Consider the following 230,686-nt stretch of genomic DNA (forward strand, 5'->3'; position numbering starts at 1 on the left):
TTTAGATATCGCTTGGCACATGATTTTACCAACTATTGCCCTGACAGTTACCAGTTTTGCCGGATTACAAAGATTGATGCGAGGACAATTATTAGATGTTCTGCGACAGGATTATATTCAAACCGCCAGGGCGAAAGGTTTACCAGAAAATAAAGTTATCTATGTCCACGCTTTACGCAATGCTATTAATCCGCTGATAACTCTTTTGGGCTTTGAATTTTCTAGTTTGTTAAGTGGGGCATTTATCGCCGAATTTTTCTTTAACTGGCCCGGATTAGGTCGTTTAATTCTGCAAGCTGTGACGGCTAAAGATTTATATTTAGTTATGGGCAGTTTAATGATGGGTGCTACTATGTTGATTATCGGTAATCTTCTGGCTGATTTACTTCTCAAAGCTGTAGATCCTAGAATTAAATTGGAGGATTTAAAGTAGGGAGATAGGGAAATTTTATCAGTTATCAGTAAACAGTAATCAGTTATCAGTGGGGAGATGGGGAGATGGGGGAAATTTAAACTAAAACCCTAAAACCCCAAAACCCCAAAACCCAATCCCCAACCCCTTTTTCCCTTTTCACTTTTTACTTAACAAAATATGTTAGCAACTACACATTATTTACTCAGGTCAAAACAAGACGGACAATATCTAGTAGCGCGTCTGAGAAAAGGTGAAAGCGAAACTCCGGCTAGTTATCTGCTTCTGTTTAAAGAATCCTACGATGCTTTAAGTTATATCAATACCCATGCTCAGGATTTAGCCAATAATTTTTCAGTGGAAACTCTCTCAGGAACACAATTAAAGGGACTGATGCAGCGATGGGGATTTGCAGGAATTGGTTTAGTGAGTGAACCGTTGGAACCACAGGTACAGTTTTTAGCCTACGAAAAAGGATTTAATCTCTAAACTATGAAAAAGCTGTTAATCACTGGAGTTAGTGGGTTTTTAGGTTGGCATATTTACCAAAAAACTCGCTCATCTTGGGCCAGTTTCGGTACATACTTTAAGCACAATGTCAATAGTAATGACCCGAATTTAATTAAAATTAATTTAACAGACTTGGCCGCAGTTAAAGAACTTTTTCAACAGATTAAACCCGATGCGGTAATTCATGGGGCTGCCCAATCAAAACCGAATCTCTGTCAAGAATTTCCCCAAGCATCCGAGGCAATTAATCTGACAGCCTCTCTAGAAATTGCTCGTTTGTGTAGTCAATATCAAATACCCCTAGTTTTTACCTCTACCGATTTAGTTTTTGATGGTAAAAATGCCCCCTATTCCGAAAATGATACCGTTTCTCCAGTCAGTGTCTATGGTGAGCAAAAAGTAGCGGCAGAAAAGGGCATTTTAGCAGTATATCCTCGGGCAGCTATTTGTCGAATGCCTTTGATGTTTGGTTCCCCTTCTCCCAACGCTAATAGTTTTCTGCAACCCTTTTTAAAAACCCTCCAAGAGGGAAAAGAATTATCTCTATTTACTGATGAATATCGGACTGCTGTTGGGGTTAATAGTGCGGTGAATGGTTTACTTTTGGCATTAGAAAAAGTGCAAGGGATTATTCATCTGGGGGGGAAAGAAAGAGTTTCTCGTTATCAATTTGGGTTACTAATGGCGGCAGTTTTTAACCTTCCTAGGGAACAAATAAAACCCTGTTTACAGTGCGATGTTCCCATGATTGCGCCGCGTCCGCAGGATGTTTCTCTTGATAGTTCTCTCGCTTTTTCTTTGGGTTATCAACCATTAAGTAATAAAACCGAATTAGAGGCAATTAGAGATGAAATTACCTGAACAAAAGCGGACTGTATTAATTATCTTGCTCCTTTTTTTTACCGCTATTCTCATGACTAATTATTTCGAGGTAGGGATGACAGGAGTGTTAGCTTTTTTCGTTGCCTATCTTTCTAAAGGATTGCGAAAAGTTAAGTAAAAAAATTAATTTTTTCCATCAACAATCTCGAATTCTATTGACTGCTCTTGGGCAAAATTATAGGTAAAATGATCGATAATATTAGTATCGCTCAATTCGAGATTATAAAAATCGATCACCGGTTGATCAAAAAGTGGGCCAGCGTGCCAAGTTCCCACCTCTAATTTAATAAAACAGTCGCCGGGGATGCGAAAAACCCTTAATTTTTCTAAATCCGGTTGAGTCTGAGGACTAGGGGGGGCCACTCCTAAAAACCACTCTTGTCCCCCCAAAGAACCGAGACATTGGGTACATTGACTATGACGAGTAATTCGCTTAAATTTACGTCCGCGAGTCTGTAAACGCATAATATAAAAGCGTGGCACACCGTTTTTTAAATGCAGTTGTGCATCGCTTTCATCAAATATTTTCCCATCATGGCTAGGGGTTATTAATTGACCGTAGGGACGGAAACTTTCGGCGGTAATTAGTTGCGCTAACAGGGGAAGAACGGTAATCGAATTACTCATAAAAATTACTGCTGACTAACAGTTATAGCTGTACCATCTCGGAGAGAAAGAATATTATTAATAGCAATTCTTTCCCCGGCATTTACTCCAGAAATAACCTGATAAGCTTGCCCTTGAATTGTGCCAACTTGAATTGGTTTTTGTCTTACCACTAAACGCTCCTCGGCATTTTCTTGACCTTCTTTAGCCTTTTCTTTTTCGGCCACAAAAACAAAATTTTGCGCCCCGATGCTAGTCACTGCCGTGGTGGGAATTAATACCCCCGGTTTTTGATCCCAAATTACCCGCGCCCGCACATATTGGTTATTGCGAAGACTGCCATCATTAGTAAAAGAAAACTTCACTAAAACCGATTGGGTAGCTTGGGAAACAGTGGGGGAAATAAAAGTTACTTGACCGCGAACCCCCGCACTGCCATCAGGATTAATAATTTCCACGGGCAACCCGACACGCAGACGCGGTTGTAATTCCACGGGAATCTGCACATTTAGTTCCAAAATTTTATTGTTAGTCAACGAGGTTAATTCTTCACCTAGGGAGATAATATCGCCGACCTTTCTTTGATTAAAATCGCCGACAAAACCAGCAATCGGGGCGGTAATGGTGTTAAAAACTAAATTCTGACGCGTCGCCCCTAATTGCCCCTCGGCGCTGGCCACTGCCGCTTGACGACTGTTCACTGTTGCCGCTGCCGCCGCCACCTGTTGCTGTGACGCTAATTCGTTTTGAATGGCGATATTTAATGCTTCTTTGTTTGCCTGTAAGGTAGCTCTAGCCGCCGTCACCTGTTGACGGGCCGCATCACGATTTTTAGATCGGGCCTCTACTTCCGCCCTGGTGGCCTGAATGTCGCGGCGGCGATTATCTAAATCCTGTTGGGGCTGTGCGCCTTGTCTGACCAGAAATTCGGCTCTTTGTAGGTTTTTTTCCGCTAAATCTAAATTAGCTCTCGCTCTCTGTAAATCGGCTTCGGCGGCGCTCAACGTGGCGATCTGACTTTTAACATTAGCTTCGGCATTGGCCACATTTGCCCGATTCTGGGCAATTTGGGCTTTATTAGCGGATGCTTGAGCTTGTCTTTGCCGTAAATCCGCCTCAGACGCATTGAGGTTCGCTTTGGACGAATTTACTTGGCCGATGCCAGCGTTGACCTGTTGCTGTTGTTGTTCGGGATCCAATTCGGCGATTTTTTGTCCCTGAGTTACCTGATCGCCAGATTTAACGAAAATAGAGCGAATCCGACCGGTAATCTGAGGGGAGACGCTAACACGCTCTTGGGCGAGCAAAGTACCCACAAATTCGCTACTTTGCACTAATTTGTCGGTGCCGAGGGTTTGCAGTTTGACGGGAACAGCCGCCGGTCCGGTGGCCTGGGGTCCCTGGGGGGCGCAACCGGCGACAATTAGGGAAACGGCGATCGACGAACCGATCGCTCTCGATACGTTAACGGATCGTTTAATCATTGTTAAATTTAGGGGTTTTTGGCAGAAAAAGTGCTAGTAAATCGGAAAAAAAGGGAAGATGAGGAGAGAAGCTTTTCCTTAAATTTTACTCTACAGAATCGATCGCCGTGATTCTTATTTGCTTTGCCCTAAGCTCACTATATTACAGGTAACTAATCTTTGGGCGAGGGTGGTGTATTCTAGGCGACCACCGGCGATCTGATATTCGTCCCGGGGCGCCGGCAGATGACCGACAGGGGCATTGAGGGTATAGTTAAGATTTTCTTTAAAAATAATCCAATCACCATTTTTACGCCAACCGATGCGATCGCCAAAAGTTTGAAAATTTTCGATCGCCACTAAGCGCCCCGGTCGATTACCTGTCTCGATAAAAATGCGAAATTGGGTACTGAAACTAAAACGACCCCCGGAAGCTTCTTGCCAGAGTTGATCCATCTTTTGCAGATCCCAACAGGCCAATTTTTGCAGGTCTTCCATGGTAAACCAGCCCTGTAATTCCCGTCCGGTTGCTTTCAGCATTAAATTACGGGTTTCATCGTTAGCTTGTCGCCAATTTTGTTGAGCGAGGAGATTTTTCAGGCGAGTGTAATTAATGCCCGTGGTCGGTGATACCATTTCCCCAGAGGCGGCAGTCTGGGCAACGATCGCCGGTAAGGGATTGAGAAATAAAGCGATCGCAAGAGTGATCTGACACAAGGAAAAATTAATTCTCATAAACCCTATTTATTAACCTGATGCAAAGAAATCCTACAATAGCATAGACGAAATTTGCCGTTTTTACCGCCTCCTTAACTCCTATGGCTTTCACTTGGATCCGACACCACATTTTGGGATTGCAAGACTGGCAACCGGAAGAATACCAAACCCTGCTACAAACGGCCTCTAGTTTTCGTGAAGTTCTTTCCCGACGTACCAAGAAAGTGCCGGCCCTACAAGGTCAAGTGGTGACAAATCTTTTTTTTGAACCCTCCACCCGCACCCGTAGTAGTTTTGAACTAGCGGCCAAACGTCTCTCGGCCGATGTTCTCAATTTTGCCCCGGGTAGTTCCAGTTTGACTAAGGGTGAAACGATTCTCGATACCGCTTTAACCTATGTGGCCATGGGTACGGATATCTTTGTCATTCGACATCAACAGTCGGGAGTTCCCGATTTAATTGCCGCAGAAATGGATCGTTTGCAGTCGGGGGTCAGTATTCTTAATGCCGGGGACGGTCAACACGAACACCCCTCCCAGGGACTTTTAGACCTGTTTACGATCTGTTGTCTGTTAGATGAAGAAAATCCCCGTTTAGAACTGTTAGAGGGCAAAAAAATCGCTATTGTTGGGGATATACTCCATTCTCGTGTCGCTCGTTCCAATATCTGGAGTTTAACCACGGCGGGGGCGGAAGTACATTTGTCCGCACCCCCCACCCTACTGCCGAAATATTTTGGGGAATTGTGCGATCGCCTATTTCTCCACTGGGATTTAGAACCAGCTTTAGAAAAGGCCGATTTTGTCATGACCCTGCGACTGCAAAAAGAACGAATGACTGCCAATCTTTTGCCCAGTTTACGGGAATATCATCAAAGTTTTGGCATTACTCGTCCTCGTTTGCAATCCTGTCAACCGGGGGTGAAGGTACTTCATCCCGGTCCTGTGAATCGGGGAGTGGAAATTAGTTCCGATTTAATGGACGATCCCGATTTTAGTCTGATTTCCCAACAAGTTACCAGTGGTGTCGCTGTCAGAATGGCTTTGTTATACCTCATCGGTAATCTTCGCAGCGACCAGTAAAAGCTTCTCAGGGATTTGCTCTTTTAGTCTGGTTTCATTGAAACAATCCTAAAGTTTCTATCAAGGTAAATATCATACTTTCTTCCTCCCTCACACACAGCATCTTCTGCTTCAAATAGGTTAGTCTCAACATCAAATTTCATCGCTCTAGGATTCCTACAACCCTGTTTTAACAAAGCATCAGTCAACCGTGATTTTTCTTCTGCGGTCAAAGCTCGATAATCACTGCTATTAGCTTGACCTGCATAGATTGACATTCCCATAATACTAAGGGATAGTAAGCTTATGATCGATTTGGTCTTCATTTTTTCAACTTCCTGAATACAATAAAAACATCATTCCAAGGGTTTTAGACCCAAGTTTTCGGTAATTAGTTCGGCACGATTACCGATCAACTTTATCTTAGGGGAAGCATACCTAGATTGCAATAAGTATAAATACTCAAGCTATCCCTGGGGCTTTTCTAGGAACTTTGACCGATACCGAATTCCGTTCTCAAGGGAAGGGTATAATTAAACTAAGAAATCAACATTTTCAGCTAAAGCCATGCAATTAGCCTTAGAACAAATTATCGTCAATCCCGGTCAACAGTTACTTTTAAAAGAGCTTAACTGGCAAAAATTTGAGACAATATTATCAGAATTAGGAGAAAGTCGTGCTTCTCGGTTATCCTACAGTAACGGAATATTAGAAATTATGGTACCTTTACCCGAACATGAAAAAGATAAAGAAATCATTAGTTATATGGTTCAGTTTTTGTTAGAAGTACTCAATATTGATTTTGAACCGTTAGGATCAACAACATTTAAAAACGAGCGGATGAATCAAGCGGTTGAACCTGATGCCTGTTTTTATATTAAAAACTATCAAGCCGTTATTGGCAAAAATAGACTTAATTTAGAAAGTGATCCCCCCCCTGATTTAGTCCTAGAAATTGATATTACTTCCCGTACCTATTTAGATAATTATCGACAGTTAGGTGTTCCCGAACTGTGGCGTTATACTCAAAGTGGCCTACAGATTAATTTATTACAAGAAGGAGAATATATTGAGTCTTTAAGCAGTCCCAATTTTCCTCAGATTCCGATTATTGAATTAATTAATCAATTTGTTAAACAAAGTCAACAGCTGGGGAGAAGTGAAGCCATCAGAAACTTTAAAAATTGGCTGACGGAAAATATAGATAATAGTTGAAAATCCTAACATTTTTGACTTAGATAAATTTGTCCGTCGAGAGTTGTATAAACTTCTTGCGGTTCAATGATTCAGTTTGTTACTAGAATCTAGTTCACAAAAATAGATTAGATCATTGTTTTGAGCAGGGGATTTTTTAACCTCAGTGGGTGTGGATAAATCAGACAGGACAGAGGTTACAGCCGTTGGTGCTAGTTCTGAAAGTATCATGGTTATTCATTCCTCGTAGTTCGATTTTTACTTTGATAATTAATCAATTCACCGAGGCCGATTAAAATTCTAGAAACTAGCAGAATGAGAGCCTCTTGATTAAGAAAATATCCCGTAGAGGCTGTTAAAAAGTTACTGTTTTCTTGTCAGTTAAATTTTGTTAAGATAATGCCCAAAAACTACAATTTATGGTAGGAAAAGAGGTAAGTCGAAACCGAGTTTGATTTTTGCTTACTCTAAATCAGAAAGGGCATTGGGCAAGATTAGCTAACTATCCCTTTTTTGCCTCTTCCAGGTCATGATAATGCTGATAAGCGCCGATTTCGGGGTTAAAGGGGGCGATTTCTTCAGTTACAGTTAATCCCAAACCTTCTAACATTGCTTGTAGGACAGAATCGGGGGCCAGACGGAGGTAATCGGGGTTAATTTCTAAGGCCACATGACGATTACCGAGGTGATAGGCGGCTTTGAGGAGTAAATCGGTTGAAGGAGCGGTAATAGTGATAACTGGTTCTGGTTTAGCAATAATTTGAATAATTTCGCCGTTTTCCCCCCGCAGGAAATCGCGATCCTGTAGAATGGTGCCGCGGGGTAAACGAAAACAGAGGGAAAAACCTTCGGGACTGTCGAGACGATAACGGCTGCGGGTGCGTTCTTCGGCCGTAAGCAGAAGGCTAAAAACTACCGTTTCTGGGGGAGGTGGACTAGCGGTATGACGGGGGGGTAAGCGCTCGGTAAAAGTTAACATGGTAGTAGTCAATGGGAAAAAACATTCTTAATTGTAGCCCTGACTCCAGCTTGACCCGAAAAACTGAGGAACTTTTTCTATTTCTTTTGCCGCTGCAGACGAATCATCTCATTTTGCACCCGTCGTCTCAAGCTATCATCGGTACGAATCCGGTTAGTAATGGCGTTAAATTCAGCCGCGGTCAGGCCACTATCTTTGACAATCTTTTTTGAGTTATTACAATAATCGACGGCAATTCTTTGGGCATTAGCTGGAAGATTATTAAAGCTTTCCCGTTGGTTACAGGTAATTGCCGGGGGACTTTTCCCTAAAATTTGCGAAATTTCCTGATAAGCTTGTTTTCTTTGGATTTCGATCAACAAAACTGCTTTGGCATAACGTTTGATTTGGTCAGCCGTAAAATCTTGAGTATAAGCGGAAGACTGAAAACTAACCACCTCCGTCGTCCAAGAAAATTCGGGAATCAGACCGCCAAGAATGGCGATTACTGCCAAAAAAGTCACAATAAAAGAACGTCTTAAGCTTTGACCTAGATCGGCTAGGGGATAGCAGTAAATCACCATGCGAGTTTGTCGCTGAATAGATAATGATAGCAAACTTTCCAGTTAAATCCTGCTTTTTTGAATATTTTTAACGATCATAAGTTCCAATTCTAGCCAATATCTCCTGGGCCCGAACCTTAATTTTTGGGCAGAAATTGCTTTGGTAAACTTTTTTAACGTTTCTAGGGGCAAAATTAGTCAAAAATCTTGGAGAGAACCGATGAACGATTTTTGGGAAGTTAGGATGCCTATCGCTTTTAGAGAATATTTATCGGCAATTTAGCCAGCTAATCTCTTTTTATTAGCTTATATCGCTGTTAATCTCTCGCTTATTCCCTTTTGTCTCTCCCCTTGCTGGGGAATCGGGGGGAAATCTAGATAAATTAAAGGTTTCAGCGATCCCGATCGAGACAATTCCCGCTTAGAATAATGCAGTGGAATATATAGCCAATGAGGATTTGAGGCATTATTTAGTGATCTCGATCCTGGCGAGTCCTCCACAGGGGAACCATAAACTACTGACAACCACCCTAAACTCAGAAAAACCGCAAAACAAGGAGTTAGCGCATGAATAAAGGTGAATTAATCGATCAAATCGCTCTCAAAGCCTCTGTCACCAAAAAACAAGCAGATGCTGTTCTCACTGCCGCCATCGAAACCATTATCGAAGCGGTTTCTGAGGGGGACAAAGTAACCCTAGTAGGATTCGGTTCCTTCGAGGCCCGGGAACGTCAGGCCAGGGAAGGACGCAACCCGAAAACCGGCGATAAGATGGAGATTCCGGCCACTCGCGTCCCGGCTTTCTCGGCGGGTAAACTGTTTAAAGACAGAGTGGCCCCAGATAAGGAATAATTACTGTTGAGCTTGGATCGCTGTAAGTCTTTTGCCTAGACCTAAACATGGTGGTAATCTTGACTGGGCGGCCGCTATTGCCGGCTGTCCGGTTTCCTCTATTCTCGATTTTTCTGCCAGTATCAATCCCCTCGGTCCGCCAGAAAGCGCCCTAACCGCTATTAAAAGCCATTTAACCAGTCTGACTCGTTATCCTGACCCCGCGTATTGGCAGTTGCGTTCTGCCCTCGGTCAATGGCACAATATCGGACCAGATTGGATTCTCCCCGGCAATGGTGCGGCTGAGTTATTAACCTGGGCTGGTCGGGAATTGGCCTCATTTGATAGTGTTTATGTACTAACACCCGCTTTTAACGATTATGAACGGGCTTTAAAAAGTTTTGGGGGAAAAATCTGCCAACATTCCCTAGATTTAACCAGTTTAAAGCCGGTTAACCCCAAAAAACAAGGCTTATTACTTAATAATCCCCACAATCCCACGGGGAAACTCTGGACGGTGGCGGCCATTCGTCCCTATCTATCGCAATTTGGTTTGGTGGTAGTGGATGAAGCTTTTATGGATTTTTTACCCCCGCCACAACAGGAGAGTTTAATAGACTTGTTGCCGGAATATCCCAATCTGGTGATTTTGCGTTCCCTAACTAAATTTTACAGTCTCCCCGGTTTACGTCTAGGATACGTCCTCGCTCATCCCGATCGCCTGTTACAATGGCAAAGATGGCGCGATCCTTGGTCGGTGAATAACTTGGCTGTGGTTGCCGCTATTGCAGCAATTGAAGATAGGGATTTTCAACAACAAACTTGGGACTGGTTAACAGCAGCCCGTGAGGATTTATGGCAGGGATTAGCTAATTTTCCGCAATTACAGCCCCAAACCAGTGCCGCTAACTTCCTCTTAGTGCAATCTCAATCTTCCTGTTTACCCCTACAGGAAGCTTTATTAAAATATCATCGAATTTTCATCCGCGATTGTCTCAGTTTCCCCGAATTGGGCAGCAATTATTTTCGGGTCGCTGTCCGTTTACCGGCAGAAAATCAACGATTATTATCGGCTTTAGAGAGTATTTTAGCCGCGTCTGATACTAAATCCGTTGAGTAACGCACAGAAAACGGGTTTCTCGGAGAAACCCGTTTTCTACTGCCATCGAACTAACCGAAATTAGTCGAGGTCAGGCATTGCCAATGCGGGTTCAGTCTCGCGGTCAATTCCTTTCTCAAAACCGGCGGCAGCGGCGCGAGCGCGTCCAGCGTGCCAGAGGTGTCCAATCAGGAAGAAGAAGGCGAGGGTGAAGTGAGAGGTGGCCAACCAAGCGCGAGGAGACACATAGTTAAACGAGTTAACGTCAGTGATAACACCACCCACAGAGTTCAAGGAACCTAAAGGAGCGTGGGTCATGTATTCAGCCGCGCGGCGTACTTGCCAGGGTTGTACGTCATTTCTGATTTTGTCGAGGTCTAAACCGTTAGGACCGCGGAGGGGTTCTAACCAGGGACCGCGGAAATCCCAGAAACGCATGGTTTCACCACCGAAGATGATTTCGCCAGTGGGAGAACGCATCAGGTATTTACCTAGACCGGTGGGGCCTTGGGCAGAAGCGACGTTAGCACCTAAGCGTTGGTCACGCACCAAGAAGGTGAAAGCTTGAGCTTGGGAAGCTTCCATACCGGTCGGACCGTAGAATTCACTGGGATAGGCGGTGTTGTTAAACCAAACGTAAACGGCGGCGATAAAGCCCATCATGGAAAGAGCACCCAAACTGTAGGACAGATAGGCTTCTCCAGACCAGATGAAAGCGCGACGCGCCCAAGCAAAAGGTTTGGTGAGAATGTGCCAGATACCGCCAGCGATACAGATTAAGCCAATCCAGATGTGACCGCCGATGATATCTTCCATGTTGTTGACGCTGATAATCCAGCCTTCGCCACCGAAAGGAGCTTTGGTCAGATAACCAAAGATAACTGCGGGGTTGAGGGTAGGATTAGTGATGACGCGGACATCACCGCCACCGGGAGCCCAGGTATCATAGACACCGCCAAAGAACATGGCTTTAAATACCAACAACAGCGCACCACAACCCAAGAGAATCAGGTGATAACCGATGATGTTGGTCATTTGGTTTTTGTCTTTCCAGTCGTAACCGAAGAAATTAGAGTATTCCTCTAGGGTTTCCGGTCCGCGGATAGCGTGGTAGATACCACCAAAACCGAGTACAGCCGAAGAAATTAAGTGCAGAACACCAGCGACGAAGTAGGGGAAGGTATCGACTACTTCACCCCCAGGACCGACCCCAAAACCGAGGGTCGCTAAGTGGGGAAGCAGGATTAAACCCTGTTCGTACATCGGTTTTTCGGGGATAAAGTGGGCGGTTTCAAACAGGGTCATCGCCCCGGCCCAGAAAACGATTAAACCGGCGTGGGCGACGTGAGCGCCGAGCAGTTTACCGGAGAGGTTGATGAGACGAGCGTTACCAGACCACCAAGCGAAGCCGGTGGAACTTTGGTCACGACCACTAGCGGTAGGGATATTAGAGAGCGTTACCACGCGGGAGAACCTCCTCAGGGAAGATAAAGTTTTCGTGGGGTTGGTCTTGGGGAGCCATCCAAGCTCTCAGACCTTCGTTAAGCAGAATATTTTTAGTGTAGAAGGTTTCAAATTCCGGGTCTTCCGCCGCTCTCAATTCCTGAGAAACGAAGTCATAGGCCCGTAGATTAAGCGCTAACCCCACTACACCCACAGCACTCATCCATAAACCAGTCACGGGGACAAAGAGCATGAAGAAGTGTAACCAACGTTTGTTGGAGAAAGCAATGCCGAAGATTTGCGACCAGAAACGGTTGGCAGTGACCATGGAGTAGGTTTCTTCCGCTTGGGTGGGTTCAAAAGCCCGGAAAGTGTTGGAACCTTCACCGTCTTCAAACAGGGTATTTTCTACCGTCGCTCCGTGAATAGCACAGAGAAGCGCACCACCGAGGATACCAGCTACACCCATCATGTGGAAGGGGTTCAGTGTCCAGTTGTGGAAGCCTTGGAAGAAGAGAATGAAACGGAAGATACCAGCCACGCCGAAGCTAGGGGCAAAGAACCAGCTAGACTGACCGAGGGGGTACATCAGGAAGACACTGACGAACACCGCAATCGGGCCAGAGAAGGCGAGGGCGTTGTAGGGACGAATGCCGACTAAACGGGCGATTTCAAACTGACGTAGCATGAAGCCAATCAAGCCGAAAGCACCGTGGAGAGCGACAAAGGGCCATAAACCGCCGATTTGACACCAACGGGTGAAGTTTCCTTGGGCTTCCGGTCCCCAGAGAAAGAGGATGGAGTGACCGAAGGCATCGGCGGGGGTGGAGACGGCAACGGTGAGGAAGTTGCCGCCTTCCAGGTAGGAACTGGCTAACCCGTGGGTGTACCAGGAGGTGACGAAGGTGGTGCCGGTTAACCATCCACCTAGGGCCAGGAAGGCGCAGGGGAAGAGTAGTAAACCAGACCAACCGATGAAGACGAAACGGTCTCTTTTGAGCCAGTCATCGAGAGCATCAAACAGCCCTCTTTCTGGGGCGCGTCCGACAGCAATGGTCATGGGTATTTTTCCTCTTGCTTAACTGAAATCACGGGCAAGATTTCTTAACTTTTTTGAGTCTGGGATTACTCCCATTGTCTTATAAGATGGCGCGATCAATTGACTGGATTAGCTTGACTAACCTAGCTGCGATCGCTAGTTAATCCTCACAAACTGTAAAAGATTAACGTTTCTTAAACTAGCACAAGCTAGACAATAATTTCGAGTTCGGTAAGACTTTGGTTTCTTGTGGCCTCTATCTACCTTTAACCATTATTAGCAAAAAATTACAAATCTATACAACTTGACTCATAATTGATTTTTTATACACACAAAAACTTTTTTGTCAATGAGTATTTATATTCATTTTTTTAAGCGATTGCCACTCGCAATCCCCTAGGGGTTGCTCTAGCAATTGACAATCGAAGCATTCCTCGGCGGCGGTTTTCAGGGTAGCGATAATTGTCTCTAGGGTCAAATCTGGGGCTAAATTCAGCTTTTGAGGGGCGGAACTGGCGAAAACTTGCTCAAACAGCGAATTATCTTGCTCTAGCACCATCGAACCATGTTGGAGAACATAGCAACCCCGTTGCAGTTGGGCGCTTCCAATAAATTTATTTCCCCAATTATCAACTAAATCCGCACCAGTAGCTGTACCGAAACAGTTAGCAGAATGGATATATCCCCGGCCGGCAGCACCGTAGGACAATTCTAGACCGAGATTTTGCCAGCCTGTAATTAAAAATTGACAGATTTGCTGGTAAACTTCCCTAATATTCCCCTTCATCCCCGAATTTACCACCATATAAGTCAAATCCCCCTGATGTAGTACGGCTCGACCACCGGTAGGACGACGAACTAGGGAGATTTTTTGACCTTGCCAAGTCAAATTACGCCAAAAATCGGGATATTGCCGTTGATGATAGCCCAAGGAAATAGCCGGGGGCGACCATTGATAAAAACGCAGAGTCGGGGGATGATGACTGCAACGGTGTTGCTCTAGTAACCAAGAATCGATCGCCATTTGTAGCTCTGCCGATGAGATAATTGGCGGGATATAACGCCAAATTTTAGCTGCCACCAAAGGATTCTCGTAACATTTCATCATTATTATCTGCTACCGTCGCCACGAGAGTAATTGCTCGCGAAATCTCCCCGGGAGACAAATCGGCCACACTACGCTGAAAAATCACCACCACCTGATCATTCATAATGCCAAAATGAGATTCAAAGGTTTCGGCACAATTCATCGCTAATAACTTGCGAGTTAATCCCAATTCATCCTTAACGGGTAATTTGAGGACAGAAGACCACACCGTGAGAAATCATCATCGCTTTCCCCAGTTAACTGCACAAATACCTCAACGCTACCATACTGAAACTTCCACAGATAACCTTTTTCTGTATGTTGTACCATAGCAGTATCATTCTGCTGCAGAGTAGAAATAACCATTTCAATCATTTCTTTGTGACTGCTCGTACTAACCAGAAATTCATCGGTCATTGACTCTACTGCTTCTGAAGTCGCTAAACTTTCTGTGGTCATAAAAATTCCCTAAACTCGATCGATCACAATCTTATCCTAAGGGAAAAGAAAAAAAGACATTCGGGTTGGGGAAGTGGGGTTTTAGGGTTTTGGGGTTTTAGGGTTTTGGGGTTTTAGTTGAATTTCCCCACTTTCCCCACTTCCCCAATTACTCAAAATTTTATGAAGCATTTGAGTAAACACCTAACTTGATCGATGACAATGGCTCTATCCCGTTCTAGCTGTCAATAATTATGCAAAGTCTTTTTCAAAGTTCCCTAACTCAGACCAATTCTGGGGAAGAAGATACCCGTAGTCGTATTCTACAGGCCGCTTTACGTTTATTTGCCGCTAAGGGTTATGAAGGAACCACGACTAAAGACCTAGCAGGAAAGGCAAATGTGGCAGAAGGAACTTTATTTCGTTATTTTCCCAACAAAAAGGCGATTTTAATCGAAGTGGCCACTAGGGGATGGGTGGATATTCTCACCGACTTGCTGACGGAATTGAGCGAAATGGGCAGTTATAAAGCGGTAGCGCAGGTGATGCGACGTAGGGTGTTGAGAATGCGAGAAAATAGCGATTTATTGCGAGTTTGTTTTATAGAGGCGCAATTTCACCCGGAATTAAAAGACCGAATTCAATCGGAGGTAATTGCTAAAATGACCGATGTGGCCGAGGCTTTTTTTCAAACAGCGATCGATCGTGGTATCTATCGTCCCATGAATCCGAAAATTGTGGCCCAGGTTTTTCTAGGAATGTTCGCAATTGCCGGTTTTTCCACTGAAACTATTTTAGATGCCAATGCTTCCCCCTTAGCTTTACAAGAAATGGCCGAAGGTATTGCCGAAATTTTTCTGAATGGAGTGTTAGTTAAGTAGGCCTGCAAAATTAATTTCCTAGTCGAGACTCCGAGACAGCTAATCTAAGGATAGGCGGTTAAAATCCGTTTTAGCTTACTTATGATAAAATGCCTTCAAAGACAGGTAAGGGAAAACTTGCAATTATTCACCCGATAAAATAGCCGAGATGAAACCCTGTTACTGCATTAATCCCGATTGTTCTCAGCCAGATCATCCGAGTAATAATAACTCGAATACTCGTTACTGTCAAAGTTGCGGCTCTCAATTGTTGTTAAATGGTCAATATAGGGTAAGTCGGTTATTGAGTGATCCGACCGGTTTTGGGGTTGTTTATGAGGTTTTTGAGGGTTTTACAGCTAAAATCCTCAAGGTATTACAAGAAAAATGGAATAATCAACCGAAGGCAGTGGAATTATTTAAACGGGAATATGACGTTTTATTAGAGTTAAGTCGTCAAAATGTCATCGGTGTTCCTCAAGCGGATGCCTATTTTCAATATTCCACGAGAGAGGGGAAAATATTACACTGTTTAGTCATGGAAAAAGTGGAGGGGATTAATTTAGAACAGTGGCTAAAGCAGTATGATAAGTTAAGTCAAAAACGAGCTTTAAAATGGCTGAGAGAAATTACTTTAATTCTCGATAAAATTCATCAACAGAATTGGCTGCATCGTGATATTAAACCCCCTAATATCATGCTGCGGAATAGTGGCGAGTTGGTGTTAATTGATTTTGGGACGGCAAGGGAAGAAACCCAAACCTATCATCAAAAGGTAAAAGGTCAACAAGTAACAGGTATTACTTCAGCCGGATATACACCCAATGAACAACAACATGGCCAAGCAGTGATTCAATCAGATTTTTATGCTTTAGGACGAACTTTTGTGCATTTATTAACCGGAAAACATCCTTTAGAAATTTATGATGCGGTTAATGATGTTTTATCTTGGCGAGAAGAAACGGAAAATATTCACCCGTTATTGTTGGATTTTATTGACGAGTTAATGGGGAGATTGCCCAAGAATAGGCCAGCTAATGCTAGGTTTATTTTACAACGTTTAGATGAGATTGAAAAACAGTTAAATTTACCTCCTACAACTCCTAATAGACCATCTCCACCACCACAAAATCCGCAGCCTGTTGTAACTCAAAAACAACCGCCGGTTATTCCTAAGATTAATCCTTCTCCGCCGGTTTTACCTGTACCTGTACCAAAAAAACACCAGCACAACCGGTTAAAAATAATAATCTGAGAAACAGAATGATAGCTCTTGGTGGCATTTTGTTATTAGGGATAGGAATAACCCAAGGTTACGGTTATTTAAAATATGAAATATTTCCTGCTAGTCCTCAATTATTAATATCTGATTTATCTAGTCTTCGCTTTTTAGATAAAACCCTTACTGGTCATTCTAGCACGGTTGGGTCAGTAGTATATAGTCCCGATGGCCGCTATTTAGCTAGTGGGAGTAGTGACGATACTATCAAAATTTGGGAGGTAGCAACAGGTAGAGAATTGCGTACCCTTACTGGTCATTATTGGGGGGTTTACTCAGTGGTATATAGTCCCGATGGCCGCTATTTAGCTAGTGGTAGTTGGGACCAAACTATCAAAATTTGGGAGGTAGCAACGGGAAAAGAATTGCGTACCCTTACTGGTCATTCTAACAGGGTTAGGTCAGTAGTATATAGTCCCGATGGTCGCTATTTAGCTAGTGGGAGTGGTGACGATACTATCAAAATTTGGCGGGTGGGACAGTAAACTTGTGTTGGGGGTGACAGCAATAACTTTTGTCTATCAAAAATGAGCGACACTTGCGGGAAACTCAACTGCACCGATGTCTTTAAAAATGTTGGGTTTTAGCTCAAATTTTTGAATCGAGCAGTTTTCTCCTAAGTATTAAAGCGCTCAACTCAACCGAAAAGCTTGATCTCAGCTACTAGGACGATAACTGCGACTGAAGAAAACTGTAACCACGATCAAATCGGGGAATCATCCTACAGTTGAATTGATTCAGTTCTTCAACAATATCAGGACTATCAAAGTCTTTTGAGTTTCGATTCAAAAAACACGCCTGCTGTGGCTGATAACGTCGTAAATGATGAAGTACCGAGGCATAGACAAGAGCATCTTGTGGCGTTAAATCATATATCGTTTCATAAGATGCTGCTTCGATTAAAATATCAGCAGTAAGTGCCACAATTTCTCCTACCTTGAGGAGGCGTTCTCGATATTTATTAAAACGATGTCGTTCTTCTTCATTGCTTTGCACCATTAAACTAGCAATATCTTGAATACTCTTGATCCGACTTGCATAAGAAGCTGTGCGTGAAAGTTGACGTAACTCAGTATCTAGTAACTGTTGAAGTTCCCGACGACTCTTTGCTTGACGAGTCAGTTTTTCGTGAGGTTCAGCTAGACTATATGCTGGAATAATTAGTTTGGCTTGTCCTGTTTCACAAAGTTGCAGAATCTGCTCACAGCTTAGACACTGCTCTTGCTCGAAGGTTAGCTCTAAAACAAAATTTGTTTCAACATAGATATTCACGCCGCCGCCTCACGCTGAAATTTTCCTCCAGCTAAAGCAGCATACAAGCCTGAATCAATCAACCAACGCTGAGAATCATCGAGAGCTTCAGGCGGCTTTTCAGAATAAATAATCTCTCCCAACCAGGAAGCAACAATTAGTTCAAGACTTTGCCTACTAATTTGGTCATTCGTTACCCCTGCTCGTTGAAAATAAGGCTGAAGAATGGGACTTGCATCAATCATGTAACTAGGTTCACTCTGCTCCTGAAAAGCCCCAACATTACTCCATAAGTAAAATCTGTCAGGAAAGACCAGCAAAAAATAGGGAGCCTTGGCAAAAGTACCGTGTGCCAGAATATTGCGTCGGAGTTTTGCCGCCCATTCTTGGGATACGTTGGTTTTGCACTTGACCTCAACCACAAGAGCGAGTTGACCATTGCGGTTATTAACTGCTAAATCCCAGCCAGAAGCCATAAGATGAACTGATGAAACCATACACAGCACTCCGGGTAAAATTATTGATGAATGATCATACACAATTCTGTCTTTAGGTCAAGTTGCTTTACAAAACTTCAAGCAATTTCTTGGCAAAATTTAACCCTTAATGTCTCTTTTAGGAGGTGATAAGGGATTAAGTGCTTTGATTGGCGCGGGTTTTCGGCGATTAAAAGTTACATGGTCACACTAAGCCCACAGCATACCACGATCTTATCACATTACGAAATGTAACGAATCCTGCTTTTCGGCTAAATTTGGGCAAATTCGCATAAAATCTAGTTTTGTAAAGTTTTGTTGCATTGGCTTTTTATATTTAAATTTTCAATTATTTATAAATTTATAATAATTTTTATTTATATTTATTGGGAAAAATAATACAAACCACTCCAGACACAGAGTTTTTGTCTTGTGGTCAATTATTGGTATTTGAGATTAGGGAGCAATAAGACGGAAATTAAAAGCAGTAAAATACTATATAATGTGTATATTAACAATCTACTATACACAACTAGGGATAGGATGAGAACTAACATTATCATTGATGACCAACTCATGGCTGATGCACTTAAAGCTACTGGTTTAAAGACTGAACAAGAAGCTGTTGAATTGGGTCTTAAGACTTTGATTCGACTCAAACAACAGGAGAAAATTAAAGCCTTTAAAGGTAAGCTTAAATGGGAAGGAAACCTTGAGGAAATGAGGCACGATCAATGATTCTTGTTGATTCTAGTGTTTGGATTGATTATTTCAATGGTTATAATACTACGGAAACAACAGAACTTGATTTATTGCTGGGAGTTGAACCGATAGCTATTGGTGATATTATTCTCACCGAAGTTCTCCAAGGTTTTAGGAGTGATAAGGATTATCAAATAGCCTATCGCTTACTAACTTCATTAACTATTTATGATTTACTAGGTTTGAGAATGGCATTGAAAAGCGCGGACAATTATCGCCAGTTACGCAAGAAAGGGATAACTATTAGGAAAACTGCTGATGTTATTATTGCCTCCTTTTGTATTGAAAATAATCTTCCGCTCCTTTTTTCAGATAAAGATTTTATTCCTTTCGTTAAGCACTTAAAGCTAATTTCAGCTTGTCCTACTACTAATGATGAACGATGATTGAGTTGCGACTCATTTCTATTAGGGAATGTTGAGTAAATCGACTAAAAACTTCATGGTGCAATTTGGTAGATGCTTTTTACCTGAGTTAATCGAGTGGCAAACAATAACGCCGCTAGAATATCCTCCCGTTCCAAATCATCGTAGTCGGCTAAAATGTCTTCGATACTCATGCCAGAACTAAGTAATTCTAGGATAAATTCAACAGGATAACGCAATCCTCGAAGGCAAGGTTTGCCATGACAGATATTTAAATCGAGTGTGATTCGCTGCAAAAGTTGGTTTTTCTCTGGGTAATTCAGTTGCTTGTAATCGTCCAATCCTCTGCTCTTAAACCGGCAATTTGCCCAAAATCTGAGAGATTTCGCGTCAGCAGGATAGCCTGATTAACCATTGAGATAGCAGCAATCTTCACATCCATCGAACCCAAACGAGGGTAAGTTACCCGAAGTTCTTGAAAAACTTGACCTGCCTTTTCATCAAAGCCGACAATGGGAATCGTGCGATAATTAGCGAGGTGCTTTTCTAGCCTTCGATAGGCAACAACTTGGGTTTCAATCGAATTTGCCTTGGCTATGTAACTGAGCCATCCCCGCATTTGTTCTTCGTAGGTGATAATTGTGGTGGCAACTTCGCTGCTCGTAATAGCAGCCAGTTTTTTCAGCAATTGTTGTGCCGGTTGTCCCCCGCGATCGAGAATACTAATATGATCGGTATCAATGAGATACATTTCAGGATTCGGATGCTTCCTTGGCTAATGGTTTTAGGGACTGACGGTACTCTTGACCAAACTGCATTGCCTCTTCGTAAGCTGGATCGTCAGCAAAAGTGCCGACAATTTTTTCCCACCAGGTAGTTTCGCTGACAGTAGGTAGCAAACGCTTAAGCAGTGCTACTTCAGCTTCTAAAGCTGCTAGTCTGATCTCTAGATCAGTGCTTAACATGGTTGATATATCCTCCTATTCTGCTCTTGCTCGAAGGTTAGCTTTAAAACAAAATTTGTTTCAACGCCAGAAGCCATAAGATGAACTGATGAAACCATACACAGCACTCCGGGTAAAATTGTTGATGAACGATCATACACACTTCTGTCTTTAGGTCAAGTTGCTTTACAAAACTTCAAGCAATTTCTTGGCAAAATTTAACCCTTAATGTCTCTTTTAGGAGGTGATAAGGGATTAAGTGCCTTGATTGGCGCGGGTTTTCGGCGATTAAAAGTTACATGGTCACACTAAGCCCACAGCATACCACGATCGTATCACATTACGAAATGTAACGAATCCTGCTTTTCAGCTAAATTTGGGCAAATTCGCACAAAATCTAGTTTTGTAAAGTTTTGTTGCATTGGGTTTTTATATTTAAATTTCCCAATTATTTATTAGCTTAAGATAAATTTTACTTATTTATCTAGATCAAAAAAAACCAGTCTTCCCTAATTTTTCGGGAAAACTGGACAAGCTAATCTTGAGATTTTAACCAACCTTAGCGGTTTGTTTTTGGCTAAAAAATGCCGCTAAAACCTGTTCGGCAATCTGGGGACTGGTTAAACCCAAATCAGCGAAGGATTCCTCTGGTTTTGCGTGGTCCACTAATTTATCGGGAACCCCGAAACGTTTGACCGGAACTAGAATATTAGCATCCTGTAAAGCTTCCAAAACCGCAGAACCAAAACCACCCATCAAACAACCTTCTTCCAAAGTCACCACCTTACCAAGACGTTGGGCAAGAGGAAAGATAAGTTCTGTATCAAGGGGCTTGACAAAACGGGCATTAACCACTGTGGCTTCGATACCGTGTTCGCTGAGAATTTCAGCCACCTGTAGGGAAGTGTTGACCATCGTGCCGTATCCCAACAGAAGAATATCATCACCACTGCGGAGAATTTCGCCCTTACCGATGGGTAAAGCTTCCCAACCCTCTTCCATCAGGGGAACCCCTAAACCGTTGCCCCGGGGGTAACGCATGGCAATGGGGCCGCTGGTATGATTAATCCCCGTCACCACCATTCTTTGCAGTTCCGCCTCATCTTTCGGGGCCATAATGGTCATATTGGGGATACAACGCAGGTAGGCGATATCGTACATCCCCTGGTGCGTCGGTCCATCGGCCCCAACAATACCGGCCCGGTCCATGCAGAAGAAAACCGGTAGATTTTGAATGCAGATATCGTGAATAATCTGATCAAAAGCCCGCTGCAGGAAAGTAGAGTAAATAGTGACAACCGGGCGCATTCCTTCGCAAGCAAGACCACCAGCGAGAGTAACGGCGTGTTGTTCAGCAATGCCCACATCGATGTACTGTTTCGGCAGTTTTGCCTGAAATTTATCTAATCCTGTCCCGGTGGCCATGGCGGCGGTGATACCGATAATGCGCGGGTCATTTTCCGCTAATTTAGTGAGAGTATGCCCGAAAACTTTGGAATAAGCGGGAGGTTTCGGTTTACTGGAGGGAATCGGTTTACCCGTGGCTAAATTAAAGGGATTTTGGGCATGATAACCCACTTGATCTTTTTCGGCCCATTCGTAGCCTTTGCCTTTAACGGTGGCAACGTGGACGAAAACCGGTCCGTGGACCTTATGGGCCTGTTTAAAAGTGGCGATTAATTCGGGAATATTATGACCATCAATCGGGCCAAAATATTTAAAACCCAATTCCTCGATAACAGCACCGACTTTGGGAACTGCTAACCGTTTCATCCCTTCTTTGACTCGTTCCATTTCCGGAGTGAGGGAGTCCCCGAAGAAGGGTAGATTTTTCAATTGTTCCTCGAGATTATCAGCGATAAACTGAACGGGTTCGCTAAGACGAACTTTATTGAGATAGCGGGAAATTGCCCCGACGTTGGGGGAAATGGACATCTCGTTATCGTTGAGGATAACCATGATGTTGGTGTTCGGTAAATGTCCAGCATGGTTAATCGCTTCTAGGGCCATACCCCCGGTTAAAGCGCCATCCCCGATGATCGATACCACCTTGAAATCTTCCCCCTTGGCATCCCGGGCTAAAGCCATTCCTAACCCCGCAGAAATGCTCGTAGAGGCGTGTCCAGCCCCAAAATGGTCAAATTTGCTCTCGCAACGTTTTAGATAGCCCGCAACACCGTTTTTTTGGCGGAGGGTGTGAAAATCGTTATAGCGACCGGTGAGGAGTTTGTGCGGATAAGCTTGGTGTCCCACGTCCCAAAGGACTTTATCGCGATCGAGATCGAGGGTTTGGTAAAGGGCGATCGTTAGTTCTACGACTCCTAACCCCGGTCCCAAATGTCCACCGGTAGCGGCGATCGTCTGGAGGTGTTTTTCGCGAATCTGACGGGCAATATCTTCTAATTGACGGAGTGATAAACCATGTAACTGGTTGGGATGAGTAATTTCACTTAGGTGCATATCGGCTTCTTTTTCAAAGTAGTTTATCCCTATACTCACTGTATAGGATTTCCCGCCTGAGATGAAGGAAAATCTAGGCTAATCTGGCCGCCGTGCGTAAAATTTGGCCGGCTAACATGGCAGCCCCAAAACCATTATCGATATTAACCACACCGATACCGACCGCACAGGAATTGAGCATAGTTAACAAAGGAGCAATACCACCGAAACTGGTTCCGTAACCGATACTGGTGGGAACGGCGATCACCGGGCGATCAACTAATCCCGCTACCACACTTGGTAAGGCTCCTTCCATTCCCGCAACAACAATTAACACATCGGCGGCATCCAGTAGATGGCGATGATTCAAGAGGCGATGAATTCCCGCTACTCCCACATCCCAGAGACGCTGCACGGAAAAACCGCATAATTGAGCAGTAACCGCCGCCTCCTCCGCTACGGGAATATCGGCAGTTCCCGCCGTTAGGATGGAAATTATCCCTTTTGGGGGATTTTCTGGAGCGGCTGCGGCAATGGCACAGATGCGGGCCAAGGGATAATAAACTAAGTCTGTTACCTGTTCCTGTAGCTGGACTGCTATCTCTGCTTCAATGCGGGTGGCCATAACCACGGGACTATTTTGACGCAATACACCGATAATTTGGGCAATTTGAGCGGTGGTTTTACCCGGTCCCCAGATAACCTCCGGAAATCCCGTTCTTAATTGACGATGATGGTCAATTTTAGCGAAGTCTTCCACCGGTTCAAAGGCCAGATGTTTAAGTTTATCTAAGGCTGTCTCTGGGTTAATTTCTCCCCTGGCAACGGCGGTCAGCAGCGATCGCAAATCGGCAGCATGCAACATGATCAGTTATCAGTTATCAGTTATCAGTTATCAGTGGGTAAGTTATCAGTGGGTAAGTTAACAGTTATCAGATTTGAGTTTTAAGTGAGCAGTATGTGTTAAGTGAGCAGTATTAAATAGCAGTTTCTTGCCATCTTTTCACTGATTACTGCTCACTGCTCACTGATTACTGCTCACTGATTACTGCTCACTGATTACTGCTCACTGCCATTAAGAGGCCATGGTAGCTGCGGGACGGCGGCGGCGATAAGTACGATTGTCCGCTGGTTCCGTTGCCGCCGCTTGCAGGAGGAAAATCACTAGAGGTTGACTCTGTAACTCCCGTTTGATTAAACGTTGCAAAGTCGTCTCGATTTCGGCGCGTAAACCGGCCCAATCCTGAACCCCCGTGGCGGTTTTAAATTCACAAATGCGATCGCTTAAACAGCGTTCGATCGCCCGAATAATTAACTGATTCAGCAGCGGGATTTCCACTTTTGTCACCACACCGCGCAAATTAATCTCTGGAGGTGCGCTTAATTGTCCCTCAGCGTTAACGAAGGCGGCGATCGTAATCACACCATCTTCGGCTAACTGTTGTCTTTCCTGCATAATGTGTTCGTGAACCACACCCGCTTGATCGACTAACTCGATTCCCGAAGGTACTGGCGCGCCGAGGCCAATGCGATCGCCAGTTAACTCGATCGTGTCACCATTTTTGACAATCACCATATTTTCGGCGGGAATCCCCATACTTTGGGCCATCTGAGCGTGTTTGACCAGCATTCGGTGTTCTCCATGCACTGGCACAAAAAACTTCGGCCGCGTCAAAGATAGCATCAATTTATGGTCTTCTTGGGAACCATGACCAGAAACGTGAATTCCCTTATCGCGTCCGTAAACCACGTTAGCACCCTGCATCATCAGGCGATCAATTGTATTGACCACGGCGATCGTATTACCTGGAATCGGATTAGCGGAAAAGACAATTGTATCCCCCTGACGCGCACGAATATGAGGATGTTCACCCTTAGAAATCCGCGTCATGGCCGCTAAAGGTTCCCCCTGGGAGCCTGTGGTTAAAATAACGATTTTCTCATCAGCTAAATTGCGGGTCGCTTTCAGGGGTTCAAACAGATCATCGGGACATTTTATATACCCCAAATTGCGCGCATGAGCGATGACATTTAACATTGATCGACCCACTACCACCACTTTTCGGTTAAATTTCTGGGCCAATTTCAACACCAGATTAATCCGATGCACCGAGGAAGCAAAAGTAGTAATCATAATCCGTCCCGTTGCTTGGTTAAAAACCCGCTCTAAACCAGGATAAACGGAAGCTTCCGAGGGAGTATAACCGGGTACTTCCGCATTAGTGGAATCACTCAATAAACATAGCACCCCTTTCTCGCCATGTTCGGCAATTTTTTGTAGATCAAAAAATTCGCCATCCACGGGAGTATGGTCAATTTTAAAATCTCCCGTGTGAATAATTACCCCTAAAGGAGTGTGAATTGCTACACAAAAACTATCGGCGATCGAGTGGGTATTGCGGATATATTCCACCATGAAAGATTTACCTAAACGCACCATTTGCCGAGGAGCAACGGTTTCTAATTTGGTACGATTTACTAATCCTGCTTCTTCCAATTTATCCCGCAATAAAGCCATCGCTAGACGCGGACCGTAGATAATTGGTACATCAAATTGTTTGAGATGGTAGGGAATACCACCGATATGATCTTCGTGACCGTGGGTGACGATCATTCCCTTAATTTTATGGCGATTTTCCCTTAGATAAGTCATATCGGGAAGCACTACATTGACCCCGTGCATATCATCGGAAGGAAAAGCTAAACCAGCATCTAGGAGAATAATCTCATCATCGTATTCAAAAACACAGGTGTTTTTGCCGATTTCGTGTAATCCTCCTAGGGGAATGATCTTTAGTTTTGCTTGGGTTTTATCTTGACTCATTAGGTATCCTTGAATTGTAAGTTATGGTTAGTTTTCAGGTGGGTTTTGTGGACAGGAAATCTCAAAAAATGAATAGTTAGAATAAGTCGAACTAGGGAAATAAACCCTAGCTAAATTCACTTATATCAATACTTTCTCGCCGTTCTAAACTATATTTGTTTTCTAGTTAAGCTATTAACATCATAACCTATTTCTCGAAAAAATCCTAGTTTAGTGAGCGAAATTTTCTAGTATTTTTCTAGATTAAAGCCAATTCTTGCATAATTTTTGCTAATCCTTCTTCGAGATCGGGACTTAAGTAACATAAAGGAAGTCTGAGACCCCCCCACTTCCCAACCGACTAGATTTAAGGCCGCTTTAATTGGAATTGGATTAGTGGCACAGAATAAACCTTTAAACAGGGGAAATAATTTCAAGTTAATCTCGATCGCTTTGGCCGCATCTCCAGTTAATAAAGCTTGAATCATTCCTTGAATTTCTTCTCCCACTAGATGACTAGCAACACTGACCACTCCCACCGCGCCACAGGTCATCAGGGGTAAGGTGAGAAAATCATCGCCAGAATAAATAGCGAAATTTTCAGGGGTATGACAGTAAATCTTACAGGTTTGTTCTAAATTACCACTAGCTTCTTTTACCGCCACAATATTATCAACTGCTGCCAGTTTAATAATTGTTTCTGGGGTCATATTTTGACCCGTACGACCGGGGATATTATAAAGCATCACCGGCAGATCGGGACAAGCTTTGGCAATGGTCAGAAAATGCTCGTATAAACCCTCTTGGGGTGGTTTATTGTAGTAAGGAACCACTTGCAAAGAACCATCTAAACCTAGTTTAGCAGCCTGTTGGGTAGCTTCGATCGCTTCGGAAGTGCAATTAGAACCCGTCCCCGCGATCACTTTTCCCCGACCATTAACCGCTTTTTTGACAATGCTAAATAGTTCGTATTCTTCCTGCCAACTTAGAGTGGGTGATTCTCCCGTTGTTCCACAGACCACTATACCATCGCTACCGTGGGTAACTAGATAATCGGCCAATTTTTCCACCATCCCATAATTAACTTGACCCTCGACGGTGAAGGGTGTCACCATCGCCGTAATTACTCGTCCAAAATATGTTTCACTCATTGATCAGTTATTAGTTATCAGTTATCAGCTTCTGAAGGCAAGAGGCAATAGGCTCCCAAAAAAAGGTTAGAAACTAAGTACATCGAAGCTTTTAGCCTAACAAATCGAGTTATCAGTTTTTGAGCGATCAGCAATTAGCTTTCAGACTTTATTTATCCGATTAATTAGCTATTTTTCTAGTTATCATCGCCTTGGTCTAGCTGATGGCTGATAGCTTAATTATCAAACTGTTGCTAATCTTGAACCGACGAGATTTTTCTTAACTAAAAGTTCGGCAATTTGTACAGCATTTAAAGCCGCACCCTTGCGAATTTGATCGCCGCATAGCCACAATTCTAGTCCGTTAGGATGGGAGATATCTTGACGAATGCGTCCCACTAATACTTCATCGCGACCGGTGGCATCAATTGGCATGGGAAAATAATTAGCGTCCCAATCTTCCACTAATTTTACCCCCGGAGCGGACTGAAGAATTTCTCTGGCCTTCAGCACAGAAAAAGGCCGACTAAATTCTAGGTTAACCGATTCCGAATGGGCCCGCAGGACGGGAACCCTCACACAGGTGGCGCTAACCCGCAGCTCTGGACAAGCAAAAATCTTGCGTGTCTCATTCACCATTTTCATTTCTTCCTCGCAGTACCCTTGACCATTAATCGGGGTATTGTGGGGAAAAAGATTAAAAGCGAGGGGATAGGGGAAGGAATTAGTGGGAGGTTGCCGATGCTCAAGAATTGCTTGTGCTTGCTGTTTTACCTCCTCCATCGCTCGCGCTCCCGCACCACTAGCGGACTGATAAGTAGAAACTACTACTCGCTCGATCGCCTGTACTTGGTGAAGAGGCCAGATCGCCACTCCTAAAAGAATTGTCGTACAGTTGGGATTAGCGATAATGCCCCGGTGATTGTCCACACTGTCGGGATTGATTTCCGGGACAACCAGAGGCACTTCCGGATTCATGCGAAAAGCGCTGGAGTTATCGATAATTGTCGCACCGGACTCGACAATAGTTTTCGCCCAAGCTTTCGAGGTGGACCCCCCCGCAGAAGCGAGAACAATATCCACGTCCTGAAAAGAGCGCTCGTTTACCGCTTCGATTAGGAGACTTTCGCCCCGAAAATTGAGGGTTTTTCCAGCAGAACGCTCGGAAGCCAGTAATTTTAGACTAGCGAGAGGGAATTGACGACTAGCTAATAACTCTAGTAATTCCGTTCCCACGGCCCCGGTGGCCCCTAAAATAGCGACCCGTACTTTTTGACTCAAATTGTGTAACCTCCTGACGAGTTGGGTGATGATAATGATCCGAAGAAATCGTTAAAGTAAAAAATCTTTTTTGTCCACCGAGTTATCCTAAAACTTGGATTGATCGGCCTTTGATCAGCAAAATTTTCTGATTGGGCTTAACTGCCCCAAAAACGGAATAAATTAAATATACCCCATTGACCGCTAAAATAAAAAGATTGTGAGAGCTTGGGGAGCAACTGCAGCTATTCCCCTAGAATATCATGAGCGGGACGGATCCACCGCAGGCGTAAACACCGCTCACCCTATTATAAACGTTCCTTGTCGTAAGAGCTAGAAAAATCAATGAAAGTTATTCAGGAAAAGCTTCCTGCCAGTCAGATAGGTTTAGAAATTGAAATTCCCGCCGAAACCACGAAAAACACCCACGAGAAAGTGGTAAATAATTTAGCGAAGTCGGCCAATATACCTGGTTTTCGCCCCGGGAAAGTTCCCCGTCAGATTCTTCTGCAAAGATTGGGAACTAAAGCGGTAAAAGCGGCAGTAATTGAGGAATTAATCGAAAATTGCCTCGAATCTGCCCTAAAACAGGAGGGTATCGAGTCCCTGGGTAATCCCCAGCTATTGTCTCAGTTTGAGGATTTGATCGCTGCCTATGAACCGGGTAAAGCTTTGACTTTTTCAGTTTCCGTGGATGTGGCCCCGACAATTATTCTCGGAGATTACGAAAATCTGAGCGTTACTGCCGAAGAAACCGTTTATGATCCCGAATCCGTGGAAAATTGGTTTAAAGAGCGTCAAGAACAGTTAGCGACATTGGTTCCCGTGGAAGATCGCGGGGCGCAGCTGGGAGATGTGGCGATCGTTGATTATCGGGGAAAATCCGCCGAAACTGGCGAAGATATCCCGGATATTGACGGCGAAGATCTGCGGGTGGATATGGAAGCAGGACGCTTTATCGAGGGGATGGTGGAAGGAATTGTCGGCATGAAACCGGAAGAAGTCAAAGAGATGACTTTAACTTTCCCGGAAGATTATCCCAAAGAAGATGTGGCAGCAAAAGCGGTAATTTTTACCATTACGATGAAAGAGTTAAAAGCCAAGGAATTACCAGAGCTTGACGACGATTTTGCCCAAGAAGTCAGCGATCAGGAGACAATCGCCGAATTAAGAGCAAGTTTAGAGAAACGTTTCCAAGAACAAGCGGAGAAGGAAACCAAAGACAGCATTTATGACGCTTTAACCAAGGAATTAGTCAAGGGTGCGACTTTAGATTTACCGGAGACCCTGATCGAAAAGGAAGTGACGCAAATTTTGACCCAAAGCTTCATGCAGTTCCAACAAATGGGGCTAGATGTCAACCAGTTGTTTACAAAAGATAATATTCCCAAACTGCGGGAAAACGCCCGTCCCGATGCGATCGAAAGTCTGAAACAGACTCTCGTGGTGCAGGAATTGGCTAAAGTCGCAGGTATTGAAGTTAGTCCCGAAGCGGTAACGGAAAAAATCGCTAAAATCATGGCGCAATTGTCCGATCGCGACATAGATAAGCAGCGTCTAGAGGCGGTGATCACCGAAGAAATGCTGGCGGAAAACACCCTAGAATGGCTGAAGGAAAAAGCTACTATCACCCTCGTCCCCAAAGGTTCCCTAGAGGAGGAAGCAAGCGAGGAGGAGGAAACAGAAGAAACCTTAGCAGCCACCGACGTGGAAGTGTTGGCAGCAGAGGAAGAATAACCGTAAGGAGTTAGCAGTCGTGTTGGGTGTTGGGGTGTTGGGGTTTTAGGGTATTGCTTGAATTCCCCCATTCCCCCATTCCCCCATTCCCTGATCACTGATAACTGCTCACTGATAACTGATAACTGATCACTGATTCCTGCCAACCGGGGGAAACTTAGGGCATAATGGATGGACAGAAGTGCTAAAGATGCTTAACATTTGCCAATAAAAGCTCCACAGCCAAGCAAAACCCCTAAGATTGTGATAGCGGAACCGAAAAAATTATGCTCGAATCGAGATCACCTGACTACCCAATTACCAGTAATTGTCGCCCTGCTATCTACGCTAACACGGGGAGAAACTCCCTAGCTAACGTTTTACCCGTGGTCATCGAACAGTCTGGCATGGGTGAACGGGCTTTTGATATCTATTCTCGACTCTTGCGTGAGAGAATCGTCTTTTTGGGAACTCCCGTCGATGATCAGGTCGCTGATTCGATCGTTGCCCAACTTCTCTACTTGGAAGCAGAAGATCCCGAAAAAGATATCCAACTCTATATCAACTCCCCCGGCGGTTCCGTTTATGCCGGACTAGCTATCTACGACACCATGCAACAAATTCGCCCCAACGTGGTGACAATTTGTTTCGGTTTAGCCGCTAGTATGGGAGCATTCCTGCTTTGTGGTGGCGCGGCAGGTAAACGGATGTCCCTACCCAGTAGCCGGATCATGATTCACCAACCCCTCGGCGGCGCCCAAGGTCAAGCCAGCGATATCGCCATTCAGGCCAAAGAGATCCTATATATTAAACAGAGACTCAACACCATGCTGGCTCACCACACTGGTCAACCCTACGATCGCATCGCCAACGACACCGAACGGGACTTTTTCATGTCCGCCGTCGAAGCCAAAGAATATGGGTTAATCGATCAGGTGATTTCCCGTCCCGAACTGCCCGATCCTACCGTTCCCGTTACTTCCCTGTAAATAAACTATGTCTAAATACGACTCCCACCTCAAGTGTTCATTTTGCGGCAAATCCCAGGAACAAGTGCGAAAATTAATCGCCGGGCCGGGGGTCTATATTTGTGACGAGTGTGTGGAACTCTGTAACGAAATTCTCGATGAGGAATTGATGGAACCGCCCAGTCCGGTCGCCCCAGTGGAGGAACGTCCCAACAAACGGCGATCGGGCCAAAATAAAACCACTTGGGAACAAATTCCCAAACCAAGAGAGATTAAAAAATACCTCGATGACTACGTTATTGGTCAAAATGAGGCGAAAAAAGTGCTTTCTGTGGCCGTTTATAACCATTACAAACGCCTCAAAGATATCCAAACCCAAAAAGCCAGTGGCGGCAATCCGGAAGATAGCATCGAACTGCAAAAATCCAATATTCTGTTAATTGGTCCCACAGGATCGGGAAAAACCCTTCTAGCTCAAACTCTGGCTAAAATCCTCGATGTACCTTTTGCCGTCGCCGATGCCACCACTTTAACCGAGGCCGGTTATGTGGGGGAAGATGTGGAAAATATTCTCTTGCGTCTGTTACAAGTGGCAGATTTAGACGTGGAAGAGGCGCAACGGGGCATTATCTACATCGATGAAATCGATAAAATTGCCCGCAAGAGCGAAAATACCTCGATTACCCGGGATGTGTCCGGAGAAGGGGTTCAGCAAGCTTTACTGAAAATGTTAGAGGGAACGATCGCCAATGTTCCCCCCCAAGGCGGCCGCAAACACCCCTATCAGGATTGTATTCAGATTGACACCAGCAATATCCTGTTTATCTGCGGTGGGGCGTTTGTCGGTTTAGATAAGGTGATCGATCAGCGTCTCGGTAAAAAATCCATGGGCTTTATTCAACCGGGAGATAGCCAAGCTAGTAAGGATAAGGTAGCGGCAGGGTTATTAAAACAAATGACTCCCGATGATTTAGTCAAATTTGGCATGATTCCAGAGTTTGTCGGTCGGATTCCCGTCTTGGCGGCTCTTTCACCCCTGGATGAGGAAGCTTTAATCGCTATCCTGACGCAACCCCGCAACGCTTTGGTGAAACAGTATCAAAAACTGTTGAAGATGGACAATGTACAGTTAGAGTTTAAATCCGATGCCGTCCTAGCGATCGCCCAAGAGGCCTATCGTCGCAAAACTGGGGCCCGGGCCCTACGGGGTATTGTGGAAGAATTAATGCTCGATGTCATGTACGAATTGCCCTCGCGCAAAGACGTGAAACGCTGTTTAATCACCCGCGAAATGGTGGAAAAACGTTCCACGGCAGATCTATTGGTTCATCCTTCCTCTTTACCCAGTCAAGAATCCGCTTAAGGGGAAAAATCGAGGTTAACCATGCTGAACACCGTTCCCGCGATCATCAAAGAAGGCCGGATCGAACTCCTCGAATCTGTGCCGATTCCAGAGGGTACTAGGGTTTTAGTCACCCTCATCCCGGAGGAGACAAACTCGGATTTCTGGCAAAAAGTCAGCGAAACTGCTCTCGCTAAGATTTGGGATAATCTGGAAGACGACATCTATCATGAAAACTCAAATAATCGATAAAACAATCACTGTCCGCGGTGTTCCCCACTATTACGAGTGGATTCGGCAATCGGAATCTGTTCAGAAAAAGCCGGTGATGGTGTTTATTCATGGTTGGGGAGGTTCGGGACGCTATTGGCGATCAACGGCTGCGGCAATTTGCGATCGCTTTGATTGTTTGTTGTACGATATGCGCGGTTTTGGTCGGTCTAAATTACCAGAAAAATCTCTTGATCTTTCCTACGATTTAGAAGAATATGCCCTTGATCTTGCATTGTTTTTAGATAGTTTGGAAATTGAAAAAGTCTATCTCAATAGTCACTCTATGGGGGCATCGGTGGCGACTTTTTTTATTACTATGTATCCCGAAAGAGTGGTCAAAGCAATTTTAACCTGTAATGGTATTTTTGAGTATAATAAGGCGGCTTTTGCTGCCTTCCATAAATTCGGTAAGTATGTGGTACAGTTTCGTTATGATTGGTTTTTAAAAGTACCTTTTGCCGATCGATTATTTATGGCGAGATTTCTGCATCGATCGATCCCAAAATCAGAAAGAATTGCTTTTTTAGAAGATTTTTTAGCGGCAGATTACGAGGCCGCCCTAGGCACAATTTATACATCTGTGAGTAAAAAAGCAGTGGAAATTATGCCTGGTAAATTTGCTGAGATTAAGGTACCAACTCTTTTAGTATCAGGGGAAAAAGATATTATTATCCCTGCCAAAATGGGTAAAATGGCGGCGGATTTGAATAATAATATCCAGTATGTGGAGATGGCTAATACCGCTCACTTTCCCATGTTAGAAGATGCCCCTACTTATCTCAAAAAATTGCAAGATTTTTTAGAAATTAATTAGGGTTTGCTAGGGGAAATGAGTTTCTATAATGTGACTCACAAGTATATTGAGGATAAAGAGTTACGCCGAAAAGGAGGATATCGAGGAATATTGTCTCGTAAAGATTTGAAGTCAGAGATTTCATCGGCTGTTTTTGCGGCGACACCACCAGAGGTTCTTAAACCGATTGTGACTTTTAATACCATTTTTCTTTATTCGTAGCAGGCATAACCGGGTGCATCTCCTATTTGTGATTTTTTCTCACTGATGGTGAGCAGCAGAAGTTGTTCAAAGAGGGCGAATGCAATTCGCCCCTACAATAATATTATTGCGCCAATGGTAGGGGCGCACTGCGTGCGCCCAAAATGTCATCTAGATATTTCGACAAAATTGAGATGCACTAGGCATAACCATCTCTGTCATTACTTTTGAAAAATGGTATAAGGGAGTGCATTTGATTTTGGCGGGGGAGATACTTCAGCCAGAGTTAAATGATCAGTTGCGCTATCAAATTGGGTCAGAGTTGTTTTCGGGATGGCTAAAACACCAAATTGGAGAGATAGAAGATCAAACTAATTTTGAGCTAAGTAATTAAGCAGCTTTAAGTTGTTAACTTCAAAATAATGGCAAAAACGTCTTGATCAACCTAGACGTAGGTTGAGGCGTTACGAAACACCACATTCCTGGTATTGGGTTTCGTAATGCCTAAATCCAACCTATGAATTACTACCTAGTTCCTCAGAATATGAGAAATAGCAAGTCCTACCGCAACTCCAACCCAAAATAACCCACCATTGACTGTACCAAGCGTTTCCGACCCAGTCAAGTCAGTAAGGTAACTCTCAGAATCGGAGAACAAGTCTGCACCAGCAGGGCGTAACTCAGAAATAGTAATATTAGCCATTTTTACTTCCTCTTTGGAAAGGTGATAGAACTTACGGAGAGGTAATCAGATTTATGTTCTTCCTCTTTCTATTTATTGTTGCCCAACTCTCCAACAATGACAATAGGTTAAACAACTTTAAAATTAATCTAAATGACACAATTATGTTTCAATTTTACCGACTAAACACCGTAACTTTATCTAGATTATGACCGCAAATGCCCATACTCTCGTATCAACGAGCTTTGTTTTTCAAGACATAAATAACCCAATTATGTCTTTTTTATATCTCTCTGCCCAGGGTTCGGGTGGTGGCAGAGCAAAAAAATAGCCCCATGACCTAATGAGGCTAAAATCTACCGATGGGCGGAGCGCTCTTTGATTCCCAGATAGGCGACTAATATCAGTCTGCCAACTCTAATCCCTGATAAACATCCTCAGAATCAGCATTCAAATAAGGACGCTGCCAATCAATCCCCAACCCAGAAAACTGCTCAGAAATAGCAGTCATCCGACCCGCCGCAGAATTGTCCTCCTGTTGCCAAGCCATCAATAACCCATTGGCTATAATCTGACAGCGATTCATCCCAAAACTCTCCTCACTGCCAAACTTTTTGTCCGGTTCTTCCGCCAACCCCAAACCCGGCGCTAACTCCAGAGTAAACAAAGGTATTTCTGGCTTAAAAACAGACTGATTTTCTTGATAAACATGAGCCACCACCTGCCTGACCAAATCATAATCTGTTTTGCCAAAATAAAGCACCCCAGCATCATATCGTTGATAATCAACCGGATTATATAAAGCCTTAAAACTAAAAGGAATCCCCCTCTCATTTAACCTTTCAGTCAACCCAGTCATCACAGCCACTGCGCCTTCAGGAGTAACATTAAAATAGAGCCGCACCATAGCTTGCTCTCTCTGTAAACCGGCATTACCCACCGCCATATAAAAGCCATTTTGTACAAAATTCTTAGGCATCAAAATTGACACAACACCCCCCACTGCCGCCGCTTGCTCAGACTCTTGAAGATGCTTTTCCCGTTGGATATGCAGTCGCAAACCGCCCTTAGTCACAGCCAAACTGCCATCGGTTTCCTCTCTCAAAATTGACCAACCCGAATCAAAATATCCCTTCCCCTTGTTCGCTGCTTCCAACTGTAAATAAAAGTCCATAGCTACGCCAGCAAAACTATTATTCTCCAAATCTAATTGCTGACCCTTATTCTCAGAACCTAATGCTTGCGATGCTTGCATCGACCCATTATAATAAATGCCATAAAGAAAACTCCTCAACTGTAAGCTCATATATTTATCCTGTATTTCCTTCGGTAAAGCCTGAATCCGAGACAACATCTCAGCCGGCATTTCCCAGGGTTGATAGTTAGGATGACGAATCGAAAAATCAGCGGAAATTTCGAGATTTTCAACAATATCTAACAAAACTTCCTTTAACCGACCTCTAACCTCAGGGGCTAAATGATGGAATTGAGAATTAAGTAATGACATAATTTTTCAAGATACTCAACGATATTAAACTTGGCCAACAACAGAAGAATTCATCTGATTTAACTGAGTAGCAGTAGCCCCAAAAATCGTGGGTATTGATGATTCAGGACGACATAACAAAGCCTTGGCTACCTGAAGCATAGCAATTCCAGTATTATTAAAGATTTTTTGATACTGAACCATGGCCAAAATTGCAATAATTAAAGAAAAACCGGCCAACTGGACTACTTGCTTTAAGAAATCAGGACGATATTCTAAGATTTCTGGGAAAGTTTCTAAATAAGCTAAAGTTAACCCACCGATAGATGGCTGCAGTAATTCTAGGGGAGTAGTGGCTAGTCGCAGAGACTCTTCAATACTGAGAGAATTACTAATCACCAAGCTACCCAACCAAATTTGTAGATAACTAGAGATCGCCATTCCCAAATCAAAGGCTGGATCTCCCCAATCAGACCTTTCCCAATCAATCAACCGGATCCCATTGCCATTAATATCTTCCCAGTTTCGATTCAGAAGAATATTATTCAGCTTGATGTCATTGTGAGTCAGACAAACAGGAGAAATAGTTTCACTAGCTCGATGAACTGCTTCTCCTAAGCTATCATATCGTTGATAAAGTGCAAAAAATTTCAATCCATCCATCGGAGCCATGCCAAAAATTTCAGGACCGATCCTTTCCAAACTCTCTAATAATAGCGGAGATACTTTCGGTTTTCCAGCAAACTCTTCTTTGATAAAAAATTCCCGATAAATACTCTGATTCCAGGTATCACGGTGAATTGTCGCCAAACAACTGCCGATTTGAGTAGCAACCTGAGCCGGAAAGAGATTCTCTTTAGAATAAAACTCTGCTAAATCCTGATAATTATCCAGATAAGTAGAAACTAAAATTGAGTTATCAGCATCATGGAGCAGTAATTCTGGCAGAAAACTACGCCAATGGTCAATTTCAGGAAAGTTCTCTAGAAATTTGGGGATTCGCCATTCCCCAAAAAACTCGCCCACCGTTTCCTTTTCTAAATTAATAAATTGTTCTTGTTTAACCAGTAACTTTCGACCCTCTGGTAAAGTCACTAATAAGTTAAAATTTTTAGCCTGAATCTGCTCTACTCCCGGATTTTCTAGAGAGCGATCGCAGATTTTTTTGTCGATTAAATAGTCATAAACATTTTGAGAACTTAACACAAATTTCATAATTACAATTATTTTCAAATATTGCTGATCTGTTTTTATTGATTTTAATTATAATTGATGATAGCCTTATTGACAAGCTATTCATCTGCATTAAAAAGACATAATTAACACAATTATGTCTAAACTTCAGCTAATCTCGCCAGTCAAGCTACCTGTTAGATTGATTTAGGGCTAATTGCGATCGCTCCATAGACAAAGAAACCCGGTTTCTTCACAGGACAGTTTCGTTATGATTGGTTTTTAAAAGTACCTTTTGCCGATCGATTATTTATGGCGAGATTTTTGCATCGATCGATCCCAAAATCAGAAAGAATTGCTTTTTGAGAAGATTTTTTAGCGGCAGATTACGAGGCCGTCCTAGTCACAATTTATACATCTGTGAGTGAAAAAGCAGTGGAAATTATGCCTGGTAAATTTGCTGAGATTAAGATACCAACTCTTTTAGTATCAGGGGAAAAAGACATGATTATTCCTGCCAAAATGGGCAAAATGGCGGCGGATTTGAATAATAATATCGGTAATGATTCGGTAGTAGTGCCGTAGCTCTCTTGCTTACCTGGTATGAATTGTGTAAAATATTTATTAATAAAAATAATTGGAACCCGCTCAGTCTTTAAACCTCTAGCTTGCTCATGACTTTTCTGATAAATATCTTTTTCTGGCTCCTGTCTGGCTTACTCAAATATCAGTCTGTCACCGAACAAAATACCCCCCCTAGTTCACCTCTATTCCCCTGTCAAGCGTTGTGGTTCTCACCATAGGATCAAGAATGGTTCTATTCATAAGGGAAAACCCAAACGTCAATGTAAAGAATGTGGTCAACCGTTTGTGATCAATCCCACTAATAAAACCGTCTCTGACGAAACTAAACAATTAATTGACAAACTCTTACTCGAACGAATTTCCTGACGAGGAATTGCTAGAGTAACAGGGGTAAGTTGGTCATGTTTACAAAACTATGTCAACAATAAACTGGCGGCTGTCCCCCGTCAAATAAAGGTTTCGGACAAACCAAAAGGTAAATTGGTTAGAGAATGTGATGAGATGTGGTCTTTTGTTTTTTCTAAGACGATAAAGGTTTATATTTGGCGGTTAATTGATAGAAAGACAAGAGAAATTATTGGTTGCTATGCGCGGAGATAGGAGTCGTCAATCAGCCAAAAAACTTTGGGGCCAGTTTACCAGGCGTTTACCGACAATGTGCGGTTGCTTACACAGACTTTTGGGAGTCCTATAAGACAGTAATTCCTAGTAAACGTCATCGACCGGTCGGAAAAGAAACTGGTCAAACTAATCCTATTGAAAGATTAAATAATACCTTTCGACAAAGGATTTCTCGGCTGGTGAGAGAGAGTCTATCTTTCTCTAAAAAAATGGAGAATCACGTTGGGGAACCCTTTGGTATTTTATCCATGACTACAATGCACAGCAAAGCAAAGGATTAAGCCGCCATCACTACTACCGAATCACCACCGATTAAATTTAACAAACTTAATATCTGAGCCAGTACCGAGAGTATAAACGGGGGATGTTCCAGTCGTGGCAGGATATCGGGTAAGTTGGGATTAGCAATTCTCGCCGCCAGCAGCGATCGCTGTTGCCACGAGAGCATAGGGCGTAATTGCCCGAATTTTTAGCCCACAGGGACGAGGCATTTTTTGAGCATTCATTGCGAGATTTGTCAAATTATTTAAGAAATGTGAAGGAGCGCAAAGGAAAATTAAAAGAAGGGAAGATATAGATGTTGGGGAGAATACTAAGTGCTAATCTAAGGTTATCCCATCTATTCCGAGGTTAACCGTCGAACAGGAGAAACAATCACCGGATTCCCTTGCTGGCGGCCAAAATCGGTTTCTTTAAATAAAAGTTAACAGAACTTCGCACTTCTGTTAAGAGAAGGTTTAGAGAAACTTGTTAGAATAGGGGTAGATAAATCCAGTTGCAAATAGGCGCTCGACCCGATGAATTTTCCGCGCGATCCGACAAAAAAAAGAGAACGAGAACACCGACAATATCTAGACTGTGACCTCTAATTAACTTTCACTCAACCGCGCGATCGAGCAGTTTTTTGAGGATTAAATTCCTAGCATCAACACCCCTTAAAAATAGTTGATGTGGGCAGTCCATAGCAAAATTTTTAGATGGAGTAGTGAGTATGAAGCTATTGATTCAGGGCAATAATATCGCTGTCACCGAAGCTATTCATGATTATGTGGAACAAAAGCTGGAGAAAGCGGTGAAACATTTTAACGGCATAACCACAAAAGTCGATGTTCACCTCTCCGTGGAAAAGAATGCACGCATTCCCGATCGCCACAAAGCGGAAGTAACGGTTTATGCTAATGGAACAGTGATTCGCGCTCAAGAGGGAAGCGAAAATTTATACGCGAGTATTGATTTAGTTTCTGATAAAATCGCTCGTCAACTCCGCAAGTATAAAGAAAGACTGGTGGATCATCGCACCCACGCCACCGTTAAAACTAGCGAGGTGGTGCAAGAGAAACCATTAGATGATAACCTAATTGGTGATCGCACTCCCGAATTGCCTGCGGAAGTGGTGCGGATGAAATACTTTGCCATGCCACCGATGACTATTGAGGAAGCACTAACACAATTGCAATTAGTCGATCACGATTTCTATATGTTCTGCAACAAAGACACTAACGAAATCAATGTTATCTATCAACGCAATCACGGCGGTTTTGGTGTTATTCAACCCCGTCCCGTTAACCTAAATGGCAAAGAATCCCATTAACAGTTAGCGACTACAAATAAAACTAAAGACTGGAGAATTTCTCCAGTCTTTCTCTCATCTAACCAAGATTAACTTTAACCACTTTATTTTTTTCTGCCGCCGCTTTCGGGAGGGTGAGATAAAGAATACCGTCTTGATAGTTAGCGGTAACTTGGCTATTTTGCACCTCTACTGGCAGGGTAATCAAGCGACTAAATTTACCATAATAAAATTCGCTGTTTTTTACCTCGGCAGCGCATTCACGTTGCCCATTAATAGCCACCATTTGCTCGCTAACTTCCACATCGATATCTTTAATATCCATACCGGGTAATTCGATTTTTAATTCCACGGAATCCTCGTTAACGGAGATTTCCACCGGGGGACGAGACACCAATGAAGTTGTCGGTAATACTTCTTGAAAAAGTTGATCGATTTGACGTTGGACAGAATTAATTTCCAGGAAGGGAGAATAAAGAGTGAAAGCCATAGTAATAATTTCCTTGAGAGGTTTTCTCTGACTGCGATTATCTCCATAATAAGCAACTAACTTGGCTTACACAAGACGGTTTTCAGGAAATAAAAAGTCGCAATAACCGATACAGTTATCAGTTATCAGTTATCAGTTATCAGTGGCAAGTGGGGAAGTGGGGAAGTGGGGAAGTGGGGTGTGGGAAGTGGGAAGTGGGGTGTGGGGAAGTGGGGTGTGGGGTGATGGGGTGTGGGGTGTGGGGTGTGGGGTGTGGGGTGTGGGGTGCAAAAAACCGACGGCTGACGGCTAAAATCACTGTTATAACCATTGTTGTAATTCCGGCCAACCCAAACCCTGACGCACGATATCCGGTTGATCGCTGGTAAAATCAACAATTGTTGACACTTCCGAACCGGGAGCCGAACCATCTTCGATAATTAAATCAACGATATGATCGAGGGCATCGAATAATCTAGCGGTTTCTAATCCCTTGGTGGGAAAATCCCCCTCCTGATCGGGAAGATGAGCAGAACTAGAGATAATGGGATTTTCTAGGGTTTCGAGAATAGTGCGACAGATAACGTGATCGGGAACCCGGATACCGGTGGTTTTCCGCTTCGGATTCATCACCACTTTCGGCACTAATTTAGTCGCCGGTAAGAGAAAAGTGTAGGGACCGGGTATGACTCGTCGCATAATCTTATAGGCATGATCGCTGACCACTGCGTACTCGGAAATATTCGACAAAGAAGAACAGAGAAACGTCAAGGGTTTATCATTAGATAGTTGCTTGATTTGGCGAACTCGTTCGACGGCAGATTTCACATTGAGATCGCAACCGATCGCATAGACAGTATCGGTAGGATAAAGCATAATTGCCCCATTTTTCAGGGCATGACAGATTTCTTGGATAGAACGTTGTTGGGGATTTTCGGGATGGAGAGAGTAAATAGTAGCCATGATAGCAAAATCGTCGCCTATTGGGATTGTCCCACGGGAATCGCCGGGGATATGTGTTTAGGGGCATTAGTAGATTTAGGAGTCCCCCTAGAATACCTGATTGCACAACTAAAAACTTTAGGAATTGAGGATGAATATCAGTTAAGGGACGAAAAAGTGCATCGTCGCGGTCAAATTGCTACTAAGGTTCACGTCGATGTCGCTGCCGAGAAGTCCGCTGATCATCACCACCATCACCATCATACCCCCGCTCGCCATTTACCGGAGATCAAAAATTTAATTAAACAGGCAAATTTACCCCAGAAAGTCCAAGAATGGAGTTTAGCGGTTTTTCAACAACTTGCGATCGCAGAAGGAGCCGTTCACGGGATCGCGCCAGAAAAGGTGCATTTTCACGAAGTGGGGGCAATCGATGCCATTGTTGATATCGTTGGGACTTGTTTGGGTTTGGACTGGCTATCGGTGAGTGAATTATACTGTTCTTCTCTACCCACTGGCGGCGGTACAGTTCAGGCCGCCCATGGTCGTTTACCGGTTCCCGTGCCAGCAGTAGTACAATTGTTCAGCCAGCGACAAGTACCAATTTATAGTAATGGCATCGCAGCGGAGTTGGTAACACCCACAGGGGCAGCTATTGTGACAACTTTAGCTAAAAGTTTCGGTAAACCGCCAAAAATGCAGTTAGAAAAGGTCGGTTTAGGAGCAGGGACAAAAGATTTACCGATTCCCAATCTTGTCCGACTTTGGTTAGGGAAAAAAGTACCAGAAAAGCTAGATGAAATCGAAACCGTGGCGGTTTTAGAAACTCAAATTGATGACTTAAATCCGCAAGCGATCGCCTACTTAAGCGAGGCTTTATTACAAGCAGGTGCCTTGGATGTATTTAGTCAAGCAATTACTATGAAAAAATCTCGTTTGGGGATACTTTTGACAGTAATTTGTGCCTTGGATAAAATTGCTATTTGTGAAAATATGATCTTTCAGGAAACCACAACTTTAGGCATTAGAAGGACAATTCAAGAGCGATCGATCTTAAAAAGAGAGATACAATCGATCGATACTGTCTATGGCAAAATTCGGCTAAAAGTTGCCTACAAAGAGTCAATTAATCAACCGATTACCGTACAACCAGAATACGAAGATTGTGCCGCAATTGCCCGTCAGCATCATCTACCTTGGCGATTTGTTCATCAAATGGCCTTAGCTATTTGGCAAGAAAAAAATCAGTCTTGACAGCAGGGCAATTTTATCATAAAACTGCTATATCTACTGTTCAAAAGAACGTAGGTTGGGTTGAAGTATGAAACCCAACGCCCGCTCATGTTACGCTACCGTTAACCCATCCTACAAATAATTGTGCCTCCCTACTTATGAGATGCAGAGGATTTACCATAATTTATCTAATCTATTTCTATTTCTTATTTCTTTCTCTTTTTTTTCATAAATTTAATTGTGGTACAAGTGCCAAGAACTCAGAGGAAAATGATAGTTTTCTCTGATAATTCTGACTGAATAAAGAGGATATTTTTCATATTTTGCTAGATATTTTGGTAGGCAATTTAGGAGTAAGGGACTTGCGCTTTGATAATGTACCATTTAGGGCTTGTCTGATTCTTCGACAGAGCGATTGTCCCGCTAGGATACTATTCCTACGCAAGTTCCTAAGCCTTATTTTTGGAGATTTGGTGTTGGGTTTCGCTTAAACAATCGGTTCTCCTCGACTTTGTGTGATAATCAGTGCTTATCATTGGTGGGAGTCTTGCCAGACAAGGCTTTAAAGACTATATTTCCCGAAAATTATCGGCTGCATCTCCTATATGTGACTTTCCCTCACCTATAGGTGAGCAGCAGAAGTCATTCAAAGAGGGCGAATGCAATTCGCCCCTACAATAATATGATTGCGCCAATGGTAGGGGCGCACCGCGTGCGCCCAAAATCTCCTCTAGATATTTTGACCAAATTGAGATGCACCCGAATTATCCCTATTCTTCTCCCTTTCACACAAAAACCAGAAGAGCTAACAAGGCTCTTCTGGTTTATGTGTGGAAACGAGGTCTATACTGATAGAATATCCGCAAAATAGTCCTAAAAGTTTTGTCCAGTAAGCATTTCACGATTCCATAAGCAAAAATTATCACACAAAGCCGAGAAGAGCCCTGATTTGTGCATAAAAACTAAAAATTTTAACATTAGGAAACTTGAAATGTTAGAATCAGAGCAACAGTAAATGCTTGTAATCCTAATGAGAACATGGTCAATAGTATTTTAATGATTCCTGTTCATTTGGATGCTCTCTATCTGAAAAGAGATCGCCTAGTTGTAGAGGCGATGGCAGATTTTAGCATCATTCCTTATTTTAATAGAAAAAGAGACGTAAATCCGAATATTGCTCATATCAGCGAGGAGATTGTTTCCCAACCCTTTCAAAATCAAAATCTGTACCTGAAAGCAGGAATCCATTTACATTGGGCCTTACCAGATGCTTTAACAAAAGGGATTCAAGATAGCGATAAAAAGACAGTTTTCCCATCAGTTCCTAATCGCTGGTTAGTAACACGCACTCTTAACGGAGAAAAACGTCAATGGGTAGTGGAGAGTGATTATCTTTATCGGGAAGGAGAAGGGGAGCAGTTAGGTAGTATTGCTTATCCCATTGAGATAAAGAATGGTAATGGTAATCATCAACCATTTCGCTATTTAGGTCGCAAACTGCCTATAGAAGCTTGGTTAGAAAATGATCCCGATGCTGAATATCTACCCTCATTAACTGCCGTGGGTTATGGTGAACCTACTTTTGCGGCTTTTTATCCTAATTGTCACAGTGTTTTTGGCTTTTATGATGATTATTTTCCTCAACCTACTGATAGTTTACAGTATGATGTGATTGGGTGGTATAGTGACTTAGAAAAGGATTATTTCAATCAATTCATCAAATCAAAATCTCAATTAACTACACAAGAATTAATCAAAGCGATACAAGAGGAATTCAAGTGGGACATTCCCGTTAAAAGCAATGAACAAATACCTCAAAGAATACTTTGCTATGCCCGCTTAAAGTTTGCGTCTCCAACCAATACAGAGAGAGAAATTTCGGTAGAAGTGGCTGTAGGAAATACGGGAACGGAGGCATTATCTGCTTATTTAGGTCAAAAAATTGACAACAATTCTCAATCTATTATTGAAGATCAATTAGAAGCTTTAACCCTAGCTTCTCGCTTAGAAAGTCGTCAGTTGGATCTAACGGCTAAGTTTGAGGAAGCACGTCATGAAAAAGGGTTTAATGCGATCGCATCTGGGACAATATGGACTGTTAGTTTAGAAAGTACAAACTCGACAATAGCAAATGCTGAAGATGCTCAAGCTCAGAGCGAAGTTACTTTACCCGATAATATAGCTCCTAAACTGAATCAGCTTAATCTATCTCAACAGAAATATGACTGCACTTTGGATGAAATTGAGTCCCTGCGTCGGCAACTCTTTTCTGATTGGTATAAGTATATGTTAAGTGCTTATCCACCCCAAGGTAGCACCGCTCAGTATCCTGATATTGATGAAGTTAAATATTATATTCAGGAGAAGGGAATTAAACCTTTAAAGGCAAAACTGAATGATCTAGAGAATTATGAAAAGTTATTGAATAAATCTTTAACTCAATTACAACAGGCGATTACTCAAGTAAATATTACCCAGTGTAAATTAAAAGTTAGTGATATTTTAGACTGGGAAAAATTGATTAATCAGTTACAACAAGGAACAACAGAGCCAATTAAAAGAATTAAGCAGTTAATCCCCGATTTGCCCAGTAAAATTGCAGGGAAAAACCAAGGAGAAATTATAGATGCCTTAAATTTAATTTTTACTAAAAACGAAGAAGAATTAGTCCGTTGCAATCGTCTGCTTTTAATTGCAGGGAAAAACCAAGGAGAAATTATAGATGCCTTAAATTTAATTTTTACTAAAAACGAAGAAGAATTAGTCCGTTGCAATCGTCTGCTTTTAGAAGTTTCTTTCCCTCAGCTAATCTTAAAAGCTCCACCACCTTACACCCTGAAACCTATTGCTAGTTCCCGTTATTGGCAACCAACAGAACCAGTTATCTTGATGGCGGGGGAAGGGGTAAAACCCACCATTCGCCATGGACAAGATGGAAGATTGAGGGATGATGGACTGTTAGAATGTGATATTTTACAACAGGAAGAGGACATTTCTGTTAATAGCTTTTCGTCTATTCTCGGTAAAATTGATCAGATAGAAAACAATAAAACAGGGGAATATATTGGCTTTAGCACTTGGGAAGAACAACCTTGGCATCCGTTTTTACTAGAGTGGGAGGTAGAAGTTTTTCCCCTCCAAAATGGCTGTAATCATGGCATCTATAATCATCAATATGATGCTGAGTTTATTACGGGTAATTATACCTTGAAAGAAAACGAGCCAGAGCTTTCTTTACAGTACGGAAAGGGGGCTGTTCTTAAAGCTGCTAATGTTTATAGTGGTCGGAGTATTTTAACACCCCATGCCGGAATTAAGCTTAAGGAAAAAATAGAAGTTTATTTAAAGAAACAGTTACCTGATGAGGCTAAAGAATATTACGAACTAAAACAGTCTGAACAAGGAGAAGCTTACCAAAAAAGAATCCAAGATTGGTATAAGGACAAACCAAATTCTTTGACCAACTTAGACCAACAAGAAAAGATTCAAGCCATTCAAGCTTGGTATGAGCAAAAACCCTGTTATGATCCTAGTAATCCTAATTTAATTTTCACTAATCTACTCTCGGATCAAAAAGCTAAAGACCCCATTTATACTGCCATTAGAGCTTATCAAAATCTTTTAAGCCTAAATTGTCTATCTCAAGCTTTAGGAGGGTTTAACGAGGCTTTATTGATGCACAAACAGACGTTACAGTTACCTATTGCTGATCCTTTAGGATTTAATGATTATCAGCCTTTTACAGATGAAATAAAAGAAATGGTACAACAAAGTATCCGTAGTGCGCCAGAACCTTTAAATGATTTTAACCCAATTCGCTCAGGAGTGATGAAGATTTTACGGTTGCGGTTAGTAGATACTTTTGGACGGGTGAAGGATTTAGATATTAGTAATATTATCACTCCTGAACAGATGACGACTCCCGGCAGTCCCTATCTGATATCTTTACCCCCTCGTTTGGTACAACCGGCGCGTATTAATTTCCGTTGGTTATCTGCAATTGAAGGGGAACAGGAAATGAATAGTCATCCAGCTACTACTCCTATTTGTGGCTGGATATTACCTAATAATTTAGATAATAGTCTCGCTATCTATGATAATCAGGGTAAGGCTTTGGGTTCGATTAATCAATTAGCAAAATGGCAAGCTGCGCCGGGTGAAAATACGGTTATCCCCTTTGATAAAATTGATGATCATTTACAAAAAGTGATTAACTATATTATTAAGCAGGGGGCAGAATTTTTGTCTGATTTTATTTCTGCTTTAGATAGTGGGTTAGAAAACATTGATCCCGAAAATTCGGCGCAAAATCAAGGTTTAGCACTGTTAATGGGACGACCTATTGCCCTAGTCAGAGCTTCTTTAAATTTGGAATTAGAGGGACTTGCAGCTATTAACCAAGATTGGGGGGTATTTTGGCAAGATTTAAGACGTAATTTCCGAGAAACAGATGGCTTTGAAAAGGTGAAGTTTCCGATTCGTTTAGGAGAATATAAACAGTTAAATGATGGTTTATTAGGTTATTGGTTGGAAGGGGATGATGGAAGTCTCAAGGATATATTTTATGCCTCTCAAAGTGATTTAGAGGGAATTAATCATCATGCTATTAAATTTCATAATGCTAACAATCCTTGGCATATTGATCTTAATCTAAAAGATCCTCCTACCCTGTTGACAATGCTGATAGACCCAAGAGGAAAAGTTCACGCAACTACTGGAATTTTACCGACGAAATCTATTGATATTCCCCCGGATCAATATCAGGATGCTTTAGAGAAAATAGAAATTACTTTCTTCTCTGCTCCTATCTTGACAGATTCTGCTAAAATTAATTTAGCTTTACCTGATGAAGTTGGTTATCAGTGGTCATGGTTAGAGAAAGAAAAGGAACAATGGTCAACTGCTGATAAAATAGGTCAAACTAATGTTAATGCTATCTTCTCTGGCAAGCAAGAAATTCGAGAGGGATGGTTAAAGTTAAGCCCCAAAAAAGAGCCACCAAACCCTAATAATCCTAATCCCTAACTTTATTCAAGATTCACCCGCTAATTTTTTTAATCAAGGAGTATCAATTATGAGTAACACTAATGACTTAGTTCTGCATCTAAAACTAGATACCATTATCCCCGATGCAGACAATCAAAGAGTTCGTAGTGCTTTTTTAAGTGAGAATGTTTCAGCTTTTACTGAGAGTCAATATACAATTCACGGTAATCCCCAAGTTGTGCCTGATGAACATTTTGGCAGTTGTTTGATTTTTGATGGAAGACAAGACTATATAGAAATTCCTAATTCAGATGCTATTAACTTTGCCACTAATCAAGATTTTACCGTTGCAAGCTGGATAAAAATAGCCAAAGAACAAGCATTTAAAACCAATGGTGACAACGATATTATTGAAAAATGGAATGGTAGTGGAGGTTATCCCTATGTCATCAGATATGTGCGTGATAACCAAACAATCCATGCAGCAAGATATGATGGTTCTAATAATCCCTCTGTCACCACCACAACTAAACTTAATAGTGAGCAATTCTATCACATTGCTTTTGTGAAAGAAGGGAGCAAGTTGCAGCTTTATTTAGATGGACATGAAGAAAATAGTACGGATGATACAACCCAATCTCAAACACAAAATGATTCACCTCTTTATCTAGCACGTAGAGGAGGAAGCAATGAAGCTTATGCTAACTATTTCGCGGGAACAATTGCTCATCTCCGCATCTATAATAAGGCATTATTCCCAGAAGAAATTAAACGGGATATGAATAATGATTTAACGGCGATCGCCGCTTTTAATCTTGCCTATCCTCTTAATTTTAATTTATATGAAGGAGAGGATCAAGAGTCAGTTATCTTCATTGAAAATGATACTAAAGGAGAAGAACTGGTTTTTGAAATTCAAAATGATACAGAACAGGGGATTACTTTACCGGCAAAAAGTGGAGCAGTCAGTCAAAATAATTATCATTTTGAATTAAGATTTAGACCTGATACTCTATCGCCTAAATCTTTACAGCAATTGGCTTTAAAACCCCAAAGTAATTGGAGTATGAGTTCTCCTGTTACTCAAGCAGATGGGATAGTTTCTCTCTATTTCTTAACAACTAATACTACTTTATCAGCTAATGAGGTCGTTACTTTAACCCTGCCAAACGTCAGTGCTTCAGCAGCGGGAGGGGCAAGAACAACCAGAGTTGAGTTTTTATGTCCAGAGTTTCCTTATCAAGGAGAGACTTTAACTCATTATTACCGAGAAAAAAACCTCAGTGTTATCGATCATCGGGGTAAGAAAAATATTCCGCTTCATGTCAGTTTTGTAGGCTCTAATCGGATTTTGAATGATGGCACAACGACAAATAAGTTAACTTTGCGAATTGTTAATGTATTAAAAGATAAATCTATTCCTTTGATTCCAGATAGTAAGGGGGATAATGCCTCTAAGTTTATTATCTCTTTTGATGTTCAAGAAGCAAATCAGAATAAGGATTGGGCCTTGGGAACCACAAGTCAGGTACAAGGAATAGGGATTCAAGGAAAAGATTTTCGACTGATGGCAAGACATATAGAGGAGTGGAAAATTGTTAAAGAGACTCAAGGAGAGTCGCCAACTTGGACAATAACTAATCAAAATGAAGAAAACGTTGAGTTACGACAGGAACAGGGTATTGAATTAACAATTAACAATATCATTTCTTCTCTTCCTTCCGGTCAGACCAATCTTTATATACGCTATGAAAATATTCCGGGTTATTGGGATGGAACTTTTATTTGCACCATAGAGAAAATGCCCATTTTATATAAGGAAGGTAATGTAGGGATTGGTATCAGCGACCCAGGGAAATTCAAATTAAACGTACAGGGAGGCGATCTCAATGTTAGCGGCACAATTTACCGAGGGGGAAATCCTCTGATTTATGAAAATTATGAAATTTATTTAAGAGGTTCTGCTTTTGACTCTCCCGAAGGAAATAATACGTTTTTAAAAATTGCTAATGTTGCAATTACTATGACTAATAACAGGGGATTAAATACAGTTATTCTTCGTCCTGATGGTAGTTATAAAAAAGGCACTTCTCATGATATTTTTGCCGATAAAAGTTATTGGAATGATTGGGCAAATTGGATTAATGATCAAAATAATGTTGCTAATGGTGATGTTGTTGCAGTAGCTAGTTGGGATGCTATAAATAATGCTCCTAGAGGTGGAGCGGCAGAAACTTTATTAACTTCCATTAATGCTTTAAGGGCTTTTGACTTAGTAAAAGGTGAATTTCGTGAGCGTTCTCCCTATGTTCTCTTATTTGTCAAAGGACGGGTGGGAGCAATGGAAGTCTGTCAACCCCATAGAGGCTCTAATGCTCATCTGAAAACAACTTACTATGAACTGTTGAATTATGGTAATACTTCAGTTGTTTTACGGGGAATGATTATAATGTGGTCTGGGGATGTCAATCAAATTCCTGTTGGGTGGGCTTTATGTAATGGCCAGAACGGTACACCCGATTTGCGAGATCGATTTATCGTAGGAGCAGGATCTAACTATGGAGTTAAGACTACTGGGGGTCAGGCTACTGTAACCCTAACCGAAGCACAAATGCCTCCTCACAGACATACTGGAACAGCAGAAAGTAGTCAGCACCGGCATATCATCCCAACGGATAGTGGTGGTGGTGGAGAAGGTTGGGGGCAAGAGAGAATGATACAAGCAAATGTTTATAACAATGCAAATAATTGGGCTAATGCAAACAGCTACGCCTATACATACGGAGACCCTGTGGCACAATGGACTCCTAATTCAGCACCGACTGGGGGAAAGGGGGAACATACTCATAACTTGGCTATCAATCAAAGTGGTGCTGGACAAGCACATAACAACATCCCACCCTATTATGCGTTAGCCTATATTATGAAGCTATAGCCTTTTATTTTGCTCCAAATTAGCTAAAAAATGATGGAACATAAAAAGCGATCGCACTCCATTCCACCCCCAGTTCTCAGAGGTAATAAGTCATGCAAAAGGAAAAGAGATCGCCCCCTATCCTACCATTAATTCCCTACCCATTTAGCAGGAGATCATTATATGATTTAAAGAGATGTTTATTTAGATTCCCCTTGACCTTTGAAAACCACTCGCTATTTTGATTCAGTCAGGAGTCGTCCAGATCGATTACTGATCAGAGATGAATGGATCATTTATGTAATGGAAAACCCAGAGCGCACTCAGATTCAGTCGGATGGTAGAATTAGACTATGGGGTCGAATCATAGAAGCGGAAAACAGATATCTGCGAGTAGTTCTACTTCCAGATCATGAAACAGTCCATAACGCATTTTTTGATCGAAGATTTAAGCCATGAAACTTCAATACTTCAAAGATACTGACACCTTATATCTTGAGTTCAAAAACTCCAATATTATTGACACCAGAGAACTCGATGAGAACACACTATTGGAAATCGATGACAATGGTAACATCTGCGCCATCACTCTGGAACACGCAAGTGAAAGAACGGATATTAATCACCTTACTACCGAAGGAATTGCAGTATGATCGCCCCCTAATTCACCCCCCAATTCTCAGAGGAATTTCTTATGATACAGACTTACCCTATTTCTAAAACTATCACTACTTTGGCTGTTCTGAAGCAAAAGTTTAATTTATCTGCTACAGACAACGATCAATTTTTTAGTGAATGGCAACAGGACTTACCTGAACTAACTACTCAAGAAAAAGAAACCTTAGAGCAAATCAAAAGACGATTTGAACGCCATAGAGAGAGAAGTCCTTTAGCAGAAGGAGTGATCAATCAATTACTCATTTCTCCTTTACTAACTTTGGCGGGTTTATATGATGAACCTTTCTATGTCACCACTGAAGCAAGTGTTGAAATAGAAATAGAAGAGGAGGAGGAAATCTTACGGGGGAGAATTGATACTTTAATTATTGCTCAACAACTCTGGGTGTTAATCATTGAATCTAAATCTACCATTGCTTTTCCTGTTGCATTACCGCAAATAATGACTTACATGATGGCTAATCCTAACCCTCAAATACCTGTCTATGGTTTGATAGGTAACGGTGATGAATTTATGTTTATTAAAATGCTGACATCAGGCGTTCCTCAATATGACTTTTCTAACATTTTTTCCCTGCTTTTACCCCGAAGAAATCAGTTAGAGGATATCTTGCAAATTCTCAAACAAATTGCTAAAATTATGATCATAAACAGGACGGCTTAAAAAATTAAAAAATGGTTAAATAATCGTTCTTTATTCTAGCCCTATGCTGGAAATGGAATAGCGATAATAAATTAAAGTAGGAGACTTTGTTTATGATTCAATTATCACCAAAATTAATCACCTTTGATGAGTTTATTGAATGGCTACCAGAAAATCGCCGTTATGAATTACATGAAGGAATAATTATCGAGATGCAACCCACAGGAAAACATGAGGATATTACTGGCTTTCTTACCCAAGAATTAACCTTAGAATACATGAGGATGAATTTACCCTATCGTATTCCGCCGAAAGCGTTAGTTAAGTTAAAGGATAAGGAAACGGGTTATAATCCGGATTTGTTACTAATTAATCGTCAAAATCTGATCAATGAGCCATTATGGGAGAAAAAATCAACTCTTATCAAGGGGGAATCTATTCCTTTGGTGATTGAAGTTGTTAGTAGTAATTGGCGGGATGATTATGGTTATAAATTAGTTGATTATGAGGCGATGGGGATTAAAGAATATTGGATTGTGGATTATTTAGGCATAGGTGGGGTGCGTTTTATTGGACAGCCAAAACAACCGACTCTTTCTATTTATCAACTGATCGATGGGGAGTATCAAGTACAACAATTTAGGGGAAAGGATTTAATTAATAAATCACTAATCTTTCCTGAGTTAAATTTAACGGCTGCACAAGTTTTTCAAGGTCAAAAGTAAATTTTAATTTTTATGAACAATGATGTCCTATGCTTCTAAATCAAAGTAACCAAGGATAATTAACCATGACATTAACGATTGTCAATGACTCCCTAAAAACCATTCTCGCTCGACTGAAACGAGAGCTAAAAAGACATTACGGCGATCGCCTTAAACAGTTGATCATGTTTGGTTCTCAGGCCAGGGGTGACGCGCATCCAGACTCTGATATTGATGTCTTAGTGGTTCTCAAAGGAGAAGTAAATGCAGGTGAAGAAATTGAAAAAACTGGACCCATTATAGCCAGTTTATCTTTAGAAAAAGATGCCGTAATCAGTTGTATATTTATGGATGAATACCGATTCATTCATCGTTCTGGTCCTTTGCTTAGGAATATTCGTAAAGAGGGAATAATTCTATGACAGAAGATCAGATTGAATTACTTTTAAAAGCTCGTCAACCTGCTGCCGCAGCACAAGTATTACTCGATAACAACTACCCAGATTATTACAAAATACTGGAGATTAGGGAGTCAATCATGATCTTACAAACAGAAAACAAATACTATACCCCTGAAGAATACTTGACTTTAGAGGAAAAAGCGACAGAAAAACATGAATACCGAGATGGAGAAATTGTAGTTATGCCGGGAGGAACAACAAATCATAATCAAATTGCTCTCAATTTTTGTCGCAAATTTCCTTTAACAATTCAGGAGCAAGATTATTATATTTATATCAATGATGTCCGCTTGTGGATACCTCAATATCGCGTCTTCACTTATCCTGATGTAATGGTAATAAAAGGAAAACCAATCTATGAAGGAAGCAGTAAAACAAATGTAACAAATCCTTTAATTATTGTAGAAGTTCTTTCTCGATCAACCAGAGATTATGATCGGACAGATAAATTTGAATTTTATCGTTCTATTCCAGAGTTTCAGGAATATCTTTTAATCGATCAAGATCGCTTTTATGCAACTCAATATTTTAAGCAAGGGGATGGAAAATGGATTTTTAATGATTATAAAGGAGCAGAATCCGTGTTAAAATTGGCTTCAGATGAATTTGAAATTTCCTTTCAAGATTTGTATGAAAGAGTCGATTTTGAATTAGATGAAGGGTAACATATATCTAAATGAGAGAGGTAAAAAACTATGGAAAATAAAAAGCGATCGCCCCTAATTCAACCCCTACCCTAAAAGAATGATTAAGCATGACATTAACGATTGTCAATGATACCCTAAAAACCATTCTCGCTCGACTGAAACGAGAATTAAAAAATCATTACGGCGATCGCCTTAAACAGTTGATCATGTTTGGTTCTCAAGCTAGGGGTGACGCGCATCCAGACTCTGATATTGATGTCTTAGTGGTTCTCAAAGGAGAAGTAAATGCAGGTGAAGAAATTGAAAAAACTGGACCCATTATAGCCAGTTTATCTTTAGAAAAAGATGCCGTAATCAGTTGTATATTTATGGATGAATACCGATTCATTCATCGCTCTGGTCATTTGCTGAGGAATATTCGTAAAGAGGGAAAATTCTAGGACAGAAGACTCAGACTGACTTACTTGTAAAAGCTCATCAAATTAATAAGGAAAAACCGATTATGGCTTGGCAATTAGAAATACACCATATTGATGTTGCACAGGGAGATGCCACTCTTATTGTTGTTCGTGAAGTCGCTCCTTTTCTTAATGCTGCTGCTCCCATAATCAGATCGGTATTAATAGATGGAGGAAAACTTAACAAAGGTGCGGATGTGCATCAATATCTTAACACTACAGTTAACCTTAATAACTTAGATATAATGATTGCAACCCATTATGATGGAGATCATTATAACGGACTACGATATTTACTTCAACGAAATACTCATATTTATGATAATACTATTATTTTTGACCAAGGAGAACAAGGAAATATAACCGTAAAAAGAAGAAGAGATGGAACTGATAATACTACTATTTTAAATCAAGAATCTGACTATTTGAGGTATTTAGATGCAATTCAATCTCGCGGAGCGAGAAACAGAATTACCCAACAGGTTAATTCTCAAAAAGGAGGAGCCGGAGGATGGAGAAATCCTTACTGGTTAGTCAACAAAGAAGTTTTATGGTATGGTTTTGCAGGTGGAGTTCCTGCTGGCGCTCCCATAATGACTTGTATTGCCGCTAATCAATATATTAGAAATGCGGGAGCCGCAAATCCTGTGCAAAGTGGACAGAGTGTCGATCCTAAAAACGAAAAAAGTCTGGCATTCCTCGTGCAATTCAACAATTTTAAATATTATCTTGGGGGAGATATAGAAACTACTCAAGAAGATCATATTATGACTAATTTGAATCCAAATGATGACGATGCTGGACGTATTCTTGCCATGAAAGCCAGCCATCATGGCAGCGATCGCTCAACTAGCGCAAATTTTGTTAACCGTTTAAGACCAAGTGCAGCATTTATTTCCTGTGGCTATAACAATAGTTTTGAACATCCAAGACAGGAGGTGCTTAATAATCTAGAACACTGCGTAAATCTACAATATTACTATCTAACAGAAGATCGTGATGATACTGCTTTTAATGCAAGAGTTGGTGCTGTGGGAGGTCCCGCCCCCAATATTGCTGCTGCCTACACTCCAAAAGCGTTTGTCGCTGGTTCTTGGGGTCCCCCTGACGATGCAGCCCCAAATAAACAAGGGGGAAATATAGTTTTGAGAGTGACAGAAGATCAATCCAATCAGCTACCTAATGGAGTATTACTATTAGGTCAATCTCGATTTACTGTCACTGGTTATAGTGCTGATTCAGTTGCTGCTAGCCCTTTCAATAATGCTCATACATAAACCTAATTAAGCCTAACAAAAAGATGTAAAGCCATGTCAATACTTAGCGATACGAAGACAACATTAGAAAATCACCTTAGAGAAGGAAATCTGATCTTAAATAAAGATTTGATTCCCTTTGATAACATTAAAGCTTTTTTAGAAAGCTTACCCGATCAACAATTACTCATCGCTGTTCCAAGTCCCGATAATATCAGCCTCTCTGGTCAAAATTTTCCTCAAGAACTTATTCTCAGAGGACAGCTTGCTGACTACTGGAATATCAAAGGAATTGGTGATAGAATTTTAAATATTACTCAAATAACAGTAAGTTTTAGCCAATCTAATGAATCTGCTTTAGTTGTCACAACCCTAATCATTGATGGTTTATTGAATCTCAATGCAAAACAGATTCCTGTTCAAGGCAGATTAATTGAAGGAAACCGATTAAAATTTAACTTAAATAATTCAATAACGACTGATTTTTCTCTTTCAGAGATTGCTGATTATGCTACTCATTCGGCAATGGTAGAATACTTACCTACAGGAGTAGATATTTTTAATAATGTGATAATTGCATCCCTAGATTTAGATTTTAGTTTTGACAGTTTAGTGCCCACTTTATTCAGTATAACTTGTAATCCTAGTGGTTCTGAATGGTCAATTATTAATAATTTTACCAGTCTCAAAAATTTAGGCGTAGTAATCAGCAGTAAATATTCTCCTCGGAATCAAGACCAGTTAAATTTATCTTTCGGCGGGAATATTCATGGTACTCTTCATATCGGACGTGATTATAACATTATTATTTACTTTCAGGGACGTAATTTTTGGGAACTAACTATTATTCCAGCCAATAGTAACATTTTACCCGGACTTTCAGAGTTAGCAGAATTAGCAGGGGGAGACAACCTAAAAACCACTGTGCAGAATGGACTAAATGCCATAGGATTAGGAGAAATATCTATTCAAGGTGTCAGCATAGGATTTGATCTGCAAAGCAAAAAATTGTCTTACATATCCATGAGAAGTCAAATCGCTGTTGCTGGAGTAAAAGTCAACCTTTTTACTCGTCTTCCTAATTTTGAATTTGCAGGTAGCAAGTCTCAAGATAGTTCTATTAGTCTGAAAGCTTTGATTCAACATTACTTTATCCAAGCAGAAGATTTTCCCGAATTAGATATTACAGAATTTGTTTTTACCGCTTATCCCAGTGAAAGTTCATACACCATTCATACCATCATTGAGGATGTTTGGGAATTTAAAATTGCCAGTAGTTCAATAGCAATTGCTGAACTTGAATTAGAGTTAACGAAATCAGGTAATAGTATTTCTGGTTCAATCACGGCTAGTTTGATGGTTGCTGATGTTAGTATTTTTATTTTGGCTAACTCTCCAGAAAATAGGGGTAATGGCTGGCAATTTGAAGGTAAAACAGGAACTGGAAACGAAATTTATTTAGGAACATTGATTAAAGAGTTAGCTACCAAATTTGGTACTGATCAAACCCTACCTTCATCTGTATCAGATTTAATCATCGAAAATATTGGAGTATCATTTAACACAAAAACTAAAGATTTTACTTTTACCTGTGAGTCCAAATTTCCTATTGATAATCAAGAAGTAGATATTACCTTAAATATTAATATCATCCAACAATTAGACGGCTCTTATAAAAAACACTTTGATGGACATATCACTATTGGCAGCTTAAAATTTGCCCTCATTTTCGATACAGATAAAGATAAAACCTCTACCAACTTCCTCGCTGCTTACCACGATGAAGAAACGGTAAAAATTAAAGACCTAATTGGTTATCTTGACCCCCAACTAGAAATTCCAGAAGGGTTAGAAATAAGTCTAAAAGATGCTTTATTTGTCTATTCTAAACAAGCAACAATAACTAATTTTCTCTTTGGCTTAAATATTGGTGGTGGCATTAACCTCTCTAACCTTCCCTTAGTGGGCCAAGAATTTCCCAAAGATCAAACCATCGGGGTTGATGACTTACAATTCCTGATCGCCAACAAAGACTTTGCCTCTTTAGAAATCACAGCTTTTAACAACCTGATAGGACAAGGTACTCAAATACCAATAAAAGATAGTAACACCCAAACAGCGATCGCACTCCCGAAAGGTTTAAATGTAGCCGCCAAAATGCAATTCGGTAGCCAAACCAACATTCTCGCCTTGCCAATTTCTTCCTCTACTCCTCAAACCCCTACCCCAAGTCAGCCGACTGTTATTCCCTCTACCACCACCCCCCCCTCTGATAACGCCACTTGGTTTAAAATCCAAAAAAGCTTTGGTCCCGTTCATTTTGAAAGAGTAGGAGTACAGTACAAAGACGCAGCCATCGGCTTCTTATTAGATGCTAGTCTTAACCTAGCCGGACTTTCCCTCTCCCTCGATGGACTTGCCGTTAACTCCCCCCTCAATCAATTTAACCCCCAATTTGAACTTAAAGGCATCGGCATCGACTACAAAGGAAGTGACACATTAGAAATTGGTGGCGCATTCCTCAGAACCAAAATCACCACCCAAGATGGAAAAACCTACGACGAATACAACGGGGCTGCCGTTATCAAATTTAACGTCAAAGGCAAAGCCCTCAAACTTTCCGCCATAGGGTCCTATGCTTATTTTGAAGGGCATCCCTCCCTCTTTATCTACGCCATTCTTGACTACCCCATCGGTGGCCCCTCCTTCTTCTTCGTCACCGGATTAGCCGCCGGTTTTGGTTATAACCGCGCCCTCAAAGTCCCCACCATTGACCAAGTTGCCACCTTCCCCCTTGTCGCCGAAGCCGTTAACCCTCCTCCTGCTGAGGGTTCTAACTCAGACCAAGCTGCCCGACTCACAGGAGAACTAACCAAACTCCGGGACTATATCCCCCCCGAAACCGGGCAAATATTCCTCGCCATCGGCATTAAATTCACCTCCTTTAAACTAATTGACTCTTTTCTCCTGCTTACCGTCGCTTTTGGTAATCGTTTTGAACTTAATATACTTGGTTTAGCCACCCTCATCGCCCCCCCAAATGTAGGCGCAGGAGTCCCCCCAGTTGCCCAAGTACAACTAGCCATCAAAGCCAGTTTTCTGCCCGCCGAAGGATTTATCGGCGTTATTGCCCAACTTACTCCTAACTCTTATATCCTTTCCCAAGCTTGTCATTTAACCGGGGGATTTGCCTTTTATGGCTGGTTTGCCCCTAACGTACATGAGGGAGATTTTGTTCTTACTTTAGGGGGTTATCATCCCCTCTTTAAAGTCCCTGACCATTATCCGAAAGTTCCTCCTCTTACTATTAACTGGCAAGTCAACAGTGAACTTTACATCAAAGCGGATGCTTACTTTGCCCTGACTCCTTCCGCTATTATGGCAGGGGGACATCTCCAAGCTACTTGGAATAGTGGCCCTCTGAGCGCTTGGTTTAACGCCGGGGCAGATTTTCTCATGTCTTGGAAACCCTATCACTACGATATTTCTATCTATGTTGATATGGGAGTGTCCTATACTTTTCACTTTTTTGGGACCCATCATATTACCGTTCAATTAGGGGCAGATTTACACATCTGGGGACCCGAATTTACAGGTATTGCCCATATTCATCTTCGGATTATTTCTTTTGATGTACGTTTTGGTAGCAGTGCTTCTCAATCTCCCAAAGCTATTGACTGGAATGAGTTTAAAACCTCTTTTCTCCCTGCTGCTGATGCTATTTGTAGTATTACTGTTCAAGAGGGTTTAGTCAGAAAAGTTAATCAAGATGATAAAACAGATTTAGGGATCATTAATCCTAAAGATTTCTGCTTAGTCACTAATTCAGTCATTCCTGCTAATAAAGCTGTCTATACTAAAGATATAACTCTTCAAGACGATCAAATCCAAATTGCGGCAAGTAATACCCAATTTGGCATCAGTCCAATGGAAGTCAAATCGGAGCAATTAACCTCAGATTTAACGATTAGTATAACTAGAGATGGCAAGTCTCTAAGTTCAGCAGAATTTGACGAAGATTTTGCTTGTATTCCCCTATTTAAAAAAGTTCCCATCGCACTTTGGGGCGAATCTTTAACCCCTAGTTTGAATGGTAATCAATTTATTGAAAATACCCTATCTGGATTAGAAATTAAACCTAAAAAACAACCAGAACCTGGAGCAACTCAAGCCATTAATCGCAGTGAATTACAATTTAGCACTACTCAAATTAATAATGCTTATCATTGGCAGACGATTAGCACTTTTCAGGAGGAAACCACTAAAGACATTAGTAGCACTATTGTAGATAATGCAGTCAACAACACCAGAGATAATTTACTAAAAGCACTAAATTTAAACAGTGAAGAAATTGATCTCAGTGCAACAATTGCAGACAATTTATTGGGTTCACCTAAAATTGGAGTTTTAGTTAATTAAATTAATTATTATTAAAGGAGTAAAAAATGCCAGAAACTACCACAACTGAACCCACTAAAATTGAATTTATTCAGTATCATCAGCCAGCTTTAAAAGATGGTGACTATCAGATTACTCTTACACAACAAATAACAGGAGAAAAAATTCCAGCTAATACCTCCTTTCAGATTACTAGAAAATTTTCTGTAGGTGCAGAAAGATTTGACTTAAAACCCACAGCTATTCATGCTGTATTTCCCCCTGATGGTAGCTTAGGGGAACATTCCAAGGTTTTACCCCATATTATCTTAAACCGTAGTACCTTACCTTGGGAACGTCAGGCTATTTCTAACAATAATAATATCTCTTGGTTAGCTTTATTATTATTTGAAGAAAAGGAAGCACCAGAAACCCAAATTGTTACCCTAAAAACCTTAAAAGATATTAATAGTTATCTTGCTAAATTTACTAATTTTACCCTAGAAAGTGGACAACATGAAGACGATAAAGTAATAATTATTGATGTCAAAAAAGAGTTATTAGAAAAAATTTTACCCACTAAAGAAGACTTAACTTATCTTGCTCATGTTCGTCAAGGAACAGATGAGCAAGGAAACTTAATCGGCGATGAATTAGATGTTATTATTTGTAATAGACTTCCCCAAAAAGGCGGCAGAAGTATCGTCCATCTGGTTTCTTTAGAAGGACGTTATAATAATAACGGTTTTGATTTTCAGGGAGCAGGAGATCATGATAAAATTCGTTTAGTTAGCCTAAAAAGTTGGAGTTTTTCTTGTATAGATGAAAAGCAAAGTTTTCAAGGACTTTTGACCAATCTTAACCGAGAACCTAGTACCCTAAGATTGCCACAAGTTGCTAATCCTGAAGCGGAAAAATATCTATCTATGGGTTATGTTCCTCTCCCCCATTTTTTACGACAAGGAGGTAAAACCTTCTCTTGGTATCATAGTCCTTTAATCACCGGCAACAATCCTAATAATAACATCACCTTACCCATTCGTACAGCAGATGAATTAATCATCTATAATCCTGATAATGGTATATTTGATGTTTCATACTCTGCTGCTTGGGAATTAGGAAGATTACTCACTTTACAGAGTAAAAATTTATCCGTCAGTCTCTATAATTGGAAACGCGCTCATAGACAAAGCTTACAAAATCTAGAAACTCATTTACCAGTTTATAATCAACCTAATACTGATCTACCTGAGAGTATTTATAATTGGTTTGAAGATTTAAGTCTTCTTAAAGGTGTACCTTTTAATTATCTCGTTCCCGATGAACTTATGTTACCTGTAGAATCAATTCGTTTCTTCTATATTGATTCCCTTTGGATAGAATGCTTATTAGATGGAGCATTTAGTATTGGTCGAGTAACTACATCAGATCATAAACAGGATCAAGAAAATAAAACAAATCCTGCTGTTAACAATTACCCCATAGTAACTGGTTTCTTACTCCGTTCAGATGTAGTGTCAGGTTGGCCGGGTTTACTCGTTGATGGTTATCATGAAGATGATACAAAAAAGATTGAATTACTACGGATAGAACGTCTTTCTGCTAATGTTTTAATCTGTTTATTTAAGGGAAAAATCAAAACTGTAGATATTCACCAAAAACCAGAAACCTTACATTTTGGACTAGACTGGGATGATGAGAATAAAACCTTTTACAAAAAATTAAAAAACTTAGATGGTCAGGACATTAACAAAAAGGTTGATAATATTCCTTGGAAAGATTCAGAAAAAAGAGTTATAGATATCAATTCACTTACTAACAGGATTAAAGAACAAGTGGACAATAGTAGCTCATTTACCTCTGCACAATTGGCTTTAGAGATGATTGAAGGAGTAGAAAAAGTGAGATTTATTGGTTCTTAAAAACATATTATAGCGTTTACTGTTCGCAAGCGGTACATTATCGATGTTGAAAAGCTTAATCAGCAAAGGTTTAACTGTGCCACACAGGTGTGAGAAACGCTATATGTCCAAATGGGGAAGTTCAGATATACAATCAAAAATACTAAATTTATCGTAATAAAATAAGGACGCTGCCAATTGCGTCCTCAAGGTATCGGGAAAAGGCTTTTTTCCTAGACTTTCCGAGAGTAGTATTCCACTACTAACAGTTCATTAATCGAGAGGGCAATCCATTCTCTTTCCACAACGCCATTCACTTTGCCCACGAGGGTGTTTTTGTCAAATTCCAAATGACTCGGCAGATTGGCTAAACCGGGGTATTCCATATTTCTTTTGACGAGATCCTGGGAACGCTCTTGATTTCTGACTCCAATCACATCACCCGGACGGCACTGATAACTGGCAATATCCACAACTCTACCGTTAACGGTGACGTGACCGTGATTGACTAATTGTCGCGCCCCCGGAATTGTCCCGGCCATCCCGAGACGGAAAACGGTATTATCCAGACGCATTTCTAAGAGTTGCAGCAGCACCTGACCGGTGGAACCGGTAGCCCGGCGAGCTTTGCGGACATAGCGAATTAATTGTTTTTCGCTGACACCGTAGTTAAAACGCAGTTTTTGTTTTTCTTCTAGACGAATGGCATATTCTGAACGTTTTTTCCGGGCCTGGCCATGTTGCCCCGGTGCATAGGCACGACGGGCATTTTTACGGGTTAACCCTGGTAATTCCCCTAAACGACGCACAACGCGCAAGCGCGGTCCTCTATAACGAGACATACAGACAGTCTGCTCCTATTTAAATTTATCCCAAAACTATTATCATAGCACAAATTAAGTAATTTATTTGGGTGTGGGGAGATGGGGAGATGGGGAAGTGGGGAAGTGGGGGAATTTCAACTAAAACCCTAAAACCCTAAAACCCTAACAGCCCAAAACCCCTAAACCCCTAAACCCCTAAACCCCTAAACCCCTATCACCCTATCTCCTGACGGCAGGTGATGTATTTTTTTCGTTAAAGATGAGGCTAATCTCCGCCATCTTAGGGCATACTGTGAGTGTAACGAAGCACTATATTATTCAGGTTGCTTTCCCACTCCTTCCCTAGCTGAATCTCTATCTTGGAGAAGCCATAGTCATGATCGAAATGAAAGTCGCTGGAATTGCCCTAGACGCTATTACTCGCAGTCCCATTGTACTGCTCAAGGATGGTTCCGAGCGTCGCGCCCTACCTATCTACATCGGACAAGATCAGGCTAAGGCCATTATCACCGTCCTCGAACAACAAAAACCCCCTCGTCCCCTCACCCACGATTTGATCGCTAATATTTTTAAAGTTTGGGACATGGATTTAGAAAAGATTATCATCCATTCTCTCCAAGATAATACTTTTTATGCTGTTCTCTGTCTCCAGCGCGGCGAAGTCAAAAAAGAAATCGATTGTCGTCCCAGTGATGCGATCGCTATTGCCCTGCGTACCAACAGTCCCGTCTGGGTAATGGAAGAAGTGATCGCTTCCGCTTCTATCCCGGTCGATCGTGACGCAGATGAACAGGAACGTCAAGCTTTTCGCAATTTCGTCTCCAATCTTAGCCCCTCAGACCTGATCCAACGTCACGGTGATTTTAGTGATCAGTGAACATTCAGGAGACAGGAGACAGGAGTCAGGAGACACGAGATAGCTTTTATTTATTCTCCCCATCACCCCCCGCAACGCGCACGCAGTGACCACCCCATTTCCCCATCACCCCATCACCCCATCACCCCCACACCCCATCCCCCAATACCTTCTAACTAACAACTGATAACTGGTAACTGATAACTGATAACTGATAACTGATAACTGATAACTGAATCAATGCGTTATCGACGATTTGGCCGTACTAATTGGCAATTTTCGCTGTTTTCCCTGGGGACAATGCGCTGTTTGTCCTCAGAGTCGGTGTTTACCGCAACAGTCGATCGCGCCCTAGAATTGGGGATTAATCACCTAGAAACGGCCAGAGGTTACGGTAATAGCGAAGTTTTTCTCGGTCGCTACCTGCAGCGTCAAGGGGTGCGGGAGCAAGTTTATCTGACTACGAAATTAGTCCCCACTCCTGATCGCCAAACTATGGAAAAAGCGATCGCCGAATCCCTAAAACGATTACAATTAAATTATCTCGATTGTCTAGCAATTCACGGTATTAACACCCGCGAGCATTTAAACTGGATTAAAGACCCGCAAGGCTGCATGAAAGCCGTTTTTATGGCCCAAGAAGCGGGAAAAATCGGTCATATTGGCTTTTCTACCCATGCACCCCTAGAAATTATTCTGGAGACGATCAATACAGATTTCTTTGCTTTTGTCAATATCCATTACTATTTTTTTTGGCAAAGACAGCAACCGGCGATCGCTTTAGCCCAAGCAAAGGACATGGGTGTGTTTATTATCTCCCCTGCTGATAAGGGAGGTGGTCTCCACAGACCTCCCAAGAAGCTAGAGGAATTATGCGCTCCTTTTTCACCCCTAGAGCTAAATTATCGCTTTTTATTGAGCGATCCGCGCATTACTACCCTCAGCGTCGGGGCAGCGATCCCAGAGGAATTAGAAGCAATTATTAACGTATGCGAACGAGAGCAGCCCTTAGATGCGGCAGAAATTGCCGTTTTTAAGCGTTTAGAGGCACATTTAACCGATAAATTGGCCACAGATCTATGTAGCCAATGTTATCAATGTTTACCCTGTCCCGAAAATATTAACATCCCCGAAGTGTTGAGACTGCGGAATCTGGCAGTAGCTTACGAAATGACCGATTTTGGCCAGTATCGCTATCGAATGCTAGAAAATGCCGGTCATTGGTTCCCCGGACGCAAAGCGAATAATTGTACTGAATGCGGTGATTGTTTGCCTCGCTGCCCGGAAAAATTGCCGATTCCCCAGCTGCTATTTAATACACACGAACTACTTAAAGGACCAGCGCAACGGAGATTGTGGTCATCTTAAGACGAAACCCTGAAAAATTTTTTTTGGGGATCGTCAAAGTGTAAAAACTATCTTAAGATTAACAGGTAAGAGAATTAACTTTCTTGAATTTAAAGAGACAAAAAACAAGAAATAGATTAAGGAGTAAAGGATATGGCACTCGTCCCCATGCGGTTATTGTTGGATCACGCGGCTGAGAACGGATATGGCATCCCCGCTTTTAACGTAAATAATATGGAGCAGATCCAAGCGATCATGCAAGCGGCGGCAGCCACCGATAGCCCCGTTATCCTGCAAGCTTCTCGCGGTGCGCGCAAATATGCAGGGGAAAACTTCCTGCGTCACTTGATCACCGCTGCGGTGGAAACCTATCCTCATATCCCCATCGTGATGCACCAAGATCACGGTAATGAACCCGCCACCTGCTACTCGGCGATCCGTAACGGTTTCACCAGTGTCATGATGGATGGTTCCTTAGAAGCGGATGCCAAAACTCCCGCCACCTACGAGTACAACGTTAACGTTACTGCTGAAGTGGTAAAAGTTGCTCACTCGATCGGTGCTAGTGTGGAAGGAGAACTCGGTTGCTTAGGTTCCCTAGAAACCGGTAAAGGAGAAGCGGAAGATGGCCACGGTTTTGAAGGGGAATTAGATCACTCGATGCTGTTAACCGATCCCGATGAAGCGGTGGATTTCGTCGAAAGAACCCAAGTAGATGCTTTAGCAGTAGCCATTGGTACTAGCCACGGCGCTTACAAATTTACCCGCAAACCCACTGGCGAAATCCTTGCTATTAGCCGCATTGAAGAAATTCACAGCCGCTTACCCAATACTCACTTGGTTATGCACGGTTCTTCCTCGGTTCCTGAAGATCTCCTCGAATTAATCAACCAATTCGGTGGCGCTATCCCTGAAACCTACGGTGTACCCGTGGAAGAAATCCAAAAAGGCATCAAGAGTGGTGTGCGTAAAATCAATATCGACACCGACTGCCGTTTAGCAATTACCGCCGCAGTTCGGGAAGCACTTTTCAGCAACCCGAAAGAGTTTGATCCCCGTTTCTTCCTGAAACCCTCGATCACCTATATGCAGAAAGTTTGTGCCGATCGCTATCAACAATTTGGTACCGCCGGTAACGCCAGCAAAATCAAACAAATGTCCCTCGATGACTACGCAGCCAAATATGCTAAAGGGCAATTAACCCAAGTCAGCAAAAAAGTTGTGGCTGTCTAGTGGCTGAACAATTAAGCGATCGCTTAATAGCACCAGTTTAGCAGGATTTTTTGGGGTAGTTAACCATAACTACCCTCTTTTTTATGGCAATGCCTTCAAGGGAAAGAGTTACCAGATAAGAATCGATTTCAGAGAAAAGACTATACTGAAAATAATCAGCAGATCAGCACTTGATTTATAAGAGAAGCAAGATGAGAAAAAAATCGTTGTGGGTGGGATTATTAGTGGGATTTTGGTTTTGTCTAACTTGGATGGCATGGACACCCACAGCAGCCGCCTTTAGCGAAGAACAAAAATTATTACTGCAATCTTGGCGATTAGTCAACCAATCTTATTATGATGACACATTTAATCATCAAAACTGGTGGCAGGTGCGGGAACAATTCATCAAAAAACCCCTCAACGACCGGACGGCGGCCTACAATGCGATCGAACAGATGTTAGCCACTCTCGATGAACCCTTTACCCGTCTCTTGCGACCGGATCAATACCATAACCTACAAATTAGCACCACGGGGGAATTATCAGGGGTAGGACTGCAAATTAATATCAATCCCGACAATGGTTACTTAGAAGTGGTTGCCCCCCTTGCTGGTTCTCCTGCTGAGGCCGCTGGTTTGACTAGCCACGATCGCATTTTGTTTATTGATGGCATCGATACTACTACTTTAACCCTCGATGCAGCAGCGGCCAAAATGCGCGGAACTCCCGGAACAGAAGTTTCCTTAGTCATTCTTCCCGATCAAAAAAGTCAACCAAAAACCCTATCTTTAACCCGTCAACGCATTTCTTTAAGTCCAGTGGTAGCGGTTTTAGATAAAAATTCTAGTTCCTTGCCCATCGGTTATGTGCGCTTAAATCAATTTAGTGCTAACGCTGCCAAAGAAGTCTCGGAAGCAGTGACGAATTTACAAAAACAAGGAGCCAAGGGTTATATTTTGGATCTAAGAAATAACCCCGGTGGTTTACTGCAAGCGGGCATAGAAATCGCTCGGATGTGGATTAATCAGGGAACGATCGTTTATACGGTTAATCGTGAGGGAATTGCCGATAGTTTTGCCGCTGCTGGCAATGCTTTAACTGACGCACCTTTAGTCGTTTTAGTCAATCAGGGAACCGCCAGCGCCAGCGAGATTTTAGCCGGAGCATTACAGGACAATCAACGGGGGGTTTTAGTGGGAGAAAAGACTTTCGGTAAGGGATTAATTCAGTCCTTATTCGAGTTACCCGATGGGGCAGGATTAGCGATTACCGTCGCCAAATATGAAACTCCCGCTCACCATGATATCCATAAGTTAGGAATTATGCCCGATCAAGTGGTGGCACAGGAACCGATCACCTATGAGCAAATCGGCACCGAAAAAGATAGTCAATACCAAACGGCGATTCAGTTTTTAAACCAGAAGACCATTTTAGCCAAAGCTTCCTAAGTGGGGTTTTCAGCCATCAGTTACCAGTTATCAGTTACCAGTTATCAGATGCGAGTTTTCAGGGTTCTTCGCTACTTGGTATGGTTCGATCGGGGGGCATAAATCGACTAAATACTTATCTGGCAAGAGACTTAATTGATTAGTTCGTTAGAGAGGGAAAACAATTGACAAAGATCGCATCAATGTCTTTCTCTATAAGGGTTTCATCTCTTATAACCCCCTCCATTGCATAACACAAACAAAAAGAACCGTTTTCAGTTCACTGTTTACTGTTTACTGTTTACTGATCACTGAAAAAACTTCCCACACCCCACGGCATAGATCGAACAAATTAGCCATTTTTTCCATCAATATCTAAATTAAGATGGAAACCTGTTTGATTTGGAGAGAATGCTAACATCGATGAGAATTTTCCCAGTCCTGGCTTTTCAGTCTTGCAACCTTGACTCATCCTTGATCTTACCGCCATGCAGAAATATATTCGATCGCCCCTAGCCCTAACCCTGAGCATCAGCCTCTTAGCTAATTTTTTAACCGCTTGTAATAATGCCCAAACCCCAGATAACAACACCTCTAGTCCCACCACCACTGCCCCCAGTGATGAGGGACTAAAATTAGGGGCCTTACTGCCCATTACCGGAGATTTAGCCGCTATTGGTCAAAATATGCCCGAAGCAGCCGCCCTAGCGGTGGAGACTATCAATGCCTGTGGTGGAGTCAATGGCAAACCCGTCACCCTCGTGAAAGAAGATGACCAAACCGATCCCGCTGCCGGTGCTTCGGCGATGACAAAACTAGCGGAGGTGGATAAAGTAGCCGGTGTGATCGGTTCCTTTGCCAGTAGCGTCTCAGGAGCAGCCGTCGATGTGGCGGTGAGAAATAAAGTTATGTTAGTCTCTCCGGGTAGCACCAGTCCTGTCTTTACTGACAGGGCGAAAAAAGGCGATTTTCAAGGTTTTTGGGCCCGGACGGCTCCCCCAGACACCTACCAAGCTCAAGCTTTAGCAGTCCTGGCTAAGAAAAAGGGTTTTCAAGATGTGGCCACCGTCGTGATCAATAACGATTATGGAGTGGGATTTGAGCAGGAATTCGTTGGCGCTTTCGATAAATTAGGCGGCACTATCACTAATAAGCAAAATCCTGTCCGTTATGACCCGAAAGCTGCCACTCTCGATAGTGAAGCGGCGGCTGCCTTCGCTAACCAACCGGATGCTGTAGCGGCAGTCCTTTACGCTGAAACGGGCAGTTTATTACTACAAGCGGCCTATAAACAGGGGTTGACCAAAGGAGTTACTGTCCTCCTCACCGATGGGGTTTATTCGGAAGATTTCACCAAACAGGTGGGGAAAGGAACCGATGGTAAGTCAATTATTGCCGGCGCCCTAGGTACAGTCCCCGGGGCCAACGGTCAAGCTTTAAGCGCTTTTACTACTCTCTGGAAAGAAAAAACCGGCAAGGATGTCACCGCTTTTGTTCCCCATACTTGGGATGCGGCGATTTTATTGATGTTAGCAGCCGAGGCGGCTAAATCTAACACTGGTGAGGGGATTCAAAGCAAGATTCGTGAGGTGGCTAATGGTCCGGGGACGGAAGTAACCGATGCTTGTCAAGCTATGGAAATGATTCGCAAAGGCGAGGATATTAACTATCAGGGGGCCAGTGGCAATGTGGATATCGATGAAAATGGCGATGTGGTCGGTAGTTACGATGTCTGGACTGTCAAGGATGACGGCACTCTCAAGGTTATCGATCAGGTGACACCCAATCAGTAATCAGTAATCAGGAGGCAAAAGGCAAAAGGCAGAAGGCAGGGGATAGGGATTTAGGGGTTTAGGGAAATTTCAGCCAAATGCTCCACTTCCCCACTACCTCACTACCCCACTTCATAATTCATAATTCATAATTCATACTTTGTGCTTTTTGTCAAAAAAACTTTTTTTTTGCAATAAAACTACATAAAAAAAAAGCATCGTTGTGGGTGAAATTGACTCATTTACCTGTCTTAATTAGGATTACCTTCTAGGTGTGGCAAGGGTTTTAACCGTTGCTGCCCAAAAAAGCAAATAATAGCCCATTATGAAATTCTGCAAAACCGATGTAACCATTATAACATCGTTGTTAAATAACAATCTTTCTCAATTAATTTTTAAGAATTTGTAAATATTGCGGAATGTTAATTTAAATATTCTCAAGTTTTTGGAGTCAATAAATAATTTTTGCTTATCTTTGCCGAACCTTGGGTTAGGAGTCAGTCCCGATGAAAAAATTTTCACCACCAGAGATGAAAGAGGTTTCCTTCCCTACACCCGTTACAGTAGAGCAGGAAGTCGCCTTCTCACCCCCTGCTTCAAAACTGGACTTACGACTTTCGCCGTATCCGGCTCCTGAGTAACTAGGCTACTGTCATTAGTAGAATGATAATGGGAATGATTATTTCCTTGTCTATTCAACTCTCTTGGCTGTATCCCCACCAGACAAGATTGTTGGTTTTAGGGCGTATATGACCATTGATTGTGGCTTAGACTTCCTAGTTACCCGCCCTTTGTTAGCAGCTCTTTGATATTACTCAAAGCCTTGGCTTTTGAGGGCATCCTCTCCCTCTATTGACTTGCGGATGGTTTCCTACAGCCCCGAACGGGCAGAGTCAACGCCGGGTTACTTCGTTCCCTATAACCATTGGTTGAACCGTTAGGATGATACTGTCCACCGGGAGCAACAGGAATGCCCTACTGATCGTGGTGTGAGCTATCAGCCCCAACTCTGTTAACTTTTGTTTCGAGCCTGTCAGCCTTTTGGCTCGTGGGTGTTGACGATGGTTAATTCGTATCTTCGCCCCAGGGCTATCCATAAGTTCAGGCTCAACGGGTTTCTGATTTAGGCTATCAGATACCGCTTTTTTTCCTCGCTCATTACCTCAGATGTACCAAGTCTAAAGCAGCAGGAAATGCCGTCACTCTAGGCATCTAGAGGACAGGACTAAGGTTATTGTCTTTTTTCTCTTCCTATCGACCGTCTCGGAGTCTCGGATTCTCCTCACCTAACGGAAGATTTGTGATTAACTCAGAAGTTATGGATTGTTTCTCCCTGCTCCACAGTTCTGGCGCTCCGCTATACCTTTTAAACAGGATGGCTCTCTTGGAGTTATGGTGATCAGCAAATTTTATCGAAGAAAGGGCGTACGCTATAGGCCCCTACCAATCACACCACGCGCGGCGGTAGGGGCGCAACGTGGTCAGTGAGTTGATCGAACTGCTTGCGCCTATAATGTGACATGGTGAACATTTTTCAGCCAATGTCCAAGAGAGCCAACAGGATTTAGTATGATCTGGTCTTTTGAGCGAGAAAAATAGAAGCAGTTAAACTAATCTCTTATCACTTAGTCTTACCTTTGGTCAAATGGTCGCTATCAGGACAGAGATAGGCGATCGGCGAAACCTTCTGGTAGATTAGACTAAATGGGAGTTGGTTAACTGCTTTTATCAAATTGATGTTCCCTAACCATCAGCATTGTCTAGGGTCGAAGGGAATAAAACAACCTAAGTTTAGGACTTTAAGCCAGAAGTTAAGAAAAAAAGTGAAATTATTATTTTTGAGTAATGGCCACGGTGAAGATGAGATCGCGATCCGGATTATTAAAAGACTGCAATCATCTCCCCTCTGTCCGGATATTACTGCTTTACCCCTAGTGGGTAACGGTTATGCTTATACTCGTCTGGGGATTCCCCTTCTCGATCGAGGTCAAAAAATGCCCTCTGGGGGTTTTATCACCAGGGATGCCCAACAATTATGGCGAGATCTACGGGAGGGATTATTAGGATTAACCTCCCGTCAATACCGTCTCGTCAGAAATTGGGGCCAAGAAGGGGGAAAAATTGTCGCGGTGGGAGATATCTTACCCCTTGCCCTTGCTTGGTTGAGCGGGACAGATTATGCTTTTGTGGGAACGGCTAAATCGGAATACTATCTCCGGGATGAGCGGGGATGGTTAGATAGTAGCTCGATCATCGATCGCCGCTGGGGTTCCTACTATTATCCCTGGGAACGCTGGTTAATGGCTCATCCTCGCTGTCGGGGGGTTTTTCCCCGGGATAGTTTAACTAGCAAAATTTTACAACAGTGGTCAATTCCTGTTGTCGATGGGGGTAATCCGATGATGGATGACCTTTTACCCTCGATAACGGGCGATTTTCCCCAAGATTGCCTAAATATTCTGCTGCTACCCGGTTCGCGCTTTCCCGAATCTCTCCACAATTGGCAGCAAATTCTCGCAGCTGTGGCGGCCATGATCGGACGTTTTCCCGATCACAAGCTGGAATTTTTGGCGGCGATCGCTCCTTCTCTCCCCCTAGAATCTTTTACGGCTGCTTTAATTTCCCGGGGTTGGCGAGAACATAGCACAAATAAGTTTATTTGTCAAGAGGTATTTATAACTATTTCTCAAAGGGATTACGCCGAATATTTAGGTCGTTGCCATCTAGCGATCGCCATGGCGGGAACTGCCACGGAACAGTTCGTCGGTTTGGGTAAACCGGCGATCACAATTGCGGGATCTGGACCACAATTTACTCCCCATTTTGCCAAACTGCAACAGCGTTTATTAGGCTGTTCAATTCTCTTGGGCGATAGTGCCGAGTCAGTGGCAGACAAGTTAGAATATTTATTACAAAATCCCCCACAGTGGCAAGAAATCGCCGTTAATGGTCGTCAGAGAATGGGGCCAGCCGGTGCCTCCGATCGCATTGCCCAATGGTTACTAGGCAATTTTTGCCCTTAAATGAAAGTATCGGTCTGATTTTCGCCGCTAGTGGGCCAATCAAAAATAGTTTCTAGGGCGATTTTTTGGGCGCTTGCTTGTTGTCCATAGCTGAAAAGATAGGGAATTTCTGCGCTTTGTTGACGAAACCACTGGAAAACGTAGGGACTACCATAAATAATCAATGCTTGAATCTGTCCGGTTTTCAGCAAAGCTTGATAGATAGCTTTCGTTTCGTCCCTTAATCCGGCACTACCCCGAAAAGGATTACCACGGATGAATACTTGTAGGAGAGTCGTTTCTGGGGAGACGAGGGATTGATTAAAGGTGCTACGGTCGATTATTTGGGTTTGATAACCCCATTGTCGGGGAATTGTCACCGCCGGACAAGAGCGATCGAGAAAGTCACAGTGGAGTAAATCATCGATAATGATTAAATTGCGGCCTTGAGTGGCTTTAATGGGTAAATTACCGCTAACTGTTTGGGAATCCTTTAAAATATCGCTGACAATCTCTAGAGCTTGCGGTGCCGCTAAACTGCTTAAGGATTCTAAGGATGGCTGTCTTTGCCCTAATTTCTCTTTTGCTCGTTGAATACGCTGCCAAGAATCATTAATTCTCGCTTCGCTAATTGTACCCGCTTGCACGGCACTATACACCGCTTCGATCGCTTCGATCGGATCGGGAGGCATTAACAGTATATCAGCCCCCGCCTGTACCGCCTTCACTGCTATAGCGGCAGCACTGGCAATTTTAGTCACTCCCCCCATAATCAGGGCATCAGTGACGATTAAACCCTGAAAACCGAGATTTTGGCGCAGTTTTTCCCCGAGAATTTTCGAGGAAAGAGTGGCGGGAAATTCGGCATCCCAAGCGGGAATTAACAGATGACCTGACATAATACTATCAACCCCCGACTCGATTGCTGCTTGAAAGGGCGGCAATTCGATCGCTTCTAGGCGATGATGATCGTGGTTGATGATGGGAAGATCGAGATGGGAGTCATTGCTGGTGTCACCGTGGCCAGGAAAATGTTTGGCCGTGGTCAAAACTGGATAGGAATCCGCCCCTAAAATAAAAGCTTGAGCCAGATTAGCGACGATTTCGGGAGTTTCAGCGAAGGAACGAATATTAATAACCGGATTGTCGGGATTATTGTTCACATCGACAATTGGGGCTAAAATCCAGTTAATCCCGATCGCTAGTGCTTCCTTCGCCGTAATTGCTCCCATTTCCTTAGCATATTCTGTGGCTTTTGTCAAGCTTTTTTCAGCTATTTTTCCTAAAGCCATCGGGGGGGGAAACCAAGTGGCCCCGGAAAATCTTTGGCCGACTCCCTCCTCGATATCAGCGGCGATGAGGAGAGGATTATCGCCGGACCAACTTTGTAATTGTTGAGTGCGGAAAGCGATTTCGGCGGCGCTGCCTCCTAAGAGAATCACCCCACCGAGGTGGAGGGTTTCTAACCAATGTTTCAGGGTAGCGTTGAGGGGTTCCCAAGCAGGATAGCGGATTTGTTGGTCAAAGAGATAGCCGGAAGCGCGGACTACTATCATCTGACCAATACGTTCTTTTAGGGATAAAATGCGATCGCTCACTTATCAGTTATCAGTTATCAGTTATCAGTTATCAGTTATCAGTTATCAGTTATCAGTTTTGCCTAAATTTAGTCATCTTCTACTGTTCACTGGTCACTGGTCACTGATATCGGAATCGTCATCTTCTGGGGGTCGATCGCTTTTAATATGATCAAGAAGGTGTAACATTCGATCGCCGCGTTCAAGGGAAGAATCTTCTAGGAAGACCACTTCGGGGGTACGTCTGAGACGGATGCGTTGACCGAGTTCACGCCGGACGAATCCCGCGGCTGCTTTTAACCCGGCCATAGTTTCGGCCTTGGCATCTTCATTGCCGTAGATAGACACAAAAATTTTAGCGTGTTGCAGGTCGTGGGAGAGATCCACATCGGTAACGCTAACCATACCGGCTCCGACCCGATCATCTTTAATTTCCATTAATAACATTTGGCTGACCTCGCGCTTAATTAGCGAGGACACGCGAGATACTCGACGGTCGTTAGCCATAATTTTTGTCCCCTAAAAACAGCGAAACCCCTACCATTGTATCAAGCTAATCCGAGCATGGCTTTGAGGGTGAAATAAAGAAGGGCGAAAGTTCCCCCCAGAAAGCCGACAAGTGCGATCGCTGTGAGGGGATTTTTTAATAAAGGGGCCAACCAGCCGAAAAAGGCGAAGAAAATCCCTAAACTAAAGCTAATCAGATAGCGGGGGTAACGGCTCACGTTATCAAAAAAGTCGCCCATAAATTTTATTTATTATCTTTGTCCGTAAGTAATTATAGCAGTAAGCTTCGATGCTGCCACCCCGCCCGATAAAAGGGACTTAACAGAATCTCTAGATTTTTGTACTGCACAATAGTACACTTATCTGGCTGGAGAGAAATACGGAATCACTCTACTCTAGATCAAGTTAAGGGTACAGCTACTTTCGAGCTTGCGACGGGCATCGATCGATCCCTGAATTTGGGCTAACCAAAAGAGGATAATTAATAGCCGGATGACAGCGATCGAATATCGAATCTTGGCGGAGAGAGTCGGGAATTTCCCCGACTAATAAGGGATTTTTAAAACTTAGCTCCAAACTAACTTTTGGATGGGTGCAAGGTTGGCATTGATACCTTAATTCAGCAACGACTAAGAATGCGCTGCTGGGGTAGAGGGTGATTAGATGGATAAATTATAATTTTTAAGAAAATCTTAAAAAGGCTGTTGTCTGGAAAAAACCCGTCTAGGATTACAGTTATGCTCGTCGAACAGTAAGGTCGATAATAAGTTCGCAAGAATAGTTAAAATTAAACACTTATTTCCTAATTCATATATATCCTATGTTAAAAATTGCCACAATTCCCTATCCAATTGCCACAAAATACAAAAGCTTGTTTGGACAGGCACAACCAATAGTAAAAAACCCTATTTGGTTGAACTGTTTTGCTCGTGGTGTCGATGGTCGTGTTTATCGAAAGTGGTTCGACAACAACGCCGGGTGGAAACCATCTGACTTTGATTGGCAGCCGCTTGGGGGAGGGATTACGGATTACCCAGTTGCAGTTGCATGGTCTAGCAATCGACTTGATATTTTTGCCCGCGGTGTTGATGGCGCTCTGTATCACAATTATGGAAGTAACAACGATAAACCTTTAGCAGGATGGGAACTACTGGGTGGTCTGATTCAAGGTTCTCCTACAGTTGTTTCTTGGGGAAATAATCGAATCGATATTTTTGCTCGTGGCACGGATAATCGTATTTACCACAAGTGGTGGGATGGGAAGGGATGGAAACCCTCACAATTAGATTGGCAACCCCTGCTGGGGGTTGAAACATCTGAGCCTGCTGCCGCAGTAACATGGTCTAAAGGTCGTTTAGACGTTTTCGTACTCGCTTCAGACGGGAATGTCTATCATAACTATGGAAATGGCAATCCTAACAACTGGAGCGGATGGGAAACACTAGGTGGCTCACCGTTAAAAGGAGCGCCAACGGTTGTTTCTTGGGGGGATGAGAGGATTGATATTTTCGTCCGGTCGTGGGATGGTACCATTAAACACAAATTATGGGATGGAGTATTTCCCTGGAAACCATCACAATTGGATTGGTATGATGTGGGTGGCCCAATTAATACCAATAGACCTGGTACATCTGACCCTCCTGCTGCGGTTGCATGGTCTAAAGGCCGGCTAGACGTATTTATACGCGAACAAAAAGATGGGGCTGTGTATCACAATTATGGCAATGGAAGTCCCAGCAGTTGGAGTGGATGGCAATCCCTGGGGGGCGAAATCCAAGGACCTCCTACAGTTGTTTCTTGGGGGACTAACAGGCTTGATGTTTTTGCCCGTGGGATGGATGATGGGGTTTGGCACAAGTGGTGGGATGGCGTTTCCCCCTGGAAGGGTTGGGAATTATTGGATAAACCAGTGAGTCCATCAATCGTTGTTTTTACTACAAAGAATCAAACTGGTGGAGCCATAAGGGTTAGTGGTAAAGGTTTTACCCCTGGTGGAAGAGTCAAGTTCTATGTTGAGAATCTAGTCAATCAAAAGAATCCATTCCATCTGACGGAAGATCTTGCAGATGCACAGGGACAATTTTCGGAAAAAACTAATTTCTTCCAGGCCAACTGTTGGCGAAATCAAGTTAATCCTGCTGTAATTCGCGCAGTTGATGTGGTGACTGGTGCATCAGCAACAGGGACATCAAATGCTTATACTTGTTAATTGTTTATTAAGTTTGATCCCATAGCCTCGTAGCGACTGTTTTGATTGTCAAGGGGTAATTCAAAAAAAAACTCAAGCAGTTACCCTAAAACTCAAAATCTCAAGCCGAAAAAAAGCGCAGGAAAAGCTAATCCGATCAGGCTAAACTAAAGCAGCTACAACCCCTAATCAGAGACAATAAGGGGTGTGATACTAAATCTGGTTATTAAAGACTGATTATCTATTGCCCCTTTTGTCTATTGCCTATTGCTTGTCCTGATATGTAGCCTATACTCAACGGATTTAGTGTGAATCTCTGGCGCAGAAAATCCCTAAACTAAAGCTAATCAGATAGCGGGGGTAACGGCTCACGTTATCAAAAAAGTCGCCCATAAATTTTATTTATTATCTTTGTCCGTAAGTAATTATAGCAGTAAGCTCAGATGCTGCCACCCCGCCCGATTAATGGCACTTAGCCACAGCCATGTTCAAGGATAATTCGATAATTTCCCCGATTGACTCTCATCGGGATTCTGGGACATCCGGCGCGAGAATCATCAATTGTCCCTCCTTATCCTCGCGAATGGCTAGAATCGCCAGACGTTCATTTTCTGCCGACTGAGGGGATAACCCGCGAAAAACATAAGTCCAATTGTTATTTTGGATTAATAACCGCCAGACTCGCGGGGGATTAACTTTGCTATCATTCGTTTCTTTTCCCCGCAGCTCTTCGAGTAATTTAGTATCACCGATAATTCGATAACCTTTGAGAGAAGGATCGGTAAAAACATCCTCTGGATTCCGACCGATCGCTATCTGTTTTTCTGGTAAAACTAAAGTGATAACCGGTAAGGTAGAAGTATCATTAACCGCATCGCGACGGGCATCGATCGATCCTTGAATTCGAGCTAACCAAAAAAGGATAATTAATAGCCAAATAACAGCGATCAAATCTTTTCGGAGAGATTCGGGAATTCCCCGGACTAATAAACTTAGGAACTGAAATTTTTGATGAAATTTCCGTTTAGATTGACTGACAATTGCATAGGATGGCAGGGGAGACAAAATCCAGAGGGTCAATTGAATCGCAAAGGCAACGGCAACCAGCGCCAGAAACGTTCGCAGCAACGCCCCGAAATCGCCACAGAAGACCTGTATCGGCACAAAAAGGAAGGAACGCAAGGGCAAGTCCAGACGGTTAATCTCAAGGCTAAACCAGCCGAAATAGGCCCACCGATAGATCCATCCCGTAAAATAGAGAAAAATCCCCAGCAAACCGAGAAGACTGGCGAAGGTTCCTAGTATCTGTGTTCCGGGAGGGGGAGAATTCGGAGCGCTCACGGCAAAATGTCCCTGATTGGCGTTTTTGATCGCTATTCTACTCGATCGATCGGGTTCTATCGCCAGTTATTTGTATTTTATCAAGGAGAATAACCCATGTCGATCGACGATCCCCGACAAGTTCGTTTGTTAATTGAGAAAATGGAAGCGAGTTTACCAATCCCTGTGCGTGCAACTCCCGAAACGTTAAAACTAGCTGAAACAAAAGGCGAGCGATACAAACCTGATCACCAGTTTTCGATCGATAAGATTTTCTACACGGGAGACGAGGGGGGAATTATTTGTTTCCTAAAAAATGAATTGGGAAAACAAACGGGTCTTGTCTGTTCTTTAACCCATCTACGCATCGATAACGATCATCCGTTAGCGGCGGATATTCAATCCTACCAGAAAAAGCGATCGATGCGGATCGCACTACAGGATGGCAAAACCGGAAAAGCCCTCCGTATTGCCAAACAAAACCGCCCGAACAAAGGTTTCGGAAAGTAAAAATATATTGACAAAAACCGCAGGTTGGGTTAAGAGTAGCGCTAACCCACCGCATCCAATTATATTCGGGGAATAGGAATTTGATTAGTTGTCTCCTTGGGATGTTATTCCTACGCAGGTTCCCTACAATGGTAGGTCGTTAGATTAGAAAAGTCCTAACATTTTGGACGGATTATCGGCTATTTTTCTTTTTTTGCCTTTTTACTCCGCCGAGAAGACCGAGCGAACCCAAGAGAACGATTCCGGGCAAGGTAGAGGATTCGGGAACCGGTTGGAAATCGAGGCTAAAGGTTCCCGATGGTAATAGCGGGGTACGACCGTTTGCGGTATTCGTATCCACGAAGCGAAAGGTAGCGGAATAGGTTCCTAACGGCGCGTTCCCATCTGTTGAAAACACGGGAGTGAAAGCGAACCAATCTCCTTGCCCGATAACATAAGTATCGTTGACCGCGTTAAACAAATTTATTCCCGAAGCGTCCGTTACCGTCAAACCGGGCGTGATATCGATTAATTGTAGGGTGATCGTCGCCTCGTCTCCCAACAAGTCCTTCCAGCGACCGTTTCCCGTATTATAAATTGCGTTCACGTAAGGATCGGCGAGATCGTCGGTTAAATGGGCGACCGGACGTATTTTCAAATCCGAATACATATGAGCGTCCGTTTTCTGGCTAATATTCTTTCCCGCAAAAACGCCGCTACCCGGAAACAGGGGGATCGGGGGTAGGTCGAACCGTGTTTCGGGCAATCGGTTATTGGTACTGGTCTCTACCACTGTCGGATTCGTTGCCTCCCCCGTGTAACTATAAATACCGATGGCGTGGAAATGACTGATCTCGACGGGTTCATGTTGATGCGGGAACAGAAGCGATAGTCTCCCGTAGTTCGGATTGGCCAGAGCTTTATAAGTCCCGCTGGCTAGAGTCGGGAGTCCGTCTATCCCGACCATAATATGATGATGACTACTATGGGATTGGGCGAGGCTCGCGGTCGAACTAAGAAAGACGGCGGAAATCGAGACGAAAAAGGCATTTAAAACCTTATTAGTCAAAATAAACATATATTTTGTCAGAGATTTTGTTATAGCTATTGTAATAAAGACTTTTCTGGAATTCAACAGACAGCGTGTCGTAGACAGGTGTCGCGTCTCTCCATAACCGCATGAGTATCTAAAACTGCTTTTAACACTTAAAGATCCTCTACCGTAAAATCTCCCCACGCTTCTCGTCGGGTTTTATCGATATCTTCAGCCGAGGGAGCCTGTCCTAAATCGGCGCATATACCCCATAAAGATGGACGGGGTTGATTAATTTCTGCCGATTCCGATGCCATTTCTGCGGTAATTTTTTCGATCAGTTGCCGTTTCTCGATCGAGGATAATTTTTCCACCCACCGCATTAGCTCTTGTAGAGTCATATTTCTATCGCTTACCGCATAAAGGATTACCTTCATAAGTTTTAACATAAAGAGAAGATAAAACGCTTCCCCTTTGACAATCCCGACGCTAAAATATGGAAAAAACCCGTAGGGTGGGTTAGCGATAGCGTAACCCACCACCCCTAGGAAAATTTACCCGCGGCTATCCGATCGAACCGAATCCACACTCGATAAAAACGTTTCCCATTCACCGAATCCAGACACCATCTTCGAGAATACCGATGAAAAAAATCTTACCAGTAATGACAATAACCGGACTCCTATTGATCGCATCTCTCGCGGTCTATCCTCTAGCTACCGCGACTCCAACACCAACCGGATCGATCTCCAAAATTCCCGTATTTTTGCCCAGAGACGCGCGGGTATTTTTAAAAAATAGTAGATCAATGTCCGGGAGATTAACGAAATTCGATTCGAGGACGAAAACGGTAGCGATCGAGTTAAGCGGAGAGTCGAGGAACGTAGCGATGAAAGAGATGGAAAAGGTACATTTTCAAGGGGAAGTAATTATCAAAAGCGGAGAGCTTGTTATTCGTGGGGAAGGGGGATCAAGCAATCCAAACCAGAATAGAGAACGCTGGACGGAACCCCGACAAAACTTCAAAATTATTGATGTTAATCAAGGAAAAGCGGAAGTAACTTTAACCTCGCTAGATTCTCCAAAAATAAGAGGTATCGAGGCGGTAGCGAGTAAGAGTTCCTACGTTGTCGAGGAAATTAAATTCAACCCCTCGTACAAAATTGAGATTCAAGTAAACCCGCATTAAATTTCACAAAGAAGAGGTCAATTTTTTAGGTAATTAAGGAAGACTTTAAATGGGAAAGTTGGCTGATATATTGTTCGATCATTTTTGGTGATAGTGGATCGTTTAAGGTCGGGTTAGCGAGGTCAAAAATGATGTCATTGATGAGATCTTCCTCATCTGTTTTATAGGCGATATCTTCTCTGCATTCGATGGCATCAGCCCAGTTTTCTAAGTCGGTGGCAGATAGAGCGTTATGGAGATAGCGATCGAGAATATCGAGCAGATGCTCTTTTTTTAGGGTGATAATTGCTTCGCTACTGTCCCAAGGAAAGGTTTTTAGGATAGGGAGGATAGTTGATAGGGATGATTTTCCGTTGGAAGAGAGTGAAAAATAAGAGATTAGACAATGGTTCGGAAAGTTAATACTAAATTGTTAAGTGATGTGAGAAATTCAGGAAATATGGGAGGTGCTATAATTGATATATTTACTCAGTCAAAAAACAATGATTAAGTTAAAAGTCACAACGGTAGGGAACTCTATGGGGGTGATTTTCCCGAAGGAGTTGGTGGAGAAGCTGCGCCTTAGTAAAGGCGATATGCTCTACGTCTTGGAAACGCCGAATGGCTTTGAGCTTACACCCTACGACCCTGAATTTGTCCAGCAAATGGAAGTGGCGGAGGAAGTGATGCGCGAAGACTGGAATGTTTTGAGAAAGCTGGCAACTTAGGCTCATGAACCAGCTAATCTGGATAGCTCATAGGGTAGCTCTCGCGATTCATCACCGCCAAATAGCCGAGCATGGTGGATTAGAGGGTATTCGAGATGAGGGGTTGCTAGAAAGCGCACTTTCCCGACCGCAAAATCTTCTGGCTTATTCTGAGTCGCCTCCTGACATGGCTTCTTTGGCAGCAGCCTACGCTTATGGGATTGTCAAGAATCACCCTTTTGTAGATGGGAATAAGAGAACGGCCTATGTAGTGACGAGGACTTTTCTCCGGCTCAATGGCTACGATCTTCAAGCTTCTAGTCAAGAAAAATACCAGATATGGATCGATCTTGCTGTTGGTAAGCTTTCAGAAGAAGAATTAGCTGAGTGGATTAGGAAACGTTTATCAAAGATTCCTCTAATGTCGGGTTAGCGAGGAGAAAAATGATGTCATTGATGAGATCTTCGTAATCGGTTTCATAGGTGATATCTTCTCTGCATTCAATGGCATCGGCCCAGCTTTCTAGGTCGGTGACAGATAGAGCGTTATTGAGATAGCGATCGAGAATCTGGAGCAAATGCTCTTTTTTTAGGGTGATAATTGCTTCGCTACTGTCCCAAGGAAAGGTTTTTAGGATAGGTAGGATAGTTGATAGGGGTTGGTCAAAGTTGACTAGGGCGTTGAGGTATTCTTGTCTAGTTTTCATGGGTATTTTTGTTTGATCTGAACAATATAGTAATTATAATCTTTTGGTAATTGTCCATTTTGAACGCCGATTAAGGGGGAAACTATGAAAATAGACTACGATCGAGCCGCTAATGCCGCTTATATCCGTCGTTTTGAGGGAAAGGTTATGGATTCTGAGGAGGTTGCGCTGGGAATTGTCTATGATTACGATGAGACGGATAGGGTTGTGGGGATCGAGATTTTAGGGGTCAAGCAGAGAACGGCCGAACAATTCAAAAATATTGATTTTCCGTTGGAAGAGGGTGAAATACAAGAGATTAGACGATGGTTCGGAAAGTTAATACTAAATTGTTAAGTGATGTGAGAAATTCAAGACATTTTTTGCCATGCCCGACCTTTTTTCCTCCCGTCGATTTTTTTGATGTCTGGCATAATGGGGTCATATCAAGAGGATTTTGTGGAGAGGTGCGGGTAAATGGTTAAAATTCCCAAAATTTACGCCTTACTTACCCTTTCTCTAGTGGCTACCGTCACCCCACCAGTTGTTAACGGGAAACTCTCCTCTCTCGTCCCTGCGGTAATAGCGCAAAATACGGATGCGAGGAAAGCGGAAGCCGATCAGCTTTTGCAATTATGTCGCCAGAATCTTGATAATAATCAAGTAAAATTGGCGATTCAATCCTGTCAACAGGCGGTGATAGCCTACCAGCAAATTAAAGACCTTTCAGGAGAAGCTAAATCTACCGTTAATTTAGGCAATGCCTATGTTAACGACGGTCAATACCGTCAAGCTATTTCTGTTTTAGAAAATGCGGTTAAAATAGCACAAGAGTCAAAAGAACGTCGTCTAGAAGCACTCGCTTTTTTAAATCTCGGTGGGGCTTACTATGAGTTAGGAGAATTTAAGGAGAGCATAGAATTTTTTCAGCAGACTTTAACCATCGCAAAAGAAATTAAGGATGCTGATTTAGAAAAAATTGCTGAAAAACTCTTAGTATTAATGGAAGCAGAAAAACAGCGAAAAGAAGCGGATAAGCTTTTACAGCAAGGCGCTCAACAATATAAAATAAGTCAGTTTCGAGAAGCCTTGCAATCGTGGAAAAAAGCCTTACAAATTTATCAAGAAATCAACAATCGACAAGGAGAAGCGGCTTCTTTAGACAATTTAGGAAGTGCTTATCTTTCCCTCGGACAATATCAAAAAGCGATCGATCTCCACGAAAAGTCTTTAGTCATTAACAGGGAGATAGTTAATCGCCAAGGAGAAGCCAATTCTTTAAACAATTTAGGAAACGCTTACCAATCGCGTGGAGAGTATCAAACAGCGATCAATTACCATCAGCAGTCTTTAAACATCACGAAGAAAATCAATGATCGTTCTGGAGAAGCGGCCTCTTTAAACAATTTAGGAAACGCTTACCAATCCCTCGGACAATACCAAAAAGCGATCGATGACCACCAGCAGTCTTTAGCCATCACGAGGGAGTTAGATGATCGTTCTGGGGAAGCCAGTTCTTTAGGCAATTTAGGAGTTGATTACCACTTACTAGGACAGTATCAAAAAGCTATCAATTACCACCAGCAGTCTTTAGAAATCGCAAGGGAGAAAAGCGATCTAAAAGGGCAAGCCAATGCTCTCGGCAATTTAGGAAACGTTTACCAATCCCTCGGACAATACCAAAAAGCGATCGATTACCACCAGCAGTCTTTAGAAATCGCTGAGAAAATCGGCGATCGAGGAAGTAAAGCCAGATCTTTAGGCAATTTAGGACTCGCTTACCAATCCCTCGGACAGTACCAAAAAGCGATCGATCTCTACGAAAAGTCTTTAGTCATCACGAGGGATATAGGCCTTCGCCAAGAGGAAGGGTCTTCTTTAAACAATTTAGGAGTTGCTCACTACTTCCTCGGAGAGTACGAAAAAGCGATCGATTACCTTGAACAGACTTTAGACATTGCGAGGGACATAGGCGATCTAAAAGGGGAAGCCGGTTCTTTAGGCAATTTAGGAAGTGCTTATCTTTCCCTCGGACAATATCAGAAAGCGATCGATCACCATCAAGAGAATCTAGACATAGCGAGGAAAATCGACGATCGCCAAGGGGAAGCTAATTCTTTAAATAATCTTGGCCTAGCTTATCAAAAGATAAATCAACCCGCAGAAGCGATCAAGAATTTGGAAGAGTCCCTCAACATTATCCTCAAGATACGGGGAGATATTTCGAGGGAAAATATTGCAGGTCAAAATCGAAAATCGTTTTTAGCCTCTAACGAGAAAACCGTCATCACCCTCGCCGAAGTCCTCATCCAGCAAAACCAACCAGAAAAAGCCTTTGAATGGCTAAACCTCGCCACTACTGCCGATCTCGCCGACTACAATCGCCTGATTAATGCCAAAGTTGCTGATCCTGATGCACAAAAAGCACTTGATAACTGGAACACCGACAATCAACAACTCGAAGGAATGCGCCGACAACTACAGGATAAATTCTCTGAAGAACTGGCACAACAGATCCGACAATTCGAGGAGAAAGTGTATAAAAATGCGGAAACTATCGGAGATAAATATCCTGAAATTGCTGAACTTTTTGAAAGTAAACCCACCGACATCGCCCAACTACAGAAAAATATCGCTCCTGATACCCTCGTTATTCAACCCGTTCCCCTCCGCGATAAAGTCGCCCTATTTCTCGTTACTAGAGAAAAATTAATCGTTATTCAGAGCGATGCAAAACGCGAGGAATTGAATAAACTCGTCAGCGAATACCGTACCCAATTAGCCAATGATAAAAATGCCTACTGGCGCGTTACCAGCAGTAAATTGTACGAGATTTTAATCCGTCCCATTGAGTCCCAAATCGCCACCAATTCCCCGAAAAATATCGCCATCATCGCTACCGGACAACTGCGCTATATTCCCTTTGAAACTCTCTACGATAAGAAAAATAAACAAGTTTTCCTAAAAAAATATCCGATTTATTATTTAACTCGTATCTCCACATCTACCCCTCCCGCGACCGAAAGAAAACCCTTACAAGGTCTAGCATTTGCTAACCCTAAACCCACCCAAGAAGAACTTAAAGGCACAGAAATAGAAGCAGAAACTATCAGCAAAATCTTTCCGGGAAGTGAAAAATATCTCGGGGAAAAAGCCACCCTAGACACATTTAAAATTCAAGCGGCGCGTTTCTCCATTCTCCACCTCGGAACTCACGGCTGTTTTGACCTCGCTGGTTGTCCTAATTTGGATATGCAAGCTAATAATATTCTTTTCGCCAATAAAAAGGAATATAACATTGCCAATGCCGCATTATTAGGCTTAAAAAATACCGAATTAATCACCCTGAGTGCCTGTCAAACCGCCAAGGAAGCCAACGCAGACGGCCAGGAAATTTCAGGACTTGCTTACGTCTTAGAAAGAGCCGGTGCTAAATCAGTAATTGCCAGTCTTTGGAATGCTGAAGACAAAACCAGTGCGGAAATTATGACTCAATTTTATCAAAATCTCAAGAATGGCATGACTAAAAGTGAAGCCATGCAAAAGGCGAAACTGAGTCAAATTAAAAGCCATCCTTTCTTTTGGTCGCCCTTTATTTTGATTGGGTCTGCTAATTGAAATTGGCATAATATAGCGGCATTCAGAACAGTGAACATTTATACCAAACCCTGTTATAATAAATCCGTTGAGTATAGGCTACATATCAGGACAGGCAAAAGGCAAGAGGCAAAAGGGCGAATAAATAATCAGTTTTTAATAACCAGATTTAGTATTAATCGGACAATCCCCCGCACCTCCCCAACGTCCGCAGCCCGGCCTATGTAGGGTTTGCGGCAAAAAGTTGGTTGGTGGGGTTAGGAGTCAGTAGCCGGTCGTTTCAGGCTTTGTTGCCCTCTTTGTTTGTACCAGTTTATGTACTAAAAGAAGGATAATGCCAGGTTTTTGAATGTCCCAATCCTATATTCTGGTACTAACATCGGATTTTAACAGGTCAAAAGCCTTATTTTAAAAGGGTTTTACCATTATTCAGCCAGCCCTATTTAGGGTTTGCGGCAAAAAGTTTTTCGTGGGGGCAGGGTGTGGGGTGTGGGGTGTGGGGTGTGGGGTTTTATCGATTTTCAGGTGGTCAACTACCTAATTTTCAGGGAAAAAGTCCAGGGATTTTCCCCCTGATCACTCCCAGTCCGGTACTTTTTGATTGACAAAAAGTCTAAAAGTATTACCCAACAAGGTTTTTAGATTTATTCAGCCAACCCTATTTAATTCCACCCACCCACTTATTTGAAGCTAACACTTCAATTCAAGCAAATTTTGTAGAAATACAACTATCGTGGGGCGCACGAAAAGTAACGCCTGGCGTAAGAACCACCTCTAAGCTAAACATTGCCAGGGATTTAGTTTAAGTGGACTGGTTGAACCAAGAATCCCGAAGCGCTTAGTGCGATGGCAGCGTCAAAGAACTCAACGGCTTATGATTAAAGAAACGAGGAATCAGAACCCTAAATAGGGTCTGCAGCAAAAAGTTTTCCCTGGGGGCAGGGTGTGGGGTGTGGGGTGTGGGGTGTAGGGTTTTACCGATTTTCAGGTGGTCAACTACCTAATTTTCAGGGACAAAGTACCTGAATTTTCCCCCCGATCACCCCTAGCTAAGGCACTTTTTGATGGGAAAAAAGTCTAAAAGTATTATCCAACAAGGTTTTTAGATTTATTCAGCAGACCCTAAATAAATCCTCGCTCCGCCATTGCCCTGATTCTCCGTGATGATTATGGGACTTTTTGCCCGTCACCAAAACCTCCGTCAGTGGTTCAAATCCCAACACTTCGGACGTAGCGCGATCGATAGTCGTTATGCTTTACTGGTCGCCTGTTTAATCGGAATTCTCTCCTCCCTTGCCGCTATTATCCTGAAATTGGGTATCGGTTGGTTAGGTGGTTGGCGGGTGCATCTAGTGGCCAATTCCTCTCCTCTCCTAGTTTTGCCCCTCGGCGGTTTTCTGCTTGGTTACAGCGCCGGTTGGATTGTCGAACACTTCTCCCCCGCGGCCGCTGGGGGTGGTATTCCCCAAGTAAAAGCGGCCTTAGCTAAATATCCTTTGCCCCTGTCTTGGCGCGTCGCCCTAGTAAAAATGATCGGGGCGATCCTGATCCTTGGCGGTGGTTTAACCCTTGGTCGTCGGGCCCCCACGGTACACATCGGGGCAGCCCTAGCGGCCCAATTAAGCGTCTGGCTGCCCACCAGTCCCGATCACCGTCGTCAGATGATCGCAGCCGGGGCAGCTGCCGGGTTAGCGGCCGGTTTTACCACTCCCATCGCCGGGGTCCTCTTTGTGATCGAGGAATTAATGCGCGATGTTTCCAGTATGACCCTAGAAACGGCGATCGTGGCTTCCTTTACCGGGGCCGTGGTTTCGATGATGCTGCAGAATACCCCCTCGATCATCACTGAATATGCCAATATTAGCTTCTCTGCCCAAGAAATACCTATTTATTGCCTTTTAGGGGCTTTAGCGGGCTTATTGGGGGCTTTATTCAATCAAGGCATCCTTTTTTGTAGCCAGATGCAGCGGCGTTGGCGGTTATCTCTGGCTTGGCGCATCGGTCTGGTCAGTTGCTTATCGGGAACGGTCGTGGCTTTTTTACCCGACTTTTTTCGAGATAATACGGGTTTACGCGAATTTTTGCTGGCAGGGGAATTAAGCTGGCAGAATACCGCCCTCGCTTTTGTCGTCTATTTTTTCCTGACGATGATCTCCTATAGTTCCGGCGCCCCGGGAGGACTGCTCGCCCCCGCTTTGGTGTTGGGCTCCTGTTTGGGGTTTCTGGTGGGGGGAATCGAGACGAAAATGCTCGGTTTCGGCAGCGAACCTAGTTATACTTTAGCCGGTATGGGGGCTTTTTTTACGGGGGTGGTCAGGGTTCCAGTAACGGCGATCGTGATTGTCTTTGAACTGCATCGCAATTTTAATATTGTGCTGCCCCTGATGTTGACCTGTGCCGTTTCTTATATCACTGCCGAAAGCATTCTACCCGGTTCCCTCTATGAGCATTTACTTTCCGCTAGTGGTATTATTCTCAACGAGGAAACCCCTGCTAATGATGTGCTGGCCCATCTGTCGGCTATGGATGTGATGCAATCGCAGGTGGAAATTCTGCCGGCGGATTTACCCCTGGGGGAAGTGGTGAAAATTATGTCCCGTTCCCATCATCGCGGTTTTCCCGTGGTGGAACAGGGGCGACTATTGGGGATTTTTACCCAAAGTGATTTGGATAAATGGCGCTCAAAAAACAGTCAAACAGTCCTACGGGAGATGATGACTCCCAATCCGATTACTGTGGCCCCCCAGGCTGCTTTAACCGATGTTTTATTTCTGTTAAATCGCTATCAGCTTTCCCGTTTACCCGTTACCGATGGTCAAAAACTGGTGGGGATCATCACTCGCACCGATATTATCCGGGTGGAGGCCGATCAATTGGGGGGAGTTTGTCAACTGCCCCAACCCAGTACCCCTTCCTATCTGGTTTATCAAACTCGTTCCCCGGCCGTGGGAACGGGCCGGATTTTATTGCCCATTGCCAATCCCGACACCGCTACCGCTTTGTTTAAAATTGCCGTCGCCATCGCCCGTCAACGCAATTATGAGATAGATTGTCTCTATGTGATTACTGTGCCTCGTCTTAGTTCTCCGGCGGAAGTCCGGGTAGATACGCGCGAAGGACGCAAATTACTTCATCGTCTGGAAAGATTAGCCCGACAGCAGAATATCTCTGTTCATACACAAATTTCTGTTGCTCAGGATATCGCCGACGGGATTTTGGCCACGATTCGCGAACGACACAGTAATTTATTAATTATGGGTTGGACGGGGGAAAAATCGACCACTGGGGCGATTTTTGGGTTTTTAGTCGATACTTTGATTGCTCAAGCCCCCTGTGAAACCATCTTGGTAAAATTGGGGACAAAGGATTGTTTTCCCAACGATCAAGATCGTGAAAGGATGTGGCTGATTCCCACCGCCGGCGGTCCCAATGCCCAACGCGCTTTAGCATTATTGCCTAGTTTGCTGTCTTTGTCCGAGTCTTCGGATCATCCCGAAATTTGGTTATGTAAAATCTACTCCCCGACGGATTTACTGCCAGATCTGTCCACTTTGGAAGTTTTACAAGCATCTTTACAGAAAGCGATCGCACAGCCGATTGTACCTTTACCGATTCGTTCGGCCTCTCCAGCCGAGGCGGTAATTAATCTGGTAGAATCGGAGGATTGTTCTTTGGTGCTTTTGGGTGCATCTAGGGAAAGCTTGCTCGATCAGTTCTTAAATGGCAATATCCCCTCGACGATTGCCCGTGCCGTTAATTGCACTGTCCTTCTCGTGCGAGGGGAATTATCGGATTAGTTTATTAGCTAGGCGGACGCTAAAGTTAAACCGAAGGGTACGGTATTGTCAATTTTCGCCCCTTGACTTTCCTCTAAGGAATGGGGATAGAATATTTCCCTGTCTAGTTGACCATCGGAGTCATCGTCATCCCCATCGCTGATATAAAGGCGCTCACAGGGGATGTTATCGGAAAGGATGGCGCTGGCCATCATCCCCGTATGAATCTCTAAGAAAGCATCCGCTAGGGTCTCAAATACTAAACGCTGCCCGGGGAAAACCACCCTTTCAAAATACCAGTTAGCAATATTGGTGATGCGAACAATTTGAATATGACTGGTCGCATTCACATAGCAACAAAGAATACTATTTTTCTTGCCGTTGGGGAGGGGATCGAGAATCTGTGCCATAGCAATTGGGGTGATCTTAAAGTGGGTTTGTCATCGCTCCTTCACCGTAACATCCTTTGATCCCCGATAGTTGTAAAGATGATTACAATACTTTGATAAAAATCTACTGATCGCTTTTTCTGGTGATAGAAGGCGGTTTTTATTAAAAAATAATTAAATTTAACTAATGCCTAGTTTTGGCTATTTGTCAAGGGGGGAACTGCGTTTTTTTGCCGTTTTTCTTGCTTTTTTGCCCAGCTATTGATCGCCGAATTTTATTGACGGTTTCAGGATTATAGAAACCGAGGCAATTTTTGTCAAGTTAGCCATCAGCCGTCAGCTTTTTTCTCCCCAACTCCGGCGCTCCCTTCTCCCCACTCTGCCATAACTACTCGCAGCCAGAAATCCATTGGCTTTATATCATATTTTGTGCTTTTTGTCAAAAAAACTTTTTTTTTGCAATAAAACTACACACAAAAAAGATCATCGTTGTGGGTGAAATTGACTAATTCCCCCGTCTTAATGAGGATTACCCTGTAGATGTGGCAAGGGTTTCAACCGTTGCTGCCCAAAAAAGCACAAAATAAACCATTATGAAATTCTATCAAATCGCTGTAACCATGATCACATCGTTGTTAAATAAAAATCTTTCTCAATTAATTTTTAAGAATTTGTAAATATTGCGGAATGTTAATTTGAATATTCTCAAGTTTGTGGAGTCAATCAATAATTTTTACTTATCTTTGTCGGAAAATAGGACTCCTGCAAAAATCCAACATCTACCATTGGGTTAGAAGTCAGTTATCAGTTATCAGGAGACAGGAGACAGGAGACAGGAGACAGGAGACAGGTTTTAGGTGTTGGGGTGTTGGGGTTTTGGGGTTTTGGGGTTTTAGTTCAATTTCCCCACTTCCCCACTTCCCCACTTCCCCACTTCTCCACTTCCCCACTTCCCCACTTCCCCACTTCCCCACTTCCCCACTTCTCCACTTCCCCATCACCCCACACCCCACTTCCCCACTTCCCGCTCCCCATAGACCAATTTAGATGTGCGGACAACTTAAACGTGATAGTTTAGATACGATCGGTAATGTGACGTTGGGACAATAATGACCAGAGTAAATCCGAAGTTAATTATTCATGGGGGAGCGAGTTCCCTAGAGGACAAAGGTGGTTTAGAATCAGTGCGCGATTCTCTCCAGGGGATTGTTAAGAATATTTACAATCTCCTTGACAATGGTGCTAGTGCTGTGGAGGCGGTGACGAAAGGATGTATGTTACTGGAGGATGAACCGCGATTTAATGCCGGGACCGGTTCGGTAGTGCAGTCGGACGGTCAGGTGCGAATGAGTGCAGCCTTGATGGATGGTCGTCACCAGCGTTTAAGCGGTGTCATTAACGTCTCGCGGGTACAGAATCCCATTAGCCTAGCTCAATTTCTCCAAAGTCAAGAGGATCGCATTCTCTCGGAAATCGGGGCTGCCGATCTGGCCAGAGAATTACAAATACCTGTCTATGATCCCCTAACCGATTATCGGATTCAAGAATGGATGGAGGAAAGAAAGACGAATTTTAATCGCAAAATGGCCCGTTTATTCGCCGACTCGTCAGCACGACGGGGAACTATCGGGGTGGTGGCTCTCGACCAGCAGGGAGACATCGCCGCCGGAACTTCTACTGGGGGTAAGGGATTAGAAAGAATCGGTCGCGTTAGTGACAGTGCGATGCCAGCCGGCAATTATGCGAATCCATGGGCTGGAGTAAGTTGTACGGGAGTCGGGGAAGATATTATCGATGAGTGTTTAGCCGCTAAGGTGGTCATTCGCGTCACCGATGGTTTTTCCCTCGCCGCTGCCGTGGAGAAATCGATGCGCGAATCCCAAACTAATGGTCGGGATCTGGGCATGATTTCCCTTGATCGTCAGGGTAATATTGTTTGGGGGAAAACGGCGGAAATTCTCTTGGCTGCCTATCACGACGGTCAGGCGATCGGTGATACCCTAGAATGGCACGGTGAAAATGTGGGTTTAACCGGTCATCTGGCTGCCAGATAGTGGAACAAACTGCGATCGAGCCTAGTCTTTTCGGTTAATCTGTACAAGATACTTCTTCTCGAAAAATCTCCGTGTGGCAATATATTATTCCTATTTTTGACCCCGATGTGAAAAACTGGTCAGCCGAAGCGAGATTATTGCGCTGGATGACTTTTTTGTGGCTGTTAGTCGGGTTAGTGGTGCTTTTTTCGGCTTCCTACGCTCTGGCTGACAGTCGCTTTGATAACGGACTATACTATTTTATCCGCCAATTAATCTGGCTTTGGATTGGCTTAATTGGCTTTAATTTCCTGGTGCGATTGCCGATCGAGAATCTCCTCAAAATCGCACCTTGGATGATTTTATTAGTTTTAGGATTAATTTTGATGACTCTTATCCCCGGTTTGGGAGCTAATATCAATGGTGCCACCCGTTGGATTAAAATCGGGCCGATTCTCTTGCAACCGTCGGAATTTATGAAACCGTTTCTCGTCCTGCAAGGGGCGGCGGTTTTCGGTGGTTGGCCGCGTTTAAATGTCAATCAACGGTTAACTTGGATCGCTATTTTCGGGCTAATTCTAGCGGGCATACTCTTACAACCTAACTTGAGTACCACTGCTCTGTGTGGTATAACTCTCTGGCTGATCGCTCTTGCCTCTGGTCTGCCTTTATCCTACATGACCAGCACCGCTTTACTGGGTGTAACTATGGCTGTGGTTAGTGTTACTTTCCGCGAATACCAGAGAAAACGGATTTTATCTTTCTTAGACCCCTGGCAGGATCCCCGGGGTGATGGTTATCAATTAGTGCAGAGTTTACTGGCGATCGGTTCTGGCGGAACCACTGGCAGCGGTTACGGTCTGTCCCAACAAAAATTATTTTATCTACCCTTCCCAGATACGGATTTTATTTTCGCTGTCTTTGGCGAGGAATTTGGTTTTATTGGCGGTATTTTACTGTTAATCATGCTATTTCTCTACGCTACTCTCGCCCTGATCGTGGCGGTTAAATGTCGTCATCGCATCAAAAAATTAGTGGCGATCGGGGCGATGGTAATTTTAATCGGTCAATCCCTGTTAAATATCGGTGTGGCCACTGGTTCTTTACCCACTACGGGCCTACCTTTTCCTCTCTTTAGTTATGGCGGCAGTTCCAGTTTAGCCAGTCTCTTTTTAGCCGCCCTCTTAATCCGGGTGGCTAGGGAAGAAAATGACCCCGATCCAGTTCCCACCAGTAAAAAAAGTCCTCAGAAAACTGTCTCGGTTTTCAGTCATCAGTGATGGGTTGGGAATTATAAATTATGAATTATGAATTATGAAGTGGGGAGATGGGGAGACCACTTCGTGCGCGTTGCGGGGGGAGATGGGGAAGCTGTCTCATACTAAATCCGGTTATTAAAAACTGATTATTTATTCTCCCTTTTGCCTCTTGCATGAGTGCCTCTCCTCATAAGTAGCCTATACTTAGGGTTTGCTGAATAAATCTAAAAACCTTGTTGGATAATACTTTTAGACTTTTTTCCCATCAAAAAGTGCCTTAGCTAGGGGTGATCGGGGGGAAAATTCAGGTACTTTGTCCCTGAAAATTAGGTAGTTGACCACCTGAAAATCGGTAAAACCCTACACCCCACACCCCACACCCCACACCCTGCCCCCAGGGAAAACTTTTTGCTGCAGACCCTACTTAGGGTTTGCAGCAAAAAGTACGGGCGAAGCATTCGGGCAATAACCTATCGGTGAAACCGTAGATTTTCTATCCGAATGCTTCGCCCCTACAGGACGCGGGCCGATGAAGACGCAAGGTTTTGAAGCACGATTCTCTCAAAATCTGGCACCTGTTTCACGAGAAAAGCCACAAAACCCTTACCTTGCCTACATTTCACATTTATTCAGCCAGCCCTACTTAGGCAGTAAGAAAAAATAAACTTTACATAAGATTGGCTGAATAAATCTAAAACCCTTATTGGGTAAGACTTTTAGACTTTTTGTCAATCAAAAAGTACCAGATCTGGGAGTGATCGGCGGGAAAATCCCTGGACTTTTTCCCTGAAAATTAGGTAGTTGACCACCTGAAAATCGATAAAACCCCACACCCTAGACCCCACACCCCACACCCTGCCCCCAGGAACAACTTTTTGCCGCAAACCCTATATAAAGCCAGTTTCGGCTTTGTTTGGGCTTAAAATTTGTTTAAGTCCCATTAGCTATGCTGTTCGTTTGTTTGTCCCTTGCTCGCCTGTCAAAATGGTAAAAGCGGAAGACCGGCTGGATTCCCTAAACAAATAAAAGCAGCCCAATATTTAGGAGCTTCATAAGGGCGTTCTAAATCAGATTTTTGACTTAATTCTCGTAAATGGGTGGCAACCCCTATACTGTGTTTTTCTGCCGATTTGATGGCATCTTCCGTTAGCCATTGGGAACGCATTTTGGCGATGGTGAGACGCTGGAGGCTAGATTTGGCTTTTCTCAAAGCTTCCGCTTTGCTAAGTTTGGCTTTCAGGAGATAATAATAGAAATACTGCATTAAGATAGTGGTAGCCACATCATCCACTTTCCAAAGGCTGATAATAACGGTTTTTGCTCCTGCTTGGATGAAGGAACGACGCAAACCGATGAGGGTTTCTCCTGTGTAGAGGTCTCCTAAGGCGGTTTCACAGGCGGAGGTTATTACTAACTCTGTCCCCGCTAAGTTGATAGATTGCACGTCTAAGGCGGTTAATAAGCCATCTTCGGCTTCTCGCGGTAGTTTACCACCGTTTAACATGGTATTTACTCCCGCAAAGGCTAAACCTGAACGCAGCAGGGGATTTTGCCTCGTACCGACTTGAAAGCGTTCTGAGGCGGAAAGACTCGATAACAGGAAGTTTTGGTTAATTGTGTCCAGTTCGGGGGTTATATCGCCGAGAAAGTAGCCATGAGTAGCAATATGGAGAATATAGGGCGATTTTAGGACTTTGGAGACGAGGGTTTTAACAGCGTTGGCGGCGGTAACGGGTTTGACTCTGAGTATTTTAGCGATTTTTTCTCCTTCGACTTCGGTACCGGGGAGGGGGTTGAATATTTGTCCTTGTCGAGAGGTGGCTAAATCGCGTAAGGATGGTTTAAAGGGGAATTTTTCCTCGATTTCGGCAGTTGATGGCGTGTTTTCGGGACTGGCTAAGTTATAGTCAGGGTTAGCGATAACGAGGGACCCGGTGACTTTGGCGGGAATTTTGGCTTTAAATCGCAGGATATCTCGTCCTACATTTAAGAAGTTGCAGCGATATTCATCCATTAAGTAGCCGCCTTTATCGGTGGGTAAAATTTCAAAGGGTAAGCAGTTTAATTCGCCATCGGGACAGATAATTAATTCTTGGGTGAGATAAGGTTTTATTTTGTCAAAAATAAGTTTTTTTAAAGCGAGTTTTGGCGGTATATCCTCTTTTTTCTTAAATACGGCCACACTTAATCCTCGTGGGTTTTCTACCGATTCCCGAAACTCTTTCACTAATTTGTCTATGGGTTCAGCTTCCCCTAAATCTATCATAGTTAGCTGTTCTGGGGCTTGGGCGGGTAGGATAAAGGCAAGATAGCGAGGGGGAAAGGATAGAGCATCACCGTTAGCGGGAATTGCTTTGAAATTGTGGTTATTAAACCGGATAAATTCGAGTAGGGTTGTTCCTTGGGGTAATTCTAAGGCGATAGTGCGAAAATCGGCGTTAAGTAGTTCTTTTTCTAGGTTAAGTTCGGGGATATTTAATTCTCGTTCGAGGGTTCCTGCTTGTTGTTCGAGGGATTTAATTTCTTGTTGGTAGTAGGGAAGTTGTTCGGGGGTGGGTAGATCAAAACAGCGTTTGGCGAGTTGTTGTCTGATTTGTTGCCATTGTTGGAGTTTGGGGGCAAGATGGGCGTATTGTTGGGATAATAGGGCGATTTTTTGCAGGATGGCGGTTTCAGTGGCGATCGCTTTTCGTTTTAAAATGAGGTTATAGGCAGATTGTACGGCTTCGGGGCTATTAGGAAAGTGCCGGAAAACGAGGGAGAGAAATGTTTCTACTTTATAGTAGTTTTGTGCAAGATAGTTGAGGCGTTGCTTATCGGTGCTGATGCTAAAAATTTTCGAGATAGTTTTTAAGTCAATTTCCGCTGCTTCTTGCATCAGTTTTAGTGCTTCTTCTGGGTGGTTGGTTGCTGTGTATGAAATGGCTAAATTATTCAGAGAAGCAGCATAGTCGGGGTGGTCAGTACCTAAACTTTTACCAATAATTTCGAGAGCTTGTTGAAAGAGAGGTAAAGCTTGCTCATATTGTCCCATTGACTGATATAATACGGCTAAGTTATTCAGAGAATTAGCATAGTCAGGGTGGTCAGTACCTAAACTTTTACCACGAATTTCGAGAGCTTGTTGAGAGAGAGGTAAAGCTTGCTCATACTGTCCCATTGACTGATATAATAGGGCTAAGTTATTCAGACAAGTAGCATATTCACGGTGGTCAAGATCTAGAATTTTACCAGTAATTTCGAGAGCTTGTTGAGAGAGAGGTAAAGCTTGCTCATACTGTCCCATTGACTGATATAATAGGGCTAAATTATTCAGACAAGTAGAATACTTAGGGTGGTCAGTACCTAAAATTTTACCGTGAATTTCGAGAGCTTGTTGAGAGAGAGGTAAAGCTTGCTCATACTGTCCCATTGACTGATATAATAGGGCTAAGTTATTCAGACAAGTAGCATAGTCAGGGTGGTCAGTACCTAGAATTTTACCAGTAATTTCGAGAGCTTGTTGAGAGAGAGGTAAAGCTTGCTCATACTGTCCCATTGACCTATATAATACGGCTAAATTATATAGAGACTCAGCATAGTTAGGGTGGTCAGTACCTAGAATTTTACCAAGAATTTCGAGAGCTTGTTGATGGAGAGGTAAAGCTTGCTCATATTGTCCCATTGACTCATATAATACAGCTAAGTTATTTAGAAAAGCAGCATAGTCGGGGTGGTCAGTGCCTAGAATTTTGCCAATAATTTTGAGAGCTTGTTGAGAGAGAGGTAAAGCTTGCTCATACTGTCCCATTGACCTATATAATAGGGCTAAATTATATAGAGACTCAGCATAGTTAGGGTGGTCAGTACCTAGAATTTTACCAATAATTTTGAGAGCTTGTTGATGGAGAGGTAAAGCTTGCTCATACTGTCCCATTGACTCATATAATACAGCTAAGTTATTTAGAAAAGCAGCATAGTCGGGGTGGTCAGTACCTAAAATTTTAGCACGAATTTCGAGAGCTTGTTGAGAGAGAGGTAAAGCTTGCTTATACTGTCCCATTGACTGATATAATATGGCTAAGTTATTCAGAGAATGAGCATAGTCGGGATGGTCAGTACCTAAACTTTTACCAAGAATTTCGAGAGCTTGTTGAGAGAGAGGTAAAGCTTGCTTATACTGTCCCATTGACTGATATAATGCGGCTAAAAGATTCAAAGAATCAGCATAAATAGGCTCATTAGTTAGTGAGTAACTTTTGGCTAAATCACAGGTTTGTTGGGCGAAGATAATCGCTTGCTCATATTGCCCCTGTTGATATAGCATTTCTAGGGTTTGGTTATACTTTTGTATCTGGTTAATTAGGGATTGATTCATGTTACTATCCTCCTTTAATAAACTAAGTTTTTGTTGTTGATTATTGTTGCTGATTGCTCAGAGTAATTAATGGTTTGTTCCACCACCTTAAACCGCTTATAAAACACTTCACTATTACCCTGTTGACCCAATTTAATAAATATCTCCTCAAGACGCTCTTGATTTAAGATAATATCTGTAGGGTCAGATTCCCCATTAACCCAAGATAACTCAATGGGTTGCTCTGTGACAATTGCCAGAAAATATTCATCTCCTACTGCATCATATTGGAAAAATCGAGCTAGTCCTTCAGACGGAGGTAAACGAAGTCCTTCTGATAGCTTAGTATAAGGAACATAGGCAAATGCTCTTGAAGGACTAAAGAGATAAAAATTTCCTTCTACAGTCTCATTAATTAACAATAAATATTTACCATTGTCAGGTAAATTAACCCATAAATAATGGGGCTTGTTAAGATAAATATAATTACCCTTATCTGGCTCTGGCTTAATTACAGTACCATTCATAACTAGACCCCTTTTTGAACTCCCGTTTGAGGCTCCTCCATTATGTGATTTTTCTGCCTCAAAATTTTCATTAATATCCAGCATCGTTAACTTATTACAAGCAGGTGCAGCAACTTCTTTTGCTAATTCCCAACCCATCCGAGGGAATTTTTTCTCCCATAACCATTGATAAGTCACTTGATGAGGTTCAATTGAATTCTGAGGTTTTCCTTTCTTCTCATATTTAGTAGTAATTAAATTGACACTTAATTCTAATCCATCGTCTATCATCGCTTGTTTAAACACATCTACCATTATTCTCCTAATTCTTTTCGCATATTCATTAATAGTTGCTTCCGTATAATGAAGATTATGCTTATCTTTCATTATTTCGACAATTTCACTTCTTTTTTTATCTTGATTTTTGGGATTATATAGAAGTTGAAATAAACAACTATGATCTTTATTTTTTATCAAACCAGTATTTTGCAAGATACGGTTTAGAAATGCTTTTTGCAATAGTTCTTTATCTTTAGTTCCTATCGTGTCAGTAATACTAACCATTTTTAGTTCAACAATAATCAAAAAATTAATAGAGATATTGAAAAATTACATCATTTCCTCTGATTTGTCAATATTTTTATGAGAAAGAGAAAGCACTGTTATTAATTGTTATTTAAAGTTATGTACGGTTATTTAGAGCCATTTAGAGTGATTTATAGTTGTTGACTGATACCAATTTGTTATTCAGTATCTATTGAATGTTATTTGATCTGAATGTTTGACTTGAATCATCAACTTAATTAATTCACAGGAGTTTACAGCTAATGCCAGTTTACAACGGTACAATTTACAATGACTTCTTGTTCGGCAGTTTCGGTAATGACACCGTTTACGGGAATGAAGGGAATGATAGCATTTACGGCCAAGGGGGCAACGACTACATCGACGGTGGAATAGGCAACGACTACATTGATGGTGGAGATGGTGCAGATAACATCTTCGGCCGCGCTGGAAATGACAATGTCTTCGGCGGAAACGGTAGTGACTTGCTCATTGGCGAAGCAGGTGCTGACACTTTATCAGGCGGAAACGACACTGATTATCTCTTTGGCGGAGCCGACAACGATGTTCTATTAGGAGGCGCTGGGAATGACTTTGTCTATGGCGGCTATGGCAATGATATCCTCACTGGCGGCACTGGTGCCGATGCCTTTTTTTTCGGTTCTCTTCTAGAAGGAGTTGACGTAATCAAGGATTTTCAGTGGATAGAGGGCGATGTCATCCAAATCAGTAAGTCCGGATTTAATGCTAGTAGCCTTAGCCAATTTAACTACAATAGCTTAACAGGTGGGTTAAGTTTTCTTGGGCAACAATTCGCAACCATTGAAAATCGCCCCGCAGGGTTTGCTGTCTCTTTAGATGTTCAGCTTATTTAACTAGTTGGGAGTGGGCGGGCGAATCTTTTGGTTCGCCTGTTCCAGACGACGGGGCAATTTTTGCTCACTGGTCAAACTAAAAGCATGAACCTTGTTCTCAAGGAACAAAAGATAACGAACAACAAAAAAAAGAATTAATCTTTGAGGAGCAACAAAAATGTTCAATCCCCGCAACCCCAAATATCCCTTATTTACTTTTGCTATTGCTTTATTCGTTGGCGGTATTACTAATCCAAGCAATGCAGCAGAGTTTAAATTTCCTGATCAGGTTGATATTTACGTTAAATCCTTAGGAGGTGGTGCTGGTGCCAATTCTGAGTTTGGTCTTGGGACTACTTCAGAAAACTTTGTTCCAGTTCTTTCAGGATTGCCGAATAATCCATCAACAAACAGTGAGGTTTTTTGGGGGTCTTTTAATCCAGATCAACCAATTCCACTGGCAGTTTTAACTAACTGGAATGGTCAAAGTTTTTTCGCTACAATTGGAAGCACAGATATTGCTTCACAAATAGTTTTTTCAGATCTAGATAATAGCCTTGGTTTCGGAGGAAATACATTTGAGTTACTAGATACTAATATCTTCTTAGCTCATCTTGATGACGCTGCATCTTTCACTGTAGATGATGATGACGATGATGTTCTTGTTCAGATGCGTGTTGCATCTAAAAGAACGACTTCAGAATCCAGCAGCGTTCTTGTTTATATTACCCTTGGGGGTTTAATGCTAGGGAGTGCTATCCACAAAGCCAGAAAGTGATCGCAGATCTTGTAGCTCGCTATTGGGTTGTTTTGACGCTCCCCGCTCTAAAGAGACGGGGATTCTTCGTTCATTGAGTCTCCGTTAGCCAGCAGGATTTCTCCAACCAACCAAGAGGGAATCTCTCCCGAAGCGTTTAAAGTTTGCGTGCGCCCCACGCTACTTAATCCCTTTTGCAAGATGTTTAAAGCGGCGTTTCTATCTCGACAATCTGTGGATACACAATCAGGACAAACATGGGTTCGAGTAGATAGCGACTTTTGGACTTTTTGCCCACAATTAGCACAATTTTGAGACGTATTATGGGGTGAGACAGCTATAGTTAACTTGCCGTATTTGTCCCCAAAATACTCTAGCCATTGCCTAAAAACAGACCATCCTGCATCGGTTATCGACTTCGCTAAATGACGATTCTTAACCATGCCTTTGATATTTAAGTCTTCATACGCGATTAAGTCGTTAGACTTAACTAGGGTTTGCAGCAAAAAGTACGGGCGAAGCATTCGGATAGAAAATCTACGGTTTCACCGATAGGTTATTGCCCGAATGCTTCGCCCCTACAGGACGCGGGCCGATGAAGATGCAAGGTTTTGAACCACGATTCTCTCAAAATCTTGCACCTGTTTCGCTCGTAAAGCCCCAAAACCCTTACTTTGCATACATTTCACATTTATTCAGCCAGCCCTAACTAAACGGAGTGCCACACTCTTGACAAACTCTTCTCGTTGCCTACTTACTCTTAAATGTTTCCGAGCAGATCGCTTTCTCGCTTTGTGATAATTACGAGATTGTTTTTTGCCCTTACGGTATTTCTTTGACTTTTTTTTATTTAATCGGTTTAATTGTTTTTCAGCTTTTCGATAGTAGTTCGGACAATCAATTTGATGGCCTTCGCTATCTACTAAGAAAAACTTTAATCCCACATCAATCCCAGTGGCTTTCTGGGAAGGTGTTAAAGGTTTAACCGTGTCTCTGGGGTCTAATTTAAGGCAAAACTGCACATAATAACCATCAGCACGATTAAGGATTCTTACCCGTTTAATTTGGTCTGGTTGATAATAATTAATATCTCTAGAGCCAATCAGTTTAAGAGTGCCAATACCTTTTTTGTCTGTAAAGGTAATATGACGTTTATCTTTTGATAGCTTCCATCCAGATACTTTATACTCAACGGAACGGGAATGTTTTTTAAACTTAGGGTAGCCTTCAGGCTCGAAACAAAAGTTAACAGAGTTGGGGCTGATAGCTCACACCACGATCAGTAAGGCATTCCTGTTGCTCCCGGTGGACAGTATCATCCTAACGGTTCAACCAATGGCTATAGGGAACGAAGTAACCTGGCGTTTGCCCGTTCTGGGCAGCAGGAAACCATCCGCAAGTCAATACAGGGAGAGGATGCCCTCAAAAGCCAAGGCTTTGAGTAATATCAAAGAGCTGCTAACAAAGGGCGGGTAACTAGGAAGTCTAAGCCACAATCAATGGTCATAAGTAGTCGTGCAAAATTAATTTCCTAGTCGAGACTGCGAGACTCCGAGACTCCGAGACTCCGAGACGGGAGACAGCTATTAGGGATCGGATTTGAGTTTTCAGTTCACTGTTTACTGATCACAGCAGCAGTCTGACGGAGTAGTGGCTTAGATGTGTAATTAATTGTGCTTAGATACTTATCATTCTACTAATGACAGTAGCCTAGTTACTCAGGAGCCGGATACGGCGAAAGTCGTAAGTCCAGTTTTGAAGCAGGGGGTGAGAAGGCGACTTCCTGCTCTACTGTAACGGGTGTAGGGTGTAGGGTTTTAGCGATTTTGAGGAGGTCAATTACCTAATTTTCAGGGAAAAAGTCCCTGAATTTTCCCCCCGATCACTCCCAGGTCCGGTACTTTTTGATTGACAAAAGGTCTAAAAGTCTTACCCAACAAGGTTTTTAGATTTATTCAGCCAGAGCTAATTAATTTTTCAGGGTTCAAAAACGGCAAAAATAAGGATTAAATGGCCTAAAATATGTAAATAGACCATTTAACTGATTATTATTTATTCTTAATTCTCCTGACTACTGACTACTGGCTACTGAATCCTAACCCTAACAACAATTTTTGATTTTTACAAGAGGTCTAGTGATTAATTGGCATCCTAGCGGAAAAAAATGATTATCGACTTGCCCGATCGAGAAGCTACTGTCAATTTAGGCGAAAAACTGGGGCAAACCTTGGCCTCTGGCAGTGTAATTTTATTAAAAGGCGATTTGGGAGCGGGAAAAACCACCTTAGTACAGGGAATTGGCTTAGGATTGGGTATTAAAGAGCCTATAGCTAGTCCTACCTTCACCCTCGTTAACGAATATAACGAAGGCCGCCTTCCTTTGTATCATTTGGATTTGTATCGTTTGCAGGGTCAAGATATCGAGGCGCTGTACCTGGAAAATTATTGGCAGGGAATCGAGGTGGATTTAGGGATAGTGGCGATCGAATGGTCAGAACGTTTAACTTTTTTGCCAGACAATTATCTAGAGATTACTTTACTCGATCGAGGCGAGCAAGGACGACGAGCGCTGCTCAATTTTGTCGGTGGGGACGAAAAAAATAGCGACCCCACAGGAATCGCTATCAGCACTTGACTCTTGAAGCAATCAAACTTTAGCGGTAACTTTCCACTTATTCTCTAACTCGTCTTTCTTCTAAAGTTTCTTCAAAGAAACTATTGTAGAGGAAACCCGCCGCCAAGGCCCCAACAATGGGAGCAATCCAGAATAACCATAATTGACCAACGAGAGCCATATTACCGCATAAAAGAGCAACACCGGTACTACGAGCGGGGTTAACGGAGGTATTGGTCACGGGAATGCTAATTAAGTGAATTAAGGTCAATCCTAAACCAATAGCGATGGGAGCAAAACCCGCCGGAGCGCGTCGATCAGTAGAGCCTAAAATGATAATTAAGAACATGAAGGTCAAGACCACTTCCGTGACCAAAGCGGCGAATAAACTGTAACCACCGGGAGAATGTTCTCCGTAACCATTGGTGGCCAGAGGGTTACTGCCTCCCAGAGCGAAACTGGGTTGACCACTGGCAATAATGTAGATAATTACTGCCGCTAAAATCGCCCCTAAAACTTGAGCGATGATGTAGGGAAGTAGTTCCGAACCGGGGAAGCGTTTACCTGCCCAGAGACCGAAGGAAACGGCGGGATTAAAATGTCCCCCCGAAATATGCCCTAAAGCGTAGACAAGAGTGAGGACAGTTAAACCAAAGGCGAGGGAGACACCCACAAAAGAAATCCCCAGATCGATATTAAAATCAGCACCATCTACGACACTCTTGGCTTTACCTACAAATACTGCCGCTAAAACGGCACTACCGCAACCGCCGAGAACGAGCCAAAACGTCCCGATGAACTCTGCTAGATACTTTTTCATCTCTATATCAAGGTTGAATGATTTTGCTTTTAGGTTATCTCCCATCAGACCGGATTAAACTGTTATAAGATTTTAAAAAATAGTTATTTTTTGATCTTCAATTTGCCGTTCTCATGGGGAAACTATCAGCTTTTTAGGGATATAATAGTAAAAAAATCAGGAATTTTTGATAATTTCACACTTTCTTTAGATTTATCTTCTATCTTGATGTCTGATGGATTTTGGCAGTGTCTGACCCTTGCCGCCGAGTGCTAATTATGAGATGAGCGATGCAGGAAGCAAAAGCGATATTTAATATCAACAATACTTTTTATCGACCGGAGAGTAAAATCGTCCGAGATTTAGGAGTTTTAGCGGCGGCAATTGTCAAAAAAGATCGGGGCAGTTTGCGCGTTTTAGAGGTAATGAGCGGCTCTGGTGTGCGAGCGCTCAGGTATTGGTTAGAAAGTGGTGCGGATTGGCTGTGGGTTAATGATGGGAATCCAGAAATTAAGCCCACTTTAGCCGCTAATTTAGAGAAGTTATTACAACAGAAAAAAGGCAAAATAACCTATAAATCTGCTCAAGAAGTTCTTCTAGAATGTTATCTTGAAAAAGACCATTACGATCTAGTTGATATTGATGCTTTTGGTTCCCCTGCATCTCTGTTCAGTGCTATTCCTTTAGCCACTAAAATCGGTGGTTTAATTTATCTAACTAATACCGATGGACGGACGCTGACGGGCCATAATTTAGAAAATAGTTTAGCTGATTATGGAGCCTATGCTCGCAATCATCCAGCTGCCCACGAACAGGGATTAAGATTAATTATCGCCGGTTTGCAATTGGAATCAGCCCGGTTAGGTTTAGGAATTAAGCCGATTTTTTCTTTCTTTTTTGGTCAAAGTTATCGGGTGATGGTGCGGTTAACGGCTAATAGACAATTAAATAGTCATAACTACGGTTTTCTCGGTTATTGTCATAGTTGCGGGGAATATCAATCGCTGCCTTGGCCGAAGTTAGGCAAGATAGTTTGTTCTGGGGATGGGCAACCTTTAACTTTAACTGGACCCTTGTGGTTAGGCAGTTTACACGATCGCCTTTATCTAGAAAAGATGGCAGATTTAGCTCATCAATGGCAGTGGAAAAAGGTGGTTAAATTGTTAGAAATAATGAGGGAAGAAAACGATTTTCCTCCCTATTTTTATAGCTTTCGGGAAATTGGTAGAAGAGGAAAATTAGATCTACCCAAAAGGGAAGATTTAATTGCAGCTCTCTTGGAACAAGGTTATCGAGCCGCTGCCACCCATATTAACCCGCAAGCGCTGAAAACCAACGCTTCTTTAGCCCAATGTATCGCACTACTCAAGGACTAATTAGTTAATACCAATAACTAGAACTTTGTTGGGGTTCAGGGGCAAAAGCTAACCAGTAGGGGAATTGTAAAAGAGCGAAATTGAGCCGTTCTTCGGTATCATCGATGATAATGAGCGGTGAATACTTATCCTCGATTAAACGTTCCGCTTTTTGAATTAAAGCTTCAGGAGACTCAAAGAGAACGATGCCGCGGTCTGGTCCAAAATCGGCGCGGGAAATGCCGAGACAATCTTGGAGACCGCGCCGCCATTCGCCTAAACGTTCGGGACTATTAGCCAGAACTAGAGAACGGAAGCGATCGCCCTGTAATTCCGCCATAATCGAGATAATTGCCGAAGCCACCAGAATATTCTGGAGACGGCTGCCCATCCCGCGAACAGTACCCCGGCCCCCCTGTTTAAAGAACCACTGTTGCACCCGTTCGGCGTGAATTGGTTCAAAAGTGCGCCGTAGTTGCCAAGGGGGACCGTAATAGTCAGGACGACTGCGATAACGGTCTAAAAGAGCTTGGATGCGCTGATTTTGGTCAGAAAAGCCCTGTCTAGGGGTAGATTGTCCCACCGGTTCCGATTCATAACCCGAACGGTTAGAACGACGGGGTTCTTGCCAATTATCCCGGCCCTGGTTACTGGTACGGGGGGGGACGGGGACTTTCTTCGCGATCATCCCGGCCTTGACTGCCACGGGATGGGCGCGGGTTTTGCTGCCGTTCTGTTCGCAGGGGAGGTTCCACGGAGCGGGGGGATTTTTCGGGGGTTTCAAAACGGGGTAATTCCAACTGTTCGGCGGCTGCGGCCAAATCCTGTAAACTGCCCACCAGATAGTCTTTAAATCCCTGAACCCGCACGGCTAGCTCCTGGGAGACTCCGGCGAAATTACTCCGCATTTCCTGCCGAATCCGCTCACGACGGCGTTCTAACTGTTCGATCGCCAATTCTAAAGCCTGTTGGCGTTGTTCTAGGTCTTTTACGCCTTCCTTGAGCATTCTTTCGATTTGAGCTTTGATATCCCCCAATTCCTCGGCGATCAAGCGTTCTTTTTCCGCTTTTAATGCCGAGATTTCTGCCTCTAGGCTTTGTTTTTGCCGTTCCAGAGCCTCGATTTCTGCTCGTAGGGGTTGTGCTTGGGCTGTGGGAACTAATTCGCCTTCGGGGGCGATTGCCGATGGTAGGGGATTCTCTACTGGGCGATCGTTCCAGAGATCATCAAAACTAAATTCTTCGACAGATTCATTGGGTAAGTCTGTCATTTTGTCAAGGGGTAAAACATTAAAATCTTCTGAATTCATCGGCTTTAGAAATGCAGAGCGAACAGAGGGCTAAGGCAGGTAATTAAGACGCTATTAGCTAGATTTTATTTTATCTCAATCTTAGTTCGCTTCTGAGTCGATCGCTGGCGATGCTGCTAAAGGACAGTATTTTTCGAGGCACAGTCTCAGGGTTGCGCTGTCAAAGATAATGGGCAAAAAATGAATGCTGTTAATTTCTTTGAAATAAAATAATATCGGGACTCGATTCCAGAAAATCCGCCAATTTTGCCATTCTTGGTAGGGAAAAGAGCGAATTTGTTGCCCAGATAGATAGACATCTAAGCAAGTGGGGGTAAACTGGAGGCGAATGCGGGTAGTCTGGAACATCAAGAATAGCCCTAACAGGGAGAAAATTATTCCGATCCAGACCTGTAAAAAGAGTAAAGGCAGCGATAAAATTACCAAAAACAGGGGAATTCGATAGTTAGGAGCCAGTTCGATCGTTCCTGTTACTTCTTGCGGGGAAATAGTTTTCATCGGTGTCCCTATCGGCAGTCAGCCAAAATATCTTCACTTCTAGTTTATCCCATTGTTTTTCGACAGGCGATCGAGATAATCGAGACTAGATCAGGAATGATCTGGTGGTGTCATGGCATCGTAGAAGGAGACTTTACCCCCATAGGCGCGCTGGAGATTAAAATCGGTTAAGACCTGAGATCGTTGATCGGCGAGGATCAATTCTTTATTTAAGAGGATTAAATCAGCAAAATGGGTGATAGATTCGCCTAAATCATGATTAACCACCATGACAATTTTATTTTCTTGGGCTAACTCACCAAAGATATTAAAAAGGATGCCCTCGGTTTTTTGATCTACCCCAACGAAAGGTTCATCAAAACAGAAAATCTCCGCTTCTTGGGCCAAAGATCTGGCTAAAAAGACTCTTTGCTGTTGTCCCCCCGACAGCTGACCGAGGGGACGATGGCGCAAATCAGCCATTTCCACCCGTTCTAGGGCATTTAAAGCCTGTTGACGACTAATATGGGAAAAAGGACGAAACCAACCCGTTTTTCTGACTCTCCCCATCATTACCACATCCCAAGCGGTGACGGGATAGGTCCAGTCGATTTGAGATCTTTGGGGAACATAAGCGACTTTATCCAGTTGTTGCTGTAGAGATTGCCCTTGATAGTTAACGCTTCCCTGTTGTACGGGAATTAATCCTAGCATGGCTTTGATCAGGGTACTTTTGCCCGCACCGTTGGGACCGATAATACCAGTTAATCGTCCTGGATGAATTTTCAGGGTGATATCCCGTAGGGCTTCCACGCCGCGATAATCTACTCCTAGATGACTAACTGTAATTGTCGTTTGCATAGTTGTTACCCTGAGTCTCCAGTTCTAGCATAACTAAAAATGAGACAATTATGAAGCAACCATGAAAAGATTATGAAAGACAGCTAGGGTGAGATCAATCGCCACTCAGTAAAGCTTCCACGAATTCGTAACTGGAAAAGGGCCGCAGATCCTCGATTCCTTCCCCAGCACCGACAAAGCGAATCGGTAGGTTAAGCTGACGCGCTACGGCAAGGGCGACACCCCCTTTAGCTGTACCATCGATTTTAGTCAGGATCACGCCGCTTAATTGGGCAGCTTCCGAGAAAACTTCTGCTTGTCGCAGGCCGTTTTGTCCTAAAGTGGCATCGAGAACTAGAAGGGATTCCACCACGGCACTATCGGCTTTTTTGTCGATAATGCGGCGAATTTTGCTTAATTCAGCCATTAAGTTCTTTTTATTCTGCAATCTTCCCGCCGTATCCACTAAGAGTAATTCTATCTCCCTGGATTTAGCGGCCTCGATGCCATCGTACACCACGGCGGCCGGGTCGGTATTTTTGCCCGGGTTGGCAATTACTTCAACTTGCGATCGCTCTCCCCAAACTTTCACCTGTTCCACGGCAGCAGCGCGAAAGGTGTCGGCAGCGGCGATGATACAGCTATAGCCAGATTGTTTAGATAAATGGGCTAATTTGCCGATAGTCGTTGTTTTACCGACTCCGTTAACTCCTGTGAGCATCCAGATATTTAATTTGCCTTTTTCTGGCTCAAAACCGGGGTTGCTATAATTGGCTAAAGGTGCATCTAAAATCTCGCGGATAATTTCTTTGAGATATTCGATCGCTTTTTCGGGGGGCAAAGCTTCCTGTTTTAGCTTATTTTGGAGGGTAGTGATAATATAATCGGTGGCATCTACCCCCACATCGGCCTGAAGCAATAAAGCTTCGATTTCCTCTACCGCATCTTGATTGAGGGGACCCTGACCGACCACGGCCTTAAGCTGATTGACCAAGCTGCGGCGCGTTTTGCCTAAACCCTGACGCAATTTTTTTAACCAGGTGATTTCTTCTTCCGAAACGTCCGCTGCTTGTCTTCCCTGATTGGCTAAAACTTTGGCCGACCAGATAAAATCTTCATCCGGTTCTGTGGGGGTTTCGATGGCGGTTTCTTTGAGAATTTCGAGGCGATCGGATTTTTTCAGCCATGCGGGGGTATTATCCTCGGTTTCTTCTTCTTTAACTGCTTCTTCCTCTTGCGGAGGTTCCGTTTCAGCAATAGATGTTTCAGGGGTTTCGCTCACGACGGCCTCGGCCGTGGCTTTTTTCTCTTGAATATTTTTAAAGGCTTTTTTGGCCCAATCTAAATAATCTTCCTGACTGGTTGCCTCGCTGGGGGTTTCCTCTGCGGGTGCGGGGGGTGCTTGTTCTTGTTCGGGTTGGACTTTCTGACGACGGAACCAGTTAAACATAGGAGAAACTAAACATAAAACTATTTATCTAGTTTATCTTAACCCTTGGCGTGAGCAATTTTGATAGTTAGATTTTTAATTGTGGATTTCTCAGCATTTTTTGCCAGAGATTAAGAGAAAAATATGATCCGAGTAACTCAATTGATAACCTTGCTCAAGGATAACTTTATCTCTTTTTAGGGAAATGCTGTACCCTAGAAAATAGAATAGTAAGGAGAGTCAAAAATGTTAAGCACTACCGAAACTAAATATTATACTCCCGAAGAATATCTCGCCCTAGAGGAAACGTCGGAAGATAAAAATGAATATCGTCAAGGAGAAATTATCCCCATGGTAGGAGCCACCACTAATCACAATCAGATTGCCGGAAACTTCTATCGAAGATTTCCTCTGACTATCAATAATCAAGATTATTATACCTACATGGAAACGGTGCGTTTATGGCTATCAGATTATAGCATTTACACCTATCCCGATGTGATGGTGATTAAAGGTCAACCTCTCTATCAAGGGAATAGTCAATCTAACGTGATCAATCCTTTAATTATTGTCGAAGTTCTCTCTAATTCTACCCAAGCTTATGATCGAGGGGATAAGTTTAAATTCTATCGTTCCTTGCCAACTTTTCAGGAATATATTCTGATTGAACAATATAGTTATAGTGTAGAACGTTACTATAAACAAAAGGATGATCAATGGTTAATTGATTTCGTCACGGGGGAAAATGCGGTTTTACAATTGGTGTCGGTAGATTGGCAGATTTCTTTTCAAGATTTATATCAAAGAGTCAATTTTGACCTAGCAGAAACCTAAAATTAAGAGAAAAGTGAAAAAGAGTCGCTATCAAGAAACTAATCATCTCATCAGCTTTTCAATAAATAGCTAATCTTTTTTGGTATAATAGACGGACTACTATATGTTAAATCTATGGACGATCTAGATTTTTCCGATCAATTACAATGGACCCCAGAAGCAAAGGCAAAACTGAAAAATATTCCCTATTTCGTTCGTTCCCAAGCGCGTCAAAGGATAGAAGAATTAGCTCGTCATGCCGGTTCCGATCGAGTTACCGTGGAAATGGTAGAACAGGCTAGAGTAGAATTCGGACAGTAGATTTTTAGCCGCCAATTTGGGACATAGTACGGGTATAAATGCCGCTTGATGTGCCGGAATCACGCAGTTTAAAGTTTATTTCTGCTTTCATTTCTATTAATTCCCGCACTCTTTCCCTGATTTCTGCTGGCGAAATTCCTTGACGGAGGGCAGTTTTTAGGTCAATTTGTCCAGTTTCGTTGAGGAGACAGGGACGCAACCAACCATCGGCCGAGAGACGTAGGCGGTTACAGCGATCGCAAAAACACTCCGACATCTGACTAATAAAGCCAATTGTACCCTTAGCCCCCGGAATTTGAAAAACATCGGCTGGACCATTTCCCCGCACTTGACCCTCATTTAAGCCCCATTTTGCCCGAATTCGCCCTCTTAATTCCTCGTTCGCAATCCAAGCTTTTTCTTGAAATAAATCACCGTTACCGATGGGCATAAACTCGATAAAACGGACGTGCCAACGCTTCTCGATGGTCAAAGCCGCTAAATCTTCCACTTCTGCCTCATTTATCCCCGGAATCACCACCACATTCAATTTTAAGGGGTCAAAACCCACTCTCTGGGCTGCTTGAATACCTGCCCAAGTTTTTTGCCAACGACTCCGGCCGCGATTACCGATAATTTTATCGAAAGTGTCGGGGTCGAGGGAGTCTAAACTGATATTAATCCGTCTTAGTCCGGCTTCATACAACATTTCGGCTAAATTGTCAAGTAAATAGCCATTAGTGGTCAAGGCTAAATCGCTAGTGGCAGATAAAGAGGCGATATCGCGCACAATCTCCACTACTTCGGGATGTAAGAGAGGTTCCCCACCAGTAAGACGAAATTTGCGGAAACCGAGGGGAATAAAGACATTTTTGACTAAAGTAAGAATTTCCTCCCGGGTGAGTAAGTCTTGCGGTCGAACATAGGCCAATTCTGCACCTTCAGGCAGACAATACTGACAGCGAAAGTTACAGCGATCGATTAAACTAATCCTGAGATAGTCAATTTGGTTCATGTTCACGGGGAAATACTGTTTTGACAATCCCGTTGCCTAAAAGCGTGGGGATGCTTCTTTCACGGGGAGATGCCTTGCAAAAGCAGTGCCTTTACTCGGTATTACTCGCAGGGACGAAGCGGTATGTCCTACCGCCAAAATTCGTCAACCTTGATCTCGAATATTCTTAGCGGTGTTGATGGGGTAGATCTCATTGTTGTAAATCGACCAAGTTGGGATTTTTAAAGGGAAACCCTCTGATAAAACCGGGCATTACCTCCGATTTTATCACTCAATCCCAGCTTTTGGGGGGTTCTATTCCCCAAACCCCGGAGCGCATTAGCTTTTCGTTGGGATGCTTACAGGTAGGGTGTTGATATATTAATATCTCTATCGTGGTTTTCTCCACACCTAGGACATTGCCAGCTACGAATATCTAAACTCAAACTATCAAGACGATTTAAGCAATTATTACAAGCTATCGTTTTTCATGTTTTCTGTCAGAAGTAATGGCAAAGTGAGTTAGTCTGAGCGAGATTTTTTTACTAGAATTCTGGATGCAAACAATGATGGTGTTGTAAGCAATGATGAAGATCACTTGTCTCGCCGATTTGTCAAAATTGTGAAAGGCAAAACTGGAAAAGAGATTTCTAAAAGAGCCGCTAAAGACATACGGAGAAATCTTGCTGATGATATCTTGAGGGGGATTTTGCTAGGTATCTAACTTAGACATCGAGGCAAACGGGTGCTCGTTCAGGGTAGAATACTAGGAGTAGTGTTGTTACGAGGTCAAAGCCTATGACAGTTCAGCAGCTTCGCTATAGTAAAGAAGAATTTGCTCAGCGTGGGAATGAGATTTATGAATCTCTGGTGCGTCCTCAAGTTGAGGAAGGTAATCATGGCAGGATTGTAGCGATTGACATTGAAAGTGGAGCCTTTGAACTGGCAAAAGATACGATGACTGCTTCAGATCGATTGCTCGACCGTTGCCCTGACGCTCAAATCTGGTGCGTTCGGATTGGTCATAGAGGAGTTCATCGCTTTGGTGTAGGTCGTTTGCAATAACTCTATGATGCAAGGAATTGTTGATCAAAACTGCGAGGCGACAATCCGACTGGTCCTAGGCAATGTAGATTCACAGAGGCAAATGATCGATGCTGTCATTGATACAGGATTTACAGGTTTTCTGACCCTGCCTTCCTCAGTGCTTGCCGATCTCAACTTACGGGCATATAGACGTGAAGAGGGAATCCTGGGGGATGGAAGCACTTGTGTTTTCGATGTGTATCGTGGTTTAGTTATTTGGGACGGAGAGTTGCGGCGAATTGATATAAACGAATCTGATACAGAACCTTTGGTTGGTATGAGTTTACTCTACGGCTATCGGATGCAGCTTGATGCAATCGAAGGTGGTACGGTCACAATTCAGGCATTGAGCAGTTTACGTTGATCGGTGGGTCACTGTCTAACCAGCGCTTGGAGCGGACTGATGAAATTGTGAGCGCAATACGCAATCTGCGATCGCCTGTAGGTTGGGTTGCGATTCGTTTAACCTAGCTGACATTTTGGGATTTAAGTTAACAGAGAATCGTCAAAAATTCACCAATCAAAATGGCAACATTATCCACTGAAACCTTAACCCGTATTTTCAACTTCTAAGGAATCCCTAACTTCCCTCCGTTGGAGTCCTATCGTAACGAACTCCTCCCACCCCCTGAGCCGGAGCTATTCTGATGCGATATCTACTAGATACTTGCGTCAACCTTTGTACTGTGAAATTTGGCTGAATGGGCGATCGCTTGGTGGTGAGCAAGTGCGATCGCAAGTTGAGCAGAAAAATTTTCCCTTGACAAGCTCCCTCTCATAATGAGAGTATGAAAAAGAGAGTTTAACTTGCTCTTTGTTAGCCTACTGGGGAATCGTTTTGAGGATTATCAGCTATAAAACGCTTCAGGAGGCATTTGAAAAGCACGCTGACCTGAAAAAACCTTTAGATGACTGGTATCGAATTGCCAAAAGTTCACAATGGCTCAGTATTAATGATGTGCGTCAGGTTTTCCCAAAAGCTGATCCTGTCGGCAATTTTACGGTTTTTAATCTCAAAGGTAATCGTTATCGTTTGATTGTCGGGATTAACTATAAAAAAAACAGAATTTACATCAAGTATGTTTTGACCCATGCTGAATATGACCAGGAGGATTGGAAAAATGACCCTTACTTTTAATCCCTCGACCGTAGAAACTTCAATGCTTCCCTTTGTTATTCAAACGGAGGAGCAATACAACCAAGCCTTGGCGATCGCTGAACAACTTTTTTTTAAGCAAAATCCCAATGAATTAGAGAAACAAATTCTGGATGTGTGGGAAGTACTGATTGAGATATATGAGGAAGCGCGATTTCAGCCTGGGTCAGCTTCTACTCCTGTTTCAATACTTCAAACCCTTATGGAGGCAAGGGGTTTGATTCAAGCGGATTTAGTCAGGGCAGGGATTGGTTCTAGTGGGATTGTCTCAGAAATTCTTAATGGGAAGCGACAAATTAGTAAGAAACAGGCAAAAAAGTTAGCAGGTTTCTTTTCTGTCTCTGCTGATTTATTTATTTAGGGCTTGCTGAATAAATGTGAAATGTATGCAAAGTAAGGGTTTTGGGGCTTTACGAGCGAAACAGGTGCAAGATTTTGAGAGAATCGTGGTTCAAAACCTTGCATCTTCATCGGCCCGCGTCCTGTAGGGGCGAAGCATTCGGGCAATAACCTATCGGTGAAACCGGAGATTTTCTATCCGAATGCTTCGCCCGTACTTTTTGCTGCAAACCCTATTTATTAAGTCTTGAGCTTTTCTCCCTGTATGCCATTGCCATTGGCAGTTAATTTCTACAGGCTTAATTAGGGTCTGCAGCAAAAAGTTTTCCCTGGGGGCAGGGTGTGGGGTGTGGGGTGTGGGGTGTAGGGTTTTAGCTAAGGCACTTTTTGATGGGAAAAAAGTCTAAAAGTATTATCCAACAAGGTTTTTAGATTTATTCAGCAGACCTTAATTAACAAAACTTGGCAGGTTAAGAGGGGGTGTCCAATCGGGGACAATAATAAATTTATCATCACAATTCTGGCTCGATCGATATCTAGACATCGGGCGAAGTTTCGAGAAAACCACGGCTACATCTAGATTTTAGTCTATGATGACAATAGATTTGGTCAATGGCAAGAGCCAATAATGATTGGGAAGTTTGACAATTTTTCTTGATTGTACTTAACTAAAAAGGTCGGCTAACCCCCGAAAGAAATATTAACCAATCCTCTAGATATGGACAAACAGAATACTATCTAAATTGAGCGAGCCAATAATGCTATGATCAAAAATTAATTATCTTGAGATGGTAATTTCTGTGATGTTACCTTTTTTGTTACCCATTGCCCAAACTCCTCCTATTGTAGAAATAATTCGACCGGCGCAGGTGCGTCCTTTACCGAATCAACTAGATCAAGTTCCCGTTTTTAATAGCAATAGTCCCGAATTATTGCTAGAAGAAGGGATTTTGCTTTCGACCTTTCCCCCCCAAGAGAAAAGTTTCCCCTCGGCCCATTTAAATTATGCTTTTCAGGGACGCTTTGATATTTTTGCCCACCATATAGCGAGGGGGAATTTTCCCGATAATTTACGCACCCTTTATCTGGGTATATTACTCCACAATCCCAGTCCTAATCCCGTGACCGTTAAAATTCTGCAAGGAGCTAGTTATTTGAGTCAACCCGAGGCAGCTTTTATCGATTTACCGGCACAAGTGGAAAATAATCAGGGGACGGTTTTTGCTGGGCCGGGAAGTCGGGTAATGGGGGATATTTTAATGGGGCAGCGTCAGGATATTTTTCCCGATAGGATTATTATTCCGGCGGGGGAGAGTTTTATGGTCTTAAATGCGGCGATTCCCGTGCGCGATTTGACTCCCCCTTTAAACGGTAGATCCACTTATCTCCGTCTGGAAAGTGACGGTCTTCTCTACGCTGCTAGTTTAGCTCTTTATGCACCTCTAGACGAAAATGGGCAAGAAAGACCACCAAATCTGACAGAGTGGCAAAATTTGCTGGAAAAAGGCGATTTATCGACTCCGCGGGATCGAGCGCCCACTCCTCCCCATAGTCAAGGACAGATAATTTATGGACGGGTAGCGGGGGTGTCCCAAGGTTCAGCTTGGCCTGCCCGATTGGTCGATCGAGCTTCTTTATGGTTAAATATTCCTGATTCTGGTCAATCTATAGCCTATGGGATTAGCACCCTACCCGGGGGCAAACTGGGAACGGCACAAAATCAAAGTGCTAGTATGTTAGTTCGCTATCCCGATACGGCCTATCAAGCTCATGGTAATTACGGTGTGGAATATAGGTTAAGTTTACCTCTGTTTAATCGAAGTAATGAGGCGAAAACGGTGACTATTGCGCTAGAAACACCGATTAAAGAGGATATTATTGGGCAGGGTTTGCGTTTTCTCGATCCGGCTGCCCCACAGGTGTTTTTTCGGGGAACGGTAGCCGTCAATTATAGCGATGACCAAGGACAAGCACAAAGCAGATTTTTCCATCTCGTCCAAAGACGCGGACAAGAGGGAGAATCTTTAGTGACTCTGACTATTCCTCCCGGGGATTGGCATATAGTACAGGTAAATTTTTTATATCCACCAGATGCCACTCCTCCGCAGGTCTTAACGATTAAGACCGAGTAGAACAAGTTTAAAATTGGCCGTTAACGATCGCAATATTCCATTGACCGTCTTGGTTGGTTTCAAAGGCAATTTGGCGACCATCACCGCTAATGGTGGGATTGCGGACGCTTCCCCGCAGGTTAGCGGTTAACAGGGTTGTACGGGACTTGGAACGATCATAAACCATGACATCACTTTTACCGCGTTCGCTGGAGATATAGGCAATTAAACGACCGTCAGCATTCAGAGATGGCTGATCTTGGCTAGAATCGCCACGATTTAGGTTAGGAAGATTAACTAGGCGCTTTTCTTGCAGATCGAATAAATATATACTACGACGACCGGAGCGATCGGAAGCGAAGGCTAAATAGCGACCATCAGCACTATAACTGGGGAATTGATCGGGAGCAAAACTATTTAAACCACCGACGGGAACTTGAGGAGTGATCAAAAGAGGGGAATTACAGCCACTTATCCCCGATAACAGCCCAAAAGAGGCCAAAAATCGCCCCAGCCAGACAAAAAAAATTTTTTCTTTCATCTTGACTTTTGACCCCAAATGTGCTAATAACTTTCTTCCCTGCCGACGGTTTTGAGGGTAAGTAGTTGATTACCTTGACTGAGACTATCGGCGATCGCTTCTCGAATCGGTAAGTCAATACTGGTTTCAGCGAGGATTTCTTGGGCTTTTTGCCGCAAATCTGCCCCAGTATCGGCATCTACTTGGTCTAGATCGAGTAATTCTTGCGATAGCTGTTCGATCGAATTCGGGTTAGTCATAGCTCAGGCTCCCAACAAGCTTAATTACAATCCCATGGTAAAGAGTATCTCTCCCTAATTGGGGATTTTTTGGCTTTACTTCAGGATTGATACCAATTCAACTTGAAAAACCCAGTTATGAATTGTTTCCCCCCTCTCCCCCTCTCCCCACTTCCCCACTTCCCCACTTCCCTCTCCCTCAAAAAAATTTTCCCAGAGGTGCTTGACATAACCCTAATGATGAAGTTACAATCAGAATTGTCGCAAAAATGGGATTGTAGTTCAATTGGTTAGAGCACCGCCCTGTCACGGCGGAAGTTGCGGGTTCGAGCCCCGTCAATCCCGTAGAAGTCTAGATTAGAGTCGCCCATGGCTGGCTATCCTGTAGGCAGTAGGATAAATTAACAGAATCCTACTGCCTAGATTTGTTCTAATTTACCGATAAACCAGCATTAGCTTGAGTATAATCGGGTAATTCAATCTTTACCGGTTGTACCCGCCAGATTTCCTCGCAATATTGCCGAATCGATCGATCGCTAGAGAATTTACCCATGCGGGCCACATTAAGAATCGCTAAACGACTCCAATGTTCTTGATCTTTATAAGCGTGACCGACTCCTTCCTGACAGTCGATATAGGACTGATAATCGGCCAGTAACATATAGGTATCATCGTAGATAAGATTATCCACAAGCGGGCGGAATAAACTACTATCACCCCGGCTAAAAAATCCCGAACCAATGAGGTCTAATACTGCCCGCAATTCTTCGTTATGGTAATAGTATTCTTGGGGATTATAACCAGCGGCTTTCTTAGCATAAACCTCCTCGGTTGTCAAGCCAAAAAGAAAGAAATTTTCCGCCCCCACCTCTTCACGAATTTCGATATTTGCCCCATCAAGAGTGCCGATAGTTAAGGCACCATTCATGGAGAATTTCATATTACCAGTTCCCGAAGCTTCTTTCCCAGCCGTGGAAATTTGTTCAGACAAGTCGGCAGCTGGATAAACCCGTTGACCGAAGGTGACATTATAATCGGGTAGGAAAACCACTTTTAAACGTCCTCCAATCGTCGGATCATTATCGATCACTTCTGCCACAGAATTAATCAATTTAATGATTAATTTCGCCATAAAATAACCCGGGGCTGCCTTACCACCAAAAATAAAGGTACGGGGGGTAATATCGAGATTGGGATTATTTTTGAGGCGATGATAGAGAGTGACGATATGTAAAACGTTGAGATGCTGCCGTTTATATTCGTGAATGCGTTTTACCTGTACATCAAAGAGGGTACTGGGATCAACTTTAATGCCGACTTTTTGATTGATATAATTGGCTAAATCTGCCTTAATATCGTACTTAATTCGTCGCCAATAGTCCCGAAATCCACCATCATCGACATAGTTTTCTAAACCGCGTAAATCCTCCAGATGCTTAATCCAATTTTCGCCGATTTTTTCTGTAATCGCAACAGTCAAGCGGGGATTACTAGAAACTATCCAGCGCCGGGGAGTAACTCCATTGGTTTTGTTGCTAAACTTTTCGGGAAAAAGTTCATAGAAATCGCGCAGAACATCTTTTTTGAGTAATTCTGTATGGAGGGCTGCCACCCCATTAATTGCCTGGGAACCCACACAGGCGAGGTGAGCCATACGGACGTATTTTTCGCCGCTTTCATCGATTATAGATAAACGGGACATTTTGCCGTCATCATGGGGATAAATAATGCGAATTTTATCCAAGAAACGATGGTTAATTTCGTAGATAATTTCCATTAATCGCGGTAAAAGACGACCAAAAATACTCAAGGGCCATTTTTCTAAAGCTTCTGGCAAAAGAGTATGATTGGTGTAGGAGAAGGTATTTTGAGTAATAAACCAAGCTTTATCCCAATCGAAATGATGCACATCAATTAACAAGCGCATTAACTCAGCTACCCCGACGGAAGGGTGAGTATCATTCAATTGTACCGACCATTTTTGATGAAAATTATCGAGACTGGGGTTCTCATGTAAGTGAATACGAATCATATCCTGTAGGGAACAGGAAACAAAGAAATATTGCTGTTCTAAACGTAGTTCTTTGCCTTGAATTGGTTCATCGTTAGGATAGAGAACTTTACTGATATTTTCCGAGTGAACTTTATTATCCACCGCACCGTAATAATCGCCGCGATTAAAACGACCAAAATCAAAAGATTCACAAGCTTCTGACTTCCATAGACGCATGGTATTAGCGGTGTTAACTCGATAGCCGAGAATTGGGGTATCGTAGGGAATTCCTTTGACTACATAATCGGGAATCCAACGACTGCGATAATTACCATTTTCGTCGGTATAGGATTCGGTATAACCGCCAAATTTTACCTCTACTCCCGCTTCCGGTCGGGCAATTTCCCAGGGATTTCCATACTGTAACCACTTATCGGTTATTTCCACCTGCCAACCGTCGTGAATTTCTTGATCAAAGATACCAAATTCGTAGCGAATACCGTAACCAATAGCGGGAATTTCTAGGGTAGAAAGGGAATCCAGATAACAGGCAGCTAAACGACCTAAACCACCATTTCCTAACCCTGGTTCTTCTTCCTGGGCAATTAATTCTTCTAGTTTTAATCCCGATTCGCTGACAGCTTTCTCCACCTGTTCGTAGATACCGAGATTGATTAAATTATTAGCCAAATGGGGACCGACTAAAAATTCGGCCGAGAGATAACAAACGGTTCTGATATCTTTTTTTAGATAGGTTTGTTGGGTGGTTAACCAACGCTGCAATAAACGATCGCGGATTGTATAGGCCAGGGCCAGGTAAAGATCGTTTTTGCTGGCTAATTCTGGTAATTTACCTTGAATATAGAGTAAATTATCCCTTAAAGCCCGTCGGATAGTTTCTGTGTCTAATCCTGTTCTGTCGTCTTCGATGATAATCGGACAAACAAAAGTTGACTCTGGAGATGGATTCATAGGAGCATTTTTACTGAAGATTGACTGCTCTTAGTCTAAAATAATCTGTCCTCAAATTTTATCAAGAAAAGCTTAAATCTTGACTAAGATTAAGGTGTAGTAATGATCAGGTTAAGGTGATTAAATTTCCCTTAACGATAGGAAGTGAAGACAGGGTAAAGTTTAAGAGATGCTTATCTATTTTTGCCCCCTTAATAATTCATCTAGGAAAACCTGTTCTTGCTAAAGTAACTCCAATTTTAAGCGCAATCATCCCCCCAAGAACACTGCCCAACCAGTAAATTAAACCGAAGGTCACGTTTCCCTGCTCTAAAAACTTGTTGACCTCCAAACTATAGGTGGAAAAAGTTGTATAGGAACCAGAAAAACCCGTGGTAAGCATCAATCCTAATTCTGGGGCAATTATGCGAATATTTTCCTTAACCATGGTAAAGATATAGGCAATAATTAAACAGCCAGAAACATTGACAAAAAATGTAGCTAAAAATACCCATTCTTGACTGAAGAGATATTGAATTAATTCGGCGATATAAAAACGACTCAAAGCCCCAAAAATAGCCCCAATCGCCACGAATAAACCATAACGTCCCCCGAAAAAATCCATGGTGTCTGTCCTGCCGTTAAATAGTCAATAAATTGGAGAATTCAACTGGAAAAACTTGGGCAATAGCTGCCCCGATTCTCACGGCAATCAATCCGAAAATTATACTAGCAACGGCAAAAAAAAGACTGAGAAAATTTTGTTGATTGCGCCAGAGTATCAAGATATCTAAACTATAGGTAGAAAAGGTGGTATAAGCCCCTAAAAATCCCGTTCTAACCATTAAATCTAGTTCGTGGGAATAAAAGGGAAAACTGGGTGAAATAGTAAAAAAGAAGCCCATAGCTAGACAGCCAGTTAAATTAATAATAAAGGTTCCATAGGGAAAGCGCAAGCCGAATTTTGCTTTTGTCCATTCGGTAATGTGATAACGAGATAACGCCCCCGGAACTGCTCCTGCTACAATTGCGAAAACATCGTTCAAATCTGACATTGTCTCTAATTTTTTTGCTATCTTTGTCTAGGCTCTATCATAATTGATGCGGTTATCGATCGCATGGCCGATATTTTCAGGGGTGTTATTGTCGAGGACAACCCTCTGATTTTAAAATAGAGCTATGAAAATTCAACCGCGTAAACGTTTTGGACAACATTGGTTAAAAGATGAATCGATACTCGATCGCATCATCGGCGCTGCTAATTTACAATCAGAAGATCGGGTATTAGAAATCGGACCGGGTACAGGCATTTTAACCCGTCGTCTTCTCGATGGCGCTCAATTGGTGGTCGCTGTAGAAATCGATCGAGATCTATGGACAATTTTAACTAAAAAATTTGGCCAACAAGATAACTTTCATCTCATCCCAGGGGACTTTCTTACCCTTAAACCCGAGCAACTGCCGCCAGTTAATAAAGTAGTGGCTAATATCCCCTATAATATCACCGGTCCGATCCTGGAAAAGCTGCTCGGTTCGATCGCCCATCCCTGCACCCCCCCTTACCAGAGTATTACCCTCTTAGTCCAGAAAGAAGTCGCCGAAAGATTAGTCGCTGTCCCCTCCACCAAAGCTTACAGCGCTTTAAGCGTCCGCATTCAATACCTTGCCGATTGTCAATGGATTTGTGATGTCCCCCGGCGGTCTTTTTCCCCACCTCCCCAGGTGGATTCGGCGGTAATTCAGCTTTTACCCCGTGTTTTGCCGAAAAATGTCAGTAATGCTGCCTTTTTGTCCACTTTAATTAGCTGGGGTTTTGCCAACCGGCGCAAAATGTTACGCAATAATCTAAAAAATTGTCTAGATAGCGATCGATTAAGCCAAATCCTGACACAATTAGAAATTAATCCCCTCGCTCGCGCCGAAGATCTCAGTTTATCGCAATGGATTGACTTGGCGGAAAAATTAGGTCAATTGCCAAAATTTTAGATTTTTTTCCTTGACAAATGCACAGTTATACCCTTCTAGCTCCCGCTAAAATTAATTTATATCTAGAAATCGTTGGCGATCGCCCTGATGGTTTCCACGAGTTAGTGATGGTGATGCAGACGGTGGCATTATGCGATCGCATAACTCTCCGGCCGAACGGATTGCAGGAATTCCGTCTCTTTTGCCATCATCCCCTCGTCCCCCAAGATAGCAGTAATCTCGCCCATCGCGCCGCCACTTTGATGGCGAAGGAATTCCCCCGTCTCTTTGCCAATTACGGCGGCATCGATATCACCATCGAGAAACATATTCCCGTGGCTGCCGGTTTAGCGGGGGGGTCCACCAACGCGGCGGCGGTGTTAGTCGGTATCGATTTAATCTGGGAATTAGGTTTAACCCGTCCGGAATTAGAAACTTTAGCGGCAAGATTGGGCTCCGATACTTCCTTTTGTGTGACAGGGGGAACGGTTATCTGTACGGGAAGGGGAGAAATTCTCGATCCGATCGCTCCTCTGACTGGATTATGGGTGATTTTAGCTAAATACGACCATTTATCCGTTTCTACACCCTGGGCCTACCAAAGCTATCGGCAAAAATTTCAAGATACCTATCTGTCTTCTCCAGAGGAATTTCATCACCGTCGTCAGCAGGTGAGTTCTGGGGCTTTGGTACAAGCGATCGCCCAGAAAAAACCGGCCGCTATCGGCAAATTTATCCATAATGACCTCGAAAAGGTGGTTTTACCCGAATTTCCCCTCGTGGCCGAGTTAAGACAGGTTCTAGGGGATTTAGGCGGCTTGGGAACGATGATGTCAGGATCCGGCCCGACGGTTTTTACTCTCTGTTCATCTCAGGAAGTGGCGGAAACCATCGTTAAAGAGGCCCGGGAAATTCTCGTCGCTCCCGATCTACAATTTTGGATAGCTCCAATCACCGATACAGGCATTCAAGTGACTTGAGAAAATGACAATTAACCGCCTTCACCAAGATAACCAAACTCGCGGAATAATTGCCTCTCGATCGCTCATTTCTCGCCTTAAAATTTGCCAAACCTGCTGAAACCATTGTCGCACTTCACCGCTAGAATTACCCCGATAACGACACAAAAGACCATCTCCTAAAGTGCTAGTAACTCCCATCTCTCCTTCTAGGGAAAAATCTCTCACTTTCTCAATCAAATTTCTTCCCACCGGTTGACCGATATAAACTAAAGTACCGATCATGGCACGATCATTTAAACCGGAAAATCCCTCGATCATTTTACCACCTAACAGGCAGGAGCGATCGAGCCATAAAGGTTGTCCTGATCGCCAAATTTCCCAATTAGAATGCCATTCTCCCGCTAAAAATTTCTCGCCTCGCGCACTGCGACCAAAACGCGTAATTTCCCATCCCAACCAACTGCTATTTTCCCCTAGATCGACTCGTAAATGTTGGCGAAATACCGCACCATTAAAGATAATTGTTTCTTGGGGTAGCCATTCTAAACCGGCATTGTCATCGATTTTAATCTCGATTAATTGCTGGGCTATCTGACCATTACTCTGGTAAACTTTTCCAGCAGAAGCAGTGGTAATCAGGGCATTAGTAGCGGACTGGAGATGAATTTTTTGTTGAAGAACATCACCCCCAACTATTCCCCCCGCCGTGTGTAAAATCACCGTATGACAAAGATTTTTTCCTTCGGGATAAAAAGGTCTTTGTACTTTTAAAGGGGCGGTAGCATAGAGGTGATTAATCTGGGTTGCGAGATTTTTTTGCGTGTAAATTAGTTCTAGGTTTCCCTGCCACATTATTTATTGATCCTCAGTCATGGTTTCTAGAAATTGCCGATAATTTTCAGGACTGAGATTAATTTTAACTTCTATTTGCTGTTCTTTATCCCTGAACAGTAAAATATATTCACTTTCCGCTTTTTTGCCGACCAGGAGAGGATTTTTTAGCTCGAATTTTTGATAAACCAGATGGGGTTTCGTCACCCGAATAACTAAACTAGGTTGGGACTGGGGATAAATATATAATTGCTCCCGTTCCCGATCTAAAATTAATTGTTTAGGTGTCATGCTTCTTTCGTCAGCAAAAGTAGATTTATGCCAATAGAGGGTAATACCCCGAATTTGGGGCATTTGGATGCTAAATTTTTCATCAAAACCTTGCCGCTCCCAATTAATATCTTCCAGAGAGCCAGGATCGGGAATTAAACGCTGTTGCCAGAAGACTTCCTTAAGATTTAAATCTTGCCACCATTGGCTAATAATTGGGAAATTCTCCAGATTATCGGGGTTGGGATTGGCACTTTGCCAGAGGAGAGGAGTAAGCATTTTGGGTAAATTTGGTGCTTCGGTTTATGCTATGCAATGTCCTTCCCTATAAGGGTTTCATCCCTTATAGGGAAGGACATTGCTGCGATTTTTGTCAATTGTTTTCGATCTAGAACGAACTAATCAATAGAACTCTTGCCAGATAAGGATTTAGTCGATTTATGCCACCCTATTGAACCATACCAAGTAACAAAGAACCCTGTTTACTGATTACTGTTTACTGATTACTGTTTACTGATTACTGTTGAGACTTGACATTGGGGACAAAAATGAGCCGAGCGCCCACTTAATTTAATTCTGGCAATAGTTGCACCGCAAAGGCGACAATTTTCGCCATTACGACCATAAACCCAGGCCATCGCCCCATAATTGCCATTAACTCCGGTCACGTGGAGAAAATCGCTAAAACTGGTTCCGCCTTCAGCGATCGCTGTTTCCAATACAGAAATAATGTTTTTTGTCAATAAGTCTATTTGCTCAATTTTCAAGAGATTAGCGGCAGTTTGGGGATGGATACCACTTTTAAAAAGAACTTCATCCGCATAGATATTACCAATTCCTGCGACTACATTTTGATCGAGGAGAAAAGTTTTAATCGGACGACGACTTTTTTGACAGTGACGATAGAGGTAATCGGCGGTAAAATTGCGATCAAAGGGTTCCATTCCCAGTTTTTTGAGACCAGTAATCACGCTTTCTGGGGTTTTATCGGCGGCAATCCACCAAATTTTCCCGAAAGTGCGGGTATCGACAAAGCGCAATTCTTGCTGATTGGCAAAAAAGAAGCGTAAGCGCGTATGAATTGGCAGGGGAGTGGTATCTTTTACCCAGAGCAATTGTCCGGTCATCCGCAGATGAACCCCGATACTGCTACCATTATCTAAATTGGCGAGGAGATATTTGCCTCGGCGCTGCCAATTGCTAATCGTAGTCTGAGCAATTCCTTGCAGAAAAGTTGCCTCGCAATTAGGGTAGGCTAGGGTACGCTGTAATAATACTTCCCCACCGATAATTTTTTTGCCCTGGGTAACTTGATTTAACCCGCGACGCACCGTTTCTACTTCTGGCAATTCTGGCATATAAGTGATTAGACAAAATTAAGTTCTTGGTTAGGGTAGTCAAAAGGCAATAGATAGATAAACAGAACTTTTGATCGGGAAACGACAGCAAATTAACGTCAATTCTACTTGAACTTTAACATTTCGATGGTATCAATTATTTCCCGTTCAAAACTGACTTGAGCGCGATTAGTTTTACCACCAATATAAAAGCGATCGCCCGATTGTAAAGCCCAAATTTGGGAATGGGAAAAGTAGCTCATTACCACTCCCATCATCAATAAAGCAAAACCTAAATAGACGATAGGGACTCCCGGATCTGCCTTAATTTGTAACCCTGTGCTGCCCACTAATTCGACTATTTTTAGATTAACTCCATTGATGGGAATCGTCATTCCTTCTCGTACAGCAGCGGTTAAATCTCCCTGAGCATCATAGACAATTACCGTACCTTGTAAATCTCTGGTTAAAAGAGAAACTCCCTCACTAAGATCGGTTTTAGTCGGAATCCAAGTTCCCCAGATTTGTCCATTACCTTTGGTGTCTAAACTAGCCATCGGTAGCTGTAGGATTGGACTATTATTCACCTGTACTTTTACCCCAGCAATCCCCCAACTGGTTTGATAAAAAGTCACCCCTTTATGGTGCAGAGGTTGATTAACTTGAATAGTTTTGCGATCGATCTCCTGTCCTTGATCATCGATCACCGACAAATCAGAATAAAATTGTTCTATATCACCTTGAGGACTATAATCAATCCAAAAACGATTAACTTTAATCCCCCAATCCTTAGGGAGAGAATTTTTAGATAAGGGTCCAGCTTCAATAATATTTTTAACCTGAAAACTATCGCCACTAGCTACCATTTCTTGAGCGAAAAACCCCGTTAACGCTCCCCAGATCGCCCCTGCTAAAATAATTAACATGGCTGCATGAACGATAATCGGACCGATTTTACCGATCAGACCTTTACGCGCATAAAGACTGTTATTTTCTCGAAAAACTTTGTAGCCTCTTTTTTCTAATAAGGGGGTGAGAGATTCTAGGGAACCAGTTTCTAATTCAGCACTTAAAGCTAGTTTGTGAAATTGGCGAGATTGTTGATAAAATTGCCAGTTTCTTGCCGCCTTTAAAGCGGGGAATTGTCGTCGGAAGGTGCAAGCGGTTAAACTGGAACCGAAGAGAATTAACAATGATAGATACCACCAAGTGCTATAAACATGATTTAATCCCAATAGTAATAAAACTTTCCAAGTCAGAAAGCCAAATAAAGCGGGTTTTTCAGGATAATTAGCTTGGTAGAAAGATAGAGATTGTCCCTGTTCGATTACTGTCCCAGAAATGCTAAAAATAGCGATTAAAAGTAAAAGAATAATTGCCAATCGCAGATCGGCAATAGTCTGGATAAATTTACGTCCCCATTGAGGCGGTGTATTATTTAAATTTGTCTCCGATATAGTCATAGTTAAAACTTTTGCAATTCTAGCCAATTATCTATGATAACTCTCCACCATCACAGCAGACGGGATAATAAAGAAAAAACTCCAAAACCGATTAATAAAACCCCACTGACAGGATTAATCCACCCGGACCATTGACGTAGGGAAAGAAAGCTTTTCAGCGAAGCAGTAAAAGAACCGACGATAATTAGGGGTAAAACATAGCCGGCAGTGTAGGATAACAATAATCCCCCTCCTAAGCTTAAATCCCCCGTATTTGCCACCCATGCCAATAGAGTTGCTAGAACAGGTGTACTGCAAGGAGAGGCGATTAAACCAAATGTTAAACCGAGAAGATAGGACCGCAAAATCGGGGGAAAATCGCTGGTAATCCAATCGGTAGCACCAAGGGAGGGGAAGCGCAGGGGTAATAATTCCAAGAGGTTTAACCCCATCAAAATAGCGATCGCGCTGACGATAATTGGTAAACCGATTCCCACCTGTCCATAGACTTTTCCTAAAGTAGCGGCAATTAGTCCCAATCCCGCTAAGGTGGTAGCTAATCCTAGGGAAAACCATGTGGACTGCCAAAAAGCCGCTAAACGACCTTTATTTTCGTAACCCCCGATATAAGCGACGGTAATCGGCAACATCGACAGCATACAGGGGGTAAGACTGGTGAGTAAACCCGCTAGAAAAATCACGGCAATACTGACAAAACTAAGGTGCGTTAGTTGGGAAGTTACTAAGCGATCGGCGTATTGTTCAAGGTGATAGAGTTGAGTCTGTAATTGGTCTAACATATTGGGGGAATTTTTCAGGCTAAATTTGGCTCATTTCTAGGATATTACCATCGGGATCACTGACAAATAATGCCTTTCTACCCGAGGCACTCATTTGAATTGTATAACCTTGACTTTCTAGATAGTTAACCATGGCTGTCACGTCATCAATAGCGAAGGCAATATGAGGATTACGTCCCCATTTTTCGGGACTGGGACGGTAGTTTTGGTAATTGCTATCGACAATTAAATGAATTTGATAATCTCCCACTTGATACCAAACCCCATCGTATTGCAAAGGGCGATCGATTCTAGTCAATCCTAGAACATTTTCGTAAAAGTTAATGGCTTTTTCTAGCTCCGTGACTAAAATCGCCGTGTGTAAGGATTTTGTGATGTTCATAGTTAATATCTGACTCGCGGATCGAGCCAACTATAGGTTAAATCGGCAATTAAGTTAAAGATAACAATTAAAATCCCATAGATAAAGGTAATCGCCATCACTACGGGGGTATCACTGCGGGAAATAGAATCGATTAATAAAGCACCGATACCCGGCACACGAAACACTTGTTCTGTGACTAAAGCACCGGTAAAAATTGAGGGAATATCGAGAGCAATCAGGGTGACAACGGGGATTAAAGCATTGCGAACTATATGCTTAGTGAGGACAGAAAAATTAGTTAGTCCCTTCGCTAAGGCAGTTTTAACGTACTCTTGGTGAATTTCTTCAGTTACGGAAGAACGCACGAAACGCATCAACATCGCCCCTTGATATAAGCTTAATACAGTTACGGGCATAATTGACTGTTTCACCTGCTCGATCAAACTATTAAAATCACTGATTTTTAGTGTACTCTTATAAAAAGATGGTAGCCAGTTTAACTGCACACTAAAGATAATAATTAATAACAATCCCGTCACAAAGGTGGGTAACGAAAAGCCAAGCAGGGAAAAAGTAGAGATAATTTTGTCTAACCAAGAATAGCGCTTGACTGCTGAAATTATGCCCAAAGGAAAAGCGATTAAAACCCCGAAAATATAGGCAATACCGACAATCCAGATAGTTGTGGGTAAACGCTGCCAAATGAGGGTAAAAACTGGGCTGCGACTGGTGAAAGAATAGCCCATATCTCCTTGAAGAAATGCTAACAACCACTTGACATAACGCACAGGAAGGGGTTGCTCTAATCCGAAACTTTTGCGAATATTTTCTCGCACCGCTTCCGTAATAGCAGGATTAGCGGCAAATTCTCCCATCGGATCCCCCGGTGCTAGGGCCAAAATGCCAAAAACTACCATACTAATAGCTAAAAGAGTGGGAATCGAAAATAATAATCTTCTCAGAAAATATTTGAGCATTTATTGACTACGCTTCCAGTCTTTGATGTTCCAAGTATTTCTATCCCAGGGAGTTAATTCAACCCCCGACAAACTATTGCTAATTGCCACCACATCAGCACGATGAACCAGAGGAATAATCACAAAATGATTAATTAACATATCATTCATTTTAATCGCTATTTCTCGCCGTTTTTCTGGGTTTAATTCTTGACTAAAAGCTTGCCATAATTTATCGTATTCAGGATTACAATAACGAGCATAATTATCTCCGGCCCAACCATCAGCTTTTTGGGGAATTTCGCTACAGGTAAAGGTTTTAAAATAGGCTTTTGGATCGGGACTATTATTACCTGTAGTGTACATTTGTAGGTCAGCATAAAACTTTTCTACCGTGTCATCGTTAGCAGGATCGCTAGAAAAGAAAATGCTGGCATCAACAGTTTTTAATTCTACTCCTACCCCGATCGCTTGTAAACTTTGTTTGATAATTTCTTGAGTTTTCTGACGAAGAGGATTGACAGTGGTTTGAAAAACTAATTTCATTTCTACCCCATTTTTATCCCTAGTGCCATTACCATTACTATCTTTCCATCCCGTATCATCTAGTAATTTATTAGCCTTTTCTAGATTAAATTCATAGCGAGTATTGGGAGAATTATATTCTGATGGCATCACAATAAAATTGGGAGTTGCTTTCCCAGTAATACCATAAAGTTGCGTAGCAATAGTATCTCTATCAACGGCTAAAGATAAAGCTTCTCTTACTTTCGCATCACTCAAAAAAGGATGGGAAAACTTAATACTAGACCTCTCACCTTCAGGAGTAGCTTGAGCAGGATCACTCAAATTAAATAAAACTCGTTCAATCAAAGAACCGAAACTAGATATTAACTGACCCCGACCCGGTTTTTCTAAATCACTTAAAACCTTAGCCTCTACTTGCAAATTATAGGCATAATCCGCCTCCTGTGTCTGTAAAACCTCTCGTGCCGCCGAAGTTGCATCACCTCCTCCTTTTAATTCTATTCTTTGAAAACCTAATTTATCCGCTTCTGTAAAAAAAGAATTTGGTTCATAAACTGCCGTATCTCCCGGTTTAAATTCTACCACTTTATAGGGTCCAGTTCCCACTGGTAATAAATTAGCAGGGGCTTGGCGTGCCGTTTCATTGCTATACTTTTCATAGAGATGGGCGGGTAAAATCATCCCTTCTGTTCCCACAAAAACTAATGACCAAGCGGGATTAACTTGCTTAAAAGTTATTTTAACCGTATGGGGATCGATCGCTTCCACACTTTTAACTATTTCATAATTGCCAGCGCTAGTAGAACCAGTTTTCGGATTGGTAATAAAATTATAGGTAGCGATGACATCTTTGGCAGTAAAAGGAGTACCATCTGACCATTTAATATCTTTTTTTAGCTTCCATGTCACCGATTTACCATGCCGGGCAACTCCCCCATTTTCAATAGTAGGAATTTCCGCCGCTAAAAAAGGAACTAATTCCCCCTTTTCATTAAAACTAGCCAAAGGTTCTAAGGTAATGCGACTCGCTTCTGAGTCTTTAAATCCCGTGGAGAGATGGGGATTTAAAATCGTCGGCGCTTGCCAATATAAAAGTTTTAAAGTTTCTGTGTTATTATTGGTCGTTGCTGGGGGATTATTAGCTGTTTGTTGACGACAAGCACTAAAAAGCAGCGTACAACTAAGGGATAAAATTAACAGGGGCAAGAAAAGCGAGCGCTTAAACATTTTTAATGACAAGACATAGTTCAACAGGGTGACTCTCTTGGAGTTATGGTGATAAGCTTATCTTATCGAAGAAAGGGCGTACGCTATACGCCCCTACCAATCACACCACGCGCGGCGGTAGGGGCGCAAAGCTTGCGCCCATAATGTAACATGGTGAACATTTTTCACCCAATATCTAAGAGAGCCAACAGGGTGACTTAGGTGATTCCCTAACCCACCAATAACAAATTATCAGAGATTGAGTCTTGATCTCGATCGATTAATTGATTATTTGCCTTTATCCATTCCTAGTCAAGTTAAATCGATCGTGCTATAATAGCGATACTGTACTAGACAATAAAATTCTAGGCACGGCGACGAAAATGCTTATGACCTTAGCAATTCTGGCTGAACCTGCTCCTCTGCAAGCCAATGAAGACGGCTTAATTCTCGTCGGAAAAACTCGTGTCACATTGGATACTGTAGTGTCTGTATTTAATCAGGGCGCAACAGCAGAGGAAATCGTTAATCGTTATCCATCACTAAACCTAGCTGACGTTTACGCCACGATCGCTTTTTACCTCAAGCACCAATCGGAAGTAGCAGCCTACTTGCAACAGCGACAACAGCAAGCAGAGGAGATTCAGGTAATCAATCAAGCGAGATTTGACCCCCAGGGATTGCGAGATCGCCTTCTGCGTAAAGCAGCGCGGCAAGCATGATTAAGCTTCTGGTTGATGAGAACTTTGATAATACTTAACTGGTGCGTTACGGCGGATGACTAATTTTGGTTTTTCATTCCAAGGTTATCGCCGCCTAACGCACCCTACAAAATTGCTTTTGCATGAGTAGAAAACGGGTTTCTCCGAGAAACCCGTTTTCTGTGCGTTACTCAAGGGATTTAGTATGACTTCACAGATTAATATAGGGATAAATCTTCTTGGTAAAAAATATTATGTTTGGCAAGAAACAACCGGAACAACCGAAGCAAGCGCAAAGTATGAGCGGTGTAACCGTCAATAGCGGTTTCGTTCAACAAGCTCAAGCGGGGTGCGATCTCCAGCAAGCTCAATCAGGGAATTTGGAAACCTAACAGGAAATCACCAATACAGAGGTGGTTAAGCAGTTGGAGAATCTGGAAACAGCAGTGAAAGCTTCATCTGTTACTCAAGAACAGAAAGATGAACTCCTAGACTATCTGCGCCCTGCCAAGCGCGAAGCAGCAAAGGAAGGGGGGAGTAAGGATTTAGTGGGACAAAATCTAAAACAGGTCAATGAGACGCTGAAAACGGGAAAAGAAACCACAGAGGCGGGAAAAAGTCTGTGGCAAACTGGACAGGAAGTTTTTAAAGTGATCGCACCTTGGCTGGGTGTAGCGGCGAAATTTATCGGGCTGTAGATCGTTTTATTAGGTACGAGTAATGGCTTCCCAGGATCAGAATATTGACCATAGCACGATCCAGAATAGCTCGGTTCAGCAAGAACAAGCAGGGCGGGATGCTGTCAGCTTTCTCAATAGCGATGATAACCGAGTTATCATTAACAATATTACCCAGCGTTTGTTTGGTAAATCAGAACCTATTGAAATAGATTGGGATTGGGGAAAGCGAGTATTAAAGGAGAAACAGTTACCGGAAATTCGCCAGCGATTGACTGATACTTTGGGACGCGATCGCATTTTTATGGATGTGGCGATCGCGGAACAACCATCCTGGGTAAATCGCTCACTTTTAGAAGCCGATCGCAGGTTGCAGATTGATGGCAAAGATTGCGGTATTCTCGATCCCAATACAATGCTAATTGAGACGTTTGGGCGGGATGATATTGAGGGAAAACTGCTAATTTTAGGTGCGCCTGGATCGGGGAAAACGACGGCGTTGTTGAGTTTAGCTGAACAGTTGGTTTGTGGTGCCATAAATCAGCCTAAAACCTTTATTCCTGCTATGTTTGAGCTTTCCACTTGGCGCGATGATAAGCAAAGTATTCACGATTGGCTAATTGAACAATTGTATGATTTGTACGGTGGCGATCGCAAATACAAACGCTATGAGCAATGGTTAGAGGGAGAGATATTATTGCCTCTGTTGGATGGTTTAGATGAATTAGGGTTAGAAAGACAGGAAAAATGCACCGTCAAGCTAAATGAGTTTGCGCGAAAATATCCCAAATTGGTGGTTTGCTGTCGGGTAAAGGAATTTGAAACAGTAAATATCAAGTTGCGTTATCTCGGAGGTGCGGTGTGTCTCCAGCCTTTATCTGACGGGCAAATTGAGGCTTATCTCCACAGTATCCACCGCCCGGAATTATGGTCAGCAATGCAAACTAATCCTACTCTGCAAGCCCTTCTAAAAAACACCCTAGAGGGCGATTCTGGCTTATTGCGGGTGCCTCTATTCGTTAAGCTAACCGCCGATGTGTATGATCCTAATAACCCCATTCTCAGCAAGAAAGACCTATTAGAGAAGTATATTGAGCGTCAGTTGTCTTTTGATAGGCGAGAACGCGATCGCTATAAAGCAATAGAAAAGCGAGAATGGGCATACAAAACTGTAGAAACGGAACCTAAATTTCAGGAAACTATCAGCAGTCTAAGCTGGATCGCACGGCAATTGCAGGCTAACAAGACGGTGGATTTACTGATTGAGAAAATGCAGCCGAGTTGGATCGAAACCAAACATTTGCAGAAGGATTCTGAGGCGATTTCGGAAAATTCTGGGGCAATTTCGGAAAATTCTGGGGCAATTTCGGAGAAGCCTGGGTGGATATCAAAGTTTATATCCTGGGTTGAACGGGTGGTTGGGTTTTTGATAAATCTGGTGGTTTGGTTTTTTTTAGATCATGTTGGGTTTTGGAAATGGCTGACTGATCTGTTCATGAATAATCTGCTGATTTTTTATCTGTTAATTTTTTTATTGCTTGTTTTACCATCTGATGCGAATAAGATTAAACCAGTAGAAGTGTTTCAACTTTTAATGTCAAGTACAACAAGACGAAAGATTTTAAAGGCATTTGGTTTAGGACTAACTTATGGACTAATTTATGGATTAATTTTTGGACTAATTTTTGGGTTGATTCTTGAGCTAGTTCATTGGTTAATTTTTGGAGTGATTATTGGGCTAATTTGTGGGCTAATTTGTGGGCTAATTTGTGGGCTAATTTATGGGTTAACTGTTCTAGTTCTAGAAGATCAGGAATTGAAAGACCAATTGCGTCCCAATCAAGGTATATGGAACTCATTGCAAAGTGTATTGTGGGCAACTACATTTAGTTATCCTCTAGCTGTAGGTACTATTACTATAGCTTTATTCACTTTTTCTGTAATGGCAGGAATATCCAAAAATCATAACTGGATGAATCAATTAATCCTTATTTTTTTCCAATCACTTAAGGTAGGAGTGTTTGTAATGCTAATCGTCGGTTTCTTTTTCGGTGGAAGAGCCTGTATACAGCACCTTTTCCTGCGTCTTACCCTTTGGCGGAGTGGCACAATACCCTGGAATTTTGCCCGTTTCCTTAACTACTGTGTCGAGCGGCGTTTACTATTGCGTGTTGGTGGGCGTTACCGTTTCCTGCACCGGGAATTACTCGACCATTTTGCCCAGAGTGGTAGCTGATCATGTATGGCTGAGTTGGCGAAAAGAAAAACATAGCGATCGCCAATCTTGTAGGGTGCGTTCCCTAATGTGGCTCCTACCGCTCCACTAGCAGTAGGCTAATCTGGCTAACACGCTTTTGGGCGTAATATACGGAAAGTTTCCGTATAATTAATAGTCCAGTAGGGTGCGTTAGACGGCGACAATCTCTGCTCTTACTTAGGACTAGCAATCCGTCGTAACGCACCACTCACGAGATATATTAAAAATAGTAGGCGTTATTTTTTTATCGTTGGGTTGTAACCAGTAACGTTATGGGTTACACTTAATGGATGATAGTCAGTTTCAAGCATCGAGGACTAGAGCAGTTCTTTGAGTCGGGAACCACCCGAGGCATTCAGGCAAATCATGCCAAACGAATTCGGCTGATTCTGGCTCGTCTCAGTGCTGCAACTTCACCGCAAGACATGAACTTACCCGGATTGGTACTTCATGAACTGGCAGGGCAACGTAAAGGAACCTGGACGGTGAGAGTATCTGGAAACTGGCGGATCACTTTCACCTTTGACGGTGTTGATGCTTGTGATGTCGATCTTGAGGACTACCACTGATGAAAATGCATAATCCACCACATCCTGGTGAAGTTCTTAAAGAACTTTGTCTCGAACCTTTGAATCTGACTGTGACTGAGGCTGCTGAAGCATTGGGTGTAAGTCGAAAAACCCTATCTGCCATCTTAAATGGTAGGGCAGGTATTAGCCCCGAAATGGCAATTCGCTTAGGGAAAGCTTTCGATACATCTCCTGAAAGTTGGCTCAATCAGCAAATGCAATACGATCTATGGCAAGCAGAGCAGACAATTGGCAATATCAAAGTCAAACGGCTATCAGTTGTCTAACCAGGGTTTGCAGCCGACGGACTCAACACCCCAGTGCGATGCCGAAGGCACTGCATAGCAAATCGCCGATCGCGTAGGGTGCGTTAATTAGGGTATGCTGAAAAAGTTTCTCGTGGGGGTAGGGTGTGGGGTGTGGGGTGTAGGGTGTAGGGTTTTACCAATTTTCATCTGGTCAATTACCTAATTTTCAGAGAAAAAGTCCCTGAATTTTCCCCCCGATCCCCGCAATGGCTGGCACTTTTTGAGGGTAAAAAAGTCTAAAAGTCCTATCCAACAAGGTTTTTAGATTTATTCAGCAGACCCTAATTAAATGTAACGCACCACCCACGAGATATATTAAAAATAGTACGATCGCCATCGCTGTAGGGTGCGTTCCCTAATGTGGCTCCTACTGCTCCACCAATAGATTTTTGGGGAACGCACCATGCTAGAGGATTATAAAAATATCTGCCGTCGCACTCCAGCCCATCGTGGCTGAGTTCAACCGTTATCGAGAAAAATAGTTAAATCCCGTCAAATTCCCCTAAAACTTTCACTTCTGGTTCTAACCAGAGGGACCAGCGATCGAACACTTGTTCCTGCACATGACGAATTAAACGCAGAATATCCGAGGCTTTTGCTGAACCAATATTCAGGATAAAATTAGCGTGTAACTCTGATACTTGCGCCCCACCAATTTGATAACCTTTTAATCCCATTTCCTCAATTAAAGCCCCAGCGAATTGTGGTTTAGGATTGCGGAAAACACTACCACAACTAGGACGATCATAGGGTTGCGTACTTTTGCGATGGCGTAAATTATGGGTAGTAATTGCCATTATTTCCTCGCAATTATCGGTAGCTTCTAACTGAAATGTGGCCTCAATAACTAAACGTTGCTCCCCTTGCAGAGAAGAACTGCGATAACTATAATTTAAATCTTCTTTGCTTAAAGTTTCTAACTGACCATCGGGATTTAATACCAGCGCCCGCACTAATCGATCCGCCACACAGGAGGTATGCGCCCCCGCATTCATCACCACAGCACCCCCCACCGTACCGGGGATACCCACCGCCCATTCTAGGCCCCTCCAGCCCCGTTTTGCCGCTCTCCAAGCTATTTTTGGCAGGGGTTCCCCCGCTGCTGCTGTAATCGTAGCAGTTTCGCCATCAAAACGACTCGATCGCAGATGGCGAGTATTGAGGACAAGTCCGGGTAAACCTCGATCGCTGATTAGTAAATTTGAACCAGCCCCCAAAACAGTCAAGGGCAAATCTTCCGATCGCCACCAAGCGAACACTTCTCTTAATTCCTCTAGATTAACTGGTTCGGCATACCATTGCGCTCTTCCCCCCACCCGGTAGGAAGTGAAATCAGCTAGAGAAACAGAGGTTTTAATCATAGGGTTTTAGGGGTTGGGGAGCATTTTCAGTGAACAGTAAACAGTAAACAGTGATCAGTAAACAGTAATCAGTAAACAGTAATCAGTAAACAGGGATAAAGATGAAGATATAGCGTTTCCTGTTGACAAGAGGTACATTCTCAATCCTGAAAAGCTTAATCAGCAAAGGTTAAACTGTGCCACACAGATGTGAGAACCGCTATAAATAAATAACTAAATAGCTAATTAACTTACATCTGATAAATAAATAACTAATTAACTTAAAACTTACATCTGATAACTGATAACTGATCACTGATCACTGATAACTGATAACTGATCACTGATCACTGAATCTATACTCTAACCGCTAATTGTTCGCGGTAAAGAGAGAGCATTTCGGGGATAACTTGATTGAGATTGCCAGCGCCGAGGAACAGAGCTAGATCGCCGGGTTGGAGAATTTCTAGCAGGAATTGACCTAAAGAACTCAATTCGGGGTGATAGTAGGCATTTTTATGGTGTTTTCTCACCTGTTCGGCCACTTGCTGCCCGGTGACGTGATTGATATTCACTTCCCCGGCACTATAAATATCCGTTAAGACTACCACATCGGCGGAACTGAAAGCGGAGCCAAATTCCTCTAAAAAGGCAGTGGTGCGACTGTAGCGATGGGGTTGGAAAATAGCGATCGAACGTTGGTACTGTTTGCCTTCTACCTTTAATTTTGCCGCTGCTAAAGTAGCTAACAATTCGCTAGGATGGTGGGCATAATCATCGATAAAAGTGATGCCGTTTGCTTCTCCCTTGTGTTCAAAACGGCGTTTTGCTCCGGCAAAAGTAGCGATCGCATCGGCAATAACAGCAAATTCTAAACCGAGATAACGTCCGATGGCAACCACTGCCAAAGCATTGCTAATATTATGTTGCCCCGGGATTTTCACTTCCATTTGTCCCAGATAACTGCCTTTTTCCCAGACGGAAGCTTTCATCATTCCCTTTTCATAGATAATCTCGCTGACGGTGTAATCCGCACCTTTTTCGGGATCGAGACTATAACTAATCGTCGGACGGAAATGCTCGGCGATCGTGTCACAATCTAAACAAGCGACTAAAATCTGGCACTGATGGGCAAATTCATGGAAAGTATCGATAACTTCGCTTAAATTCTGGTAATGATCGGGGTGATCTAGCTCAATATTAGTGATTACGCCGATTTTCGGGGCGTGCTTGGTTAGGGAACCATCGGACTCATCGGCCTCTGCCACTAAAAAACGACCTTGACCAAGACGAGCGTTACCTTCCCAAGCGTCCACCTCACCACCGACAATGATCGTGGGGTCTAATCCCGCTTCTAACAAAACGTAACCGATTAAGCTGCTAGTGGTGGTTTTTCCGTGGGTTCCAGCGACGGCGATACTGTCGTAATCAGCGATTAAAGCCGCTAAAACGTCGCTACGGTGAAAAACTGGGTATCCTAAGTCTCTGGCCGCTTGATATTCCTGATTATGGTCATTAATCGCCGTGGAGCAGATTACTTGCGGAACCGTTTGGCCACTGTTTTGAGGGCCCGGAGAATGAAATAAAGCTAAATTATTTGCCTCTTGACGGTGGAAAATGTGCGCTCCCGCTCCCTGTAGCCGTTGGGTGATATGAGTAGGACGTAAATCGGAGCCAGACACGGGTAAATTGCGCTTGGCTAAGATATAAGCAAGGGCTGACATCCCAATACCGCCAATACCGATGAAATGGAAAGGTTGGCCGTTAAAATTAACTTTTTTCACTGTTTTCACTCCTCAAACCCACGTTTATATAAGTTTTAAACTCGATCGGTAGTAAAGTCAACTTCATGATAGGGGCATTTGAGCAGAATTCCAAAATGTTGCCCAGTTGCCTTGCAAAATCCTTGACGCAGAATTAAAATTTTTTCTCCCAATTCCTTTTTTTTGGGGTGTGGGGTGTGGGGTGTGGGGTGTGGGTTGTGGGTTGTGGGGAGAATAAATAAAAATAATCTCGGAGTCTCGGAGTCTCGGAGTCTCGGAGTCTCGGAGTCTCGGAGTCTCGGAGTCTCCTATCTCCTGAATGGTGATGTAATAAATTATTTTCGATCGGGATCGCAAAGTTCAACCTTTAAGGTATGATTGGGAACATTAATTATTTTTTTATGTATTGCACTAAAACGTAGAGGGCAAGCAGCAGTGATTAGAGTAGCGATCAATGGTTTCGGACGGATTGGACGTAATTTCCTAAGATGTTGGTTAGGACGGACTGATAGTGGCTTGGAGGTAGTGGGGATCAATGATACATCAGATCCCCGGAGTAACGCTCACCTGCTCAAATATGACTCGATGTTAGGCAAACTTAACGCTAATATCGATGCCGATGATAATTCTTTAATTGTTAACGGTAAAACCATTAAATGTTATTCCGATCGCAATCCCCTCAATCTGCCCTGGGCAGAATGGGGTGTAGATTTAGTGATCGAAGCTACCGGTGTTTTCGTCGATGAAGAGGGCGCTTCTAAGCATATTGTCGCAGGAGCTAAAAAAGTCCTCATTACCGCACCGGGTAAAGGTTCGGGTGTGGGAACCTATGTTGTCGGTGTCAACGCTCACGAATACGAACACGATAAATACAACGTCATCAGTAATGCCAGTTGTACCACCAACTGTCTTGCTCCTGTCGTCAAAGTGATTCACGAAAACTTCGGCATCATCAAAGGGACGATGACCACCACCCACAGTTACACTGGTGATCAACGCATTCTTGATGCTAGTCACCGAGATCTGCGTCGCGCTCGCGCCGCAGCCGTTAACATCGTTCCCACCTCCACCGGTGCTGCCAAAGCTGTAGCCTTAGTTATCCCCGAAATGAAAGGGAAACTTAACGGTATCGCCCTGCGTGTACCCACTCCTAACGTTTCTGTAGTGGATTTAGTCGCGCAAGTGGAAAAAAGCACGATCGCGGAACAGGTAAACGAAGTTCTCAAAGAAGCTGCGGAAAATTCTTTGAAAGGAATTCTCGAATATAATGATTTACCCCTCGTTTCCTCTGATTATCGCGGTGTTGATGCCTCCTCGATCATTGATGCTAGTCTCACCATGGTGATGGGTGGCGATATGGTGAAAGTTATCGCTTGGTACGATAACGAATGGGGTTACTCTCAACGCGTGGTTGATCTCGCTGAAGTCGTCGCCAGCAAGTGGAAAGGCTAAATCAGTGATCAGTAAACAGTAATCAGTGAACAGTGGGCGTTAATTAGGAGTCAGGAGTGGTTAGTGGCTAGTGATAACTGATAACTGATAACTGACTAACTGATAACTGTTAACTGATAAGTGATAAATTCTCACCGAAAAAGCGCCGATAGATTCCCTCTGTCACCAATTGAGCGGTGATGAGGTTAGCTAGGGCAATCATAAACAGGATCAGTATCTGGTAGGAAGCGGCGTTTAAAGGTTCACTTCCTGCCAATACCTGTCCGGTGAACATTCCGGGTAAACTGACTAAACCCACTACCATCATCTGATTGAGGGTGGGGATTAAACTAGCTCGAATCGCTGCTTTTTGATCAGCTGCGATCGATTGTTGAGGGGTTGCCCCCAAACAAAGATGGGTTTCGATTTCCAAACGGTGACTTTTAATGGCACTGCTTAATCTTTCCCCGGCTAAAGAGGCACTATTCATCGCTTGCCCTAACACCATCCCCGTCAAGGGAATTAAGTATTGGGGCGAGTACCATTGTTCTGGTTGAATAATTAAAGCGATCGCATAACCTAAAGTTAGACAGCTACTAATCAATAAAGAGCCAAAAACTAGGGGTAATAAGCCTTTATCTCGGCTATCAATGCGATTTTTAGCAACAATAGTCGCAATAGTCATCATTACTGCCAAAATCCCCAGCACGGCTAGAGGATTATCCAGGGAAAAAATAACGGCGATAACGTAGCCTACCACTAATAATTGCAAGATCGATCGACCGGTCGCTAATAATAATTGTCCCTCTAGAGCTAAATTTGACCAACGGGAGAGGAGTAAACAAATACCCATCATCCCCAAAGCCCAACCCAAATCCACCAGATTTAGTTCTACTAATCCATCCATAAAAATAAAAGAAACAAATTACAACAATACTTCATCTATAAATAGCAAGTTTATAATTATTTTTGACTAATTATTCCTTCTTTTCCCCAACAAATCCCGATTAGTCTCTAATTTGAGTGAAAGCGCGTGAGTAAAATTCCCCCCGTCGATTTATCCCGTCAATACCAAGTCATCAGCGAAGAAGCTAACCATGCCGTTTTAGAAATCCTCCGTTCTGGGCGCTATATTGGCGGTGAAGCTGTGAGCGAATTAGAACGACAATTTGCCCTCTATCATGGTGTTAGCGATTCTGTTGCCTGTAATTCGGGAACCGATGCCCTTTATCTGGCACTGCGCGCCCTCGGTATTCAAGCGGGGGATGAAGTAATTACTTCTACTTTTTCGTTTATTGCCACCGCCGAAGCGATTAATTTAGTCGGGGCAGCACCGGTTTTTGTCGATATCGATATCAATACTTTTAACCTCGATGTGGCACTGTTGGAAAAAGCGATTACTCCCCAGACTAAAGCGATTATCCCAGTACACCTTTTTGGGCAATCTGTCAATATGTCTGAGGTGGTAAATTTCGCTCGTTCTCATAATTTATTGGTGATTGAGGATTGCGCGCAAGCAACGGGAGCAGAATGGCATGGGCAGAAAGTGGGGAGTATCGGCGATATTGGCTGTTTTAGCTTCTTTCCCACCAAAAATTTAGGCGGTTGTGGCGATGGTGGCGCAATTACCACCAATAACCCCGAGTTAGCGGCACAAATTCGCATGATTAAAGAACACGGCAGCAAGGTGCGTTATCTCCACGAGGTAATTGGGGTGAATAGCCGCTTAGATGCCATTCAAGCGGTTATTTTGCAAATTAAGCTGAAATATCTCGATTTTTGGAATAATCAACGGATCGAGATTGCCCAACGTTATCGGGAATTACTGCAACCTTTGCCTAATATCACTTTACCTGCCGCTTTAGCCGGGGGTAAGCACGTTTGGAATCAGTACACAATCCTAACGGAAAATCGTGACCAAATTCGGGCGGCTTTGCAGGAAAAAGATGTCTTATCTATGGTTTATTATCCGATTCCCCTACATTTACAGCCGGTTTATCAGTATTTAGGCTATAAAAAAGGTGATTTACCCGTGGCTGAATTGGCCAGTGAAAAAGTGTTATCTTTACCTATGTTTCCCGATTTAAGCTGCGAGGAACAACAACAGGTAGCCTATGCGCTGAAAGATTGTTTGCATAGTTCCTAAGTTATCAGCGGGAATTAGGAATTATGAATTATGAATTAAGTAGGTAGGTGTTAAAAATTGTCAGATTCCCCCCTTATCAAGGGGGGACAATTTGGGTGCATCTCAATTGATGGTATAGTAGTCGTTACTACTGTGTGATGGTAACAGTTACTACTGTCGTACCGTCTGGTTTCGTTTCTGTTTTGACTTCGACTTTAGGTTTTCCTTTTCCGCCCATGATATTTCGGTAATCGTATTCTGTAATATCTTGAACTTTATCGTATTCTGAATTGACAAGAACCAAATCAGTAATTTGAAGTTGGGACATTGGAATTATACTCCTAATTAAGAAAAAAGTAGTTGGTTTGAGATTGGGTTTACCTCACTCATCTGTTCCTAGATTAATCTCTTTCCCAGCAGATGACAACCCCCTGGAAGGATGATTTTTGAACATAATTCTAGTATTTTATGTTCAATTTTCAAGGACAGTCCCCAACGAGAAAATAAGGGTTTCCGGTTATTTCGCCAGCAACTTTGAGATGAAAACTGAGTTTTGCCCCCTAAATCCTGAACATAAATCAACTATTTATGTGTTTCCATTCAATTAATTTCTCAGCGCGAGTAGAGAGTGTCGATAAGATTACTTATCCTCGTATTAGCTACAATGTGTACCAATCACTTCCAAGACTTCTTTAACTATGTGGTTGACCCGGAATGGTTACGCAGTAATGTTGAGGAAGCTGTGGCTTTGCGTCAGACTCAGGCAGGCAAACCCAACAAAGCCTGGCGGGTACTGCACTGGGTTACTTATGTGGAACGTCCGGCCTTGATGGGTTTTGGTCGCGATGTGCGTAAATTGCGGGCGACGGCGGCAGGCAGTGAAAATCAAGCATTGTTGGATAAGATTGCTAAATTGGAGGAGGAAAACCAAAAACTTGAGGAGAAACTGAATACTATCATCGATTTGTTGAAAGGGCAGCAATAATTAGGGTCTGCCAAATAAATCTCAAATTAGGTGCCAGGTTTTGAGCGGTAGGGGCGAGTTGCGTTCGCCCTCTTCAAAAACCTAGCATTTTTATTGGCGAACGCAAAGCGCTCGCGTAGCGAGAACGCAAAGGGTTCCGCTTCCAGGCGCGCGAGGTCATTCTGTTACAATATGTTGTTTTCTTGATTCTCTGAAGATTGAACGCGAAAGGGAGGCGCAACATAATCCGAAGGTAAATAATTTTCGGGAATGGTTGTTGTATTTCCATCTCGTAGGGAGGTGTAACTGGGAGAGAGAATCTCAATCCCGGCTTCATTACACTTGTCTTGAATATTTTGATGGAGTTCTGAATAAATTATTACCATCAAATTGGGTTGGTTAGTGTAAGCGTTCAATTGATAACTGATGTAAAAATTATCTAGGCTAGTTTGCAGGACAAAAGGGGCGGGTTCTTTGAGGATATGCTCAGTTTCTAGAGCAGCTTCAATTAAGGTTGTGTGGGCTTTTCGCCAAGGCAGATCGTACCCTAGGGTAATCGTTGTCTGAATAATTAGATATCTGTTTAATTCCCGCGAGGAAATACTAAAGTTAATCACATTACTACTTAATAAAGATGAGTTAGGAATAGTAATGATTTTATTAGTGGGAGTGCAAATGCGAATGACTAAGAAGTTTTTTTCAATTAGATCGCCAATTACATCTCCTACTTGAATATGATCTCCGATGCGAAAGGCACGGGTATATATAAGAATAATTCCACCAATAACATTGGCGATTGCCGAAGTAGAACCAAGGGATAAAAGAAGACCAAGAAAAACAGAAACACCTCGGAAAGCAGGGGAATCAAAACCGGGCAAGTAGGGAAAAGCAACTATTGCTGCTATGGCAATAATTATGACTAATAGCAGATTGTAAGTAGGTTTAGCCCAATCAGTATAAAAACCCGGAATAACCAGATTTCCTCTTTCTATTGCCATAAAAAAGGGCTTAATTAGCCGGATTAAGTAGTAAGTTATAAAAATAATTATGGCAATAATAAAGGCATTGGGAAGATATTGGCCAATGGCTGACAAAACCAGTTCTAATGATTGAGAAAAATAACCTAAAATACTCTCGCCAAAAACTCTTGTCCAGGGAAATAAACGAAGTACAAATGTGGTGTAGTTAAATAATAATAAAAACAGAACAAATAAACGAATTATCCGAAGAACTCGCAGCCAAAAAAAGCTGATTTTAGAGGAAGATATGATCTCAACATTCCCGATTTGAATGCCTGGTGTCAAGGATTCAATCAAACGTCTAACGAAGGGAAATAGCTTCCCTGAAATTTTGATAACTGCAAAGCTAATAATCAAGAAAACAAAGCTGGCTATAACCGTATAAATGATGTTCTTAAGTAGTTGTTCTGGTTTTCGATCTTGGCGATATTGAGCGATAGCGACCTTAATTTTTTGTAAAGCTTGTTGAGCTAAAACCTCTGGGGTTGAACGATAGGCTTTTGCGTCTCCCTCAGTCACCGTTAGAATTACTTCTTGATCTAAACTTAAATAAAGTGAGTTATCATCAGGAATCTGCTTAATTTTCAGGTTCTCAACGGGAATAGAATCATTTTGAGCAATTCTTTCAATTCTCCGGGTAATAGTGTTAGCTCTCTCCTCCGCCGAAAATGAAGAAACTCCCCGCCGGATAAAAAAGAGAGGTTTTCCATCTAACATAACTGGAAAGCCATCAATTTTATTTTCCGGTTGTGTCGGATTTTGAGCTATTCCCAAAAGAGGGGTGCTTAGAGTCAGTAGTAAAACTAGGATAAATAGGACCAAGATATGCCCAATTTTTTTCATCCATCCTCTAGCTTTGGATGGTGTAGTTAGCATTAAATATCTTTGATTAATATCGACAACTGGTACAAATTGCATAGGATTAAGTCAGATTTTTTTGTCTGTAGTCGGGTAAGCTTCAGGCATTACTGTCCTCGATGAGGTGCAGAGAACCTAGGTTGAGACAGGAGTGGAAAAATTGGCAACACCAGAACTTTGTAAGGGTTGCCAATATTTAGGTAATTTAAGCGAGTTTTTCCTCAACATCTGTTAGTGATGGAAATGGGAACCAGATAATTTTGACTGATAATTAGACTGAGATTTAAAGAAGGCGATCGCTGACTGAATATCCCGCAACAACAGAGCCGCCATATCGCGACTAAATCCCTCTTTGATTACCACGCGCTGCACAGTTAAATCTTGGCGATTTTTGGGCATTGTATAGGCAGGAACTAACCAACCCCGCTCGCGCAATTTATCGGCTAAATCGAATAAACTATAATTAGATTGATCGCTAATTGTCTCCTTTAATTTCCAAGCAAAAACCGGAATAGTGCTGCCATCGGTAATTAATTCAAACGGTCCGATCTTAGCGATTTCCCCCGATAAATACAAGGCCGTATCTCGACAGGCTTGATGAATTTGTCGATAACCCTCTTTACCCAAGCGTAAAAAATTATAATATTGGGCGACTACTTGATTGCCGGGGCGAGAAAAATTCAGAGCAAAATTAGGCAGATCACCGCCTAAATAATTACAATGAAAGATTAATTATTCTGGCAATTCTTGCCGATCTCGCCAGATAATCCAACCGACACCAGGATAGACTAAACCGTATTTATGCCCAGAAGCATTAATCGATTTAACCCATTTGAGGCGAAAATCCCAGACTAAATCGGGATCGAGAAAAGGGGCAATAAAACCACCACTAGCACCATCGACGTGTAGGGGAACTTGCCAGCCAGTTTCTCTGTTCAATTTTTCTAGGGCATCATTAATTTCTTGGACGGGTTCGTAACTACCATCAAAGGTACTACCCATAATGGCAATTACCCCGATCGTATTCTCATCAATTAGTTTAATCGCTTCCGTCGCCTCGAGATGAAAACGATTCCCTTCCATCGGCACAAAACGCGGTTCTATCTCCCAATAACGACAGAATTTTTCCCAACAAACCTGCACATTAATGCCCATGACTAAATTAGGTTTATCGGTGGGTTTACCCTCTTTTTGTCGGCGTTTGCGCCACTGCCATTTTAAAGCCATGCCCCCCAACATCGCCGCTTCACTGGAACCAATGGTAGAACAACCAGTTGCCGCTTCGTTTTCGGGAGCATTCCAGAGTCTAGCGATCATATTCACACAACGCAGTTCAATTTCGGCGGTTTGTGGGTATTCATCCTTGTCGATCATATTTTTATCGAAGGTTTCCGCCATTAATTGTTTGGCTTCCGGTTCCATCCAAGTGGTGACGAAAGTAGCCAGATTCAGGCGGGAATTACCATCAAGGGCGAGTTCATCGCGGATTAAATTGTACGCCGCCGCCGGCGGCATTTCCCCCTCGGGAATCTCGTATTTAGGTACAGCGGAAGTCAGAGCGCGGGAAGCATAGGTGGGGGTAATTAGTGCCTCTTCCGGACTGAGGCGATCGAGATTAATTTTCTGATGAACCATAAGTAGGGAGGCACAATTATTTGTAGGATGGGTTAGCGGTAGCGTAAACTATGCGGGCGTTGGGTTTCATGCTTCAACCCAACCTACGTTCATCTTATATTTAATTCCACCCACCCACTTAACTTCCTTAATAAAAGATCTTTTTTGCTTAGAGTAAATTACCAATCATTCCAAAAATAATAGCAATAATCGAGACGGATAAAAAATAGGAAAGCATCCCGTGAGTTGCTACCAGCTGCCGCATTGCCGTACTATTAATACTTGTATCAGAGGTTTGATAACAAGCCGCCATACAAAAACCTTGATAGAGAAATTCCGTCCAATTAGGTCGATCGCAATCGGGAAAAACCAGGCCTTTACCATCATGATAGTAGCGCACTGCATATTCTTGGCTGTAGATCAATTGTATGGCTAACCAAGCACTAATAATACCCAGAAAACCGCAAGCAAAATGAACGATGGCGTGTTCGGAAGCGATCAGATAAATTAATAGTCCGAAACTGCCGATCGTATACAATAGGGATTCCAGAAATGCCCCCCGATGATTGGGAGATTTTAATAGTTCTAACTGCCAGGGGGCAAGGCAAGAAATTCTGTAAGCTAGCAACATAATTGCCACTATCAAAGCGAAAAGAAAAGCTAAAACCAGTCGCAGAGTAATAGTCACCGGCAGCATTAAGACCATCAGGGCGACCATTATTTGACAGAGCCAGCGAATTTGAGTATAGCTGGGTTTTCTAGCGGTTTTTTTGACCATAGATCAAAGCAGAATTATCCCTAACTATTCTCTCATAAAAATCCGCTGGTTAAATTAGGCGATCGCTGCTTGTAATTCTGGGCAACTGTACCAACTCCAAGGCCCGTCTAAAACTGGTTTGATATTCAGTTCTTCACGCCATTGATCCAAGGGTTTTTCCCAGCCTTCTTCCCACTTGATCGGGAATAGGGGTTGGGCCTGGCGACCGATGGTAATTCCTCGAGAAATTAACTCGAATTTGTAACCGAGAGTTTTATTTAAATCGGCATCACTTTCCACCTCACTTAACAGAGTATCACTGGTAAAAAAAGTCATCAGTAAAGAAGTGATGGCAAAGTTTCTCAAAAAAGACCATTCCATGGCAAAAACTTCCTAAGTTAGGCTCAATTTTATCACTGCTTTTAACTTTTGGGTTAGGGGGAAGGAGATGGCATCGGTTGTTCCCTGCAAGCCATCAGTTCTTGTTTCTGTTCGGGAGCGAGAGTCTGCGGCCCAGTTAAATTTGGCTGTTTTTTGATTCCTTCAATCCCCTGGCTCTGAGCCACTTGTACAGTGAGTTGACTAACACAATAGTCTAGATGTTCTTTGCGGATGTTCTGTTCGTTCGGTTGGTCTGTTTGAGCGAGAACCGTCTGAACGGGGAATGAGAGTCCAGATAAAAGCAGCAGTGCGGTTAAGGTTTTCCCTCCCTTCCCCGATCGCTTTTCTCTGTTCAGGGATCACTCAAATAGGGTAAAGTAGGTCAAGGTATACTCACCCCTGTTATGGCATTAATCTAGTCTAAGGAGAACGTCTTAGTAATGTTAACCCTAAAAATCGCCGTTTATATCGTTGTTTCCTTCTTTGTCTTACTTTTTATCTTTGGCTTCCTTTCCGGCGATCCTACCCGTAACCCCGGACGCAAAGACTTTGAGTAGAAGACAATTATCAAACTGGTTCTAGGGTAGAGACACAGGGAACAAGTTATCGGACTTTCCCTGTCTCCCTAGAAATAATGATCGTGGTAGTATCATTGAGGTTCGCTCGTCCTCTATTTCGATCGCCGACTCGTGCAGTCATGTCTTTTTTTCTCTTAGCTGTTGAACCACCTGCCCTGATTAATACTGTAGCTGAACCGGAAACGGAGGAGCGCCAAGTTTCTGAAAATAGTCCCGCGTCAGTAATTCCCCTCCCTGTCACCCCAGCACCTCTAGAAGCAAAAAAGCCTTCAGAAGAGAGCGTTTCTATTCCCCTCACCGTCACTCCACCCCCGGAAACCGTCGAGGTAAAACCCTTGGTTCCCGATCAGGGTATTCCCTTAGAACCTTTGCCTAGCAGTACAGGTGATGCGGCAGCTTTAGGAAAACCCCTGTCTGTCCAGAATTCTCCATCCCCCCCATCCGTTGATGTCACCATTCATCCCGAAACCGAGATAGTTTCAGGATTAAATCAAAAAGCTCTTAACCAGAAAAATGGCTCAACTCGGCTATTAGTGAGGAAAAAAGGCGAAAAAACCAGCCAAGAATACTTGATTTCCCTCAATAACAGCCTAGCTCAGGTCGCTAATCCAGAAGGGGAAAGACCCCTAGAATTGGTGGCCGATGAGCAGGAATTTGACCAAAATCGGCAGATTATCACCGCTAGAGGTAATGTCACCCTGCGTTTTGCCCAAAGTGTACTAACGGCCGATCGCTTACAGATTAATCTTCCCGAAAAGTTAGCGGTAGCGGAGGGCCAGGTAATCCTAACCCGGGGAGATCAAATCCTGCGCGGCGATCGCTTTGAATATTATTTCGTCCAGGATAGCGGTGTGGTATTTAATGCTAATGGGGAGATTTTTCAACCCAGTACCGCTAGGGATTTAGGGCAAACGCTGCCCACGGATGTAGGGGCCAGTAGTTCTTTTGCAACCCTAACCGATCGTTTGGCATTAAATCAACCCTTGCAGAGAATCACCACGGGAGAGGGTTTTCAATTTGTCGTCGGGGGACAGGATCCCAGTCGACGCGATCGACAGAATATTAGTAGTCCCTCGGGGGGAACGATTAATCGTATCCGTTTTCAGGCCGAACGCTTGAATTTTGATGGTAAGGTGTGGAATGCCACTAATGTGCGTCTGACGAATGACCCTTTTTCCCCTCCTGAATTGGAAGTTCGGGCCAATTCCGCCACTTTTCGCAGTACCGGCCCCTTTACCGATGAGTTGCGGATGAGTAATTCCCAGTTGGTTTTCGATCAACGGGTAGTGGCACCCACTTTTATTAATAGTCTTACGTTCGATCGCCGTCGTCGTCGTCCTTTTTTAATTGCTCCGGGCTATGATGGGGAGGATCGGGGCGGATTTTTCGTAGAAAGTCCCCTAACTTTAGTGGAGACACCGAAGACTATTTTTGAGTTGACACCGCAATATTTAATTCAAAAAGTCCTTAATCCCGATGCTTTTCCCTCAGCTAACCCCGGAGGTGGGGAAGTTTCGGCCCTTAGTCCGAAAGCTTTTGGTTTATTGGGCAATTTTGCCACTAATTTCGGTGAGCGCTCGTTTTTGCAAGCGACAGCTTCTTTTTCTAATTTAGATTTGGAACAGATCGAAAATAGTGTTCGTTCTAAAATTCGCTTTCAACAGACGATCGGACAGTTGCAGGATCCCTATCTGCTCAATGTGGAGTACAATTATCGCGAGCGTCTTTTTAACGGTTCTTTGGGGTTTCAGACGGTTAATAGCAGTTTTGGCGCAATTTTGACCTCACCGGTGATTGTCGTCCCCAATACGGATATTAGACTCAGTTATCAAGCTTCTGTTCAGAATGTTAACGCACCCACCGATCGCAGTAATCTCTTAGCGGCCAATGCAACGGATAATGTTACTAATTTAAGCCGTTTTCAGGGTGCTGTCTCTCTCAATCGTAGTTTTTTACTCTGGTCTGCCCCTACTTTACCACCGACTCCCGACCAAGGTTTAAGATTTTCTCCTCTTCCCGTTCAACCCTATATTGCTCTTGTCACCGGTGTCACTGGTGTCACCAGTTATTACACTAATGGAGAGACGCAAAACTCCCTTACGGGAACCGTGGGATTATTGGGACAGTTTGGGCGTTTTTCCCGCAATTTGTTCGACTATACCGGGTTTAATATCAATTTTAGTCAGGGTTTAGTTAACGGACAATCACCCTTTTTCTTCGATCGCTTTGTTGATCAACAAACAATGTCCTATGGTATAACTCAACAGGTATATGGTCCGATTCGCGTCGGTTTCCAGAGTATTTATAGTATCGATCAAGCTAAGGAAATCAGTACAGAATATTTTCTCGAATGGAGTCGTCGCACCTATAGTTTAATTTTGCGCTATAACCCTGTGCTGCAGTTGGGAATACTCAACATCCGCGTCTCGGATTTCAATTGGACAGGCAACCCCGGCTATTTTGAGGGCAGCGATGTCCGTCCGGTGGTGGATGGAGTAACCCGTTAAGTTGAGGAGACAGGAGACAGGAGACAGGAGACAGGAGAAGGGAGAGGGGATAGGGGATAGGGGAGATGGGGAGATGGGAGGGGGAATTATGAATTATTGTGTAAGATGGTGATCGCACTACAACGCCCACGCTACTCCAATAGAAAGGCTATAGATGACTACTACTCTTGAAAGCTTACAGGAATTTATTGATTTTTGTCAGCAGCATATTACTGGCAAAGAAAGGAAAGAAGCTCAGATTTTCCTAGACCGTTTCTTTCGAGCTTTTGGTCATAAAGGTGCGTTAGAAGCGGGTGCAACCTATGAGGAGGCGATTACTAAAGGTAGCAAGAAAGGTAAAACGGGATTTGCTGATTTAGTTTGGAAACCTCGTGTTTTAATTGAAATGAAAAAGCGAGGAGAAGATTTAAGTAAACACTATCCCCAAGCTTTTGAATACTGGAGTCGATTGGTTCCTAATCGCCCTCGCTATGTCTTATTATGTAATTTTGATCAGTTCTGGATTTTTGATTTTGATCTTCAAATAGATGAACCGGTAGATCGAGTCAATCTCAACGATTTGAAAAATCGGGTGAGTGCCTTCAATTTTATGGAAGTAGGGAATCGTACCCCTATCTTTCAGAATAATCAAGTCGAGATTACAGAAACGGCAGCGCGGCGGATGGGTGAGTTGTTTCAACTGTTAAAAAAACGCGGTCATAAAAGCGGTTTTGATCAGTTGACGGCGCAGCGATTTATTTTACAGTGCGTATTAGCAATGTTTGCTGAGGATCGAGGATTGTTACCAAGAGATTTATTTATTTCTTGTGTACAAGAATGTCTAAATGGTGGCAATTCTTATGATGTCTTGGGGGGATTGTTTCAACAGATGAACCAACCCGAAATTACCCCCGTTGGTAAGTATCAGGGAGTGGATTATTTTAATGGGGGACTGTTTAGTATAATCCATCCAATTGAATTAAATCAGAAAGAATTAGAGTTTCTGGATGTGGCGGCGCGTCAGGATTGGAGTAAGATTCGTCCGGCAATTTTTGGTAATATTTTTGAAGGGACAGCTAATGCCGAAGAACGTCATACTTACGGAATGCACTTTACTTCAGAAGCGGATATTATGAAAATTGTTCGCCCAACTATTAGCCGTTACTGGGAGGAAAGAATTGAGCAAGCTGGGACGATTGGGGAGTTAAATACACTTCAGTTAGAATTACAGCAGTATAAGGTATTAGATCCGGCTTGCGGTTCGGGTAATTTTCTCTATGTCGCCTATCAAGAATTAAAGCGCATTGAACAGTTATTAATTGAAAAGATTGCTGAACGTCGTCGTTCTGCTAGTGAGCAGTTACAGATTAGTTTTGTTACGCCTAAACAGTTTTATGGTATGGATATTAATCCTTTTGCTGTAGAATTGGCGCGGGTGACTTTAATGATTGCCCGGAAGGTGGCGATTGATAGGTTTAATTTGACGGAAGCTTCTTTACCTTTGGATACTTTGGATGGTAATATTATTTGTGCTGATGCTTTGTTTACCGATTGGCAAAAAGCAGACGCAATTATCGGTAATCCTCCATTTTTAGGAGGTAAACACATGAGATTAAATCTCAGTGATGATTATGTTAATAAAGTGTTTGGAAGGTTTTCTGAGGTTAAAGACTCGGTTGATTTTTGTTCCTATTGGTTTCGTCTAGCACATAATCAATTAGATGAGAAAGGAAGAGCGGGTTTAGTCGGAACTAATTCTATTAGTCAAGGAAAAAGTCGTGTAGCAGCGTTAGATTATATTACTCACAATGGTGGACACATTCATGAAGCGATTTCTACTCAGCCTTGGTCTGGTGAGGCTAATGTTCATGTTAGTATTGTCAATTGGAGTAAAATTGAACCGGTAAGTTATTATTTAGATAATCATCCAGTTTCTCAGATTAATTCTTCTTTGACGACGACAGTAGATGTTTCAAAAGCAGTTAGACTATTAGCCAACAAAAATATTAGTTTTCAAGGAGTGATACCAGTTGGTAAGGGATTTTATATTAAAAGTGAGCAAGCGGAAAAATGGATCGAAAATGATCTTAAGAATAAAGAGGTTTTAAAATTATCATCCTCTGCTGGTGATTTAACTGACAATCCTCAGGGAAAACCTAGCCGCTGGATTATTGATTTTAATAATATGAGTTTAGAAGATGCTAGTGAATATAAACTACCTTTCGAGCATATTAAATTAACTGTTAAGCCGGAAAGAGAGCAAAATAGACGAGAAGTTACTAAACTAAATTGGTGGAAATATGGTGAAAAAAGACCAGCAATGAGAACAGCAATTGAATCTTTAGCTTGTTACTTTACTATTCCTAGACATTCTAAATGGTTTATTTTCCTTCCGGCTAAAAAAGAATGGCTTCCTGCTGACTCAACTACTGTTGTAGCCTCCGATGATTTCTACATTCTCGGTATCTTAACATCAAATATACATCGAATTTGGGTAAAAGCTCAAAGTTCAACCCTTGAAGACAGAACTCGCTATACTCCTAACACCTGTTTTGAAACCTTCCCCTTCCCCCAGAAACCTTCACAGGAACTTGTCGAAAAAATCCGTCAAACCGCCGGGGAATTACACGAATACCGTAGCCAACAGATGGAGAAAAAACAATGGGGAATCACCAAACTATATAACCAATTCTTTAACGAACCCAGTAGCCAACTTTATCAACTCCATCAGAAATTAGATAAGCTAGTAATGGAGGCCTATCACTTCCAAGCTGACGAAGATATTTTAGAGAAATTATTAACCTTAAACCTGGAATTAGCAGAAAAAGAGAAGCGAGGAGAAACCGTCATCGGTCCCTGGTCCCCTTACTCTTAGTTAACGCACAGAAAACGGGTTTCTCGGAGAAACCCGTTTTCTACTCATGCAAAAAGGGGAATAAATAATCAGTCTTTAATAACCAGATTTAGTATGACCACTATTCCACGGGTACATCAAGAAAAGTTAACGGGTCTATCTATTGCTGGATAAGGGGTTTCGGCTCTTGTAGTAGATATGTATGGGGGAAGTTCAGGTATTTTAGGTGGGAATTGGTTCACCCGGACGCAAAATAGACCATTTACCGGTTTCGCGTAAAAAGCTTTCGCAACCCACCACATCCCATTCCATTTCGATATAATCTTCTTTGGTGCGAATGTTAACGTTAATAGAAGGGTTCTTCGCTTCAAAGTCCGGTGTCTCGGTGAGATGACGTTCCTGATGTTGTGTTTCTACGGCATGATAGGTGAGACAGCGATCAACAAAATAGCAGTTAATACAAATACACATTAGGTTTAACTCTATAAGTCTTTTCCGTTAATCTAGCTCAGTCTCTCCCCAAATGGGGCCGGTCAAAATTATATTTTTGTAAACTGCTCTTGTCGATGTCTTGTCAAAAAAACCTAAATAGTTTAGTTAAAGAAGTTTTTGCGATTAATCAGGAAGAATTGCCAGAAAATGCTTATTTAGTCGGTGGTGCTGTGCGAGACGCTTTATTAAACCGTCAGAAAGACTATATTGACCTAGATTTTGTGGTTCCTGAAAAAGCGATCGAAATTGCTCAAACTATTGCCCATCAGTATAAGGCCGGTTTTGTGGTTTTAGATGCCGTTCGTCAAATTGCTCGCGTCGTTTTTCCGCAGGGTACGCTTGATTTCGCACAACAGGAGGGAGAATCTCTAGAAATAGACCTAAAAAGACGGGATTTCACCGTTAATGCTCTCGCTTATAATCTCCAAACCCAAGAAATTTTCGATCCTTTAGGGGGATTAAAAGATTTAGGCTGCCAATCTCTGCGGATGATTTCCAGGGAAAATCTCCAAGATGATCCCCTAAGATTATTAAGGGCCTATCGACAAGCGGCTCAATTAGACTTTGAGATCGAACCCCATACCCGTGTAACTATTCGTTCTCTTGCCCCTTTATTGCGCCTTGTAGCCGCCGAAAGGGTACAATCCGAGCTAAACTACCTTTTGCTCAATTCCCGTGGCAATAAATGGCTAAAAAGTGCCTGGGAAGATGGCTTATTATCCCCCTGGTTGCGTCGGATTACCCCCACAAAAATGGAGCGAGTTATGGGAGTGGAAGCGGCAGCGGGATTTTTAGAATCTTTGTCACCGGAAAAATTTATCTTTTCCCCTTCTCAGTTACAGTTGACAAAATTAGCCCTATTGGTATCGGATATTTTAGTAGAAGCGGAAAAAGAGTTAATCGATCTCAAGTATTCCCGTGGGGAAATTCGCACGGTAATCACGGTAATTAAGTGTTTACCCCCCCTCAAGGAGGCAGATAATTTAAGTCTGCGGGAACAGTATTTTATTTATCTAAATACGGGAAAAGTATTTCCTGTCTTTGCTCTTTTTGCTTTATCGATGGGGATTAACAAAAATATCGTCGCTTCTCTGTTTACTTCCTATCTCGATCCCCATAATATTATCGCCCATCCCCGACCTTTATTAAGGGGCGATGATTTAATCAACTATTTACAGATGAAACCTAGTCCGATTATCGGTAAGTTATTAACCGAGGTACAAATTGCCCAAATTGAAGGCAAAGTTACAGTTTTTCAGGAGGCGATCGATTTTGCTAAAAAGTTATTATAAGTGGTTGGAGAACAGAGAAGTGAGGCTCTGTTCCCTATTGATACCCGTCGCTGGGAACTAATTTTCTGAGCGAATTTTAAACAAAAACACGATGTTGCAGGGAAGGCATTTGTCGTCGCACTTGTTGCAGACGTTGGGGATTAATTTCGGCAATTGCCACTCCCGCTTCTTCCCCCGCATCGGCTAAAACCACACCCCAAGGATCGATAATCATAGCGTGACCGTGGGTGTAACGGCGCTCGTAATTATTACCCGTTTGAGCGGGCGCTATTATATAACAAGTATTCTCGATCGCTCGCGCTTGTAACAAAACTTTCCAATGATCTTTCCCGGTAAAAGCTGTAAAGGCTGCGGGTACAAATAAAACATCGGCTCCTTGCTGCGATAAATAGCGATAGAGTTCGGGAAAACGCACATCATAGCAAATCGAGAGGCCAATTTTTCCCAAGCTATCGGAGCCATAAATTGGCGGTAAATCGATCCCTGCCATGACTGTACTCGATTCCTGATAGGTGTTACCATCCGGGACATTGACATCAAAGAGATGGACTTTTTGATAACGGGCTAATTCCGCACCGTTGCCATCGACTAAAATAGCCGTATTATAAGCCTTATCGGGAATACCCGTCACTGGCACGGGAAAACCTCCCCCTAAAATGGTCACTTGAAACCGTTGGGCCATGGTGCGGAGGAATTTATCGGCTTTGAGAGCAATAGTCTCGGCCTGGGCGATTTTATCGGTTTCTGCCCCCATAAAGGCGAAATTTTCTGGTAAACCGATTAATTCCGCCCCTTTACCTACGGCAAGTTCGATCAATTCTTCAGCGGCAGCGAGATTTTTCTCTAAATCCGGCTGACTGGTCATTTGAATGGCGGCGGCGAGATAGGATTTCATGGGGGTTGAAGCTCTAGAATCAGATAATCTCTGTAAAATTAATCATAACCTTCGATTATATCCAATTTCAGATATTTTGTCACCCCATGAGTAAAACTGTTTTCTGTGACTTTGATGGCACTATCACCGCCGTGGAAACCTTTGCGGGTATGCTCAAAGAATTCGCCCCCGATTTATCGGCTCAGATTATGCCGCAAATGTACGCCCGTACTCTCAGTCTGCGCCGGGGTGTTCGTCAACTGCTAGAGTCGATACCGAGCCAAAAGTACGCCGATATTCTCGCCTATGCCGAAAGCAAGCCAATTCGCCCCGGATTAGCCGAATTCCTCGCTTTTTTACAGGAGCAATCCATCCCTTTTATTATTATCTCCGGTGGTATCCAAGGCATGATTGAAACGGTCTTAAAACGGGAGGGACTATTAGACAAGGTGACGGCAATTTATGGGGTAAATCTTCATACTCAAGGGGAATATCTGCAAGTTCATTCCGATTGGGAAAATGAGACGGAATTAGTGGCTAAAGCCTTGATTATGGCCAAATATTCAGGAGTAGAAACTATTGCGATCGGTGATTCCGTTACCGATATTACCATGGCTAGAAGGGCCGATCTAGTTTTTGCTAGGGATCGTTTAATCGATTATCTGCAATCGGAAAATCAACCCTATATTCCTTGGGATAACTTTTTTGAGATTCGTGAATATCTGTTATTGAGAGATTAGGGATTGGCTGTTAATTAGATAGGGGTTAAAAATTGTCAGATACCCTTCTTGGATTAAGGGGGGATCAAAGAGGGCGAATGCAATTCGCCCCTACAATAATATTATTGCGCCAATGGTAGGGGCGCACTGCGTGCGCCCTGTAATATAGATATTTCGACCAAATTGAGATGCACCCAAGATTTTTTTACTACCCTACTCTCAAGGGTAACAATAATTGTAAATTTTTGTAAATTTGTGTTGGTTTAGGCTTGACAAAATCGGGGGGGGGTAGAATCACTTTGTGGCTCTGTCTTGTCATTGAGGAACTAGCTTAAAATTTAGTGATTGGCAATTTTGAAAAAACCCATCTTTCTCCCTTGCCAATGTCGCTTAAAATGATTAAAAGATACAGCGGTAGTCTTGCTGTTAAAACTCCTGTGGAGTTTGTCGCCATTATTTTCAACGCTTGAATTGAGAAAAATTGCTATGAAAGTTCCAACAGATTTAACGATTCCTGAGATTGAGGAAATTAGAAAAGAGGGAGTTAAAGCTCTCGTAGAGAGATTGGGAATTGCTAAAGCGGCTTTCTTTCTAAGAGAAACAGCATACCAACCTCTAAATTATTTAGAAATTAAAGATCAGTTATTTGGCGAAATGACAGCAACGGATATTTACGCTCAAATTAAAGGCAGCTATGACTGAAGAGTTCGCCATCGAATTAGTTGCTTGCTGCTTAGGGCAAAGTATTCAGTTAGAATTGAAACGCAAAATCCAATAAGTAACTGGTAAACCAGTCCCACAATTAAAGTCTCAAATTAGATGTGATTGCGCTATATTGATAAAGTGCGATCGCTTTTTGGGTTATCCTTAAATCAAGCATTAGTTTAGCATAGCCAGGATAATCCTTAGTCAAAAGGCAAGGCTATCCCGACATCTTGGGGTAATCTGTATATAGCAATCCGAAATGAATTGTAAAATAGTATCTTTACTGGACAAGGTTTTCAGGGTGTTTTGGTTGAAGACTTAAATGGACTTGCTATCGGAACGATAAAAGTTTAACTTTCTTTGCGCGATGCTAAATAACAAACTACAACTTCTGTTAACCAGGGTAGGCACATGGGCCGTTGCTGGTCTGCTCGGCGGTTTGATCGGTTCTCTGGCTGCGGTACTGCTGACTGAGGCAATTAAGCAAACCCTCATCAGGATTGCCTCTGACCTAGGCAACGTCTGGCTACCGCTGCTGCCACTGGTGGGCGTTACCTTAGCAGTGCTAGTCCTGTTTGGACTGGGTAGGGGCCAACCCGTGCAGACCTTAGCTCCCCGCGAGGCCACTGCCTCTGGCCGCTGGGGTTCTCTAATGGCCTGGTACTCCTTCCCCCATGACATTGCTCGCGCCGATCTGACCGGTGACGTGGTGAACGCATCCGGCGCAGAAGAGCGATTCCCCTGGAATCTAGCACCGTTGCGCTCCCTGGCCATCCTCTCCACTGTTGGGCTGGGTGCGCCCATGGGAACAGAATCACCAGCGGCTCATATTGGCGTGGCGACGGGAACTTGGTTAGGTAGCACAAATCCAGCCCTGCGTCAACTGGTGCGGCCGCTGGCAATCGGCGGCGGTGCGGCAAGTGTTTCTGCCCTGATGGGAATCCCTCTGGTGGGCAGCTTCTTTATGTTTGAGTTGAGTCAGCGACGCCAGGTTCCGATCACCCTGGAGCGGGCAGCGGCGATGTTAGCTGGGGGACTGGTGGGATGGGGAGTCAACGCTGCCTTTAAGCTGCAACTGATCCGGCTGGTCGTGCCGCAGGTTGCCCCGACTGACTTCTGGGATGCGGTGGGTGCCACTTTGTTGATCGGAGCGATCGCTGGCACGATTACAGCCCTCACCGGTGAGGCGATCTACTGGGCCAGAGGCTTGCGGAACAGGCCCGCCACTCGTCTCCTGATCGGTGGACTGGTGATGCTGTTCCTGGCGATTGTGATCGGACGGGTGGCGACCCCCGCAGCGGCTTTTGGGCCGGGGGGAGCCGCTATCGACTGGGCCGAAAACATTGAAACGACTCCTTACCACCTGTTGGCGGTAGCTCTGCTCCGGGCTGCCGCCACCACCGCTGCCGTTTTAGCTGGGGGCTGTGGTGGCGTGTTTGTACCTTTTCTGGCGATCGGCGACCTCAGTGGCCGGGTGTTCGCAACGACCTTTGAGATTTCGGGGGATCTGGCGGGTGCGGCGGGGGCAGCGGCCGGTATTGCTGGCGGCTATCGCCTACCTCTGACCGCCATGGCGATGGTGCTGGGGGTGGGTGGCCCGGGGGCAGCCCAGCTAACCTGTCTTGCTACAGTGGTCGTCGCCGCCCTTTCTGGATTGGTGGCCGCACGGGCAGCCAATCAACTCTCTAGTTCTCTGCGTACAATAATCCGCTAGAAGCCACCGTCAGGGGATTGACATCCTCACCGCCCGGGCCAGACGGTGATTCCCAAACCTCACGATTTGGGTTTCTGCTTCTTTCCCTTGCGGGGTTTTGCACCCGCCGCCCCAGTTTTACTCTGTTCTGGTCATCAGGTCGCGAACCGGACTGACACCGCAAGTCCTGCGGCCAAAATATTTTTACTGGCGTTAATATCTCGGTCATGGTGTGTCCCACAGTCTGGACAATCCCACTCTCGAATATTTAACGGCATCTTCTCAGCAATATACCCGCAATTACTACACCTTTTAGAGCTAGGAAACCATCTATCTATTTCGAGGTAATTTCTCCCATACCAACGGCATTTATAGGCTAATTGTCGAGGGATTTCTCCCCAACTAACGTCAGATATTGCCTGAGATAATTTCGGGTTTTTGACCAGATTCTTGATGGCTAAATTCTCAACCACAATCGTTTGGTTTTCACGAACTAATTGAGTGGTTAGCTTGTGTAAATGGTCTTTTCTACTATCGGTGATTTGAGCGTGAATCCTGGCTACTTTGATTCTCGCTTTTTCTCGATTTTTTGAGCCTTTCTGTTTTCTAGAAAGATTTTTTTGCGCTTTTTGCAACCTCTGATAATGTTTTTTCAAATGCTTAGGATTAGATACTTTGTCACCATCGCTGGTAATCACAAGGCTACTAATTCCTAAGTCAATTCCGATGGCTTTATCTGTTACTGGTAGAGGCTTAATTGTTGGGTCATCAAATCTAATTGAAATATGCCAACGCCCAGAGGGATGTAATCTGACTGTTACTGTGCTTGGTTCACATTCTCCTGGTATTTGTCTTGACCATCGAATAGGTAAAGGTTCTGTGCATTTAGCTAAATAGATTTGTTTGTCTTTAAATTTAAAAGCAGACTTAGTAAATTCGGCACTTCCTCCCTGATGTTTTTTCTTAAAGTTAGGATACTTAGTACGACCAGCAAAGAAGTTAGTGAAAGCTGTTTGTAGGTGTCTTAACCCTTGTTGTAAAGGTACACAGCTTACTTCATTGAGAAAGTCTAATTCTTCTTGCTTTTTCCACTCGGTTAGCATTGAAGAAGTTTGAGCATATCCTACTCTTTCTTGCTTTTCTTACCATGCTTGTGTTCTGAGATGGAGTGCCTTATTGTCAACCAATCTTACACAGCCCAAGGTGCGCCGCAATAGCGACTCTTGTTCGGGTTTGGGGTAAAATCGGTAAGAATAGGCTTTCTCCATATCTTAACATTCTGGCATATATCGTGTAAATGCGCTAGTATTTAACGGTAAAGCCAACCTAGAACGACGGGGTTTCAGACCCAAATTTTCGATGAAGCACCTTTTCCTTTGAGCGAGAGAATGCGATCTGGCGTAGCGAGCGCTTTGCGTTCGCTCTACTTGGTGTTGTTTTTAGCCCGTTCGATCTTGCCTGCGATTGCGTCCAGCCTTGCTTTGATTCTGGTCATCCATTGGTTAAACTCGGCCGACTGCTGGTCGATATCTTCTTTCCGTAGCCTTATCTCTTCGGTTGTTTTTTCGTGGGCTTCTAACCGGATATTTAATTCTGCAATCATCATTGCCTCAAGTATCTATTGATTTGTTTATTTGTTAGGGAGGAGGCATCTCATTTTTGCAAGTGAGTAATTATACTTGTCGATGAAACTGTCTTCTAGCAAGGCTTTCAAAATAGCTTGACATAAAACTTAATTTAGGAGTTACAAAGGTGAGATGCTCCCATCGTACTGACTCAATATCCGTTCTAACTTTGCTTCATCAATGCGATTAATTAAGCGTTTAGATTCTTCCACATCGCGGACAGTTTTTGATAAATTAATGGTGGAACCGACGGTAAATAGTAAACCCATGCCTAAATAACCTTTAATCCACGGCTCTACTGGCAGATAAACAACCCCTAAAGAAGTGGCAGAAATAGAGACAACAAAAGATAACCAAGTTTGAAAAATCCACGCTTGAGTATGACTGGGAGCAGTACCGTATTTTTTATCGTTCATAATTGCCTCCTAAACGTTTCTGCACCCATTCTGTCGGTTCTAGAGGTGCAACAACAATGAGCGCTATCTAGTCGGGGGAGGGTTGAGAACTGGGGGGAATTAGGGTGAAGTGGAGTGAAGTATCAAGTCTAATCGTTATTAGAATCTAGGACCAAAAAGATGGAGATAAAACATCTGAAAATTTGGTATTCTTGGGAAAAACAAGAACAAATGATCGAGCGCTTGGTGGGGAGAGTGGGATTAACCCGGGTGCGCGCCACTTGTTTTCTGCGTCTTTGGATTTATGCGATTGCCAAGGAAGGACAGGTAAAACCCCCCTTATCCCAGTTAATTTTTCCCACCACTGCCATTATCTGTACCCATCGACAAGCATCGGATTTATTTTATCAGGATCAGGACCAGGGCAGCGATCGCTCTGCCGGTATGATGTTAGATAAATTAGCAGCCCTTGGTTTAATCGAAAAATTTTTTGACGGCAACACAACCAGAATTAAAATCAAGCCAATTACGGGGATTTTAGAGCCTGATAGCTCGGAATCATCTGTGGAATTGCAATTAGATCAATTTAATCCCCGTTGTGATGCGATTCCTGTGGCTAACTTGCTGACAGGCAATTATAACTGGATGAATCGCAATGCTGAGGCAATTCCCCATCGCATTTCTCGTCTGTTGCGGGGTTGGGCAAAAGATTATACTACAGGTATGCGAGTTTTGCGTCGGGTAGATAATCTTAATCCCGTCGGTTTTTATCTGCTCTATCCCACTGCAAACGAGTCGGAAGGGAATTTTTTTTCCTCTCCTAACAAGAGTTTACATCTGAGTGCGATCAACGAACAGGAGCCTTTTACAATGGCATCTGTGGGAGATGAAAATTGTCTTTCGGTATTTATTCGCAGTTGGATGATTGATGCTAATTATTTAGAGAAATATCGTTTAATCTTCCTGCAAGATGCCCAAAAAACTCTCCAGAGAATGACCTTAGATTTTCCTAATCTCTGCGATTTACATACTTTGATTATTCATCCCGATTATGAGAAATTAGCCGCAGCCTTGGGGTTTCAAAAAACTATTCAGGAATCCCCAAACTCTATTTATTGGATGTATTTAGGACTCGATCGCTTTTTATCCCTAGATATGAGGGAAATTCAATTTTAATCGTAATCGGGAGTGGGAAGTGGGAGAAAAATCCCTAACTGGGTTTTTGAAGTTCGATCGAGAGTTAGTCGTAATATTAAAAACGGATTTGGTATAACATCTTGCCAACAAGTATTGTTATAATAATGACCTGAGAGGGGGACAAGCGAGCTAGAAGGTAGATAGGGCAAGCGATATAGCTCTTTGTCCTTTGATGTAATCCTTCAACCGATAGCGGCTAATTTGCATTAGCTCTTCTATATTTTTTTGGAACATTTGATGTAGCTGGAGCCAATGATAGAGATGTTGACCCACATAAAAACTGCTGTGTCTGCGTTGACCTTTATATCTTTTTTCAGGTCTTGTTACATATTTTTGGATTCCCATATCCTTAATTTTTTTACCTTGTATTGTGGCACTTGTATAGGCGATAGCTATAACAATTATCAGCTTTGATAGGTATTGCGGTGCTAATTGAGAACCTTCTAAGCTATAGCCTCCTGACTTAAAATCTCGAAACATCTCCTCAATATCAAATCTTTTTTGATAGGCCATTATTGCCGTGTCTAAATCTCCCAAGTTAGTCAGAATATACCAAGGTTCTTTTGTGGGAAACCCTCGGTAAGTTTTTTTCCACTTACCAGCTAAGTTAAACTCGACAAATCCCTGCTCTTTTGTAATATTGACATCCGGCAAAAATAATTTAGTTCCTGGACTTAAACCCAAGTCTCTCATTTCTTGATAAACTCCTTTCTATGTCTTGACATTTGTACTTTGTTTTTGTCTTAAACAAAAGTATACACTCTGCTTCTGAAACCACTTTCCCAGACTGACCGAGCAAAATTCTCTATCTCCTAACACCACGATTTTATGACCTGATAGCACCGTCAATATTTTTTCTAATACTCGCTGCTGTTCTTCGAGATTACTACTTCCTTTTTTGTCTAATATCTCCCAATATATTGGCATGGCTCTCTTGTCATAAATTAGACTCACCATCAAGATATTTATTGCTCCCCAACTCGTCCGGTCTATGGTCATATATACTAATCCTTTTATTGTGAATCTCTCCTCCTGTTTTAACATCTCTTTTAGGCAGGAAAACCAGATTTTTTCAATGTTCATGATTTCCAGCTTTAAAAATCTTTTTAATTTTTTTCTCCGACTCTCAAACAGGATTGGTATTGGTAGTGCTTCTGCTCATATCTCTAACTTGGCTTGCTTTAGTATTTGCCAGGTTCCAACTATCATTAACAACAGTAGATATCTGGCTCGCCCCAGTTCATTCTCTAAGACTTTCTGGTATAGTTCACTTATCATTTTCGTTATTTAGGTCATATATAGTAAATATTACTTATCTTTTTTGGGAGTCTGTGTCTGTATTCCATGCTACATAAGCTTTTCAGCTTGCTTGTCCCCCTGTCATGGTTGATACAGTAAAGTTAAGGCGGGTATCACCCCCTCGCCATGACATTATTATTAATAACAGAAATCTCACTCATACTAAGCACATTTTCCCTAAGCTGTTACCCATTTAAACTGGGTATTAGAGTGTTAGAAAATAAACTATAAAACTCGCTTTTGTAGAAATATCTATATTAGATTTTGGCGCACGCAGTTCGATAAACTCACTGACCACGGTGCGCCAATGGTAGGGGCGCAATAATATTATTGTAGGGGCGAATTGCATTCGCCCTCTTTTAATAACTTCTGCTACTCACCATAAGTGAGAGAACGTCACAAATATGAGATGCAACCTTTAGATAAGTCAGCAGTTTAACTCGCACAAATTTTTAACTGGGATTGTTGCTATACTGGTGGCTGTTGACAAAAAATCATGTTAATTATTTTTCTGATAAGGATTATTAGTCACCTTTTCATGTAATATGGGTCTATGGCAATATTTTCGAAGGATCACGAGCGATGCAATCCCTAAGGCTCAGAGTTAAAACTGCTTGGAGAAGCAAAAAAGCAAAGATGATTATATCGCTCCTATTGCTTTTTATCTTGATGCCGATTTTTCTTTATGCTTGTTTTAGTGATCTTCCTAACCAATCATCGGAGCAACGGCAAGGAACCCTTTTAGTGTGGTATCCAGAAGAGGGTAATTTAACTGAAGTATTAGGTCTCGGTTTGCAAGAGTTTGAAAAATTAAATCCGCAGGTGACAATTCTTGAACAAGCTATTCCTATCGATGAGATACCCGAACGTTTTTTTAAACAATCTCAAAGCGGATTAGGTGCAAGTGTTATTCTAATTTTTTCGAGAAATATACCCAGATTAGTATCCCAAGGAGTACTGGAGGAAATTGACCGGAAAAATCTAGATTTATCTATTTATAATCCCCCAACCCTGAAACAAGTTAGCTATCAAGGAAAAATCTATGGCATTCCCTTAGGTTCTCGTACTCGTGTACTGTGTTACAATCAAAAAAAATTACAAGTTAGTCCCGATCCGCTGCTGAAGCAACCTCCCACCAGTTTAGGGGGATTAGTTGAACGTGCGCGCAAAGGCTATTCTGTGGGGATGGTGTCCTCTTTTGAAGATACTTTTTGGGGAATGGCAATTTTTGGCAGCTATTTGTGGGATGAGCAGGGTAGGCTGCAACCTCGCTTAGATGATTGGGCAAAATGGCTAGAATGGCTAAAATTCGCCTCGTCACAGCCTAATTTTATCCTCAATCGTCAACGGGAATTACTTCATAATGCTTTTGCTAGAGGTCGCTTAACCTATTATGTGTGTAATTCTATTGAAATTGCCGATTTAAAAAACAGCCTCCAAGATGATCTCAGAGTCGCTTTACTCCCCCAAGAAACTCAAGGTAAAGCAGCACCAATTCTCTATACACGGGTGATGGTATTTAATCGCAATAATAGTGATAATGAAAATAGTTTGGGATTAGCTTTAGGAAAATTTCTCACCAATCCCGAACAACAATTACAAGCAATCACCCAAACAGAAAGTTTTATTCCCACTAATCGACGGGTGCAGATCGAAGGAAATTTACTACCGATCGAATCGGTATTATTACAACAATCTCACAATGCTGTGGCAGTTCCTCTGGATGATTGGGAAAAGTTGAATAAAATTTTAGAAGAGGGAGAATTTTGGTATGAAAGAGCGATCGCTGGTGAAATATCTTCCTCAACAGCAGCCCACCAACTGACACTTTATATTCAATCAGGTCTCGAGCAGGAAGTCAGGAAAATAAATTAATTATGAACAATAATATTCCCTCTCTTTCAGAAATAATTGCTAACCAATTATTATTTTTAGGACGCAGAAATGTTCAAAACCAATTAACGATTATTTTTATATCTTTAATTCTTGCTTGGTTATTATCAAAATGGTTATGGTCTTACTTGGGAAAAAGATTCCCTCACGTCACCAGTTTTATCTATAGTGATAAAAAGTTAACCATCCGTCAATATTTTGCTATCCTGATACAATTTCTTAATTTTCCAGTTATTAGTCTAATTTTACTTGACTTAAATTATCTAATTTTTCTCAGTCAAAACTGGACAAGAGGAATGATTAATTTATCTATAGAATTAATGGGGTTTTATTTAATTTATCGTTGTTTATTAGCTGGATTATACGCTAGGGTTTCCCTGAATACAATTAAATATTATCATGGTCGGCTTTTAGCACCTTTATTGGTATTATTCGTCCTGAGAAACATTCTTATTTTCTACAATGATCTTCAAGAAATTGCTCAAGCATCTCCCTTTAATTTATTCAATAGTCCGATCACATTGGGCAGCATATGTATTCTGATAATTGCTCCTTATTTTCTTGTAATTATTGTTATTCTTGTAGAGAGTATAATTCTGAGTATTGCTAATTTAAATCAGCCAGCTAGTTGCGGTGAAATTGAAGCAACTTTACTTTTAGGACGTTATTTTTTCATTGTCTTAGGTTTTATTCTCATCTTGGGTTATGTGGGAGTTAATGCAACGGCAATAGCGGCAATTACTGGCGGTTTATCGGTGGGTATTGGTTTTGGTATGAAGGAAGTAGTAAGTAATTTTATTAGCGGTATTTTACTATTATTTGAAAAAGTTCTCAAACCCGGTGATATCATTAATATTGAAGGACAGACTTCTCAGGTAAAAAAGCTAGGTATTCGAGCGACAAGAGTGCAAATTCTTACAGACAATTCTGAAAAAATTATTCCCAATCAAAAGTTTTTTACTGAGGATGTCACCACCTATACGGGTAGTGATAACTTGATTTATTGTTCAATTGTTATCGGAGTTGGTTATCATTCTAACGCACAACAGGTGATGAATTTATTGCTAGACATTGCTGAACAACATCCTCACATACTTAAAAACCCGCAACCAGTAGCTTTTTTTCTTAATTTTGATCATTCTAGTTTAAACTTTGAATTAAAGTTCTGGTTGGATAATGTTAACAGGAAAAAGCGAGTAATTAGTGATGTTAATTGTGTTATTCTTGATAGGTTTACCCAACAGGGTATCGAGATTCCCTTCCCGCAGCAAGATATTCACATTCGCAATAATTAACCTGAGTTCGGGATCAGCTAAAACCCTGATGCTACCGTAGCCTGAAACTCCTATTCTTTCGTGGAAGCTATGGCAAAATTCCCTTAAACCGAACTGGCGTTAATTAGCAATTTATTCTGGTCAAAAAAACCAGCTGATTATTTTCATCTTAAGATATATCAATTCCCCTGATTAAATTCATACTAAATCCGTTGAGTATAGGCTACATATCAGGATAGGCAAAAGGCAAGAGGCAAAAGGGGGAATAAACAATCAGTCTTTAATAAATGGATTTAGTATCATATATTTATTGTTTTTTATTAATAGTTAATGTCTTGACATAAAAACAACTTTAATATAATATCTACCCTAGATAGTATATTCAGAGATACTCAATAATCTAGAATCAAAATCTCCCAGATTAATTTATCGAGGTTTTGCTCATGCTTTTTCGTCCTACTTGGCTCGGCACTTTATCGCTTGCCCTTGCCTTAAATTGGCCCCTTAGTGCCTCAGAAACCTGCGTCCCGATACCTTTGATCGGTGGTCAAGGAAACCAAGTAACCAAGACCGTTTCTCAACCGACCGTTCCCAGTGTGTTCGGTGTCGATATCACTCGCAATAACTGGAATACCGATTGGGCGGTTCCGAGCGATCGCATCTGGCAAAAATTCGTGGCCACTATATCCTCGGATGAGGGTGGTTCCTTCGATATCCAGATGTACCTCAAGTACAGCGATCAAACCACGGGACAGTTTTTTAACCAACAAGATGTGCGGATCGACCCGGGTAAACCCCTGACTATTACCGCCACACCGGAACCCAACGATGAACCCTATCAAGTCAATCTTTTTATCGGTGGTGTCAACCATTTCGGCAAGACCTACACGGTAACCGTTGTCGGCTGCTACCGCTAGATCGTTTTTTTAATAGTGAGGAGTGAAAAATTATGGGATTCTCGCCATGCCGCCTGCTGATCTGGACTTTGTTCGGTTTATCGTTTCCCGTCCCCAGTGTTCTTGCCGAAGCGATAGATGAGGGGAAAGCGATCGCTCCCGTGACCGTTGCCCCTTCCTTCTGCGAGGGTTTTACCCCCTTGACCAATAGGGTCGCCCCCTTGGTATTCGAGGGGGAAACCCGAACCGAGGAATTATCCGACAGTGCCTGTGCCAAGGATCTGGCGGGAGTAGGAGCGCCGGTTTTGCCAGCCTCTCCCCTCACAGAACCCACCCCAGCTGCGACCCCGATCGCACCGGAAAATCCCGCTCCCCAGGGGCAAGAGGATCGAGGTTGGCAGATTAAATTTCAGCCCTACGCGACCATTCCGATCAGTACCTACGGAACCGCAACGGCCCGGGGACGTACCGTCAGCTATCATCTCGATCTCGGGGAAGTGTTACAATCGCTCCGGGTGACGGGTAGCGCGCGCGTGGAAGCCTGGAACGGTCGTTTCGGTTTGATTTTCGACGGTTATTACGCCAGCTTGAGAAACGTGATCGACCGGCAGAAGACAAGGGTTCGACAGCCGAATTTTATCGACTCCTTGAATTGGTTGCTGAGTCGGGATGCCAGCCAGAGAATTCAAAAAGCGATCAATGGACTCGAAGGCATTTCCCAGTCGGTCGATCGGATACAAGGATTAAAAGAAGAGGGGAGCTTTCAAGAGGCAGGAGACAAAATTCGAGCGTTACGACAGGATATCGCCCTAAAAACCGAACAATTAAGCCAATTACCAGCGGCGGCCGAAGAAGTGCGCGATCAGATACGGCAGGAAGTCGCCCTTCGGGAGGAACAGTTACAGGAACTGGAAACGGCGATCAATAACGCTCGGCAACGTTTTCAGCAAGAGATCGTTCCGAAAATCGAGCAGGCGCAGGAACTGAAGACGACCCTCGCAGAAATTCGACAGGAGGTGCAGCAAGAGGTCGAGCGAAAAGCCGAGCGCTTAAACGAATTTAAACAGGCTCTTGACAGCCTTCAAGGACAATTGGCCGAACGCCAGAATACTTTACAAGAAATGGTCGTAAAAATTCAGACTCTCCCCGACGTGGATATAGGTGAGATTCGGGATAATATCGATATTCGAGATCTCCGGGATTTAGAGAAGAAAATAGCAGAATTACCCCGCGATCCTGCCTTTAGCGATCGGCTAGGAAATTTACAGGATTTTCAAGAAAAGCTCTCGCAAATACAGGAAGCACTGGCTAGAGGGCAGGAAAAAATTCAAGAATTGCGGGGGTTAAAAGATAGCGAACCCCTGCAACAACTGCAAGCGAAGATTCAAGAGTTACGGGAGCTAAAAGATAGCGAACCCCTACAACAACTACAAGGGAAGATTGAGGAGTTGCGGCAGACTAAAGATAGCGAAATCCTCCAACAATTGCAAGCAAAAGTTCAGGAGCTACAGCAGTTAAAAGATAGCGAACCCCTGCAACAACTGCAAGCGAAACTCCAAGAGTTACGGGGGTTAAAAGATAGCGAACCCCTGCAACGACTCGAACAAGAAATTCAGAACGCCCGAGAATCGCTCGAACAACTAGAACAAACAATGCAACAGGTACAAGAATTCGCCGACAATCGCCAATTACAGCAACTCGAAGCGGATTCGGAAACAAACCTACAATTCGATCAGGGCATCTACGATTTCGCCGTCAGTTACCACATCGGCGCTCCGATCAGCCACGAACTGCCCGAAAAACCCTCTAATCGCTCTTTTCCCTTAATTTGGTTCCAGCCCTATGCGGGCCTTCGTCTCAATAGTATCAGTATCGATATCGAGCAAACGCTTACCGTACAACTATCCAGTCCCCTCGTCAACTTCAGCCAAACTTTCCAACAAACCTTCAGTCAGGGGAGAACTTGGTTTGAACCGCTCCTCGGCGGTAAATTTGGGGTACAGGTGTCCGATCCGATCACTTTATGGATTCGGGGAGACGCTTCCGGTTTCGGGCTGGCCGGCGATACAGATCTAAGCTGGAACCTCCTCTTTGGAGTCGATTGGTGGGTGAATCGCCAAATTTCCCTGCAATTCGCCTATCGTTTCTACGGGATCGAGTATAAAAACGGTAGTGGCGATAACGCGTTCGGTTTTACGGAAAACTTTAACGGACCCTTTCTCGCCGCCACTTTTCACTTTTAACTTAGTGTCAGCATTCATCCCTCGCGCTTAGCGCGATGGGATGGGGCTTTTAAAGGGCCGAAGTAATTCCCCCCAGGGCTCCCCTCATGAATGCTGACTTTGTATATAGAACCTATTTGGTATCTCTCTTGTGACGCTTCACGGGTAAGAATTACAGGTATTTTGGCTAATTCGCTCTAATCCATACTGGGTAAGGATTTTGGCAAAGATACCAAATGGACTCTATAGACAATTCCTCAAAAACTATGTTATCATAGTTTTAGTTTCTTGATAACTCTTATGTACAAAGCGTACAAATTCAGACTTAAGCCTAATACCGAGCAAGAAATAGCCTTAGCAAAAAGCTTTGGTTGTTGTCGTTGGTTTTGGAATTATTCCCTGAATTTATGCCAAGAAACCTATAAAACCACAGGAAAAGGGCTGACACGAGGCTATATTCAGGGACTATTGCCTAGTCTCAAAAAAGAATATGAGTGGTTGACAGATGCTTATTCCCAGTGCTTACAGGTTGTTGCTTTGAACTTATCCCAAGCTTATCAAAACTTCTTTGAGAAACGATCTAGATTACCAAGATTCAAATCTAAACATGGTAAACAATCAATTAGCTATCCCGCTAATGTCAAATTTGAAGGAGACTACCTCAAATTACCTGGTAAAGTTGGATTAGTTTATTGTGTTCGTCATCGGGAATTTGCAGGAACAATTAAAACCGTTACTATCTCAAAAAACCCAGACGGTAAATACTACGCTTCTATTTTAGTTGATGACGGACAATCCCCCCTGCCCCCCTTGATAAGGGGGGTGCCGAAGGCGGGGGGATCTACCCTTAATCAGGGTGGTGACGAAGACGGGGGGATAGATGGAAAAGCAATAGGAATCGATTTAGGACTTAATCATTTTGCTATTACCAGTAATGGCAGTAAATATGATAACCATAAACATTTTGCTAAACATCAACGCAATCTAAAAAGGAAACAACAAAAGCTTTCTCGTAAAAAGAAAGGAAGTAACAACCGTCAAAAAGCTAGACGTAAAGTAGCTAAAGTTCACTATAAAATCTCAAGATGCCGTGAGGATTTTCTCCACAAGCTATCCCGTAAGATAGTTAACGAAAACCAAGTTATTGCTGTAGAAAACCTCAATGTTAAAGCCATGGTACGCAATCATAATTTAGCTAAGGCCATTAGTGATTGTAGTTGGGGAATGTTTTGTACAATGCTTAAATACAAGGCAGAATGGCAAGGAAAAACCTATATTGAAGTTGATAGGTTTTTCCCTAGTTCTAAGACTTGTCATGTCTGTCTAAATCAAGTGGGTAGTTTGCCGCTTGATGTTAGGAGTTGGACTTGTGAGCATTGCAAAACAATCCATGACCGGGACATAAATGCGGCAATAAATATCAAAAATGAAGCCTTACGGATACTTGTACTGAGCAAAGCCGAAGCTTGCCCTGAGCTACATCGAAGGGTATTGTCGTTAGGAACTAGCGATACTGCCCAGGTCGGGGATGTCAGACCAAAAGCTGGGCGTAAGTCTGTCTTGAGGCAATCCCCTGTGAAATAGGAAGCTCTCAACGACCTTGAGAGTAGTTCACATATTGTCATTTACCCTAGCCAAAGACCGCATGATTAGCCATAGTTTACAAAATCGGTTTCCTAGAAATAATCCCACCCGTCGGCTGCGAGCTTTTATCCTAGGTCTTTTCGCTGCTGGTATGACCGCTTTACCCCTAAAAGCCGCCGAAGAAATTGAATTTGTCTATACTCCTCTCGTCTTTTCTGTATCGGTAACATCCCTAGAAACCTTTGCTAAAGAAGGCAAAATCGACGCTAATTTAAAACAATTTCTAGCCAGAGTAACTCCCGAAGCAAGAGAGCAGTTTCGTGAGGCTTTATTAACAAAAATTGACATCGATCCTATTTTACTATCTCGTTTCTTTAATAGTGTGATGGGTGCTGATATGCTCTCTCGTTTGGGCAAAAGCATCACCATTCAAGGGGGAATTAATGGTAAATATGCCCTGCGGGGTGCGATTGTTAGTGCCGCTTTTGATCCGGGGGGATTAACCCTTTTAAATGTGCTGAAAAAATTCCCCAATAATATCCAGTTACAGGGGGAAGAAATCCTCGGATTAGCTAAAACCATCGATTATGCAGTTTATGTGGCGGAAGTATTTATTAAAGATATGCGCCTCTGGACAGCCGAGGAAGCCGCTGCCGTTAAACCAGCGATTAATTATGCCAGTTTACCCGATTTGCGTCAGCGCGGTAGCTTTCAGGTAAAAAAAGAAGTTTGGAACCTAACCGATAGCAGTCGCAATCGCAGTTTATATGTGGATGTTTATATCCCGCAAACTTTCCGAGACGATAAAACACCTGTAATTATTTTTTCCCACGGATTAGCCTCGCGACCAGAAGATTATGCCCAAGCAATTGAACATCTAGCTTCCTACGGATTTTTAGTAGCAGCACCGCAACACCCCGGCAGTGATATCAAATACCTGCAAGGAATGTTAGCAGGGTATTATCGCAATATTTTTGATGGCAATGAGTTTATTAACCGCCCCAAAGATATTAGCTTTGTCATCGATGAATTAGCAAGACGTAATGCTAGTCAATTTCAAGGTAAACTTAACCTAACTAATGTGGGAGTAGCTGGTCATTCCTTCGGAGGTTATACTGCCATTGCTATTGCCGGTGCGTCAATCGATTTTGATAATCTTGCTAAAGATTGTAACCGTTCTTATTCCGGGATTAATATCTCGATTTTACTGGAATGTCGCGCCCTAGAATTGCCTAGACAGGTCTATAATTTTCGCGATGAACGAGTCACTGCTGTCTTTGCAGCTAATCCCGTTAACCGCAGTATTTTTGGGGAAAAAGGTTTAAGCAAAATCTCGATTCCTGTCCTCTTGGGTTCAGGAAGTTATGACCCAGCAGCTAATCCGATTTTTGAACAGGCTATTCCTTTTACTTGGTTAAAAACGCCAGATAAATATCTGGCCATGGTGGAGGGACAAGCTCATGTAAATTTTACGGAATTGGATGCAGGAATGCAAAAAACCCTAGAGTCTGTGGTCGATATCACTTTACCCAATCAAAATTTAATCGAGGGTTATGCGGGGGCCTTATTGGTGGCCTTTTTTGAAGTTTATATTGCTGATAATGAAAAGTTTCGTCCTTTTCTTCTGTCTAGCTATGCAGAATATCTCAGTCAGGAACAAAAGTTTAAATTAGACTTTATTACTGCCGCTTCTGACGAGAAATTATCTCAATTAATTGAGAAATTGCGAGTACATAGGCAATAGTAAAACTTAGGGTGCGTTAGACGGCAAAAATTCCTAACGCACCACCTATAATCAACTAAGTAGCTGGTTACAATCTAAAGATAAACTACAAAGAAACTGAAGCCTGTGCCACTATCTAACAGTTAATTGAGATTACTTACTTATTAAGTAGCGAGTTCGTTGTTTTCTTTTCACTGATGACTGATGACTGTTTACTGATAACTGAAAAATCTCCCCACCGCCCCTCTGCAAAAAAGATTCTTTTGAGTTGTATAATCTCTAAAGGATTAGCGTACTCAAGAAAAAAATTATTTCATGCTCAGAAAAATTAGACTATCATACTTTGGCTTAATTTTAGGCAGTATTTTAACGGTTATCGGGATCATCGGTTATGCCCAAGGTAACGCCACGGTCAATTTAGCGGGGTTTTTCTACGGATTACCGTTATTATTGGGAGGTTTAGCCCTAAAAGCCTCAGAAATCAAACCTATACCCTTCAGTCAACCCACTAGCCCCGAAATCTTGCAATTGCGCCAACAACAGGCTACTGTCACCCAAACCAAACTTCGCAACGATGTCACCCGGTATCGCTACGGACAGGAAGTGCATCTGGATGAAGCCCTAGAAAAGCTGGGATTAAGCCCCACAGACGAGGAAAGACCGACTTTAGTAGGAATTCGTGAAACTGCTGTTGATTCCGCCTATTGTCTCACCCTAGAATTTGAATCGCCCCTTTTACCCCTAGAAAAGTGGCTGGCAAAACAGGAAAAAATTGAAAGATACTTTGGACCAGGAATTAGAGCCGAAATTAAGCAAGTTGACGAGGAAAAAATTGATTTAGCCCTAATTACTATTCCTAACGCCTAAATGCTCACGCCTATTCAGTATGGCTTCTTGGCACTCGCTGCCGTGGCTGCCGGCTTAATTAATGCTCTTGCCGGTGGCGGTAGTCTGATTACTTTTCCGACCCTGATGGCGGTGGGTATCCCACCGGTGATGGCAAATGTGACTAATACCGTTGCTTTATGCCCCGGTTATCTGGGGGCAACCCTCGCCCAAAAAAAAGACCTGCACGGGCAACAAAAACGGATTCAGCTATTGCTACCATCGGCAGTTATTGGCGGTATTATCGGTGGTATTTTGCTGTTAAATAGTAGTGATAAAGTATTTGAGCGCCTGATTCCTTTTCTGATTCTTTTAGCGGCGGCTTTATTGGCTTTTCAAGATACTTTACGCTCTTGGCTGCAGCGGCGACAGGGGGACGAAAATGGTCATATCCCAGAAATTTTGGCGGTTTTACCCATCGCTCTCGCTTCAATTTATGGTGGTTATTTTGGAGCGGGTTTAGGTGTGATTGAGTTAGCAATTTTGGGCTTATTTCTCAAGGATAATCTCACGAGATTAAATGCTTTAAAACAGTTGCTTTCTTTGGTGGTTAACGTGGCGGCATCTTGGTTTTTCCTCTTTTCTAATCAGGTATATTGGTCGGCGGCGATAGTGGTAGCAATTGGCTCTTTGATTGGGGGTTTATTGGGGGGAAAACTAGCTAGAATTATCTCTCCTAGTTATCTGCGCCAGACTGTGGTAATTCTGAGTATTATTATCGCTATAGTTTATTTTCTTCGTTAATAAACCGATTTATAGCGGTTACGTCGATTTTTTCCCGCTATATAAGGGGCGCATTGCCTGCGCCCAAAATGTCACATTTACGAACACTTTACACCATGATGTCGAGAGGGCCATTCAATTAACCAAATTTAATCATTTCTCGTCCTGCCATCACGGGTAATTCCCCTTTTAAAATGGGAATCAATGTCTCGCGAATTCTGTCCGCATCGGGGGGACATCCCGGCATAAAAATATCGACGGGAATGACTTGATGGACGGGCAGCACTTGATCTAATAATTCGGGAACGATACCGGGTTCTTCTGGTAGTTGAGGGGTGTTATCTCCTAACTCTAAATAAGCCCTTTTTAGTACGGGATCGGCAGTTCCCAACATATTCCGCATAGCGGGAACATTAGCAGTCACGGCGCAATCACCAAAAGAAACGACGGTTTTGGTATTTTGGCGGACTAGATGAATTAGTTCTAAATTGTCCTGATTAGCGATCGCTCCTTCCACTAAACAGACATCGACATTTTCGGGATAGGTTTTCAGATCGCAGCCGACGGGACTATACACCACGTCAACTTTTTCGGCTAATTCTAACAGCCATTCATCCAAATCGAGGAAGGACATATGGCATCCCGAACAACCGGCTAACCAGACAGTAGCGAAGCGAATTTTACTCATAACTTTAATTCCTTGGTTGGTATTGTTGGCTGAGTTGCAATTTGGTCAAAAGGATCAAACGAAAAGGAATTCTCTTTTAAGCTATTTTTGCCTCCAGGATAAACTCTTGCATTTTTTCCTCAAAGAAAGGGGCTAAATCTAGATTTTTCCAGTCTTTAAGTAGCTCAAAAATAATCGCCTCTGATGCAAAATTTCCCGTATAAGAAATAAAAGAAAAAGGACGTTTGCTGAAATTGAGCAAACAGCTTAAAATCGTGCAATGGTCTTTCACTCCAAAACCAAGAGAACAGGTTTTATCTCGATCTTTTACTCGCCAATTATCAGCATTTTTGGCATAAATATCTAGGGCAACTAAAGCGGAATCCACCTCTCTAGAATATTTAATTAAGAGCGAATACAAAACCCTAGGCTCTTGACTGACATCAGACAAAATTTCAATTATCCGACAAGGAATACTAGAAAATTGCGCCGTCAAATTGGAGAGAGACTGACACATTTCTAGGGCTTGCAGAAATTGCGATTCGGGTGATGTGGTCATAATTATCTTGTTTGCTGAATTGAATCGGACCAAGGATATTGTTTTTGTGCCAGTAAATGCGCTTGTTGCTGCGAAAAGCCTCGATTAATCACTAAGTCAGATTCGTAGATTTCATGATTGAGAAACATCCGATCAAGATTATTCCCTTGAGCGCCAGCGAGTCTTCGCCAAGCTGCTACCATTAAACCTTCGGGAAAAAATTGATATCGAGACACTCCCGATCCAAAAGCGTAATCCTTGGCGCGTCGGATATCGATTTCCGAGATTTCGTATTGGGCAGCAATCCCTAGGATATCTTGATTATTATCCATAATCTGATCATAGTCCTCCCTTACCTTGGCCGTTAGTTTCTTCTCGTAGATATCTAAATGCGCCCATCGATCACTATCACCCTCCATCGATTACTTTAACGCGTCCATTGGTGTTCAGTCCTAGCGTTAACTAAAAATTCCAACTTCGAGCGATCTTCCTCTTTTTCAGAAACGGCGGAACCCTTGCGGAATATTGCCCCGGTTGGACAAGCGGCAACACATTTGCCGCAGGAAGTACAGGCAGAAACGCTGCCCCAAGGCTGATCCATTCCCGCGATAATTTTATCTTTTTCGCCGCGATAAGCCAGATCCCAAACGTGCGCCCCTTCAATTTCATCGCAGACTCGCACACAACGGGTACAGAGAACACAACGATTATGATCGATACCAAAAAGATGATGGGAAATATCCACTTCTCGCTTGGGAAAACGGTAGGGAAAACGACTATGATCCATACCCACTTCGATGGCTAAATCTTGTAATTCACAGTTACCATTAGCCACACAAACTGCACAAACGTGATTACCTTCAGCGAATAATAATTCCACTGTCATGCGGCGATATTCTTTCAGTTTTGGGGTATCGGTATGAACCACCATTCCTTCCGCCACTTCCGTTACACAGGCGGGTAATAATTTATTAATACCTTCAATTTCTACCAAACATAAGCGACAGGCGGCCACTTCGGAAACCCCATCGAGATGACAGAGGGCAGGAATTTTTATTCCTACCTGACTAGCGGCCGCCAGAACTCGCGAACCTGCTTCGATCGCTACATCTTTGCCATCAATGCTTAAAGTGATTACGGACATAAAAATTATTCTCCTTGAGGATAATATCCCTCTCCTTCCCATAAGCCACGGTTTGTGGCCAAGGGTAGGATTTTTACAGAAAGTTTTAACCTAGACAATCGGCTAAGTCTTTTGCGGGGGTGGTAATCGGCTGCAGGTGATAGGTATCGGCGAGGAATTTCAGGACGTTAGGGGAGATAAATGCCGGTAAAGTTGGTCCCAGACGGATATTTTGCATACCTAGATGCAGCAGGGTGAGCAGTACAGCGATCGCTTTTTGTTCGTACCAAGAGATAATTAGGGATAGGGGTATCTCGTTGACGCTAACGTTAAAAGCGTTGGCTAATCCTAGGGCGATTTTGATGGCACTATAGGCATCGTTACATTGTCCCAAATCCATTAGCCGCGGTAATCCTTCGATGCTACCTAATTGTTTGTCGAAAAAGCGGAATTTTCCGCAGGCAAGGGTTAAAACGATACAATCTTCGGGAACTTGTTCCACAAATTCGGTGTAGTAATTGCGATCTGGTTTTGCCCCATCGCAGCCCCCAACCAGGAAGAAGTGACGGATTTTACCCTGTTTAAGGGCATCAACCACCGTATCAGCGACACTGAGGACGGTATTGTGGGCAAATCCCACCATTACCTGCCGAGGTTCGCTTATTTCAGTAAATCCGGGCAATGACTGCGCTTTAGCAATCACGGGACTAAAATCGATCGCACCGTCCACTGTTTCTAAGCGGTTAATATGGGCATAACCCACAGGTCCGAGGGTAAAGAGTTTACTTTCATAGTTTTCGTGGGGGGGCATGAGACAATTAGTAGTTAAAACTATTGCCCCCGGAAACTTAGCAAATTCTTTAGTTTGATTTTGCCAAGCGGTTCCATAATGACCGTAGAGATGGGGATATTTTTCTTTTAGTTTTGGATAACCGTGAGCGGGTAATAATTCTCCGTGGGTATAGACTGTTATGCCAGTATTGGCAGTTTGTGCCAGTAAAGCTGCCAATTGTTTAATATCATGGCCGGAGACTAAAATGGCTTTACCTAAACGCGGATTTAAGGGAACATTTGTCGGTATCGGATGACCGTAGGTTTCGGTATGACCTTGATCTAATAATTCCATGGCCCGCAGGTTTGCTGCCCCGACTTTTAGACAGATTGCCACCCAATCATTCAGGTTTAAATCCCCCCGATCAATTGCCGCTAAAGTCTCTTGGATAACCTGATAAACTGAGTCATCCTCTTGACCTAATTCCTGAGCGTGGAAAGTATAGGAAGCAAGACCTTTAACTCCGTAGATAGCGGTTAACTTTAGGGAAAAAATATCGATGTCCTGCACTTTTTCAATTAGTTCTAAGGATACTTCTTGACCTTGGCTAACTAGGCTCTCATTAAAATTAGGCTGATAGTTGGCAAGTGCAGACCAGTCCAGGGATCCCAATTGTGCTTTTAAATTTTCCCGAATCTCTAAACAACGCTGAATATAATCGGTAAAACGTCGTTGATCGAAGTTCACATTGGTCATGGTGGCGAAAAGCGACTCACAGGTAAAAATATCGGCTTCGCGAGTAGATATCGCCGCTTCTTTTGCTTTTAAAACTACCGATGCTAATCCCCGCAGACAATAAACTAATAAGTCTTGAACAGCGTTGACTTCGGGACTTTTTCCACAGGCTCCCCACTGATGGCAACCATTACCACTAGCGGTTTGTTCGCATTGTTCACAAAACATAAGTTTTCTCTCTTTTTTTCAGTAGATTGACAGATTGTCGCGATTTGTTCTACTAAGTTCAATCCCGCTTTTTTGAAAGTTATTTATTAGCCTTCACCCGGCAAGAATTATGGATTTTACGACTGGAAAGCTTGTCTTGACAGCCTCTCCTCTCTGAACTATGTTTTTATTCTCTCACTCTTTTTACCAGTTGGGTTCTGATTTTATATTTCCTCAAGAATTACCGATTAAACAATTATTTAGTTGTCTTATTAAATTAAGTATTTTTTGTGATTTTTATGATATAATGAGCGAAATTTTCGATTTTTAGTGGGTATTTGCCAGTGTCATAGCAATCGGTCTCCTGATTAGGATAGAAAGTTGGGACTTAAGAGTTATTATCGCCTAATTCTGATGATAGGATTGCTTTCGGCTTAGATAGTTATCTCTTTTTTTATTTACTTAACTTAGCAATGATTGAAACCGCTCATCTCCCCGAATCTGCTCAAAATCTTTATCCGTTTTCGCCATATCCTGATATTTGACATCAAGACTGATGAACGATTTATTTGATTAGTGGTATTCCCAGATCTTTGCAGATTTTATTAGCGAGAATATCCCTAATTTCCGTATGTCTTGGAATCGCAGATCTTTTATTTAATTGGGGGTTAAACCACCAAGAATGGCTAGGACTTGCTGAAAAAGTACGGGCGAAGCATTCGGGCAATAACTTATCGCTGAAACCGTAGATTTCCTATCCGAATGCTTCGCCCCTACAGGACGTGATCGATAAACTGTTTGCGTTTCATACAACAATTTTCTCTTCTTGGTAGTTTCCCCTAGTAGCGGCAATTGCTTCCTGTTTATTCAATTCTAATGCTTCACTAAGAGTAATTTTTAGGCTTTCTAATAACTGATCACGAGATGCTTCTTGACAGTTAACTCCCGGAATTTCTTCTATCCAACCAATCCACCAATCTCCGTCTGGCTGAATTATAGCTGTGTAGGTGTTAGTCATAGAATATCTCCTTAGCTAAAATACAAATATATATTATTATACTCGATTTAGGAAACTCTGAAACCGCTCATCTCCCCGAATCTGCTCAAAATCTTTATCTGTTTTTGCCATATCTTGATATTCGGTATGGAGGTTGTCAGTCAGGAATTATTGCATCAATCATTTCTCTCCGATTCTTGCGATAAATATAGAAATCGCTATCTAAAGTTAACACAGAACTGCTTTCAATTAATTCAGTCATCCTCACCAAATGAGTAGAAAACGGGTTTCTCGGAGAAACCCGTTTTCTGTGCGTTACTCACTCTCGGATGACTTTGACTTCATCATTTAGGCTAAAATCTATTTTAATTGTTCCCCGTTCAATTAAAGACATTATTGCATCTTCACTCCCATAAACATCTTGTAAAATAAAACAGGATTCAGTGATAACTGCCTCACAAGTTAATAAAGGTTTGGCAACTTTTTCCCATTGCTGAATTGCCCAATTGTGATAATTATCACTCCGGTCGAGAACGGCGACTAAGACCCCCGTATCTAGAATTACTCTTTTGAGCATATTAGACTAGATGCTTCTTTTTAAATTCCTTCTTTTTTAGGGATAAATCTCCTTTACCACTGTCTAAACACCCCACTAAGTCTCCGGCTGATTCTAAAGCAGAAATTTCTCTTTCTTCCTCATCAATTGCTGTCTTATCTGCTTTAAGCTGCAAAAATTCAATAAACTCTATTACTTGTTGTTGTTGTTGTGGGTTGAGGGTTTGCAGTTTTTCTAAAATGGTTTGTTGGTGAGTGGTTGCCAGTGTCATAGCAATTGTTCTCCTGATAGGATCGAAAGTTGTGACTTAAGAGTTATTATACCCTAATTCTGATGATAGGATTGCTTTCGACTAGATAGTTATCTCTTTTTTTATTTACTTAACTTAGCAATGATTGAAACCGCTCATCTCCCCGAATCTGCTCAAAATATTGATCCGTTTTCGCCATATCCTGATATTTGACATCAAGATTGATGGCGCGTTGTAAGTTTTCGATAGCTAATTCCACATTGTTTTGTAAGCCATAACAGCAAGCTTTATTGTAGTAAGTATTAGCATCATTTGAATTAATTTTAATAGATCGATCGTAGGATGCGATCGCTTGTTCATACCTTCCTAAGTCATCTAACGCATTCCCTCGGTTGTACCAAGCTTGATGGTAATCGGGTTTAAATTCTAAAGCTTGATCGTAGGATGCGATCGCTTGTTCATACCTTCCTAAATTACCTAACGCAATCCCTCGGTTGTACCAAGCTTGATGGTCATCGGGTTTAATTTCTAAAGCTTGATCGTAGGATGCGATCGCTTCTTCATACCTTCCTAAATTACCTAACGCAACCCCTCGGTTGTACCAAGCTTGATGGTCATCGGGTTTAATTTCTAAAGCTTGATCAAAGGATGCGATCGCTTGTTCATACCTTCCTAAATTACCTAACGCAACCCCTCGGTTGTACCAAGCTTGATGGTCATCGGGTTTAATTTCTAAAGCTTGATCAAAGGATGCGATCGCTTGTTCATACCTTCCTAAGTTATATAACGCAATCCCTCGGTTGTTCCAAGCTTGATGGTCATCGGGTTTAATTTCTAAAGCTTGATCGTAGGATGCGATCGCTTGTTCATACCTTCCTAAGTTATATAACGCAATCCCTCGGTTGTTCCAAGCTTGATGGTCATCGGGTTTAATTTCTAAAGCTTGATCGTAGGATGCGATCGCTTGTTCATACCTTCCTAAGTTATATAACGCAATCCCTCGGTTGTTCCAAGCTTGATGGTCATCGGGTTTAATTTCTAAAGCTTGATCGTAGGATGCGATCGCTTGTTCGTATTCTTTTCCCATTGCATGAATTAAACCTTTTTCATGCCACAATTGAGATGCTCGAACAGGATCGAGAGATGGGGAATCGCTTAAATAGGCCTTAATTTCGGCCAACTTTTCCTGTCGTTGTTGGGGAGTGAATTGCTGATAGGTATCGAGATCGCTGTCTAAATAAACCAGTCTTCTAATTTCTTTTTCCAATATGTCCTTATCGGTCGGAAATTCATAAACTCCCGAATACCAATCAAAAAAATCCGACGCACGACGAATAAAATACCGCAAGGCAAATTCCGGCAATAAGAATACTAAAGTAAAGGGAAATTGCCGCTCAAATCGCTCACGGGATAGGTTTAAATAGCCTAAAATCTTAGGAACTCCGGCCCAGGTTCCTCCATAAACTGGACTTTGACTCGACAAGAAATAGCCTTGACTTTCCGCTTCTTCGTAGCGCAGTAGTGCATTTTCTAAACCTCGCACAAAAAGAATGTTTAGATTGGTATAATTTGGTAGATCGACAATTTTCTCATACAAATTATCGGTTTCTGAATCAAGCTGCAGGACTTGAATATTTTTATTGGGTAAATCTTGACTGATTCCCCGAATAATCTCATCAGCTTGCACGGGAGAACAGCGAACAAAGAGTAAATTAAAGCCATTTTTTCGTCTGAGCGATCGCAGTAATGCTTGATAGGATTCTGCTGCTGTTAGGGGTTGCTCTTCTAGCAATCCTTCAAAATCCGATTCCTGAGAGTTAGTTAAGGGTTTTACTTTTTGGTTTGTCATTATTATAATCCTCCCGGTATGGGTTGGCTGAGGATTGCGTCTTTAAACTCCTTAATTTCGGTAATTAAAGGATGCACATCATACCAACTTTTTAACTCTGCATCTGCATCAAAATAAGCATATTGTAAAATACAACGATTGAATAATAATTTACGATGAGCGTCATCATTTTTAATTTCGTTGGTAAGATGTACCTGAGCCAGAATTTTCCACTGCTCGTGTTCTACTGTTCTCCGATAGACATCTCTAGCTTGGGTTATTGCTCTTTGAGCAGCTTTTGCGGTAATAGGTAAGGCATCCACATGATCTAAAGCGGTTTGCATTAATAAAATTAAGTTTCGTACATGACCTCCAGTCATTAAACATAATCGCTCCAGAACTTCTTGACTTTCAAAAATATCTGTTTCTAGCTTTTTCATTGGTAAAAATTGCTGGGTTCTTTTCTCAATAATAGCCTTAATTTTTGCCATACCATCGGGATTAATAGTACGATCCGGATTGCGGAGCATAATCATCGGTAAAACCATCGGGTCATTATCATAAATATCCCGGAGATCATTGGCCCGATTAGAATAGGCCATTGAAATAGGTATAGTATAGATTAAATGACAATTTAACCCCTTTAATTGATTAGCTCGATCTAAAAAAATCTCATCATGATTAGTTTTATTATCTCGCCGATTTATTGGTACGATCCGATCTAAGTTATCAACAATTACCAATAATTTTGTTGAATTATCTAAGACAGTTTTGCTATTATCAATAAACTCATTTAGTGCTGTTAACAGCGTCACAGTATGAGGATTGATTTTATTTCTTATTTCTTGTCTTTGACTGGGAATTGCCCGAATCGCCGCAGACAATTTACCAAAATATTTAATTAAATCCCCTGTTTCTAGTTTAACATCTTCAACTTTAATCTCTGTTAAAGCTAAATCAATTAAATCCTGCCAACGGGATTTTATCCAGTTTTTTAAGGGGGTTGAATTAGCCGGTTTTAGTTGTTCTAATAAATGGCGCGTACAGGCAATGAGAATATCTGTATATTGAGCATCTTCTGGATCGATATCATCTTCATCTGCCGCAAAATAAACAACAAAACAATTTTTTTGCTCTAGATATTTTTTCAGGCGCAATAATTCCGTTGATTTCCCCCCTCCTCGATGTCCTGTGTACAGTTGATGGGTGTAGTCTGTGGGCAGCGCACGAATAATTTTTCTGCCTAAATCTTGACAAACATCGGCATCCGCTCTCACTGCTTTTAGATCCACATAAAAGGGACTACCAGCAGGTAAAGGAACTGGTTTAAAGGCATTAGCAAGATTAGCGATCAATTGTTCAGACATAGGCGACTATAGCTTAATTGATGTCATTATTATAACAATACTTGTTGACAAGATGTTATACCAAATCCGTTTTTAATATTACGACTAACTCTCGATCGAACTTCAAAAACCCAGTTAGGGATTTTTCTCCCACTTCCCACTCCCGATTACGATTAAAATTGAATTTCACCCATATCTAGGGATAAAAAGCGATCGAGTCCTAAATACATCCAATAAATAGAGTTTGGGGATTCCTGAATAGTTTTTTGAAACCCCAAGGCTGCGGCTAATTTCTCATAATCGGGATGGATAATCAAGGTATGTAAATCGCAGAGATTAGGAAAATCTAAGGTCATTCTCTGGAGAGTTTTTTGGGCATCTTGCAGGAAGATTAAACGATATTTTTCTAAATAATTAGCATCAATTATCCAACTGCGAATAAATACCGAAAGACAATTTTCATCTCCCACAGATGCCATTGTAAAAGGATCCTGTTCGTTGATCGCACTCAGATGTAAACTCTTGTTAGGAGAGGAAAAAAAATTCCCTTCCGACTCGTTTGCAGTGGGATAGAGCAGATAAAAACCGACGGGATTAAGATTATCTACCCGACGCAAAACTCGCATACCTGTAGTGTAATCTTTTGCCCAACCCCGCAACAGACGAGAAATGCGATGGGGAATTGCCTCAGCATTGCGATTCATCCAGTTATAATTGCCTGTCAGCAAGTTAGCCACAGGAATCGCATCACAACGGGGATTAAATTGATCTAATTGCAATTCCACAGATGATTCTGAGCTATCAGGCTCTAAAATCCCCGTAATTGGCTTGATTTTAATTCTGGTTGTGTTGCCGTCAAAAAATTTTTCGATTAAACCAAGGGCTGCTAATTTATCTAACATCATACCGGCAGAGCGATCGCTGCCCTGGTCCTGATCCTGATAAAATAAATCCGATGCTTGTCGATGGGTACAGATAATGGCAGTGGTGGGAAAAATTAACTGGGATAAAGGGGGTTTTACCTGTCCCTCCTTGGCGATCGCATAAATCCAAAGACGCAGAAAACAAGTGGCGCGCACCCGGGTTAATCCCACTCTCCCCACCAAGCGCTCGATCATTTGTTCTTGTTTTTCCCAAGAATACCAAATTTTCAGATGTTTTATCTCCATCTTTTTGGTCCTAGATTCTAATAACGATTATACTTGATACTTCACTCCACTTCACCCTAATTCCCCCCAGTTCTCAACCCTCCCCCGACTAGATAGCGCTCATTGTTGTTGCACCTCTAGAACCGACAGAATGGGTGCAGAAACGTTTAGGAGGCAATTATGAACGATAAAAAATACGGTACTGCTCCCAGTCATACTCAAGCGTGGATTTTTCAAACTTGGTTATCTTTTGTTGTCTCTATTTCTGCCACTTCTTTAGGGGTTGTTTATCTGCCAGTAGAGCCGTGGATTAAAGGTTATTTAGGCATGGGTTTACTATTTACCGTCGGTTCCACCATTAATTTATCAAAAACTGTCCGCGATGTGGAAGAATCTAAACGCTTAATTAATCGCATTGATGAAGCAAAGTTAGAACGGATATTGAGTCAGTACGATCCTTATAAGGAGTAGTTTTTCCCAGTTATTGGTTATCGGTTTTTTCGATTATTCTCACTCTTTTTTCTGGCTTGGGAGAGTTTATCTGCTATTCAAAACTATAGCAATTCTCTGACTTATGAGGTACAGTAGCAACAGTGAGTAAACCAATTGCGAATATCTTTTTGAGTAACTTCTAACATAGCCAATTCAGTCCCTTCTATTAAGTCTTTGTAAGTTCTCGCCTTCAGTTTTCTTAACATCGCTTTCACTTTTGACCAAAAGTTTTCAATAGGAGAGAATTCGGGAGAATAAGGAGGTAAATAGATGAGTCTAGCTTTTTCTTGTTCGATTATTTCTCTGACCATTTCTCCGAGATGAATCTTGGCGTTATCCATGATCAGACAGTCTCCTTCTTTAATTTTTGGCTGCACTTCCTTCCGAATAAATCCTTCAAATGTTACCGCATCCACTGCACCGTATATGTTGACTGATGCGACAACTTTTTCTCAGCTTATAGCAATAATTATTGAAATATTTATCCCTCTTTTTTGTGGTTTTCTTCTCCGAGATATTCGGCCAATTAAGGCTCTAGCATAGAGTCTCAAAAGGGCTAAATTTACCCCCGATTCATCGATCAAAATTAGTTTTGATGCCTCAATTTCCCGAACTTCTGACCAGTATTCCACTCTTTTTTGCTGTACCCTGTCACTTTCTTTTTCTGCCGCGTGTAGTGTTTTTTTTTGAAACTGTAATTGAGTTTTTGCGTCAGCCGCCCCAGGTTGGCTCTACTGACTTTCACCTGTGTCTTTTCATACAGTAAGTCCGATAATTCTTCGAGAGTTGCATCATTGTTAGCTTCGATGATTTCTCTTAAAATTATCAGTTGTTCACTATTTAACTTGGTTGGCGGACTTCCCCCTTGCGGACGAGGACGGATATCTCCTGTTTCTTTATGTTGCTTCAATAACTTCTGAATAAAGCTTTTAGCCACGTCAAATCTCTGGGCTAGTCCTCGAATGGAAATTTTTTCTTTCTTCCAGACATCGATAATTTTTTGGCGAAAATCTACAGAATAGGGTCTCATAGGAAGCGGGTAAGTTCTATTATTTGTCTATTTGCTTTCCATTGTACCTCATAGCTACAAGAATTGCTATATATTTAATTCCACCCACCCACTTAACAATCCTTGACAAAATGAACTTTATCTGAGTTGCCTACCCACGATTCAGGCATATTTGAGGAGAATTTGCCATCTCAATTGTTAAGCAATAATCGACCAAATGGGTCGAGTTCGTAACTATTCTAATTGACTGGTATCACTTGAAATGCCCACGTGGATCACAAAATTGGCCAATTGTCAATAGCCTTTGAGATGCGCTCACCCTGTCTCCCATTGAGGAGAAACGCTTTATCGAAAATTTGGGTTAAAACCCCGTCGTTTCACGACGGCTTTTCTTGAGCTTTGATATAACACTTAAGAACTTCCAGGGTTGCACCTCTCAGTTATCAGTTATCAGTTATCAGTTATCAGTGGGTAAGTTATCAGTTATCAGATGTGATTTTTTAATTGTGCAGTATTAAATAGAATTTTCCTACTGTCTTTTTACTGTTTACTGATTACTGTTTACTGATCACTGATTATAGAGTGTCTTTCTTTTCGTAGATGACTTGACATAATTAGCAGACCTAGTTACAATAGAATGCATCTACACAGATTTTAACCCAATGAAAGCAAGGTATCAATGATAGGGATGTAAACGCCGCAATTAATATCAAGGTCGCCGGTGGGCAATCGGAGACCTTAAAAAACGGACGGGTCGGACAGCGTAAGACTTCTGTTAAAGAAGCAGCATCCTGGGTCGCGTTAACCCCATTGACGCGACCACCCTAAAAAGGTAGCGTGGTGAGGAATCACCGTCCGTTTACGGCGGTGAGGATGTCAATAAGTTAACTAAAAAAACAGATAACCCCTACTGTTCCGATGTTCCGGTGTTCCCCGATCGACCTAGACCAATTTAGATGCCCAGGCAGCCTAATTTGATCTAAAGTTGATTGCTCCCTATCCCTTTTTAAACTAGCCATGAGTTTATGTCTTAATCCCGATTGTCTACATAACAATGATTCTACAGATAAATTCTGTCAAAAATGTCGCTTTCAATTATTACTAAAAGATCGTTATCGTGCTATAAAATTAATTGGTCAAGGAGGTTTCGGTAAAACTTTTCAAGCAATTGATGAGGATAAACCTTCTAAACCTTATTGTGTGATTAAACAATTTTTTCCTAGCGCTCAAGGCAGTAATGCCCTCAAGAAAGCAGCGGAATTATTTAAAGAAGAAGCGATTAGTTTAGATAATCTCGGTCAACACCCACAAATTCCCTCCCTCCATGCCTATTTTACTAGCAATGATGGGCGACAATATCTTGTTCAAGAATATATTGAGGGACAAAATCTAGAACAAGAATTACAAACCGAGGGAGTTTTTAATGAAGAAAAGATCAAACATCTTTTATTAGAAATTTTGCCAATTCTTGATTTTATCCATGCTAAAAGAGTCATTCATCGAGATATTAAACCAGCTAATATAATTCGGAGATGCAGCGATAATAAAATAATTTTAGTGGATTTCGGTGCCTCTAAATTTATGACTATTGCTAATCTTTCCCTGACAGGAACAGTGATCGGTTCGGCGGGATATATCGCGCCAGAACAAAGCAATGGCAAAGCGATTAATAGCAGTGATTTATATAGTTTGGGAGTCACTTGTATCTATTTATTAACGGGAATATCTCCCTTTGAATTATTCGATGTGAGTGAACATGAATGGGTATGGAGACAGTACCTGATTAATAATCCTGTTAGTGTTGAATTAGGCGAAATTTTAGATAAATTAATTGAATTTGCCACCAAAAAACGTTATCAATCAGCCGGGGAAGTCCTGCAAGAGTTAGCAGTAAAATTAGCCGTAGTGATTCCGCCAAAACCCCGATCACAGTCCACAATTCAAGAAACGGTTTTTCCAGTTTTTCCAGCTGCCACTGGGGAGGAAATTAACCTCAAAAGTGCCAAGACAATTGATTACACTAACCTACGGGATTTATTAGCGCAAGAAAAATGGCAAGAAGCCGATCAAGAAACGGCTAATCTCTTATTAAAAGTTACCGATCAAACTAAAGAAAAATATCTTAAGATAGAAGATATAAATAACTTTCCTTGTGAAGATTTAGCCACTATCAATCAACTCTGGTTAAAATATAGTCAGGGAAAATTTGGTATATCTGTTCAGAAAAGAATCTATGAAAGTTTGGGAGGAAGCAGCAATTATGATCAACAAAAATGGAATGCTTTTGGGTCAAAAGTCGGTTGGCGAGTTAATAACAAGTGGTTATACTACGATCAAATTACTTTCTCTCTCAAAGCACCCTCTGGACATCTTCCCACCCTTGTGTGGGGTGTGGGTGGTGGCATAATTCTTTTTTCTCGTCTGGAAACCTGTGCCATGGACAGAGTTTCTAGCAAGGGATAAATTGGCTTAAAAACTTTTCTGGAGAATTAAACAATTTCTCCCTTCGGCAGTGCGGATATATTGTAAAGTATCAGTAAGAGAACGCATGAAAAGTAATCCTCGATCGCTTTCCATTTCCAAAGGTGCGAGGGGATGTTGTTGTAAAGAATCAAGTTTGGCTTGCAGATCAAAAGGTTGACCGTGATCCCATATTCTTATTTCTAGAGAATGGGACTGTAAAGTTAATTCTAGATTGATCGGTGTGGTCGGTGGTAAATGTTGGTGAGCGTAACGGACAGTATTAGTAAATCCTTCTGCTAAAGCCACCTTGCACTGCCAAAGCACCGAGTCGGGTAGAAAAGAGCGGCCGTGAGATTCAAACCATTTTAGAACTGGGATTAAAGCTGCCAATTCCGTCCGGACTTGTAGATGGAATTGGAGGGGAAAAGAAGGGGAATTTAAGACGTCAGAAGGCACCACTGTTTTTTTGAAAGAGAATCAAAATTGTTTTAAAAATCAGTTGTAGATCGTAGCCTAGACTCCAATTTTCTTGATAGCGCAAATCCAGTTGAATTACTTCTTCAAAATTACGCACCCGAGAGCGACCATTCACCTGCCATTCTCCCGTCATACCCGGTTTTACATCTAAACGTTGCCATTGGGGAACATCGTAGCGTTCCACCTCATCGGGTGTGGGGGGACGAGTGCCGACAAGACTCATTTCACCAGTGATCACATTCCAAAACTGGGGGAATTCGTCTAAGCTGGTACGACGTAAAAATTTTCCTACCCGGGTAATCCGGGGATCATTTTTATTCTTAAAAAAAGCTCCCTGCGCTTGATTGGGGATTTTATCCTTGAGTGCTTCTGCCTCCACACACATGGAACGAAACTTGAGAATTTTAAATTCCTTTCCCAACCAACCGCAGCGGGTCTGACTGAAAAAAATCGGCCCTGGACTGTCTAACTTAATAGCGATGGCAATAGGGACAAAAATAACCCCCGTGATTAATAAACCCACGATGCCACCAACAATGTCAAGACCGCGCTTTAACCAACTGCGAATCGAGGGATGGGTTTCCGGTAGATGGTTTTCAGTGGTAGTAAGGCCGTTTTCTTGGGGTGCTAGGGGAGGGGTTTGGAAGGTGAATAATTGATCTAATCCCGTAATCGATAAAACCCCCATCACTGGGGGATGGACGTTAGCCAGCACTAACTCGATATTTTTTGCCCTGGCCGCTTTGAGATTATGGACTAAAGCACCCACACCACTACTATCCATAAATTGAGTGGCATTCAGATCGAGAATGACTTTTTCGGGAGTGGGTGTTTGGGCGATGAGATGGTGAAAGAGATCTTTGAACTGTACTGCTTCCAGGACAGTCAAGCGATCGGGCATCCGCAAAACCGGATACTCCATCGGAATGATCAGAAAACGTGTTTCAGGAATTTGGGAAGTCATCGACACAAAGAGGTGGTTTGATAGATGAACAAGGCCTGATGACCTACTTAATGTTTACTACACTTTTCCCCAAATACCAATGGGTAATGTCAGAGATTACCTGTGATTATCGGCTAACGAATCTCACCTAGGGGCGGACGGCCTTGGGTTTGGGCTTTCGCTTTCGCCGCACTCTTTCTCAGGCCATCTAAACGGGTCTCATAACGCTTACGCAGACGACGGTTAGGTGTTTGTTCAATTAGGGTTTTAAAGGCACTGCCTAGGCTCTTGTAGGCGTTGGGGAGAGAATAACCGAAACGGGTGGCCAGAGCGATCGCTTTTTCATCGGCTTCGATCGCTTCTTTGAGTATTTTATCGCCATTATTTTTGCGCCAGAGACGATAACCGGAAATCCCACATAATCCCATGGCCAAAAGCAATAATAACCCGTCCTGTACCCATAATTCCCCCACTGCACCACCTAAGCCAATAGCGAGGGCGGCCATTTCCCAGCCTTCCCGGGGAATACTATCATTTTGAATCCTGGCCACTTCATGCCAAAAGAGCAAATTACGCTGATCAATGGCTAAATTCTCCCATTTGGCTAAATCTATCTGAATTTCTACCTCATCTCTGCCAATTTCTTCACAACGGATCAGGGGGGGATTAACCTCTGTGGAACCCTCTACCGTCACCCAACTTTGTAATTCTGGGGGTAGCAGGGTTTTTAGGCGCCGAAGTTCGCTCATTTCGGCTCGTGCAGAGGAGGCCGCATAAGATGTCATAGATTTTTTACCTATTCTCTACCAATGACGATGATTTCTATTTTCGATCATAGCGGTCTTTTTTGTGATCTTGGCAGCTTTTGACAGTCGGGAGCATTTTCAGTGATCAATAATCAGTGATCAGTGAGGGAAGTGGGGAAGTGGGGAAGTGGGGAGTGGGGAGAAACAATCCATAACTGGGTTTTTAAGGTTCGATTGGGAGTCAATCATACTAAGTAGGTGGGTGTTAAAAATTGTCAGATCCCCCCTTATTAAGGGGGGATTAAGGGGGTATCAAAGACAAAATCTATCTTCTATTTACTTATTAAATAGACCTTAACTTTTGCTGACTAATGCTCAAATATATCTTTGTATTGCTGTAAATCTAAAGCGGTGAAGATGGGGATACAACTAAAGCATTTTTGGGCTAATTCCCATCTTTCTTCTCTTTGCAGCATCACAATTAGTTTATCTCGCACTGACAGTAAATAGCGCACATCGTTGGCGGCATAACTCAGTTGTTTTGGGGTGAGATTAGCGGCATTTCCCCAATCAGAACTTTGAGCGGTTTTATCTAATTCTATGCCTTCTAATTCCTGCACGAGACTTTTTAAACCGTGACTGCTGGTATAAGTCCGAGCGAGTTTACTGGCGATTTTGGTACAGAAAATCGGTTTAGTGGCAATGGCAAAAGTATGGGATAGTTGAGCCACATCAAAACGGGCGAAATGAAAGACTTTTTCTATCCGCTCATCCTCCATGACCTTTTTGAGATTAGGAGCCTCTGTTTGCCCCCTAAAAACGCGAATAGCGGTGACAAAACCACTGGGGTCACAGAGTTGAATTAAACACAGTCGATCGCGTCCTGGGATTAATCCCATCGTTTCTGTATCTACGGCGATCAAATTAACCCCTAGATAACGGGATAATAGGTCATCGCTTAAATCTCGATCGCACACTTGAAAATTGTCTAAGTTCATATAGTTAGGGGTTAGGAGAGCTTTTTCAGTGATCAGTAAACAGTAAACAGTAAACAGTAAAAAGACAGCACTGTTAATGCGGTTTAATACTCCTTACTTAAGACTGTCCACTGAAAACTCAAATCTGATAACTGATAACTAATAACTGATAACTGAAAAGGCTGATAGTTAAAAACTGATAATTAAATTTAAATATCCTTGGGGTGATTTTGTCAACGCTTTTTAACAAAAAGTTGTGTAAAATAATATTCACCAGCATTATTTTTAGCGATACCGATACCGGTGAGATTATAATCACCAACCATATTTTTTTGATGACCAGGACTATTAATCCAACCCTTGACGGCAACAGCAACGGGGTCAGGATATCCCTTCATAAAAGCCAAATTTTCGCCCATTTTTTCTAAAGGTATCATCCTTTGTACTGCCTTGACTCTTCCCTCAAAACCATCATGACTAAAAGGAGCCTGTTTATTGGCCATTTTTTGACTAAATAAGCGAGCTTCATGACTAACGCGAGCATCGAGACGTAGGGGCGGTAAATTTTGAGAAATTCGGTAGCGATTAACTTGATAATTAGTGTTCTCTTCGAGGGTAATAAAAAAAGATTGATTCCCGATAAAATCATAGCCAAGGGGATTAGTAGCAACGGGAGCGGATTGACGTTTTAAAAATATTTGAGTAAAGTATAATTTCCCTTGATTATCCGTCGCTACTCCAATCCCGGTACTATCAAAATCTCCCTCCATATTTTCCCGATGACCTTGACTTTTAATCCAGCCATCCACAGCAATTATTACCGGGTCATCATAACCTTGATTAACTGCCACATTTTCCCCCACCGCTTCATAGGGAACGGAAACGCCAATAGTTTGCGCTCTTTTGTCAAAATCTTGATGACTAAAAGGAACTAAACCCGCAGCCATACGTTGGCTATGTAATCTTGCTTGTTGCGAAATTGCCCGATTTAACAGTAGGGGAGATAAATTGCGAGATTGACGATAGCGATTGACCTGTTGATAGATTTTATTCTCTAAAACAAGTAAAGTTGCCGCATCTAAAGGAGAGGGAGAAGGAGAGGGAGAAAAAGATGGTACGAGTTCCTTAAAAGAGCTATAGTTTAAGGCACTACAGGCCATTAAACTTGTCGATACAAGCATCAAAATTCCTAACTGATAACGTTTCTTAAAAGAACTTTTCATATTAAGCTAGTCCGGAACGAGGAACAGGTCAAAACGAATATCAAATTTAGATACACAATAGCCGATACCTCTTATTTAGGGTCTGCTGAAAAAGTTTCTCGTGGGGGCAGGGTGTGGGGTGTCGGGTGTAGGGTGTAGGGTTTTACCCATTTTCATCTGGTAAATTACCTACGGTTTGCGGCAAAAAGTTTGTTGGTGGGGTTAGGAGTCAGTAGCCGGTCGTTTCAGGCTTTGTTGCCCTGTTTTTTGTACCAAGCCATGTACTACAAGAAGGATAATGCCAGGTTTTTGAAAGTCCCAATCCTATTTTCGCGGCATGAACATCGGATTTTAACAGGTCAAAAGCCTTATTTTAAAAGGGTTTTACCATTATTCAGCCAGCCCTAAATAGTAATCGATCAAAAGTGAAAGGACAGCAACAAACCGCCATTTAATACTGCTTATCTAATACTGGTCACTTAATACTCAAATCTGATAACTGATAACTGCTCACTGTTAACCATTCATCGATAAATATTTAGCCACCGATTGCACATCTTTATCACCCCGTCCAGAGAAATTAATAACAATGCGAGGACTACCAGTTACTTGCGGGCAAAGAGTTTCTAAATAAGCTAAAGCGTGGGCAGTTTCTAGGGCCGGAATAATCCCTTCTAAACGGGAAACTCTTTGAAAAGCTTCTAATGCTTCCTGGTCAGTCACGCTGTAATATTCGGCGCGACCAATATCTTTTAAAAAGCTATGTTCTGGCCCGACTCCGGGATAATCTAAACCGGCACTAATGGAGTGAGCCTCGATAACTTGACCTTCGTTATCTTGTAATAAATAACTCATGGCCCCATGTAGAACCCCCGGTTGACCTTGGGTAAGGGTGGCGGCGTGTTTTCCGGAAGCGATACTTTCCCCAGCGGCCTCAACACCAATTAAACGCACGGAAGTTTCTTTAACAAACTCATGAAATAAACCCATAGCATTAGAACCACCCCCCACACAAGCGAGGAGAATATCCGGTAAACCGCCCCATTTTTCCAGACTTTGCTGACGAGTTTCTTGACCAATAACCGCATGAAAATCGCGCACCATCATCGGATAGGGGTGGGGACCGGCCACAGAACCAAGGATGTAGTGAGTGGTTTCCACATTAGTTACCCAGTCGCGAATCGCTTCCGAGGTGGCATCTTTCAGGGTTCCCGTCCCGGCGGCCACGGGTTGCACCGTTGCGCCAAGCAGTCTCATGCGGAAAACATTGAGTTCCTGGCGTTCCATGTCGTGAATTCCCATATAAATCACGCATTCTAGACCAAAACGAGCGCAAACCGTAGCGGTGGCCACGCCGTGCTGTCCTGCCCCGGTTTCGGCGATAATGCGTTTTTTACCCATGCGTTTGGCTAATAAAACCTGACCGAGGGCGTTATTAATCTTGTGGGCCCCGGTATGGTTTAAATCTTCCCTTTTTAGGTAAATTTGCGCCCCAGTACCGTCAGCTTTGGCATAATGGGCGGTGAGACGTTCGGCAAAATATAAGGGGCTAGGTCTGCCGACGTAATCCTTGAGTAGTTGATTTAATTCTTCTTGAAAATCGGGGTCGTCTTTGTACTGATTATAGGCCGTTTCTAGTTCACTTAAGGCTGGCATCAGGGTTTCTGGGACGTATTTGCCCCCGTAGCGTCCAAAACGCCCAAAAGCATCGGGATACTGGCTTGCTGTGCTGGCTGAGGCGGCATAAATCGGCGTGATAGTCATGTAAACCTTCGATGAGAGACTTATAATCCATTATAAATCTAAGGGTTTAGTCTCTGGGTTAACCTCAGTTCCAGGGCAAATCAAAGGGTGAGCATTGCCCACCCTGTTACTGATTTTACAGCCAAATACTCACATCAACTTTTAACACTTGTCCTAATAGTAATAACCACTTTAATTGAGTCATCGGCCAAGGACAGAAAGCAGCTATTGAATTGGACTGCAAACAATTAGGAACTAGACGATCGTGGAAATAATAATAGTATAATTCCTGAGAGCGATCGAGGGATAATCCTAGCTTTAATTGTTGGCTAACTTCAATTAAACGGGTGATTAACCTAGTATCCTCCTCCGCCGTTAAAGGATCGCCATCGTGTAATAATTTCCCAAGAGATTGCCAGAGCAAACTTTCTAAGGTTTGATGCGCTTCAGGAATATTTAATTGACAGTGTAAATGATTGGCTTCCTTCGCAATAGCCAATAATTGATCGAGATTATTCTCCGTTGCTTGCCGCTGCTCAAAATCTTTTTCTAGGGCATTAATCACCTGTAAACAACGGTGAGAAATGGCAATATCAGCCGCTACCTGTAACTCTTGAGGTACGGGCAGCTCATCCCTTTGGAAAGCCGCTAAAATGCCGTAATTATCCCGATAAACTTGGGTATATAATTGATCGAGACGTTTTTTAGTTTCGGCTGTCACCTTCTGCATGATCCGGTGTCTTTCATCGGCAAAAAGATGGGGTAAAGCAAAAAAGTTTTCTCCCAATCCGCGCCCCATTTCTACGATCATGGTCGAGACACTGGCCTGTTGTAAAGATTCAAAGAGATGATCCTTTAGATTGGTATAGATTAACCGACTGTTAAACGGTTGAATGCAACAGTAAAAATCCCAACCTCCTAAATGTAGAACAGCAAAGACAAAATGTTCACTTTCTTGGGTAATTTCTGAGGTTAATTCCACCTGTCCCACTGCTAAAGTTAAAGACCCGATCGCTTGTTTTTGATAATCTAATTGACGGGTATTGTAACAATAAATCCGATGATGACTGGGATAATTGGTAAATAGGGAACTAATGGCGTAATGGGCCGCCACCTGTTCCAAATCGACCCGCGCAGAAGTGACCAATTGTCGATAGACATCGGCCCCATCTTGATATAACTTAACGTTACTGGGGGCTAAAGCTAGACGACTGAGGAAATTCATTTCTAATTGAATTCCAGCCACTTCTCCAGCTAATTCCAGGGCCCGGCCCGCATATCTCAAAATTTGCGTACCTTCAGGTCGAGAAATTTCCTCAAAAAACCAGCCACAACTGGTAAACATCAATAAAGCCTGTCTTTGCATTTCTAACAAACGCAAAGCATCGATTTTCTCGCTTTTACTCAGGTTGCGACTTTGATGTAGGGCGAGGAAATGTTCGATCGCATCTGGGGATCGATCTAAAATAACTGCAATGTAGTCATCCCTTGTCTGCCAAGGATCGCGGAAAAATTCCTGTCCCTGAATCTCATAGACCTTAATTAACTCATCTCTGAGCCAATTTAGGGACTCCCGCAGGGGTTTACGCCATTTTTGCTGGTAATTTCCCCCTCCCCCGCAACCACAGTCATCCTGCCAACGATTTACGCCATGGACGCAACTCCAGGCGGTCACGGGTTTTAATTCCACTTCCCAAGTCGGGGGGCAAATACTGAGATAATGGGCGAAATTAGTGACTGTCCAGCCGTTTTTAGGAAAAGATTCCGTAAAAGCATAGCTAAGACACTTCTCTGTCCCCTGTTTGTGGTGGCCGAAGGTTTCCCCATCGGTGGCGACGCTGATTAACTGGGAGGGACGATGATCCCCTTTAATTGCTTGTCCCAGACGACCGACGAGAAAATCACTGCTGGCTAGGACATCATTAAAGCCCATATCCCGAGAAATCGGGCCATCGTAGAAGAAAATATCCAGATAACGACCATCGGGGATGTAACAGCGATAGGGACGGGTGGGATCGATTTGACCTCCGGCCACCGCGTGCCATTGGGGATGGGGATCATGGTCGCTAGGGAAAGGACGACAGCGCAGGGCCTGGGAAGGGGCTAAAATGGTGAATTTAATCCCCTCATCGATTAAAGCTGTCACTGTGGCTAAATCAATGGCTGTTTCCGCTAACCACATTCCTTCGGGATCGCGACCGAAACGATGCTGAAAATCGGCTTTTCCCCAGCGAATTTGGGTGTATTTGTCCTGTTTGTTGGCTAGGGGCAGAATGATATGATTATAGACTTGGGCGATGGCGTTACCATGACCGTTTAAGCGTTGACAACTTTTTGATCCGCTGCCAAGATGCGTTGGTAAACTTCGGGATCATGGGATTGCATCCATGACATGAGGGTGGCCCCGATGTTAAAGCTGAGATATTCGTAGTTATTAACTATTTTGATCACTTCTCCCCGGTCATTGTAAATGCGCGCAAAAGCATTGGCACGATAACACTCGTGATGGATGCGTTCATTCCAATTGTGGAAGGGATGGGCGCTCGGCTGCCGTTCAATTCTGTCTAGATAGGGATTTTCTCGCGGTGGTTGGTAAAAATGTCCGTGAACCGTGATATAAACTCCGTGAGCGGTTTTCAGGGGATCGACCCCCGTATCGGTATAGGAATAAAAGGTTGTAGAAGGATTTTCAACAAGATAAGTCATAGAAATGCCTAGAAAATCGGTTTTTTTGAGCGAAAATAGCTGTAGAATGTAGCGACCTGATGTTTAAAAAGACTGAAAACCGGGCCGTTTTTTACGGCCTTGGGGTCACAATACCATGTTTTGTTTTCCTAGCAAAGCTAGGGTTAACAATTCGCAACTTCTCTATACACAGCCCTAAGTAATACTAAATTTTGTGACAAAATCTAGCTTTTTCGGGTAAGCTGTTGACTATCTAGGGCTGACTGACCATCCTTTGCAATCAGCATTCTACCCTAGGAGAGATGCGATCGCTCCTCCCCCTGCCCAAAAAGCGATCGCCATTACCCAAAAATTGCTCCTTCCAAAAATGATCGCCCCCTGCATTCCTATCCCAAGCAATGGCAATTTTAAAGTTTAATCAAGAAGATGACAGCGATCACATTTATGACGGATAATCAAGGTTGAGAGTTTTGGCGAAATCGTGCTGTAAATTCAGGATATTTTTCTAAATCTTCAACCGAATCTACTGGAGGCATTTCAATCCAATTTCCTTGTTGATGTAGTCTGTCTATATAAGCATAGAAGGCTTGTTGATCATCTCGGTGAGAAAGCATATAATCTTGCAGTTCTTTTTGACTCATTGCTTGAAATTTAGGTTGACTCATGCAATGTACCTCCAATTTCCGTTTGGATAGATTTCAATAATGTTTTCCTCTCCTGCCAGGAAAAAAATATTTCCCGTGCGCTCATCTAGACGAACAATGTTAATAGGTAAATAAAGTCTAGTAAACCAACAACACAGGACATAACATCTTGTTTTTTGCTCTGACGTAGCTATAATTGTAACTCCTTTTTTGGTTAATTTGAAAGATGATAACAATTATAGAATAGGTGTGTTAAAAGCGATCGCCCCTCCCCCTGACCCAAAAGCGATCGCTATTCCCCAAAAATTGCTCATTCCAAAAATGATCGTTCCTCCCCCTGACCCAAAAGCGATCGCCATTACCCAAAAATTGCTCCTTCCAAAAATGATCGCCCCCCGCATTCCTATCCCAAGCAATGGCAATTTTAAAGTTTAATCAACAAGATGATAGCGATTACCTTGAGCCTAGTCATAATGAAATTTACAACTGATAATATAGCGGTTCTCGCATCTGTGCGGCACACTTAAACCTTTGCTGATTAAGCTGTTCAGGATCGGGAATGTACCTCTTGTGAATCAGAAACGCTATAATAATTTCTGTTTCTGTAATTTTATATAGCGTTTACTGTTCACAAGAGGTACATTATCGGTGTTAAAAAGCTTAATCAGCAAAGGTTTAAATGTGCCACACAGGTGTGAGAAAAGCTATATACTAAGCGATGTTCATCATCAATGCGTCTTGACCAATAACCCTTGAGTTGATATTTTAAGGGTTCGGGTTTACCGATTTCAGAGAAGGGATGGCGCAATATATCATCAATTAAATCAACGATTTTTTTATAGAGTTTTTTGTCTTCTATCGCCCATTCATTGAATTCTTTAAAAGCTTTCGGATCAAATACTATATTTTTCAAGCCATTCTTTTGTGGTGATTGTCACTAATTTTTCTTTATTTTCTATTCTGTCAATAGCTTCGGATAATTGACGCTGATTGGCTTCTGTTGAAAGAAGATATTCGGTTGTATCGGGTTCAGAATCAGATACTAAAATAATGATATCCACATCCGTTCCTTCTTCTAGTTCCGTAGAATAAAGCTCTATTTTTCCTTCTCTACCAACAATTCCTTTCTGTTTAATCGCTCTAATCATGATTTTTTCTCTTAAGATGTCAAACAATTATGGCTATTATATCAAAATCAGCATGAGTTAGAACTGATGACAAGAAAAGCGATCGCCCCTCGTCATCACAAAAAACGATCGCTATCTCCGAAGGATTGGCTCTCACAATAATGATCGCCTCTTTACCATCTATAAAGCGATCGCCTTTGATCATCAATGTTTGTGACGATTTACCAAAATTTTGGGTTAAAGCCCCGTCCTTTTAGGACGGCTTTATGTTAAAATGAAATTGGTTTGAATCCCCTGAGTGGGCGGTAGTGAATGGCTCGATTGAGTTGAACCCTTGAACTCGAAAGTCTGCATAAGAGACAAAAAGGGAGGGTAGCGAAAACCTCGTCAAACATAGCGCAGTAGCCGATAAACAACGGTGAATGAAAAACCAGTAAAAATCTTTGTCGTCAGACAGATAGGGTAGGGCATACCCAAATCTTGGTTAAAAGACCAAAACGCTTGGAGAGTGAACCAGAAAAAGGATAACTAGATAGCAAGTGATATTCTAGTAGGTTCGGTTCAGACATAATCGTGTAAGACCTAAGTAAGGGAAACCAGAAAGGGCTGTGATGAGCTTCGAGAATCCTCACGCCTTTAGGCCCGGGAGTGTCAAGCTGTGTTAACCCATCCTACGCGATCAGCGATCGCACTATCAGCCAATAGCGATCGCCTTTATCGAGAAGAAATAGCTACCTGCACATTCGGAGAAAAATTCTCGATTTTTCGAGAAGCATTAAGAATTTCAATCCCGATTACATTACCTGCTTGATCATAGTCAAGAATAACCCCCGGACTGATTGCCTCACTTTCTTCTACGGGTGTGTCATGCCAGGTAATTGTTAAAACGTCAACTTCAGCATCATATTTAGCTTTCATTTGATAGCTGCCTATATTTTCTAAGTTTACTGGTAACATATAGTGTAACAATTTTTTGAGGCTCAACTAAGTCATTAATGTAAATTCTCAGAAGATAAGTTTTATTGTTAATGGCGACAAACGTACCTTGATCAACTTTGAGTCCATCTTCTTCTAAAATTTGCTCAGGATTATTGAGGATGTCCTGCAATATTTTTCAAGAGATTTGGCGTTGAATAATTTTTTCTTCGGCATGGTGACTTAAAATAAAGTTCACGAGGATTTTGGAGTATTTTTTTTGTAAGGGATTAGTAAAAATTATAAAGCAAATAATCGCACTGTAGGTCGGTTTGAACGAAGTGAAACCCAATAAATTAGGGTAAGACAAAAAGGCAATGTTGGGTTTCGTCACCTTAACCCAACCTACAAGATCGCTCTTTCAAAGGCCAAAATAATCACATTTAAAGGATTTTGCCTTAAGTTTTTTCATAGGAAGCAATAAAATCATCTCGTGAGATACCCGCTTGAGTGCAAATACTTCTTAATGTAGAGCTTTTAATTTGCTGGTGATTTGGTAGTGTTAAAGGTGTTGTTGTTCCATCCGAATTTTTTCTAATCATAGAAATATGCTCTTTTTCTCTAACAATTGAAAAACCAAATTTTTCAAGAACTTTAATCACTTTGGCGTTGGGAGCATCAACGGGAAATTTTGCCATTAGACCATTGCCTCTACAACAAAGGCTTCTAATACAGATGATTCAGCTTCGAGAACTGATTCCCCAAAGGTTTCAACATGAAAAGCGATCGCCGATCGCACGTCATTAAGAGCATCTTCATAGGTATCACCTTCACCGACTACTACGCCTTGAATTCCCAATGGATAGGCGATATAGCCATCAGGATGTTTTTCAACAATGATTTTAATGGATTTCATAAATTGTTGACAGTTTATAGGGATGTCTTGATCCTATCTCATTTCTATAGGACTTTGATAATGACACGTGCGATCGCTATTCCCGAAAAATTGACTCTCCCAAAATGATCGCACTTTCAAAATCCACAATGATCGCATTTCAAAAGTGAAAGTAATCGCACTAATAACAATCAAAGAGATCGCAGTTTGGTAGGTTGGGTTGAGGCACGAAACCCAACGCCAGTCGAGTAAACACCAGTCCAATAAATGTTATTCTAATTTTATGCAATATCGTAGGGCAAAAACACCAGGAGCAACTTATTTTTTTACGTTGGTGACATACAATCGCCACAAAATTTTGTGTGAACCTGAAAATGTGGATTTACTACGAAATGCTTTTAAATATGTCATGCGACAACATCATTTTAAGATTGATGCTATTGTCATTTTACCAGATCCCATTCATGCTCTTTGGACATTGCCTGAAACAGATGCAGATTTTTCAACTCGTTGGCGATTAATTAAAAGTTATTTTAGCCGTCAATGTCATCCTCAATATCAGGGTAAAATTTCAACATCTCGACAACATAAAAAAGAAAAGGCCATTTGGCAACGCCGATTTTGGGAGCATCAAGTTCGAGATGGTCGCCAAGGGCGCGCCTACGGCGATCGAGATTTTGTTAATCATATCGAATACATTCATTATAATCCCGTGCATCATGGATTAGTAAAAGCTCCGAAAGATTGGCAATATTCTAGTTTTCATCGTTATGTTGAAGAAGGAATTTATGATCAGATGTGGGGGGCTTCAGAAAGGCTGATCTTTGATAGTAATATTGGTATGGAATAAAATGTAGGTTGGGTTAAACAAAGTGAAACCCAACAAGTTAAGGTAAGAAATAAAGGCAATGTTGGGTTTCGTCACTAATATCGGTATGGAATAAAATGTAGGTTGGGTTGAACGAAGTGAAACCCAAAAAATTAAGGTAAGAAATAAAGGCAATGTTGGGTTTCGTTACCTCAACCCAACCTACCAGATCAGCGATCGCACTTTGATTTTCATTGGTTAAGGTATTTAAAAATTACTTTCCTTATTATACGGTAGTTGATCTCTGCCTTCCCCGCCCAAGCAGCGATCGCACTTAATCAACGAAATGACAGGATCGCACTCTCCCAAAATAATCGCACTTTCAAAAGCCAAAACAATCGCCCTTGGCGTTCCTATCCCAAGCAATGGTAGTTTCAAACCTTAATCAACAAGATACCAGCGATCGCACTTTCAAAGGCCAAAATGATCGCAATTTTAAAGTTTAATCAACAAGATGACGGTGTTGCCGAAGGCCCTGCGTTCTCGAAGAGCGGCGAAGCCTAGCAGACCACACTAATTTTATTTTCTTAGCCAATTGATTAAAAGATTTTTAATACGTATTAGTCTTTCTGGTGAGATATTTCCTAAACGTGCATTGATTACAGATGATTCGACACTTGTTAATCGTCCTAGCCGAATTAAAGAAGCCACTTTAAGTCCAGTAGTAATATAGTCAGAATCTGAGGTATTAATAATTTCGTCAAATCCTAGAGTAGCTTGATGGAGACGAGAAGAAATTAAAGCAAGTAATAAATCACGATGGCGACTTGGTGAAATAGCAATAATTAAAGCTGGACGTAGTTTTCCTGATTTCAAGTCTGCTTGAGGAAAACGAATTAGAACAATATCACCTAGTTTCATGGTTGGTAAATTTCTTGAGCATCCCCTAGGGAATATTCAATTTCATCTCCTTCTTTGAAAAATTGCTCTAATGAAAATTTTTGCCAGTCTTCATCTTGCCAATTAGTATATTCTGAAATGTTGTTTGGCTCAGGGGAAATTAATCGGGTAAAGTTGGCAATTTTTTCAACAATGTCATCAGGTAATCGGTCAATCTGTTGGTGAAGTTCTTCACGAATTGTAGCAGACATAAGTTAAATTATTTGATTAAGGTGTAGAATGGATATTATTGATTATAACTCAGATATTGGGTGGTAATCTGGGAAAAAGTAATGTTGGGTTTCGTCACCTCAACCCAACCTACCAGATCATGCGATCGCACTTTTAAGTCAAGACGGCAATTAGCGATCCCCACCCCTCATCAAAAAGCGATCGCCATTCCCCAAAAATTGCTCTATACAGTGCTTAATGCTTTGATTTTCGCTATCTCTGTTTCTAAGTTGGGAAGTTTTTGATTATATTTTTGGGCTGTTTCTAACCATAAATCTTTTACCATCAGTAATTCTTCTAGGGTTTCTTCTAAGGTTTCACCCTGAGCCAAACAGCCAGATAGTGCTGGAATTTCAGCGACAAAACCGCCTTCTTCACAGGGATAAATAATAATTGGATAATTCATCTTTAGTTGTCTCCGATAATTTCAAGGACTCGACGAATATAAACAGATTTTACTTTTTTATTATGAACAGGTATGACCAAAATAATATCATTTCTTTTAAAAATGTGATGGCTACCTGTAATTCGATCAAGGGAAAACCCTTCTAATTCTAGCAGTTTACAAATATCGTTGAATCTTGCGTTATTAGGACTATTCTTTAGTAGTTCTAGTAGTTTATCCCTTTTAGACACGAGTGAATGCCATTCAACAATGAGCTTGAGCAGAAATCCATTTTAACCCAAGATGATCGCTATTTTCCCCTCCTCATCCCCAAGAAGCGATCGCCATTTGCGTTCCTATCCCAAGCAATGGCAATTTTAAAGTTTAATCAACAAGATAACAGCGATCGCAATACAAGATCGGCAATCATAGTTCAATTCCATTGATCCAAATTTCCTACTCGCTTATATCAACTTCATCATTCCAAATGATTCCGCTCCCTGATGGATCAAGTTGAAAGTTTTTAAAGAAAGCATAGTTTTTAAGGGAAGAAAACATCGTTTTTTCTAGTAGATTTTCACAGTTATATTTTCTAGCTTGATGATTAGAAAAATGCACCAATAGAGTATAATTTTCAATGATTTCGGCTGATGTTATTTTGGGGTAAAGCATTGTTTTATTTCAAAGGTGGTAATTTATTAAATTCTTGAGTGTTCCACATTTTCAATAATTCTGGTTGATAGATTGTTGCCCATTCTACAACCATTTTTGTGGCTCTATTAGGTAAGTCTCCTTCAATGATTTCTAAGGTTTCCAGATTAAATAGGGCGTTATATTCTTCATAAATCGCATGAAAATGGGGAGGTGGATAATCGGCAAAAAAGAGTTTAATGATAATTCCATAAAATCGAGTAATTTCTGGCATAAATCTATTTTTAGAAGTCTTTCTTGATGACAAAAATATTATAACAAAGCTTGTTGGGTTTTGTTACCTCCACCTAAACGACAAGATCAGCGATCTGCTACGCAGTGCCTTCGGCATCGCCCCTCCTCATCCCCAAGAAACGATCGCCCCTTCCCATAATCAAACAGCGATCGCCAACTCCGAAACCTTGCTAACATAATAAAAAATCATATTCAATAAACCTCATCGTGAGTTCCAATATCAATTAGGTTGATCTCTTCTTCTTGGGTTTCAGGGTTTGATTCAAAATTGAAAATAATTCGACAATCATATTCAACAGAAAAAGCCCAAGCACCTGACAGTTTCCCCTTTAGTTTATGGGTGCGTAATATTGGATTATAGGGATCGTCAGCGAGTAGTCTCAATTTGGTTTCTATTTTTGATTTTAAGTCGGGTTGTCGTTTAATCCTTGTTTTGAAAGCGCGTTTAAATGATTGGCTAAAAACCAAGTTAATCATTGTTTAGTTCGGCAATAATGGAATCAACATCTCCTCGAAAAACATTACCATTTTGATAGTCTTGTCGAGCTTGAGAAATATTTTGAGCAATTTGTTCTCGTCTTTTTTCGATTTGCCGATGTTTAACAATATTGATCAAGTCATCTTGTTCATCAAAAGAGAGATAGTCAATCATTTCTAAGATTTGACTAAATTGCATTGTTGGCGGCATTGTTACTTTCCCCTTTTTCAATACAGACTTCTATTTTACTCTGCTTGGGCAATAATCACATCTGCGATCGCCAATTGCTGACAACTTTCCAACTCACAAAGAGAGATCGCCCCTCCTCATCCCCAAAAAACGATCGCCCCTCCTCATTCCCAAGAAACGATCGCCTCTCCTTATCCCCAAAAAGCGATCACCCTCTGCATTCCTATCCCAAGCAATGGCAATTTTAAAGTTTAATCAATAAGATAACAGGATCGCCCTTTGCATTCCTATCCCAAGCAATGGCAATTTTAAAGTTTAATCAACAAAATAACAGGATCGCCCTTTGCATTCCTATCCCAAGCAATGACAATTTTAAAGTTTAATCAACAAGATAACAGCGATCGCACGGTAGCACGGTAGGATGTGTTAGCGTAACGTAACGCAGAATAATTACAAATTCATCATGATTAAAAGCAAAAAAGCGCGTTAAGTAACTACAAGATCGGCGATCGCACTCCCCAAAAGTAATCGCCACATCAAAAAAGATTAATTTGTCTAAAAATTTGCTAGAATGAGGGGAAGAATGACTTACTTTTAAGGGTGGTAAGTAAATGTGGTGGCAAAGTTCTCGATTAGACCGTATTGAAGCCAATATGGAGCGTATTGATGCAAGAATAGAACGTCTTGAAAGGATTTTGCTTTAAATCTTTTCATAGGAAGCAATAAAATCATCTCGTGAGATACCCGCTTGAGTGCAAATACTCCTTAATGTAGAGCTTTTAATTTGCTGGTGATTTGGTAGCGTTAAAGGTGTTGTTGTTCCATCTGGATTTTTTCTAATCATAGAAATATGCTCTTTTTCTCTAACAATTGAAAAACCAAATTTTTCAAGAACTTTAATCACTTTGGCTTTGGGAGCATCAACGGGAAATTTTGCCATTAAACCATTGCCTCTACAACAAAGGCTTCTAATACAGATGAGTCAGCTTCGAGAACTGATTCCCCAAAGGTTTCAACATGAAAAGCGATCGCTGATCGCACGTCATTAAGAGCATCTTCATAGGTATCACCTTCACCGACTACTATGCCTTGAATTCCCAATGGATAGGCGATATAGCCATCATCATGCTTTTCCACAATAATTTTGATGGATTTCATAAATTCTTGACACTTTACAGGGATATCCTGATCCTATCTCATTTCTACAGGACTTTGATCAGGACATGGGCGATCGCTCTTGGCGTTCCTATCCCAAGCAATGGCAATTTTAAAGTTTAATCAACAAAATGATAGCGATCGCACTACAAGATCGGCAATCATAGTTCAATTCCATTGAGCCAAATTTCCTACTCGCTTATATCAACTTCATCATTCCCAATTATGCCGCTACCTGATGGATCGAGTTGAAAATTTTTCAAGAAAGCATAGTTTTTCAAGGGAGAAAACATCGTTTTTTCCAGTAGCTTTTCACAATTATATTTTCTGGCTTTATGATTAGAGAAACGCACCAATAAAGCTCATGTTACTCTACCGCTAACCCATCCCACAAATAAGGGACTTCCAGAGAATAAAATACCCAACAAAAAAATCGAAAAGTGTTTTTTTGAAAAAGTAATTATGGCTCTTCGTTACCCTTTATGCTAAATCAACAGACAAGATGCCAAGACAACATACTTCTAACCCAAAAATTCCGAAAGTTTCTAAAGCCATAGGCTCTCCGTTTTATTAGTTTAAGTTTATTGTTGATTCCCTCGACCACCCCATTCGTTGTCCTTTGCTCGAAATAACTAATGATTTCTCCAAACCAGTTTCGGATTGTTTGACAACTCTTGGTAAAAACACTGGAGGATTTTGCCAACCATTCTGAGATGGATAGCATTCCCTCTGTCGGATTCTCTGAGGTTTCATAAATCTTTCTAAATTCTTCCTTTAACTCGTGCATCTTTTTCAAATTTGGCAAATTTTCTTTGATAGCTTCTAGTTTGAGTTTTTGGGGTTCCGTTAAATTTTCTTCATTTTTTAACCGACTATATTTACTTCGCTTTAAAACTTCTAGTTTTGCTTCTTTTTCCGCTTTCTGTTTTTTATTTTTCTGCGCTTCTACGGCTCTTTTTTCTGCTCTTCTCTGTTCATCTAACTCAGAAGTGTTGAACGTTGAGAAAAGCGAGACAAAAAATGCTATTATAGATAGAATCTAGACAACTTATTACCCTCACAATAGTGAGTTTGCCCTGATGACAAATTTTTCAAAACTCATAAAAGATCTTCTCAATCCACTGCCCAAAAATGACTACGAGGGCGATTAGTACATTTACCTTCGTGTCCAGTTGGATAGGTTTCGCTCTAGATAAAAGCCTCGTCAGTATGAGAGATTTATGTACGCGGATGACTCTTCAAGGAATCAACCTTAATCTCTCCACATTTTCTAAAGCCAGTAAAATCCGAGAAAGTGAACCATTCGAGAAAATAATCGAAGAGTTAACGAAACGATTAATCGCCAAAAAAGGAAAGGCGGACGCACGAGCGATGTTTCCCATTGACTCAACAATAATCACCTTAACGAGTAAATTATTGTGGGAGGAAGGATGGCATCAAGTCCAGCTGTTTTCGGGTCTTAATAGTATCACGACAACCGTAGAGGGAATCGTGAGCCATTTCGGGCAAGGTCATGACTCGCTCATAAGGAGAGAAAACGGTAGCAGCGATCCCCGTAAATGGAGTGGGGGCGATGGCTCGAGGGTTTGCTTCTCGTCTGAGAATTCTAAAATTATTAGAAGAAAAAGACAAACACTTTATTCTAAGAGTTAAAAATAATATGACTCTAGAAATGCTGGAAAATGGACGGTGTAAACTGGGAAAAGGAAAAAGGCAAGTAGAGGTAAGAGTAGTAGCTTTCTGTGACCTAGAAAGTCGGACTGAATTTCGGATAGCAACGGATTTACCTTTAGAAGGGAAAGGAGCGGTAAGTAATGAAGAAATCGGGGAAATGTATCGACAAAGATGGCAGATAGAACTCCTATGGAAGTTCTTGAAAATGCACCTGAAACTCGACAATCTCATCACCAAAAATGAAAATGGAATTCGGATACAAATCTATAGCTGTATTATCGCCTACCTAATTTTGCAATTAATTGATATTGCGGAAGATTTTGGAAAAAGCTTATTAGATAAACTACGCTATTTACAGAGTTTTATGTGTCAACATATCAGCTATGTACACTGGTTTAGGAAAATTGTCTATTCAATTTGAAAAATGGCGTTTTGGGGTTGTTATGTTCTTAAATGTAAAGTTTTGTTACGAGATTCAACGTTTCTGCATCTAACTCTTGATTAATTTGTTTCATGACATGGAATCTATCGGCGACTACCTCGGCCGATGGCATCAATTCTTTCACCAAATTTTTATAGGGCAACCAAAGGTCTATGCTGACTTCTTCAATTTGCTCTAACACCTCTTTTCCCCATCCCGTAAGCGTTTCCCTCAATTCTTCTTGTGTTCGCTTCTCTAGAATAGCTATTAGTTTTCCCGTATCTAAATTTACTAAAACCGCACAATAATTTTTTTGTCCTTTGACTAGAGCGATTTCGTCAATTCCTAGTCTTTTTAATTTCGATAGGTCTGTCTCTGTAATTTCTTCAGCTATGTCCTCTATCATTCTTTGAATCTCTTCTTCCGTTACGTCATTTCTTCGGCTAACATTTAAAATATCTCCTTCTTTTAATTGTTCGAGTATATTTTCGGCTAGTCTTTTCGTATAGGTTCGTTTACTGGCGACAAAATCTAACTCTTCACTAAAGGGTTTTCGACAATTATCGCACTTAAATTGACGACGATTAACTTGTAGGTACACTGGTTGTCCTGAGATTGGTAAATCTTTGACTAAATGTCGATGATTTTGGTGTAGTTTATCGCTCTCTAACCCACAATGAGGACAGGTGGCTTTTTGATTTTTCGATTCGATTCGGCAAACTATACCGATATTTTCTAGGTGTAGATAGCCTTGAATAGACGTTCCTTTTAGGTTCAAAAATTTGTCAAGCATCATAAGTAAAATACTCGGGTTTTTGGCTATTATATCAAATCTTAACTCAATTGTCTATCTTTTGGTATTAACCTATTTGTGCCGTAAGTGTCTCCCTGTATAGATTTCAGCTACTTTTAGGCGTAGGCACTCTCATCGAATTTTATTTTAAGTTAATTATTTGCATAACAATTACCGAAGAGCCAGAATATTTTCTACCTTTCTAGTGATTCCTAGGGCTGTTGTCTCATTAATCTCCCAATTAATTCCGAGATGGAAATAAGTACTATATTCCCGTAAATACTCTAAGGTCATCAAGATTTGGTCTTCTAGACTTAATTTACTTGGTCTTCCCGATTTTTTTTGCAGAACTTTTTCGGCAGCCAAAGCCTTCACCATATCCTTAAATGTTTCAGGATATACTCCACAAAAGCGTTTAAACTCTTCTGGATTCAAATTTTTTACTTTTTCGTAAGTCATGGTTTTTCTGAGTGTTTTACTTTATTGTACATAATCAGTTCCTATTTTTGCAGGAGGTCTACTATTCGCCGCTATTGTCATTTTTGACATTGATTTGGTCAAATGGGCTAACTGTAGTGCGCCTTTTGCCGATCCAATCGATCGGGAATCAGCCATTTGCCGCAGATAATCCGGCGGCTCTTGACAACCCTCATATTATAGATACTGACATCTATCTCAGGGGCTGTGAAATGGCCGCAACAAACGCAAGCAACAAGCAAGGAAGAGGGCAGTTTCCCCTAGAGGAGTTAATGGCTAAACTGGGTACCTCAGCCAATGGCTTGAGTCAAAGTGAGGCACAAAAGCACCTCTCCTAGGACGGCTATAGAGTCCATTTGGTATCTTTCCCAAAATCCTTACCCAGTATGGATTAGAGCGAATTAGCCAAAATACCTGTAATTCTTCCCCGTGAAGCGTCACAAGAGAGATACCAAATAGGTTCTATAAGTGGGTGGGTGGAATTAAATAGGGCTGGCTGAATAATGGTAAAACCCTTTTAAAATAAGGCTTTTGACCTGTTAAAATCCGATGTTCATGCCGCGAAAATAGGATTGGGACTTTCAAAAACCTGGCATTATCCTTCTTGTAGTACATAGCTTGGTACAAAAAAACCAAGGGCAACAAAGCCTGAAACGACCGGCTACTGACGACCGGCTACTGACGACCGACTCCTACCCCCACCGAAAAACTTTTTCAGCAAACCCTAGATATGTATGGGGTAAGTTCAGTTATATCTTTAGCTTGGTCCCTTGTTCCAAGGCTGGAAGACAATATCTCATACCATTTTTCAAAAGTAATGACAGAGATGGTTATGCCTGGTGCATCTCAATTTTGTCGAAATATCCAGATGACATTTTGGGCGCACGCGGTGCGCCCCTACCATTGGCGAAATAATATTATTTGTAGGGGCGAATTGCATTCGCCCTCTTTGAACAACTTCTGCTGCTCACCTTAAGTGAGAGAAAATCACCAATAGGATACCATTTTTCTTTATTCGCGTCACAACGAATGCAGGCTTGGCAAGCATTCGAGCGTGGATGTCTGTCATGGATTTAGAAATTTGGTATCAGGCGCTGCTTCTCAACGTTTGTTTCTGGCACCTTTTTGGACAAAAAAGTCTCCAAACCCTTTTTTAGCAAGGCTTCCAGTGATATTCAGCAAATCCTAGATAGTTGACAGGAAACCGATGGTCATCGGCGAACATCCCCGATTAATATTTTTGTCCTACTAGGGCGCAGATTCTGCGCCCTAGATACCTTACTATTCTATCGGGTTAAGGCTGCGCCTCTTTCGTACAAAGTGCGGGCATAATCTGTCCAAGTACCCTGGCCCCAATAACGGAAACAACTGGTTTGCACGAGCAAATTATAAAGCAGTGCCTCCAGATAATCTGGTCGTCGGGTGAAGCTAGGATCCGCCTGTACTAAAGGATCATATTTCTCGTGGAATTGAGCGCTTAATTGGTTCATCGGTTCGAGGACATTTTCGTAACCGCGCACCCAACTGAGATCATTTGTCCAAGATGCCCCATCCATGCTAAAACGGTGGTCGGACTGTTTTAAATCAGCGATCGCTTGTTCCACTGCTTCCGGGGTAGCGGCCTCGGGATTAACTCGCTGCCAGATTTTATGCTGGTGTACGGCTTGAATTGGGGGATAATCTTGAGGATTAACGCCAGCAGCCTCGATTAACTCCAGATATTCCGTACCGTTAAATCCTGCCACACTGGAACCCCCCTGCATTTCCCGCCAAGGATTGGGAAAATCGCGAGGAAATTCATTCATCATCACGCCACCATTTTCACCGTCGGCAATCTGGGAACCTAAGGAAGGAACCCAAACGCCGCCGATTTGCTGTTTACCGCGGCATTTTGCCTCGTGGTAGGGTTGCATTTGGGCGACTAATTTGGTGTCGGAACCCTGGGTTTTAATCAAAGCAGTAATCGCCATCACTTCACCCCGAGAATTACGGGCCAGCAAGCGATTAGGAATATATTTTTGTTCCTGACTCAATCCCGAACCGTCGAGATTTTCCACCGAATGTTCCTGTACCAATAACCAACGATAGCCGCATTCTTTGAGAGCTTTAATATACTCGTAGAGGGTATCAGGATGGTTAGGAAGGTGCATTTCCGGGGGAGAGAACCCTTTGACTCGTTTCAGGGCATCTGGGCCAAAAATCGAGGCAAAATAGGTTTGCCATGCTTGCATCTGTAATTTTAGATCGGGAATCGGTGTGGAAGGAGCCACCGCATGACTCCACATCGTCCCCAACCATTCCACATAGGGTTGATATTGACTGTTACAGGTGATTAATTTGAGTTTATCGAGGATATCCTGCCGTCCCATCTGTACCAAACCCCAGAGGAGATTGCCGGAATAATCGAGCATAATCCGGGGATTACAGCCTTCCGCCACCAATTCCGGGATAAAATCGCCCATGCGACTGTAACACCAAGCAAAAACGCTGGCATTATGGTTATCACCATCCCCTTGATGCTCGAACATATGCTGGAGATTGCAGATTAATTCACCGTTAACACCCGCGGGGATGGTGGGTTGGTGCATATGCAAGGCACAGGCAAAACCAGCCTTAATATTATCTAAGTTGAGATTTGTTGTCGGTAAAAAGATCGGATCATCGTGATTAACAATCGCCGCGATTTCCTGTTCCCAACCGCAAATAGTCGGTAGTCCGGGGCGGATTTCCGTGATAGGGTTCGATTTCGATGATACGGGTGTAGCGATCATAATTTTTCAGGCAAATAGATTGAGATAGTTTGTCCCCACTCTCCCAGGGACAACTTTTTTTTACTGGCAATAGGTCACTCTTGACTGTTCACTGCTAACTGAGTTAAGAGCGCGAACTTTATCCTATCCCATTTATACTGAGAGTACCCCCTCTCCAGACACAAGCCTTCGTAACTCGTTAAAAATCAAGATGATTCTTTACTGAACTTAACCGATCCTCCCACTATGATACAAACAACTATCGGCCCTTTTACCTGTAACTTTTAACCATGTTCTCGGCGACTACCGAAATTCTTGTTATCTTCTTCCTTATCCTCCTCAATGGAGTCTTTGCTCTCTCGGAAATTGCCATTGTCTCGGCCCGCAAAGTCCGTTTAGAACAATTAGCCAGAGATGATCGAAGGGCGGCAGTGGCCTTAAAATTGGCCAATGATCCCAATCAAATTTTATCGACGGTGCAGATTGGCATTACCCTAGTGGGAATCTTTGCCGGGGCCTACGGAGGAGCCAATTTATCGGTCAGTATGGCGCAATTATTGGCGCAAGTTCCTGTTTTAGCCCCCTATAGTCAAGCTTTGGGATTAGGATTAGTGGTGTTAATTATTACCTATTTATCGCTGGTGGTGGGGGAATTAGTGCCGAAACGGTTAGGTTTAAGTAATCCCGAAAAAATCGCTATCCTCGTTGCAGATCCTCTCGATAGGTTATCGAAAATTGTTTCGCCCGTTGTCCATCTTTTGAGTCAATCGACTAATCTGATTCTCAGTTTGTTGGGGATTAGCGCTAATAATAATGATTCCCCCATTACGGAAGAAGAATTGAAAATTATGCTTAAACAGGGAACCGAAGCGGGAACCTTTGAGGAAGCAGAACAGGATATGGTGGAAAGGGTGTTAGGATTGGGCGATCGCAGAGTCAGTCAGATTATGACCACGCGCCCAGATATTATTTGGCTAGATTTGGAAGATAGTGCCGAAATTAACCGCCAGAAGCTAATTGAGAGCAATCATAACCGTTTTCCTGTGTGTCAGGGCAGTTTAGATGAGGTTTTGGGGGTAATCGAAGTCACAGACTTATTGGCAGATTGTTTAACCGGTGAAAGTTTCGACCTGACGAAGGATTTACAACAGCCGCTTTTTGTGCCGGAAAGCACTCGGGGTTTAAAGGTTTTAGAATTAGTGCAGCAAAGTGGTCATCATATTGCCTTGGTAGTGGATGAGTACGGGGTAATTCAAGGATTGGTGACGCGCAAGGATATTTTAGAGGCAATTGTCGGCGATTTACCCCAATTAGATGATATTGAAGATGCTCAGATCGTGCAGCGGGAAGATGGTTCTTGGTTGATCGATGGCACAGTGGCGATCGAAGATTTTAAAGAATTATTTGAAATCAGTGAATTACCGGGGGAAAAACAGGGAAATTATCACACTTTAGGTGGTTTTATTATTACCCATCTTGGTAGGATTCCGGGGGCTGCCGATCATTTTGAATGGCAAAGGTTGCGTTTGGAAGTGGTGGATATGGACGGTAATCGCGTCGATAAGGTGTTAGTCACGCTCTTGTTGGATGATTTGTAAGTCGCCAATTCAGACTTGAATCGGCCCAGGAAGAAATAGGTATAACTATTTTTTCTCCCACATCCAGCAGGTTATTTTGAATATTTTTTATTTAACCTAACCTAGTCATAGAAAGGCTTACAGCTATTTAAGTATTTTGGTCTAAATCTCTCATGGGGGAGATATTGGATGAATTGATACTCCTCTCAATAGCTTAGTCGGACTTGAACCAAAATATACTGCCAAATCATTTATAGACAACAGAAAAGCCTGAAATATTTACCTCGCAATGGTTTTCGTTGTTTTTCAACAAATGAAATTTCGACAAAATAATCTGCTGGGATTTGCTTGTTAAGTATATATACTTGCGTCATCAAGTGCTGAATGTGGGTTTCTCAAAATAATTATCAAATCGCTTGACGAACACAATGAGAATTTGCGACTATATAAAAAGTCAGTTATTTACCAAACTGACTTTAATCAATCCACTATCGACCTGACCCAGGAGACAAAACATGGCTTCGATTAAAATTGACTCGGATTTACGACCCATCGGTTCTGAACTTTTCCTCGATGCAGAAAGCTATCTGGACGAACTCTCTGCTGACCAAGAGATTAACAAGATTGTGGGAGGAACTAAGCTTACCACTACCTTCCCTACCACTACCTTCCCTACCACTACCTTCCCTACCACTACCTTCCCTACCACTACCATTAATCCTACTATCATTAATATTAATCCAGTAGGGCGCTTAATCCAGATCCAGTAGGGCGCTAAGTGCGATCGCCGATCTTGTAGGGTGCGTTACACTACGTTAACGCACCGCTAACTTTAATGGGGGTAGGTTATCAATCAAGATAGATTATGATCTGAAATAGCAAACAGTACAAACCCTTGAATTTCCCATGATATTGACAACTGAGGATTTTCAAGACAATCAACAACAGATACTCACTGAGTTACGGGAATTAAAAAAGGAACTTGAGCAATTTAACCAAAAATTCGATAACTATCAAAAAGCTACACCATGGGTAGTTCAGTTAGCATTTAGCTTAATTGCAGTCGCTACTATAACTGTGATTGTCTCAACTGTGCTAGGTAAATAGTGCCGATCTTGTAGTTAACGTACTGTAACGCACCGCTAACTTTAATGAGGGTGAGTTATGAATTATATATCGAAGTTATTTCTACGAAATTATCAAGACAGCGAAACCTAATTCGACAAATAATAATGAGACGATTTAAAATCGTCAATGAAAAGCATCCTGAGAGCTACGTCGCCTATCCGATTGGCATAACAGGAGCAGTTGTCGGCCCTAACTTTCTTCCGTCAGGCTTTGTCCTCTGTCCATCACCCCTTGAATACGGTTGTCTCTCTTATCCCCACTGCTGATTTTTCTCTCTTTGTCAACCCCTAGACCTGAATATTTACGGAGAAATTAATCAATGCTCAAAAAATTATTGACAGTTGCTGTAGGAACAGCCTTAACGATATTCGGAGTTGGCGGCCCCTTACAGGCGGCTAACTTGCAAATAATCGCCAGTGGACTTGAAAGTCCACGAGGTCTCACCTTTGGTCCCGATGGAGCCTTATATGTTACAGAAGCAGGTAGAGGAGGCGCAGGCCCCTGTATTCCCGCACCGGGAGCCGGACCTAACGGACCAGTAGTTTGTTATGGTAACACTGGTGCGATAACCCGCATTAAAAATGGTACATCTGAACGCATTGTTACCGGTCTTCCGTCTATTGCTTTACCAATTCCAGAATTCTCTACTGCTATTGATGCGACCGGAATCCATGATATACAATTTGACTCCACTGGAAGAGCTTATGCCGTTTTTGGTTTGGGGTCTTCTCCAGAACAACGGGATCAAGTACTTAATGTTCCTGAATTTGGACAACTGATCGCCATTGATAATCTCAATGGACAGGTTTCTCTGACAACGTTAGCAGACCTAGCTGAGTATGAAGGGTTGTTTAATCCCGATAATAATAATTCGGGCTTTTTTAATCCCTATAACGATGGCATTGATAGCAATCCCTATGCTTTTTTAATTAAAGATGACACTGCTTATATCGTCGATGCGGCCGGGAACGATTTTTTTAGAGCTAAAACTGATGGTAGCGAACTTACTCTCTTGTCTGTCTTTCCTGAACGTCCGATAACTGACCCCTTTACTGGAGAAACCATTGCCATGCAATCAGTTCCTACCAGTGTGGCTATTGGGCCTGATGGAGCTTTTTATATCTCAGAATTGACGGGATTTCCTTCTCCAGAAAATGCGGCACGTATTTTTCGCTTGGGGACTGATAATAAACCAGAAGTGTATGCTGATGGCTTCACCCAAATAATTGATATTGCCTTTGATGATCAAGGAGGCTTGTATGTCCTAGAATATGCCACTCGCTCATTATATTTTGATATTAGTCCAGGTCTTTTAAGCTATATAGACCCCAAGGGAAATCGCAAATCCATCATCAGTGATGGACTACTTTTCCCGACGGCTTTAGCAATTGGCCCTGATGGTGATATCTATATCTCTAATCTAGGTTACATTCCAGGACAGGGTCAAGTTGTTCGTGTTCAGGTTTCAGTCCCCGAACCTAGTTCTGTAACAGGACTGCTAATTTTTGGCATTTTTGGTGGAGTTTCATTGCTGTTACGCCAACGGAAATAATTAATTTAGCCCAGATAGTGATGCAATTCAGACTTGAATCGGCCGGTAATTGTTAGTAAACATCTAGATTTTTTCAAGCTTGTGAAGACCGATACAATTTTTTATCAACTCTTGCAAACCTTTCCGGGGTTAATTTTTGAATTACTGGGAGAATCAACCCAGAAAGCTGAAAATTATCAATTTTCCTCGCGAGAAATCAAAGAATTAGCGCGTCGTTTTGACGGTATTTTTTTACCGACCACTGCAGCACCGGAACTAATTATTTACTTTGTTGAAGTGCAATTTCAGGATAAAAGTGATTTTTATTGGCGATTTTTAACAGAAATTGTCATCTATCTCAATCAGTATAAACCTGTTCAGGATTGGATGGCTGTAGCTTTATTTGCCTCCAGGGATATCGATAATAATTTTCCCTATCAACTGCGGGGATTTGAGATAACGGGACAGATCAAACGTATTTATTTAGATGAATTAATCGATAGTCCAGATCCGTCTCTGGGTTTAGGAATTATTCAGTTAATCGTCGCTACACCCCAATTAGCACAGCAACGAGGAAAACCACTTTTAGAAAAAGCGATCGCTGAAATTGATGATCTAGTTTTCCAGCAAAAAGTTATAGAATTAATTGAAAGAACCTTAGCCTATAAATTTACTAATCTTAGTCGCACGGAGTTAGAAGCTATGTTCGGATTAGATGATCTCAGACAGACTCGACTTTATCAAGAAGCTAAAGAAGAAGGTCGTGAAGAAGCTAAAACTGAAGCGATCGCCAGTTTACTAGCTTTAGGTTTAAGTATAGAACAGATTGCCACTGCTTTGCAGTTAGAACTTACCAAAGTACAAGAGACTGCGGCCAAATTATCCCCCCCAAATTAGAAGAGTAAATTATCAGGTTTCTCCCCGATTTTACCCTATTCATTCATATTACGATAGGTAGCCACTGCCGAGGGAGAAATGCGATTGAGATAACGGAAAATCCAATATTTTAAGACTGTATCTAAGATAACGGGAAAAGTGGCGATAAAGAGAAAATTAAACTGGCGATTTTCCGGTAAACCGAAATGACGACTTAACCCTTCTAGGATGACTTCCCAACCGTGGGGAGAGTGGAAACCGACAAACATATCGGTAAAGAGAATAATTAAAAAAGCTTTAGCTGAATCGCTAAGATTATAGAGAATGCCATCGAGAAAAGACTTGACAATCTCGATTTCCCGACGACTAAAAGCGACAACAAAACCAAAGGCAATCAGGGAACAAATATCGGCGAAAATATTAGCGATTGCGTTTAAACCTCGTTGGCGAAATTCTTCACTTAGTACCGCTGCTTTTTTAGTAATTTCCACCTCGATTTCTTCGTTAGATAATTTGGGTGCTAAACCAATCATACCTCGAAAATGTAAAGCTTCCTCAAATCTTCTCAATTCTGAAAAAGCTTCTTCTTCTAGATCTTGATTGATAAAAATAAACTGTTCCTGTTGTTGAAAATACTTATTAACCAAGGGGGTAATCAGGAAAGTTTTGGTTAATTGCTGGGTCAATAAAGGAACAATAATTAACAGTAAAATAAACTTGAGAGAAATGGCTGTTTTATAACGAGAATTGCGAAATCTTTTTAAAACGGCCTCCTCCGATTCCCCCGCTTGAGGATCAATTTCCTGTTTAATGCGATTAAAAGTATTGACAAAAGAACGTGGTAAAACCCCGGGTTTTTCCGTAGCTTTTTGGGATTTATTACTTTTGATTATTTCCTCATCCTCAAGACTACCCGCTGCTAAAAAAGAGCGATTTCGAGAAGTCTTTATTTTCCCTGTTTCCCGTTCAACATTTCTGTTATGGAGACTTTTGGGGACATCTTCCATATCTTCTTGCCAATAATTATCTTGATATTTTCCGATAATACTATCGATAAACTGAAGTTTTTTCAGACAAACATCTGTGGTGACAGTAATCACCCCATTATTAATTGTCGGTTGATTTGGTCCGAAGGTATTAACGATCGAGCGACTAGCTTTAAACTCCGTCAATCTGACTTTAATTTTTTGCAGATAACCTTTAACTTCTGCGATAAAATAGGAATTGGTGCTGCTGCCATAATTCGAGAACTCCGCTGCCACTTTCCGCCCTTGAAAATGCTTGTCTTCTATCTCCTTAATCTTCAAAGCTGCATGATAGGCCTCATCTAAAGAACGTTCAGGAGTTTGTAATAACCATTGATTAACGCCTTGCAAAATCCGATTAAGATTCATAGAAAACAATTACTTCCACAAGGGAGAAAAGCTAGAGTACCGATCAGTTATCTTAACAAATTCAATCGAGAAAAAACGATGTCAATCATACCAATTTGGATCGAAGGTGGCACGCGATCGGGAAAAACCAGCGCTTTAGTCGGGGAATTTCGGCGCTGGGTTCTTTCTCAACGTCAGTCTGGGGATTCATTGTCTCGCGCTCGATCAAAATTATCGTCCCTTTCCCAAACGGTCTTAGTTTTCGCTGCCAACGATGATAACAAACGGGAATTAGCCGATCAATTGGCCCTTGCTGTTAAGGGTAGCTATCCGATTCTTTGCAAAACCCCTTTAGGTTTTCTCACCGATGAAGTCATCCTGTTTTGGCCGCTAATTTTCGAGTTTTTGGGGCTAAAAGCGCAATTTCCCCGCCGATTACGCCCAGAAACAGAGCAGGAACTCGCCACCCGTCTCTGGCAACCAGCGATCGCTGAATTCTTCCAGCTTACTAGCATAAATGAATATCGTTTCGTGCGTCAAGTTCTCGATTTGTTACAATTAGCCGGTGCTAGTGGTGTTCCCGCAGAAAAGATACCCGAAAGATTGGCCGACGGATTATCAGAAACAGATCTAAAACGAGTTTTAGCGATTAATGAGCAGGAAATACCAGAAAAAGTGGGAGAATTAATCATTCAATGGCGTGATTGGTCTCTAGAACGTGGTTTATTAAGTTATGGTATCATCTACGAACTCTATTGGCGCTATTTATTCCCTGATAGTCGCTATCAACAGCAACTATTAAAACGCTTCCGGGGAGTTTTTGCGGACGATGTGGACGATTATCCGGCTATTACCAAGGATTTACTCAGTTTTTTCCTCGATCATGATTTTTTTAGCGTTTTTACCTACAATCCCCAGGGAAAAATTCGCTTAGGATTAACTGCCGATCCCGATTATCTACAAAAATTAGCGGCACGCTGTCAAATTATGCCATTATCTACCACTGACGGGTTAGCTGTTCAGTTTAGCGAGACGGTTCTCTCCTTAATCAGCGACGGTAACTATCTTGGCAATCTTCCCGATCAATTCATCTCCCTGCAAACCACCTCTCGCGCTGAATTATTACGGAAGACAGCCACAGCTATTATTCAAGCAGTCAAGCAAGGACAGGTAAAACCCGAAGAAATCGCCGTTATTGCTCCCGGTTTAGACGAAATCGCCCGTTATAGCCTGATGGAAATTTTAACCGGCGCCGGGATAGCCGTTCAACCCCTCAACGAACAACGACCCCTGATCAGTTGTCCTCTGATTCGGGCATTATTAACCCTTCTCGCCCTTGTTTATGAAAATTTGGGGCGTTTAGCCCCCCAAGAGGCCATAGCCGAAATGCTGGTGATTTTTAGCCGTTATCGCTGGGATGAAGAAGAGAATTTAATTCCCGATATCGATCCAGTTCGCGCTGGATTAATTGCCGATCATTGTTATCAAGTGCATCCGGAAAATCCTCGTTTATTAGCGATCGAAACTTTTCCCCGTTGGGATCGCTTAGGACAAAAAGCTTGTACTACCTACGAAAGAATTTGTCACTGGATCGAAGGGATGAAAAAACAGCAGCAGGAAGCCAAACTTTTCCCGATTTTTGTCTTAAATCAAGCGATCGAACAATTGTTAAACGATGGGGAAAATTTGCCCTTCGATCACTTGGCAGCCTTGCGAGAATTAATGGAAACTGCTCAACATTTTTGGGAGATCGATCGCCGTTTGCGTGAGAGTGAACCCTCTTTTCAAAGTGCCAGCGAAACTATTAGTCAGTTTATCCAACTTTTGCGCCGTGGTACAATTACTGCTAATCCCTATCCTGTGCGACAATTTATTAAATCTTCCTCAGCAGTCACCCTAGGCAATATCTTTCAATATCGTTCTTTTCGTTCTAGTCATCGTTGGCATTTTTGGCTAGATTGTTCCTCTCCACTCTGGGAACAAGGAGGTGCTGCTACTCTTTTTGCTGCGCCAATTTTTTGGCGAGAAAGTCCATATCAACGCTGGACAACAGAAGCAGAATTAGAGGAAAATCAGGCACGTTTACAGAGAGTTTTAAGGGATTTATTAGCAAGGGTAAGCGAAAAAGTTATCCTCTGTCACAGTGATTTAGGAGTATCGGGAACCGATCAAACTGGACAACTTTTATCTTTAGTACAAGCGGCAAAAGAATATGATTAAGCACTAGAACAAAATTAACTTCTTGGTTAGGAGAGGAAAAAGGCAATAGGCAATAGGCAATAGGCAATAGGGGAAATAAATAATCAGTTTTTAACAACTAGATTTAGTATAAGGCTTTTTTGGGTTGTAAATTAAAAGCTACCAACTCCGAACCACAAAAGGGTTCTATCCAACGATCAAAGTTTTGCTGATCCGCTAAACTTTTGATTGATGATACCAGTTGAGTTTTGATACCTTGACATTTAATCGGGGGAACAATGACGGCTGTTTTCATTAAAAACTAATAGAGAATTAAATGAATACACTGGGGGAAACATTGAAAATCTCTCCTAAAATTTTCCCTTGAGCTTTACTAATCGATCGGTTGCCATTAACAATCTCAGAAACCACACCCTTAGAACCAATTTTACCAACTAAATCAGCTTGTTTCATGTTGTTAGCTGACATTAAGTGTAATAATACTTCCTGCGGTGAAGCTGGTTCGGGTTGAGGTTGTTTGGCATCAAAATCCTTAATAATTGTCGCCATCAATTTAACCATCGCGGTTTCTTCTGGTAGTCGATCCTGTTTACTGATTAGATTAAGCAGAAGATGACGCGCTTGCTCATATTCTTCCTCATTTTCAATAATCTTGGGTTGAAATTTAGTCAACAGTTGATTATAAATATTTTGATTAAGTGCTAGAGTCATTTTTCTTTCAGTTAGACTGAACTTTTTGGGTGTGTTGCTACTTAATTTAAACCAGTGATTTTAACCAACTGTACCAAGCATCTAAACCTTCTCCTGTGGTAGCCGAAACTTGAAAAACTTTCAGATTGGGATTAACTTGATAGGCGTAATCTAAACAGCGATCGAGGTTAAAATTAACGTAGGGTAGTAGATCTATTTTTGTCAAGATCATGACTTGAGAAGCGTGGAACATATAGGGATATTTAATCGGTTTATCTTCTCCTTCGGTGACAGAAAGAATGACGACTTTGGCATTTTCTCCCAAATCAAATAAAGCAGGACACACTAGATTACCAACATTTTCGATCATGACTAAAGAGTTCATCGGTGGAATCGAGTTCGGTTAATCCTCTCTCTACCATTGATGCTTCTAAATGACAACCTGTTCCGGTGTTAATTTGGATAACCTGACAACCGGTTTCACTAATTTTTTGGGCATCATTAGCTGTTGCTTGATCTCCCTCAATGACACTGATAGGAATAGCAGTTTTTAAATCGGCAATTGTGCGAGTTAACAGGGTAGTTTTTCCCGAACCGGGGGAAGAAACCAGATTAAGAGCAACAGTTTTTCTCCCCTTCAACCAACCGCGATTTTGTGCCGCTAACAGATTATTTTTTGCCAGCAGATTTTGCTCAACTTGGAGAATATTACCATGAATTTGAGCGTGAATTTCCGCAGGATGATGGGGATGCTCATGCTCATGCTCGTGATCGTGATGGCTATGACTAATAACAGTACCATCGGCTAAAATATGTTCATGGGTTCCCGTTTGCGGATTAGTTACCGTTACTTCCGAGTTATCAGAACAACCACAGGTTACACACATAAGGATTCTGTCTCCAACGATTTGAGATTTAATTCTTGACCCTGTAAAATGACTATATTGCGACTACCACATCGATCGCAGATTCCGTAGGGATATTCTAGTTCTAGCTCATTTCCGCAATCTTGGCACTGTCCTAAACCAGAAATTTCCAGAATCTCTAACATTGCCCCCTCTATATTACTACCTTGACAACAGGTATCAAAACAAAAAGCGATCGATTCTGGCATAATTGCCGTTAGTTTACCAATCTCTAACACCACGCGCTTAACTTTCATTCCTCGGGAATGTTCTAAGGCAAGTTCGATAATATTTTGGGTGATTCCTAGTTCGTGCATTTTCAGTAATCAGTAATCAGTTATCAGTTATCAGTTATCAGTTATCAGGGAAATTTCAACTAAAACCCCAAAACCCCAACTATTTGAGGGTTCAAAAACGGCAAAAATAAGGATTAAATTGCCTAAAATCTGTAAATAGACCATTTAATTGACTATTATTCATTCTTAATTCTCCTGACGACCGGCTACTGACGACCGACTCCTAACCCTAACAACAAACTTTTTGCCGCAAACCCTAATTAGGACTGGCTGAATAAATCTAAAAACCTTGTTGGATAAGGCTTTTAGACTTTTTTTACCTCAAAAAGTGCCGGACCTGGGAGTGATCGGGGGTAAAATTCAGGTACTTTTTCCCTGAAAATTAGGTAACTGACTACCTCAAAATCGGTAAAACCCTACACCCTACACCCCACACCCCACACCCTGCACCCACGAGAAACTTTTTGCCGCAAACCCTAATTAACATATTCTCGGTAATTGTTCACCGACTAAAATATCGAGAATTCTGTTAGTGCCGAAAGGGGTTTTTAGGTAAACTAAATTGGGGGGAGAAGCGACGACTTCCCCGATAGAAGCGGCATTTTTACCGTCAGGATGGGAACGCATCACTGCTAAAACACGATTTTCCGCCTCTGGAGGCACGACAAGGACTAATTTGCCCTCATTTGCCAGATAAAGCGGTTCTAAGCCCAATAATTCGCACATTCCTCGCACTTCTTCCCGGATGGGGATCGCCGTTTCCTGCACCTGTATTCCCACCCCTGAACTTTGGGCAAATTCGTTTAAAACTGTGGCTAATCCGCCTCTAGTGGCATCCCGCATCGCTTTAACTTCTGGGCAAACTGCCAGAATTGCAGAAATTAAAGAATTCAGAGCTTGACAATCGCTTTCGATTGTGCATTGTAGGTCTAATTCGCCCCTGGCAATCAGAATGGCGGCACCGTGATCCCCCAGAAAACCGTTCAGCAAAATGCGATCGCCAACTTGTAAATTATTGGCCCCGGAATTGATTCCGGCCGCAATTACTCCCACTCCAGAGGTATTAATAAATATTTGATCCCCTTGTCCTCTGGGAACGACTTTTGTATCCCCGGTGACGATTTTTACCGCTGCTTTGTCGGCGGCTATTTTCATGCTGGTAACGATGGTTTTTAGGGTGTCGATCGATAAACCTTCTTCGAGGATAAAACTACAACTGAGATAGAGGGGAATTGCCCCACCGACAGCCAAATCATTAACGGTTCCATTGACTGCTAAACTGCCAATATCACCCCCCGGAAAGAATAGGGGAGAAACCACATAGGAATCGGTGGTAAATGCCAAGCGATCGCCTATTTTAGCTAAATCTTTAATCTCAAATCGGGCTTGATCTTCAAGGGCTGCCAGTAAGTTATTATCGAAGTTATTCACAAATATCTCGTTAATTAAATCCCGCATTGCCCTGCCACCACTGCCATGGGAGAGAGTGATATTCCTGTCGGTAATTTTTGTTTTTTTTAATGTTAAAGAAGGGGAAGGATTGTTACTCATAAATTTAACTACAGCAGTTATCTTGATGGTGAGGTACGAAGTTTTCGTTTTGGGGAGTCGGTCGTCGATACCAAATTAGGTTACGCTTTATCTATTATGAGAAACGCTGTCATAACTTACTGCTAGATTATATTAATGGGTTTCTTGTATTTCTCGCACTTTTTCTACAGGGGAAGCTCGAAAAATTGATGGGTAAGACAAAGATATTGTAAGCTAAGAAGACTGATAACTGATACAAAGATGACCGACTGCTGATAGCTAAAGGAGAGAATTGGTTAGGGCCCGCTCGATTCTCTGACTATCAAGAGACCGGCCGATAAAGACCAAGCGAGTTTGCCGCATTTCCGTGGATTGCCAGGGTCGATCAAAGAAAGAATCAAAGCGATCGCCGACTCCCTGTAACACCATACGCATCGGTTTATTGGCCACGTTAACAAATCCCTTGACCCGATAGATATCTTCTCGGGCCACCAATTCTTTAATCCTTTGGGTCAAAATTTGGGCATCTACAGGAAAATCGAGGCAAAACTGCACGGAATTGATCTCCTCATCGTGATCGTGTTCTTCCTCGTGATCGTGATGACTAGGACGACTAGCTAAATTATCCTCGACGGCGGCATTAAATCCCAATAGCACATCGGGGCTAATTTGTCCATCGGCACAAGTAACTATTTTTACCGTTGATCGCAGTTGTGTTCTCAGCCAATTAATAATTTTTTCTAATTCAATTTCGCTGATGAGATCGGTTTTAGTTAAGAGTACCAGGTCAGCGCAGGCTAACTGATCTTCAAATAACTCCTCAATGGGCGTTTCGTGTTCTAAATTGGGGTCTGCTTGCCTTTGTGCCGTTAAAGCGTCCAAATCCGCCACCAGACGACCCCTAGCGACAGCAAAACCATCCACCACGGTGATTACTCCGTCCACCGTCGCACCGTTGCGGATTTCCGGCCAGCGAAAAGCTTGAACCAAAGGTTTCGGTAAAGCTAATCCCGAAGTTTCAATCAGCATACAATCCAACTGTTGCCGTCGCTCCAGCAATTTCTGCATGGTGGGGAGAAATTCTTCCTGTACTGTGCAGCACAGACAACCATTGGTCAATTCCACAATATTATCGTTAGGGTTGTCGTCGCAGGTCTGACAACTTTTCAACAAATCACCATCAATTCCCACTTCTCCGAATTCATTGACCATAACGGCCACCCGTCGGCCTTGATTATTTTGCAGTAGATGACGGATGAGGGTAGTTTTTCCCGCACCCAGAAAACCCGTGATCACAGTAACTGGAATTTTGTGCATAGATAGGGCGATCGATCATGTTCCTAGATCAATGTATCAAACTCTCGCTCTAGGGTTGAGGGTTTCAACGCTAATTCTTTAGGATTGCCTCACCAATTTCCAGACTGTCACAAACTAGCTTAAATTTTCCTAGTTAGTCGTTATTCTGGTAAAAGTTTCAGTCGGCTAAAATAATCGCTGAAAAACTTTTGTGGGAGTGGATCATGTTACAACGTCTTTTTTTAGCCTTTACCCTCGCTTTTCCTCTTTATTTAAGCATTGCTATTCAACAAACTTCTCCTCTAGCTGATAGAGTAAATCGCCCTTCTTCTCGCGGAATCAATAAAATTGAGCAGACGGTAAAAACTATCCAAAAGCAATTAAAACAAGAGCATTCGGTTCAATTAGATTAATAAATTTTGGCAACAAGAGGAGAGATAAAACTCCTCTTTTTTACTTTTTACTTGACAAATTACTGGCTATTTGCTGCGGAGGCTGGTATTCCGGGACTAAATCTTGCAGGGACTTAACTAAGCCATGACGGTCATTAAGTTGAATAGAATTAAGCAGTTGCTCTAATTTGATTGGCAATTTGTCCCAAGCAAGAAAGTGTTCATTAGCGCAAAAAATCTTTGGATGAGCGGTGGGACAAGCTTTATCGGTATCGATTAATAATTCTTCGTAGAGTTTTTCCCCCGGTCTTAATCCCGTGATTTCAATATCAATATCTTGCCCTAATTCCAAGCCACTTAAACGAATCATCTGTAGGGCCAAATCGTAAATTCTTACTGGTTCACCCATATCTAACAGGAATACCTCACCCCCTCGGGCCATTGCTCCTGCTTGCATAACCAAACGCACCGCCTCCGGAATAGACATAAAATAGCGAATAATATCGCGATGGGTGAGGGTAATATTCTTGCGTTGGGCGATTTGTTCCCGGAAACGCGGCACCACGGAACCGCTACTATCGAGAACATTGCCAAAGCGGACGATAGCGCAACAGGTGGAAGTGTCGGGTAAAGCGGCCAAAGCTTGTATAACTAACTCAGCACAGCGTTTACTGGCCCCCATAATGTTAGTCGGTCTGACGGCCTTATCGGTGGAAATGAGAACTAAATTACTAACTGAATTCTTGATCGCAGTCTGAGCGACATTTAAAGTCCCCCAAACATTAGTGTAAACCCCCTGACTAGCATTGGCTTCCACAAGGGGAACGTGCTTATAGGCGGCCGTGTGATAAATTGTTTCAATTTGGTGTTGTTGGATGACTCGGGCCAGATGATTGCGGTCGAGAACATTGCCTAGATAGGCATACTTGCGTAAATCGGTATAATTTTCGCTTAAATCGAGATCGATTTTGTAGAGGGAAAACTCGTTTAATTCGTAGATTACCAAGCATTTTGGCTTGAGAAAGGCAATTTGTCGGCATAATTCCGAACCGATGGAACCGCCACCCCCGGTGACTAACACCGCTTTACCCGTGACATTTTTTCCCAAAAGTTCGGGATGGGGTAGAATTTCTTCCCGTCCTAATAATTCCGAGACATCGACACTGCGAATCTGATTGATGGTCGCTTCTCCCGATAAAATTTTTGAGAGGGGAGGAACGGTTTTAATGTCGATAGGTAAAGTTTCTAGACTTTCGATGATTTGCCGCTTTTTGGCCTTGGCTACATTCGGAATAGCGAGAATAACCCAGTCAAAAGCCCGTTTTTGGTGCATTAGTGCCAATTGAGAGGGAGGGTAAACCCTAATGCCTTGGATAACTCGCTGCTGCAAATCGGGATTATCATCAACAAAGGCCAATAAACGATAGTGGGGGTCATTTTGTAGGGAGCGTGCCAATTGACAACCCACAACCCCGGCACCATAGATAATAATTGTCGGTTCCCTATCCAGACTACTGACGTAAATATTCAGACGGTGAAAGACAGAACGAATCAACAATCTCACCCCGATAACCAATACTAGGGTTAACAATGCGTCGATAATCAGGACTGAACGCGGCAAAAAGGCATCCCTTTGAAAGTAGGCAAGACTGATCAAAACCCCTGAACTATAGAGAACCGCTTGCAGTACGGAGGAAAGAAATTCTAACCCTGTATAACGTACTACGGGACTGTAAATACCTTTGAGATAGAAAACTAGAAGTTTAATGGCAATTAAGCTGAATATTTCCCCGAAAAAAGGTCTAATTTGCTGATATTCGAGGCTAAGATTAAACCTGAGCGAGAATGCCAGATAGATGGTTAGACAAAAAATCAGGCAATCGGTGACAATTAAAAGAGAGCGCTTCGATGACCTAGATAGGGAATTAGCTAATTTAAGGATTTTGTTCGCCAGTTTTCTATACATCTTGATTAATTAATTTTAAGTAAAATACTTGGCTCTTCTCGACTTTGTGTGACAATCAGTGTTTATCGTTCGGATGAGTCTTGCTAGGCAAGGATTTGAAGAATATATTCACGGAAAATTACCCCTATTCTTCTTGCTTCCACACAGAAACGAGAAGAACCAATGTTTTTTTATAAAAGTAGCGCTGGCTGTCTTTCCAGAGATGATATTGCCTAAATCGAACTATGTCAAGCGGCGGGATTTGTCAAGACTTTTTTCGTTTTACCAACTTTTCATCTCTCCCCCAAAATTTTTTGCTCCCGCAAACTAGCCGATAAATCACCGCTAGTCAAGGGTTACAATAGAAGACTGACACAAAAATTTATAAAGTTGGGTTATGAGTAATCAGTACGATGCGATCGTGATTGGGTCGGGAATCGGGGGATTGGTGACAGCGACGCAATTAGCGGCAAAAGGAGCAAAAGTCTTAGTTTTAGAGAGTTATCTGATTCCAGGGGGCAGCGCGGGTTATTTTGAACGAGAGGGTTATCGTTTTGATGTGGGTGCTTCGATGATTTTTGGTTTTGGCAAAAAGGGGACGACTAACCTCCTAACCAAAGCTTTAGCAGCGGTGGATATGAGTATCGAAACCATTGCCGATCCCGTCCAGATCCATTATCATCTCCCGGATGGATTAGACTTAAAAGTTCATCGCGACTACGAACAATTTTTACAGGAATTAATTAGCCATTTTCCCGCAGAAAAAACCGGTATCCGGCGCTTTTACGATGAATGCTGGCAGGTGTTTAATTGCCTCAATAGTATGGATTTACTATCGCTGGAAGAACCCCGCTATCTGACTAGGGTTTTTTTCCAGCATCCTTTATCCTGTTTGGGATTGGTCAAGTATTTACCCCAAAATGCGGGAGATGTGGCTAGAAAATATATTAAAGACCCGAAATTATTGAAATTTATCGACATGGACTGTTATTGTTGGTCGGTAGTACCCGCCGATCGCACTCCGATGATTAATGCGGGAATGGTCTTTAGCGATCGCCATTACGGGGGAATTAACTATCCCCAAGGAGGAGTGGGACAGATTGCTCTCAAGTTAGTCGAGGGATTGGAAAAAGCTGGTGGTGAAATCCAGTATCAAGCGAGAGTAGCTGAGATTATTTTAGATGCAGGACGGGCGATCGGGGTAAAATTGACCAATGGTAAGGAATACTACGCTAAAAAGATTGTTTCTAATGCCACCCGTTGGGATACCTTCGAGAAACTACTCCCCCCGGAATCTCTCCCGGGCAGCGAAAAAAAATGGCAAAAACGCTATCAAAAATCCCCCAGTTTCCTGAGTTTGCATCTGGGAGTCAAGGCCGATGTGTTACCATCAGGAAGCGAATGTCACCATATTTTACTAGAAGATTGGGAAAACATGGAAGCAGAACAGGGAACTATCTTTGTTTCTATTCCTACCTTACTCGATCCTTCCCTAGCACCCCGGGACCATCATATCATTCATACTTTCACCCCTAGCTGGATCGATCAATGGCAAAAACTGACCCCCCAAGAATATCAACAGAAAAAAGAGGCCGCTGCTAATCGTCTCATCGATCGCCTGAAAAAACTGTTTCCCAAACTAGATACAGGATTAGATTATATCGAAATTGGCACGGCCCGCACCCATCGCCGCTTTTTGAATAGAATCGATGGCAGTTACGGCCCAATACCGCGAAGAAAACTGTTAGGCTTATTAGGAATGCCCTTTAATCGTACAGCTATTCCTAATCTTTATTGTGTGGGAGATAGTACCTTCCCCGGTCAAGGATTAAACGCGGTGGCCTTTTCCGGTTTTGCTTGTGGTCATCGTCTAGCGGTAGATCTCGGTTTACCTAGTCCCAGAGATTAAAAGCTGAAAATCAGGATTTTTACCAGCGAATTCTCAAACGGGAAGGTAACACTTGACAGCGTTTCTCAGATGGATGAAGCGCATTTTTGCGACTGGAATCCTTACTTCGGCAAGGTTTAATCTATACTTCACCTTGACGAGAAATGCTGTGGATATTAAGTAGGGAGGCACAATTATTTGTAGGATGGGTTAGCGGTAGCGTAAAATGATTGGGCGTTGGGTTTCATGCTTCAACCCAACCTACGTTCATCTGATAACTGATAACTGATAACTGATAACTGATAACTGATAACTGATAACTGATAACTGATAACTGATAAATGATAACTGATGCTTACTCCTTTTGATTCCCCCAAATCTTTACATTGGCAGCAAAGTTTGCGATCGCCAATTGTTCGTCAATTGGAGATATTTAGCTTTACAACGCAGTTTTTGACTTTTTTGCTCTGGGATCGTTTAACGGGGGCTAATAGGGGCAAAAAACGGCAAAGGAGAGCGCAATGGTTAGTTGATCGCCTCATGAATTTGGGACCAACTTTTATTAAAATTGGGCAATCTTTATCGACGCGAGCAGATTTAATTCCGCTCGAATATATCGAACAATTAACCCAATTACAGGATCGGGTTCCCGAATTTAATAGTCAAGAAGCGATCCGAGTTATTGAAACAGAATTAGGACAACCCCTAGATAATTTATTTGAAAGTTTTAGCGTTTCTCCCCTCGCTTGTGCCAGTTTAGGACAAGTGCATCGAGCGCGGTTATTAAGTGGGGAAGAAGTCGTTATTAAGGTACAAAGACCGAATCTAGAAGGACTATTTAATCTCGATTTTGAATTGTTGCATCGTCTCACCCGTTGGTTAAATATTTTCCCTGCGGTGAAAAAATATAACTTAGAAGCTATCTATCAAGAATTCTTTGAACTACTCTTTCAAGAAATCGATTATATTCATGAGGGCAAAAATGCTGATCGCTTTCGGGAAAATTTTAAGAATTATCCCCAGGTAAAAGTTCCTTTAGTTTACTGGCAATATACCACCCGCAAGGTATTAACTTTGGAGTATGTGCCGGGGATTAAAGTCGATGATCGAGAGACTTTACTAGCTAATAATATTAACGTAGATGGGATTATTCAACTGGGTATCTGTTCCTATCTCAAACAACTATTACAGGATGGTTTTTTCCAATCAGACCCCCATCCGGGTAATATGGCAGTTAGTCAGGAAGGGGAGTTAATTTTCTACGATTTCGGCACTATGTTCGAGTTAAAGTCCGTCGCTAAAGATCAAATGATCGAAACCTTTTTCGCTATCTTGAGAAAGGATACGGAAACAGTCTTAAAAACTTTGATATATATGGGGTTAATTGAACCCGTTGTAGATCTACAACCCGTACGAAATATCGTGCAGTTTCTTTTAGATGAATTTCGCGATAAACCGGTAGATGTGAGGGTCTTTGAACAAATTAGCGATCAAGTGTATTTAATGTTTAAACAGCAACCTTTTCGCTTACCTCCCCAAATGACTTTTATTATTAAATCTGTCACCACTTTGGATGGGATTGCCCGCTCTTTAGATCCCCAGTATAATTTATTAGCAGCTAGTCAACCTTTTGTAAAAAGTCTAGCGGTATCGGGAGGAACTACCAACACAATGCTTACCCTAGCTAATCAAGCGCGCACTTTTCTTAAACAACAATGGCAAAAAGGTAATAAAAACGAGAGAATGATCCGTCAGTTAGAGGAAAAAATCGAGCGAGGAAATTTAGTTTTTCAAGTTAAGTCACGGGAAACTGAACGACTCCTGAAAAAAATTTATCTGGCAATTAAAATATTAATTAATGTTTGTTTATTGGGATTTAGCATTATCTCAGCCATATTTTTATTAGACAGCAACTATAGCAAAGTAGCCATTATTCCCTTCAGTCTAGCGGGGTTATTTGGTTTATTTTTTCTGCGTTCTTCCATGGCTTTATTGATTCAGGAAAGATTAGATAAAATGCTAGACAAGTA

At 42.3% G+C, this 230,686-nt stretch carries 216 protein-coding genes, 1 tRNA gene and 20 pseudogenes (2 of these 237 cut by a window edge); 107 read left to right on the forward strand and 130 right to left on the reverse strand.

Annotation, left to right across the window (positions count from 1 at the left end):
- From GQR42_RS24850 to GQR42_RS28025, 4 genes are all read left to right on the forward strand, one after another.
- On the forward strand, positions 1-433 hold the end of the coding sequence (locus GQR42_RS24850) for an ABC transporter permease (protein ID WP_158202023.1). It extends 629 nt beyond the left edge of the window; only the last 433 of its 1,062 coding nucleotides appear in the window; its start codon lies beyond the left edge, outside the window; it ends in the stop codon at positions 431-433.
- A 159-nt stretch (positions 434-592) separates the two neighbouring features.
- Positions 593-901, forward strand: a complete 309-nt coding sequence (locus tag GQR42_RS24855) for a hypothetical protein (protein ID WP_002737657.1) — start codon at positions 593-595, stop codon at positions 899-901.
- A gap of 3 nt (positions 902-904) precedes the next feature.
- Positions 905-1,783 carry an SDR family oxidoreductase gene (locus GQR42_RS24860; RefSeq protein ID WP_158202024.1) on the forward strand — a complete coding sequence of 293 codons (879 nt, stop codon included), beginning with the start codon at positions 905-907 and terminating at the stop codon, positions 1,781-1,783.
- The gene (locus GQR42_RS28025; RefSeq protein ID WP_199273238.1) at positions 1,770-1,922 is read left to right on the forward strand and encodes a hypothetical protein; all 153 of its coding nucleotides are present in this window, start codon (positions 1,770-1,772) and stop codon (positions 1,920-1,922) included. Before GQR42_RS24860 ends, GQR42_RS28025 begins: the two co-directional genes overlap by 14 nt.
- Positions 1,923-1,927: 5 nt before the next feature.
- Here GQR42_RS28025 and GQR42_RS24865 read toward each other — a convergent pair whose 3' ends face one another.
- The 3 genes from GQR42_RS24865 to GQR42_RS24875 form a co-directional block, all read right to left on the reverse strand.
- A complete protein-coding gene (locus GQR42_RS24865) occupies positions 1,928-2,431 on the reverse strand; it encodes an ureidoglycolate lyase (protein ID WP_158202025.1) in 504 nt (167 codons plus the stop codon).
- Between the two features lie 5 nt (positions 2,432-2,436).
- Positions 2,437-3,894 carry an efflux RND transporter periplasmic adaptor subunit gene (locus GQR42_RS24870; protein WP_158202026.1) on the reverse strand — a complete coding sequence of 486 codons (1,458 nt, stop codon included), beginning with the start codon at positions 3,892-3,894 and terminating at the stop codon, positions 2,437-2,439.
- 114 nt (positions 3,895-4,008) lie between these two features.
- Positions 4,009-4,608 carry a GUN4 domain-containing protein gene (locus GQR42_RS24875; RefSeq protein WP_158202027.1) on the reverse strand — a complete coding sequence of 200 codons (600 nt, stop codon included), beginning with the start codon at positions 4,606-4,608 and terminating at the stop codon, positions 4,009-4,011.
- Between the two features lie 83 nt (positions 4,609-4,691).
- Here GQR42_RS24875 and GQR42_RS24880 point away from each other — a divergent pair, with 83 nt between their 5' ends.
- Entirely contained in the window at positions 4,692-5,672 is a 981-nt protein-coding gene (locus tag GQR42_RS24880; protein ID WP_149976693.1) for an aspartate carbamoyltransferase catalytic subunit, read from the forward strand.
- A 23-nt stretch (positions 5,673-5,695) separates the two neighbouring features.
- On the opposite strand, the gene GQR42_RS24885 is transcribed toward GQR42_RS24880, so the two are convergent.
- Entirely contained in the window at positions 5,696-5,977 is a 282-nt protein-coding gene (locus GQR42_RS24885; protein WP_158202028.1) for a hypothetical protein, read from the reverse strand.
- Positions 5,978-6,218: 241 nt separating this feature from the next.
- On the opposite strand from GQR42_RS24885, the gene GQR42_RS24890 reads away from it, so the two are divergent.
- Entirely contained in the window at positions 6,219-6,866 is a 648-nt protein-coding gene (locus GQR42_RS24890; protein WP_002759554.1) for a Uma2 family endonuclease, read from the forward strand.
- Between the two features lie 481 nt (positions 6,867-7,347).
- On the opposite strand, the gene ureE is transcribed toward GQR42_RS24890, so the two are convergent.
- Together ureE and GQR42_RS24905 are read right to left on the reverse strand one after the other, a co-directional pair.
- Complete coding sequence (gene ureE / locus GQR42_RS24900) at positions 7,348-7,824, reverse strand: urease accessory protein UreE (RefSeq protein WP_079207696.1); 477 nt, start codon at positions 7,822-7,824, stop codon at positions 7,348-7,350.
- A gap of 77 nt (positions 7,825-7,901) precedes the next feature.
- Positions 7,902-8,387 carry a DUF4168 domain-containing protein gene (locus tag GQR42_RS24905; RefSeq protein ID WP_158202572.1) on the reverse strand — a complete coding sequence of 162 codons (486 nt, stop codon included), beginning with the start codon at positions 8,385-8,387 and terminating at the stop codon, positions 7,902-7,904.
- A gap of 546 nt (positions 8,388-8,933) precedes the next feature.
- Here GQR42_RS24905 and GQR42_RS24910 point away from each other — a divergent pair.
- Both GQR42_RS24910 and cobD read left to right on the forward strand, forming a co-directional pair.
- Positions 8,934-9,218: an HU family DNA-binding protein gene (locus tag GQR42_RS24910; RefSeq protein ID WP_002759570.1), complete on the forward strand. Its 285-nt coding sequence runs from the start codon at positions 8,934-8,936 to the stop codon at positions 9,216-9,218.
- Between the two features lie 31 nt (positions 9,219-9,249).
- Positions 9,250-10,317, forward strand: coding sequence for a threonine-phosphate decarboxylase CobD (cobD, locus tag GQR42_RS24915; RefSeq protein ID WP_158202029.1), 1,068 nt, complete (start codon positions 9,250-9,252; stop codon positions 10,315-10,317).
- A gap of 60 nt (positions 10,318-10,377) precedes the next feature.
- On the opposite strand, the gene psbC is transcribed toward cobD, so the two are convergent.
- The 4 genes and pseudogenes from psbC to GQR42_RS24935 all read right to left on the reverse strand — a co-directional run bounded on the left by psbC (position 10,378) and on the right by GQR42_RS24935 (position 14,324).
- On the reverse strand, positions 10,378-11,760 hold the full coding sequence (gene psbC / locus GQR42_RS24920) for a photosystem II reaction center protein CP43 (protein WP_002747027.1): 1,383 nt from the start codon (positions 11,758-11,760) through the stop codon (positions 10,378-10,380).
- A complete protein-coding gene (psbD, locus tag GQR42_RS24925; RefSeq protein ID WP_158202030.1) occupies positions 11,744-12,799 on the reverse strand; it encodes a photosystem II D2 protein (photosystem q(a) protein) in 1,056 nt (351 codons plus the stop codon). Before psbD ends, psbC begins: the two co-directional genes overlap by 17 nt.
- 325 nt (positions 12,800-13,124) lie before the next feature.
- Positions 13,125-13,886: a lipoate--protein ligase family protein gene (locus GQR42_RS24930; RefSeq protein ID WP_158202031.1), complete on the reverse strand. Its 762-nt coding sequence runs from the start codon at positions 13,884-13,886 to the stop codon at positions 13,125-13,127.
- Positions 13,849-14,324, reverse strand: a pseudogene (locus GQR42_RS24935) (YbjN domain-containing protein). The gene GQR42_RS24930 and the pseudogene GQR42_RS24935 overlap by 38 nt, the downstream one beginning before the upstream one ends.
- A gap of 233 nt (positions 14,325-14,557) precedes the next feature.
- Between GQR42_RS24935 and GQR42_RS24940 the strand changes: the two are divergent.
- Both GQR42_RS24940 and GQR42_RS24945 read left to right on the forward strand, forming a co-directional pair.
- Positions 14,558-15,184 carry a TetR/AcrR family transcriptional regulator gene (locus GQR42_RS24940; protein WP_158202032.1) on the forward strand — a complete coding sequence of 209 codons (627 nt, stop codon included), beginning with the start codon at positions 14,558-14,560 and terminating at the stop codon, positions 15,182-15,184.
- Positions 15,185-15,332: 148 nt separating this feature from the next.
- Positions 15,333-16,918 (forward strand): annotated as a pseudogene (locus GQR42_RS24945) (protein kinase domain-containing protein); the annotation flags it as partial.
- Positions 16,919-17,105: 187 nt separating this feature from the next.
- On the opposite strand, the gene GQR42_RS24950 reads toward GQR42_RS24945, so the two are convergent.
- Both GQR42_RS24950 and GQR42_RS24955 read right to left on the reverse strand, forming a co-directional pair.
- Positions 17,106-17,714 carry a PIN domain-containing protein gene (locus GQR42_RS24950; protein ID WP_158202033.1) on the reverse strand — a complete coding sequence of 203 codons (609 nt, stop codon included), beginning with the start codon at positions 17,712-17,714 and terminating at the stop codon, positions 17,106-17,108.
- The gene (locus GQR42_RS24955; protein ID WP_233271162.1) at positions 17,711-18,169 is read right to left on the reverse strand and encodes a hypothetical protein; all 459 of its coding nucleotides are present in this window, start codon (positions 18,167-18,169) and stop codon (positions 17,711-17,713) included. Before GQR42_RS24955 ends, GQR42_RS24950 begins: the two co-directional genes overlap by 4 nt.
- A 543-nt stretch (positions 18,170-18,712) precedes the next feature.
- Between GQR42_RS24955 and GQR42_RS24960 the strand changes: the two genes are divergently transcribed.
- Both GQR42_RS24960 and vapC read left to right on the forward strand, forming a co-directional pair.
- Positions 18,713-18,907: a type II toxin-antitoxin system VapB family antitoxin gene (locus tag GQR42_RS24960; protein WP_158202034.1), complete on the forward strand. Its 195-nt coding sequence runs from the start codon at positions 18,713-18,715 to the stop codon at positions 18,905-18,907.
- On the forward strand, positions 18,904-19,317 hold the full coding sequence (gene vapC, locus GQR42_RS24965) for a type II toxin-antitoxin system VapC family toxin (protein ID WP_079206164.1): 414 nt from the start codon (positions 18,904-18,906) through the stop codon (positions 19,315-19,317). The genes GQR42_RS24960 and vapC overlap by 4 nt, the downstream gene beginning before the upstream one ends.
- A gap of 53 nt (positions 19,318-19,370) precedes the next feature.
- On the opposite strand, the gene GQR42_RS24970 is transcribed toward vapC, so the two are convergent.
- From GQR42_RS24970 to GQR42_RS25005, 8 genes and pseudogenes are all read right to left on the reverse strand, one after another.
- The gene (locus GQR42_RS24970; protein WP_233271163.1) at positions 19,371-19,592 is read right to left on the reverse strand and encodes a DUF433 domain-containing protein; all 222 of its coding nucleotides are present in this window, start codon (positions 19,590-19,592) and stop codon (positions 19,371-19,373) included.
- A 23-nt stretch (positions 19,593-19,615) separates the two neighbouring features.
- Positions 19,616-20,047 carry a type II toxin-antitoxin system VapC family toxin gene (locus GQR42_RS24975; RefSeq protein ID WP_158202035.1) on the reverse strand — a complete coding sequence of 144 codons (432 nt, stop codon included), beginning with the start codon at positions 20,045-20,047 and terminating at the stop codon, positions 19,616-19,618.
- Position 20,048: 1 nt separating this feature from the next.
- Entirely contained in the window at positions 20,049-20,261 is a 213-nt protein-coding gene (locus GQR42_RS24980) for a hypothetical protein (protein ID WP_158202036.1), read from the reverse strand.
- A gap of 528 nt (positions 20,262-20,789) precedes the next feature.
- Positions 20,790-22,700 carry a 1-deoxy-D-xylulose-5-phosphate synthase gene (gene dxs, locus GQR42_RS24985; RefSeq protein ID WP_158202574.1) on the reverse strand — a complete coding sequence of 637 codons (1,911 nt, stop codon included), beginning with the start codon at positions 22,698-22,700 and terminating at the stop codon, positions 20,790-20,792.
- 73 nt (positions 22,701-22,773) lie between these two features.
- A complete protein-coding gene (larB, locus tag GQR42_RS24990; protein WP_158202037.1) occupies positions 22,774-23,544 on the reverse strand; it encodes a nickel pincer cofactor biosynthesis protein LarB in 771 nt (256 codons plus the stop codon).
- A gap of 210 nt (positions 23,545-23,754) precedes the next feature.
- Positions 23,755-25,503 carry a ribonuclease J gene (locus GQR42_RS24995; RefSeq protein ID WP_158202038.1) on the reverse strand — a complete coding sequence of 583 codons (1,749 nt, stop codon included), beginning with the start codon at positions 25,501-25,503 and terminating at the stop codon, positions 23,755-23,757.
- A 238-nt stretch (positions 25,504-25,741) separates the two neighbouring features.
- Positions 25,742-26,633 (reverse strand): annotated as a pseudogene (gene dapA / locus GQR42_RS25000) (4-hydroxy-tetrahydrodipicolinate synthase).
- Positions 26,634-26,855: 222 nt separating this feature from the next.
- Complete coding sequence (locus tag GQR42_RS25005) at positions 26,856-27,893, reverse strand: aspartate-semialdehyde dehydrogenase (protein ID WP_158202039.1); 1,038 nt, start codon at positions 27,891-27,893, stop codon at positions 26,856-26,858.
- Positions 27,894-28,217: 324 nt separating this feature from the next.
- On the opposite strand from GQR42_RS25005, the gene tig reads away from it, so the two are divergent.
- The 6 genes and pseudogenes from tig to GQR42_RS29240 all read left to right on the forward strand — a co-directional run.
- Positions 28,218-29,609 carry a trigger factor gene (gene tig / locus GQR42_RS25010; RefSeq protein WP_158202040.1) on the forward strand — a complete coding sequence of 464 codons (1,392 nt, stop codon included), beginning with the start codon at positions 28,218-28,220 and terminating at the stop codon, positions 29,607-29,609.
- A 266-nt stretch (positions 29,610-29,875) separates the two neighbouring features.
- Positions 29,876-30,577, forward strand: a complete 702-nt coding sequence (gene clpP / locus GQR42_RS25015) for an ATP-dependent Clp endopeptidase proteolytic subunit ClpP (protein ID WP_158202041.1) — start codon at positions 29,876-29,878, stop codon at positions 30,575-30,577.
- 7 nt (positions 30,578-30,584) lie between these two features.
- Positions 30,585-31,919, forward strand: a complete 1,335-nt coding sequence (clpX, locus tag GQR42_RS25020; protein ID WP_158202042.1) for an ATP-dependent protease ATP-binding subunit ClpX — start codon at positions 30,585-30,587, stop codon at positions 31,917-31,919.
- A 21-nt stretch (positions 31,920-31,940) separates the two neighbouring features.
- Entirely contained in the window at positions 31,941-32,150 is a 210-nt protein-coding gene (locus GQR42_RS25025) for a hypothetical protein (protein ID WP_004160464.1), read from the forward strand.
- A complete protein-coding gene (locus GQR42_RS25030) occupies positions 32,128-32,985 on the forward strand; it encodes an alpha/beta fold hydrolase (protein WP_158202043.1) in 858 nt (285 codons plus the stop codon). Before GQR42_RS25025 ends, GQR42_RS25030 begins: the two co-directional genes overlap by 23 nt.
- 9 nt (positions 32,986-32,994) lie before the next feature.
- Positions 32,995-33,177 (forward strand): annotated as a pseudogene (locus tag GQR42_RS29240) (peptidylprolyl isomerase); the annotation flags it as partial.
- Positions 33,178-33,694: 517 nt separating this feature from the next.
- On the opposite strand, the gene GQR42_RS28030 reads toward GQR42_RS29240, so the two are convergent.
- The 3 genes from GQR42_RS28030 to GQR42_RS25050 all read right to left on the reverse strand — a co-directional run bounded on the left by GQR42_RS28030 (position 33,695) and on the right by GQR42_RS25050 (position 36,548).
- Complete coding sequence (locus GQR42_RS28030; protein ID WP_199273239.1) at positions 33,695-33,868, reverse strand: hypothetical protein; 174 nt, start codon at positions 33,866-33,868, stop codon at positions 33,695-33,697.
- A 382-nt stretch (positions 33,869-34,250) separates the two neighbouring features.
- Positions 34,251-35,354, reverse strand: coding sequence for a T3SS effector HopA1 family protein (locus GQR42_RS25045; protein ID WP_158202044.1), 1,104 nt, complete (start codon positions 35,352-35,354; stop codon positions 34,251-34,253).
- Positions 35,355-35,378: 24 nt separating this feature from the next.
- Positions 35,379-36,548, reverse strand: coding sequence for a phosphotransferase (locus tag GQR42_RS25050; protein ID WP_158202045.1), 1,170 nt, complete (start codon positions 36,546-36,548; stop codon positions 35,379-35,381).
- Between the two features lie 213 nt (positions 36,549-36,761).
- Between GQR42_RS25050 and GQR42_RS25055 the strand changes: the two are divergent.
- Positions 36,762-37,064: pseudogene (locus tag GQR42_RS25055) on the forward strand (alpha/beta fold hydrolase); the annotation flags it as partial.
- Positions 37,065-37,253: 189 nt separating this feature from the next.
- Positions 37,254-38,028: pseudogene (locus GQR42_RS25060) on the forward strand (IS1 family transposase).
- Here GQR42_RS25060 and GQR42_RS25065 read toward each other — a convergent pair.
- Positions 38,024-38,218 (reverse strand): annotated as a pseudogene (locus GQR42_RS25065) (lipoyl(octanoyl) transferase LipB); the annotation flags it as partial. The pseudogenes GQR42_RS25060 and GQR42_RS25065 overlap by 5 nt on opposite strands.
- 485 nt (positions 38,219-38,703) lie before the next feature.
- On the opposite strand from GQR42_RS25065, the gene hpf reads away from it, so the two are divergent.
- The gene (gene hpf, locus GQR42_RS25070) at positions 38,704-39,303 is read left to right on the forward strand and encodes a ribosome hibernation-promoting factor, HPF/YfiA family (protein WP_158202046.1); all 600 of its coding nucleotides are present in this window, start codon (positions 38,704-38,706) and stop codon (positions 39,301-39,303) included.
- A 58-nt stretch (positions 39,304-39,361) separates the two neighbouring features.
- On the opposite strand, the gene GQR42_RS25075 is transcribed toward hpf, so the two are convergent.
- A complete protein-coding gene (locus tag GQR42_RS25075) occupies positions 39,362-39,772 on the reverse strand; it encodes an Hsp20/alpha crystallin family protein (protein WP_158202047.1) in 411 nt (136 codons plus the stop codon).
- A gap of 142 nt (positions 39,773-39,914) precedes the next feature.
- On the opposite strand from GQR42_RS25075, the gene GQR42_RS25080 reads away from it, so the two are divergent.
- The gene (locus tag GQR42_RS25080; protein ID WP_158202048.1) at positions 39,915-40,064 is read left to right on the forward strand and encodes a hypothetical protein; all 150 of its coding nucleotides are present in this window, start codon (positions 39,915-39,917) and stop codon (positions 40,062-40,064) included.
- Between the two features lie 8 nt (positions 40,065-40,072).
- Here the strand turns inward: GQR42_RS25080 and GQR42_RS25085 are convergent, their stop codons facing one another.
- Positions 40,073-40,714 carry an L-threonylcarbamoyladenylate synthase gene (locus GQR42_RS25085; protein ID WP_158202049.1) on the reverse strand — a complete coding sequence of 214 codons (642 nt, stop codon included), beginning with the start codon at positions 40,712-40,714 and terminating at the stop codon, positions 40,073-40,075.
- Between GQR42_RS25085 and larC the strand changes: the two genes are divergently transcribed.
- The 12 genes from larC (at position 40,691) to GQR42_RS25145 (ending at position 60,972) form a co-directional block, all read left to right on the forward strand.
- Complete coding sequence (gene larC / locus GQR42_RS25090; protein WP_158202050.1) at positions 40,691-41,947, forward strand: nickel pincer cofactor biosynthesis protein LarC; 1,257 nt, start codon at positions 40,691-40,693, stop codon at positions 41,945-41,947. The two genes, GQR42_RS25085 and larC, sit on opposite strands and share 24 nt — an antisense overlap.
- A gap of 1,017 nt (positions 41,948-42,964) precedes the next feature.
- The gene (locus tag GQR42_RS25095) at positions 42,965-46,951 is read left to right on the forward strand and encodes a hypothetical protein (protein ID WP_233271165.1); all 3,987 of its coding nucleotides are present in this window, start codon (positions 42,965-42,967) and stop codon (positions 46,949-46,951) included.
- Positions 46,952-47,150: 199 nt separating this feature from the next.
- On the forward strand, positions 47,151-49,847 hold the full coding sequence (locus tag GQR42_RS25100; protein WP_233271166.1) for a LamG-like jellyroll fold domain-containing protein: 2,697 nt from the start codon (positions 47,151-47,153) through the stop codon (positions 49,845-49,847).
- A gap of 434 nt (positions 49,848-50,281) precedes the next feature.
- The gene (locus GQR42_RS25105) at positions 50,282-50,479 is read left to right on the forward strand and encodes a DUF2283 domain-containing protein (protein WP_158202052.1); all 198 of its coding nucleotides are present in this window, start codon (positions 50,282-50,284) and stop codon (positions 50,477-50,479) included.
- A gap of 41 nt (positions 50,480-50,520) precedes the next feature.
- A complete protein-coding gene (locus GQR42_RS25110) occupies positions 50,521-51,168 on the forward strand; it encodes a type I restriction endonuclease subunit R (protein ID WP_158202053.1) in 648 nt (215 codons plus the stop codon).
- A 92-nt stretch (positions 51,169-51,260) separates the two neighbouring features.
- Positions 51,261-51,872: a Uma2 family endonuclease gene (locus GQR42_RS25115; protein WP_158202054.1), complete on the forward strand. Its 612-nt coding sequence runs from the start codon at positions 51,261-51,263 to the stop codon at positions 51,870-51,872.
- A 65-nt stretch (positions 51,873-51,937) separates the two neighbouring features.
- On the forward strand, positions 51,938-52,273 hold the full coding sequence (locus GQR42_RS25120) for a nucleotidyltransferase domain-containing protein (RefSeq protein WP_024969201.1): 336 nt from the start codon (positions 51,938-51,940) through the stop codon (positions 52,271-52,273).
- A 116-nt stretch (positions 52,274-52,389) separates the two neighbouring features.
- Positions 52,390-52,977 (forward strand): Uma2 family endonuclease, encoded by a 588-nt coding sequence (locus GQR42_RS25125; RefSeq protein ID WP_158202576.1) that lies wholly within the window; start codon positions 52,390-52,392, stop codon positions 52,975-52,977.
- 89 nt (positions 52,978-53,066) lie between these two features.
- On the forward strand, positions 53,067-53,399 hold the full coding sequence (locus GQR42_RS25130; RefSeq protein ID WP_158202055.1) for a nucleotidyltransferase domain-containing protein: 333 nt from the start codon (positions 53,067-53,069) through the stop codon (positions 53,397-53,399).
- A gap of 62 nt (positions 53,400-53,461) precedes the next feature.
- Complete coding sequence (locus GQR42_RS25135) at positions 53,462-54,694, forward strand: ComEC/Rec2 family competence protein (protein WP_158202056.1); 1,233 nt, start codon at positions 53,462-53,464, stop codon at positions 54,692-54,694.
- 33 nt (positions 54,695-54,727) lie between these two features.
- Positions 54,728-59,092, forward strand: coding sequence for a DUF6603 domain-containing protein (locus GQR42_RS25140; protein WP_233271167.1), 4,365 nt, complete (start codon positions 54,728-54,730; stop codon positions 59,090-59,092).
- A gap of 26 nt (positions 59,093-59,118) precedes the next feature.
- Positions 59,119-60,972 carry a hypothetical protein gene (locus GQR42_RS25145; RefSeq protein WP_158202057.1) on the forward strand — a complete coding sequence of 618 codons (1,854 nt, stop codon included), beginning with the start codon at positions 59,119-59,121 and terminating at the stop codon, positions 60,970-60,972.
- A gap of 212 nt (positions 60,973-61,184) precedes the next feature.
- On the opposite strand, the gene rpsD is transcribed toward GQR42_RS25145, so the two are convergent.
- The gene (gene rpsD / locus GQR42_RS25150; RefSeq protein WP_002798058.1) at positions 61,185-61,793 is read right to left on the reverse strand and encodes a 30S ribosomal protein S4; all 609 of its coding nucleotides are present in this window, start codon (positions 61,791-61,793) and stop codon (positions 61,185-61,187) included.
- Between the two features lie 358 nt (positions 61,794-62,151).
- Between rpsD and GQR42_RS25155 the strand changes: the two genes are divergently transcribed.
- The 7 genes from GQR42_RS25155 (at position 62,152) to GQR42_RS25180 (ending at position 71,415) form a co-directional block, all read left to right on the forward strand.
- Positions 62,152-62,652, forward strand: a complete 501-nt coding sequence (locus GQR42_RS25155; RefSeq protein ID WP_052275610.1) for a bifunctional nuclease family protein — start codon at positions 62,152-62,154, stop codon at positions 62,650-62,652.
- A gap of 219 nt (positions 62,653-62,871) precedes the next feature.
- On the forward strand, positions 62,872-63,999 hold the full coding sequence (locus GQR42_RS25160; RefSeq protein ID WP_158202058.1) for an aldo/keto reductase: 1,128 nt from the start codon (positions 62,872-62,874) through the stop codon (positions 63,997-63,999).
- Positions 64,000-64,131: 132 nt separating this feature from the next.
- Positions 64,132-65,211 carry a class II fructose-bisphosphate aldolase gene (gene fba / locus GQR42_RS25165; protein ID WP_045358622.1) on the forward strand — a complete coding sequence of 360 codons (1,080 nt, stop codon included), beginning with the start codon at positions 64,132-64,134 and terminating at the stop codon, positions 65,209-65,211.
- A 191-nt stretch (positions 65,212-65,402) separates the two neighbouring features.
- Entirely contained in the window at positions 65,403-66,641 is a 1,239-nt protein-coding gene (ctpA, locus tag GQR42_RS25170) for a carboxyl-terminal processing protease CtpA (RefSeq protein ID WP_158202059.1), read from the forward strand.
- A 467-nt stretch (positions 66,642-67,108) separates the two neighbouring features.
- Positions 67,109-68,413 (forward strand): ABC transporter substrate-binding protein, encoded by a 1,305-nt coding sequence (locus tag GQR42_RS25175; RefSeq protein WP_158202060.1) that lies wholly within the window; start codon positions 67,109-67,111, stop codon positions 68,411-68,413.
- Between the two features lie 391 nt (positions 68,414-68,804).
- Entirely contained in the window at positions 68,805-69,029 is a 225-nt protein-coding gene (locus tag GQR42_RS29245) for a hypothetical protein (RefSeq protein ID WP_233271168.1), read from the forward strand.
- 1,186 nt (positions 69,030-70,215) lie between these two features.
- Positions 70,216-71,415, forward strand: coding sequence for a lipid-A-disaccharide synthase-related protein (locus GQR42_RS25180; protein ID WP_158202061.1), 1,200 nt, complete (start codon positions 70,216-70,218; stop codon positions 71,413-71,415).
- Here the strand turns inward: GQR42_RS25180 and GQR42_RS25185 are convergent.
- From GQR42_RS25185 to GQR42_RS25195, 3 genes are all read right to left on the reverse strand, one after another.
- Positions 71,412-72,992, reverse strand: coding sequence for a glycoside hydrolase family 3 N-terminal domain-containing protein (locus tag GQR42_RS25185; RefSeq protein WP_158202062.1), 1,581 nt, complete (start codon positions 72,990-72,992; stop codon positions 71,412-71,414). The genes GQR42_RS25180 and GQR42_RS25185 overlap by 4 nt on opposite strands.
- 93 nt (positions 72,993-73,085) lie before the next feature.
- Complete coding sequence (rbfA, locus tag GQR42_RS25190; RefSeq protein WP_158202063.1) at positions 73,086-73,478, reverse strand: 30S ribosome-binding factor RbfA; 393 nt, start codon at positions 73,476-73,478, stop codon at positions 73,086-73,088.
- A 41-nt stretch (positions 73,479-73,519) separates the two neighbouring features.
- Positions 73,520-73,717 carry a DUF751 family protein gene (locus tag GQR42_RS25195; RefSeq protein ID WP_158202064.1) on the reverse strand — a complete coding sequence of 66 codons (198 nt, stop codon included), beginning with the start codon at positions 73,715-73,717 and terminating at the stop codon, positions 73,520-73,522.
- A 581-nt stretch (positions 73,718-74,298) separates the two neighbouring features.
- Here GQR42_RS25195 and GQR42_RS25200 point away from each other — a divergent pair.
- Positions 74,299-75,687 carry a carbohydrate-binding protein gene (locus tag GQR42_RS25200; RefSeq protein WP_158202065.1) on the forward strand — a complete coding sequence of 463 codons (1,389 nt, stop codon included), beginning with the start codon at positions 74,299-74,301 and terminating at the stop codon, positions 75,685-75,687.
- 297 nt (positions 75,688-75,984) lie between these two features.
- Here GQR42_RS25200 and GQR42_RS28035 read toward each other — a convergent pair.
- Together GQR42_RS28035 and GQR42_RS25210 are read right to left on the reverse strand one after the other, a co-directional pair.
- Positions 75,985-76,059: pseudogene (locus GQR42_RS28035) on the reverse strand (DUF751 domain-containing protein); the annotation flags it as partial.
- Between the two features lie 129 nt (positions 76,060-76,188).
- The gene (locus GQR42_RS25210; RefSeq protein ID WP_158202577.1) at positions 76,189-77,037 is read right to left on the reverse strand and encodes a hypothetical protein; all 849 of its coding nucleotides are present in this window, start codon (positions 77,035-77,037) and stop codon (positions 76,189-76,191) included.
- A 66-nt stretch (positions 77,038-77,103) separates the two neighbouring features.
- Between GQR42_RS25210 and GQR42_RS25215 the strand changes: the two genes are divergently transcribed.
- The gene (locus GQR42_RS25215; RefSeq protein WP_158202066.1) at positions 77,104-77,496 is read left to right on the forward strand and encodes a hypothetical protein; all 393 of its coding nucleotides are present in this window, start codon (positions 77,104-77,106) and stop codon (positions 77,494-77,496) included.
- 172 nt (positions 77,497-77,668) lie between these two features.
- Here GQR42_RS25215 and GQR42_RS25220 read toward each other — a convergent pair whose 3' ends face one another.
- Both GQR42_RS25220 and GQR42_RS25225 read right to left on the reverse strand, forming a co-directional pair.
- Positions 77,669-78,553 carry an all3515 family Zur-repressed PEP-CTERM protein gene (locus tag GQR42_RS25220; protein WP_158202067.1) on the reverse strand — a complete coding sequence of 295 codons (885 nt, stop codon included), beginning with the start codon at positions 78,551-78,553 and terminating at the stop codon, positions 77,669-77,671.
- Between the two features lie 128 nt (positions 78,554-78,681).
- Entirely contained in the window at positions 78,682-78,945 is a 264-nt protein-coding gene (locus GQR42_RS25225; protein WP_158202578.1) for a hypothetical protein, read from the reverse strand.
- A 206-nt stretch (positions 78,946-79,151) separates the two neighbouring features.
- On the opposite strand from GQR42_RS25225, the gene GQR42_RS25230 reads away from it, so the two are divergent.
- The gene (locus GQR42_RS25230; RefSeq protein ID WP_158202068.1) at positions 79,152-79,697 is read left to right on the forward strand and encodes a hypothetical protein; all 546 of its coding nucleotides are present in this window, start codon (positions 79,152-79,154) and stop codon (positions 79,695-79,697) included.
- 25 nt (positions 79,698-79,722) lie between these two features.
- Here GQR42_RS25230 and GQR42_RS30210 read toward each other — a convergent pair whose 3' ends face one another.
- A complete protein-coding gene (locus GQR42_RS30210) occupies positions 79,723-80,076 on the reverse strand; it encodes a hypothetical protein (RefSeq protein ID WP_158202579.1) in 354 nt (117 codons plus the stop codon).
- A gap of 103 nt (positions 80,077-80,179) precedes the next feature.
- Here GQR42_RS30210 and GQR42_RS25240 point away from each other — a divergent pair, with 103 nt between their 5' ends.
- Both GQR42_RS25240 and GQR42_RS25245 read left to right on the forward strand, forming a co-directional pair.
- Positions 80,180-80,404 (forward strand): AbrB/MazE/SpoVT family DNA-binding domain-containing protein, encoded by a 225-nt coding sequence (locus tag GQR42_RS25240; protein ID WP_012267820.1) that lies wholly within the window; start codon positions 80,180-80,182, stop codon positions 80,402-80,404.
- A 4-nt stretch (positions 80,405-80,408) separates the two neighbouring features.
- Positions 80,409-80,816, forward strand: a complete 408-nt coding sequence (locus GQR42_RS25245) for a type II toxin-antitoxin system death-on-curing family toxin (RefSeq protein ID WP_158202069.1) — start codon at positions 80,409-80,411, stop codon at positions 80,814-80,816.
- Here the strand turns inward: GQR42_RS25245 and GQR42_RS25250 are convergent.
- A complete protein-coding gene (locus GQR42_RS25250) occupies positions 80,776-81,090 on the reverse strand; it encodes a hypothetical protein (protein ID WP_158202070.1) in 315 nt (104 codons plus the stop codon). The genes GQR42_RS25245 and GQR42_RS25250 overlap by 41 nt on opposite strands.
- A gap of 84 nt (positions 81,091-81,174) precedes the next feature.
- Between GQR42_RS25250 and GQR42_RS25255 the strand changes: the two genes are divergently transcribed.
- From GQR42_RS25255 to GQR42_RS25265, 3 genes are all read left to right on the forward strand, one after another.
- Complete coding sequence (locus tag GQR42_RS25255) at positions 81,175-81,426, forward strand: DUF2283 domain-containing protein (RefSeq protein ID WP_158202071.1); 252 nt, start codon at positions 81,175-81,177, stop codon at positions 81,424-81,426.
- A gap of 120 nt (positions 81,427-81,546) precedes the next feature.
- Positions 81,547-84,687 (forward strand): CHAT domain-containing protein, encoded by a 3,141-nt coding sequence (locus tag GQR42_RS25260; protein WP_158202072.1) that lies wholly within the window; start codon positions 81,547-81,549, stop codon positions 84,685-84,687.
- A 1,148-nt stretch (positions 84,688-85,835) separates the two neighbouring features.
- Positions 85,836-88,463 carry a chloride channel protein gene (locus GQR42_RS25265; protein WP_158202580.1) on the forward strand — a complete coding sequence of 876 codons (2,628 nt, stop codon included), beginning with the start codon at positions 85,836-85,838 and terminating at the stop codon, positions 88,461-88,463.
- Between the two features lie 8 nt (positions 88,464-88,471).
- Here the strand turns inward: GQR42_RS25265 and GQR42_RS25270 are convergent, their stop codons facing one another.
- The 3 genes from GQR42_RS25270 to GQR42_RS29250 all read right to left on the reverse strand — a co-directional run bounded on the left by GQR42_RS25270 (position 88,472) and on the right by GQR42_RS29250 (position 89,890).
- Positions 88,472-88,852 carry a DUF1830 domain-containing protein gene (locus tag GQR42_RS25270; RefSeq protein WP_151694677.1) on the reverse strand — a complete coding sequence of 127 codons (381 nt, stop codon included), beginning with the start codon at positions 88,850-88,852 and terminating at the stop codon, positions 88,472-88,474.
- Positions 88,853-89,628: 776 nt separating this feature from the next.
- Positions 89,629-89,805: a hypothetical protein gene (locus GQR42_RS25275; RefSeq protein WP_158202073.1), complete on the reverse strand. Its 177-nt coding sequence runs from the start codon at positions 89,803-89,805 to the stop codon at positions 89,629-89,631.
- Entirely contained in the window at positions 89,729-89,890 is a 162-nt protein-coding gene (locus GQR42_RS29250; protein WP_158202074.1) for a hypothetical protein, read from the reverse strand. The genes GQR42_RS25275 and GQR42_RS29250 overlap by 77 nt, the downstream gene beginning before the upstream one ends.
- 50 nt (positions 89,891-89,940) lie before the next feature.
- On the opposite strand from GQR42_RS29250, the gene GQR42_RS25285 reads away from it, so the two are divergent.
- Positions 89,941-90,885 carry an isoaspartyl peptidase/L-asparaginase gene (locus GQR42_RS25285; RefSeq protein ID WP_158202075.1) on the forward strand — a complete coding sequence of 315 codons (945 nt, stop codon included), beginning with the start codon at positions 89,941-89,943 and terminating at the stop codon, positions 90,883-90,885.
- A gap of 71 nt (positions 90,886-90,956) precedes the next feature.
- Positions 90,957-92,144: an FtsW/RodA/SpoVE family cell cycle protein gene (locus GQR42_RS25290; protein ID WP_158202076.1), complete on the forward strand. Its 1,188-nt coding sequence runs from the start codon at positions 90,957-90,959 to the stop codon at positions 92,142-92,144.
- A 958-nt stretch (positions 92,145-93,102) separates the two neighbouring features.
- On the opposite strand, the gene GQR42_RS25295 is transcribed toward GQR42_RS25290, so the two are convergent.
- Together GQR42_RS25295 and GQR42_RS25300 are read right to left on the reverse strand one after the other, a co-directional pair.
- Entirely contained in the window at positions 93,103-96,480 is a 3,378-nt protein-coding gene (locus GQR42_RS25295) for a CHAT domain-containing protein (protein ID WP_158202077.1), read from the reverse strand.
- 14 nt (positions 96,481-96,494) lie between these two features.
- Positions 96,495-97,529 carry a hypothetical protein gene (locus GQR42_RS25300; protein WP_158202078.1) on the reverse strand — a complete coding sequence of 345 codons (1,035 nt, stop codon included), beginning with the start codon at positions 97,527-97,529 and terminating at the stop codon, positions 96,495-96,497.
- A gap of 263 nt (positions 97,530-97,792) precedes the next feature.
- Here GQR42_RS25300 and GQR42_RS25305 point away from each other — a divergent pair, with 263 nt between their 5' ends.
- Both GQR42_RS25305 and GQR42_RS25310 read left to right on the forward strand, forming a co-directional pair.
- Entirely contained in the window at positions 97,793-98,404 is a 612-nt protein-coding gene (locus GQR42_RS25305; protein ID WP_158202079.1) for a calcium-binding protein, read from the forward strand.
- Between the two features lie 157 nt (positions 98,405-98,561).
- Complete coding sequence (locus GQR42_RS25310) at positions 98,562-99,161, forward strand: hypothetical protein (RefSeq protein WP_158202080.1); 600 nt, start codon at positions 98,562-98,564, stop codon at positions 99,159-99,161.
- 47 nt (positions 99,162-99,208) lie between these two features.
- Here the strand turns inward: GQR42_RS25310 and GQR42_RS25315 are convergent.
- Positions 99,209-99,634: pseudogene (locus GQR42_RS25315) on the reverse strand (RNA-guided endonuclease InsQ/TnpB family protein); the annotation flags it as partial.
- 219 nt (positions 99,635-99,853) lie between these two features.
- Positions 99,854-100,369: pseudogene (locus tag GQR42_RS25320) on the reverse strand (RNA-guided endonuclease InsQ/TnpB family protein); the annotation flags it as partial.
- Positions 100,370-101,304: 935 nt separating this feature from the next.
- Here GQR42_RS25320 and tsaE point away from each other — a divergent pair.
- Positions 101,305-101,775, forward strand: a complete 471-nt coding sequence (tsaE, locus tag GQR42_RS25325) for a tRNA (adenosine(37)-N6)-threonylcarbamoyltransferase complex ATPase subunit type 1 TsaE (RefSeq protein WP_158202081.1) — start codon at positions 101,305-101,307, stop codon at positions 101,773-101,775.
- A 37-nt stretch (positions 101,776-101,812) separates the two neighbouring features.
- Here tsaE and aqpZ read toward each other — a convergent pair whose 3' ends face one another.
- Entirely contained in the window at positions 101,813-102,574 is a 762-nt protein-coding gene (gene aqpZ / locus GQR42_RS25330) for an aquaporin Z (protein ID WP_233271170.1), read from the reverse strand.
- 269 nt (positions 102,575-102,843) lie between these two features.
- Here aqpZ and GQR42_RS25335 point away from each other — a divergent pair, with 269 nt between their 5' ends.
- The gene (locus GQR42_RS25335; RefSeq protein ID WP_158202083.1) at positions 102,844-103,929 is read left to right on the forward strand and encodes a tRNA (guanine-N1)-methyltransferase; all 1,086 of its coding nucleotides are present in this window, start codon (positions 102,844-102,846) and stop codon (positions 103,927-103,929) included.
- Positions 103,930-103,933: 4 nt separating this feature from the next.
- Here the strand turns inward: GQR42_RS25335 and GQR42_RS25340 are convergent.
- From GQR42_RS25340 to ftsY, 4 genes and pseudogenes are all read right to left on the reverse strand, one after another.
- Positions 103,934-105,218, reverse strand: a pseudogene (locus tag GQR42_RS25340) (DUF3086 domain-containing protein).
- A gap of 81 nt (positions 105,219-105,299) precedes the next feature.
- Positions 105,300-105,716: a DUF3119 family protein gene (locus tag GQR42_RS25345; protein ID WP_158202084.1), complete on the reverse strand. Its 417-nt coding sequence runs from the start codon at positions 105,714-105,716 to the stop codon at positions 105,300-105,302.
- Between the two features lie 90 nt (positions 105,717-105,806).
- Positions 105,807-106,556, reverse strand: coding sequence for a metal ABC transporter ATP-binding protein (locus tag GQR42_RS25350; RefSeq protein WP_158202085.1), 750 nt, complete (start codon positions 106,554-106,556; stop codon positions 105,807-105,809).
- 94 nt (positions 106,557-106,650) lie between these two features.
- Positions 106,651-107,985, reverse strand: coding sequence for a signal recognition particle-docking protein FtsY (gene ftsY, locus GQR42_RS25355; protein ID WP_158202086.1), 1,335 nt, complete (start codon positions 107,983-107,985; stop codon positions 106,651-106,653).
- A gap of 225 nt (positions 107,986-108,210) precedes the next feature.
- Between ftsY and GQR42_RS25360 the strand changes: the two genes are divergently transcribed.
- Both GQR42_RS25360 and GQR42_RS25365 read left to right on the forward strand, forming a co-directional pair.
- Positions 108,211-108,798, forward strand: a complete 588-nt coding sequence (locus GQR42_RS25360; protein ID WP_158202087.1) for a Uma2 family endonuclease — start codon at positions 108,211-108,213, stop codon at positions 108,796-108,798.
- 114 nt (positions 108,799-108,912) lie between these two features.
- The gene (locus GQR42_RS25365; protein ID WP_158202088.1) at positions 108,913-109,098 is read left to right on the forward strand and encodes a PCP reductase family protein; all 186 of its coding nucleotides are present in this window, start codon (positions 108,913-108,915) and stop codon (positions 109,096-109,098) included.
- Between the two features lie 4 nt (positions 109,099-109,102).
- Here GQR42_RS25365 and moaA read toward each other — a convergent pair whose 3' ends face one another.
- Together moaA and GQR42_RS25375 are read right to left on the reverse strand one after the other, a co-directional pair.
- Positions 109,103-110,092, reverse strand: a complete 990-nt coding sequence (moaA, locus tag GQR42_RS25370) for a GTP 3',8-cyclase MoaA (protein WP_158202089.1) — start codon at positions 110,090-110,092, stop codon at positions 109,103-109,105.
- A gap of 338 nt (positions 110,093-110,430) precedes the next feature.
- Entirely contained in the window at positions 110,431-110,553 is a 123-nt protein-coding gene (locus GQR42_RS25375) for a zinc ribbon domain-containing protein (protein WP_199273364.1), read from the reverse strand.
- Between the two features lie 316 nt (positions 110,554-110,869).
- On the opposite strand from GQR42_RS25375, the gene GQR42_RS25380 reads away from it, so the two are divergent.
- The 5 genes from GQR42_RS25380 to GQR42_RS25400 all read left to right on the forward strand — a co-directional run bounded on the left by GQR42_RS25380 (position 110,870) and on the right by GQR42_RS25400 (position 114,784).
- A complete protein-coding gene (locus GQR42_RS25380) occupies positions 110,870-111,136 on the forward strand; it encodes a hypothetical protein (RefSeq protein WP_158202090.1) in 267 nt (88 codons plus the stop codon).
- Positions 111,137-111,140: 4 nt separating this feature from the next.
- Positions 111,141-111,521, forward strand: coding sequence for a clan AA aspartic protease (locus tag GQR42_RS25385; protein WP_158202091.1), 381 nt, complete (start codon positions 111,141-111,143; stop codon positions 111,519-111,521).
- A gap of 474 nt (positions 111,522-111,995) precedes the next feature.
- Complete coding sequence (locus GQR42_RS25390; RefSeq protein WP_158202581.1) at positions 111,996-112,295, forward strand: type II toxin-antitoxin system HigB family toxin; 300 nt, start codon at positions 111,996-111,998, stop codon at positions 112,293-112,295.
- Positions 112,279-112,674: a helix-turn-helix domain-containing protein gene (locus GQR42_RS25395; RefSeq protein WP_158202092.1), complete on the forward strand. Its 396-nt coding sequence runs from the start codon at positions 112,279-112,281 to the stop codon at positions 112,672-112,674. The genes GQR42_RS25390 and GQR42_RS25395 overlap by 17 nt, the downstream gene beginning before the upstream one ends.
- 766 nt (positions 112,675-113,440) lie before the next feature.
- Positions 113,441-114,784 (forward strand): DUF3370 domain-containing protein, encoded by a 1,344-nt coding sequence (locus GQR42_RS25400; RefSeq protein ID WP_158202093.1) that lies wholly within the window; start codon positions 113,441-113,443, stop codon positions 114,782-114,784.
- Positions 114,785-114,791: 7 nt separating this feature from the next.
- On the opposite strand, the gene GQR42_RS25405 is transcribed toward GQR42_RS25400, so the two are convergent.
- Entirely contained in the window at positions 114,792-115,304 is a 513-nt protein-coding gene (locus tag GQR42_RS25405; RefSeq protein ID WP_158202094.1) for a TolB family protein, read from the reverse strand.
- A gap of 23 nt (positions 115,305-115,327) precedes the next feature.
- Complete coding sequence (locus GQR42_RS25410) at positions 115,328-115,543, reverse strand: hypothetical protein (RefSeq protein WP_004268854.1); 216 nt, start codon at positions 115,541-115,543, stop codon at positions 115,328-115,330.
- A gap of 250 nt (positions 115,544-115,793) precedes the next feature.
- Between GQR42_RS25410 and GQR42_RS25415 the strand changes: the two genes are divergently transcribed.
- Positions 115,794-115,867: transfer RNA gene (locus tag GQR42_RS25415), tRNA-Asp, on the forward strand.
- A gap of 85 nt (positions 115,868-115,952) precedes the next feature.
- Here the strand turns inward: GQR42_RS25415 and GQR42_RS25420 are convergent.
- The 3 genes from GQR42_RS25420 to crcB (GQR42_RS25430) form a co-directional block, all read right to left on the reverse strand.
- Positions 115,953-118,487 carry a glycogen/starch/alpha-glucan phosphorylase gene (locus tag GQR42_RS25420; RefSeq protein ID WP_158202095.1) on the reverse strand — a complete coding sequence of 845 codons (2,535 nt, stop codon included), beginning with the start codon at positions 118,485-118,487 and terminating at the stop codon, positions 115,953-115,955.
- Between the two features lie 199 nt (positions 118,488-118,686).
- The gene (gene crcB / locus GQR42_RS25425; protein ID WP_158202096.1) at positions 118,687-119,091 is read right to left on the reverse strand and encodes a fluoride efflux transporter CrcB; all 405 of its coding nucleotides are present in this window, start codon (positions 119,089-119,091) and stop codon (positions 118,687-118,689) included.
- Positions 119,092-119,107: 16 nt separating this feature from the next.
- Positions 119,108-119,521, reverse strand: a complete 414-nt coding sequence (gene crcB / locus GQR42_RS25430) for a fluoride efflux transporter CrcB (protein WP_158202097.1) — start codon at positions 119,519-119,521, stop codon at positions 119,108-119,110.
- Positions 119,522-119,645: 124 nt separating this feature from the next.
- Here crcB (GQR42_RS25430) and rsmA point away from each other — a divergent pair, with 124 nt between their 5' ends.
- A complete protein-coding gene (gene rsmA / locus GQR42_RS25435; protein ID WP_158202098.1) occupies positions 119,646-120,452 on the forward strand; it encodes a 16S rRNA (adenine(1518)-N(6)/adenine(1519)-N(6))-dimethyltransferase RsmA in 807 nt (268 codons plus the stop codon).
- A gap of 17 nt (positions 120,453-120,469) precedes the next feature.
- Positions 120,470-121,411: a 4-(cytidine 5'-diphospho)-2-C-methyl-D-erythritol kinase gene (gene ispE / locus GQR42_RS25440; RefSeq protein WP_158202099.1), complete on the forward strand. Its 942-nt coding sequence runs from the start codon at positions 120,470-120,472 to the stop codon at positions 121,409-121,411.
- A 21-nt stretch (positions 121,412-121,432) separates the two neighbouring features.
- Here the strand turns inward: ispE and GQR42_RS25445 are convergent, their stop codons facing one another.
- The 8 genes from GQR42_RS25445 to GQR42_RS25480 all read right to left on the reverse strand — a co-directional run bounded on the left by GQR42_RS25445 (position 121,433) and on the right by GQR42_RS25480 (position 129,148).
- Positions 121,433-122,245, reverse strand: coding sequence for an urease accessory protein UreD (locus GQR42_RS25445; protein WP_158202100.1), 813 nt, complete (start codon positions 122,243-122,245; stop codon positions 121,433-121,435).
- A gap of 3 nt (positions 122,246-122,248) precedes the next feature.
- The gene (locus GQR42_RS25450; protein ID WP_158202101.1) at positions 122,249-122,773 is read right to left on the reverse strand and encodes a hypothetical protein; all 525 of its coding nucleotides are present in this window, start codon (positions 122,771-122,773) and stop codon (positions 122,249-122,251) included.
- Between the two features lie 224 nt (positions 122,774-122,997).
- On the reverse strand, positions 122,998-123,852 hold the full coding sequence (locus GQR42_RS25455) for a DNA-formamidopyrimidine glycosylase (protein ID WP_158202102.1): 855 nt from the start codon (positions 123,850-123,852) through the stop codon (positions 122,998-123,000).
- A gap of 104 nt (positions 123,853-123,956) precedes the next feature.
- Positions 123,957-125,294 carry a cytochrome c biogenesis protein gene (locus GQR42_RS25460; RefSeq protein WP_158202103.1) on the reverse strand — a complete coding sequence of 446 codons (1,338 nt, stop codon included), beginning with the start codon at positions 125,292-125,294 and terminating at the stop codon, positions 123,957-123,959.
- A 50-nt stretch (positions 125,295-125,344) separates the two neighbouring features.
- A complete protein-coding gene (locus tag GQR42_RS25465; RefSeq protein WP_158202104.1) occupies positions 125,345-126,073 on the reverse strand; it encodes a cytochrome c biogenesis protein CcdA in 729 nt (242 codons plus the stop codon).
- 19 nt (positions 126,074-126,092) lie between these two features.
- The gene (locus tag GQR42_RS25470; RefSeq protein WP_158202105.1) at positions 126,093-126,455 is read right to left on the reverse strand and encodes a VOC family protein; all 363 of its coding nucleotides are present in this window, start codon (positions 126,453-126,455) and stop codon (positions 126,093-126,095) included.
- Between the two features lie 2 nt (positions 126,456-126,457).
- Entirely contained in the window at positions 126,458-127,414 is a 957-nt protein-coding gene (locus GQR42_RS25475; protein ID WP_158202106.1) for an ABC transporter permease, read from the reverse strand.
- Positions 127,415-129,148, reverse strand: coding sequence for a peptide ABC transporter substrate-binding protein (locus GQR42_RS25480; RefSeq protein WP_158202107.1), 1,734 nt, complete (start codon positions 129,146-129,148; stop codon positions 127,415-127,417).
- Positions 129,149-129,516: 368 nt separating this feature from the next.
- On the opposite strand from GQR42_RS25480, the gene GQR42_RS25485 reads away from it, so the two are divergent.
- The 6 genes from GQR42_RS25485 (at position 129,517) to GQR42_RS25505 (ending at position 133,618) form a co-directional block, all read left to right on the forward strand.
- A complete protein-coding gene (locus GQR42_RS25485; RefSeq protein WP_158202108.1) occupies positions 129,517-129,849 on the forward strand; it encodes a DUF433 domain-containing protein in 333 nt (110 codons plus the stop codon).
- 233 nt (positions 129,850-130,082) lie between these two features.
- Complete coding sequence (locus tag GQR42_RS28040; RefSeq protein ID WP_199273243.1) at positions 130,083-130,220, forward strand: hypothetical protein; 138 nt, start codon at positions 130,083-130,085, stop codon at positions 130,218-130,220.
- A 54-nt stretch (positions 130,221-130,274) separates the two neighbouring features.
- A complete protein-coding gene (locus GQR42_RS28045) occupies positions 130,275-130,526 on the forward strand; it encodes a hypothetical protein (RefSeq protein ID WP_199273244.1) in 252 nt (83 codons plus the stop codon).
- A 22-nt stretch (positions 130,527-130,548) separates the two neighbouring features.
- Positions 130,549-132,741 carry an NACHT domain-containing protein gene (locus GQR42_RS25495; RefSeq protein ID WP_158202109.1) on the forward strand — a complete coding sequence of 731 codons (2,193 nt, stop codon included), beginning with the start codon at positions 130,549-130,551 and terminating at the stop codon, positions 132,739-132,741.
- Positions 132,742-133,052: 311 nt separating this feature from the next.
- Positions 133,053-133,331, forward strand: a complete 279-nt coding sequence (locus GQR42_RS25500; protein WP_002803252.1) for a type II toxin-antitoxin system RelE/ParE family toxin — start codon at positions 133,053-133,055, stop codon at positions 133,329-133,331.
- Positions 133,331-133,618 (forward strand): HigA family addiction module antitoxin, encoded by a 288-nt coding sequence (locus GQR42_RS25505; protein ID WP_002767514.1) that lies wholly within the window; start codon positions 133,331-133,333, stop codon positions 133,616-133,618. The genes GQR42_RS25500 and GQR42_RS25505 overlap by 1 nt, the downstream gene beginning before the upstream one ends.
- A gap of 503 nt (positions 133,619-134,121) precedes the next feature.
- Here GQR42_RS25505 and murB read toward each other — a convergent pair.
- Together murB and murC are read right to left on the reverse strand one after the other, a co-directional pair.
- Positions 134,122-135,000, reverse strand: a complete 879-nt coding sequence (gene murB / locus GQR42_RS25510) for a UDP-N-acetylmuramate dehydrogenase (protein WP_158202110.1) — start codon at positions 134,998-135,000, stop codon at positions 134,122-134,124.
- 335 nt (positions 135,001-135,335) lie between these two features.
- On the reverse strand, positions 135,336-136,763 hold the full coding sequence (gene murC, locus GQR42_RS25515) for a UDP-N-acetylmuramate--L-alanine ligase (RefSeq protein ID WP_158202111.1): 1,428 nt from the start codon (positions 136,761-136,763) through the stop codon (positions 135,336-135,338).
- Between the two features lie 414 nt (positions 136,764-137,177).
- Between murC and GQR42_RS25520 the strand changes: the two genes are divergently transcribed.
- Positions 137,178-138,194, forward strand: a complete 1,017-nt coding sequence (locus GQR42_RS25520) for a type I glyceraldehyde-3-phosphate dehydrogenase (RefSeq protein ID WP_158202112.1) — start codon at positions 137,178-137,180, stop codon at positions 138,192-138,194.
- Positions 138,195-138,303: 109 nt separating this feature from the next.
- Here GQR42_RS25520 and GQR42_RS25525 read toward each other — a convergent pair whose 3' ends face one another.
- Positions 138,304-139,080 (reverse strand): ABC transporter permease, encoded by a 777-nt coding sequence (locus GQR42_RS25525; protein ID WP_158202113.1) that lies wholly within the window; start codon positions 139,078-139,080, stop codon positions 138,304-138,306.
- A 126-nt stretch (positions 139,081-139,206) separates the two neighbouring features.
- Between GQR42_RS25525 and GQR42_RS25530 the strand changes: the two genes are divergently transcribed.
- Positions 139,207-140,319 (forward strand): DegT/DnrJ/EryC1/StrS family aminotransferase, encoded by a 1,113-nt coding sequence (locus GQR42_RS25530; protein WP_158202114.1) that lies wholly within the window; start codon positions 139,207-139,209, stop codon positions 140,317-140,319.
- Positions 140,320-140,446: 127 nt separating this feature from the next.
- Here the strand turns inward: GQR42_RS25530 and GQR42_RS25535 are convergent, their stop codons facing one another.
- Positions 140,447-140,626, reverse strand: a complete 180-nt coding sequence (locus tag GQR42_RS25535) for a hypothetical protein (protein WP_158202115.1) — start codon at positions 140,624-140,626, stop codon at positions 140,447-140,449.
- A 336-nt stretch (positions 140,627-140,962) separates the two neighbouring features.
- Between GQR42_RS25535 and GQR42_RS25540 the strand changes: the two genes are divergently transcribed.
- Positions 140,963-141,283: a hypothetical protein gene (locus GQR42_RS25540; protein WP_158202116.1), complete on the forward strand. Its 321-nt coding sequence runs from the start codon at positions 140,963-140,965 to the stop codon at positions 141,281-141,283.
- Positions 141,284-141,447: 164 nt separating this feature from the next.
- Here the strand turns inward: GQR42_RS25540 and GQR42_RS25545 are convergent, their stop codons facing one another.
- From GQR42_RS25545 to GQR42_RS25560, 4 genes and pseudogenes are all read right to left on the reverse strand, one after another.
- The gene (locus tag GQR42_RS25545) at positions 141,448-143,199 is read right to left on the reverse strand and encodes a mechanosensitive ion channel family protein (protein WP_199273245.1); all 1,752 of its coding nucleotides are present in this window, start codon (positions 143,197-143,199) and stop codon (positions 141,448-141,450) included.
- 171 nt (positions 143,200-143,370) lie between these two features.
- Positions 143,371-144,774: pseudogene (locus tag GQR42_RS25550) on the reverse strand (glutamate decarboxylase).
- A gap of 148 nt (positions 144,775-144,922) precedes the next feature.
- Complete coding sequence (locus GQR42_RS25555) at positions 144,923-145,531, reverse strand: DUF1345 domain-containing protein (RefSeq protein WP_158202117.1); 609 nt, start codon at positions 145,529-145,531, stop codon at positions 144,923-144,925.
- Between the two features lie 54 nt (positions 145,532-145,585).
- A pseudogene (locus tag GQR42_RS25560) lies at positions 145,586-145,861 on the reverse strand (Coq4 family protein); the annotation flags it as partial.
- Between the two features lie 470 nt (positions 145,862-146,331).
- Between GQR42_RS25560 and GQR42_RS25565 the strand changes: the two are divergent.
- The 3 genes from GQR42_RS25565 (at position 146,332) to GQR42_RS25575 (ending at position 151,830) form a co-directional block, all read left to right on the forward strand.
- A complete protein-coding gene (locus GQR42_RS25565; RefSeq protein WP_002732356.1) occupies positions 146,332-146,448 on the forward strand; it encodes a photosystem II reaction center protein I in 117 nt (38 codons plus the stop codon).
- A gap of 140 nt (positions 146,449-146,588) precedes the next feature.
- Positions 146,589-148,976: a DUF3769 domain-containing protein gene (locus tag GQR42_RS25570; RefSeq protein ID WP_158202118.1), complete on the forward strand. Its 2,388-nt coding sequence runs from the start codon at positions 146,589-146,591 to the stop codon at positions 148,974-148,976.
- Between the two features lie 154 nt (positions 148,977-149,130).
- Complete coding sequence (locus GQR42_RS25575) at positions 149,131-151,830, forward strand: DNA methyltransferase (RefSeq protein ID WP_158202119.1); 2,700 nt, start codon at positions 149,131-149,133, stop codon at positions 151,828-151,830.
- Positions 151,831-152,031: 201 nt separating this feature from the next.
- On the opposite strand, the gene GQR42_RS25580 is transcribed toward GQR42_RS25575, so the two are convergent.
- Entirely contained in the window at positions 152,032-152,280 is a 249-nt protein-coding gene (locus GQR42_RS25580; RefSeq protein WP_158202120.1) for a Ycf34 family protein, read from the reverse strand.
- A gap of 95 nt (positions 152,281-152,375) precedes the next feature.
- Here GQR42_RS25580 and GQR42_RS25585 point away from each other — a divergent pair, with 95 nt between their 5' ends.
- Complete coding sequence (locus GQR42_RS25585; protein WP_158202121.1) at positions 152,376-153,593, forward strand: CCA tRNA nucleotidyltransferase; 1,218 nt, start codon at positions 152,376-152,378, stop codon at positions 153,591-153,593.
- Between the two features lie 76 nt (positions 153,594-153,669).
- Here the strand turns inward: GQR42_RS25585 and GQR42_RS25590 are convergent, their stop codons facing one another.
- On the reverse strand, positions 153,670-154,488 hold the full coding sequence (locus GQR42_RS25590) for a carbon-nitrogen hydrolase family protein (protein WP_149978160.1): 819 nt from the start codon (positions 154,486-154,488) through the stop codon (positions 153,670-153,672).
- An 86-nt stretch (positions 154,489-154,574) separates the two neighbouring features.
- Here GQR42_RS25590 and GQR42_RS25595 point away from each other — a divergent pair, with 86 nt between their 5' ends.
- The 3 genes from GQR42_RS25595 to GQR42_RS25610 all read left to right on the forward strand — a co-directional run bounded on the left by GQR42_RS25595 (position 154,575) and on the right by GQR42_RS25610 (position 157,605).
- The gene (locus tag GQR42_RS25595) at positions 154,575-155,207 is read left to right on the forward strand and encodes an HAD-IB family phosphatase (protein WP_158202122.1); all 633 of its coding nucleotides are present in this window, start codon (positions 154,575-154,577) and stop codon (positions 155,205-155,207) included.
- 465 nt (positions 155,208-155,672) lie between these two features.
- A complete protein-coding gene (locus GQR42_RS25605) occupies positions 155,673-155,888 on the forward strand; it encodes a hypothetical protein (protein WP_158202123.1) in 216 nt (71 codons plus the stop codon).
- 370 nt (positions 155,889-156,258) lie between these two features.
- Positions 156,259-157,605: a chloride channel protein gene (locus tag GQR42_RS25610; RefSeq protein WP_158202124.1), complete on the forward strand. Its 1,347-nt coding sequence runs from the start codon at positions 156,259-156,261 to the stop codon at positions 157,603-157,605.
- Positions 157,606-157,664: 59 nt separating this feature from the next.
- Here GQR42_RS25610 and GQR42_RS25615 read toward each other — a convergent pair.
- From GQR42_RS25615 to GQR42_RS25625, 3 genes and pseudogenes are all read right to left on the reverse strand, one after another.
- Positions 157,665-158,852, reverse strand: a pseudogene (locus GQR42_RS25615) (RNA-guided endonuclease InsQ/TnpB family protein).
- Between the two features lie 155 nt (positions 158,853-159,007).
- Entirely contained in the window at positions 159,008-159,190 is a 183-nt protein-coding gene (locus GQR42_RS25620) for a hypothetical protein (RefSeq protein WP_158202125.1), read from the reverse strand.
- Between the two features lie 138 nt (positions 159,191-159,328).
- A complete protein-coding gene (locus tag GQR42_RS25625; protein ID WP_158202126.1) occupies positions 159,329-159,625 on the reverse strand; it encodes a YiaA/YiaB family inner membrane protein in 297 nt (98 codons plus the stop codon).
- A gap of 159 nt (positions 159,626-159,784) precedes the next feature.
- Between GQR42_RS25625 and GQR42_RS25630 the strand changes: the two genes are divergently transcribed.
- Complete coding sequence (locus GQR42_RS25630) at positions 159,785-160,780, forward strand: hypothetical protein (protein ID WP_158202127.1); 996 nt, start codon at positions 159,785-159,787, stop codon at positions 160,778-160,780.
- Positions 160,781-160,930: 150 nt separating this feature from the next.
- Here GQR42_RS25630 and GQR42_RS25635 read toward each other — a convergent pair whose 3' ends face one another.
- A complete protein-coding gene (locus GQR42_RS25635) occupies positions 160,931-161,494 on the reverse strand; it encodes a hypothetical protein (protein WP_158202128.1) in 564 nt (187 codons plus the stop codon).
- Between the two features lie 18 nt (positions 161,495-161,512).
- The gene (locus tag GQR42_RS25640; RefSeq protein ID WP_158202129.1) at positions 161,513-161,884 is read right to left on the reverse strand and encodes a hypothetical protein; all 372 of its coding nucleotides are present in this window, start codon (positions 161,882-161,884) and stop codon (positions 161,513-161,515) included.
- A gap of 798 nt (positions 161,885-162,682) precedes the next feature.
- Here GQR42_RS25640 and GQR42_RS25645 point away from each other — a divergent pair.
- The 8 genes from GQR42_RS25645 to GQR42_RS25680 all read left to right on the forward strand — a co-directional run bounded on the left by GQR42_RS25645 (position 162,683) and on the right by GQR42_RS25680 (position 173,321).
- Entirely contained in the window at positions 162,683-163,975 is a 1,293-nt protein-coding gene (locus GQR42_RS25645; protein WP_158202130.1) for a sugar ABC transporter substrate-binding protein, read from the forward strand.
- Between the two features lie 2 nt (positions 163,976-163,977).
- On the forward strand, positions 163,978-165,288 hold the full coding sequence (locus GQR42_RS25650; RefSeq protein WP_158202131.1) for a mechanosensitive ion channel family protein: 1,311 nt from the start codon (positions 163,978-163,980) through the stop codon (positions 165,286-165,288).
- 422 nt (positions 165,289-165,710) lie between these two features.
- On the forward strand, positions 165,711-166,184 hold the full coding sequence (locus tag GQR42_RS25655) for a hypothetical protein (RefSeq protein WP_158202132.1): 474 nt from the start codon (positions 165,711-165,713) through the stop codon (positions 166,182-166,184).
- Positions 166,185-166,216: 32 nt separating this feature from the next.
- A complete protein-coding gene (locus GQR42_RS25660) occupies positions 166,217-168,406 on the forward strand; it encodes a chromosome partitioning protein ParA (protein ID WP_158202133.1) in 2,190 nt (729 codons plus the stop codon).
- Between the two features lie 279 nt (positions 168,407-168,685).
- Positions 168,686-169,969, forward strand: coding sequence for an RNA-guided endonuclease TnpB family protein (locus tag GQR42_RS25665; RefSeq protein ID WP_158202134.1), 1,284 nt, complete (start codon positions 168,686-168,688; stop codon positions 169,967-169,969).
- Between the two features lie 61 nt (positions 169,970-170,030).
- The gene (locus GQR42_RS25670) at positions 170,031-171,713 is read left to right on the forward strand and encodes an alpha/beta hydrolase (protein ID WP_158202583.1); all 1,683 of its coding nucleotides are present in this window, start codon (positions 170,031-170,033) and stop codon (positions 171,711-171,713) included.
- A gap of 294 nt (positions 171,714-172,007) precedes the next feature.
- Positions 172,008-172,559, forward strand: a complete 552-nt coding sequence (locus GQR42_RS25675; protein WP_045357840.1) for a DUF2854 domain-containing protein — start codon at positions 172,008-172,010, stop codon at positions 172,557-172,559.
- Positions 172,560-173,321 (forward strand): sulfite exporter TauE/SafE family protein, encoded by a 762-nt coding sequence (locus tag GQR42_RS25680; protein WP_158202135.1) that lies wholly within the window; start codon positions 172,560-172,562, stop codon positions 173,319-173,321.
- Between the two features lie 118 nt (positions 173,322-173,439).
- On the opposite strand, the gene GQR42_RS25685 is transcribed toward GQR42_RS25680, so the two are convergent.
- The 13 genes from GQR42_RS25685 to GQR42_RS25735 form a co-directional block, all read right to left on the reverse strand.
- Positions 173,440-173,988, reverse strand: coding sequence for an oxidoreductase (locus GQR42_RS25685; protein ID WP_024969925.1), 549 nt, complete (start codon positions 173,986-173,988; stop codon positions 173,440-173,442).
- Between the two features lie 76 nt (positions 173,989-174,064).
- The gene (locus GQR42_RS25690) at positions 174,065-174,526 is read right to left on the reverse strand and encodes a hypothetical protein (protein ID WP_158202136.1); all 462 of its coding nucleotides are present in this window, start codon (positions 174,524-174,526) and stop codon (positions 174,065-174,067) included.
- Between the two features lie 2 nt (positions 174,527-174,528).
- Positions 174,529-174,924 (reverse strand): hypothetical protein, encoded by a 396-nt coding sequence (locus GQR42_RS25695; protein WP_158202137.1) that lies wholly within the window; start codon positions 174,922-174,924, stop codon positions 174,529-174,531.
- Between the two features lie 8 nt (positions 174,925-174,932).
- Entirely contained in the window at positions 174,933-175,649 is a 717-nt protein-coding gene (gene hoxU / locus GQR42_RS25700; protein ID WP_002734546.1) for a bidirectional hydrogenase complex protein HoxU, read from the reverse strand.
- An 85-nt stretch (positions 175,650-175,734) separates the two neighbouring features.
- Positions 175,735-177,363, reverse strand: coding sequence for a hydroxylamine reductase (gene hcp / locus GQR42_RS25705; protein ID WP_158202138.1), 1,629 nt, complete (start codon positions 177,361-177,363; stop codon positions 175,735-175,737).
- 441 nt (positions 177,364-177,804) lie between these two features.
- A complete protein-coding gene (locus GQR42_RS30315) occupies positions 177,805-177,900 on the reverse strand; it encodes a TPR end-of-group domain-containing protein (RefSeq protein ID WP_419866699.1) in 96 nt (31 codons plus the stop codon).
- Positions 177,901-178,147: 247 nt separating this feature from the next.
- Positions 178,148-178,360 carry a hypothetical protein gene (locus tag GQR42_RS25710; RefSeq protein ID WP_002752676.1) on the reverse strand — a complete coding sequence of 71 codons (213 nt, stop codon included), beginning with the start codon at positions 178,358-178,360 and terminating at the stop codon, positions 178,148-178,150.
- A 36-nt stretch (positions 178,361-178,396) separates the two neighbouring features.
- Positions 178,397-178,504 (reverse strand): TPR end-of-group domain-containing protein, encoded by a 108-nt coding sequence (locus GQR42_RS30320; protein ID WP_420372340.1) that lies wholly within the window; start codon positions 178,502-178,504, stop codon positions 178,397-178,399.
- Between the two features lie 154 nt (positions 178,505-178,658).
- Positions 178,659-178,916 carry a PIN domain-containing protein gene (locus GQR42_RS29255; RefSeq protein ID WP_233271172.1) on the reverse strand — a complete coding sequence of 86 codons (258 nt, stop codon included), beginning with the start codon at positions 178,914-178,916 and terminating at the stop codon, positions 178,659-178,661.
- 1 nt (position 178,917) lies between these two features.
- On the reverse strand, positions 178,918-179,166 hold the full coding sequence (locus GQR42_RS25720) for a hypothetical protein (RefSeq protein WP_158202139.1): 249 nt from the start codon (positions 179,164-179,166) through the stop codon (positions 178,918-178,920).
- Positions 179,167-179,275: 109 nt separating this feature from the next.
- Complete coding sequence (locus GQR42_RS25725; protein WP_158202140.1) at positions 179,276-180,994, reverse strand: tetratricopeptide repeat protein; 1,719 nt, start codon at positions 180,992-180,994, stop codon at positions 179,276-179,278.
- A gap of 2 nt (positions 180,995-180,996) precedes the next feature.
- A complete protein-coding gene (locus GQR42_RS25730; RefSeq protein WP_158202141.1) occupies positions 180,997-182,340 on the reverse strand; it encodes a P-loop NTPase fold protein in 1,344 nt (447 codons plus the stop codon).
- 152 nt (positions 182,341-182,492) lie between these two features.
- The gene (locus tag GQR42_RS25735; protein ID WP_158202142.1) at positions 182,493-183,488 is read right to left on the reverse strand and encodes a hypothetical protein; all 996 of its coding nucleotides are present in this window, start codon (positions 183,486-183,488) and stop codon (positions 182,493-182,495) included.
- A 159-nt stretch (positions 183,489-183,647) separates the two neighbouring features.
- On the opposite strand from GQR42_RS25735, the gene GQR42_RS25740 reads away from it, so the two are divergent.
- Positions 183,648-183,938: a YiaA/YiaB family inner membrane protein gene (locus GQR42_RS25740; RefSeq protein WP_158202143.1), complete on the forward strand. Its 291-nt coding sequence runs from the start codon at positions 183,648-183,650 to the stop codon at positions 183,936-183,938.
- A 101-nt stretch (positions 183,939-184,039) separates the two neighbouring features.
- Here GQR42_RS25740 and GQR42_RS25745 read toward each other — a convergent pair.
- Positions 184,040-184,989 (reverse strand): annotated as a pseudogene (locus GQR42_RS25745) (IS630 family transposase).
- A 996-nt stretch (positions 184,990-185,985) separates the two neighbouring features.
- On the opposite strand from GQR42_RS25745, the gene GQR42_RS25750 reads away from it, so the two are divergent.
- Positions 185,986-187,431 (forward strand): serine/threonine-protein kinase, encoded by a 1,446-nt coding sequence (locus GQR42_RS25750; RefSeq protein WP_158202144.1) that lies wholly within the window; start codon positions 185,986-185,988, stop codon positions 187,429-187,431.
- Between the two features lie 6 nt (positions 187,432-187,437).
- On the opposite strand, the gene GQR42_RS25755 is transcribed toward GQR42_RS25750, so the two are convergent.
- The 9 genes and pseudogenes from GQR42_RS25755 to GQR42_RS30215 all read right to left on the reverse strand — a co-directional run bounded on the left by GQR42_RS25755 (position 187,438) and on the right by GQR42_RS30215 (position 197,084).
- On the reverse strand, positions 187,438-187,890 hold the full coding sequence (locus tag GQR42_RS25755; RefSeq protein ID WP_158202145.1) for an ATP-binding protein: 453 nt from the start codon (positions 187,888-187,890) through the stop codon (positions 187,438-187,440).
- Positions 187,877-188,872 (reverse strand): anti-sigma factor antagonist, encoded by a 996-nt coding sequence (locus GQR42_RS25760; protein ID WP_158202146.1) that lies wholly within the window; start codon positions 188,870-188,872, stop codon positions 187,877-187,879. The genes GQR42_RS25755 and GQR42_RS25760 overlap by 14 nt, the downstream gene beginning before the upstream one ends.
- A gap of 113 nt (positions 188,873-188,985) precedes the next feature.
- Positions 188,986-189,636 (reverse strand): DUF3318 domain-containing protein, encoded by a 651-nt coding sequence (locus GQR42_RS25765; RefSeq protein WP_158202147.1) that lies wholly within the window; start codon positions 189,634-189,636, stop codon positions 188,986-188,988.
- A 329-nt stretch (positions 189,637-189,965) separates the two neighbouring features.
- On the reverse strand, positions 189,966-190,595 hold the full coding sequence (locus GQR42_RS25770; RefSeq protein WP_158202148.1) for a ribonuclease D: 630 nt from the start codon (positions 190,593-190,595) through the stop codon (positions 189,966-189,968).
- Between the two features lie 212 nt (positions 190,596-190,807).
- Entirely contained in the window at positions 190,808-191,797 is a 990-nt protein-coding gene (locus tag GQR42_RS25775) for a CAP domain-containing protein (RefSeq protein ID WP_158202149.1), read from the reverse strand.
- Between the two features lie 495 nt (positions 191,798-192,292).
- Positions 192,293-193,540 (reverse strand): tryptophan synthase subunit beta, encoded by a 1,248-nt coding sequence (trpB, locus tag GQR42_RS25780; RefSeq protein ID WP_158202150.1) that lies wholly within the window; start codon positions 193,538-193,540, stop codon positions 192,293-192,295.
- 115 nt (positions 193,541-193,655) lie between these two features.
- A pseudogene (locus GQR42_RS25785) lies at positions 193,656-196,225 on the reverse strand (DUF3536 domain-containing protein).
- Positions 196,226-196,659: 434 nt separating this feature from the next.
- Positions 196,660-196,869 carry a DUF6887 family protein gene (locus GQR42_RS25790; RefSeq protein WP_158202151.1) on the reverse strand — a complete coding sequence of 70 codons (210 nt, stop codon included), beginning with the start codon at positions 196,867-196,869 and terminating at the stop codon, positions 196,660-196,662.
- Entirely contained in the window at positions 196,866-197,084 is a 219-nt protein-coding gene (locus tag GQR42_RS30215; protein WP_371731250.1) for a DUF6888 family protein, read from the reverse strand. Before GQR42_RS30215 ends, GQR42_RS25790 begins: the two co-directional genes overlap by 4 nt.
- Between GQR42_RS30215 and GQR42_RS25795 the strand changes: the two genes are divergently transcribed.
- Positions 197,059-197,283: a hypothetical protein gene (locus tag GQR42_RS25795; protein ID WP_158202152.1), complete on the forward strand. Its 225-nt coding sequence runs from the start codon at positions 197,059-197,061 to the stop codon at positions 197,281-197,283. The two genes, GQR42_RS30215 and GQR42_RS25795, sit on opposite strands and share 26 nt — an antisense overlap.
- Before the next feature lie 229 nt (positions 197,284-197,512).
- Here GQR42_RS25795 and GQR42_RS25800 read toward each other — a convergent pair whose 3' ends face one another.
- The 6 genes from GQR42_RS25800 to GQR42_RS25830 all read right to left on the reverse strand — a co-directional run bounded on the left by GQR42_RS25800 (position 197,513) and on the right by GQR42_RS25830 (position 199,806).
- Positions 197,513-197,761, reverse strand: coding sequence for a Txe/YoeB family addiction module toxin (locus tag GQR42_RS25800; RefSeq protein ID WP_158202153.1), 249 nt, complete (start codon positions 197,759-197,761; stop codon positions 197,513-197,515).
- Complete coding sequence (locus GQR42_RS25805; protein WP_158202154.1) at positions 197,742-197,996, reverse strand: hypothetical protein; 255 nt, start codon at positions 197,994-197,996, stop codon at positions 197,742-197,744. Before GQR42_RS25805 ends, GQR42_RS25800 begins: the two co-directional genes overlap by 20 nt.
- Before the next feature lie 19 nt (positions 197,997-198,015).
- On the reverse strand, positions 198,016-198,180 hold the full coding sequence (locus tag GQR42_RS25810; RefSeq protein WP_158202155.1) for a hypothetical protein: 165 nt from the start codon (positions 198,178-198,180) through the stop codon (positions 198,016-198,018).
- A 509-nt stretch (positions 198,181-198,689) separates the two neighbouring features.
- Positions 198,690-198,932, reverse strand: coding sequence for a DUF2283 domain-containing protein (locus GQR42_RS25815; RefSeq protein WP_002775710.1), 243 nt, complete (start codon positions 198,930-198,932; stop codon positions 198,690-198,692).
- 416 nt (positions 198,933-199,348) lie between these two features.
- The gene (locus GQR42_RS25825; RefSeq protein ID WP_158202157.1) at positions 199,349-199,588 is read right to left on the reverse strand and encodes a type II toxin-antitoxin system HicA family toxin; all 240 of its coding nucleotides are present in this window, start codon (positions 199,586-199,588) and stop codon (positions 199,349-199,351) included.
- Positions 199,588-199,806 carry a type II toxin-antitoxin system HicB family antitoxin gene (locus GQR42_RS25830; protein WP_158202158.1) on the reverse strand — a complete coding sequence of 73 codons (219 nt, stop codon included), beginning with the start codon at positions 199,804-199,806 and terminating at the stop codon, positions 199,588-199,590. Before GQR42_RS25830 ends, GQR42_RS25825 begins: the two co-directional genes overlap by 1 nt.
- A 262-nt stretch (positions 199,807-200,068) precedes the next feature.
- Between GQR42_RS25830 and GQR42_RS25835 the strand changes: the two genes are divergently transcribed.
- Entirely contained in the window at positions 200,069-200,635 is a 567-nt protein-coding gene (locus GQR42_RS25835; RefSeq protein WP_158202159.1) for an REP-associated tyrosine transposase, read from the forward strand.
- A 537-nt stretch (positions 200,636-201,172) separates the two neighbouring features.
- Here GQR42_RS25835 and GQR42_RS25840 read toward each other — a convergent pair.
- The 4 genes from GQR42_RS25840 to GQR42_RS25855 all read right to left on the reverse strand — a co-directional run bounded on the left by GQR42_RS25840 (position 201,173) and on the right by GQR42_RS25855 (position 202,399).
- Complete coding sequence (locus GQR42_RS25840; protein WP_158202160.1) at positions 201,173-201,514, reverse strand: type II toxin-antitoxin system PemK/MazF family toxin; 342 nt, start codon at positions 201,512-201,514, stop codon at positions 201,173-201,175.
- A complete protein-coding gene (locus tag GQR42_RS25845; RefSeq protein WP_158202161.1) occupies positions 201,511-201,744 on the reverse strand; it encodes a hypothetical protein in 234 nt (77 codons plus the stop codon). Before GQR42_RS25845 ends, GQR42_RS25840 begins: the two co-directional genes overlap by 4 nt.
- 203 nt (positions 201,745-201,947) lie before the next feature.
- Positions 201,948-202,169: a type II toxin-antitoxin system HicB family antitoxin gene (locus tag GQR42_RS25850; RefSeq protein WP_158202162.1), complete on the reverse strand. Its 222-nt coding sequence runs from the start codon at positions 202,167-202,169 to the stop codon at positions 201,948-201,950.
- 2 nt (positions 202,170-202,171) lie between these two features.
- Positions 202,172-202,399 carry a type II toxin-antitoxin system HicA family toxin gene (locus GQR42_RS25855; protein ID WP_002790649.1) on the reverse strand — a complete coding sequence of 76 codons (228 nt, stop codon included), beginning with the start codon at positions 202,397-202,399 and terminating at the stop codon, positions 202,172-202,174.
- 6 nt (positions 202,400-202,405) lie between these two features.
- On the opposite strand from GQR42_RS25855, the gene GQR42_RS25860 reads away from it, so the two are divergent.
- The gene (locus GQR42_RS25860; RefSeq protein ID WP_158202163.1) at positions 202,406-202,594 is read left to right on the forward strand and encodes a hypothetical protein; all 189 of its coding nucleotides are present in this window, start codon (positions 202,406-202,408) and stop codon (positions 202,592-202,594) included.
- Between the two features lie 10 nt (positions 202,595-202,604).
- On the opposite strand, the gene GQR42_RS25865 is transcribed toward GQR42_RS25860, so the two are convergent.
- The 8 genes and pseudogenes from GQR42_RS25865 to GQR42_RS25900 form a co-directional block, all read right to left on the reverse strand.
- Positions 202,605-202,820, reverse strand: a complete 216-nt coding sequence (locus GQR42_RS25865) for a DUF2442 domain-containing protein (protein ID WP_158202164.1) — start codon at positions 202,818-202,820, stop codon at positions 202,605-202,607.
- Positions 202,821-202,824: 4 nt separating this feature from the next.
- The gene (locus GQR42_RS25870; RefSeq protein ID WP_158202165.1) at positions 202,825-203,073 is read right to left on the reverse strand and encodes a DUF4160 domain-containing protein; all 249 of its coding nucleotides are present in this window, start codon (positions 203,071-203,073) and stop codon (positions 202,825-202,827) included.
- A 212-nt stretch (positions 203,074-203,285) separates the two neighbouring features.
- Positions 203,286-203,570 (reverse strand): type II toxin-antitoxin system RelE/ParE family toxin, encoded by a 285-nt coding sequence (locus tag GQR42_RS25875; RefSeq protein WP_158202166.1) that lies wholly within the window; start codon positions 203,568-203,570, stop codon positions 203,286-203,288.
- Complete coding sequence (locus GQR42_RS25880) at positions 203,563-203,781, reverse strand: hypothetical protein (protein WP_002757428.1); 219 nt, start codon at positions 203,779-203,781, stop codon at positions 203,563-203,565. Before GQR42_RS25880 ends, GQR42_RS25875 begins: the two co-directional genes overlap by 8 nt.
- 679 nt (positions 203,782-204,460) lie before the next feature.
- Entirely contained in the window at positions 204,461-204,700 is a 240-nt protein-coding gene (locus GQR42_RS25885; RefSeq protein WP_158202167.1) for a type II toxin-antitoxin system HicA family toxin, read from the reverse strand.
- Complete coding sequence (locus GQR42_RS25890) at positions 204,700-204,918, reverse strand: type II toxin-antitoxin system HicB family antitoxin (protein WP_158202168.1); 219 nt, start codon at positions 204,916-204,918, stop codon at positions 204,700-204,702. The genes GQR42_RS25885 and GQR42_RS25890 overlap by 1 nt, the downstream gene beginning before the upstream one ends.
- 188 nt (positions 204,919-205,106) lie before the next feature.
- A complete protein-coding gene (locus GQR42_RS25895; RefSeq protein ID WP_233271173.1) occupies positions 205,107-205,268 on the reverse strand; it encodes a DUF2442 domain-containing protein in 162 nt (53 codons plus the stop codon).
- A 137-nt stretch (positions 205,269-205,405) separates the two neighbouring features.
- Positions 205,406-205,900, reverse strand: a pseudogene (locus GQR42_RS25900) (ISL3 family transposase); the annotation flags it as partial.
- 91 nt (positions 205,901-205,991) lie between these two features.
- Between GQR42_RS25900 and GQR42_RS25905 the strand changes: the two are divergent.
- A pseudogene (locus GQR42_RS25905) lies at positions 205,992-207,010 on the forward strand (IS4 family transposase).
- A gap of 61 nt (positions 207,011-207,071) precedes the next feature.
- Here GQR42_RS25905 and GQR42_RS25910 read toward each other — a convergent pair.
- Together GQR42_RS25910 and GQR42_RS25915 are read right to left on the reverse strand one after the other, a co-directional pair.
- Positions 207,072-207,806: pseudogene (locus GQR42_RS25910) on the reverse strand (ISL3 family transposase); the annotation flags it as partial.
- Positions 207,807-207,974: 168 nt separating this feature from the next.
- Positions 207,975-208,262, reverse strand: a complete 288-nt coding sequence (locus GQR42_RS25915; RefSeq protein ID WP_233271174.1) for a helix-turn-helix domain-containing protein — start codon at positions 208,260-208,262, stop codon at positions 207,975-207,977.
- A 125-nt stretch (positions 208,263-208,387) separates the two neighbouring features.
- Between GQR42_RS25915 and GQR42_RS25920 the strand changes: the two genes are divergently transcribed.
- The gene (locus tag GQR42_RS25920) at positions 208,388-208,618 is read left to right on the forward strand and encodes a cation-transporting P-type ATPase (RefSeq protein WP_158202170.1); all 231 of its coding nucleotides are present in this window, start codon (positions 208,388-208,390) and stop codon (positions 208,616-208,618) included.
- Between the two features lie 948 nt (positions 208,619-209,566).
- Here the strand turns inward: GQR42_RS25920 and GQR42_RS25925 are convergent.
- Complete coding sequence (locus tag GQR42_RS25925; protein ID WP_158202171.1) at positions 209,567-211,051, reverse strand: glycosyl hydrolase family 57; 1,485 nt, start codon at positions 211,049-211,051, stop codon at positions 209,567-209,569.
- Between the two features lie 269 nt (positions 211,052-211,320).
- On the opposite strand from GQR42_RS25925, the gene GQR42_RS25930 reads away from it, so the two are divergent.
- From GQR42_RS25930 to GQR42_RS25955, 6 genes are all read left to right on the forward strand, one after another.
- Positions 211,321-212,628, forward strand: a complete 1,308-nt coding sequence (locus GQR42_RS25930; RefSeq protein ID WP_158202172.1) for a hemolysin family protein — start codon at positions 211,321-211,323, stop codon at positions 212,626-212,628.
- 494 nt (positions 212,629-213,122) lie between these two features.
- Positions 213,123-213,377 carry a hypothetical protein gene (locus GQR42_RS28050; RefSeq protein WP_199273376.1) on the forward strand — a complete coding sequence of 85 codons (255 nt, stop codon included), beginning with the start codon at positions 213,123-213,125 and terminating at the stop codon, positions 213,375-213,377.
- 136 nt (positions 213,378-213,513) lie between these two features.
- Positions 213,514-213,714 carry a hypothetical protein gene (locus tag GQR42_RS25940; protein WP_158202173.1) on the forward strand — a complete coding sequence of 67 codons (201 nt, stop codon included), beginning with the start codon at positions 213,514-213,516 and terminating at the stop codon, positions 213,712-213,714.
- Positions 213,715-213,839: 125 nt separating this feature from the next.
- Positions 213,840-214,001, forward strand: coding sequence for a hypothetical protein (locus GQR42_RS25945; RefSeq protein ID WP_158202174.1), 162 nt, complete (start codon positions 213,840-213,842; stop codon positions 213,999-214,001).
- A gap of 53 nt (positions 214,002-214,054) precedes the next feature.
- Positions 214,055-215,287, forward strand: a complete 1,233-nt coding sequence (locus GQR42_RS25950; RefSeq protein WP_158202175.1) for a ScyD/ScyE family protein — start codon at positions 214,055-214,057, stop codon at positions 215,285-215,287.
- An 81-nt stretch (positions 215,288-215,368) separates the two neighbouring features.
- The gene (locus GQR42_RS25955; protein ID WP_158202176.1) at positions 215,369-216,163 is read left to right on the forward strand and encodes an Rpn family recombination-promoting nuclease/putative transposase; all 795 of its coding nucleotides are present in this window, start codon (positions 215,369-215,371) and stop codon (positions 216,161-216,163) included.
- A 35-nt stretch (positions 216,164-216,198) separates the two neighbouring features.
- On the opposite strand, the gene GQR42_RS25960 is transcribed toward GQR42_RS25955, so the two are convergent.
- Positions 216,199-217,536, reverse strand: coding sequence for a proton extrusion protein PcxA (locus GQR42_RS25960; RefSeq protein WP_158202177.1), 1,338 nt, complete (start codon positions 217,534-217,536; stop codon positions 216,199-216,201).
- A gap of 78 nt (positions 217,537-217,614) precedes the next feature.
- Here GQR42_RS25960 and GQR42_RS25965 point away from each other — a divergent pair, with 78 nt between their 5' ends.
- Entirely contained in the window at positions 217,615-219,735 is a 2,121-nt protein-coding gene (locus GQR42_RS25965; RefSeq protein ID WP_158202178.1) for a recombinase family protein, read from the forward strand.
- A gap of 103 nt (positions 219,736-219,838) precedes the next feature.
- Here the strand turns inward: GQR42_RS25965 and GQR42_RS25970 are convergent, their stop codons facing one another.
- From GQR42_RS25970 to cobW, 6 genes and pseudogenes are all read right to left on the reverse strand, one after another.
- Positions 219,839-220,009 (reverse strand): DNA adenine methylase, encoded by a 171-nt coding sequence (locus GQR42_RS25970; protein WP_158202179.1) that lies wholly within the window; start codon positions 220,007-220,009, stop codon positions 219,839-219,841.
- 17 nt (positions 220,010-220,026) lie between these two features.
- Entirely contained in the window at positions 220,027-220,425 is a 399-nt protein-coding gene (locus tag GQR42_RS25975) for a helix-turn-helix domain-containing protein (RefSeq protein WP_158202180.1), read from the reverse strand.
- 46 nt (positions 220,426-220,471) lie between these two features.
- Positions 220,472-221,291, reverse strand: a pseudogene (gene hypB / locus GQR42_RS25980) (hydrogenase nickel incorporation protein HypB).
- Entirely contained in the window at positions 221,282-221,626 is a 345-nt protein-coding gene (locus tag GQR42_RS25985; protein ID WP_158202181.1) for a hydrogenase maturation nickel metallochaperone HypA/HybF, read from the reverse strand. The pseudogene hypB and the gene GQR42_RS25985 overlap by 10 nt, the downstream one beginning before the upstream one ends.
- 459 nt (positions 221,627-222,085) lie before the next feature.
- Complete coding sequence (gene hypE, locus GQR42_RS25990) at positions 222,086-223,156, reverse strand: hydrogenase expression/formation protein HypE (RefSeq protein WP_158202182.1); 1,071 nt, start codon at positions 223,154-223,156, stop codon at positions 222,086-222,088.
- Between the two features lie 258 nt (positions 223,157-223,414).
- On the reverse strand, positions 223,415-224,452 hold the full coding sequence (gene cobW, locus GQR42_RS25995) for a cobalamin biosynthesis protein CobW (protein ID WP_158202183.1): 1,038 nt from the start codon (positions 224,450-224,452) through the stop codon (positions 223,415-223,417).
- A gap of 203 nt (positions 224,453-224,655) precedes the next feature.
- Here cobW and GQR42_RS26000 point away from each other — a divergent pair, with 203 nt between their 5' ends.
- Complete coding sequence (locus tag GQR42_RS26000) at positions 224,656-224,844, forward strand: hypothetical protein (RefSeq protein WP_002784873.1); 189 nt, start codon at positions 224,656-224,658, stop codon at positions 224,842-224,844.
- Positions 224,845-224,884: 40 nt separating this feature from the next.
- Here GQR42_RS26000 and GQR42_RS26005 read toward each other — a convergent pair whose 3' ends face one another.
- The gene (locus GQR42_RS26005; RefSeq protein ID WP_158202184.1) at positions 224,885-226,789 is read right to left on the reverse strand and encodes a polysaccharide biosynthesis protein; all 1,905 of its coding nucleotides are present in this window, start codon (positions 226,787-226,789) and stop codon (positions 224,885-224,887) included.
- A gap of 376 nt (positions 226,790-227,165) precedes the next feature.
- Here GQR42_RS26005 and crtH point away from each other — a divergent pair, with 376 nt between their 5' ends.
- The gene (gene crtH, locus GQR42_RS26010) at positions 227,166-228,677 is read left to right on the forward strand and encodes a carotenoid isomerase (RefSeq protein ID WP_158202185.1); all 1,512 of its coding nucleotides are present in this window, start codon (positions 227,166-227,168) and stop codon (positions 228,675-228,677) included.
- Between the two features lie 330 nt (positions 228,678-229,007).
- A protein-coding gene (locus GQR42_RS26015) for an ABC1 kinase family protein (RefSeq protein WP_158202186.1) crosses the window boundary here: on the forward strand, positions 229,008-230,686 show its 5' portion. It continues 1 nt past the right edge of the window; only the first 1,679 of its 1,680 coding nucleotides appear in the window; its start codon is at positions 229,008-229,010; its stop codon straddles the right edge of the window (only 2 of its three bases are visible, at positions 230,685-230,686).

Source organism: Microcystis aeruginosa FD4 (assembly GCF_009792235.1).
Classification (GTDB): Bacteria; Cyanobacteriota; Cyanobacteriia; order Cyanobacteriales; family Microcystaceae; genus Microcystis; species Microcystis viridis.

Bases quoted from the DNA above. Each gene is read 5' to 3' on its own strand.
- GQR42_RS25695 (WP_158202137.1), bottom strand. From the start codon at position 174,924: ATGGAGGGTGATAGTGATCGATGGGCGCATTTAGATATCTACGAGAAG.
- GQR42_RS25385 (WP_158202091.1), top strand. From the start codon at position 111,141: ATGATGCAAGGAATTGTTGATCAAAACTGCGAGGCGACAATCCGACTG.
- GQR42_RS25365 (WP_158202088.1), top strand. From the start codon at position 108,913: ATGGACGATCTAGATTTTTCCGATCAATTACAATGGACCCCAGAAGCA.
- GQR42_RS25960 (WP_158202177.1), bottom strand. From the start codon at position 217,536: ATGAATCTTAATCGGATTTTGCAAGGCGTTAATCAATGGTTATTACAA.
- rsmA (WP_158202098.1), top strand. From the start codon at position 119,646: ATGAAAATTCAACCGCGTAAACGTTTTGGACAACATTGGTTAAAAGAT.
- GQR42_RS25850 (WP_158202162.1), bottom strand. From the start codon at position 202,169: ATGAATTATCCAATTATTATTTATCCCTGTGAAGAAGGCGGTTTTGTC.
- GQR42_RS24910 (WP_002759570.1), top strand. From the start codon at position 8,934: ATGAATAAAGGTGAATTAATCGATCAAATCGCTCTCAAAGCCTCTGTC.
- GQR42_RS25635 (WP_158202128.1), bottom strand. From the start codon at position 161,494: ATGAGAGACTTGGGTTTAAGTCCAGGAACTAAATTATTTTTGCCGGAT.
- GQR42_RS25160 (WP_158202058.1), top strand. From the start codon at position 62,872: ATGCGTTATCGACGATTTGGCCGTACTAATTGGCAATTTTCGCTGTTT.
- GQR42_RS25665 (WP_158202134.1), top strand. From the start codon at position 168,686: ATGTACAAAGCGTACAAATTCAGACTTAAGCCTAATACCGAGCAAGAA.
- GQR42_RS24875 (WP_158202027.1), bottom strand. From the start codon at position 4,608: ATGAGAATTAATTTTTCCTTGTGTCAGATCACTCTTGCGATCGCTTTA.
- GQR42_RS25085 (WP_158202049.1), bottom strand. From the start codon at position 40,714: ATGGCTACTATTTACTCTCTCCATCCCGAAAATCCCCAACAACGTTCT.
- GQR42_RS25445 (WP_158202100.1), bottom strand. From the start codon at position 122,245: ATGTGGCAGGGAAACCTAGAACTAATTTACACGCAAAAAAATCTCGCA.
- GQR42_RS25135 (WP_158202056.1), top strand. From the start codon at position 53,462: ATGGCTTGGCAATTAGAAATACACCATATTGATGTTGCACAGGGAGAT.
- GQR42_RS25350 (WP_158202085.1), bottom strand. From the start codon at position 106,556: ATGCAAACGACAATTACAGTTAGTCATCTAGGAGTAGATTATCGCGGC.
- GQR42_RS25970 (WP_158202179.1), bottom strand. From the start codon at position 220,009: ATGAAAACAGCCGTCATTGTTCCCCCGATTAAATGTCAAGGTATCAAA.
- GQR42_RS25175 (WP_158202060.1), top strand. From the start codon at position 67,109: ATGCAGAAATATATTCGATCGCCCCTAGCCCTAACCCTGAGCATCAGC.
- GQR42_RS25620 (WP_158202125.1), bottom strand. From the start codon at position 159,190: ATGATGATTGCAGAATTAAATATCCGGTTAGAAGCCCACGAAAAAACA.
- clpX (WP_158202042.1), top strand. From the start codon at position 30,585: ATGTCTAAATACGACTCCCACCTCAAGTGTTCATTTTGCGGCAAATCC.
- GQR42_RS25925 (WP_158202171.1), bottom strand. From the start codon at position 211,051: ATGATCGCTACACCCGTATCATCGAAATCGAACCCTATCACGGAAATC.
- GQR42_RS25940 (WP_158202173.1), top strand. From the start codon at position 213,514: ATGATATTGACAACTGAGGATTTTCAAGACAATCAACAACAGATACTC.
- GQR42_RS25865 (WP_158202164.1), bottom strand. From the start codon at position 202,820: ATGCTTTACCCCAAAATAACATCAGCCGAAATCATTGAAAATTATACT.
- GQR42_RS24980 (WP_158202036.1), bottom strand. From the start codon at position 20,261: ATGTTAAGCACTGATCTAGAGATCAGACTAGCAGCTTTAGAAGCTGAA.
- GQR42_RS25830 (WP_158202158.1), bottom strand. From the start codon at position 199,806: ATGAAATCCATTAAAATCATTGTTGAAAAACATCCTGATGGCTATATC.
- GQR42_RS25565 (WP_002732356.1), top strand. From the start codon at position 146,332: ATGTTAACCCTAAAAATCGCCGTTTATATCGTTGTTTCCTTCTTTGTC.
- crtH (WP_158202185.1), top strand. From the start codon at position 227,166: ATGAGTAATCAGTACGATGCGATCGTGATTGGGTCGGGAATCGGGGGA.
- murB (WP_158202110.1), bottom strand. From the start codon at position 135,000: ATGATTAAAACCTCTGTTTCTCTAGCTGATTTCACTTCCTACCGGGTG.
- GQR42_RS25770 (WP_158202148.1), bottom strand. From the start codon at position 190,595: ATGAACTTAGACAATTTTCAAGTGTGCGATCGAGATTTAAGCGATGAC.
- GQR42_RS25310 (WP_158202080.1), top strand. From the start codon at position 98,562: ATGTTCAATCCCCGCAACCCCAAATATCCCTTATTTACTTTTGCTATT.
- crcB (WP_158202097.1), bottom strand. From the start codon at position 119,521: ATGTCAGATTTGAACGATGTTTTCGCAATTGTAGCAGGAGCAGTTCCG.
- hypE (WP_158202182.1), bottom strand. From the start codon at position 223,156: ATGAGTAACAATCCTTCCCCTTCTTTAACATTAAAAAAAACAAAAATT.
- GQR42_RS25815 (WP_002775710.1), bottom strand. From the start codon at position 198,932: ATGTTACCAGTAAACTTAGAAAATATAGGCAGCTATCAAATGAAAGCT.
- ureE (WP_079207696.1), bottom strand. From the start codon at position 7,824: ATGTTAACTTTTACCGAGCGCTTACCCCCCCGTCATACCGCTAGTCCA.
- trpB (WP_158202150.1), bottom strand. From the start codon at position 193,540: ATGACTATCACGCCGATTTATGCCGCCTCAGCCAGCACAGCAAGCCAG.
- GQR42_RS25050 (WP_158202045.1), bottom strand. From the start codon at position 36,548: ATGAAATTTGTGTTAAGTTCTCAAAATGTTTATGACTATTTAATCGAC.
- GQR42_RS25595 (WP_158202122.1), top strand. From the start codon at position 154,575: ATGAGTAAAACTGTTTTCTGTGACTTTGATGGCACTATCACCGCCGTG.
- GQR42_RS25670 (WP_158202583.1), top strand. From the start codon at position 170,031: ATGATTAGCCATAGTTTACAAAATCGGTTTCCTAGAAATAATCCCACC.
- GQR42_RS25645 (WP_158202130.1), top strand. From the start codon at position 162,683: ATGCAATCCCTAAGGCTCAGAGTTAAAACTGCTTGGAGAAGCAAAAAA.
- GQR42_RS25295 (WP_158202077.1), bottom strand. From the start codon at position 96,480: ATGAATCAATCCCTAATTAACCAGATACAAAAGTATAACCAAACCCTA.
- GQR42_RS25950 (WP_158202175.1), top strand. From the start codon at position 214,055: ATGCTCAAAAAATTATTGACAGTTGCTGTAGGAACAGCCTTAACGATA.
- GQR42_RS29255 (WP_233271172.1), bottom strand. From the start codon at position 178,916: ATGCTCAAAAGAGTAATTCTAGATACGGGGGTCTTAGTCGCCGTTCTC.
- GQR42_RS25360 (WP_158202087.1), top strand. From the start codon at position 108,211: ATGTTAAGCACTACCGAAACTAAATATTATACTCCCGAAGAATATCTC.
- GQR42_RS25255 (WP_158202071.1), top strand. From the start codon at position 81,175: ATGAAAATAGACTACGATCGAGCCGCTAATGCCGCTTATATCCGTCGT.
- GQR42_RS25845 (WP_158202161.1), bottom strand. From the start codon at position 201,744: ATGTCTGCTACAATTCGTGAAGAACTTCACCAACAGATTGACCGATTA.
- GQR42_RS25145 (WP_158202057.1), top strand. From the start codon at position 59,119: ATGCCAGAAACTACCACAACTGAACCCACTAAAATTGAATTTATTCAG.
- GQR42_RS25580 (WP_158202120.1), bottom strand. From the start codon at position 152,280: ATGTGTATTTGTATTAACTGCTATTTTGTTGATCGCTGTCTCACCTAT.
- GQR42_RS24855 (WP_002737657.1), top strand. From the start codon at position 593: ATGTTAGCAACTACACATTATTTACTCAGGTCAAAACAAGACGGACAA.
- GQR42_RS25605 (WP_158202123.1), top strand. From the start codon at position 155,673: ATGAAAGTTCCAACAGATTTAACGATTCCTGAGATTGAGGAAATTAGA.
- GQR42_RS25685 (WP_024969925.1), bottom strand. From the start codon at position 173,988: ATGAGTAAAATTCGCTTCGCTACTGTCTGGTTAGCCGGTTGTTCGGGA.
- GQR42_RS28025 (WP_199273238.1), top strand. From the start codon at position 1,770: ATGAAATTACCTGAACAAAAGCGGACTGTATTAATTATCTTGCTCCTT.
- GQR42_RS25075 (WP_158202047.1), bottom strand. From the start codon at position 39,772: ATGGCTTTCACTCTTTATTCTCCCTTCCTGGAAATTAATTCTGTCCAA.
- rbfA (WP_158202063.1), bottom strand. From the start codon at position 73,478: ATGGCTAACGACCGTCGAGTATCTCGCGTGTCCTCGCTAATTAAGCGC.
- GQR42_RS25475 (WP_158202106.1), bottom strand. From the start codon at position 127,414: ATGCTCAAATATTTTCTGAGAAGATTATTATTTTCGATTCCCACTCTT.
- GQR42_RS25155 (WP_052275610.1), top strand. From the start codon at position 62,152: ATGATCGAAATGAAAGTCGCTGGAATTGCCCTAGACGCTATTACTCGC.
- GQR42_RS25570 (WP_158202118.1), top strand. From the start codon at position 146,589: ATGTCTTTTTTTCTCTTAGCTGTTGAACCACCTGCCCTGATTAATACT.
- GQR42_RS25270 (WP_151694677.1), bottom strand. From the start codon at position 88,852: ATGGCACAGATTCTCGATCCCCTCCCCAACGGCAAGAAAAATAGTATT.
- GQR42_RS25245 (WP_158202069.1), top strand. From the start codon at position 80,409: ATGAACCAGCTAATCTGGATAGCTCATAGGGTAGCTCTCGCGATTCAT.
- hpf (WP_158202046.1), top strand. From the start codon at position 38,704: ATGAAGCTATTGATTCAGGGCAATAATATCGCTGTCACCGAAGCTATT.
- GQR42_RS24860 (WP_158202024.1), top strand. From the start codon at position 905: ATGAAAAAGCTGTTAATCACTGGAGTTAGTGGGTTTTTAGGTTGGCAT.
- GQR42_RS25200 (WP_158202065.1), top strand. From the start codon at position 74,299: ATGTTAAAAATTGCCACAATTCCCTATCCAATTGCCACAAAATACAAA.
- GQR42_RS25885 (WP_158202167.1), bottom strand. From the start codon at position 204,700: ATGGCAAAATTTCCCGTTGATGCTCCCAAAGCCAAAGTGATTAAAGTT.
- GQR42_RS25805 (WP_158202154.1), bottom strand. From the start codon at position 197,996: ATGATTAGAGCGATTAAACAGAAAGGAATTGTTGGTAGAGAAGGAAAA.
- GQR42_RS25985 (WP_158202181.1), bottom strand. From the start codon at position 221,626: ATGCACGAACTAGGAATCACCCAAAATATTATCGAACTTGCCTTAGAA.
- GQR42_RS24885 (WP_158202028.1), bottom strand. From the start codon at position 5,977: ATGAAGACCAAATCGATCATAAGCTTACTATCCCTTAGTATTATGGGA.
- GQR42_RS25750 (WP_158202144.1), top strand. From the start codon at position 185,986: ATGAGTTTATGTCTTAATCCCGATTGTCTACATAACAATGATTCTACA.
- GQR42_RS25930 (WP_158202172.1), top strand. From the start codon at position 211,321: ATGTTCTCGGCGACTACCGAAATTCTTGTTATCTTCTTCCTTATCCTC.
- GQR42_RS25710 (WP_002752676.1), bottom strand. From the start codon at position 178,360: ATGACTAACACCTACACAGCTATAATTCAGCCAGACGGAGATTGGTGG.
- GQR42_RS25825 (WP_158202157.1), bottom strand. From the start codon at position 199,588: ATGGCAAAATTTCCCGTTGATGCTCCCAACGCCAAAGTGATTAAAGTT.
- GQR42_RS25110 (WP_158202053.1), top strand. From the start codon at position 50,521: ATGATACAGACTTACCCTATTTCTAAAACTATCACTACTTTGGCTGTT.
- GQR42_RS25975 (WP_158202180.1), bottom strand. From the start codon at position 220,425: ATGACTCTAGCACTTAATCAAAATATTTATAATCAACTGTTGACTAAA.
- GQR42_RS25500 (WP_002803252.1), top strand. From the start codon at position 133,053: ATGATAGTCAGTTTCAAGCATCGAGGACTAGAGCAGTTCTTTGAGTCG.
- GQR42_RS25470 (WP_158202105.1), bottom strand. From the start codon at position 126,455: ATGAACATCACAAAATCCTTACACACGGCGATTTTAGTCACGGAGCTA.
- GQR42_RS25105 (WP_158202052.1), top strand. From the start codon at position 50,282: ATGAAACTTCAATACTTCAAAGATACTGACACCTTATATCTTGAGTTC.
- GQR42_RS25335 (WP_158202083.1), top strand. From the start codon at position 102,844: ATGCAGGAAGCAAAAGCGATATTTAATATCAACAATACTTTTTATCGA.
- GQR42_RS25870 (WP_158202165.1), bottom strand. From the start codon at position 203,073: ATGCCAGAAATTACTCGATTTTATGGAATTATCATTAAACTCTTTTTT.
- GQR42_RS24940 (WP_158202032.1), top strand. From the start codon at position 14,558: ATGCAAAGTCTTTTTCAAAGTTCCCTAACTCAGACCAATTCTGGGGAA.
- GQR42_RS25095 (WP_233271165.1), top strand. From the start codon at position 42,965: ATGGTCAATAGTATTTTAATGATTCCTGTTCATTTGGATGCTCTCTAT.
- crcB (WP_158202096.1), bottom strand. From the start codon at position 119,091: ATGGATTTTTTCGGGGGACGTTATGGTTTATTCGTGGCGATTGGGGCT.
- tig (WP_158202040.1), top strand. From the start codon at position 28,218: ATGAAAGTTATTCAGGAAAAGCTTCCTGCCAGTCAGATAGGTTTAGAA.
- GQR42_RS25675 (WP_045357840.1), top strand. From the start codon at position 172,008: ATGCTCAGAAAAATTAGACTATCATACTTTGGCTTAATTTTAGGCAGT.
- GQR42_RS24960 (WP_158202034.1), top strand. From the start codon at position 18,713: ATGAGAACTAACATTATCATTGATGACCAACTCATGGCTGATGCACTT.
- GQR42_RS24865 (WP_158202025.1), bottom strand. From the start codon at position 2,431: ATGAGTAATTCGATTACCGTTCTTCCCCTGTTAGCGCAACTAATTACC.
- GQR42_RS25890 (WP_158202168.1), bottom strand. From the start codon at position 204,918: ATGAAATCCATCAAAATTATTGTGGAAAAGCATGATGATGGCTATATC.
- GQR42_RS25535 (WP_158202115.1), bottom strand. From the start codon at position 140,626: ATGTCCCAACTTCAAATTACTGATTTGGTTCTTGTCAATTCAGAATAC.
- larB (WP_158202037.1), bottom strand. From the start codon at position 23,544: ATGTTGCATGCTGCCGATTTGCGATCGCTGCTGACCGCCGTTGCCAGG.
- GQR42_RS25660 (WP_158202133.1), top strand. From the start codon at position 166,217: ATGGGATTCTCGCCATGCCGCCTGCTGATCTGGACTTTGTTCGGTTTA.
- ispE (WP_158202099.1), top strand. From the start codon at position 120,470: ATGCACAGTTATACCCTTCTAGCTCCCGCTAAAATTAATTTATATCTA.
- GQR42_RS25720 (WP_158202139.1), bottom strand. From the start codon at position 179,166: ATGACACTGGCAACCACTCACCAACAAACCATTTTAGAAAAACTGCAA.
- GQR42_RS26000 (WP_002784873.1), top strand. From the start codon at position 224,656: ATGTTACAACGTCTTTTTTTAGCCTTTACCCTCGCTTTTCCTCTTTAT.
- GQR42_RS25230 (WP_158202068.1), top strand. From the start codon at position 79,152: ATGAAAAAAATCTTACCAGTAATGACAATAACCGGACTCCTATTGATC.
- GQR42_RS24880 (WP_149976693.1), top strand. From the start codon at position 4,692: ATGGCTTTCACTTGGATCCGACACCACATTTTGGGATTGCAAGACTGG.
- aqpZ (WP_233271170.1), bottom strand. From the start codon at position 102,574: ATGAAAAAGTATCTAGCAGAGTTCATCGGGACGTTTTGGCTCGTTCTC.
- GQR42_RS28040 (WP_199273243.1), top strand. From the start codon at position 130,083: ATGTTTGGCAAGAAACAACCGGAACAACCGAAGCAAGCGCAAAGTATG.
- GQR42_RS25125 (WP_158202576.1), top strand. From the start codon at position 52,390: ATGATCTTACAAACAGAAAACAAATACTATACCCCTGAAGAATACTTG.
- GQR42_RS25590 (WP_149978160.1), bottom strand. From the start codon at position 154,488: ATGAAATCCTATCTCGCCGCCGCCATTCAAATGACCAGTCAGCCGGAT.
- GQR42_RS25545 (WP_199273245.1), bottom strand. From the start codon at position 143,199: ATGCAATTTGTACCAGTTGTCGATATTAATCAAAGATATTTAATGCTA.
- GQR42_RS24995 (WP_158202038.1), bottom strand. From the start codon at position 25,503: ATGAGTCAAGATAAAACCCAAGCAAAACTAAAGATCATTCCCCTAGGA.
- GQR42_RS24890 (WP_002759554.1), top strand. From the start codon at position 6,219: ATGCAATTAGCCTTAGAACAAATTATCGTCAATCCCGGTCAACAGTTA.
- GQR42_RS25480 (WP_158202107.1), bottom strand. From the start codon at position 129,148: ATGTTTAAGCGCTCGCTTTTCTTGCCCCTGTTAATTTTATCCCTTAGT.
- GQR42_RS25380 (WP_158202090.1), top strand. From the start codon at position 110,870: ATGACAGTTCAGCAGCTTCGCTATAGTAAAGAAGAATTTGCTCAGCGT.
- GQR42_RS25650 (WP_158202131.1), top strand. From the start codon at position 163,978: ATGAACAATAATATTCCCTCTCTTTCAGAAATAATTGCTAACCAATTA.
- GQR42_RS25840 (WP_158202160.1), bottom strand. From the start codon at position 201,514: ATGAAACTAGGTGATATTGTTCTAATTCGTTTTCCTCAAGCAGACTTG.
- GQR42_RS25120 (WP_024969201.1), top strand. From the start codon at position 51,938: ATGACATTAACGATTGTCAATGACTCCCTAAAAACCATTCTCGCTCGA.
- GQR42_RS24930 (WP_158202031.1), bottom strand. From the start codon at position 13,886: ATGATGAAATGTTACGAGAATCCTTTGGTGGCAGCTAAAATTTGGCGT.
- GQR42_RS25525 (WP_158202113.1), bottom strand. From the start codon at position 139,080: ATGGATGGATTAGTAGAACTAAATCTGGTGGATTTGGGTTGGGCTTTG.
- GQR42_RS25740 (WP_158202143.1), top strand. From the start codon at position 183,648: ATGAACGATAAAAAATACGGTACTGCTCCCAGTCATACTCAAGCGTGG.
- GQR42_RS25400 (WP_158202093.1), top strand. From the start codon at position 113,441: ATGGTAATTTCTGTGATGTTACCTTTTTTGTTACCCATTGCCCAAACT.
- GQR42_RS25485 (WP_158202108.1), top strand. From the start codon at position 129,517: ATGACCTTAGCAATTCTGGCTGAACCTGCTCCTCTGCAAGCCAATGAA.
- GQR42_RS25450 (WP_158202101.1), bottom strand. From the start codon at position 122,773: ATGCTTACTCCTCTCCTCTGGCAAAGTGCCAATCCCAACCCCGATAAT.
- GQR42_RS25880 (WP_002757428.1), bottom strand. From the start codon at position 203,781: ATGCCGCCAACAATGCAATTTAGTCAAATCTTAGAAATGATTGACTAT.
- GQR42_RS25260 (WP_158202072.1), top strand. From the start codon at position 81,547: ATGGTTAAAATTCCCAAAATTTACGCCTTACTTACCCTTTCTCTAGTG.
- GQR42_RS25465 (WP_158202104.1), bottom strand. From the start codon at position 126,073: ATGTTAGACCAATTACAGACTCAACTCTATCACCTTGAACAATACGCC.
- GQR42_RS25045 (WP_158202044.1), bottom strand. From the start codon at position 35,354: ATGTCATTACTTAATTCTCAATTCCATCATTTAGCCCCTGAGGTTAGA.
- GQR42_RS25300 (WP_158202078.1), bottom strand. From the start codon at position 97,529: ATGGTTAGTATTACTGACACGATAGGAACTAAAGATAAAGAACTATTG.
- GQR42_RS25215 (WP_158202066.1), top strand. From the start codon at position 77,104: ATGTCGATCGACGATCCCCGACAAGTTCGTTTGTTAATTGAGAAAATG.
- GQR42_RS25680 (WP_158202135.1), top strand. From the start codon at position 172,560: ATGCTCACGCCTATTCAGTATGGCTTCTTGGCACTCGCTGCCGTGGCT.
- fba (WP_045358622.1), top strand. From the start codon at position 64,132: ATGGCACTCGTCCCCATGCGGTTATTGTTGGATCACGCGGCTGAGAAC.
- hcp (WP_158202138.1), bottom strand. From the start codon at position 177,363: ATGTTTTGTGAACAATGCGAACAAACCGCTAGTGGTAATGGTTGCCAT.
- ctpA (WP_158202059.1), top strand. From the start codon at position 65,403: ATGAGAAAAAAATCGTTGTGGGTGGGATTATTAGTGGGATTTTGGTTT.
- GQR42_RS25775 (WP_158202149.1), bottom strand. From the start codon at position 191,797: ATGAAAAGTTCTTTTAAGAAACGTTATCAGTTAGGAATTTTGATGCTT.
- dxs (WP_158202574.1), bottom strand. From the start codon at position 22,700: ATGCACCTAAGTGAAATTACTCATCCCAACCAGTTACATGGTTTATCA.
- GQR42_RS25220 (WP_158202067.1), bottom strand. From the start codon at position 78,553: ATGTTTATTTTGACTAATAAGGTTTTAAATGCCTTTTTCGTCTCGATT.
- rpsD (WP_002798058.1), bottom strand. From the start codon at position 61,793: ATGTCTCGTTATAGAGGACCGCGCTTGCGCGTTGTGCGTCGTTTAGGG.
- tsaE (WP_158202081.1), top strand. From the start codon at position 101,305: ATGATTATCGACTTGCCCGATCGAGAAGCTACTGTCAATTTAGGCGAA.
- GQR42_RS25505 (WP_002767514.1), top strand. From the start codon at position 133,331: ATGAAAATGCATAATCCACCACATCCTGGTGAAGTTCTTAAAGAACTT.
- GQR42_RS25555 (WP_158202117.1), bottom strand. From the start codon at position 145,531: ATGGTCAAAAAAACCGCTAGAAAACCCAGCTATACTCAAATTCGCTGG.
- GQR42_RS25630 (WP_158202127.1), top strand. From the start codon at position 159,785: ATGGAGATAAAACATCTGAAAATTTGGTATTCTTGGGAAAAACAAGAA.
- GQR42_RS25965 (WP_158202178.1), top strand. From the start codon at position 217,615: ATGTCAATCATACCAATTTGGATCGAAGGTGGCACGCGATCGGGAAAA.
- GQR42_RS25420 (WP_158202095.1), bottom strand. From the start codon at position 118,487: ATGAATCCATCTCCAGAGTCAACTTTTGTTTGTCCGATTATCATCGAA.
- vapC (WP_079206164.1), top strand. From the start codon at position 18,904: ATGATTCTTGTTGATTCTAGTGTTTGGATTGATTATTTCAATGGTTAT.
- GQR42_RS25640 (WP_158202129.1), bottom strand. From the start codon at position 161,884: ATGAACATTGAAAAAATCTGGTTTTCCTGCCTAAAAGAGATGTTAAAA.
- moaA (WP_158202089.1), bottom strand. From the start codon at position 110,092: ATGAACCAAATTGACTATCTCAGGATTAGTTTAATCGATCGCTGTAAC.
- GQR42_RS25250 (WP_158202070.1), bottom strand. From the start codon at position 81,090: ATGAAAACTAGACAAGAATACCTCAACGCCCTAGTCAACTTTGACCAA.
- GQR42_RS25140 (WP_233271167.1), top strand. From the start codon at position 54,728: ATGTCAATACTTAGCGATACGAAGACAACATTAGAAAATCACCTTAGA.
- GQR42_RS25860 (WP_158202163.1), top strand. From the start codon at position 202,406: ATGCCATTCAACAATGAGCTTGAGCAGAAATCCATTTTAACCCAAGAT.
- GQR42_RS25240 (WP_012267820.1), top strand. From the start codon at position 80,180: ATGATTAAGTTAAAAGTCACAACGGTAGGGAACTCTATGGGGGTGATT.
- GQR42_RS25285 (WP_158202075.1), top strand. From the start codon at position 89,941: ATGACCAGAGTAAATCCGAAGTTAATTATTCATGGGGGAGCGAGTTCC.
- GQR42_RS28050 (WP_199273376.1), top strand. From the start codon at position 213,123: ATGGCTTCGATTAAAATTGACTCGGATTTACGACCCATCGGTTCTGAA.
- GQR42_RS25625 (WP_158202126.1), bottom strand. From the start codon at position 159,625: ATGAACGATAAAAAATACGGTACTGCTCCCAGTCATACTCAAGCGTGG.
- GQR42_RS25265 (WP_158202580.1), top strand. From the start codon at position 85,836: ATGGGACTTTTTGCCCGTCACCAAAACCTCCGTCAGTGGTTCAAATCC.
- ftsY (WP_158202086.1), bottom strand. From the start codon at position 107,985: ATGTTTAACTGGTTCCGTCGTCAGAAAGTCCAACCCGAACAAGAACAA.
- GQR42_RS25690 (WP_158202136.1), bottom strand. From the start codon at position 174,526: ATGACCACATCACCCGAATCGCAATTTCTGCAAGCCCTAGAAATGTGT.
- clpP (WP_158202041.1), top strand. From the start codon at position 29,876: ATGCTCGAATCGAGATCACCTGACTACCCAATTACCAGTAATTGTCGC.
- GQR42_RS24905 (WP_158202572.1), bottom strand. From the start codon at position 8,387: ATGGTGATTTACTGCTATCCCCTAGCCGATCTAGGTCAAAGCTTAAGA.
- GQR42_RS25575 (WP_158202119.1), top strand. From the start codon at position 149,131: ATGACTACTACTCTTGAAAGCTTACAGGAATTTATTGATTTTTGTCAG.
- GQR42_RS25655 (WP_158202132.1), top strand. From the start codon at position 165,711: ATGCTTTTTCGTCCTACTTGGCTCGGCACTTTATCGCTTGCCCTTGCC.
- GQR42_RS25305 (WP_158202079.1), top strand. From the start codon at position 97,793: ATGCCAGTTTACAACGGTACAATTTACAATGACTTCTTGTTCGGCAGT.
- GQR42_RS28030 (WP_199273239.1), bottom strand. From the start codon at position 33,868: ATGGCTAATATTACTATTTCTGAGTTACGCCCTGCTGGTGCAGACTTG.
- psbD (WP_158202030.1), bottom strand. From the start codon at position 12,799: ATGACCATTGCTGTCGGACGCGCCCCAGAAAGAGGGCTGTTTGATGCT.
- GQR42_RS25495 (WP_158202109.1), top strand. From the start codon at position 130,549: ATGGCTTCCCAGGATCAGAATATTGACCATAGCACGATCCAGAATAGC.
- GQR42_RS25790 (WP_158202151.1), bottom strand. From the start codon at position 196,869: ATGAGTCAACCTAAATTTCAAGCAATGAGTCAAAAAGAACTGCAAGAT.
- GQR42_RS25225 (WP_158202578.1), bottom strand. From the start codon at position 78,945: ATGAAGGTAATCCTTTATGCGGTAAGCGATAGAAATATGACTCTACAA.
- GQR42_RS24955 (WP_233271162.1), bottom strand. From the start codon at position 18,169: ATGGCTTCTGGCTGGGATTTAGCAGTTAATAACCGCAATGGTCAACTC.
- GQR42_RS25130 (WP_158202055.1), top strand. From the start codon at position 53,067: ATGACATTAACGATTGTCAATGATACCCTAAAAACCATTCTCGCTCGA.
- GQR42_RS25875 (WP_158202166.1), bottom strand. From the start codon at position 203,570: ATGATTAACTTGGTTTTTAGCCAATCATTTAAACGCGCTTTCAAAACA.
- GQR42_RS25540 (WP_158202116.1), top strand. From the start codon at position 140,963: ATGTGTACCAATCACTTCCAAGACTTCTTTAACTATGTGGTTGACCCG.
- hoxU (WP_002734546.1), bottom strand. From the start codon at position 175,649: ATGTCCGTAATCACTTTAAGCATTGATGGCAAAGATGTAGCGATCGAA.
- GQR42_RS25030 (WP_158202043.1), top strand. From the start codon at position 32,128: ATGAAAACTCAAATAATCGATAAAACAATCACTGTCCGCGGTGTTCCC.
- GQR42_RS25115 (WP_158202054.1), top strand. From the start codon at position 51,261: ATGATTCAATTATCACCAAAATTAATCACCTTTGATGAGTTTATTGAA.
- GQR42_RS25025 (WP_004160464.1), top strand. From the start codon at position 31,941: ATGCTGAACACCGTTCCCGCGATCATCAAAGAAGGCCGGATCGAACTC.
- GQR42_RS25810 (WP_158202155.1), bottom strand. From the start codon at position 198,180: ATGATCAAAGGCGATCGCTTTATAGATGGTAAAGAGGCGATCATTATT.
- GQR42_RS25585 (WP_158202121.1), top strand. From the start codon at position 152,376: ATGTCTTGTCAAAAAAACCTAAATAGTTTAGTTAAAGAAGTTTTTGCG.
- GQR42_RS25915 (WP_233271174.1), bottom strand. From the start codon at position 208,262: ATGACTTACGAAAAAGTAAAAAATTTGAATCCAGAAGAGTTTAAACGC.
- larC (WP_158202050.1), top strand. From the start codon at position 40,691: ATGGAGAGAGTAAATAGTAGCCATGATAGCAAAATCGTCGCCTATTGG.
- GQR42_RS25455 (WP_158202102.1), bottom strand. From the start codon at position 123,852: ATGCCAGAATTGCCAGAAGTAGAAACGGTGCGTCGCGGGTTAAATCAA.
- GQR42_RS26005 (WP_158202184.1), bottom strand. From the start codon at position 226,789: ATGTATAGAAAACTGGCGAACAAAATCCTTAAATTAGCTAATTCCCTA.
- GQR42_RS25460 (WP_158202103.1), bottom strand. From the start codon at position 125,294: ATGACTATATCGGAGACAAATTTAAATAATACACCGCCTCAATGGGGA.
- GQR42_RS25765 (WP_158202147.1), bottom strand. From the start codon at position 189,636: ATGACATCTTATGCGGCCTCCTCTGCACGAGCCGAAATGAGCGAACTT.
- GQR42_RS25195 (WP_158202064.1), bottom strand. From the start codon at position 73,717: ATGGGCGACTTTTTTGATAACGTGAGCCGTTACCCCCGCTATCTGATT.
- GQR42_RS24975 (WP_158202035.1), bottom strand. From the start codon at position 20,047: ATGTATCTCATTGATACCGATCATATTAGTATTCTCGATCGCGGGGGA.
- GQR42_RS24870 (WP_158202026.1), bottom strand. From the start codon at position 3,894: ATGATTAAACGATCCGTTAACGTATCGAGAGCGATCGGTTCGTCGATC.
- GQR42_RS25730 (WP_158202141.1), bottom strand. From the start codon at position 182,340: ATGTCTGAACAATTGATCGCTAATCTTGCTAATGCCTTTAAACCAGTT.
- GQR42_RS25405 (WP_158202094.1), bottom strand. From the start codon at position 115,304: ATGAAAGAAAAAATTTTTTTTGTCTGGCTGGGGCGATTTTTGGCCTCT.
- GQR42_RS25725 (WP_158202140.1), bottom strand. From the start codon at position 180,994: ATGACAAACCAAAAAGTAAAACCCTTAACTAACTCTCAGGAATCGGAT.
- GQR42_RS25760 (WP_158202146.1), bottom strand. From the start codon at position 188,872: ATGACTTCCCAAATTCCTGAAACACGTTTTCTGATCATTCCGATGGAG.
- GQR42_RS25395 (WP_158202092.1), top strand. From the start codon at position 112,279: ATGACCCTTACTTTTAATCCCTCGACCGTAGAAACTTCAATGCTTCCC.
- GQR42_RS25610 (WP_158202124.1), top strand. From the start codon at position 156,259: ATGCTAAATAACAAACTACAACTTCTGTTAACCAGGGTAGGCACATGG.
- GQR42_RS25345 (WP_158202084.1), bottom strand. From the start codon at position 105,716: ATGAAAACTATTTCCCCGCAAGAAGTAACAGGAACGATCGAACTGGCT.
- cobW (WP_158202183.1), bottom strand. From the start codon at position 224,452: ATGCACAAAATTCCAGTTACTGTGATCACGGGTTTTCTGGGTGCGGGA.
- GQR42_RS25735 (WP_158202142.1), bottom strand. From the start codon at position 183,488: ATGGAGATAAAACATCTGAAAATTTGGTATTCTTGGGAAAAACAAGAA.
- GQR42_RS25410 (WP_004268854.1), bottom strand. From the start codon at position 115,543: ATGACTAACCCGAATTCGATCGAACAGCTATCGCAAGAATTACTCGAT.
- GQR42_RS25945 (WP_158202174.1), top strand. From the start codon at position 213,840: ATGAGACGATTTAAAATCGTCAATGAAAAGCATCCTGAGAGCTACGTC.
- GQR42_RS25835 (WP_158202159.1), top strand. From the start codon at position 200,069: ATGCAATATCGTAGGGCAAAAACACCAGGAGCAACTTATTTTTTTACG.